We start from the raw sequence: 230,686 nt of genomic DNA on the forward strand, positions 1-230,686 counted from the left end.
CCTGCAGCGAGCTGGTAGTGGTTAATGGATACTTTGGCAGCCGCCAGCAACAGTAAAGCGCAGGCCCCGCCAGAGAAAAATAAATAACCGGCGGTCATGGCTTACCTCCAGCGGTTAGCCCAGGCATCCAGGACTTTGCTGCTATAGCTGTGGCGGCCATAGCTGCCATTGTAATAAGCGAGGGCATTGGCCAAGTTACCCTTGGCTTTCTTAATATAGTGCTTGAGGATTGTGCAGCCATAGCGCAGATTGGTATCCATATCGATCAGGTTGTCATCCGGACGCCCGATTTCCTTTTTCCAGAATGGCATCACCTGCATCATACCCTGGGCACCTACTCGGGATACCGCATAGGGATTGAAGGCGCTCTCGATCTGGATTACGGCGAGGACAATCTCCGGTCGTAGTCCCGCACGCGTCGCTTCGCGGTGCACCGCTTTCAGCACATGCATCCGTCTTTTAGGGTCTTTGATATAGCGGGATAGAGGCTGGGATTTTGACATCAGCCACACCTCTGCATCGAAGCGATCGACAAAACTGTCTGCCTGGCTGATGGCTTCTCTCAGGGCGAGGCGCAACTCGGGATCGACTTCATTGGAGATGCTCTGGGATTGGGCGCCACACCAAGATAAGCATAACCATATTGTGGCGATAGCTTTTTTTATCATGGCTTGGATTTTACGAAATCCTGGCAAAATGGGCAGTGCCTTTTTGCGGACCTGTAACGCAAATCTACTTTATCGCGGAGTATTGGCAGGATACCCGGCCCGCTAAGGAGCCGGGATGGCGGGTTGTGGATTAGTGGCTGATTTTATCCAGTAAGACTTCTTCCAGCTGGGAGACAGCAAACTCCTGGCTTTCAGCATCGCCGCGCCCTTTGTACTCCACCACACCTTTTTCCAGGCCGCGGTCGCCGATTACGATACGGTGTGGGATACCGATCAACTCGACATCTGCAAGCATGGCGCCAAGTCGTGCCTTTGGCTCATCCATCAGCAATACATCGATGCCATTGTTGCGCAGGGATTCGTACAGGTGGTCGCACTTCTCCCGCACCACTTCGCTTTTGTGCATATTGATAGGCACGATCGCCAGCTGGAACGGAGCGATTGCATCTGGCCACAGAATGCCGGAATCGTCGTGATTCTGTTCGATCGCTGCCGCTACGATACGGGAAACACCGATGCCGTAACAACCCATCGGCATTACCTGTTCCTTACCGTTTTCGTCGAGTACAGTGGCATTCATTGCGCGGCTGTATTTGTCACCCAGCTGGAAGATATGGCCTACTTCAATGCCGCGTTTGATTTCCAGGGTTCCCTGTCCATCAGGGCTGATATCGCCGGGAACCACATTGCGCAGATCGGCAATACGGCCGAGCTCTACATCGCGACCCCAGTTCACGCCGGTATAGTGGTAATCGTCGCGGTTAGCACCACAGATGAAATCTGCCAAGTGCGCTGCTGATCTATCCACAACCATCTCGATCTTCATGCCCACTGGGCCCAGAGAACCGATATTGCAGCCCAGCTCGTCAGCGATACGTTGCTCTGGTGCGAACTCAAGCGGGCTTGCGATACCGGCCAGCTTTTCCGCTTTTAGTTCATTTAACTCGTGGTCGCCGCGGAGGACCAGCGCGACCAGTGGTGCGGTTTCCCCTTCTTCGCATGCGCCCATCACAATGAGAGTTTTCACCGAGTGGGCAGGGTCGCTCTTCAGGAATTCGCTGACATCGACGATGGTTTTCTGCCCTGGGGTGTGCACTTCCTGCATATCCCCACTGGGTGCGGCACGCTCACCGGCAGGGGCTACAGCTTCAGCCAGCTCTACGTTGGCTGCGTAACGGGACTCTGTGGAGAAGGCGATATCATCTTCACCACTTTGTGCCAGAACGTGGAACTCGTGGGAACTGGAGCCTCCGATAGAGCCGGTATCCGCCAGTACTGGACGGTAGTCCAGGCCAATGCGGTCAAAAATACGACAATAGGCATTGTGCATTACGTCGTAGGTTTCCTGCAGGGAGTCCGCATCGATATGGAAGGAGTAGGCGTCTTTCATGGTGAACTCGCGTGCGCGCATTACACCAAAACGGGGGCGAATTTCGTCGCGGAATTTGGTTTGTACCTGGTAGAAACTCGCCGGTAGTTGTTTATAGCTGTTGATCTCGTTGCGGATCAAATCGGTGATCACTTCTTCGTGGGTTGGGCCCAGGCAGAAGTGATTATTGTGGCGGTCCTGGATTCGCAGCAGCTCAGGGCCATACTGCTGCCAGCGGCCGGATTCTTCCCAAAGCTCTGCCGGTTGTACCACGGGCATTAGTACTTCCAGTGCTCCGGCTCGGTCCATTTCCTCGCGTACAATACGCTCCACCTTACGCAGCACGCGCAATCCTGTGGGTAACCAGGTGTACAGGCCGGATGACAGGCGACGGATCATACCCGCGCGCAACATTAGTTGATGGCTAATTACCACCGCGTCGTTTGGGGTTTCTTTTTGGGTTGCAATGAGATAACGGGATGCGCGCATAGGAATCTGTTGGGCTCAATTATCAGTAAGCTGGCTATTTTACGCTATTCATCGCGCAATAAATATTGCCGCTTGGTTCTGGTCTGGTTATTAAGATTGGGGGGCAGTGAGCTCTAACTGGCTCATATCCTATGTAAGCCAAATTAAGTAGGAAAGGGCGTTTTCCGAGTACATTAGTAAAAAACCCCGCATGAGCGGGGTTTTTTACTGAGGAAGAGGGATGTCTTAGGACTCCGCCATTTCTTTCAGCTTCTTCAGCGGACGAACTTTCACCTGAATGCTGGCCGGCTTGGCCTTAAAGGTGGTCTCTTCACCAGTGAACGGGTTGATGCCCTTGCGAGCCTTCTTGGCCGGCTTCTTCACGGTGGTGATTTTCATCAGGCCAGGCAGAGCGAACTCGCCAATAGCGCGCTTCTTGATGTGACCTTCGATGATATCGCTCAGCTCATCCAGAACAGACTGAACCTGTTTGCGGGACAGCTCAGTGTTTTCCGCAATTTGGTTCAGGACCTGGGTTTTAGTGTACTTTTCCTTGATTGCCTTTACTTTTTTGGCCGGTGCGGCTTTCTTAGCTGGAGCCTTTTTGGCAGCAGCTGTTTTAGTAGCAGCTTTCCTGGTAACAGCCATGGCTTACTTCCTTCTTTTGTTGTTTGGTATGTATCCGGTAAAAGTGTGTTTGGTCTCCCGCTGCGCTGCATCCAAAAAACGGCGGTCTCAGCGGGTGATGGAGGGAAGTATATATAGTTTTTGTTCGGCCGCACGGGGAAATACTGGAAAAATAGTGCTTTTTCTATAGTTTTTAGCCTTTTTGTGACTCTGAAACCCCTCTCGACAGGCCAAAAGGTGGGGGCAGCTTCTTCCCTTTGGGGGGCTCATGTATACTCTGTCCCCCTTTTTACAGCACCAGGTACTGAGTAATGCCGATCTATGAATACCAGTGCAATGCCTGCGGCCATGAAATGGAGGCCCTGCAGCGCATGAGCGATGACCCGCTCAAAGACTGTCCAGCCTGTGAACAGGCAGAGCTGCGTAAGAAAGTTTCCGCGGCTGGATTCCGCCTGAAGGGCGGCGGTTGGTATGAGACTGACTTTAAAACCGGTAATAAGAAAAACCTTGCCGGTGGCGCAGCCAATAATGGTAATGCCAAGGGCGACAAGCCCGCTAAGCCGGCGGCAAAGACGGCCTAGATCCGCTGTGCGGGTTTGCCCGCGCGGTGTACTCTCTACTTAAACTTTTCACCTATCGATAACGGGAATTTTCATCCATGCGCAGCGACTACTGTGGCGTCCTTCGTTCCGCGGACATAGACCGTGTAGTAACCCTCTGTGGCTGGGTCGATCGCCGTCGAGATCACGGCGGTGTGATCTTCATCGACCTGCGCGATCGCGAGGGTATTGTTCAAGTAGTATTTGATCCGGATGCTGCCGAGCATTTCGAAATGGCCGACCGCGTGCGCAGTGAATATGTGCTTAAGGTCACTGGGCGTGTGCGTGCCCGCGCTCCAGAGGCATTGAATCCAAATATGGATACAGGTGAAGTCGAGGTATATGGCACCGAGCTGGAAATTCTCAATGCAGCGGAAACCGTACCTTTCCAGTTGGATGAGCATACCGAAGTAGGTGAGGACGTACGTCTTAAGTACCGTTACCTGGATCTGCGCCGCAATGAGATGCAGAGCAATTTGTATTTCCGCTCCAAGTTGACCACTGCTATCCGCAATTACCTGGATGAACACGGCTTCCTCGATATTGAAACTCCAATCCTGACCCGTGCCACCCCGGAAGGCGCGAGGGATTATCTGGTCCCAAGCCGGACCCACGAAGGTAAATTCTTCGCCCTGCCGCAGTCTCCACAGCTGTTTAAGCAGTTGTTGATGGTTTCCGGCTTTGACCGCTACTACCAGATAGCCAAGTGTTTCCGAGACGAGGACCTGCGTGCGGACCGCCAGCCGGAATTTACCCAGATCGATATCGAGACTTCCTTCCTCGACGAGGAAGAGATCATGGCGATCACCGAAGGTATGGTCCGCAAGCTGTTTAAGGAATTGAAGGGCATTGAGTTGGGCGAGTTCCCCCGCATGACCCACTATCAGGCCATGTTGCGCTACGGTTCCGACAAGCCGGATCTGCGTATTCCGCTGGAAATGGTAGAAATTAAAGACCTGATGACCGAAGTGGATTTCAAGGTATTTTCCGGACCGGCTAATGACCCTAAGGGCCGTGTGGCCGCGATCAAAGTACCTGGTGGCTGCGATAAGCTGACCCGCAAGCAGATCGATGACTACGGTAAGTTTGTCGGAATCTATGGCGCTAAGGGGTTGGCCTATGTGAAAGTCAACGATCGCGCTGACCTTGAAAACGGTCTGCAGTCTCCAATTGTTAAATTCCTACCCCTGGAAACACGCGCGGCAATCCTCGACCGTTTGCAGGCGCAAGATGGAGATATTATTTTCTTCGGAGCGGATACGGCTAAGGTGGTTTCTGAAGCCCTGGGTGCATTGCGCTGCAAGCTGGGTGAAGACCTGGATCTCTATACCAGCGAGTGGGCTCCCTTATGGGTGGTGGCCTTCCCGATGTTTGAGGAAAATGATGACGGTAGCCTTACCGCATTGCACCACCCGTTTACTGCGCCCTCTTGCAGCCCGGAAGAGTTGGAGAAAAATCCGCTCGAAGCTTTGTCGCGCGCTTACGATATGGTGCTAAATGGCACTGAGCTGGGTGGTGGCTCTGTACGTATCCATGATCAAGAGATGCAGCAGGCGGTATTCCGCATTCTCGGCATTGATGAGGAAGAGCAGCGCGAGAAATTTGGCTTCCTGTTAGATGCGCTTAAATACGGTGCGCCCCCCCACGGTGGCCTTGCCTTTGGTTTGGATCGTCTGGTTATGCTAATGACCGGCAGCGACTCTATCCGCGATGTGATCGCTTTCCCAAAAACCCAGAGTGCGGCCTGTGTGATGACAGATGCACCGGGAACGGTGGACGCCAAGCAGCTGCGTGAATTAAGCATCCGCCTGCGCCAGAAAGAAGAACAAATCAGCTGATTTTCCCCGGTGGGCTATGCGAAGCGAGCCCGCGAAATCGTGTAGATGGACAGCTCGCTTCGCTTACTGGTCCATCCCACGCACAGACTGAAGAGAGACGACAATGGCCGGACATAGTAAATGGGCCAATATCAAGCACCGCAAAGCGGCCCAAGATGCCAAGCGGGGCAAGGTTTTTACCAAGATTATTCGCGAATTGACGGTTGCAGCGAAAGCGGGGCCGAACCCAGATGATAACCCGACGTTAAGGGCTACCATTGATAAAGCTCTGGGCGCCAATATGAAGCGCGATACCATCGATAAGGCGATCGCCCGCGGGGCCGGAAATGCTGAGGGTGAAAACTACGAAGCGGTTGTATACGAAGGGTACGGTGTTGGTGGTGTAGCGGTGTTGGTAGAGTGCCTGACCGACAACCGCAACCGTACGGTGGCCGAAGTGCGCCACGCTTTTTCCAAGCGCGGTGGAAACCTGGGTACAGATGGCTCGGTAAGTTACCTGTTCACGCGTAAAGGTCAGATGTTCTACGAGACTGGGGTCGATGAGGATTCGCTGATGGAAGCGGCCCTGGAAGCGGGTGCTGAAGATATCGAGACCAATGACGATGGCAGCGTTGAAGTTACCACTGAATTCCAGGACTACCTGACAGTAAAAGACGCGCTGGTAGAAGCTGGTTTTACTCCGGATAGTGCCGAGATTGCGATGATCCCCTCCACCACAGTTCCCCTGGATAAAGAAGGTGCGGAGAAGGTGCTGGCGCTGGTCGAGATGCTGGAGGATCTCGATGATGTGCAAAACGTTTACACCAATGCGGATATTCCTGCAGAGGTCATGGAAGAGTTGGGCTAACTCCCGCTCACTGCAGGGCAGGGAGCGTCCTGCCTTGCCCCATGAGATTTTCGATACGCTCCTCGCAAGCTCTCCCTTGACGCTTTCATCTCACCTTGGGACACTCCCACCACTATATAAACATACAGATACCTGGGGAGCTGCCTCTTGACCCGAATTTTGGGTATTGACCCCGGCTCGCGTAAAACGGGCTATGGAATTATCGATGTGGAGCGGGGTAAGGCTCGCTATGTGGCTAGTGGGGTTATTCGTATTCCCGAGGGACCTCTGCCGGAACGCCTCAAGCTGATTTTCGATGCGGTGTGCCAGATTGCACAGCAATACCAGCCTGCACAGATGGCAATTGAAAACGTATTTATGTCCAAGAGTGCAGGCTCCGCCCTAAAACTGGGGCAAGCCCGTGGTGCCGCTATTGTGGCTGGGACCAATAGCGGCCTCGAGGTTGCCGAGTATGAAGCGCGCAAGGTCAAACAGGCGGTGGTGGGCAATGGCGGTGCAGATAAATTGCAAGTTCAGCATATGGTAAAAACCCTGCTGTCGCTGCCAGCGGCGCCCCAGGAGGATGCCGCTGATGCGCTCGCGGTGGCGCTGTGTCATATGCATACAGAGCAGACATTGGCATTTACCGCTGGAGATGGGGGGGCGCGCAGTCGCTTCCGTCGCGGGCGTCTCAGTATGTGAATGGCTCCTGCCGCTCTCCCTCTTTCGTTGGGGCAGGTATAACAAATTTGGAATAACACATGATTGGACGATTGAGCGGCTCTCTGGCCGCAGTGCAGCCGCCGCTGCTATTGGTGGATGTGCAGGGAGTTGGCTACGAAGTGCTCGCTCCCATGACCACTATCTTTGAGCTCCCGGCCCTGGGTCAGCAGGTGCAGTTGCACACCCATTTGGCCGTTTCAGAGACTGCCCAGCAGTTGTATGGCTTTATCCGTGATGCCGATCGTAAGCTTTTTCGGACCCTGATAAAGGTAAGTGGTGTTGGACCCAAAATGGCACTGGCAATTCTGTCTGGACTCGACGGTGCGGCGTTGGCGCGCTGTGTTGCAGAAGACAATGTTGCAGCTCTGGTAAAAGTGCCTGGTGTGGGTAAGAAGACTGCTGAGCGTTTGATAGTGGAGCTGCGGGATAAGTTGACCCCGGACTTTGGTGATGCCAACGATATCCCCTTGATAGCCGCGACTGCCAGCCCCAGGGCAGATCATGCCGGAGAGGCTGAAAGTGCCCTGGCGGCATTGGGCTACAAGCCAACTGAAGCCAGTAAAATGGTTGCCCGCGCCAGCAAGGAGCAGCCTGATGCAGATAGTGCTACCTTGATTCGCTTGGCCCTGAAGGGCATGGCGCCCGCGTAAATTGAGTGCCCTGGAGTTGTTGCGATGATAGAAGCTGATCGCCTGGTAGCACCTGATCCGGTAGGCCCTGCGGGCCACGAAGAGCAGTATGACCGCGCTGTGCGCCCCAAGACTCTGTCGGACTATGTGGGTCAGCCGGTGGTGCGTGAGCAGATGGAGATCTTTATCCAGGCCGCCAAACTGCGCAAAGAGGCCCTGGATCACACCCTGGTGTTTGGCCCGCCCGGCCTGGGTAAAACCACCCTTGCGAATATTATTGCTGCGGAGATGGGAGTGGCTATCAAGACCACTTCCGGGCCCGTGCTGGAAAAGGCGGGCGACCTGGCCGCCTTGATGACCAATTTAGAGCCGGGTGATGTGTTGTTTATCGATGAGATTCACCGCCTGAGCCCACATGTGGAGGAAGTCCTGTATCCGGCGATGGAGGACTACCAGCTGGATATCATGATTGGTGAAGGGCCTGCGGCACGCTCAATCAAACTGGATTTGCCACCTTTCACCCTGGTGGGCGCCACAACCAGGGCTGGCTTGCTCACCTCCCCCCTGCGCGATCGCTTCGGCATAGTTCAACGCCTTGAATTCTATAACGTGAAAGACCTCACCAGCATCGTGCGCCGCTCCGCGGGCCTTATGGGGGTGGATATGGATGAGGGGGGAGCCCTGGAGGTGGCGCGGCGCGCCCGCGGCACCCCGCGGATTGCAAACCGCCTGCTCCGCCGCGTCCGCGATTATGCCGATGTTAAGGGCAATGGCTCTGTGGATTCGGCCACCGCGGATGCCGCGCTCAATATGCTCAATGTGGATGCCCGCGGCTTCGACCAGCTCGACCGACGCATGTTGCTAGCCATGATTGAGAAGTTTGATGGCGGCCCGGTTGGGGTAGACAGCCTAGCAGCAGCGGTGAGTGAGGAGCGCGATACCCTGGAGGACGTAATTGAGCCCTACCTGATTCAACAGGGCTATATCGCTCGCACACCTCGTGGACGGGTGGTTACAGGGCTCGCCTATGAACATTTCGGCATACCAGCGCCGGATAAAAAGCAGTGAGAGGAAACGGGGTGAAGGGAGACTTCAGTATTCCCATGCGTGTGTATATCGAAGATACAGACGCGGGCGGCATTGTGTATTACGTGAATTATTTGAAATATATGGAGCGCGCGCGCACAGAACTGTTGCGCTCCCTCGGTTATGATAAGCCGGCGATGCCGGCGCAGGGGCTTTTACTGGTGGTGCACTCCGCCGAGATCCAGTACCGCCGCTCCGCTCTACTCGATGATGCATTGCGCGCTACTGCGGCGATTGGCAAACTGGGGCGAGCCGCGGTGACTTTCGAGCAAAAAATCTGGCGCGGCGATGAGCTAATTTGCGAAGGTGTGGTCAAAGTTGCCTGTGTCGCTGACGACAGCCGCAGGCCCTGTGCCCTGCCGGAACCTATTTATTCAGCATTAAAGGCAGTTATTTAAGAAGATGAACGCCGGTGAACAACTTTCTCTTTGGGGGCTAATTCAGAACGCCAGCCTGTTGGTACAGCTCGTGATGCTGTTGCTTTTATTGGCCTCTGTGGTGTCTTGGGTCATGATTATCCAGCGCGGGCTTTACCTGTCCCAGGCCAAGCGCGGCCTCAGTAGCTTTGAACGTCGCTTCTGGTCCGGTGCGGACCTCAACAAGTTGTTTCGCGAGGGGAGTGAGCGCGCCGAAAAAGGCAAAACCGATGGGGTCGAATCCCTGTTCCGCGCCGGCTTTACCGAGTTTACCCGCCTGCGACAGCAGGGCAGCAGTGGCCCTGAAGCGGTTATGGAGGGTACTGAGCGGGCGATGCGCGTGGCCATGTCACGTGAGCAGGAAAAGGTGGAAATGAATCTGCCGTTTCTGGCTACTGTTGGCTCTGTCAGTCCCTATATCGGCCTGTTTGGCACCGTTTGGGGGATTATGAATTCTTTCCGCGGTCTCGCCACGATGCACCAAGCCACCATTGCCACGGTTGCCCCAGGTATCAGTGAGGCACTGGTGGCCACGGCTATGGGCCTATTTGCGGCAATACCTGCAGTGATGGCATACAACCGCTACTCGGCCAAAGCGGAGTGGCTGTTATCCAGCTACGAAACTTTTGCCGAGGAGTTTTCCTCGATCCTGCACCGCAAAGTGCACTCTGGCTGAGTAGTGAGTAGGCGAACCCTATGAGTGTGTTTCGCAAAGGAACCAAGAAGAAGCTGGTATCCGAAATCAATGTGGTGCCCTACATCGATGTGATGCTGGTGCTTCTAATTGTCTTTATGGTCACGGCACCATTATTGATGCAAGGGGTCAAAGTCGACCTGCCCAACGCGCCCTCGGCGCCGATGGAGGATACCGACGAGGAGCCGTTGATCGTGTCTGTACGAGCCGACGGTACCTATTACCTGAACCTGGGATCAGAGGAAAAAGAAGCTAAGCCACTGTCTGAAATCAAGGAGACGGTGGGCAAGGTTTTGCGCCAAAAGCCAAAAACCCCGGTGTTGGTATGGGGCGATACCGATGCCAGGTACGGCCTGATCGTGAATGCCATGACTGAGCTGCAACAGGCGGGAGCGCCCAGTGTCGGTCTGGTGACAGAGCCACCGCAGGGGTAGTGTGTCGGTGAATAAAGGCTTTTATGCACTGGCGATTATAATCAGCCTCCTGTTGCACGGAGCGCTGATTGCTGCCATCACTTATGGCTGGGATGCCAGCAGTATGCCCGAGCGCAAGGCTATGCCGAAGTTTGTGCAGGCCAAACTGGTGACTATCGAAGCAGCCACGCCGCAGAAAAAGCTGCCAAAGAAGGTGGATAAGATCCAGCAGCGCGCCCAGCGCGAGGCAGAGCAGAAGCGCAAGGCTGAGGTCGAACGTAAGCGCCGCGCGGCCCTGGAGCAGAAGAAAAAGCTCGAGGCTGAAAAGAAACGCAAGGCCAAAGCTGAGGCCGATCGCAAGGCTAAGCAAGAGAAGGCCCGTCGCGAGAAAGAGCGTAAGGAAAAGGAGCGCAAAGAGAAAGAACTGAAGGAGCAGTTGGCTAAAGAGCGCCAGAGTTCTTTTGATGAAGCACTGGAGGAAGAGCAGGAGTTATTGGATGCCAATGAGGGGCAGCAGGCAGTAATGTCTGTTGGTCAGGCAATCCAGCAGCGTATTGAATCAGTATGGAGTCGCCCGCCGAGTGCGCGTAACGGTATGCTGACCAAAGTGAAAATTAATTTTGTCCCCACCGGTCGAGTAGTGGCAACTAATATCGTCGAGGGCAGCGGCAACGCCGCTCTGGACCGTTCGGTTCTTACAGCTATTCGTCGGGTAGAAGTTTTCCCTGAAGTGGCTGAGCTGGCCAGGGAAGAACCAGTAATTTTCGAGCGGGAAGTCCGCACTACTATTTTGAACTTTAAAGTCGAAGATCTGCGCCAATGATCAAGAGTTTACTGAAAACAGTCGTCATTATTGCCATCGCCTCGGTGAGCCTGGGGGCTCGGGCCCAGCTGGTGGTAGATATCACAAGCGGTATCGATGATCCTACTCCTATTGCGATATCTCCTTTCAGCTGGTCCGGCAGCGGTGTGCTGAAAGAGGATGTCTCCGGGATTATTTCCGCAGACCTGCGCCGGAGCGGCCTATTCTCTCCGGTGCCCAAAGAGGACATGCTGTCTTTTCCTAAAACCCCGGAAGATGTGGTGTTTCGGGACTGGCGTATTCTCGGTACCGAATACATAGTGACTGGTAGAATCGAGCCCCAGGCTTCCGGTTACCTGCTCACTTTTGACCTTGTTAATGTGTTCGGCCAGCACAAGATGTTCACCAAGCAAGTGCGCGGTGGCCAGACCCAGCTGCGGGATATCGCCCATCGCGCCGCAGATGAAATCTTTGAAGCCATAACCGGTATTCGTGGTGCCTTCTCTACCGAAATGGTATACGTGCAGGAAGAAACCCGCGGCGGTAAACCCAGCTATGTGCTGATGCGCTCAGATATCGATGGCGCCCGCGCCAAGCAGATTCGCCGCTTTAATGCGCCGGTGATGTCTCCCATGTGGTCGCCAAATGGACAGGAGCTGGCTTATGTTTCTTTCGAGACCGGCCGCCCGGCGATATTCCGCGAGAACCTGCGTACCGGTGCGCGCAAGCAACTGACTAACTTCAAGGGCATCAATAGCTCGCCGACGTGGTCCCCCGATGGAACCAAGTTGGCCATGGTGCTCTCCAAGGACGGCAACCCGGAGATCTACGTACTGGATCTGGTGAGCAACAAATTCACCCGTATGACCAGACACTTCTCCATTGATACCGAGCCAAACTGGATGCCTGATGGTAAATCGTTGGTTTTCACATCCGATAGGGGAGGAAAACCACAAATTTACCAATTGACTCTTGCCACTGGTCAAGTCGACCGCTTAACCTTCGATGGCGACTACAATGCGCGGCCGCGTGTTTCTCCTGATGGGAAGACGTTGGTCATGGTACATCGCAACCGGGGAACCTTTACCATCGCCACGATGGATATTAATTCGGGCAGAATGCGTGTCCTCACGGAGACCACACTGGACGAATCCCCTAGCATTGCACCGAATGGGGCAATGTTGATGTACGCAACCAAGCGCGGAGACAAAGGTATTCTGGCTGCGGTATCGCTGGATGCTGGGGTGAAGTACAACCTGCCCTCACAAAGGGGTGATGTCCGGGAACCGGCATGGTCGCCATACTTTGATTGAGGCGGGGGCCCGACGCGTTGATGCGTAGGGTGTTTAAAAGACCAATTTTAAAAATCTTTCAGGATTTTCGATAACACAAAAAAGCGGAGTAGCTTATGTTGAAATCAGTTAAAACAGGTTTTGGACTGGCCTGTGTATTTGCAGTAATGGCCGGTTGTAGCAGCACTGACAGTGAGCAGAGCGGTCAGGAAGTTGTAAACCAAACCGACATTGAAGCTCCGGTTGAGACCAATGTTGTAGACGATGGCGAGGCTCTGGCTCCTCTGGAAAACGTAGTTTACTTCGACTTCGACCAATCCCTTCTGAAGCCGGAAACCCGTGAGTTACTGATCCGTCATGCTGACCGTATGCGCAGTGCTTCTGGCTCTGTGCGTCTGGAAGGCCACGCTGATGAGCTGGGTACCCGTGAGTACAACCTGGCTCTGGGTGAGCGCCGTGCTAATGCTGTACGCGACTTTTTGGTACTGCAAGGCGTAGATGCAGCTACTCTGGAAGTGATCAGCTACGGTGAAGAGCGCCCGGCTCAAATGGGCTCTAACGAAGCTGCCCGTGCGATGAACCGTCGCGTTGTTATTAACTAATCGTCAAAATGGATGCCAATGGCTTTTACGATTAGAAAACTGGCGATTACCGCAGCATTAATGGCTGCGGCATCGCCCGTATTCTCCCAGGCTCCGATTGTGGATCTGTCTGCCAGCAGTCAGGAGCAGTCGATTTCCCCGAGCGATAGTGACGCTGCGGAAATGCAGCTCGCCCGTGCCGGAAGTCCGGCTCCGAAAGCCAAGACTAACCCCCAGGCCGAAGCCTACTACCAGATGCAAGTGCTGCAGCAGGAAGTACGTGAACTGAGGGGGACGGTCGAGGAGCTGCGCCACGAGATCAAACGTCTCAAGCAGCAGCGCACCGAGGACTATATGGACCTGGATCGGCGTATTGCCCGCCTCAGCGGTACAGAGCCCTCGTCTCAGCCGCCAGCCAATGCCGACGATGGCGGAGCAACTTCCGCTCAGGGCGGTAGCGCAATGCCTGCCAAGCCTCAGGGCCCAAAAGGCGGCAAGAGTGAGCGCGATCGCTATCAGGCCAGTTTTGGCCTCGCTCGCAATGGCGACTACGGTGGTGCCAGCGCTGAGTTCAAGAGTCTGCTGCAAGACTTTCCCAATGGGCAGTACGCTCCCAATGCCAACTACTGGCTGGGTGAGATAGCACTAGTGCAGGGAAACCTGGAAGAGGCTCGAGAATGGTTTGTGGCACTGCTTGATGGCTACCCCAACTCCAATAAAGTCTGGGACGGTCGTTACAAGCTGGGTACTGTTTACCACCAGCTCGGTGACCAGCAGAAAGCCCGCAACCTGCTTGAGCAGGTTGCTGCCAGCGACGCCAGGGCATCAAACCTGGCGAAGAAGTATCTCCAGGAGAACTTTTAGTAGCGGATAATTCGTTACTCTCAAAGCACCATCGCTGGTTTTTTGAGCAGAAAAAGCCTATGATCCCGCGCCCGGATGGCATGTGCCCTCTGGGCGTTTTTGTGTCGGGTGTATATGTCCAGTCTGTCTAAAGAATCACTGAGAATTAGTGAAATTTTCTACTCCCTTCAGGGGGAAGCACGAGAAAGTGGCCTGCCAACAGTGTTTGTTCGCTTAACTGGCTGCCCGCTGCGCTGTACCTATTGCGACTCCGAATACGCTTTTTATGGTGGAGAGCGTATGACTCTGGAGCAGATATTACAGCAGGTAAATAGCCATCCGGCGCGACATGTCTGTGTGACTGGCGGTGAGCCCCTGGCGCAACCCAATTGCCTGCCCTTGCTGGAGTCCTTATGTGATGAGGGTTACTCAGTAAGCCTGGAGACCAGCGGGGCCATGCCTGTGGACCAGGTAGACCCGCGTGTCTCCCGGGTTGTGGATCTGAAGACACCAGCTTCTGGGGAGCACCACCGCAACCGCATGGAAAATATGCAAGTGCTCACCCGCGATGACCAGATTAAATTTGTGATCTGCGATCGCGGCGATTATGAGTGGGCCAGATTTACGCTGGATCAGTACAGCTTGCCAGAGCGAGTAGGGGAAGTGCTCTTCTCGCCCAGTTATGAGCAGCTGCAGGCGCGGCAGCTAGCTGAGTGGATACTGGCGGATGGCCTGCCGGTGCGTATGCAGATGCAGCTACATAAGTTGCTCTGGGGAGATATTCCTGGGGTTTAATTCCATGCCCCGGTTTGCCGTCTGCTGCGTATAAATAAATGAGGAACTGATGACTGCAAAGAAAGCGGTAATTTTGCTATCTGGAGGCCTGGATTCAGCCACCGTACTCGCTATGGCAAATGCTGATGGCTATGAATGCTACGCATTAGGGTTCGATTATGGTCAGCGCCATGAGGCCGAACTGTTAGCCGCGGAAAGGGTTGCCAAGGCCCAGGGTGCCCGTGAGCACAAGGTAGTCAAGCTGGACCTGCGCGCTATTGGCGGTTCTGCTCTGACCGATGACTCTATTGAGGTACCGGAAGAGGAAACTGCTGGCATCCCTGTCACCTATGTACCTGCACGAAATACGGTTTTCCTTTCTATTGCCCTCGGTTGGGCTGAGGTTCTGGGGGCGCAGGATATTTTCGTTGGTGTTAATGCGGTGGACTATTCTGGGTATCCCGACTGCCGCCCAGAATACATTGATGCCTATGAAAAAATGGCAAACCTTGCCACCCGTGCTGGCGTTGAGGGGCACAAGCTCTCAATTCGCGCGCCTCTGATGCAGATGAGTAAAGCGGATATTGTGCGTGAAGGGACGCGTCTTGGGGTGGACTACAGTTTGACGGTATCCTGTTACCAGGCGCGCCCGGATGGAGCCGCCTGTGGGCGTTGCGATAGTTGCCGTCTGCGCGCAGCGGGTTTTGCAGATGCAGGCCTTGAAGACCCTACAGTCTATACACAGTGACCGGTACCTGGTGCCAAATTTCAAAGAAAATACCTAACTCCTTAAATTTGTTGGATTTTTTTTCGAATTAGGTATTGTCTTTTCGGAATAGATCCGTAAGATACGCAGCTCCTCACATTGAGGCACGGAAAAGGGTCGTTAGCTCAGTTGGTAGAGCAGTTGGCTTTTAACCAATTGGTCGCTGGTTCGAATCCAGCACGACCCACCATTTTCCACCGGGTAAGCACACAGTTACCCAGTATGCTTTTTATATCTCCGCGCGAGAATAAAAGCTTCCTGAGTTGGGACATACCAAGATAGCCCAACGTTAAAGGGTCGTTAGCTCAGTTGGTAGAGCAGTTGGCTTTTAACCAATTGGTCGCTGGTTCGAATCCAGCACGACCCACCATCTCCATAAACCTCTCAGAATTCAGCGATTATGAGAGCATCTGAATTTCTCTACAGTCTCCTTCTGTCATCCGATTCCCGAGAGATTATTGTATAACTACATTTCGTCAACATGATTCCCCTCTTTGGCATAGTTTCCAATATTCTTATGGTGAAACTTAAATTCAGTTATGCCAGTGCGAATGTTGAAGTTGAATAGGGAAGTGGGCACAAATTTTTTTCCTATACTTTCAGTGCTTCTTTCTCATGGCGATATCCCTCTCGTTCAATAAAAATTAGCTCAGTGGTTGATCGGCCCAGGATCAGCCGATTTGAGAAGAGTTTCTAAGTATTTAGCTTTTCTGTATCTCAATTGATTCAGTGCTATGGGGCGTAAGTCTCTCGTATTCAGTTATCCACATTCCGATCTGTAATTCTTATCGCGCATTGACCTTAGTGAAAATCAGCGCTGTTTTATAGCTGTATTCTGCAAAGAGCGATTGCTTTGGCTTTTTGGGTGGTTAATAGTACCTGTTTAGGCCATGCAGAATTTAGTGATAAAACTTTAGTGGAATTTTATTGCCAGGAATTGTTTCCGGGTTCATGAGACTTACTGAAAAAATCAAAAATTCTATAGTCTGAGAATTATCATTGGGCCGGTTAAAGTTGTTGCGAACTGATTTGGAATTACCGGTAAAGTGCCACTGGTAGACTGGAGCAAAGCCTAATGGCGACTGACATTCTGACTGAAAATCCAATGTAGAGTTGTGGTGCGAATATTGGATCTATTATCCGGTCATTTCAGCCATATCTTTAGGGTAGGGGGTGAAATAAATGTTGCTGAGACCGAGCAGAATGCTATTAGCGGAGGTGCTGTAATGGTTAATCAACTAGGGGGTGACAATTTACAGTTTGCTTCCCAGACAAATGGCAGCCAAACCGCCCAGGTAACACAAAATGGCAGTGGAAATATGGGGAGCGTTTTCCAATAGATAAGCCAAAGAAGGCGCAGGATATTAAGTGGATATGATCTTGTGGAAGGGGTTGCTGTTCCATTTTACAGTGTGCAAAAAGAATTTCTGAGTGGGAGCTTTCGTCAAGAAATTAAAAGATAATTGAGCAGTTATTCCCGGCTAAGATATTTTCCCATGGCTAGGGCAGCGAGTTCGCCGAGGTAAAGTGCAGAGGTTAAGCCGGGGGATTCAATACCAAAAAAGGCTAGCAACTGCAGGTTAGATGCCTGGCCTTTTTGATAGATGTAAAAATCGCCTGCAGGGGCACCTTTGGGGACCAGTTTTGGGCGTATTCCTGCGTAGTCAGCGTGTAAAGAGCCACTTGGTAGGCCGGGCCAATACCGGCGGATGTTTCGATAGAATTTTTCCCCGCGCTTTGCGTCAATGCTGTAGTCAATCGCATTGACCCATTCTACATCAGGCCCAAATCGAGCATGGCCGGCTAAATCGAGAGTGAGATGTATACCCAGCCCACCTTGGTCAGGCAGGGGGTAAATCAAGTGTGAGAAAGGAGCCTTACCGGATAGGGTAAAGTAGCTCCCCTTGGCCATATATAGTGGTGGGATTGCTCTGAGAGTGGCTTCATCTATGCCGGAAAGCAACTTATTGGTGTGGAGTCCTGCGGCTACTACCAGCCGGGGTGTCTTGAGCTGGTAGCCATCCTCCATTGTCAGCAGATAGTCGTGCCCAGTGAACGACAGGTTTGTGACTCTGGTTGATAGGGCTAGTTGGCCACCTTGATCTTCCAGGGCTCCCTGAAGAGCGAGTAGCAGGGCGTGGCTATCAAAAATGCCTGTCGTTGGGGAATAAATTGCAGCGCAGCACTCCAAATCGGGTTCCAGCTTTCGGACATCCTTTGCAGTAAGAATTTGCAGCCCCCCTGCGTTGTTTGCATCGCCTTGTACTTTCAATGCATGTAGTTGAGGCAATTGGTCCTCGCTGGTGGCCACGATTAACTTACCGATGCGCTTGTGCTCTACGGCATATTGCTCGCAGAACCTGTAGAGCCTGGACTTGCCTTCGACGCACGCGCGGGCTTTTAGGCTATTAGTCGGGTAGTAGATCCCTGCATGAATGACTTCGCTGCTGCGAGCGCTGATCTCCGTACCTATAGCATTGTGTTGCTCGAGTACTATAACCCGGCGACCAGAGCGGGCGAGTGCATTAGCACTGGCAAGACCCAGGGCTCCGGCCCCGATCACTATGCAATCAGCTGTATCCATAAATTCCTTTGGGGACGGTCAAAACCAGGAGGAATGCGCAGATACAAACTCTAGGCAGTCGGCGCTGTCCAATGGCGTAGTAACTATAGATGAGGTTGTGAAAGCACTGTGTTGGCGCTGCAATGCGCTATAATGCGCCCTTTTCGCGAGTAGTGGTAGTTAGCCATGACCCAAAAGTCCGTTGCCGCAGAAACGGTAGAATCCCGCTCACTGGTGCAGGCACACTTGGCGGAGCCGGTTGTGACTCAATACAGTGATGAGGAATTGCAAGGCTGGCGTGAACGTATCAAGCGCCTGTTAGAAGAGCAGAATGCCGTACTGGTGGCTCACTATTATACGGATCCACTGATCCAGGCTCTGGCTGAAGAGACGGGCGGCTGTGTATCTGACTCCTTGGAAATGGCCCGCTTTGGCGCTAGGCATAGCGCTGATACTCTCGTGGTGGCGGGGGTGAAATTTATGGGGGAGACGGCCAAGATCCTGACCCCGAACAAGCGTGTCCTGATGCCTACTCTGGAGGCCACCTGTTCCCTGGACCTGGGCTGTCCACCCGATGAATTTTCAGAATTCTGTGACCAGCATCCCGATCGCACAGTAGTGGTATATGCCAACACGTCCGCTGCGGTAAAGGCACGCGCGGATTGGGTGGTAACCTCCAGCATCGCCCTGGATGTGGTAGATCACCTAGATGCCAACGGTGAGAAAATCCTCTGGGCACCGGATAAACATCTTGGTGGCTACGTTCAGCGCGAGACCGGCGCAGACGTCTTACTGTGGGATGGCTCCTGTATTGTGCATGAGGAGTTCAAGGCCAAGGGAGTGGAAGACCTGAAAGCCCTGTATCCAGATGCGGTGGTATTGGTACACCCGGAATCTCCCGCGTCGGTGGTTGCTTTGGCGGATGTCGTAGGCTCCACTTCGCAGATTATCAACGCGGCCAAAACCCGCCCGGAAAAGCGCTTTATTGTAGCCACCGATCAAGGCATCTTTTACAAAATGCAGCAGGAGTGTCCAGATAAGGAACTGATGGTTGCGCCTACTGCCGGTGCCGGTGCCACTTGTCGCAGCTGTGCCAACTGCCCTTGGATGGCGATGAACTCCCTGGAAAATCTCTGTGGGGTTTTGGAGCGCGGCGATAATGAAATTTTTGTAGATGCAGAGCTGGGCCGCAAGGCAATGATTCCCCTGCAGCGAATGTTGGATTTTCGCAGGGCCTGACGGGTTAATTTAGCCGTATAGCGATAAAAAGCGGCTGTTGGCCGCTTTTTATTTTGGGTTAAAGCTCTTTGGCTTTTTCCTGCATTTTGATCACATCCTTGAGGCGCTGCTCGAGAATGGCATTGGTCTGGTATTCGTTTTTTGTCATGCGAATACCGTGACGCAGGTGCTGAAGGGCTTTATCGAAGACGCCATTGAGAATGTAGTACTCGGCGCGGGCCTCATGCACTCCGACGATGTCCCCAGCGAGTCCATGGGTCTCCGCCAGCAGATACCATACGGAGGGGTCTTTCTTGCGTATGCGGCTATATTTGGCCAACAGGCGCTCCGCAGCCAGGTAATTGCCGGCTTTAAAGTGGGCATTGGCGAGGCCCATGATTAGGGCGTGATCACCAGGGTTGCGGTCAAGTGCATGCTGCAGACGCTGGGTGGCACTGGAATAATCTTCCCGCACCAGGTCGATGTCGGCTCGCGCCAGTACAAAGGCGGCCTTTGAAGGTTCTTTATCAAGCAGCGGCTGAAGGGTATCCAGGGCTGTATCTGGTTTACCCGCGGCAAGCTGCGCCAAGGCCAGGCCATAGCGTGCGGCGTCTTCATTGTCATTGATGCCGTTTAGCTCGGCATTGAAGCGTTTTACAGCTTGTTGGGGGGTTGGCTCCCCGGCCAGGCGAATACGGGCGCGCATCAGATGATAGTCCCGGCTATCACTCGGAGGTACTTTTGTCATGCGCTGGGAGCGGAGCTTGGCATCAGCGATACGTTTTTCTGTCACTGGGTGGGTGAGCAGGAATTCTGGTGGGCGGCGGTAGTAGCGGGTTGCCTTGAGCATTTGTTCGAACATTTCACCGGCGGCTTCCGGATCGCGCCCGGATTTGGCCAGGGTTTCGATGCCCACCCGGTCTGCTTCCTGCTCATTCTTGCGGCTGAAGCGTAGCTGGTTATCCAAAGCTGCAGCTTGGGTGGCAGTCATGGCAGCGAGGCCAGCTTCGCCACCGGCAGTGGCGGCGAGTACCAGGGCGCCGAGCATGCCAGCCAGAGTGGGGATGGTACTGTTGCGCTGGGCTTCCAGTGATCGCGCGTAGTGCCGCTGACTGAGGTGCCCGAGTTCGTGGGCGATCACCGAGGCGAACTGGTCTTCATTTTCGGCAAATAGAAAGAGACCGGTATGGATACCCATAATCCCACCGGGAACCGCAAATGCGTTCATGGTTTCATTGCTCACCACGACCACATCGATATTCTTGTCTTCCAGTGGGCTGTATTCCGCCAGCCCCTTTACGGTTTGCTCTACATATTGTTGGAGCAGGGCATCAGAGGAGGTTTTCACTTGGCTGCGGAACATACGCAGCCACATTTGTCCCAGCTCTTTTTCCCGTTGGCGCGAAACTACCCCGCTAGTGCTGTCGCCCAGCTCCGGTAGACGTATTTCCTCGCTGTCTGCGGTGGTGGCGATCGGGGTGGCGCCGAGTAGCAGGCCTATACCCAGCGCCCTAAGGCCGGTGCGGAATCGCTGCGTTAGAGGCGCTTTGTTACAACGGCGAGGCAGGGTCTTGTGGGAATCAGTCATCTCAATTACTGCTCGGTCTGTCCGTGAAGGATCTATAGTCCAACTCTATACGCAACCCTATTGAACTGTCGAGGTTTGGACTCAGTGGAGCACAAATGGTTCAGCTTTGCGCCACGTAGAGGGTTAAAAAGGGTAAAGCTTTGTGGGTGTGTGGCGCAGATTACGCGCTATAATCCGCGGCAATTCAAAGCGTGTGACTGAATAGCCAATGGCAAAAATCCCCACTGAGACAGTGCGAGAACAACCGCTTCCAGATTGGGACGCGGCGGAGAGGGTGGATGCGCGGAATTTGCCGTGCCCCCAGCCCCTGTTGGCCATGCGTCGCGCCCTGCGCGAGTATGAGGTGGGAACTCTTTTGTGTGTGATAGCAACAGATGAAGCTTCCTGGCGCGATTTTCACAGCTTTGCCGCCTTGAGCGGTAGGTCGCTACTGCGCGCAGAGCGGCGTGATAATACCTTTCTATATTGGCTGTACGCTGGCAAATGATGAACCAATCCCGAGAATCCATGTTATCGATTGTTAAAGGCTGGGTGAATCGCTACTTCAGCCAGGAAGAAGTGGTGCTGCTGGTGCTGCTTCTTACTGTAGCTCTGGTGGTGCTGGCCACACTCGGGGTGGTATTAGCGCCTGTACTTACGGCTTTGGTAATAGCCTTTTTAATGCAGGGCATGGTGCAAAAGCTTAAATCCTGGCGGGTGCCCCACTGGATGGCAGTAACACTGGCTTGCCTGGTGCTGGTGGGCGCCATCGTTGCCTTACTGTTTGTAGTGCTACCAATTATCTGGCGCCAGCTAGTGCGGCTGGGTGCGGAGTTGCCGAATATGGTTCAGCGCGGGCAGGAACTTTTACTGCTGTTGCCTGAGCGATACCCACGCCTGATTTCAGCGGCGCAGATCGATGAGATTTTTAACTTACTGGGCAGTGAGTTGGGTGGCATAGGTCAGACCCTGCTAGCCTTCTCCCTGACCAACCTGCCAATTTTTGCCGGATTGTTGATTTATGTGGTGGTGGTGCCGATCCTGGTGTTTTTCTTCCTCAAGGATTCCGATCAATTGATCCGCTGGTGCACCTCCTTCTTGCCAAAGGAGCGTCCGATGATGCATCAGATCTGGCATGAGATGAACGACCAGGTGGCAAACTATGTGCGCGGTAAGGTGGTAGAGATTGGCATAGTGGCAGCGGTCAGCTATGCCGCTTTTCTACTGTTAGGGGTGAATTACGCCTTACTGCTCGCGGTAGCAGTAGGGTTCAGCGTGTTGATTCCCTATATCGGCGCTGCGGTAGTGACGATTCCAGTGGCGGCCATAGGCTTGTTTCAGTGGGGGTGGAGCAATGAGTTTTTCTACTTGATGATCACCTACGGCATTATCCAGCTGCTCGATGGTAATGTGTTGGTACCGTTGCTTTTTTCTGAAGCGGTCAACCTTCACCCAGTGGCAATTATTCTGGCAGTTTTGTTTTTTGGTGGCATCTGGGGGTTCTGGGGTGTCTTCTTTGCTATCCCTCTGGCGACTTTGCTTAAGGCCATTATGAGTGCCTGGCCTACCAGTGAGCACCAGGCTGAGTGGGAGGCGAGGCGAATATCGGATTAATTATCTGATTTGGGTATTTAATCGATATCTTTTCTTTGTCTGTAGGTCGCGGCATTTGCTAGAATGCCGCGCTTTCTTTTATTTGGTCCCTTCAAATAGGTGAGAGCCCATGAGCCTGGCTGACAAAGTCCTAGCGGTCAATAATGACCTGCCTATCCGCACTGACAAGTCCATCCACAGTGGCAAAGTTCGCTCCGTTTACTGGCTGACCGAGGCCGACAGCCGTCGCCTGATCGAGGAGAAAGGTTATCCGGTAGCGCCGGACGCGCCTCTCGCAGTGATGGTAATTTCTGATCGCATCTCTGCATTCGACTGCATCTGGACCGGTGAAGGCGGTATGCGTGGCGTGCCTGGCAAGGGCGCGGCATTGAACGCTATTTCCAACCACTGGTTCAAGTTGTTTAAAGAACAAGGCCTGGCCGATAGCCACATTCTGGATATTCCGCACCCGCTGGTGTGGATCGTACAGAAGGCACGCCCGGTTATGATCGAAGCGATCGCCCGCCAGTACATCACTGGCTCCATGTGGCGTTCCTATCAGAAGGGTGAGCGCGAGTTCTGCGGGATTGAAATCCCCGATGGTCTGCAAAAAGACCAGAAGCTGCCAGAGCTGCTAATTACTCCCTCCACGAAAGGTATTCTCAAGGGCATCCCCGGTGTGCCGGAAGCCGATGATGTAAATATCACCCGCAAGAATATTGAGGACAATGTCGAGGCATTTGACTTCCGCGATTCGGGAGACATTGACCTGTATGAAAAGCTGCTGAAAGAGGGCTTCGATGTAATTTCTACGGAGCTTGAAAAGCTTGACCAAATCTTCGTCGACACGAAGTTTGAGTTCGGTTACGTGACCGATGCCAACGGTGAAGAAAAACTGATCTACATGGATGAGGTGGGCACCCCGGATTCCTCTCGTATCTGGGACGGTGAACAATACCGCGCTGGCAAGGTTGTGGAAAACTCCAAAGAGGGTTTCCGTCAGGCCCTGCTAAACCACTTCCCGGATTCCGATATCCTTCTGAACAAAGACCGTATGGGTGAGCGTCTGGCTCTGGCCCGTGATAACGAGTTGCCCGAGTCTATGCTGATGGATCTCTCCGCCACCTACGTGGGTATTGCCGAGAAAATTACCGGCAAGAAACTGGAGATTTCAGAGAACCCCAAAGAAGAGCTGCTTGAAGTTCTGCGCAAGGATTACGGCCTGGTCGATTAATCCAGTTCTAGTTGAAAAAACCGGCGCTGGCGCCGGTTTTTTTGTTCCTGCAGTTCCGGCTTGGCTCTTAGGGCTTTGCAATTTTCTACCCGCCATAATTCGTCATTTTTGCTCCTTACTTTCGCCCGATTCGTTGCCGTGTTTCGCCTGCTTCCCTGTTTTTAATAACCCCAGTTAATTAAAAAGTGGAGGGAAGTTTGTGAACAGGGTGATGTTGTTCGGGCAACGCTTTCACAAAGATGATCTGATGCTGCCGACAGAGGAATACTATCGCCGCCGTCAGCGCAGCGGTGGTCTGGGCCGCTGGATATTGTTTATTGTGGTGGTATTGGCGGTAGTAATCGCGGCTATTGGTGCAGAGGTGAACGCGCAAGAACTGCCCGGTGAGGTGGACACTGATGCTGCCTTCTTGGAAACGGTTACCCTGGATGAGGTAAAGGCTGGTGACTTGTTATTTACCGGTGCTGAGATGGGCCGCTATATTCCCGCAGTACACCTAGCGAGCCAAGTCAAAATAGTTATTCGCGGACTGGTTGCAGATGTACAGCTACAGCAAAAATTTCAAAATACCAGCGATAATTGGCAGGAAGCCATTTATGCATTACCACTGCCAGAACAGACGGCCGTTGCCAGGTTACAAATCCAGTTAGGCGAGCGCTTGATTGTCGGAAAAGTGCGTGAACGCAAGCAGGCGGCGAAGATTTATAAGGCTGCCCGTGCGGCGGGCAAGCGCGCAGCCTTACTGGAGCAACAACGGCCTAATTTGTTCACCAATAAGGTTGCCAATATTGCACCGGGAGAGGTAGTGCAGGTAAATATCCGCTACATCCAACCGGTGACTTACGATGGGGGTACGTTTTCCCTACGTATGCCTACTACGCTAACACCCCGTTATATCCCAGGTGAGTCTGTCCCTGTGCATGCGCTTGGTGGAGATGAGTTGAATCTGGTAACACAACATAATGGCTGGGCCCTACCGACAAATCAGGTACCGGATGCCCCGGCCATTACCCCACTAATGCAGCCGGCTGAGGAGCTTCATGCTATTGGCAGCCATAAGATGGCTATTGAAGTGGAGTTGCATAGCGGTCTGCCACTGGCACAAGTCAGCAGCCCCTATCACAAAATTGATGTTGAGGATCAAGAGGGCGGGCGCTACGACGTCCATCTGCGAGAAGGAGCGGTGAGTATGGATCGGGATTTTGTCCTGCGCTGGCAGCCGCATGCCTCGGCCCTGCCTCGCGCCGCCCTGTTCAGTGAGAGGATCGATGCTACTAGTGAGAAAGCTGGAACCTACTTACAGGTGATGTTACTGCCGCCCGATGACGGTATTCGCAGCCAGCGCCTGCAGCGGGAAGTGGTTTTTGTAATTGATACCTCTGGCTCCATGTCCGGCAATTCCATTCGTCAGGCTAAGGAAAGCCTGATACTGGCACTTGCTCGCCTGAGTGCGAATGATCGTTTTAATGTGATCGCATTTAACAGCGCTAGCCGTGCCCTTTTTCCACGCCCTGTAGTGGCAAGTGCGGAAAATATCCGTCGCGCGCGGCAGGAAATAGAAATCTTGAATGCAGAAGGTGGCACAGAGATGGCACCGGCTCTGCGCCTGGCTTTGGAGCAGCAGTTACCGGGCGATATCAACCTGGTGCACCAGGTGGTTTTTATTACTGACGGGGCGGTAGGGAATGAACAAGCGCTGTTTGAGGTAATTCACCAGCACTTAAATAACACCCGTCTTTTCACTGTGGGGATTGGCTCGGCACCCAACAATCATTTTATGCGCAAGGCTGCGCAGTATGGGCGAGGTGCCTTCGTCACCATTGGAGATATTACTGAAGTGCGTGAGCGTATGCACGCCCTGTTCACCAAGCTTGAAAACCCCGTGGCCACTGACCTGCAGCTCAGCTGGCCTGAGGGGTTAGTAGCGGATGCTTACCCCAAGAGAATTCCGGATCTTTATCGTGGTGAACCCTTACAACTGGTGGCCAGGGTAGAGGGCGGTAATTTTCAGGGGGAAATCAAGCTACGTGGGCGTATGGCAGACAAACAGTTTGTGCGTAAGCTGGCTTTAAAAGTCGATGAATCTGGACATGGTGGCAGTCTTGGAAGCCTGTGGGCGCGCAGCAAAATTGAATCCTTGCGTGACCAGCAGATGCAGATCGGTGAGAGCAGTGATACTGGCCAAGTATTGCGTGAACAAATTTTGCAGCTAGCCCTGGCACACCAGCTGGCTAGCCCTTATACCAGTTTTGTTGCTGTAGAGGAGAAAGTGGTTCGCAATGAAAAGGATAAACTCGCCCGCGGCCCGGTTACCAATGTGGTGCCTCGAGGGCAGGTGCTGCAGCGTCAGGCTTACCCCAGTACAGCGACTGGAGTCTATACCCAACTGCTTGCTGCCCTGGGATTATTCAGCTTTGCAGCATTGTTAAGTCGCGGGCGTAAGCTTCGCAGCAACATGGTGCATCAATTGCGCCACCTGTTGCGCAAGGTAATGCCGGATGTGCGCTGTACCCAAAATAGCTTTGAAGCCCGGCCTGGGGGAGTTCGTCCGTGATCCGCCCCCTGCTTTTCCTGGTGTGCTTCGTGGCGGGGTTATGGCAGCTGGGTTCCGCTGCCTGGTTGCTGGCAAAGGCACAGTTGGCTCAGCTACTGATTGTCAGTGCCTGGGAGGAGCAGTTGCAGGGTGGGGCTCCGCAAAAGCCCTGGCCCTGGGCGGATACTTGGCCTGTGGCCAAATTGAAGCTGGAAGGACAGTCGCCATTAATTGTTCTCGCCGGAGGCAGTGGGCAGGCGCTGGCTTTTGGCCCCGGCTTGTTGTCGGGTTCAGGGAGCCCAGGGGAAAACCGCACTACAGTGATTGCGGCTCATCGGGATACTCACTTTGCAGGATTGGACCGTGTCAGGCGAGGTACCTCCATTTATCTGCAAGATAAATACGGACGCTGGCATACTTACCGGGTTTCGGAGATGCGGATTGTGGATAGCGAGAGCGAACGCCTGCCGGTCTTTGCCGAGCGCGGGTTATTGCTGGTGACCTGTTACCCCTTCAATGCCCTGGCGGCGGGTGGTCCCCTGCGCTACTTGGTCTACGCTGAATATCAATCCGGCGGGGAGCTGGTTCGGCTGTGACCGAGACTATTATTTGGGACTCGATTTTGTAGTTCATTTTCTGAATCTTTCCATAAAATATTCCGGTAAAAGGACAAATTGGCAAATAATTGTTTTGCCCTTTTGTTTTATTTGTTACTAACCGTCCTATCTGGAAAATTTTTTGTAGTAATACTACAATCCTCTCCGCTAACAACCGGGAATGGGGTTTTGTCCGCCACTTTGCGCGGATCCCGGAGTAGATAATCACAGTCAAACTAGGCATTTGCGGTAGCAGATGGCGTCGCTTTTCCTCTCCGCCATATTCAAGTGAAGAAACACGCACTTTGCATTTGCGCCAACAAAGTTGGTGAATTGGCGGAACCAAGAAAAAAAGGAAGCTTTTTTTTGCCCGCGCTGTAGTTTGCCCGCGTACCGATTTTTGAGAAATAGACCGACTCGACGTCGCCTAATTCGCCGAGGAGCACTTGATGCACGAAGATACCGATAACCTCGAAACGCAGGAATGGCTGGATGCGCTGCAGGCGGTTATCCGCTACAGCGGCAAAGAACGCGCAGCCTTCCTTCTGAAGCAGTTGTCCGATCGCGCTACTGATGTAGGCGTACAGCTGCCCGCGGCTATCACCACACCCTACCGCAATACCATTCCGCCCAATGCGGAAAAACGCATGCCCGGCGATCTGTTTATGGAGCGCCGCATACGCTCTCTGATCCGCTGGAATGCCCTGGCGATGGTAGTGCGCGCTAACCAGAACAACGACCATCTCGGCGGCCATATCTCCAGCTTCTCTTCTGCGGCTACTCTCTACGATGTGGGCTTTAACTATTTCTTTCGCGGTAATGAGGGCGAAGAGCGCGGTGACCTGATTTTCTTCCAGGGCCACAGTGCGCCGGGCATTTATGCACGTTCCTACCTCGAGGGGCGCTTCGATGAAGAGCAGCTGGACAACTTCCGTCGCGAAGTAAATGGCAATGGCCTCTCCTCTTACCCGCACCCTTGGCTGATGCCGGAGTACTGGCAGTTCCCCACGGTTTCCATGGGATTGGGGCCGATCCAGGCGATTTACCAGGCACACATTATGCGCTACCTGTCTGCCCGCGGCCTGTCCCCGCGCGGCGATCGCAAGGTGTGGGCTTTCCTCGGTGACGGCGAGTGTGACGAGCCGGAAACCCTGGGCGCAATTTCCCTGGCGGGTCGAGAGCAACTGGAAAACCTGGTGTTTGTGGTCAACTGTAACCTGCAGCGCCTGGACGGCCCGGTTCGCGGCAACGGCAAGATCGTACAGGAGCTGGAAGGCGTATTCCGCGGTGCCGGCTGGAACGTTGTCAAAGTACTCTGGGGCCGCCTGTGGGATCCGCTGCTGGAGAAAGATGATAAAGGCCTGTTGCAGAAAGTCATGGACGAAGTGGTCGATGGCGAGATGCAGAACTTCAAGGCCAACGGTGGTGCCTATACCCGTGAACACTTCTTCGGCAAATACCCGGAGCTGTTGGAGCTGGTTAAGGATATGTCCGATGATGAGATTATGAAGCTCAATCGCGGCGGCCACGATCCTTACAAAGTTTACGCAGCCTACGCGGCGGCTATGGCCCACAAAGGGCAGCCCACTGTAATCCTGGCGCAAACGGTTAAAGGCTACGGCCTGGGCTCTGCCGGTGAAGCGGCGATGGATACTCACTCCGTGAAGAAGCTGGACCTGGATTCCCTCAAGCGTTTCCGCGACCGTTTTGCCATTCCGCTCACCGACAAAGAGTTGGAAGAAGTGCCTTACTACCGTCCATCTCCGGACAGCCCGGAAATGAAATATATGGCGGAGCGTCGCAAGGCCCTGGGTGGTCCGGTTCCCCGTCGCCCGGTTGAGTGCCCGAAATTGGAAATTCCCGGTCTCGACGCATTTAGCGCACTGACTAAAGGCTCCGGTGAGCGTGAAATCTCCACCACCATGGCATTCGTTCGCGCCATTGCCGCACTAGTAAAAGACAAGAATATCGGCAAGAACATCGCGCCGATCGTTCCCGATGAAGCCCGTACCTTTGGTATGGAAGGCCTGTTCCGCCAGCTGGGTATCTATTCCTCCCAGGGGCAGCGCTACACCCCGGTGGATCACGGCCAGATCATGTATTACAAGGAAGACAAGAAAGGCCAGGTGCTGGAAGAGGGCATCAACGAAGCTGGCGCTATGTCCGCCTGGATGGCGTTGGCCACTGCCTACAGCAACCACGGCGTGCCGATGGTGCCTTTCTATATTTACTATTCAATGTTTGGCTTCCAGCGCGTGGGCGACCTGGCCTGGGCCGCTGGAGATATGCAGGCACGCGGTTTTCTGATCGGCGCCACTGCCGGCCGCACCACCCTGAACGGTGAGGGTCTGCAGCACCAGGACGGTCACAGCCACGTGCTGTCCTCCACTATCCCCAACTGCCGCAGCTATGACCCAGCCTACGGTTACGAGCTGGCAGTGGTTATGCAGCGCGGCTTGAAAGAGATGTACGAGGAGCAGAAGAACCTCTTCTACTACATCACCATCGAGAACGAAAACTACCTGCAGCCGGAAATGCCCCAGGGTGTGGAAGAAGGCATTATTCGCGGTATCTACAAGCTGCAGTCCAACGTCAAGAAAGGCGCCAAGGGCAAAGCGGCGAAAAAGCATGTGCAGCTGATTGGTGGCGGTACTATTTTGCGCGAAGTACTGGCAGCGGCGGATATCCTCGCCGACCAGTTCGGTGTGACTTCTGACGTGTGGAGCCTCACCTCCGCCGTTGAAGCTGCCCGTGAAGGTCAGGATGCGGCGCGCTGGAATATGCTGCACCCGGAAGCTGAGCCGCGCAAAGCCTGGATCACTGAGCAGTTTGAAGGCAACACGTCTCCCGTTATCGCCTCTACCGACTACATCCGTTCCTACGTGGAGCCTCTGCGCGAATTTATCGACGGTGAACTGACTACCCTGGGCACCGATGGTTTTGGTCGTAGTGACAGCCGCGAGCAGCTGCGCCGCTTCTTCGAAGTGGATCGCAACTACGTGGTAATCGCCGCACTGAACGGCTTGGCCAAGCAGGGTGTTATTGATGCTAAAGAGGTTGCGGAAGCGATCGTGAAGCTCAATATCGACGCCGAAAAAGTTAACCCACGCATCAGCTAAGAGAAGGCAGAACTCCTATGGCAAAACAAGTCATTAAAGTGCCTGATCTCGGTGGTGCCGATCAGGTGGATGTGATTGAAATTACTGTTGCTGTCGGCGATACCGTCGCGCAAGAGGATTCACTGATTGTGGTGGAGGGGGATAAAGCCTCCATGGATGTCCCAGCCCCAGTGGCTGGCAAAATCCTCAGCATCAGCGTGAAAGAGGGCGATAAGGTCTCTGAAGGCGATGTGATTGGGGAGATCGAAACCGATGTAGCGGAAGCGCCGGCAGAGGAGCCCGCTGCGGCACCTGCCAAGGAAGAAACTGCACCGGCGGCCGAGCCCGCAGCTGAAGCCCCTGCGGCAGCAGTGAGCGGTGAGCCGAAAGAGGAAACGATCCAGGTCCCGGACCTGGGTGGTGCCGATGCAGTTGATGTGATCGAGATCAGTGTACAGCCCGGCGATGCGGTCGAAGAGGGCGACTCCCTGATTGTGGTGGAAGGCGATAAAGCCTCTATGGATGTGCCTTCCCCCAGCGCCGGTACTGTGGTCTCTATCGCCGTTAAGGAAGGTGATAAGGTTTCCACTGGCGATACCCTTGGTGTGTTGAAAGTAGTTGCCACAGGCGCCGCCGAGCCCGCGGCTACAGCTGCAGCCCCTGCAGCCCCTGCAGCGACAGCGCCTGCCGAGAGCGCGCCACAGCAGGCATCTGCGTCTGTTGAGCCCCCGGCAGTGCCGCAAAAAGATCATCAGCTGGAACGAGATTTTACCGCCGCAGCCCAGGTTTACGCCGGTCCTGCCGTGCGCAAACTGGCGCGGGAGTTGGGCGTTACCTTGAACAAGGTGAAGCCCACGGGTCCCCGCAACCGGGTCTCCAAGGATGATCTGCACAACTATATCCGCGAACAGGTGAAGAAGGCTGAGAGCGGTGCCGTTGGCGTAGGCGGTGGAATCGGTATTGCCAAGATGCCGGATATCGACTTCAGCCAGTTTGGCCCGGTGAACGTGGAGCCGATGAGCAAGATCCACAAGATCACCGCTGCCAACATGTCGCGTAACTGGCTTAATGTGCCCCACGTCACCCAGTTTGATGATGCGGATATCACTGAGCTGGAAACCTTCCGCAAGTCCATGAAGGCCGAGGCGGAGAAGCGCGGAGTGAAGCTCACCCCAGTGCCTTTCCTGCTGAAAGCGGTAGCCGCAGCCCTGCGCGCAGAGCCCAGCTTTAATGTATCCCTGCACAATGATGGCGAGCACATTGTGCGCAAGGACTATGTACATGTGGGGATGGCAGTGGATACGCCAAAAGGCTTAATGGTGCCGGTTATCCGCGATGTGGATAAAAAAGGCTTGTACGAGCTGGCGGCCGAGGCCACTGAGATGGCCCTGAAAGCCCGTGATGGCAAGTTGAAACCCAACGAGATGCAGGGTGCTTGCTTCACTATCTCCAGCCTGGGGGCTATCGGCGGCACCGGATTTACCCCGATCGTCAATTCTCCGGAAGTAGGTATCCTCGGAGTATCCAAGCTGGCGATGAAGCCGGTGTGGAACGGTAAGGACTTTGAGCCCCGGCAGATGTTGCCCTTGGCGCTCTCCTACGATCACCGCGCGGTAAATGGCGGAGATGCCGGACGCTTTATGACTTATTTGGTCAGCGTGCTGGCAGACGTGCGTCGATTGTTGCTGTAAAGGTTCCAGAGTCATTACCCTAAAAAAGCGGCCTTTGGCCGCTTTTTTATTTTTCGAGCTGCCTTATGTAGCTATTGCTTTTAGGTATGCTCGCCTACGCAGTGGGGTGGAAGGAAAATGACGTTTAAATTCACTTAAAGATGAATTATGCGAATAAATGACTTGGCGCCAACTGGCTGGAAATTCCCTGGCAACTAGACTCAGAGAAAGACAACTATCAACGCAACACTGAAAATGTGGAGTGTCGGATCATGAGACCTTCAGGGAAATTCGCCTTTCCTGTCGTATCGGCACTGGTGATGCAGGGTTGCTTGTTTTTGCCGGCTGAGGAAGTGGAGGGTGAAGATCCATTCTTCTTTGAGACTGGCACAGCCAGGCAAGGCGAGAGTTTTGTTGATGCCGGCGCCCATCACTCCCGACTTCGGCCACCTATAACGGTCGGTTTTCAGTGTGAGGAGAGTTGCGAGGATAGAGTGTACGATTCCTCTAGTTGGTTTTTCCCGATACTGAGGGTGTATTAGCCTCTGTGGGAATCCGCATGGAGATCGCTACAGCATAACCCGGTCTTTTACCGAAGTACGCGAAGTCAATTTCGCGTGGTACCGATACGGAGAAGTGCCCATGCAAAAATCCCCGATAGTAATTTCATTGTTTACAACGAGCTTGTTATTGGCAGCTTGTGGAACACCAGATACACGCAATCAAGTGGTTTACCCTTACAGTCCACCTACACCGCGCCATCTGGATTACCGTGCTTATCCTGCCCCTTCGTCACACGTGCCCGCAGCGCCCCCATCACGTAAATCCAGTTATTCCAGTTGTCCCGGAGATTCTGAAGAGCTAGCGCCCGGTTCTATTTGTCCACCCAGTGCTCGTTGTATAGATATTTCTGGCGGAAGGCGATGTATCTCTTATGAAGAGTAAAATTATACTGCCTTTGATATTTGCGCAGTTGCTCGGCGGCTGCGCCGACGGCTTTTGGCAGGATTTGTGTGGCGACCCGGTTTATTACACTTATAAGCGCAGCCCAGTACCACCCGATGAAATTACGGCTTTCCCGCGTTTTTGTCTTGTGGGCGACCCCTACATGGGTGAACTTGAAAACTGCATTGCCGCCGGTGTGCACTGTTACCAACTAGATACTGGCGACTGGTGTGCGGGACCTTATTCGCCCTTTGTATTGAGCTACAGTTTTTACTAGCACCGGATGCGTGCAGCTTTATTTGATTCAGGTTTGGGTGGTTTAAGAATACTTAAATATTAAGTTTACTCAGGCTATAGTAATTAGATTTTAAGCAAGGACTTTAAACTGTCTTTGATGGTCGTGCCGATATAGTGCTTTAATCCATTGAATGTATTCTTGATGTTAACCTCATGATAATAATCATATCCTAGTTCTTTTAATAGTACGTGAATATTCTTTGTAACACCTATGGCGAACCAGCTGCAGGGAAAGGAAATAATGCAGGGCATCTCTTTATTTTTAAGCTGGATTTGCCCCTGGTCAATGCAATTTACCTGATTGAGAAGGTTAAAGCTTCCGTCTGAGAGGTCAAAGTTATAAAAGAGCCTGGACTTGCCGTCTATTCCAATGTGTTCAGGCGAATGGTGTGTGTAGTATTCCCTTATCATTTTTTGGTCATCGCTATAGTCGGGATACATCTCCTTAATGACTGAAAATAGATGACTTAATGTTTTTACTTTTCCTATAAATATACCCGTTGAAAATATGATGTTTCCTGCAAAGTACTTTCGCTCGAAGAAACCCTGTGTTCCACTATGTTGGTGGTCATTTGAGAATACTATATCTCGGTCAAAAGAATAAAATTTACTCTCGAGTTGATGAATGGACGGTAAGATTATTGAATCGAAACCATCAAAATAACAGAGGATATCTTCTTCCGGTAGAGTCTTGCAGAAAGGGAGAAGCAGATCGATTTTTGTGGAAAAATTTTTCCATGGTTGTTCTTGCCCGAGTATGGTGAGTGAAACCCCATTGCGTTTGGCGGATTCCTGTAGAACAGGGAACATTCTTTCAGAGTGAGTGGCAATAGTGACGAGGTGTAACATTTCAGGAACGAGACTACCTGGGTTCCATGGCCTTAATCGTTGACTGGTGAATTCCAGCTGCTGAAGCAAGTCTAGTCCAAGGTTTGTGAACCGTTTGGAGGGGCTGGTTTCCTCGCGTAGTGTGACTCCACGCCTTGCCTATGAGGGCAAGAATTACTTTTGAGCAAATGGGGAAAGGGTTCCAGGCCGGTGCCCGCTATTGAAAAGACGAGCGTAAAAAGAAAAAGCCCCAGGCACAAATATGTGCCTGGGGGTAAGGGGCTTTAGCCGTTAGCAGGTTGTTCTAACGGCAAGGGGGTATCCTGGACTTGATGTGCGCTTACATTCTTTGACGTGGATATTTTACCGCCGGCAATTTTGCGTAGGGCAACATAAAACACGGGTGTCAGGAACAGGCCAAACAGTGTGACACCGATCATGCCGGTAAATACGGTAATGCCCATGGCATTGCGCACCTCAGCGCCAGCGCCGCCGGCCAATACCAGTGGAACAACACCGGCAATAAAGGCGACGGAAGTCATAATGATCGGGCGCAGACGCAGGCGGCAGGCTTCCAGTGCAGCCTCGACAGTGCCTTTGCCTTCCATTTCCAGTTCGCGAGCAAATTCCACGATTAAAATAGCGTTCTTACAAGCGAGCCCCATCAGTACAACCAGCCCGACTTGAACAAATACATTGTTGTCGCCGCCAGTAGCCCAGACACCAAATAGTGCAGCCAGCAGGCACATGGGCACGATCAGGATCACCGCCAGCGGCATAACCCAGCTCTCATAGAGGGCGGCCAGCACCAGGAATACCAGTAGTACTGCGAGCGGGAAAACCACCATAGCGGCATTGCCCTGGTTGACCTGCTGGAAGCTGAGGTCGGTCCACTGGATTTGCATGCCCGGTGGTAGGGCTTGGCTGGCAACCTGCTCAACCGCTGCCAGTGCCTCGGAAGAGGACAACATACTGGGATCGGATTGTCCCATCAGGTCGGCTGCGGGATAGCCGTTGTAACGGATGACCGGGTCGGGTCCGTAGCTTTGGCGCAGAGTCACCATAGTGCTGATGGGCACCATCTCCCCATTCATATTGCGAGTGTAGAGATTATCGAGATCCTGCACTTCATCGCGGAAAGGCGCATCTGCCTGGGCAACCACCTGGTAGGTGCGACCGAACAGGTTGAAGTCGTTGATATACATGGAGCCGAAATACAGCTGCAGGGTGCCGAATAGATCGTCCATACGCACGCCCTGGGCTTTGGCCTGTAGGCGGTCTACCTCGGCGTCCATCTGCGGCACATTGGCCTGGTAGGAGCTGAAGGGGTAGCTGAGGCCGCTGGCTTGGCTCAGGGCCCCAGCCAGCATATTGGTAGCATTTTGCAGCTCACCGTAGCCGGCACCGCGACGGTCCTGGACATAGAGGGAGTAGCCGGACCCAGCACCCAGCCCGAAGATGGGCGGTGGCATAAAGGTCATGGCAAAGCCTTCCTTGATCTGTGAGATTTTGCCATTTAGCTCCGCAGCGATTTCCTGGGCACTGCGCTCACGTTCATCGAAATCGTCGAACAGGATAAATACCGTGCCCACGTTGGGGGTGTTGGTACCTTGCAGGGCATTGAAGCCGACAAAGGCTGCGGCGTTGGCAACCCCCTCAGTTTCCAAAGCCAATTCACTCACGCGGCGAGCAACTTCCTCGGTGCGGTCCAGGGAGGCACCTTCTGGCAGGCGGATACTACCCACCAGGTAAGTCTTATCCTGAACCGGAATAAAGCCGCCGGGCACCTGTTGGAACAGGGCGAAGGTACCGCCGAGCAATATCAGGTAGACCCCAAATACGATACCGCGACGCTTGAGGCTATGGCCCACCACCCGCTGGTAGCGCTCGGAGTTGCGCTGGAAGAAGCGGTTGAACGGGCGGAATAACCAGCCGAACAGGCGCTCGATAATGCGCGCGGGTATATCCGGCTTGGCACCGTGGGGCTTCAGCAGGGTTGCCGCCAGAGCCGGGGACAGAGTCAGGGAGTTGATCGCGGAGATAATGGTGGCGATGGCAATGGTGGTGGCGAACTGGCGGTAGAACTGACCGGTGATGCCGTCCAGGAAGGCCATGGGCACAAATACCGCACAGAGCACCAAACTGATGGCGACAATCGGACCGCTCACCTCGCGCATGGCCTGGTGGGCAGCGGCTAAAGGTGTCAGTCCCTCCTCAATATTGCGCTCGACGTTTTCCACCACCACGATGGCGTCATCCACCACAATACCGATGGCCAGTACCATGGCGAACAGGGTCAGGGTGTTGATCGAGAAGCCCAGCATCAACAGCACCGCAAAGGTGCCGACAATAGATACCGGCACGGCCAAGAGTGGAATCAGGGAGGCGCGCCAGGTCTGCAGGAACAGGATAACCACCAGCACTACCAGTAACACCGCCTCAAGCAGGGTCTTGATCACAGAGCTGATGGAAGTACTGACAAATACGGTTGGGTCGTAGGCAACTTTCCACTCCAGGCCTTCGGGGAACCGTTCTCCCAGTTCCGCCATCTTCTCGCGTACTTCAGCGGAGACTTCCAGGGAATTGGAGCCTGGAGACTGGAAAATCGGAATGGCGACCGCCTGGCGGCCGTTTAGTAAGGCGCGTAGAGAGTCTTGGGATGAGGCCAGTTCAACCCGCGCCACGTCACGCAATCGGGTAATTTCACCATCGCTGCCGGTCTTCAGTACCACATTGCCAAACTCTTCTTCGCTTTGCAGGCGGCCCTTGGCGTTGATAGAGATCAGGAAATCAGAACCATTGGGCATCGGCGAGGCGCCGATCTGTCCGGCGGACACCTGCACATTTTGCTCACGCACTGAGCTGACGATATCCGCTGCAGTCACGCCCAGGGCCGCCGCTTTTTGCGGGTCTACCCACAGGCGCATGGCATAGTCCCCGGAGCCAAAGACGGCGGCGAGGCCCACACCGGGAATACGCGACAGCTCATCACGGATATGCAATACCGCATAGTTGCGAATATAGGTGGCATCGAGGCTGTCGTCTGGAGAGATCAGATGCACCGCCATCATCAGGTTGGGCGACTGCTTCTGCGTGGTTACCCCCTGGCGGCGTACGTCTTCCGGTAGACGGGGTAGTGCCTGGGATACCCGGTTTTGTACCTGAACCTGGGCCTGGTCTGGGTCGGTGCCCAGTTTAAAAGTGACATTCAAAGTGAGGGTGCCGTCACTGCCGGCCACCGACTTCATGTAGATCATGTTTTCTACACCATTGATGGCTTCCTCCAATGGTGTGGCAACAGTTTCGGAAATCGTTTTGGGGTTGGCTCCAGGGTAGCGAGCGCTAACTTGCACGCTGGGGGGTACAACTTCCGGATATTCACTAACCGGTAGCGATGGGATACTGATCAGACCCACCACAAAAATAATGATCGACAGCACCGATGCAAAAATAGGTCGGTCGACAAAGAAACGGGAAAAATTCATACACTGCTACCCCGTGAGCGGCAATATAAACGCTCGAATTCCATTGATATAACTCTTCCAGAGTGGATGCTGGCCATAGTAGGGCTGCCTTCTACCCGTTGTCTCAGTGGCCCGCTGCCTGGGCGCCACCACCCCGCACTTGCTGGGCAACCATTTCAGGCACCACGGGCATACCGGGGAAGAAAATTTTCTGTAGGCCGTTGACCACAATTCGTTCGCCAACTTGCAGGCCACTGCGAATTACCGTGCGCTCACCCTGGCGTGGCCCTACTTGAATTGGGCGACGTTCTGTCAGGTTCTCTTGAGTGACCACATAGACGTAGCGGCGGTCCTGATCGGTAAGTACGGCCTTGCTATCGATTAGTACTGCTTGATCCATTTCTTCAATGGGCATCTCCACACGGGCGAACTGTCCGGGCTTAAAAGTACCTTCGGTATTGGAAACCACTGCCCGGAACTGGATGGTGCCTGTGTGGCTATTGAGGCGATTATCGATAAAGTCCAGCTTGCCCTTATGGGGGTAGCCGTTTTCACCGGAGAGGCCGATATGTACTGGAGGCGCAGAATCGGCCCTGAGCAGGCGGCGGCTCTCGGCGAAAGTCTGTTCATCGCTTTCGAAGTAGACGTACATGGGGTCTACAGAGACCAGAGTGGTCAGCAAGGTGGCATCGGCATTAGCGAGATTACCTTTAGTGACTAGGGCGCGACTTACCTGACCACTAATTGGAGCCTTGACCTGAGTGTACTGGAGGTCGAGTCGGGCGTTTTCCACTGCTGCTTCTGCGGCGCTTAGGGCTGCGCGTTCCGCGTCCCTTGAGGCGATGCGACGGTCGTATTCCTCGCGGGAGATCGCTTTGCTGTCCAGTAGCTGCTGGGCGCGGCCGGCCTGTTTTTCACTGAAGGACAGCTGGCTGCGCACTCGCTGTAAATCGGCCTCAGCAGCACGAAGACGGGCTTTATAGGGGCGTTGGTCGATGGTGAACAGGACATCGCCACGTTTTACTAGGGCACCTTCGGCAAAGGAAACCTGGTCGATATAGCCACTCACGCGGGGACGTAATTCCACGGTTTCGGGCGCTACAACTCGCCCGGTAAAACTGCGCCACAGGGTGGTAGGCTCAGAGCCGACTTTTGCAACTTCAACCGCAGGTGGCGGCGGCTGTTGTCCCGCAGGCTCGCTGGTGCCACAACCGGACAGAACCAGTGCGGACAGACCGAGTAAAGTGACTGTTAATTTCTTGACCATAACGCGTGTACTCCCTTTGCTACGGAAGAGGGAGGTGCTGAATGGCTCCTCTCCTACTAGGGCTGCAACTTTAATGATGAGCAAGATGATGAGGGTATCCGGTAACTATGGATTGATTGCCTATTCCTGCTTAAGGGGGAAAGTGATGTAGAAATGAGTGCCGTATAGGGGGAGTAATTGGAACTGGATATATAACTAGTTGTTTGTCAAATTGAATGAGATTTTACCGTGATTTGAGAGGTATGATTAGTCTGCGGTTATCTATTACTGCACGGTAATTGCCCATTCCTGCAAAAGAGTCGGGAGATTGCCTAAAACTCCGTATACTGTGAGCCACCTAGATTGATGTAGCCCGCTGGGATGCGGTCGAAAGGGGAACGTATGAGAACCGATGGCAGTGTGAATCAACAGTCTCCAACTTCTTTGCTGGAACCTACTCGCAAGAAGTTGGCCGGGACACTCCAGCGACTGGCACCCGAGCAGGGGCTAATAGAAACCTACTTGGATGGTTTGGCCCTAATCCGTTGTAACGAGCCGGTAGCTTGTGCCTCCTCTGTATATGCGCCATCTCTCAATTTTATTATTCAGGGAAGTAAAACTCTGGAGTTGGGAGACAGGGAAATTTCCTATATGCCTCTCAGCTATGTGGCGACTTCAGTACACCTTCCCATTCTTGGGCGAGTAGAGCGTGCTTCGGAGGACACCCCTTTCCTCGGTGTGAAGTTAACGATAGATCCCAAAGAAGTAGCTGACCTGGTATTGGAGCTGGGAGATAAGGCCCCGGGAGTGGAGGCGGGGTATGACTGCCCTGAAGTGAGTTGTGGCCTTTGTGTGACGCAGATGGATCAGGGAATGCTGGATGCATTGAGCCGGCTGGTACACCTGTTGGAAACTCCTGTGGATGCTCAGATATTGGCCCCCCTGGCGCGACGGGAGATTATCTATCGCGCCTTAATGGGTGAAATCGGTGCCCGTATGCGCAAGTTTGCTATGGCAGACAGTCAGGCAAATCGGGTATCCAGAGTCATTGAAGTATTGAAGGACCGCTACTCGGAGCCGCTACGCATTAGTGACTTGGCAGAGCAGGCGAATATGAGCGAGTCATCGCTGTATCACAGCTTCAAGCAAATCACCCGCATGTCGCCCCTGCAGTTTCAAAAGAAATTGCGCTTACATGAAGCCCGCCGCTTGATGCTCACTGAGGGCCTGGAGGCAGCTTCCGCCAGCTATAGGGTGGGCTATGAAAGTCCTTCACATTTTAGCCGTGAGTACAGCCGCATGTTTGGCCTCCCCCCACGTGCGGATGTGAGTAAGCTGCGTGGTGAGCAAAGGGTGCCAGCCTAGTCCGAGGTGGCATCACCCTGTTTGAGGACAAACAGGCTGCACCACCCCTCAGGACTGATTTCTCCTTCGACCACGATGCAGGCATTAGGCGGCTGGAAAAGCTGGCAGTCAACGCACTTCTTGCCATTATTTGGTGTGTCCTGATAATTCACGGCTTCTTTTTTTGCCTTGATCTGTGCGTTAGTGCGATCTGTGACAATAACTGCCGCCGGTAATATCGCTAGTGAGCAGCTGGAGATTTTGAGGAATTTTCTACGGGAGATAGTCTGTTTCCGGTCCATGCTAGAAAAGTGTCCAAATTAATTGGTTAGGGCTTCAAAAATTCAGAGTAGCTGGACGAGAGGTTTTTGCTGGGATTAACACTTTTTACAGAAAAAAAGAGAAGTAAGAATCAATCTTATTGTCATTTAAGGGTTCAATACACCTGTCTGTTCCCTGGTCAGCTGAAATCAGGCTTCGCACTAAATTAGCCGCTGGAGGAGCACTATTTAATCTGCCGTGATTTTTTTGGATAGGGTTGCTTTAGGTAGTTGTATAAAAGAAATTTTTGTTAAAGTTTTTTGCTCCCATAAATAGGGGGCCGCCTTGTTTAGCCAAAGCTGCTATAGGTCTGAATGACACTTAATTTATTGTATAACTTGCTATTTGAGCAGATAACCATTTGATGGTTTGCTTTTTGGGCAAGTTCCTCGCTAGTGAGATTCTTTAGCCCAGGGCAGCCATAAGGTAATTTGTAATCCTCCCTCAGGACGGTTTAGCAGTTGAATGTGTCCTCCGTGGGCATCGACAATTTCTCTGCACAGCGCTAAGCCAAGGCCCACCCCCTGTTCTTTGGTAGAAAAAAATGGAAGTAGTGCCTGTTGTAGAACTTTTTCACTCATGCCGCAGCCGCGATCCGCAATTACGAGTTTTTGTCCTAGGCCATCAGTGCTGATGGTAATTTTAATATCTTCATTACTGGAACCGGCCTCGTGGGAGTTTTTGATCAGGTTCAGTAGGGCTTGCTCGATTTGTACTGGGTCAAAATACCCCTGGCGCTCTGGTAAATCCCCCGACAAGGTGAATTCCTGCAAGGGGGCAATACGTTCGATAAGTGTCTGCCAATCCACAGTTTCGCAACTGGGGGCGGGCAGCTTCGCGAAACTGGCATAGCCCTGGGTAAATTCCGTCAGGTGTTTGCAGCGGTCGGCGATGATATCAAAAACTTTTTCCAGCGCCGCAGCTTTATCCGGCTTGGCGATAAGCATTTTGCCTGAGTGCGCCAGTGAGGATATGGGGGCCAAAGAATTATTGAGCTCATGGCTGATTAGGCGAATGACTTTTTTCCAAACTTCTACTTCAGCGCGGGTTAACTCTCTTGTCATCTCACGCAAAACAATCAAGCGGTGCTTTTGCGCATTGAGTACAAATGTACTATTACCGATGTGCATGGAGTGAGTTCCATTTGTATCGGTGTAGTTAAAAAGCCCGTTTTCCCAATTATTAATAGCATTTGCGATCTCCCCTGGGCTATTGGGGAGTAGTTTCTGTAAAAGCAGGCCCTGGATGGGCCTGCCGGCATTAAGTAGTTTTTTGGCACTGCTGTTGGAATAAATGATGTGATTGCTTTGATCGACAAGTAACAGCGCTTGCGGTGAGCTTTGGATCACAGTATCGAGGAGCAATTCGCGCTGATAAATATGCGCGCGCTCACGTCGCAGGTGCTCACCGATTTCGTTGTATAAATTTGTAATCTGGCGGAGCTCTATATCCCTGGGAGGGACCAGAGAGATCGAAAAATCACCATCGCGAAAATTAAGTAGCCCCCCCTGTAAGGATTTAAGGGTGGTCGTTAGGGGAGTGAGAACCTGACGCATCAGCCCCAGGATAATAATAATCCCGAGGAACAGCCCCGTAGCCCACGATAAGCGTGGATCCAGGCCTATATAAATACAAAGCCACGGGATAGCTGTACCTATAATCAATGCCAGAGTGGCTGTGGCAACGATGCGCCCCTCCAGGGAAAAATGTTTGGACATCAATAGGAAATACCATGTTTTTCCAAGCGACGATACAGCGCTTGACGGCTCATACCCAGCTCTCTTGCAGCCTGGGCAATAATACCATTGCAGCTGGCTAGGGTTTGCTGTAGTAGCTCCCTACTAGGCTCAAAACTCACATCAACTTTTTCAGTTACAGGCTGTTCGGGCAAGGCCAGCACCGCCTCATCAATGGTGTCCTCCTGGCACAGGACTGATGCACGCTGCATCACATTCTGTAATTCGCGTACATTGCCTGGCCACTGGTAGCGGGTCATTGCGGTCAGTGCCTGTGGGGAAAGTTTTTTGGGGTTACTGTTTTCACCTAAAAAGCTTATTGCCAGAGGTGCTATATCCTCGGGGCGTTCACAAAGAGGAGGTAGACGCAGCTCGATCACATTCAGGCGGTAGTATAAGTCCTGGCGGAAGTTGCCCTCAGTGATGGACTTGGGCAGGTCACTGTTGGTAGCGCTGATTACCCGTACTTTAACCTTCCGCGTTTGACTGCTGCCAAGACGCTGGAATTCTCCGGTTTGCAGCACACGTAGCAGTTTTACCTGGCCACTGGCAGAGAGTTCGCCGATCTCGTCGAGAAACAGGGTGCCTCCATCGGCCGCCTCAAAACGACCTTCACGGGCCTTATTTCCTGCTCCGGTGTAGGCTCCGGGCTCCGCGCCAAAGAGCTCCGCTTCCATCAGCTCCTCCGGCAGTGCTCCGACATTCACTTTGATAAAGGGGCCATCACGGAGTAGTGAGTTAGCTTGAACAATATCGGCTATTTTTTCTTTACCCGCCCCGTTGGGGCCTGTGATCAGCACAGGTACATCGGACTTGGCTACCTGGGTGGCCATTTCCAAAAGCTTTTGCATATTATCGCTACGGTAAATAATATCTCGTAGGTCAAACTTTTCTCGCAGTTCGCTGCGGGCATTCATTGCCTGTTGTTGTGACGCACGCTGGCGTTTTTGTAGCTCGCCCAGCTCTAGTAAGTTGACAATCGTGGAGATCAGCTTGTTATCGTCCCAGGGTTTGCCCAGGTAATCGGCCGCTCCAGCGCGGACCAGCTCCACCGCCATTTCCAATTGCGTCCAGGCGGTCAAGAGGATAATGGGCAGATCCGGATTGATTTCGCGAATAGCAAAAAACAGTTCGCGCCCCTCTTCACCAGAGGTGGTGTCCGCAGTGAAGTTCATATCCTGGATCACCAGGCTGATATCCCGGTTCTCTCGTAATAATTGCAGACCTGCCTGGGGAGTAATGGCACAGAGGGGCTGCAAGTCATGTAATGACAACAGTATTTCCAGGGCCGAGACGATACCGCTGTTATCGTCAATAATGAGTATTTTATCCATAGGACCAAGAGCCAGCTTGTAAGCTGGCCATTATGCAATGAGTGAGTGGTTAGGGGGAACTGCTGCCGCTGGTGTTTAAATCCAGGCCGTAGGTTTGAACGTTAGTGTCAGAGGCTAATGACCATTGCTGGCAGGTTGGTGATCAAAACTCAATACTCTGGCGAGCTTCCACTGCCCATCCTCTTTTTTCCAGAGGTGGGTGAACTGTCCACTCTCGCGTAATACTTCGCTGTTATCAGCATTTATGCCATAAAATTTATGTGTACCGCTTTGAATGGCCCCGTAGTTGTTCATTGGGAAAACTCTAACACTATCGTTAATGAGTTCGCGGCGCGCTTTAATGTCACTGCCGGATTTTTGACGTTCACACATACTGCTAATACCATTGAGAAACTCTTGTGCTGAGCTTGCAGTTTTCCCCCACTTATCATGGTACATTTCAAAATCATCGGTGACGAGTTGACCCAGTTTTTTAATGTCGCAGCTGTTGAAAACAGCATCAAAAAGTTGTGAGTCCACAACGGTGATTTCCTTTTCTAATTTCTCCGTAGCTTGAGGGCCGGCAACGACGGGATGTTGCTCGGCAATTGCTGTGGGTATGAAAATTGATATGGCAGTAAAACCTAGAGCCATCAAATAATTTCGCATAATAAATTCTCCCTTTTTATTTACTATCTTACTTTTCACCAAACTGGCGGTCAGCGAAAAAAGCCCGACCACCAGTTTCAATTTGATTTTATACACTGCGCGTGGCGGTAGCCGGGGAGATATTGGCTGCACGCAGTGCTGGCGCTAGTGCAGCAGCGAGACTAACAACCAATACCAATAGAGCACAGATAAGGAGAGGTAGTAGGGTTAATACCGGCTGAGAGTAATCGCGTACCATATACTGATTAACGATTAGGGCTGCGGCACTGCCCAGGGCGATACCGGTAACGGCAATCAGACTGTTTTCAATCAGGAAATAGCGGCTGATATTGCTGCGGCTAGCCCCTAGTGCCCGTCTAACACCTATTTGTTTGGCGCGTTGGTTAATCCAGAAGATTGTCAGCCCGACGATCCCCAGCGCTACGATAAAGCTGAGTGTGGCCGCAACAATAGATAACACTTTGACCATTAAGTTATCGCCTGCATAACTGCGAGCGACATACTCTGAGAGCACTCTGGTTTTAATGACTCTTTGAGGGTCCCTTTCAGACAGTTTATCTACCAAGGTTTTTAACACATCATCGCGCTTGCCTGGTTCGGCGCGTACTAAATAATTGACGTCCTGAGTATTTCTGACAATGGGGAAAAAGGCCACATTACCTGCTTTTGACCAGTCCACCCAGGCGCCCAGATGCCGTTCGATAACACCAATAATTTCTATAGGATGGGAAGTGTTGCCATCATAGAGGGGTTTTCCAATAGGATCTTGATCTGGGTAAATTTTATCGGCGAACTGCTGGGTAATAACTGCGACATTGATATCCCGAATTTCACTTGGATCAAAATATTGCATTTCAGCATTGGTAAAATTTCGCCCCGCCACTAATTTTAAACCTAGGGTATTGATAAAGTTTGGGTCGGTGTTGTATCTGTTAGAGACCTCGCCGCCGACCTCCTGATTAGGTTGAGTGTAAAAAGTGCCCGCGGAGCCAGACCGCGATAAGGGGACTTGGTTGGTAATGGTTGCATCTTTGACGAAAGGCAGTTTTCGCAGTAACTCCAAATCAGAAGATACGGCTCCAATCATGTCGTAGTTATTGGGAATTGCCATTACGTTGATGGCAATGATCTCCTCTACGGCAATACCGGTGGGCCTTTCTATCTTTGCAATACGATCTTTTACGATCACAACCGTGTTGCTGATGATTGCCAGTGTCAATGCAAGTTGAAGAGCGATCAGTAGGGCAGGCACTTTGTTACGCCAGAGGGCGGATAACATGGGTTTTAATTCAAGCATGACTCGTCCTTACTGGGTTTTCAGGTAAATGGAAGGGTTAGTGCGACTGATACGCCAAGCTGGGTAAAGCCCTGCCAGCAGGCTTGCGATTAGCGCGAGACCGATGGCTGCGATCACCATCACCCAATCCATCCTCGCGACCGTATCCAGTTGTCCCATAGCTAAATAACGGATTCCACTGATCCCCATAAAAGCAAGTAAAATACCGGCTATCCCACCGAGAATACCGATGGTTGAACTTTCAATGAGGTGCTGCGTGAAAATGGCATTGCGGCTGGCTCCAAGTGCCCGACGCACACCCGCTTCAGGCGCTTTGCGGAGAAACTTGGCGAGTAATAGAGCTACTGCGTTGATAACGCAAACTAACAGAAAAGCCAGGGATACCCAGCCCAATACGCGATTGTCATCGCTGAGGACTTCGTTGAGAACCAGCCATTCGGAAGGTTTACTCAGGGCAAATTTCAATGGTCGCTCGAAGCGCCCTTGGTCCTTCTGCCCTTGAATATATGCGGTTAGAAAGTTTTCGTACTCGGTTTTTTGTTCTTTATTAGTGAGTTCCACCCAGTACTGAATCCAGACGCTCTCACTTTGTAGGAAACCCTCATAACCTTCGCCCTCTCCACTATCCCAGCCATTGGTATTCCCCCAGCTGTAAATTTCCAGCTTGCGGTGAAGACCAAAAGGCACGAAAAGGGATTCAACTTTCGTAAAGGAACCATTATTGACATCGTAAACTTTGGGTGAGGGTTCCCAGGTATCAATAACGCCAATGACGGTAAAAGGTTGGCTATTTAATATGACGGTTTCACCAACGCTGTCTTCTCCAGAGAATAACTTTTCATTGGTGGCCTTGGAGAGTATCACCACTTGCATGGGTGAGCTGTCGGCAGTCTTCTCCCAGGTGCCTCCATATATAAAAGGGATATCGAATAGGTTAAAGAAATCACGGGTGGTTACGCGGATGTCAGCGGTATAAGGCCGGATTGCTGACTCTTCCAGTTCCACGGTAAAACCATAGCGGTGCATGGCCACCTGATGGGTGGGGATATCAGAGCGCAGTAGGGCTTGGGCATCTCTATAAGTCAACTGCCAGGGAATTTCATTGGTGGTATTTGCGGCTTCATTAACATCCCAGCTATCGAGTTGAACGGCAAAAAGAACATCGTCTTTATGCTCTAGCGCGTTCTGCGACATCATGTAGTTGAGGGTGAGTACTGTCATGGAGGCACCCACACCCACCGCGATAGCAGCGACCATCAGCGCACTTAATGTCGGTGTACGACGCAGGCTTCGCAGTGCCAGGGAAATATAGTATCCAATCATTACTGCAGACTCCTTAAGCAGTAGCGGCTTCGGGTTGCTCTGTGACCGGGCGCAGGTCGCACACTTGCCCATCCACGATCTGGATATTGCGGTGCGCACGACGGGCCAGCTCCGGATCATGGGTAACCATTACGATGGTAGTTCCCCACTCATTGATAAATTCCAGTAGCTCCATTACTTGGCGTGCCATTAGGGAGTCGAGGTTTCCAGTGGGCTCATCTGCGAGCAGGAAACGTGGCTCCCCTGCCAGGGCCCGGGCAATAGCAATACGTTGTTGCTGTCCGCCGGAAAGCTGTGCAGGCAAGTGTTTTGCGCGGGCGGACAAGCCCACTTGCTCCAGTACTTTCTCAATACGCTTGCGGCGTTCTTTAGCGCTGAATCCACGGTAGCGAAGAGGGACATCAATATTGTCGAACAAGCTTAGATCCGGGATCAGGTTAAACCCTTGGAAAATAAACCCGATCTTTTCATTACGCAGGCGGGAGCGCTGGCGATCGTTCAGGTTACTTACATCCTCGCCATCCAGCAGGTACTGGCCGCCGGTTGGGGTTTCCAATAACCCTGCGATATTCAGAAAGGTCGTTTTTCCGGAGCCACTGGGGCCGGTGACAGAGACAAATTCCCCCTCCTTGACTTCTAGGCTGAAGTCACGCAGGGCGTGGGTTTCAATAGTGTCTGTGCGGAAACTCTTGCGGACGTTATGCATCTTAAGCATGGCGATGTTCCTTGTTTGTCACTGAATTTTTAAATCGTTGATAAATCGCGGAAACTGAGTGGGTGTAGCTTGCGCGTGTTGAATGTCTCGCTCGGTTTATTCTTTCAGGGCAACTAGCTGTGCCCTCTCCAATTCTTCGGAGGCGGAGATAATGATTTGATCTCCCTCTTGCAGGCCGGAAATGATTTCCACTTGTTTCAGTCCCAGCGCGCCAATTTGAATGGCAACGCGCTCTGCCTGTTGTTGATCGTTGAGGCGGAATGCAAAGCGGCCGCCGCTCTGATCCAGGAAACCACCACGTTTCACCAGCAGCACATCATTGCGATTCTCCAGTAGCACGCGGGCGGTGAGGCGCAGGTTTTGGCGCAAGTTTTGGGGTTGTCCCTCGCTAAAGCGCACTCGGGCGATGACTTGGTTGTCGATGACTTCGGGGGATATCGCAGTGATTTCACCGGGTAGTTCACGCCCCCCTAGGTTGACGGCCACGGCCATATTCAAGCCGAGGTCGTCGGCGTAGTTCTCTGGCACTGCCGCCTCAAGCTCAAAACTGGTGAGGTCAACTACGGTGATCAAGGGGGCGTTAGCGGCAACGGCGCTGCGCTGGGATACGGCGAGACTGCCGATGGTGCCGCTGACAGGGGAGAGGATTTCTAATTCCCGCACGCGGCGCTCGAGTTCCTCTACCTGCAACTTCTGCTGGGACACTTGTAAATGAAGGGTTTGGGTATCAAAGCTCAGGGACTCTTTTTCCAGCTCGGCGTTTTGTACAGCCTGCTCATACTCCAGTTGTGCTCGGGCCATATCGTCCTTGCTCTTTTCAAAGTCGAGCAGGGAAATAATCTGCTTCTCCTTGGAAAGCTCAGCCCGTTTTAACTCCCGTTTGGCGGCGGTGAGGTTTACCCGGGCGAGATCGGCCTTTTGCTGGTTTTCCAACTGCTGGCGCTTGGCCTGTATTTTCTGCCGTTGCAATTCTACGGACAGTTTATTGAGTTGAGCTTCCTCCTGGGCGAGTTGGTTGGATAGCTCAGGGCTGTCAACCGAGGCGAGGACTTGCCCAGCTTTCACAGTATCTCCGGCTTTTACCGCAAACTTAACGATGCCCTGCGCAGGGCTATAAAGTGTGGGGCTGTTGGCTGCGACCACTTTGCCCTGAACCACCAAGTCTCGAATCAGGTCACCGCGCTCAACCTGGGCAATATTGATACGGGATAAGGACAGGGTGTTATCTACTGAGCCGGTCCTATGCCAGGCATTAACACCCCAGATCAAAAATGCGATGGTGAGGCCAAGCAAGGCGGCAGCCTTATAGGCTTTGGGGTTTTTCCAAAGCGGTAGGGCTTCGATTTGTGTATCTTGCCTGGAAGTATCTCTAATCATTGTTGCTTTCCACTTCTCTGTGCGATTGCTTCTGCTTTGTAATTTGGATGCAGTGCATTTCTGTTTCGGATGCAAACCAAAAAAATCTGCTCTGTGAGCTACTACGCAAACGCTGTGCCAACTTTTTTATGTCTGTAACTTACTGATATTTATTGATATTTTTCTTTTATGGGGATCTGCACAATCACAGGGGTGTCCGCTAAAAGTGTCCGCTGTCCGCCCTGTCCGGGAGATGGACCGGGCACTGTAAGCTGCATATTTCCGCCGGAAGAGGGGCGGATACCGAACTTTGCTTGCGGTTTCACGAGAGTGGTTGTCATGCGGGGGGACGGCGGTTTGTGGTAGAGTGCGCGGCCTTTTTTTGATCAATTCAAATTTATTTGCGTTTATGTTCCTTCCATCGCTGCTCTCTTCGACCAAAGCCGACTGGTTCGGCAATATACGTCGCGACGTACTCGCCGGCCTGGTAGTGGCCCTGGCACTGATTCCCGAAGCCATCGCTTTCTCGATTATCGCGGGAGTTGATCCCCGAGTTGGCCTCTACGCCTCTTTCTGTATTGCTGTGGTCATTGCCTTTGTGGGCGGTCGGCCGGGGATGATTTCCGCCGCTACCGGCGCAATGGCCCTTCTGATGGTGACCCTGGTGAAGGAGCACGGACTGCAATATCTGCTCGCAGCCACATTGCTCACCGGGGTGTTGCAGATCATCGCTGGCTATCTGAAGCTGGGTAGTTTGATGAGCTTTGTTTCACGGGCGGTGGTCACGGGGTTTGTGAATGCCCTGGCGATCCTTATCTTCCTGGCGCAAATGCCCGAGTTGATTGGTGGTACCTGGGAGGTCTATGCCATGACAGCTGCGGGTCTGGGGGTCATTTACCTATTCCCCTATGTCCCGGTGATTGGTAAAGCTGTGCCTTCACCGCTGGTATGTATCCTGTTGCTGACGGCAGTGGCTGTCACCATGGGGATGGATATCCGTACCGTGGGGGATATGGGCGAGTTGCCGGATACCCTGCCTATTTTCCTCTGGCCCGAGGTTCCGCTGAATTTCGAAACCCTACAGATTATTTTCCCCTACTCCGCTGGTCTGGCAGTGGTAGGTCTGCTGGAATCCCTGATGACAGCAACGATTGTGGACGACTTGACCGATACTCCGAGTGATAAGAACCGCGAGTGTAAAGGTCAGGGGATCGCCAATATCGCGGCCGGCTCCCTGGGGGGGATGGCCGGTTGCGCCATGATTGGCCAGTCTGTCATCAATGTGAAGTCCGGTGGCCGAGGTCGGCTCTCAACTCTGGTAGCTGGCGTTGGCCTGCTGACCCTGGTGGTGTTTCTCAGTGACTGGGTTGCGGTAATTCCTATGGCAGCACTAGTTGCGGTCATGATTATGGTTTCCATAGGTACTTTTGACTGGAGTTCTATCCGCAACCTGAAACGCTACCCGCTCTCCACAAATTTGGTGATGTTGGCTACTGTGGTTGTGGTAGTGTGGACCCATAACCTGGCCTATGGTGTATTTGTTGGTGTGTTACTGGCCTCGCTGTTCTTTGCCAATAAGGTTAGCCACTTTATGTACGTGAGCAGCTCTCTCGAAGAAGCTCAGAGCCGCCGAACCTACAAGGTCATTGGACAGGTCTTCTTCAACTCCGCCGATAAGTTCATGGCCTCTTTCGATTTTAAGGAAGTGGTGGATACTGTAGTGATCGATCTCAATCGCGCGCATTTCTGGGATATTTCCGGAGTAAATGCGCTGGACAAGGTGGTGCTCAAGTTCCGTCGTGAGGGTGCAGAAGTGGAGCTGGTAGGGTTGAACGAAGCTAGTGAAACCATCGTCGACCGGTTCGGCGTACACGATAAGCCCGAGGAAATTGAGCGGGTTCTTGGAGGACATTGATGGCCGTAAGCAGCAGCGAAAATAACAATAAAGAGACACATAATGGTGGGTCTTTACCAGTGGTACTTTCCTGTATTGATGGTTCCCAATACACCGGCGCCGTCTGTGATTACTCCGCTTGGCTGGCTGCCAAGCTGGACGCACCGCTAAAGCTGTTGCATAACATTGAGCGCAGTAGTGTACCTGCGGTCACCGATTTTACCGGCAGTATCGGCTTAGGCAGCCAGGAAGAGCTGCTGGAAGAACTGACGGCGCTTGAGCAACAGCGTGCGCAATTGCTGGTGAAGCAGGGCAAGCTCATGCTGCAGGCGGCACGAAATCGCGCTGAGGATGCCGGCGTTGGACAGGTCATTACCTGCCAGCGCCACGACACCCTGACAGAATCTGTGGTGGAGCTGGAAGACTGCATTCGTGTTCTGGTACTCGGTATTCGCGGTGAGGAGCACGGCGAGTCAGAGCAGGGGCTGGGCGCACAGTTGGAAACTGTAGTCCGCTCCCTGCACAAACCGATACTGGTGGTTAATCGGGAATTTCAGCAGCCGCAGAGGATTATGCTTGCCTATGACGGTAGTGAGGCGGCGTGCAAGGCCCTGGGCCTGATAGCTGGTAGCCCGCTGTTCCGCGACCTGTCCTGCCACCTGGTAAATGTAGGACCGGCGCAAGTGGCGGAAAAGCTATTAGCTGAGGCCAGTGCCGAATTGGACAAGGCCGGCCTCGCAGTAACGGCCAGTAATCTGGAGGGTAATACAGTTGAGGCCTTGATCACCTATCAGGAGGAGCACCAGATTGACCTCACTGTGATGGGGGCGTTCAGTCACAATCGTCTGCGTGATTTGTTGATGGGCAGTATCACAGCGAAGATGCTACTCAAGACCCGCCAGCCTCTGCTGCTATTGCGATAACTTTCCTAGAGCGCGAGTACTGCGTCCCGGGGGCTGACAAACCAACGCAAAGCCTCCGCATCCTCGGGAAGCGGTAGATCGTAGAATTTTGCATTGCGTGGTTTGCGGCAAAGCTCCCGCTCGGCAATGGCCAGGTACTCCTCTAGAGGAAGTAATGACACCTCCTGCTCGCTTTTACTGGAAGGGCAATTGCTGAAGTTCAATTGCGCCAGGCTGGCTGCGGACTCTGGTTTTTTGCCTTGATAGCGCCAGACTCCCTGATCCTGGTCGAAATAATAATACGGCAGTAGTCTCCAGCCGTGGCGCGCTACCAGAGCCACGGCTTCAAGCAGATATTCGAATACTGTCTCACTGATGAAGTAATTGAAATTCAGGCGTACCCAGCCCGGACGCATTAATTTTTGCCCTTTGAGTATCTGTCCCTCCAGCGCCCGGCTATAGGCCATATCGATATCCAGAAGGGTATGCCCATAGGGGCCTGCGCAGGAACAGCCACCGCGGGCCTGGATTCCGAAAAGGTCATTGAGTAGTGCCACCACAAAACCGTAGTGCAAATCCTTCCCGCGCCATTTGATGCGCAGCGAGATAATTGAAAGGCGCGGTATATCAAGGTTGCCGAGAACCTCGATGTTCTCTTCCTTTGACCAGCGCTCGAGAGCATGGCCGATCAGCCGCTTCTCCCTCTGGGTTATTTCATTGATACCCACAGTTTGCTGGAGTTTAAAGACCATGCCTGCGCGAATGGACTCGACTATCGCCGGGGTGCCGCCTTCCTCGCTGCGCTCCGGGTCTTCGAGGTAACGGTGATCCTCAGGAGTGACATAGAGCACCGTGCCACCGCCGGGTGCTGCAGGGACGGCGTTTTGCAGCAGCTTCTCTTTCACCACCAGAATTCCTGGAGTGCCGGGGCCACCGACAAATTTATGCGGAGAGATAAATACAGCGTCTTTTGAACTATCGCCCCGGGGGTCTTGCTCACCGCGCACATCAATTGCCATATAGGGGGCGGCCGCGGCGTAGTCCCAGAAAGACAGGGCACCGTACTGGTGAAGTAGGCGGGTGACAGCTTCTACTTCGGTCACGATGCCGGTGACATTAGAGGCGGCGGAAAAGCTGCCGATCCGCAGGGGGCGGTCAGCGTACGCACGCAGCTGATTTTCGAGCGTATCAAGATCCAATGTGCCGGTGCTATTCAACGGAATAGACACTAGTTCGGCAATGCTTTCCCGCCAGGGCAATTCATTGGAGTGGTGTTCATAGGGCCCAATAAATACGACAGGACGCTGGCTGGCAGAAATACTGTCACTGAAGCGATGCTGCAGGTTCAAATCCACCGGAGGACGCAACTTTAGAATATCGATCAGCTTGTTAATGGCGGCAGTGGCACCGGAGCCACAGAATATGATTTTGTGCTCCTCGCTCCCGTTGACTGCACGCCGGATCTCTTTCCTCGCCTCCTCTCTGAATCCTGTGGTTTGAGCACCGGTGTAAGACGTTTCGCTATGGGTGTTGGCATAGTAAGGCAACACCTTTTGGCGAATAGAGTCTTCGATGAAAGATAGTGAGCGGCCGGATGCAGTGTAATCAGCGTACACCAGTGGTCGCTGTCCGAAGGGGGTGGCAATGGGCTGCATATCGCCAATAACTGAGTCACGGATGTATTTGATGAGAGCTGTCACGAGTTCCATTTCCTGTATTTTTCATGGAAATTACTCTAGTGCTTTAACACCGAAACAATGTCCCTGTTTGTCTTTTTTAATTGGTAAATTTCGAAACATTGTGCCGTTTTATTTTATTTTTCGGTACGTTAATGCTTTAAAAAGGTATGGTGGAAACACTAGTAATTATTATGAATGTTTTAAAGGAGGGGCTTTGATGGCGGCGCGGCTAAACAGGCAAGACAAACAAATTCTGGAGCTGTTACAGGGGGATGCGACGCTGTCTGTTGGGGAAATTGCTGAGCGAGTGGGTGTGTCAAAATCCGCTTGCTGGAGGCGCATTCACAAGATGGAAGAGGAAGGGATTATCGCTGATAGAGTGACCTTGCTAAACCAGCATAAGTTAAATTTGCCCCTGACTGTATATATCTCTATCCGTACCAACCAACACAATGACCAGTGGGCAGCCCAGTTTGCCGAATTGGTGCAGGGGGTTGCTGAGATTCTGGAGGTACACCGGATGAGTGGGGATCTGGATTACCTGATCAAGGCGGTGGTGACCGATATGCCTGGTTACGACCGCCTGTATAAAGAACTAATTAAGGCCGACCTGTTTGATGTCAGTTCCAGCTTCGTAATGGAGACCATGAAACAGACGACCCGTTTACCTCTCACATACGCTGTTGATAAGTAAGCTTCAGTGGCTGTGGCGCTTGCGTAACCATTGGCGGAGTTTTGCCTCGCCAAGAGCCCTGTCTCCATGTGGTACTTTGAGGCTATTGCGGATTTCCCGCCAGGCATTGGAGCTGAGCCAGAGATTCAAGGCCAGTACGACCAGCATCACCAGGATGGAGCCCAGCCCCGCCAGCAGCATGTCCTTTTGCGCGTCCCAGATATCGCCCTGGGAGCCGAGGAACGCGATTCCCAGCTCCGGAGAAACTGTCCGTGCTGCCAACCATTCAATAATTTCGTAAATAGAAGAGAGGGCAAACGTCACATCTACTGGGAAGAAGTAGGCCCAGAATCCACGCAGACCAGCCAGGCGTATTAATATTTCCCGCACTGGGTAGGCGAGCAGCAACCCAAAACTAAAGTGCACCAGGCGATCGTACATATTGCGCTCGGCGCCAAGCCATTCCTGCAGAGTGTAACCAAAGGGCACTTCTGCATAGGTGTAGTGGGAGCCAAACACATGCAGGCACATAAACACGGTGATCAGCGTATAAGAGACGTTGGAGAGCGGGAGCATACGTATGCTGATCAAAATTACCGGCAGCGCCGCAAAGACCAGGTAATTTTCTAATAACCAGTCATCCGGATGCAGCGGCTGCCAGGCTGACCAGCCCCATGCGACTGAGAAAATAGCCAGTAATAACAGGCGGTACCAGTGTTTTCGAATAGCGGACATGACTGTAAAAACCCACTGCAAAAAAAGTATATCTGCGCCAGGATACACCATTGACCGCCGTTGTGGATTGGGCCAAATGCCCCCTGGTATGAATAGCTAATGCAGGGCCGGCCGGTAGGGAAGGGCGGCAATAATCCTGGCTTCCTCATTCAGCAAATGGGCAAGGCGACTCTCCACCGCCTCACGGGGGAAATACTCCAAGGCCAACTCAACAAACAGTTCATGGTGGCGGGCCTCACTTTCTGTAATGACCTTATAGAAAGTTTGTAATGATCCCGCTGGAAGGGCCTCAGCGACCAAACCAAAACGCTCACAGCCTCGCGCTTCAATAATTGCTGCGGTGAGCAGGCGGTCTATCAGGTACTCTTCCGGACCGCGGCGAATCAGCTTGCGCAGGGCATGAATATAGGGATCTTTCTCATCTGGTGCCTGATAGATCCCCCGCTCATGCATAATCCTGATCACTTGGCGGAAATGGTTCATCTCCTCTAAAGCCAGATTCACCATGGCCTCGACCAGTAGAGGTTTATCGGGATAGTGAGAGAACATGGACACTGCCATACCAGAGGCTTTCTTTTCCGCTGCGGCATGATCCTGCAGGAAGCGGTTAAAGTCACTGAGAACGACTTGGGCCCAGTCTTTCGGGGTCTTGTAATACAGTTGGAACATGGTGGATGGCGGTGACGCAAAAACGCCATTATACCGCCATCGATAGGATTGACCTGCTGGCCCTGTTGAAAAAGGTTTTAGCTCGCCAGGCGGCGTTCGCGTACTTCCCGATCGCGCTGGGTAGCAATTCGCGCCTGCTCCAGGGACATGCCGGCTTTAGCATGGGGGGTTGGCCTGCCATTAGCACCCAAAGCTACGAAGACTATTTGCTCGACTTGCACAATCAACTCCTGGCTCTGCTTGTTGCGAACCTCACAGTGCACGGTGAGTGAACTCTGGCCAATGCCGATCACTTCAAACCCAAACTCTACTACGTCTCCGCAGCAGGCTGGGCTGACAAAATCGATCTCTGACATTAGCTTGGTTACCAGCATTGGTGTACCCATCTGACAGCCGGCAAAAATGGCAGCCTCTTCATCAATCCAGGCGAGTAACTGGCCGCCAAACAGGCGCTGGGCGGGGTTCAGGTCGCCGGGCTTTACACAGTGACGCGAATAGTATTTCACACTGACCTTCCTAGCTAACTGTGGAATGAACAATTGGTGAGCTACTGGTGGCGAATTTGCCAGAAGTAATCCTCGGCAAATTTCGCAACAGAGATTAAATCGATACTCACATAGGGAGTTACTGCATACAGCGTGCCAAGGCAAAAAAAGTGTAGCCGAGGAAAAAGGTTGTAAAGAGTGTCACGGAGTTTAAGGCAAGCACATATTTGGCGCGATTAGGCACCTGAGAGCACATAAATAGTGCGATAAGTCACAATAGATGGGTTTGGTGGCTGCTTTGGCCGCTGGGTGGGATATTCTGGACAATCTGCTCGCCAGCCTGGAAATGTCGCTATGGGACTCACCAGCCACAACCAGTAGAATGGCCGGGAATATGTCCCAAGTGTCTTTATTCTTGGGGCCGTCAGTGTTTTCCCGATGCGCTGTAAGCGTATCTGTGATCACATAACCACGATTCCCCAAGTGCAAAGGGAGAGACAGTAAGGATGATCATCCAGCCGAAAGTACGCGGATTTATTTGTACCAATGCCCACCCGCAGGGCTGTGCAGCCAATGTGCGTGAACAGATTGAGTACATCAAGTCTCAGCCAGCAATTGAGAATGGCCCCAAGCGGGTTCTGGTTGTAGGTGCCTCCACCGGTTACGGCCTCGCTTCGCGTATCACTGCCGCTTTTGGTTGTGGCGCCAAGACCCTGGGGGTGTTCTTTGAGAAGCCGCCCACAGAAAAGCGCACCGCTTCTGCCGGTTATTACAACTCGGCTGCGTTCGAGGACGAAGCGCATAAGGCGGGCCTGTACGCCAAGAGTATTAATGGGGATGCCTTCTCTGATGAGGTGAAGGCCCAGGCGATTCAGATGATTCAAGAGGATCTGGGGCAGGTAGACCTGGTGGTCTACAGCTTGGCATCTCCGCGTCGTACCGACCCCAAGACTGGTGAACTTTACAGTTCTGTATTGAAGCCGATCGGTGAGTCTTACACCGCCAGGAACCTCAATACCGACAAGCTGGAAATCTCGGACATCACAGTTGACCCTGCCAGTGAGGAAGAGATTTCCAATACCGTGAAGGTTATGGGCGGTGAGGATTGGGAACTGTGGATGCAGGCTTTAGGCGATGCCGGCGTATTGTCAGATACCTGCAAGACAGTTGCTTACACCTATATCGGTGAAAAGTTAACTTGGCCTATTTACGGTCATGCGACTATTGGTAAGGCGAAGGAGGACCTGGATCGGGCGGCCAGAGCCATTACTGAAAGTGGTCAGGCGGCGGCAAATGTCGCGGTACTGAAAGCACTGGTCACTCAGTCGAGCTCTGCAATTCCAGTGATGCCACTATATATCTCCCTGGTCTACAAGGTGATGAAAGAAGAGGGCACCCACGAAGGCTGTATCGAGCAGTTGTACCGCTTGTATACCGAGGGTCTGTACACCGATAGCCCACGCCTCGATAGTGATAACCGCCTGCGTATGGATGACAAGGAGTTGCGCGAGGAGACCCAGGCTAAGATTGAAAAATTGTGGCCAGAGGTGACCAAAGAAAATCTTTTTGAGTTGACTGATTACAAAGGTTATCAGGCCGATTTTCTCAAGCTGTTTGGTTTTGGCGTAACCGGTGTTGATTACGACGCAGACACCAGCCCACAGGTAGAAGCTGAATTCAGCTGATCACGCTGAACCAGTCCCGACTGCAATTTTGCATTCTACAAGGAGCGGCATGGCCGCTCCTTGATCCAACCCCACCCAGGTCTTCTATCTACTCTCTCAAGTCCCAAAACGGCATAATTCCTGTTTCGCCTTTTTGTGGAGAGAGGACGCCATGAATTACCGCCAGCTTGGCACCAGCAATCTCAAAGTCAGCCAGATTTGTCTGGGCACAATGACTTTTGGTGAGCAAAATACAGCTGCTGATGCGGCTAAACAGCTGGATTATGTCTTTGATCAAGGGGTAAATTTTATCGATTGTGCCGAGATGTATCCGGTGCCGCCGCGCCCTGAGACTCAGGGGCTCACCGAGGAATATATCGGTAAATGGCTGTCGGCCCGTGGCGGTCGTGACAAGGTAATTATTGCCACAAAAGTGGCGGGGCGCGGTGAGGCTAATCCGGGGGTTAGGCACCTGCGTTCTGGACCGCGCCTCAGCCGAGATCATGTACTGAAAGCTTGTGATGAGTCCCTAAAAAGGCTGGGCACCGATTACCTCGATCTCTATCAGGTCCATTGGCCGGAACGCCAAACCAACTTTTTTGGTTGTCTAGGGTACCAGCATGGAGGTGATGATGGCATTACTATTGCCGAGACACTCAATGCACTGGAGGAGTTGGTCAAGGCAGGCAAGGTGCGTTATATCGGTATTTCTAACGAGACGCCTTGGGGCATGCATGAATACCTAAGAGAGTCAGTTGTTTATGGTAAGCCGCGTATCGTTTCCATTCAGAATCCATACAATCTGCTCAACCGGAGCTTTGAAGTGGGCTGTGCGGAGATCTCCATCCGGGAGCAATGTGGCCTTCTGGCATATTCGCCACTTGCCTTTGGTGTCTTGTCCGGCAAGTACCTTGGCGGCGCAAGGCCTGCAGGGGCACGCCTGACTTTGTATGAGCGTTTTCAACGCTACACAAACGATCGCAGTGCAACAGCTACCGGTGCTTATGTGGAGTTGGCCCGCCAGTTTGGTCTAGACCCTGCGCAGATGGCTCTGGCATTCGTCAACCAGCAGCCGTTTGTGACTAGCAATATCATCGGCGCAACCACCATGGAGCAGTTGCGTAGCAATATTGCCAGTACTGAATTATTTTTGGATAACGAACAGCTAGCTGCGATTGAAGCTATTCATCAGTACAACCCAAATCCGGCTCCGTAATAGGTGGCTCTGCTATCTATAATGGGGAACACAAACCGCTAAATCGGTACCAATACATCACGTGAGCACGAGAGAGGCAGCTCCCATGGAAACGACCGGGCATCACACGCTCAACGATCTCTTTGCCCAGCTGGGGATGTCGTCGGAAGATGCGGCGATTCATGAGTTTCTGATTACTCACTATTTGCATAGGCATGAGAAATTATCTTCCGCATCATTTTGGACTGAGGGGCAGAGGGAGTTTCTTCGGAGCGCCATAGAGGAAGATTCTGACTGGTGCGTCGCTGTTGATGAGCTGGATTCCCTCCTGCGCCATTAAGTTGTAACACTCCTGCGGCTGCTGTCCATTCCAGCCTGTATCCCATGGGTTATACTACGCCGAATTCAACCGATTAAGCTGGTGACTATTCGCCGGCAGCGTAGCGATACCCGATGGAAAAACCCCGATTTCGAGTTGCCTTACTGCACCCCCGGCACTGGCTGACCTGGTTGCTCTTTGCTTTTTGGTTCCTGCTGGCCCAGCTGCCTTTTCGTTGGCAGTTGTCTATAGGGCGTGGTGTGGGCAAGGTGATGATGAGGCTAGCCCCAAGCCGGCGCACTATTGCCGAGCGCAACCTTGCCCTGTGTTTTCCTGAGTTCAGTAAGGCTGAACGCTCACAACTTCTTCGTCGAAATTTCGAGTCCAGCGGAATTGCCCTAATGGAAACCGGCATGGCCTGGTTTCGCTCTGCGCGCTGGCTGCGTAAGCGTGTCTCTATAGAGGGGTTGGAAGCCTTGCAGGATATCCAGGCTGAGGGGCAAGGTGTGCTGCTAATGGCTATGCACTTTACCACCCTGGAATTGGGGGCGGCTCTTATGGGGATGAGCATTACCCTTGATGGTATGTACCGGCCGCACAAAAACCCTGTATATGACTATATGCAGCGTAAAGGGCGTGAGCGCCATACTGGTGATGGTAGTGTCTACCAGCGTAAGGATGTTCGTGGGGTACTGCGCGCCCTGCAGCAGGGGCGTGCCGTCTGGTATGCTCCAGACCAGGATTATGGAATTAAGCAGGGCGTCTTTGCCCCGTTTTTTGCCAATCCTGCGGCAACGGTGACAGGCACATCGCGATTTGCCCGGGTAGGACGCGCCAAGGTAGTACCCTATGTGCTGACCCGTTTGGAGGATTGCTCCGGTTACCGCCTGAAGGTGTACCCACCTATTGAGGAGATTCCCTCTGGAGACGAACTGCAGGATGCCATCCTGGTCAACCAGTTCATTGAAGCTCGTATTCGAGAGGCACCAGAACAGTATATGTGGGTGCATCGACGTTTTAAGACCCGGCCGGAAGGCGCCAATAATGTGTACGAAGGGGTCCGCAAGAAGAAAAAGAAGCGCAGGAAAGTGGCGAGCTAGTCACACTGGCATAGACACTGCGCCCTAAGTAACATACAGGTTCGATTCTGGCGGTGCTATTCCAGGCCGAGCGCGAAAATTAAGGAGAGAGAATGTTTACCGGCAGTATGGTGGCCTTGGCTACCCCAATGTACGCAGACGGAAGCCTGGATTGGGACAGTCTGCGCAATTTGGTTGAGTGGCATATAGAACAAGGCACCCGCGCATTGGTTGCAGTAGGTACTACCGGCGAATCAGCCACTCTGGATGTGAATGAACACATTGAGGTCATCCGGCGCGTGGTAGATCAGGTTGCGGGGCGCGTTCCAGTGATTGCAGGAACGGGCGCCAACTCAACTACTGAAGCGATTGAACTGACAGAAAATGCCGCTCGTTGTGGCGCCGATGCCTGTTTATTGGTGACCCCCTATTACAATAAGCCTTCCCAGGAGGGCTTGTATCAACACCACCGCGCTATCGCCAAAGCGGTGGCCATTCCGCAGATCCTGTATAACGTGCCTGGGCGCACAGCTGTGGATATGTTGCCCGAGACTGTGCAACGTTTGGCTGCCATTGGCAATATTGTTGGAATCAAGGAAGCGACTGGAGACCTGGAGCGGGCTAAAGTTCTATTAGAAACTCTTCCCCAGGGTTTCGCCGTTTACTCCGGCGATGACTGCACTGCGATGGAGTTGATCCTGATGGGGGGGCAAGGTGATATCAGCGTCACCGCCAATGTCGCCCCAGCTGCTGTTGCGCAAATGTGTGAAGCTGCTCTGGCCGGAGATGCTGCGACTGCACGGGCAATTGATCAGCGTATCCAAATATTGCACAAAGTGCTGTTTTTGGAGTCCAACCCGATACCGGTGAAATGGGCTCTGCGGGAAATGGGGCGTATAGACGGGGGGATTCGCCTGCCGCTGACCAGCCTTTCCCCTGAGCATCATGCTACAGTGCGCGAAGCTTTGCGCAGTGCCGGCGTACTGTGAGTCCGCGAACAGAGAATTAACCAGGAAAGCTTTGATGAATAAATTGACCGTTGGAGCCGCGCTCTGTATTTCCAGTCTTACCCTGGCAGGTTGTGGTGTGTTCGGCAACGATGGCTATTTCCGCGATCGCAGCAATGATTACCAACAGGCCGACAGCTTGGCACCGCTGCAGATACCGGAAGGCATCAACGCCAAGCACCAGGAGGAGCTCTATGAGATCCCCCAGATTGCAGGAAATGAACTGGAGCAGAGTGACTTCGAGGTTCCGCGGCCTCAAGCATTATCTGTCAATGCTGGAACGGAACGGGTAAAGATACAAAAGCTGGGTAGCAACCGTTGGGTGCTGGTATCCCAACCACCGGCAGAGGTTTGGCCTCAGCTGCATTATTTCTTGCGCTCCTCGGGCTTACACGTGGAGATGTCTGATGCCAGCACCGGTATTATGGAAACGGCCTGGATGACATTTAACGAGAGCCCGGAAACCAAAGATAAGTACCGCCTGCAGATTGAAACCGGTGTGCAGCCCGACACTACCGAGATCCACGTGCGTCACCTGTCGGTTGCCGCGGATGCTCCGGTGGGAGGCTCCGTCAACTGGCCACAGCGTTCCAGTAGCCCTGAACGCGAAGGTTGGATGATCGATGAAATGTCCACATCCCTGGCAACCGAATCCACTGGTGCTTCTGCTTCATTGGTGGCCCAAGCTATCGGTGGCAGTACTGTGAAGGTTCAGTTGCGCGAGCCGGTAGGCCATGAGCCCTATATCTCTATGGGGCTGGAGATGGAGCGCGCTTGGGCGACAGTCGCTCATGCGGTGAATGCGGGAGGTTATCGTCTGCATCGTGAAGATTCTGATATCGGCCTTTTCTACGTCACTTACGATGAGGAGCGCGAGTTGGCCGATAGTGAGGATGACGGTGGCTGGTTCTCTTGGGGTAAGAAGGACAAACAAGATGAGCTGGCCGATAGTGCTAACCAGGTTACCCTGCAGCAGATTCTTGCCGGTATCGATACCACTGAAGGCACTGAGCCTCCCTTGTTCAAAGAGATCAAAGGGCTTGGTGTAAGCGCTAGTCCCGAAGGAGAATATCCTGGCTACTTGATTGTGATTCGCGGAAATGATGATGAGATTGAAGTGCGTATCCGCGATACCCGTGGCCAGCCGCTGTCTCGGACCAAAGCCTCTGAGTTACTACTCTCGATTCAGCAGAACTTGATTTAATGGGCCTGCGCTTCGCCTCACTGGGAAGCGGCAGCAAAGGCAACGGCACTCTGGTCGCCAGTGGCGACCACTGCCTGCTTGTTGATTGTGGCTTTACCATCAAGGAGACCGAGCGGCGTATGGCGCGGCTCGGTATGTCCCCTGCCGATCTCACTGCCATTCTGGTAACCCATGAACACAGCGACCACCTGTCTGGGGTTGCTCCTCTTGCGCGTAAGTATGGCTTGGCTGTTTACCTGACCCCGGGCACTCTCCGAGCTCGCGATATTGGCAAGTTGCCTGAAGTTCATCTGATTGAAGGTCATCAACCGCTTACTGTTGCGGGTATACAAGTCACACCTGTGGCTGTGCCTCACGATGCGCGGGAAGCCGCGCAGTATGTTTTTCGCAGTCGTGGCAGTAGTCTCGGCCTCCTTACTGATCTGGGTACGGTGACACCTCATGTAGAGGCCCACTTTAGCGGCTGCGACGCACTGGTTTTGGAGGCTAATCACGATCCCCAGATGCTGGCACAGGGGCCATACCCTCCCTCATTAAAAAGGCGAGTTGGCGGAGCTTATGGTCATTTGAGTAATCAACAGGCTGCCGGATTTTTGCAGCGGGTGGGCTATGAACAGCTGCAGCACTTAGTGGTGGCCCATATTAGTGAGAAGAATAATACGCTGGAACTTGCCCGCTCAGCGATGGCTGAGATGGCGGAAAGTGTGGAGAATTGTATTTTTGCCTGCCAGCAAGAGGGATTCGACTGGCTCACTGTGGAAGCACGGGGATAGGCCCCATTCGCTTCGTATCACTCGGCTCTAAATCTCTCAATACAAATCTGCTTTGCCTTAGTTAGGACGACCTCTGGCTATTCGAGGGACGGGGGATATATGGAAACAATACTGATTTATCTATTGGTTGGGGCGGTGGCTGGCACTATCGCTGGCCTATTTGGTGTTGGTGGCGGCCTGATTATTGTTCCAGCGCTGATACTGGTTTTTACCGCTATGGGAGTCTCGCCAGAAATTCTGACCCATATGGCTGTTGGGACCTCACTTGCCACGATTGTTATTACTTCTATTAGTTCTGTACGAGCCCATCACAAGAGAGAAGCTGTGGATTGGCAGCTGTTCAGGAAGATGACGCCGGGAATACTGCTGGGCTCTTGGCTGGGAGGGATGACGGCGGAACTGTTACCTGGGGCCTGGTTACAGTTATTGATAGGAGTCTTCGCCATTGTGATTGCCGTCCGTATGTGGCTGAGTGGCCTCCGCCATGGCCAGGTTGAGGAGGGAGTTGGTAATCCTCCAGTTGCTCCTTTGCTGGCTGCTGCCGGCGGCGTGATAGGTTGGGCCTCTGCAATTTTTGGTATTGGCGGAGGGTCCCTCACCGTACCTTTTCTTTCCCGGTGTCGTGTACAAATTCAGCGCGCGGTTGCTACATCTGCAGCTTGCGGGTTACCAATCGCTTTAGCTGGGGCGCTGAGTTTTACGGTGCAGGGATGGGATAATAGCCAGCTGCCGAGCTGGAGCAGTGGATATATCTATTGGCCCGCTCTCCTGGGAATCGTCGCAACCAGTACCTTGTTTGCCCGTTTTGGGGCCAATCTGGCTCACCGTCTTCCGGCAAAGTGGTTAAAACATGGTTTCGCCCTTTTACTTTGTGTGATCGGCGTTCGTTTTATCTGGCTAAATCGCCATCTTTTGATAGTTTAAGTCGCGTCCTTGATTTTGCTGCAGGTCGTGAATATTCAGGCGGCTACAATAAATCAGCATGGAAATGCTGTTTATCTATTTATTAGTTGGTGTAATTGCAGGTTCGACAGCAGGTCTACTGGGTATTGGTGGAGGCCTGGTTGTTGTGCCTGCACTGGTACTGATTTTCACTGCCATAAACCTTCCACAAGAAGTTCTGACACATATGGCGGTCGGTACCTCTCTTGCGACAATAGTCCTGACTTCTCTCAGCTCAGTTTGGACTCATAACCTGAAGGGTGGGGTGAATTGGAGGCTCTTTTGGATTATGACTCCAGGGATACTCGCAGGCTCATGGCTGGGGGGTATTACTGCTGATCTACTTCCTGGGGCCTGGCTGCAATTGCTTATAGGGGCTTTTGCGCTGGTTATGGCTGTTCGCATGTGGGTGAGTAGTGCGGGAGCAAGCTCTTTGCAACATGAGAAAGATAGCCTGCCATCCTCTTTTATTCTTGCTATGGCTGGGGGAGGGATTGGTTGGCTAGCTGCAATTTTTGGCATTGGTGGCGGGGCACTGACAGTACCTTTCTTTTCCCATTTCCGTGTAAAAATGCAGACAGCTGTTGGAACTTCAGCTGCGCTGGGATTGCCTATTGCTATTTCAGGAGCTCTGAGCTTTGCTGTACAAGGTTGGAATAATACTGAATTGCCAAAGTGGAGTAGTGGCTACATCTATTGGCCTGCTTTCTTGGGGATAGTGCTTACCAGTATCCTCTTTGCTCGCTTGGGGGCTAACGTGGCTCACAGAGTTTCGGCAAAAATCTTGAAGCAGTGCTTTGCTGTATTGCTTTGTCTTGTAGGGGCTCGTTTTATCTGGCAGAACTTGGATTTACTGCGGGCCTTTTAGATATTTACCTGCTGAGATATTTGTATTCAAAAAATAAAAAAGGCCACTGTTTATAGTGGCCTTTCTGATTATTGTGGTCTCTTGGATTAGCGGATTCCACACATACCTTTCTTGAGAAGTGGCGAGATGACAATCATCAGTGCGCCAACACCAAGTCCCCACCACATCAAGTACTCATACAGGCTGGTATAAGTGGTCAGGGTGGAGGCGAGATCTGTTGCGCCGTCCTGAGGTACAGCTGCCATTTTACCAATTCGGGTGGCAACGGTTTCGGACAGCGCTGTAGCCAGGAACCAGGTGCCCATACTCACGCTGACCACTTTACCGATTGATAGCTTGGTGACAGCAGAGAGTCCTACCGGAGACAAGCACAGCTCACCAGAAGTATGCAATAGGTAGGCAAGTACCAGCCAAATCATAGCGACCTTTCCGGCCTCAGTTGGGAATGATGCTCCAAGGACCAGAGCGCCAAAGCCGAGCCCAGCCTGGATAATTCCAAGACCGAATTTCACCGGGGTGCTGGGTTCCCAGCCGCGCTTCCCAAGCCAAACCCACAGGGAGGCAAAGGGGATTGCCAGGAGCATAATAAAGCCGGCATTTAGGGAGCCAAACATGGAAGCGCGGACTTCACCATCTCCGATTGAGCGGTCCAGAACGCGGTCAGCATATAGAGTCATGGAGCCTGCAGACTGCTCAAACAGAGCCCAGAACACAATGGTGGATGTAATCAGCACCATGAGAACAACGGTACGTGAGAACTCCTCGCTATAGTGACGGATAAACCCGTAAGCAATAAAGGATACTAAGGCAAGCAACATGCCTCCAAGCCAAAGATCGTCACCACTGAAGGCCCAAATGAGGCCGAGACCAGCTGAAAGGGCTGCCATGCCGATGGCGAGGAAATCTTTGCCCTTGTTATCTTTGTACAGCATGGAGAACAGAATTAAGCCGACAATGGCAACAATAAGCAGACTGTTTTGAGCAAGGTGGACCATTGGCTCACTTTGAACCAGGTACCATACCAATCCCAAAGACAGAATAGCGCCCAAATAAACCGCCCACTCTTTGTTGATTGGGCCAAGGGCTTTCTCTTTTAAAACTTCCGGGCGGCTAGGCTCTGCCAGGCCATCCAGGTATTTTTGTCCCCAGGTGAAAGTAATTAGGCCAAAGACCATACCGATACCTGCAAGGCCAAAACCATAGCCCCAACCATAGGTTTCACCCAGCCAGCCACAAAGGAGGGTGGCGATAAAGGAGCCGATATTGATACCCATATAGAAAATGGTGAAACCGGCATCGCGACGAGAGTCATTCTTTGGATAAAGCTGGCCGACAATGGTGGAGATATTGGGCTTAAGGAAACCAACACCTACAGTAATCAGGGCCAGGGCCATAAAGAATACTTTAAGGGCAACTACATCCTGAATAACAACTTTCTCGCTGAGGGTGGTGCCTGCGGCAATCACGGTACCGTCATTCAGTGTGATAGCTTCAGAGAGTACTGTGCCTGCGGCATAAGTGATGGCCTGATGACCTTCCACAGCCATTAGTAGGTGACCGAGACAGAGTAGGACACCGCCAAATAATACAGCTTTGCGCATACCAAGATAGCGATCGGCGAGAAGGCCACCAATCAAAGGCAGGGCGTACACGAGGCCTGCATAGGCACCGAGAACGTCATAGCCTGCGCTGTCGGTGAAGAGGTGGTACTTGGTGAGGTAAAGCAGGAGGAGGTACTTCATCCCATAGAAGGAGAATCGTTCCCACAGCTCTGTAGCGAAGCAAATGTAAAGCCCTTTCGGGTGGCCGAGCAATTCGCCCGAGCTCGGAGAGGCCGCCGTTGTGACGTCCGCGACATTAGAAGACATAGAAGTTCCTCTGTCTGTAATAGTTATTGGGGAACCTCGGCCAGCCTCGCTCTCGAATGGGGCGAGATCAATCAGGCTGCTTCCTGAGCTTCCAGTACAACGGACAGAGTTTACCAGTTGTCTAATTTGCAGGCGAACCGTTGTCCAAATATTTGCGGAAATGATAATCGGCTACTTCCTTTGATGGTAAATTAGTGGTAAATCCTGTGTAACAACCTATTTCAAGGGGAAAATAACAATGAAAGCCCCATTGCTGCTTAGCCTGATCCTGTTCTTGGCTGCTTGTTCAAGCTTGCCCTCTAAAAAAGATAAAGCGGAGATAGACCTGGCCTCGGCCTTGAGCGGGGAGGCAATACTTGGGTATCCGGTCAGCCTGAATGAGTTGCCCTCAGAGGATCTTCTTTGGCTATCTTCCGAGGTGCGAGATTTTTTGGCGACTCTGGCTCCTGACTCTGATTCTCGCCACCGCCTTGCCGCTCTGATAAGGGCCTTCGAGGAGCGAGAGTTTCTGGTCCAGTACGATGAAAACAGTACGCTTTCGGCTATGGAAACCTATCGCCAGGAAAGAGGTAATTGCCTTGCTTTTACGTTGATGATGGTGGCTATGGCTCGGGAGTTGGGAGCGGAAGCTTACTTCAATCAGGTAGAGGTTCCACCAGTTTGGAGTCATGATGAGGCGGAGACCTTTGTACTTTACCGCCATATAAATATGGTTTCTGAAAGCCTCCGTGGCCGCCGGGTAGTCGACTTTAATCTGGCTGCCTATGACCCAGTCTATAAACAGTTCGAGCTGGATGACACCACAGCCTTTTCGCTTTATTACAGTAATCGGGGAATTGAGCTGATGCGTGCAGGAGAGCGGAAGCAAGCTTTTTTGCACTTGCGAAAGGCGGTGGAGATGAGCCCGGAGAGAAGCGACTTGTGGGCTAACCTAGGGGCAATGTACAGCCACTTTGGATTCCTCCAAGAAGCGGAGCAAAGTTATCGTAAGTCCTTGTTCTTGAAGAATAATAATCTCACCGCGATTAGTAACTTAGAGCGACTTTATCGCTTCAAGGGTGAAGAGGGTCTTGCTGATATATATGCCAAGCGTGCCCGCTTTCATCGCGAGAGAAATCCTTATTATCTCTACTATCAGGCTCGGGAAGCCTACGAAGTTGGCGAGTATAGGCGAGCCGAGAAGCATTTGCGCCGTGCTGTTTGGCGGTATGAGGGCGATCACCGCTTTCACTTTCTTTTAGGGTTGGCAAGGTACCAGCTTGGGAACATGGCGGCATCACGAGCAAGCTTTGAAGAGGCTTTTTCTTTGGTAACTGGGCCATCTACTGCGAAAGCTTATGAGCGCAAGTTGAATTTACTTTTGAAGTAGGGGGGTTGTACAGATTGTGACTTGTCACAATTGAGGGAAGTGTTCAGAGATGCAGGTTAGCAAGGTAAGCACTTTTTTTGAGTTTTGGGTAAATTTTTATTGAGGGGGGGAGTATCTGGTTCGTCTCTATCTACGTTGGGAGCTGAAGTGGCCATGGGGGTGGTTGCTTCATGAGTAAACTCAAACGTATCTAGTAGGGCCCCAGCCCTACTCTAGAGAGAGATAAAACAATGAAAAGGAATATCCTTTCGTCTGCAATCAAGACAGCACTTGGAGTATCTGTAGTCCTTGGAGCAACTGGCCAAGCTTTTGCCCAGGAATCCGCGGATGCAAATGACGCGACACTGGTTGAGGAAGTAATCGTAACCGGTTCACGCATCACCAGATCTAACCTGGAAGCTGCTACACCAATCACAACCGTAAACTCTGAGAGTATCGAATTCTCCGGCATGGTGAACAGTGCTGATGTTCTGCGGAGTCTGCCGGCAACTGGTGTGTCAGGTATTTCTAGTAGCAACTCTAACTTCTTTACTTCTGGGGCTGGTATCAACACCGTTGAGCTTCGCAACCTGGGAGAGGATCGTACCCTTGTACTGGTTAACGGGCGTCGTTACGTTTCTGGTGTTGCAGGTACATCAGCTGTTGACTGGAACACTATCCCTACTGAGCTAATCGAGCGTGTAGAAGTTATTACTGGTGGTGCATCGGCCATCTATGGTTCTGATGCACTTGCTGGTGTAATCAACGTTATCCTCAAGGATGATTTCGAAGGGGTGAGCATCACCTCCTCGCATGGTGAAACTGTAGAGTTTGGCGATGACCAAACGGATCGTTTTAACATCACTGCTGGCGGCAATTTTGATGACGGTAAAGGTAATGCCGTTATCTCTATGACCTACACCGATCAAAAAGGTGTTTTGGCACGTGACCGCAAGAATACTGAAGTTGACGATATTGCTACTTGCCGTTTGACACAAAATATCGACGATTGTCAGGATAGCACCGCTCCATTTTACTCCTCCTACTCTGAGCACGGCCGCTTCTTTGTCCCATCCACAGGGGACTCTTATGTAGTTGATGGTGGCCAAGTTGTTCCTTGGGATCAGGAGAAGTATGGGTTTAACCGCCAAAACTTCCGTCGCTACACTGTGCCAACAGAACGCTACCTGATTAGTTCTAACCTGAACTATCAGATTAATGACTCTTTGGAAGCGTTTATCGAGACCACCTTTGCCCGCACCGAAACGCAGAGTGAAATCGAGCCATACCCACACAGTAACGATGACTTATTCATTACTGGGATCTCTGTTGATAACCCCTTCGTACCAGATGACCTGCGCGCCGCTGTAGTAGCTGAGGGTGACGACGTAATCGAATATTTCCGTCGTACCACAGAGCTGGAGCAGCGGGGCTCTTTTGCGGAGCGTCAAACTTTCCGTGGCTTGGTAGGTCTGCGCGGTGAGTTCAACGACTGGAATTGGGATGCTTACTTTGGTCAAGGCCAAATGCAGGATAGCCAGCGTGGCACAGGTCAGCTTAATATTTCCAACTTCCGAAATGCGTTGGATGCGACCGTTGATGGCGATGGCAATATCGTATGTGCTGATGCCGCGGCAGTGGCAGAAGGGTGCGTACCAATTAACCTGTTTGGTTATGGTGCCATTTCTGCGGATGCAGCAAAGTATGTAACTGCTCCGTCAATTCGCGACCAGCGCACCAAGCAAACCTTTGGTGGTATCAACATAAGTGGCGAGCTGTTTGAGTTACCTTCTGGCCCCTTAAGCTTGGCTGCTGGCCTCGAGTACCGTGATGAGTACGCGGCAGATTTCCCTGACGCCTTAACTCGCACCGGTCAGAATGCCGGAAACAAAGAAGAGCCTACTGAAGGCAGCTTCGATGCTACTGAGTTGTATGTTGAGGTAGAGGCACCAATACTCTCGGGTCTTCCTGGTGTCCAAGAGTTGAGTGTCGGCGCTGCATATCGTTATGCAGATTACAGCACTGTTGGCAATACCGATGCTTATACTGCTCGTGTTTCGTGGGTTATCAATGATGATTTACGAGTTCGTGGTCAGTATGCACGCGCTGTACGTGCTCCAAATATCAGTGAACTTTTCGCGCCTGGTGGAGAATCCTTTGGTGCAGTAAGCGACCCTTGTAATGGGGTAACTGCAACCACCACTGGTACTATCGCTGAAAACTGCCGTGCTATTCCTGCTGTAGCTGCTCGAATTGCGGATCAGGGTGTGTTCGACTTGACACAGACTGAAATCCAAGGAACTGGCGGTTTCGTTAATCAGGGCAACGGTAACTTGGATCCAGAGACTTCTGACAGTTACACCTTAGGTGTGGTGTTTGATCGTGACTTGGGTATTGGTAGTCTGTCTGTCTCTGTTGACTGGTACAATATCGAAATTGAAAATCTAATCGATACTGTTGGTCGTCAGACATCCGTGGATTACTGTTTCAACTCTACCAGCTATCCAAATAACTTCTGTGACTTTATCGTTCGTGATACTTCAGGCGCTGACTTCCAGTTGGGTGAAATTACTGAAGTGAATTCTGGCTATATCAATGAAGGTTCCCTCGAGACCGAAGGTGTGGATGTCCAGGTTCAGTGGGGTATGGAATTAGGTAGCGGTCAGTTGGATCTGTCTTTAGTCTATGGTCATATAATTGATTACACTGAGACTAAGTTTGGAGAGGGCGATGAACTCGTAGGAGAAGTTGGTATTTCTGAGAACGAGTGGGTTGCGACAGTTAATTACTCCTTGGATCGACTGATGGTACAGTGGGAGACCTCTTTCATTGGCGATGCAGTGCCTGACTTGAGTAATGACCTGTACAATTTTGAGGTGGGCACTTATGTCACCCATGACCTGTACGCTTCCTACCAATTCACTGATAGCATCAGCGCAAATCTCGGTATTAATAATGTTCTGGATGAAGAGGCTCCGGTTATTCTGACTGGCATTCCGGGCAATACAACCGGGCACGATACTGCTGCTGCTGTCTACAATGATATTGGTCGCAGTGCATTCGTGGGCGTTCGTATGGAGTTCTAATCCTCTTTACTGAAATCGCTAACAGCGGGCCATAAGGCCCGCTTTTTTATTTTCCTCTCCTCTAGAGTCCTCGCTAGTACTTGTTTTGGTTCCGCTTCATCTAGGGCTTGATTTTTAGCCATCTCTTTCCTTTCCATAAATATACTGCTTGCTAATGCGAAGTGCGTGATTCTCTGCTTAGGTGAATTATTTTTCCTAGGACAAAAGTGACTTTTACGAATATAAGGGCAAGCCCGAATTTATTGAGGTTTTCCTGGTTTAGACCGTCCAAGAACTGTTGGGAAGAAAGCAGCCACTTGGGGGTAGTTGTTTTCATGACACGTCAAAAATGACAAAAAACAAATAAGTCCAACGATCAAGAGAGGATTGACCATGAAGAAGAATCTCCTATCTGTGGCTGTAAAGGGAGCCCTTGGCTTCACTGCAGCGGCAATTATGGTTCCAGCTATGCCAGCTTTTGCCCAAGAAGATGCGCAAATGGTGGAAGAGGTTGTTGTAACAGGCTCCCGTATTGAGCGTGCGAATGATGTGAGTGTTAGCCCTGTAACTTCCGTTACTGCTGAAGACTTAAAAGCAACGGGGGTTGTACGTGTAGAAGATTTGATTAACGATCTTCCGCAGGTTGCTGCTACTCAAACAGCTGGGCAGGCCAATGGTTCAACTGGTACGGCAACGGTTTCTTTGCGTGGGCTCGGCTCCCAGCGCACACTGGTGCTGATTGATGGTCGCAGAATGCCGGCAGGTTCTCCACTGCAGGGTGGTTCTGGTGCTGACTTAAACCAAATACCTGGCGCTTTAGTGGAGCGGGTTGAGGTACTTACAGGTGGCTCTTCCGCAACTTATGGATCTGATGCAATTGCTGGTGTTGTCAACTTCATCATGATGGATGATTTTGAGGGCGTTCGTTTCGAAACCCAAACAAGTGTGTATCAACACAATAATGACAACAGCAAAATGCAAAGCTTGGTCGAATCTAATGGATTTGATGTGGCTGATGGCAGTGTGACCGACGGGGAAACCAATGATTTCTCCCTGATTATGGGGGCCAATCTCGATAACGGTCGCGGTAATGTAACAGCTTATGCGAACTATCGAAAAATTGATGCAGTACTACAATCTGACCGGGATTACAGTGGCTGTAGCCTGGATGGAGGCCCTGACAGCTTCGAGTGTGGTGGCTCCTCAACAGTTCCTTGGGGGCGTTTTACTGATTTTGGGGGCAATGAGGGAGATAATACAGAGGGCTTTGACTACAGTCTTGATGGGACTGGCTTCACTAACTTTAGCCGCCTGTATAATTATGGCCCACTGAACTACTTCCAGCGCCCTGATGAGCGCTGGACAATGGGTGCTTTCGGTCATTATGAAATCAATGAGAAAGCTGAAGCTTATGCTCAGCTGATGTTTACGGATGACCGTACCGTTGCACAGATTGCCCCCTCAGGTGCTTTCTTCGTTACCGATGATTTGTATTGCGGCAACCCTCTTCTTTCTGAAGAGCAGTTCCAAGCAATCTGCGGCGTTTACGGCTTAACAAAAGATAATTATGTTAGTGATCTAACAGTTGTTAATACTGATCCAGACACAGGCCTTCAAACTTTTAATCCAGGTAAGGTATACATTGGTCGTCGAAATGTGGAAGGCGGACCTCGTCAGGATGATATGCGTCACACCACCTTCCGTGGCGTGTTTGGGCTGCGTGGCGACATAAACGATAGCTGGAACTATGATGTTTACTATCAGTATTCTGAAGTTAGTTTAGAACAGACTTATCTGAACGATATGTCTGTAACTAATATTCGCCGCGCGCTGGATGTTCGTACTGATGATCGTTTGGATGCAAATGGAAACCCTCTTGCAGAAACATACGGTCAACCTGTTTGTCAATCTGTTATTGATGGTTCTGACCCCAACTGTGTGCCCTGGAATGTATTTCAAGAGGGCGGTGTAACTCAGGAAGCGATTGATTACTTGGTCTTGCCACTTTATGCCCGTGGTACGACTGATCAAGAAATTATCTCAGGATATGTGACCGGTGATCTGACTGATTACGGCTGGAAACTCCCCAGCGCAGATAATGGTATCGCTGTAGTAATGGGCCTGGAAAGTCGCCGTGAGAGCCTGGTTTATTCTCCCGATGCTGGTTATCAGAATGGTGAGGGTGCTGGACAGGGTGGACCAACATTGCCTGTTGACGGCTCTTTGAGTGTTAAAGAAATTTTTAGTGAGATGAATGTCCCACTCATCAATGGAATGCCAGGTATTGAATACTTGGGATTAGAGCTAGCTTACCGCTACTCCGACTATTCTACAGATGAGCAGACTAATACCTATAAAATTGCAGCGGACTGGCAGCCTACTGAAGACTTAAAACTGCGTGGTAGCTTCCAATCAGCAGTTCGTCATGCAAATATTCGTGAACTTTTTCGCCCCCAGTCAATACAACTTTTTGATATGACTGAGGACCCTTGTGGATCTCGCACTAAAGATGGCCAGCCAGTTGCGCCTTCAGCAACTCTTGAGGCCTGTATGAATAGCGGCATTACTGCAGCCACCTATGGTAATTCAATAGATTCACCCGCTGGTCAATATAATTTTATTGGTGGAGGCAACCAGGAGTTGACACCAGAGGAGTCTGAGACTCTTTCATTTGGTTTTGTGTACTCTCCTTCATTTGTAGAGGGGCTGACTGTCAGTGCCGACTACTTCAATATTACTGTTGAGGATGCAATTGCCAATATTCAGCCAGAAACCATCTTGAATAAGTGTCTGGAAACTGGTGAGGCTCGATTCTGTGATTCTATTAGCCGCGGTGGTAATGGTAACTTGTGGATTGGTGAAGCGGCTATTACAGCGGTAGATGTCAATATCGGTTACTTTGAGACTGAAGGGGTTGATATTAATGCAAACTATGGCTTTGATATTGGAAGCTATGGCGCAATTGATATGAACTTGATTGCAACATACCTCACAAAGTGGGATCAGCAGGAGTTTAAAGGCGAGCCAGTTGAAGAATGCGCCGGTAATTGGGGCAGTTCTTGTGGTACACCTACTCCAGATTTCGTAAGCACCTTACGTACAACGTGGTCTACCCCTTGGAATTTGGATGTGGTTGGTAGTTGGCGCCATATTGGTGGTGTTACTGATCTCGGTGCAAATGAAGCAGACTTTGATGCAGTTGACTACTTTGATTTAGCTGCTTCTTGGGCAGCTTCTGAAAATTGGACCATTCGTGGTGGTATTAATAATGTTTTTGACAAGGAGCCACCTCTAACCGCTGATGCAGGTTCAAGTATTTTTGGTAATGGTAATACCTTCCCAGGAATCTATGATGCACTTGGACGTTATGCATTCTTAGGTCTGACAGTGGATTTCTAAATTTAGAAGCTAGATTTAGAAGTTAAAAGGCGCGGCATGATATGCCGCGCCTTTTTTGTTGGTGTTTTAGAATAGATTTAGCTCTTATATTTATTTAAGATTTTTAAATGCTTGCTGTAATAATTATTTCTTCCCATAGAGGTGCTATACAGAGGGTCGCGGACCTGCCAAATACTGGCTGTTTTCACATAATTTTTCCTTTGGGAGAAGTCTAGGCAGCTGGACTCCCATGGTAACTCTAGAAATCTCAGAAGTTCTCTAGTTGTGATTTCAGAATTAGTTACAAGGTTCTCGTAGTTGATTTCATAGATATCATGTGGGAAAAGATTCTTCCAGTGATCCATTAAGTCAATATGTTCGCTGTAGTAGTGTGCAATATGTTCCAGGTTTACTGAATAATTAAAATCTGGCCCCATTTGTTGGAAGAAAATTGATAGGCAGTTGTCTAAAAAGTTTCTTGTTGTCCATACTATTTTCGCTTTAGGGAAAATTTTTTTTATTAATCCAATGTGGAGGAAGTTGTCAGGCCTTTTGTCTGTGATATATTTTTCGATTGGAACAGGTCTTTTTAATTCTTTTATATAGAGTTTTGATAAACTATTGAAAAATTCTTGTTTTTTTGTCTTCAGGATTCGAGGGTATTGGCTTCCCATCTTTTTAACCTGTTCAGGTATAAATTCTATTTCTCCACCTGGGGAGACTTGAGAGTGGCCACTTAATATTTGTTCAAGTAGGGTGGAGCCTGAACGGAACATACCACAAATAAAGATTGGAGTGATACTGCTATTCCCTGATCCCTCTGGGATGGAATTATCTTTAAAAAACACATCTTTCAGTGTGTTTGTTTGCCACTCCTGTAGTTTAGGGTCGTAAGGTGGGATTCGTTGAGCACCTAAGGCATTGGCTTCGCAATAAGTTTTAAATGCTGCATCATACTGGTGGCAATCATCAAGCAATTTTCCTAGTGCGAAATTTAGTTCCTCCATGTTAAGGTTAGAGAGCCTACCAGAATCTAAGGCTTTTCTTATATTGTTTATACGAGGGTCCTGGATGCTGTCGGCATGGCACATATATGATAGTCGAGCGAGAGCCAAACTGCATTTTGGATCGACTTTCAGGGCTTCGTGATATATTTTAGTTGCTTTCTGTTTGTCGCCTTGTTCTTCAAACAGAGCGGCAAGGTTTAAAAGGGCGGGTGTATATTCTCTGTTTTTATTTAGTGCAAGCTGATAACTGTCTTTGGCTTTATCCTCTTGTCTTAGTTCAGAATAAATGACCCCGATATTTGTGTAGACCTCTTCCGGATTTGAGATCCCCTTGCTCAGAGCTTTTTTGTAAAAGGATAAGGATTCTGAAAGTCTGTTTTCTATTTTTAAATGGTATGCGAGGTTGTAGACAATGTTTGGGGAGCACTCTGGCGTTTGTTGGATGTAATAGTTTAGAGCCTGTATAGCCTTATCGTTATATCCTTGTGACTGAGCTAGCTTATATGCTTCGGCCCAATAGCTTGTGTCATTTTTTTTTATTGAAGCAAGAGAAAATAAATGATCTAGGGCCTTATCCTTTCTGCCAAGCCTCAACGTAAGTTTGTATAGTTCCTCAAGAGCCAAAGTTTTCAAGTTGTTATCAGAGTCTTCTAGAACCCTCAGTAATTTAGCCTCAGCTGCTGTATATTGGTGCTTATTAATGAGCTTTCTGGATTGTTGCAATTCACTAAATGAAGCCTGAGGTTTAGTCATTTGAGTTGTCCACAGCAGATGATTGAAAAAAAAGGCGCTTACACAAGCGCCTTGGTGGATGATCAATTTTTTTGAAGCTTCTGCCCCAAAAACTTTAGTTGGTACAAATTATCCACCTTCAGGATTGCCTAAAACCCCTTTACGATTTTGGTTATTTACCATGTTGGATGACTCGCGAGACATCCTTTTCCATTCTTCCGCTGTCATGCATGTTTTTTGCTTAAACCTGGAGCCGGTAATTGCTCTTGATTTACAAATCAGTTGATTGCTGGTGTTACTCTCGACTTCATTTGTATTTTGGCTGGATGGCGCAATGTTTTGGCCTTGTTGTTGCTCACTTGCGCAGCCTATAAGTAGCCCCAATCCGAAAAAAACAGAGATGAGTGATTTTTTTCTCATTAGATATTTCCAATTATCTTAAACAAGTCCATGCTAATGCTTAAATAAAGGCGGATCTATTATAAGGCCACCAATCGTTGAGGTCACCCTAAGGCGGAGAAAGGAACGATTCAGGGGCAGGCTAATTAAGAACTATATTGCTCATGTTAATAAAGATGGTAAAACCGGCTGGTTCTAATAACTGATTCTTTCTTAATGGTCTTGAAGTAAAAACTTTCGATATTTATTGCGTAAAGTGAAGTTCCTCTTAATTTTCGATCATTCTCATGGTGAGCGGCACTCTTTTTTAATTTTGGCTTTTATCTTTTTGGTTGATGTGTGTTTCCACTAGTGGTTTTTGGGGGTAGAGGTCGGAATGTGATAATAAGCAGGGGTTTTTAGGTTGGTCTGGTGAGTTCTGGGCCTAGGGGGCAGCGTGAGCTGACTGTAATGAGGTTTGTCAGTCATGTGTGGTAAGTGATATAGGTTCATAATGATACAGATCGCTGCCTCCTTGAGAATAATCTCATCAAGAGGACTCTTTAAGTCCTGGCTATACAGTTTCATGTTTTCATTCTAGAGAGATCGATAAGTCCTGAATTGGTAGAGGACCCTTTGCTCTCTCACCCCATTTCCCCACAAGCTCCCCCTAATATGAGTAAACCCGGGGCTAAATCTTGCCAAAATAGCCTTCAATCAGCTTATCTTGGATAGCATTGGGCTTAAGTGTTTTTATACTAATAAAGCCCTGTATTTCGCAATATAAAGCTAATTTTAGACTGCTAGATAAGTATGTATATCTGATATCGAACGGTATATGTACTAAATATCTTTTTGTTTTTAATCACAAGAAAGCCAACCTTGAACAAAAAAAAGTCACAATAGTTCCATAAATCTCTTCAATGCTTTAAAGTCAGGTACGTTCTTTAAGAATGCTAATAGATAAAAGCAGTTTAAGTACCTTAAGTATAAGAAGGTTCCACTATGATCAAGACCAAACTGAGCGTTGCCATTGCAGCACTGGGCACGATCGCCAGCACTGGCGTATTCGCCCAGGAATCCGTCCCCGGACCAGAGGTTGAAGAAGTAGTTGTTACTGGTTCTCGCATTGCGCGTGACCCACTGTCCACTACTGGCCCAATTACCCTCGTTGACTCAGAAGCCATCCAGCGTTCTGGAGTGGGCACCATCGACGAACTGTTGAACCAACTACCGTCCATGGGTACCACCGGTATCAACGCCAACGATAATAATGGCGGTGCTGGTCTTTCATTCGTGGACCTACGTAACCTGGGTTCAGCGCGTACCCTGGTACTGGTTAATGGTCGCCGCTTTGTGTCTTCAAGCTCAGGCGTGAGTTCTGCTGTAGATATGAACAATATCCCTGTAGACATGATTGACCGGATTGAAGTGCTGACTGATGGTGCCTCTGCGGTATACGGCTCTGACGCTGTGGCTGGAGTTATCAACGTAGTATTGAAAGACTCTTTCGATGGTGTGCGTATAAATGCCCGTGCTGGTGCTACTGAAGCTGGTGGCGGAGAGAATGGCGAGCTGTCTATCACTTTCGGTAAAGAGTTTGATCGCGGACAATTCATCGGCAACGTTACTCATAGTAAGCGCGATGAGATCGCTTACACCGACCGTGACTGGGCTGGCCTACAAAGCTCTATGTCCCCGACTGGCAATATTTTCACCAACTACGGTGCTTTTAGTGTTGGTGAGGATGGTGAAACGCTTGGTGATTACTCCTCCTACGACATTGGCCAGTACATGTGGCTGTCCGGGTCTATGGAACGTACCAGCTTTACAGGAAGCGGCACCTTCTCAATTACTGACTCCATCGAATTCTATGGAGAAGGTTCTTACACCACTAAAACTACCAATCAGCAGCTTGCTGCTCAGCCGATGTATGCAGGCAATGGCCTGAACATCACTGCTGACCATCTTTCAGCAGAAGTCCAGTCTCAGTTGTCCGACGCTTGGCAAGCGGCTGAAGATGCCTACCAAATTGAGCTCGCGGCATATAACGCAGCTGTTGCAGAGTGGGAAGCCCAGGGCAGCCCTGATGACCTGAAGCCTACTGAACCAGAAGCCACTCACGGGGAAAACTGGCAAGACGGCCTCAGTGATGTGCGCTTACGCCCGGTTGCTGGTGGTACTCGCGACTCTGAGCAACAAACTGAAACTTACCGAATTCTCGGCGGCTTGCGTGGTGATTTCTCCAATGGCTGGGGCTGGGATGCGTTCGTGAGCTACGGCAGAAACGAAGGTGATAACACCGTTGGCAACTCCATCAGCAAGACGAAAGTTCAGGAAATTCTTGATGGTGTAAGCGGTATTGCAGAGGAAGATATCCAGTTCCTCGGCGGCATGAGCGGTGAAGTTATCGACTACATCAGCTACACCGATCGTGAAGACAACGAATACGATATGCTTAATGTCGGCGCCAGCTTGACCGGAGACATCGAACCTATTCAGTTCCAAGGTGGAGCTTTAGGTTTTGCTGCGGGCGTTGAGTATCGTAAAGAGTCTGGTGAGTTTAATCCGAGTGAAGAAACTCAACTTGGTGAGACCTTTAGCAACCAACAAGATGCCACTTCTGGCGACTTTGCGGTAACTGAGGTATTTGCAGAATTCAACCTGCCAATCCTGTCTGGTGCCAAGTTTGCTGATGAACTCTCCGTTGACGCTGCTGTACGTTACTCTGACTATGACACCTTTGGCGGTCAGGCAACTTATAAGCTTGGCGCTGTATACGCACCAACAGAAAACCTGCGTTTCCGCACCAGCTTATCCACTGCATTCCGTGCTCCAGGTATCTATGAACTCTATAGTGGTTCTGCTCAGAGCTACGAGTACCTCATCGATCCCTGTGATACCAGCAGCAACAATGAGGATGGGCAGGGTGCAAACTGTGGCATGGTAGGCGCAGGCTTCACCCAAGCAGGCAATCAGGTACCAACCAACATCGGTGGTAACGAAGATCTGCAGCCTGAAGAATCTACAAGCTTCACGGCTGGTATCGTATGGACCCCGGCTTTTGCTGAAGATCTGTCTATCACCCTTGATTACTTCAAAATTGAAGTCGAGGATGCAATCACTTCAGCTGATACACAGCAAATCCTGGATGACTGCTACCGCGATGGCAACGCTATAGCTTGTACGCTGGTACGCCGCAGCGACAGTGGCCAGATCGAGTATCTGGAAGGCTCCCTGATGAACATCGGTGAGATCAACACCAGCGGTATTGATATCGATGTAGTTCAGAACTTCCATTACGATGCGGGTAAATTGGCTCTGCGTGCCCAGGCAACTCACCTGCTTGAGTACGAAGAGTACAACTCTCAGACAGACCAGACCACTGACCGGGTAGACTACATTGGCACTACCAGTGAGGCTTACACCAAGTGGCGCGGCCTTGCCAGTGCAACCTGGTACGCTGACAACTGGGACTTTGGAGCTGACATTCAGTACATTGGTGATGGCCACAGCCCATACATGGACATGCCTTCCCACACTTATCTGAATTTGAAAGCAGGCTGGGATGTAAATGAGTCCATGCGCCTAACCGCTGGTATCGATAATGTGACCGATCGTGAACCGTCTACTACTTCAGGTAGCGATTGGAACGGCACTTACGACTTCCAGGGCCGCTACGCCTGGGCTGGTGTTACCTATCAGTTCTAAGAGCTGTTAAAGCATCATATTAAGGGGGCTATTTTAGCCCCCTTTTTATTGCTTTGATTTTTGTTAATTTCTTAGAAAGATTATCGGTCAAATACTACGAAGTTCTACATGGTTGTTTAAAGTAACCTAAACCAATATCAATTTATTGGCCTCAGTGACGCTTTTTATTGAGGTTGAGTTTCTTTACTTTATTCTCCTAATCTAAGTACCTGTAGATTCAATTGATCAGTGCAACACCCCTGTAGGAATATGGCCTATCGGGGGATCATTGAATGAAGCGCATATTTACAGCAGAAGAAAAGGAGTGGATTTTCGACGCTTGGAAAAAGGGCATTGGCTTTTGTGAAATTGCCAATGCCATAGATTCTAAGTCAGGAACCATTTTTACTGTTTTGAGAGATACTGGCGGAATTAAACCAATATCCAGAAAGCCATCTCCTCAACACCTCACATTAGCCGAACGCGAGGAAATACGTGCAGATCTTTCTGCAAAACAAAGTATTCGAGCAATCGCTCGCTCCTTGAATCGGAATCCATCCACAATCTCGCGTGAGATTCAGAGAAATCGGGGGCGACGATACTGTAAAGCAGTAGACGCAAACAACCGTACAAAACGGATGGCAAGGCGTCCCAAGCCGTATTTGCAGGAGCAAAACTCGAGGCTAAAGAAGCTTGTTTTGGAAAAATTAGAGTTGAACTGGTCTCCAGAGCAGATATCGGGTTGGTTAAGGAAGACATATCAGGCTGATGAATCAATGCAGATATCAGCAGAGACTATCTATAAAACACTGTACTTCCATGTGCGTTCAGCACTTCATCATAAGCTAGTAAAGCATTCGCGTCGATCTCACAGTCTTCGTCACAGCAAACAACATTCACGTAAAGGCGAGCGCGGTACTATCAACATCTTCAACGGTATATCGATAAGGGAGCGTCCTCAGGAGATACAAGAGCGATGTGTTTTAGGTCATTGGGAGGGTGACTTAGTGTCAGGTTCAAACAACACTCATCTCGCCACGCTTGTGGATCGAAAATCGCGGTTTACGATCATTCTTAAATTGAAAGGGAAAGATGCGACTTCTGTGAACCAGGTGCTTGTTGCTAGGTCTAAAAACTGCCAAAAGAGCTTTGCCAATCACTGACGTGGGACCGAGGAATGGAGTTGGCGAAGCACGCTGAATTTAAGGAAAATACAGGTGTTCCTGTCTTCTTCTGCGATCCTCAGAGCCCTTGGCAAAGGGGAACGAATGAGAATACCAACAGTTTAATCCGTCAGTACTTTCCAAAAAAGACATGCTTGGCGCAGCATACTCAGAGGAAACTCAATCAAGTTGCTAACGAGCTTAATAGCAGGCCAAGAAAAACACTGAATTTTGCGACACCAAAGCAGGTTATTAAACAGGGTGTTGCCTTGACAGGTTGAACCCACACCTGCTTTTTCCTTGTCGGTGGTGTGATTGATAGAATATTAGTGCCCAGCCAATTGTTAGAATTGCCTTTAATGATCGACACCTAGGTTTTCCTCGCTTTTTCTTTAAGTTCTAAATAAAAGAGGAAGTGCTTATTGTTTTATCTGATGTAGATTTCACACTTTTTTGGGTAAGGGAAAGGTTGTAAGTGTGGGATGTATACTAGCCTTGAATTGAGTTTAATATACTTGGTCATGAAATTGTGGGCTTAAATTTTCGATCCTAATCAGGGCTGTTGAAGTTATTTTAATAGCGTTATAGCAATGGGTTAGGGTGATTCGTATTGTAATGCTATCTAATTCTTCTATTAGGTTGTCGGTTGATGCTTCAGGGGAAGGTGTTCTTCTGGAGGCGTAGTGAATTGCATCTTGGTACGTAACTGGGAGGCTGGCTATAAGTCAGAATTTGAATGAAATATTACCAAATAAAAACCGGCCAGTTAAATCATATGTGCGATAGTCAAAATTATTATCTGTAGCGGTAATAGTAAGAGGAGGGGCGGTGTCGAACAGGTTTCTTATTCCAAATGAAAGTTTATAATTTGATGCGACAGAGAAGGCAAATTGTAAATCGTGTGTAGACCAGCTATTAATTTTTCGATCTACAAATGCATTACCCTCAACATAGGACTCCCTCATTTCTCCTACGAAGTGTACAGTGTATCCGGCTTCCCATTGATTTCCAGTCCAATAAATTCCTGCATTAGCTTTCCAGTCGGGAAGAGATCCGGCTCCACCCTTTGCAGTATTTACAAATAATCCTGCTAAGTCTTCCTCAGGCAAGCTAGGGGCACTTTGGTTTAGGTAGTGCAGCATGTGGCTCAGGTTCAGAGCAAAGCTAACTTGGCCGATACCCTCTGGATTTACCACTTGGCGGAGGGCAATATCGTAGCCTCTTATATGGCGGCTTCCTTTATTGATACGCGTGGCTAAGATTTTTGTAATTTCACCATTTTCATCCCTAATAACTTTTTGATCAAAGGTTCCCATGTAAGCATTTTGCTCGACTAAAAACTGCGGACTAGCACCGATCACTTCTTCTTGTCGTATGTCGTAGAACTCAATAGTTGCGTTAAGACCTTCAAGTTGACTTGGGGTCCAGCTGAGACTGGCGAAGAGGCTTTTTGATGTCTCTGGCTTCAGGTTGGGGTTACCACCAAACTCAGTTAGGTATTGGATTCGAGCGCTGTCTGATTGTTTTAAGCATCCAATTAGTCTGTCTGCATTCTGACCCGTACATGGATCTAAGATAAACTCCTGACTCTGATAACCCTGCTGGTACATATCGGTAAGAGTTGGGGCCCTAAACCCTGTAGTAAAACTGGCTCTCAGTTGCAGGCTCTTTGTAGGGTGCCAGCGAATAGCTAACTTAGGGTTATGAGTACTGCCAAAGTCACTGTAGTCGGAAAGTCTTACTGCGCCATCTAGCCATAGTTTACTTTCTTGTATGGGTATCGAAACTTCTGCGAAAGCTTCTCTGATGGTACGGGACCCTTTAGCTGAGCCAGGTGTATAGCCTCCAATGAATGAAAGCTCCATGCTGTCATTGGAGTTTGAGGTTAAGCCCTCGTGTCGAATTTCAATACCCCCTGCTGCTAGTATTTCCCCTGATTTTATTTGCCCTAGTGCACCATCAGAGACAAAGGTTAGTGACTCCATGCGTGAATGGTTCCGGGTGGAGCTTTGGTCACGGATGAAGTCCAGTTGCTCCTCGTTGATGCTGCCACTTGGACCTAGAAGATTTACAGGGGTACAGCCGTTATTTGTGCTGCAAACATCAGGCCCCTTTAGCCCCAGGGAGAGAGCAAAAGGATCGATTAAGTTACTGATTTTCTCGGTTCTGTCGGTATGGTGAAAAGCTGCGCCGAGTTCCCATTGCCACTCATTGTGTACACCTTTCAGGCCTCCGTTAAAACGCCAGGTTGTTGCATGGTTCTCTTGGATGCGGGGCCCTAGTTCAATGATTCGTTTCCGGACGTCAATGACATCTTGATTGAAAGGGTTGTAGATGTTGTCTGCTGTTATAGTCAATTCACCATTATCAAAGCGGGTGAATACCGGGGTGGGAGCGTTGGTGGCTTCTGCTGAGGTGTGCAGTCCCATTATTTCTGCAAAAAGCTGAGTGTTCTCACTTAAATCGAAGCTGGTGGATATATAGCCGGAGTTACTTTCGACAGGGGTTATTGCAGAAGTGTAGTCATTGTAGTTGTACCTCTCCTCAAGAGACCAATCCTGGTAGCTCCCACTTGGGGCGTTGGTAAGTACCTGATTTCTGCCTAAAGCAATAAAGCCTTCAGGAATTGCAGATGAACGTTTATCTGTACCGCCATCCCCGCGGCTATCCGCTGACTCTGACAGGCTGCGATCGCGGCTCATCACCGATCCCTGTCGATAGTGTGCCAAGCCTATCATCAGGTGACTGCGCTCCCCTTGCCGTCCCCAGGTTAGGTGGTGGGATTCAGTCTGGCGGTCCTTTTCATATGATTGGCCGTAGTAGCTATCGACAGAGAGTCCCTCGAAGTCCTTGCGCAAAATGATATTGATAACCCCGGCAATTGCATCTGATCCATAGATAGCTGATGCGCCGTCTTTTAGGATTTCAACGCGCTCAACCAGAGACAGGGGAATGGTGTTGAGGTCTGTAGCCTCACCGTTAAATCCATCTCCTATGATGCGGCGGCCATTGATCAGGACTAAGGTATTGCTCGCAGGTAGGCCGCGTAATGATACTGTTGCCGTGCCGTTGTCTTCTTGGCTGACTGATGTGCTGGTGGAGTTGCCGGATACTGCCGGTAAGAATTTTAATAAGCCCGCAATTGTTTGCGCCCCTGTAAGCTCAAGTTGCTCTCGGGAAAGTCGGTCGATAGGGGCGTAACTATCAAGCTGGTAATGACGCAGGTGGCTGCCCGTCAGACTTTGTCCTGTAACAGTGACTTCCTCTGTTGGGAGAATGGTTGTGCCTAAGGGGTCTGGTGACTGCTCTTTGTTAGGTGTTATCGCAAAAGAGCTTGGGCCAATGCGCTGGTAGGTGAATGGAAGGTCCCGCAATAACTGCTGTAGTATGGGTTCGAATTGGCCATCATCACTTGTCAAGGTCTGCTTGGGTACCGCATAGCGGGATGCAGATGAGGTTTGCACCAGAACGGAGATCTTACACTGTTGGCCTAATGATATTAGGGCCTGGGGAAGCGACCCTGCTGGTAGTTGGATTTTGGGTTCTGGGCAGGCGGCATCAGCTGTACCAGTATTTGGTAGCAGCAAAGCCAGAGAGAAAAAAGCCCAGTGCTTTAGCTTCAAAGAGGGTGCCCGTGTTTATTGTATTCAGTGCCATAGCTGGCACTGAAGTACTTGTTACTATTTTATTAGTGGGCGGCAAATTGTAATTTGCACAATAAACAACCGCCAAATTAAGACGGTTATAACCTAGTTGTGCTTTGGGGACAAGATAGTCAGGTTAGAGTTACTGCGGTCTTGCTGAAGTTGTAAGGCTGTTGCAATGGCCTCTAGGGTATTATCAGGGTCAGAAACGGCGAAAGTACCAGAAACCAGACGCCCCTCTACTTGTGGAGTGGCAGCTACAGGTACCGAAAGATAACGATTTAACTCCTCTAGGGCCTCTTTTAGTGGAGTTTTCTCAAAAACGAGAAGGCCGCGGGTCCAGTCAGTTACTTCCTCGGGAGAGGTCCTACGGACTTCGCCAAGGCCTCGATCAGTAATGCTGACTTTCTGGTTTTTGGTTAATTTTACCGACTCTGGGGCCAGTCCGGGGCTGGATTCTGCCTCGCTTACTGATACTGTACCTTCAGTGACAGACACCCTGGTGCTCTCCGGGTTGAGCTCTACATTAAACTCCGTCCCAAGTACGCGAATATTGGCACCGCCGGCTGAGACAGTGAATGGTCGGGAAGTTTGTCGGGCAACTTCAAAGAAGGCTTCACCGCGAATTAGTTGGGTCTGCCTTTCGTTTCGGCTGTAGTTAATAAGCAGCTTACTGTTGGAGTTTAGTTTTATTTCTGACCCATCAGCTAGGTTTATCGTTCGAATCTCACCAAGTTCGGTGGTATAGACTTCCTGCTTGGGTTTTCCTGTATTAAGCCACTCTAAACCGACCAGGGCAGCGAGAAATACGCCACAGGTAGCTAGCCCACCACTGAGGATCCACTGCGGCATACCCCAACGGCTACGCATTGACTTCTTCGAGGTCCCAAAATTTTGCTTTCTTTCGTGAGTAGAATCAGCTATTTGTGGCGCTGGAGTGCTTTCTGGGAAGAGCTGGTCAACCGGCATATGTGCAAGTGCACCTAGGTCACCCCATAGCTCTGCAATTTCCTCAAAGGCCTGGTGGTTCTCACTCGACCCGGACAGCCAAACTGCAAAATCACGCTTATCAGCTTTACTGACGACATCAGAGCGTAAGCGCGCAACCCAAGCGCAGGCCTGATCCAGGCTTTCTTCGCTTAAGTTTTGTTGTGCGTTGATATTCATGCTTGCTCTGATATTTCGTGTTTCTGGCTATTCAGTGAGACTGTCGTGCCTAAATTTGTGGTGCATCTTACTCAAATTCCGCTGATTTGTGTGATGCATGCGGCTCAAACTTTCCATTTGCGAAATAATCACAATGTACTCGATCACTTTGTCAGCAAAATATTCTGAAAGTGCCCTGATTGGCAGGGTTGTTCAAGCTTTAAGTATCTTCCTTGCATTCTGAGACGGCTGAGCAGATTCCCCCCTCAACAAAATTTTGAATTCTTGGGGGATCGCAGAGATTTAGTCGACCTTCTTTCTACAGGCTTTTAGAGCCTGTAGAATATATTTCTCCACACTACTGACCGAAATATTCATTTCTCGTGCAATTTCACTGTAGGAAAGCCCGCGGGCTCTATGTAGCAGGAAGGCCTGGCGACATTTGAGTGGCAGTTTATCCATGGTTTCGTAGATGGACTGAAGCTGTTGACGTGCTGCGAGAACCCTTTCCGGGGATTGATGGTCAGCGTGATCATCGCTGTGGGGCTCCCCATCAAAGGGGACTTGCTGATTGATATATTCCACATGCAGCTTGCCCCGGCGCAGTTGATCGACAGCCAGGTTGTTGGCAATTTGATAGAGGTAAGCGCGGGGGTTGTCCAGTTCCTTTTCGTCGCTGAGTTTTTGCAGGCGCAGGTAGGCGTGTTGTGCGATATCTTCGGCATCATCTGGACTTTTAACAATGCGTGCAACAAACCGTACCAGGGCTTGGCCGTGCTCGGCAAACAGCTTTTCCAGAAGCGTCTTCCTGGCCTTATTCATTACTTATCGTGATCCCCGTACCAAACTCGCTGTAGTTATGGACTGATTGTTCTAAGTGCGAGTTGGCGCACAGTTATAACACAAGCATTGCTTTGGCTACGAGTGGCACGATCGATCTCTTTAGGTTGCTGTTGGTGACCGGCTATGCGTAGGCGCCTATGCCGGTATAATGGCGCCCGCGCAAGTGGCGCACGATGATCGATTTTGCAGAGGTGTGCCGAGCACCGGAGACTGGATGAGCTATCAAGTACTGGCACGTAAGTGGCGCCCACGGCTATTTCGGGAGATGGTAGGGCAGGAGCATGTACTCCAGGCACTGATCAACGCCCTGGACAACGGCCGCCTGCATCACGCTTACCTATTTGCCGGTACCCGGGGGGTGGGTAAGACCACCATAGCTCGAATTCTAGCCAAGTGTTTGAACTGTGAAGAGGGTGTCAGCTCTGAGCCCTGCGGCAAGTGTGATACTTGCATGGAGATTGCTGATGGTCGCTTTGTTGACCTAATTGAAGTGGACGCGGCATCTCGCACCAAGGTAGAGGATACCCGTGAACTGCTGGAGAATGTTCAATATGCTCCGACAAGAGGGCGCTATAAAGTTTACCTGATTGATGAAGTCCATATGCTCTCCAATAGCTCCTTCAACGCCCTGTTGAAAACCTTGGAAGAGCCCCCTCCTCATGTGAAGTTTCTTCTCGCCACAACAGATCCGCAAAAGCTGCCGGTCACTGTGCTATCCCGCTGCCTGCAATTCAAACTAAAGAATATGAGTCCTGAACGGGTGGTTGAGCATTTGCGCTTTGTTTTGGAGCAGGAGCAGGTACCTTTTGAAGAGGGGGCCCTCTGGCACCTTGGGCGCGCTGCGGACGGCAGTATGCGAGATGGCATGAGTCTTACCGATCAGGCGATCGCTTTCGGAGCCGGAAAAATTAGTGAGGCTGAGGTTCGAGGTATGCTCGGTAGTATTGATACCGGGCTGGTGTGGAAGTTACTCCAAGCTCTGGCTGATGAGGATGCCGTAGCGCTGTTTGCGGTGGTTGCAGAGCTGTCCCAACAGGCACCCGACTACGGCGCTGCGTTAGCGGAGATTGCAGATAACCTACATCGCTTGGCAGTCGCCCAGGTTTTACCTCAATCGATGGATAATTCTCTTGGGGATGGGGAGCGGCTGAAGACTCTTGCGGCTCAAATAGCCCCGGAAAATATACAGCTTTATTACCAGATGGCTCTGCATGCCCGCCGCGACTTGCCTCTGGCCCCAGACCCGCGAAGTGGTTTCGAAATGGCGTTGCTGCGTATGTTGGCATTCCGCCCCCAAGGGGTAGCGGATATCCCCAGGAAGGCACTTCCCGTGAATGAGCGGGAAGGGCAGGGCATTCCTGAAAAGGTAGAATTACAATCTAGCTCCCCAATAGTACGGGAGGATGCCGAGGCAAAAAAGTCTGAACTGACCTCGCTACAGCCAGAGGTTGCGGCGGATAAAGTGATACCTGTTTCCGGGGAACAGTTGAAGCCAGTTCAAGCAGACGAACAACCGGTGCTGAAGGTTGCAGGAGAGCCTGCGGAGCCGGACATACCTGAGTCCGAGATCACTCCGGGCCGTGTGGATGAGGAGCTACCCTCTCCCGAGATTGAAGCAGGAGTGTCATCGCCGAGCCCCCGTGAAAATGTCTTGGCTGAGCTTCGACAGCGTGTAGCGGAAGTGGAGTCGACCCCGGTAGTTCCCGCACAGCCGCAGCAGAGGCCAGCAGTGGTAGCCACCGAGGTGCCAAAAGCGCGCCTTGATGCGCTCACTCCAGGCAGTTGGCCGGCGATGTACCAGCAACTGGGAATCAGCGGGATACTGCATTCTATCGCCCAGCACCTTGAGCTTGTGGGGCGCCGGGACAATATACTGTCCTTTACCTTGGATGAATCCTATAGCAGCCTCTATGACGATGTGCATCAGAGGCGTCTCGGAGATCTGCTTGGAGACTTCTTTCAGCAGCCGGTGGTGGCGCAGATCCAGGTTGGCTCGGTGCAAGGCGGCACACCTGCGCGTTTGGCAGCCGCGACCCGTGAGGCTCGCCTTGTCGCTGCCCGTGAAGCGCTGACTACTGATCCTTTGGTTCAGGAGCTACAGGCCGAGTTAAATGCGCAGTTACTGCCAGACTCCGTCGAATCGCTAGTCGAAGCAGATTAATACAATATTGTATGCCCGGTTTTTATTTGGGTGGTTACATGAAACAGGAATAGAGGTTACTTATGAAAGGTTTGGGCGATTTGATGCAGCAGGCCCAGAAAATGCAAGCCGACATGCAAGAAAAGATGCAGAAGCTCCAGCAGGAGTTAAGTGACCTGCGTGTCTGTGGTGAGGCTGGTGCGGGTCTGATTAAAGTCACTATGAATGGCCGTCACGATGTGACTTCAGTGGAAATTGATCCTTCGTTGCTTACTGAAGATAAAGAAATGCTTGAAGACTTACTTGCGGCGGCAGTCAATGATGCGGTGCGCAGGGCTGAAGAAAAGGCTCAGGAGCTGCAAAAGCAGCAGGTTGGCGATCTTGCTTCGGGTATTAATCTGCCCGAGGGTTTTAAATTCCCGTTCTGATAGCCGGGCATCCCATCTAATTAGAGTTTTATGTTTAGTCCCCTGATCGAAGAACTGATTCGCGCATTGCGCTGCCTGCCTAGTGTTGGGCCCAAGTCTGCGCAGCGCATGGCGATGTACCTGCTGGAAAAGGATCGCGATGCTGCAGTGCTTTTGGCGCAGAGCCTGTCGCAGGCAGTGGAAAAGGTTGGCCGCTGCAACCAGTGCCGGACACTCACAGAGGAAACTATTTGCGCGCTGTGTAATAACAGTCGTCGCGAGCAAACGTCCCTATGTGTAGTGGAAACCCCCGCAGATGTTTTGGCGATAGAGCAGGCTGGCAATTATCATGGCCGTTACTTTGTACTGCATGGCCATCTCTCCCCAATTGATGGTGTAGGGCCAGCGGACCTGGGAGTAGATTTGCTGGAGCAACGCCTCGCCAGTGAGTCCCTGCAGGAATTAATTGTAGCGACCAACCCGACGGTCGAAGGTGAGGCAACGGCGCAATATATAGCTGAGCGTGCAAGGGCGCATGGTGTAGCGGTAAGCCGCATCGCTCACGGGGTTCCCATTGGAGGAGAACTGGAATATATCGACGGCGGAACTCTGGCTCATGCCTTTAACAGCCGCACATCTTTTTTCCCCTCTGTTGAGTGATACCGATGGTTGAGATAGATACCACTCCGCGCTGGGTGGATAGCAGCGAGCAGCTGGCTGCCCTGTGTACCGAGTGGCGCCGGCAGCGCGCGGTAGCACTGGATACTGAGTTCATGCGCAGTCGTACCTTTTACCCTCAGCCAGCCCTGGTGCAGGTAGGGGATGGGAAGTACTGTTACTTGATCGATAATCTAGCTATTGAAGACCTTCAGCCTCTGAGGGATTTACTCCTGGATGCGGCTGTGACCAAGATCATGCATAGCTGCAGCGAGGACCTGGAAACCCTGGAATGCCTGTTGGGAGTCGTTCCTGAGCCGATTTTCGATACCCAGATTGCAGCTGCTATGAGTGGCATGGGGGCGGGCCTGGGATATGCGGCTACTGTTCGCGAGTTATTGAATATTGAATTACCGAAAAGTGAGACCCGCTCTGACTGGCTGCAGCGTCCACTGAGTGAGGCACAACAGAGTTATGCGGCTCTTGATGTCGCTTGGTTGCCAGTGCTTTATGGTGTTTTACTGAAGCGACTAGAGGGATATGGCCGGGAAGGATGGCTTCAAGAGGATTGCGCTGCACTGGTAATTGCTGCGCGTAGTCCACAGGCGCCGGAACTCTATTATAAGAAAGTAAAGGGGGCATGGCGCCTGCGTGGCAAGCAGCTGGCGGCTCTTCAAGACCTCTGTGCCTGGCGTGAGCGCGAGGCACGGGTACTAAACATGCCGCGTAATCATCTGCTCAAAGAAAATATCTGTATGGCCCTGGCCCAGCAGTTACCGCGGCATAAAGGTGCTCTGAGTCAGGCTGGGTTTGAAGGTCGCGCCCTCAGGGAGCATGGGGACAGTCTGTTGCAGGTGATTTCCCAGGCTGTACAGCGGAGCGATATGCCAGCACGCCTACCGCAGCCCCTCAATCGCCAGCAGGGAGAGGTTCTCAAACAATTGCGCCAACATCTCAGCATAATTGCTGAACGCGAGGGCCTGCCAGCTGAAATCCTTATCCGCAAGAAGGAGCTAGAGACTCTGGTGCAGGCCCGCAAGCCGGAGCTACAAGGGCGCATGTGTGGTTGGCGGGCAAAGGTTGTGGGCGAGCCTCTGCTTGATGTATTGCGCCAGCTGCGCAAAGAGGAACTATAAGTGAAAGTTTTATGTGATATATACCGCAGTCCCAAAAAAGAGGAAATGTACCTGTACGTGGATAACCGTGAGGGAACTGCGCGGGTGCCTGAAAATCTATTGGAGCTATTTGGCAGCCCTCAGCACCTGACTACCATGTTGTTAACCCCGGAGCGTAAACTGGCGCGCGCAAATGCTGACAAGGTCCTGCAGGATGTGCGTGCGCGAGGTTACTATTTACAAATGCCGCCGGTAGCTGATTCTGAAATGAGTGAAATCGCACTGAAGAACAGTAAGCTGCAACGCTGAGACTGAAATGGCTCAAGTGCCTTTTTGGCGGCGTAAGACCCTTGAACAAATGAATGCTTCCGAGTGGGAGGCGCTTTGTGATGGCTGTGGACGCTGCTGTATACATAGTCTCGAAGATGAGGAGACGGGAGAGGTATATAGTACCAACGTTGCCTGTCGACTGCTCGATACATATTCCTGTCGCTGTAGCCAGTACAGCCGGCGTAAAGTATTGGTGCCTGGCTGTATACAGCTTCAAGTAGAGGACGTTCCAGAGTTCGGTTGGTTGCCGAGTACTTGTGCTTACCGCTGCCTGTCAGAAGGGCGCTCTCTACCGGATTGGCATCCACTGATTAGTGGGGACACAGAGTCGGTGCATAAGGCCGGTATTTCAGTTCGTGGCAGAGTCGTAAGTGAGGAGCTGGTGCACCCGGATGATATGGAAGAGCATGTCGTTACCTGGGTTGATGTTGATTGAGAGGATGCCTCCAGATGTTCTTGCGGGAGGCGATGAGGATTTAGAGAAGAAAGTAAAAATGTCAGAAGATTTTCAACTTGCCTGGATTGTTTACACGGCGTCGACTCTGGTGCTGTTATTGGCGGGCTGGTGGTTTATGCGCAATTGGCGCTGGAGCTGGTTGCGCCGTACTCTCTTATTAATCTTTGCAGCGGTATTGTTAGTGCCGGTAAAGGTACCTGTTGCTGAATCAGTGGCGATGCCAGTGTTACCTCTCTTTGTTTATCAGATGCTTTTTGAAGAAAATGGCGCAGCGCCGGAGGTCACCGCAAATCTGGTTTTTTCCGCTGGCGGAGCTTTGGCTGTGATGGTTTTTTGGGGGATTGTCACACTGCTGCTGCGCTTTCGGCGCGATCGACGCAGTCGCTTTGATGATGATCCTTACTTTAATGAGCAGTAACCGCCAGAGACCAGACTTTTTTTAGTTAGCGATCACTTTTAAGGGCTGGTGGACAAATAATTGCCTATTAGCCTTTCTTGCATCTAGCCAGTTAATAGTCGACCCAAATATTTCTTCTGCGAACTACCTTTCCCCATTGGATCAAAGGCGCCGTATCCTCTGCTCCGGAGTTCTCTATCCGGTGACAGCTGCTATATCTATTAGGCTGCCTGCAGGCTTGGCGTGAGGCCATGCTAGTCGGTTCAATTTTCGACGTTGAATAAGGGCGTAGCCATATAGAAAATGCGGCTTGGAATGTCCGTAAGCAATTCGAAAATTCACTATGCTGGCAGCTTGATGGCCGGACTTAAAGAAAAATACTGAAGAAGTGCAATTGGCACATTATTCCGTCCTTGTAAGTTGGCGGAGGCTGCCATTGACGTCTGAGGAATCCTGATGCTCGACCACCTGCTGATTCTTACCGCGGTAATGCTGGTTTCGGGCATTCTTGGCGGGTTGGTGAATTACTATCAGATGCTGTTTACAGAGGAGGATCCGGCCGGTCTTGCACGTTGCCTGATTATGGGCTTGTGCGGTGCCTTGATAGTGCCAATTTTCCTCAAATTCACTCAAAGTGACCTCTTGATCGAGATCCAGGGGGATCCATCGCGCCTGCTGATTTTCACCGGCTATTGTTTACTGGCTGCCATTGCCTCGCGTATGTTCGTTTTTAATGCTGCACGTCGTCAGTTACGGGACGCCAGTATTGCCCGGGCCAGGGTTGAGAACCTTGAGCAGGAGCTGCGTACAATGCAGCTCGAGATGATGCCGTTATTGGAGCATGAAATTGAAGGGGATCTGGAGCAGGGGCCAGTGCTGGATTTTAACCAGATCCGTAAGCTGGATGAGAATGCCCTGCAAGTGCTCAACCTCCTTAATAGTGGTGAGTGTGTATTTCGCTCCCTGTCAGGAATGGTGCAAGACAGCGGTATGGAGACCAATTCTGTCGCCCGCGCCTTAAATAGCCTGTTAGTGTTGGAGATGGTCGGTAAGATTCATAGTCACTTGGGAATCCGCTGGTACATCACCAGTAAGGGAAGACAGGTGGTACATCGCCGTAGTACCCAGATGGCTTGACCCCGGTTGCATAAGCAGTCGCTCAGCCTACTCAAGCTGGTCATCCAATTTGGTCGTTCCCGCCTCGCCTCCTGCCCTGTTGTTCAATTATCATTCGCTAAATCAGATAGATAGCGGCGAATACAGGATTGGAGTAGTCATGAAATTTACCGGTACCGACAGCTATGTAGCTACTGAAGACCTGCAGATGGCGGTAAACGCAGCGGTCACCCTGCAGCGTCCCCTTCTGATCAAAGGCGAGCCGGGCACCGGCAAAACTTTGCTTGCGGAGCAGGTTGCGCAGAGCCTCGGCATGAAGTTGATCCAGTGGCATATTAAGTCCACTACCAAGGCACAGCAGGGTTTGTATGAATATGATGCCGTGTCACGCCTGAGGGATTCCCAATTGGGAGTGGATAAAGTCCATGATATTGGCAATTACATCAAGCGCGGTAAGCTGTGGGAGGCTTTCGCGGCTGAGGAACGTGTAGTACTGCTGATTGATGAAATTGACAAGGCAGATATTGAGTTTCCCAATGACTTGCTGGTAGAGCTGGATCGCATGGAGTTTTTCGTCTATGAAACCGGCGAAACCATCAAAGCCAAGCAGCGTCCCGTCGTAATTATTACCTCCAATAATGAGAAAGAGTTGCCTGATGCTTTCTTGCGCCGGTGTTTTTTCCATTACATCAGCTTCCCCGACCGTGACACCATGCGCAAAATTGTTGACGTGCATTACCCGGATATAAAGGGGCAGATGGTGGCAGAGGCGATGGACATCTTCTTCCAGCTGAGGGAAGTGCCAGGCCTAAAGAAAAAGCCCTCTACTTCGGAGTTGATTGACTGGCTGAAATTGTTGATGGCAGATGATATTCCCGAAGAAGTCTTGAAAAACCGTGATAACAGCAGTGCGATCCCTCCTCTCTACGGAGCCCTGCTGAAAAATGAACAAGATGTTCATATGCTGGAGCGTCTTGCGTTTATGGCGCGTCGAGATAATCGTTAATTGGTGAATCGCTGTGTTTCAGGGAGAGGATATGCTCTTCCTGAAGTTTCATCGGTTGGTTCGATTGCAACCCTATTTTCCTATGCTGACTGCGAATTACTATGCTGATTGGCTTTTTTCTAAATTTACGCCGCTATAAATTACCGGTATCCATTACCGAGCTGCTTTCCTTGCTCGAAGCTTTGCAGCAACGTTTGGTGTTTGCAGACTTGGAGGAATTTTACTTCCTGGCCCGAGTTTGCCTGGTGAAGGATGAGAAGCATTTCGATAAATTCGATCGCGCGTTTGAGTCTTATTTTAAAGACCTGGAAACACTGGATGATATTGTCGAGCAGATGATCCCGGATGACTGGCTCCGTGCAGAGTTCCTGAAACAGCTCACGGAAGAGGAAAAGGCTAAGGTCCAAAGCCTCGGTGGTCTGGAAAAACTGTTGGAGGAATTCAAAAAGCGCCTTGAAGAGCAGAAGAAGCGCCACAGTGGCGGCAACCGCTGGATCGGTACCGGTGGCACCAGTCCTTTTGGTAACAGCGGCTATCACCCGGGAGGAATTCGGGTTGGGGGTAAGGGCCGCAACCGCTCGGCATCTAAAGTGTGGGAGAAGCGTCAGTTTAAGAACCTGGATGACAGTGTCAGCCTGGGTACTCGCAATATCCAGGTCGCCCTGCGCAAGCTGCGAAAATTTGCCCGCACCGGCGCTGCTGAAGAGCTGGACCTGGATAACACAATTTCCTCCACAGCACGCAATGCGGGCCTTTTGGATATCCAGATGGTTCCGGAGCGGCACAACGCGATAAAAGTATTGATCTTTTTTGATGTAGGGGGCTCCATGGACCCCTACGTACGGGTTTGTGAAGAACTGTTTTCAGCCTGCCGCTCCGAATTTAAGCACCTGGAGTATTTTTATTTCCACAACTTTGTCTATGAGCATGTTTGGAGAGACAACCAGCGTCGTTTCAGTGAAAACACTTCATTGCTGGAAGTACTGCGTACTTATGCCAAAGACTATAAAGTTATTTTTGTGGGCGATGCCTCTATGGCGCCCTACGAAATTACCAGCCGCTATGGCAGTGTCGAGCATATGAATGAGGAACCCGGTGCTGCCTGGATGGAGCGAATTACGAATACCTACAGTAACCTGGTCTGGTTAAATCCTGTCGGTGAGGAGTACTGGCAATACACCCCCAGTATTGGAATGACACAGCGTTTGGTCGATGGGCACATGTACCCGATGACTTTGGCGGGGTTGGATAGGGCGATCGCCTATCTGGTAAAAGGGCGCTGATGCTGCAGTAATATCTTTCAAGTCAGGCGGCACTGTCCGAACCGCCTGATCACTTGTTACTTATCATTGCCGCTAAAGTGTTTTGGGGGCACACCGTCGTGATCGGCGGTGATACTTAATTCCTCTTTAGTGGTTTCTCCCACTGTGGCGTGCACCTCCTCCGCGCCATGCATCCAATCCACCAGTTTCTCGCGAATGAGATACAGGATAATTCCTGCAACAATGGCAACCAGGGCTACGCCCCCAAAAGTAGCGAGAGGGCCGGACACTCCCACCAACTTGCCAATTTCCGCCGCTCCTTTGTTAGCAATACCAATAAAGGCAAACCAAAGCCCCATCATTAAGGATAAATAGCGTAGAGGGGATAATTTGGTGACTACTGAAAGCCCGATAGGTGATAGGCACAGTTCACCGATAGTGTGAAAAATATAGGCAAACACCAGCCACCATATACTTGCTTTTATGGTTGTAGAGTCTCCGATTTGTAATGCTGCTCCACACATTGAAATAAAGCCGATACCAAGAAATACCAGCCCCAGGCTGAACTTGGCTGGCGAGCTGGGTTCCTTATCTCCCATTCCTATCCAGATGCTGGCCATAATCGGCGCGAGGATAATGATAAATATGGGATTCACCATCTGTAGCCAACTGGCTGGAATCTCCCATCCCAAGATATTTAGGTCGGTGCGATATTTGGCAAACAAGTTCATTGAGCCGGCAGCCTGCTCAAAACCGGCCCAGAAAATCACTATAAAAACACCAAGTACCAATATGACCTTTATACGGTCTCGCTCTTCGTGAGTCAGGGGACGATGCTTTTCGGCCTCTTCATGTTTCCGGTTTTTGAGTTCCAGGTGTGCAGAGGGCTCTACGCCGATTTCTCCCAGATAGCGCTTGGCCTGGGTCATTTGCAGCAGCAGGCCCAACAACATGCCGACTCCTGCAACGACGAAGGCCAACTGGTAGTCCACCTTCTCTCCAACCCAGCCCACAACTAAATAACCGAGGATTGAGCCCAGGTTTATGCCCATATAGAAAATGGTAAATGCCGTATCGCGACGGTGATCTCCCTCTTCGTAGAGGTCTCCGACCATGGTGGAAATATTTGGTTTGAAGAAACCATTGCCGATAATCAGCAGGGCCAGTCCCAGCCACAGCATATAGATCTCACTGCCATTGGGCAGCCAGGCGTGGGGGAAGCCAAGGGAGAATTGTCCCAGCATCATCAGGGTGCCGCCGAACATAATGCAGCGGCGTTGTCCCCAGCGGTTGTCCGCCATCCAGCCGCCGATAATTGGAGTCAGGTAGACCAGCATTGCGTACCATCCCAGGTAGCTGAGGGCTTTGGATTGTAATTCGGTCTCGGTGAGCTGCTCCCAGCCGAATACTGCAGCGGTGGCCGTGGAGGTCAGGTAGAAAACAAAAATACCGCGCATACCGTAGTAGCTGAGGCGTTCCCACATTTCTGTACCAAACAGCAGAAACAGGCCTTTGGGATGGCCAAACAGCTGCCCGGCGCTGGAGGGGGGCTTGGGCTTGATCTCTTGCATAGTACCGCTCGCAAGGTGTGACCCTGAGGCGCAATGGTGCTTCTAAAATTGACCTCTATCTGCTCCAGTATAGATGAGCGCCACAGTAAGGTTTGATAGCCCTATCGTATCCAGGGGTTATAATCCCGCGTTTGCCATTGCTGTACGAATTATGAGTCACACCGAAGCAGAAAAAGTTGTGGGAGCGCTGCAAACCCGTATCCCGGCCTGTATGGGTAGGGATCGTTTTGACTTGCGCAGAACCCTGAAGAACGTGCGCCGGCGCCAGAAAGAGGGCAAGCCGGTCGATCGAATGCTGGCCCAGCTGGAACAACAGTTACAAGCGTCTGAAGCCCTGGTGGAAGAGCGTCGGCGAAAGCTACCGGACGTGCAGTGGCCGGAAGCACTGCCCGTGGTAGCGCGGCGTGATGAAATCGCCGGGTTGATCGAAAAGCACCAGGTTGTAGTTATTGCCGGTGAAACCGGTTCTGGTAAAACCACCCAGTTACCGAAAATCTGCCTGTCTCTGGGGCGGGGGATTTACGGCCAGATTGGCCACACCCAGCCGCGCAGGATTGCCGCTCGCACTGTGGCCAATCGAATCGCCGAGGAATTGCAGCAGCCCTTGGGGGAATCAGTCGGTTACCAGGTGCGTTTTACCGATCACAGTACTGAGCATACCCATGTCAAACTAATGACAGACGGCATTCTGCTGGCAGAAATTCAGCGTGACCCACTGTTAAATAAATATGACACGCTGATTATCGATGAAGCCCATGAGCGCAGTCTCAATATTGATTTTCTGCTGGGCTATTTGAAAACTATCCTGCCCAGGCGTCCAGACCTGAAACTGATCATTACCTCGGCCACTATCGACCTGGAGAAATTCTCCCGACACTTTGATGATGCGCCCATTATCGAGGTATCTGGCCGGACCTATCCGGTGGACATTCATTACCGCCCGGCCGTGGACAGTGATGCGGATCTCAATGAACAGGTCGTAACTGCGGTAGGGGAGTTACTGCACGAGGAAAAATCCAGCAGCCGGCGCGGCGGGGATATACTGGTATTTATGAGTGGCGAGCGGGAAATCCGTGAATGTGCCAAGGCCCTGCGGGATGCGCAGATTGCCCAGCTGGAAGTATTGCCCCTTTATGCGCGTTTGAGTCTGGCGGAGCAGGCCAAAGTCTTTCACGGCCATAAAGGCCGCCGTATTGTACTCGCCACCAATGTGGCGGAGACCTCTATTACGGTGCCGGGAATTCGCTATGTGATCGACCCGGGTACTGCACGCGTCAGCCGCTACAGCTATCGCAGTAAAATTCAGCGACTGCCCATAGAGCCGGTTTCCCAGGCCAGTGCCAACCAGCGTGCCGGCCGCTGTGGCCGCGTCAGTGCCGGTGTCTGTGTACGCTTATATGAAGAGCGGGATTTTGCGCAGCGTCCGGAATTTACCGATGCGGAAATTCTGCGTACCAACTTGGCTGCAGTAATCCTGCAAATGTTGCAGTTGCGTATTGGTGATATCCGCGAGTTTCCTTTTGTTGATCCGCCCGATCCGCGCCTGATTAATGATGGTTACAAGCTATTACAGGAACTGCAGGCCGTCGATGGTCAGGGCAGGGTCACCAAACTGGGGCGAGCCCTTTCACGATTGCCGCTGGACCCACGACTGAGCCGAATGTTGCTGGCCGGGGCAGATAATGGTAGTGCGCGTGAATTATTAGTTATTGTCGCCGCCCTGGCCGTACAGGATCCGCGCGAACGCCCGGTGGAAAAGCGTCAGGCAGCGGATGAAAAACATCGCCAGTGGCAGCATGAGCAGTCAGATTTCCTGTCCTTTGTACAGCTTTGGGATACTTTCGAAATCCAGCGTCAGGAGCTGAGTCAAAATCAGTTGCGAAAATGGTGCCAGAAAAATTTCCTGTCCTGGTTGCGTATGCGTGAGTGGAGAGATATCCACCACCAACTGCGGGTGGCTTGCCGCGATCTTGAAGTAAAAGAAAACAAAGAGCCAGCGGAGTATGAAGCGGTACACCGGGCTATAGTCGCAGGTCTTCTCAGTAATATTGGCGCTCGCGATGAGAACAAGGAATTTATTGGCTGTCGCAATCGCCGCTTCCATATTTTCCCTGGATCTGGCCAGTTCAAGAAGCCTCCCCGCTGGGTTGTTGCCGCCCAGTTATTGGAAACCAGCCGTTTATTCGCCCATACGATTGCAAAAATAGAGCCCGATTGGGTATTGGCTGCATCCCAGCACCTGGTAAAGAGAAATTATTTCGAGCCTCATTTTGATGCCCGTTCGGGTCAGGTGATGGCCTTTGAGAAGGTTTCCCTGTACGGCCTGGTGCTGGTGGAGAAACGCCGGATTCCCTACGGTAAGCTTGATCCGAAAACCGCGCGGGAAGTCTTTATTCGCCAGGCTTTAGTGGAGCAGCGTTATCGAGGTAAAGGCCGTTTTTATACACACTACACCGACCTGCTGAAATCTCTGGAAGAGCTGGAGGCTAAATCCCGCAGGCGGGATATTCTGGTAGATGATGAAGTGATTTATCGCTTTTTCGATGAGCGTATACCTGCCGATATCGTTAACCTGGCTGGGTTTGAGCACTGGCGCAAGAAAGTGGAATCCACTGATCCGCAGTTGCTCTTTATTCCCCGTGAATTGTTGATGCAGCAGAGTGCGGATCACGTCGGCGAAGCCCAATTCCCCGATGAATTGCAATCGGGCGGTATTGTTTATCCGCTCAGCTATCATTTCGAGCCGGGTAGTGTGGATGACGGTGTCAGCATTCAGGTACCGGTTGCGGCTTTGCACCAGGTGCCCGCTGCTCGACTTTCCTGGCTGGTGCCTGGAATCCTACGGGATAAATGTATTGCCCTGGTCAAAGCCTTACCTAAACAGTGGCGTAAATATTTTGTCCCCGTACCAGCAGCAGTGGATAAAGCCCTGCCGCGATTGCGCCCGGATAATGTCCCCTTATGGCAGTCACTAGCACTGGAGTTACAGCGCCAGACGGCGCAGCAGTTGCCTGATAGCGCCTGGGAATCCGCTGAGCAATCCCTGGAAGATTATTATCGCTTCAATATCCAAGTGGTGGATGAGGCAGGTAAATTACTCGACCAGGACCGAGATCTCTCGCTGCTACAGGCGCGCTACCGCGATCGGGTGCAGCAGGGGCTTGCGAGTGCAGGAGACAGCTTTGAGCGGGAGGGGATTACCAGCTGGGACTTTGGAGAGCTTCCAGAAACCCACACCCTTAACCAGGGCGGCCTCAAGGTGCGGGCATACCCGGCTCTGATAGAGGAAAAAGACAGTGTTTCTCTGAAACTCCTGGATAACCCGGATGACGCGCGCCGGCTGAGTCGTGCAGGTATTTCCCGCCTGGCACTGTTGCACTTGCCGGAGAAGGTTAAATACCTGCGCAAGGAGCTGCTTCGTGGCAAGGAGCTGGGGTTATCTGCCGCGGACTTGGGGCGGCGTGAAGAGGTTGCAGACGATATCCTGTTGGCTGCCGTGCGAGAGGTATTTTGGCCCAAGGGCAATTGGCCGCGTACCGAAGCTGAATTTCTGTCCGCGCTGGAAAATGATAGTGACCTGGTGGGGGTGGCCCAGGAAATTGGGAACCTGCTGGTCAAAGCTTTAGCCCTACTTGTGCCCCTGCGCAAACAGATCAAACAGCAGAAAAACCTGGCAGTTGCAATGGCGGTGGGAGATATTCAGCAGCAATTGTCTGGGCTCTTTTATCGCGGTTTTCTGTTCGATACCCCTCTGGAATGGTTGCGTCAGTATGGCCGTTATCTTAAGGCGATCGCTATGCGACTGGAAAAAGCCGTCCTCGACCCGAATCGTGATCGCAAATTACAGGTTGAGTACCACAAGGCCGCGGAACCTTATGCCGGTCTGGCTGAAAAATATTCAAGCAGGGAGTTGGCTGCGGAAGCCTTGCTAGTGGATTACCGCTGGATGCTTGAAGAGTTCCGCGTTTCTTTATTTGCCCAGACCCTGAAAACCCTGATGCCAGTATCTTCCAAGCGCTTGCATAAGGCGTGGTTGGAGGCTGATGGGAAGGGGCTGGTAGGTTGATTGCCACTATTGGTATGAGATCACAAAAAAACTGATTTCTTTATGTAATATTCTGGCGACCGGTTCGACAAACCTTATGTGAGTAGGCTATAGGTTCAAAGTGGCGTGAGATTCTCACCCTAAGCTGGCTAGCCTCAACAAATGACGGTTTTCCACCCCGCGTCATTATACTGGCGCGGGAGAAAAGAAAGTCTTTGGTACTTTTTATTACTCAGGGTATTAATTAGGAGATCCCTTATGAACAAGAAGCATCTTTCCCCCGTAGCGGCCGCAGTTGGTGCAGCGTTTATTGCCTCTGCTGCGATGAATGTGTCTGCAACCACTGGCGAAGCTAATCCGTTTGCTGCGGCAGAGCTGACTTCTGGCTACAACCTGGCACTGGCTGACCATGGCGATAAGGAAAAAGAAGGCAAGTGTGGCCACGACAAGAAAAAAGAAGGTAAGTGCGGCGAAGGTAAGTGCGGCGAAGGCAAGAAGAAAGAAGGCAAGTGCGGCGAAGGTAAATGCGGCGAAGGCAAGAAGAAAGAGGGTAAGTGCGGCGAAGGTAAGTGTGGCGGATAATTTAAAGCCATACTCGATCGGGGCGGTATTGCGTTAACTGACGCGCCGCCCCTTGTTCTTTTCTTCATATAGAACCGTTTGAGGCAGACAGAAGTGCGAAATTATCCAGTGGAGGGGGCCGGTCTTGGACTGCGTCGCTCTATGATGGGAGAGGAAGTGCCATCTGCTGCGGTGGATTTCTTTGAGGTAGCGCCGGAAAACTGGATCGGCGTCGGTGGGCGCTATGGCCGCTGGTTTCGGGAATTTACTGAGCGCTACCCATTTATTTTGCACGGCTTGTCCCTTTCAATTGGGGCGCCGGAGCCTTTGGATATGGACCTTGTTGGGTCTATCAAGAAATTTATTCGTGAGCATGATATTCGCTATTACAGCGAGCACCTGAGCTACTGCTCCGACCACGGACATCTCTACGATTTACTGCCGATTCCCTTTACTGAAGAAGCGGTGATGTATGTCGCCGAGCGAATTCGTATTGTGCAGGATGCATTGGGGCAGCGTATTGCCATGGAAAATGTTTCCTACTATGCCGCACCAGGCCAGGAAATGAGCGAGCTGGCCTTTCTAAATGCCGTACTGGAGGAAGCAGACTGTGACCTTCTCCTTGATGTAAATAATATTTATGTCAACTCCATTAATCATCGTTACGATCCATTTGAGTTTCTGCGCGGACTTCCTTCGGAAAGAATGCGCTATGTACATGTGGCGGGACATTACGACGAGGCGGAGGATCTAAAAGTAGATACCCACGGTGCACCGGTAATTGATCCTGTGTGGGAGTTGTTGAATAAGGCTTATGAAATTCACGGTGTAATGCCAACCCTGCTTGAGCGGGATTTCAATATTCCACCCATACCGCAATTGCTCGAAGAAGTAGGGCATATCAAAACCATTCAGGCCAGTCACCAAGTAGAAGAAAACTATGTCCTCAGTCGCCGATAAAACTGACAATTTTCAGGGGTTGCAGAGAGACTTGGCTGCTCATCTGCGTGCTCCGGAGCAATGCACACCGCCTCCCCAAATTGAAGATCGGCGCTTGGCGATTTATCGGGATCTAATTTACAACAATATTGAGTCTTTTATCTCGAGCGGGTTTCCGGTGCTGCGCAGTCTCTATAGTGACGAATTCTGGCACGCTATGGTGCGTGATTTTGTGCATCACCATACTTCTAGCAGTCCCTACTTCCTGCAAATCAGTGAGGAGTTCCTCACTTACCTGCAAAATGAGCGGGGCCAGTGGGAGGGAGATCCCCCTTTTTTACTGGAGCTAGCTCACTACGAATGGGTAGAGTTGGCACTGGATGTCAGTACCGCTGAGATACCTGCCAACCTCAGCCGCGAGGGGGATATATTGGGATCCGTACCAGTAGTATCGCCCCTGGTATGGAGCCTTAGTTATCGATATCCCGTGCATCGTATTGGCCCGGTGTTCCAGCCTCAGGAACCCGATGAAACCCCCACCTTTTTGCTGGTGTATCGCGATCGCAGTGATGAGGTGAATTTCATGGAAATTAATGCAGTGACAGCGCGTTTGTTGCAACTGGCTTCAGAAGAGTCGGCCACTGGAGAGCAACTGTTGGCACAAATTGCTGCAGAGTTACCCCAGGTAGATACCAGCACCCTGAGGAGTTTTGGTGTGGAGCTATTACAGAAACTTCTGGGGAATGGTGTAATTGCAGGCCTTAAACCTCTACCTGCTGAAAAATAGGTGTCGACAGCTTATCTTTTGGCGTCATTATTATTCTAAAGCCCCGCTGCACTTGCCTGAAACTGCTTCATCTTTGACGAATCCCAGCTGCTATGCTGCCGAGGGTAGCTTACGATATGCGAGGGCGTTAGAATCCTTGGTCTTAGTATTTGTTAGTAGAGGAGCAGGGTTTTGCTAGGACGCAGAGTTTTATCGCCCTGGTTGATGGCCGCGCTGATCGCGGTTTCTCCAGTGAGTGTATTAGCGCAAGATGACCCGTTTGGAGGCGCGGCAGGGGATACCGCCGTTCAAACTGGTACTGATGGTCAGGTTACCACAAGTGGCGATGAAAATGGTTCGCTACTGGATGAATATGGCTTTGATCCCGCGGATGAATTTGGTGGTGCGGAAGGGGAGGATTTTTCCCTTCGTGACCCATGGGAAGGTTTTAACCGCGCTGTATTTAGTTTTAATGATGGCGCTGATCGCTATGTGTTGAAGCCAGCTGCCGTCAGCTATCGGCAGATCACCCCAATATTCGTGCAACACGGTGTTAGCAACTTCTTCAGTAATCTGGGTGAAGTGACCAATACCTTTAATGGCGTATTGCAAGGTAAATGGGGCCAGGCAGGCAATGATGCAGGTCGCTTGCTGATTAATACCACTATTGGTATTGCCGGTCTTTTTGATGTTGCCAAGCATATGGGGCTTGAAAAAGGCGATGGCGAGGACTTTGGTCAAACCCTGGCTGTTTGGGGGGTGCCTTCCGGTCCATACCTGGTTTTGCCGCTTCTGGGTCCTTCCACAGTTCGGGATACGCCAGCACGGGTAGTTGATTACTACACCAACCCGCTGACCTATGTGGAACATGACCCTACACGCTATACGTTGAGGGCAACCGATATTATTCAGAGCCGCGCCAGCTTGCTGCAGGCCGAATCACTGTTACAGGGGGATCGGTATGTGCTGTTACGTGATGCTTACCTGCAGCGCCGCGACTTCCTGATCGTGGATGGCGAAGTAGATGTGCAGAGTGAAACTGAAGCCGCTGAAGCGATTGACCAGGGTGAAGTTGAAGAGTCCAGTGACTACTGATCACCGGATAGAACTTACTCTTTTTCCAAGGGCCACTCATGCCCGGTCCCGGTAGCCTGTTACTGACTGATGACGAGCGCTCCCGCAGTTTCCTGCGTGGAGCGCTTTCACGCCAAGGGTTCTCTGTTGCGGAGGCAAGTAGTGGGCAACAGGGTATCCAGCAATTTTCCCCCGGTCTTTTTCAATTGGTCGCGGTGGACTTCCAGTTACCCGATATGAGCGGGCTGGAGGTGTTACAAAAAATCAAACGTCAGTCTCCAGATACCTCTGTCATCGTAATTTCATCCAGTGCAGTACTGAATGATGCCCTGCAAGCAATACGCCTGGGCGCCTGCGATTATCTCCTCAAACCTCTCAAGGAAGCCGCGCAAATTGACCGAGTTATTTGTCGTATCAGCGGTGAGGAGAATCTGGCCCAGCAGAACCGGGAATATCGGGAAGCTCTGGAGCGGCGTAACATAGAGCTGCGTGATCACGTAGAGCTTTTGCGGCGGGACCAGGAGGCTGGCCGCCAGCTGCAACAGCACTTGCTGCCGCGTACGCCTTATAGTTATCCAGGTGGTATTGAGGCGAACTATCGCCTGATTCCCTCACTGTATCTCAGTGGTGACTTTGTCGATTACGGCCTGTTTGGAGAGCGTTTTGTCGCCTTCTACCTAGTGGATATTTCCGGTCATGGTGTCTCGTCTGCGCTGGTTACCGCACTCGTCAAGCACAGCATCATGCACCGTCTGCGTGAGGGTCCACTTTTTACCCAGCTGGAGTCCCTTGGCAGTGACCTGTTAGAAGTTCTCGAGCTGATCAATCGGGAGTTGTTATCCACACATATGGGCAAACATGCCAGCATGTTCGTCGGTGTTGTGGATACGGCCGCGCGCCAGCTGCATTATGCTGTTGCCGGGCAGATTCCCATGCCGGCTCTCGCCAGTGATGGTGGCGCTGATTGGTTGCCGGGCAAAGGGCGTCCGTTAGGTATCTTTGAGCGGGGTGACTGGCAGGTAATGTGCGCCGAGCTACCGCCCAGCTGGCGTTTGGTGGCGTGCTCCGATGGCGTTCTGGAGCTGCTTCAGGGAGATCTTCTGGAAAAAGAGGAGCGCCTCTTACAGTTGATCGCCGAGTGCGGAGGAAATTTGGAAAGTTTGTGCCAGAGCCTGAAAGTAGATACTTTTGGGGCGTTACCGGACGATATTACGATCCTCACCCTGGGGCACAATTAGGACGAGCGTTTGCATCGACTAACTAGTCGAATTTCATGCCCTAGTATACTTGTCAGTCCGGGCAGTCAGGAGTAAGCTCCGCCCACTTTATGCACAAAATTGCACAAGGCGGCAAAACCACCGAGTGCGGCTTGTGTTCTCTACCAGTGAACTTTTGCCACCTGTTAGCACTTTCACCTAAAAGTGTATCCGGGTGAGCCAGGGGTTGTTATGCAGTCCGGGCAAATTATGGTTGGGGCCCACGAGGGCGTTTACATCATCAAGTTGATTGGTGATGTTCGGCTCAACCTTTGTACTTCATTTGATAGCTTCATCGACAACATGTTTGCGCGAGATGACTTCGCTGGGGTGGCTTTCGACCTGGACCGTGCCGAAGGTGTTGACAGCACGACCCTTGGCCTGATGGCAAAAATTGCGATTCGCGCCCAAGAGCGCGGTTGTCAAAAGCCATTGGTTTTCTCTGCCGATAAGGGAATTCAACACCTGCTTGATGCAATGGGATTTGACTCCCTGGTGGAGATCAGTAGTGAGCAATATGATATCTCCGTTGAGACTAAACCCCTGGTCTGCAACACTCCTGATGAATGTGCTGCGCGGGAGAAGGTACTGGAAGCACACCGTGTTTTGATGAGTATGAACGAGCAAAATGCGGAAACTTTCCGCGATCTGGTGCATACCCTCGAGCGGGAATGCGAGCCCTACAGCAAACGCTCCGCCCATCTGCATTGAGCTTCTTAAGGGCTCCTGCTACCGATTTGGCGCTTTAGACCTATTCCCCCAACTTATTCAGCTAGCGACTCAATTATCTTTCAAATCCCTCGCTTCCGCCCTGGCTCTGGTGAACAGTCCGTGGGGTAGGTAGATAAGTTCGGATACCCGGCGAATAAGGTGTTCCTCAAATGCCTCGATAACATCATCGGAAAAAGCGATCTGCCACATTTGCCGAACCAGCAGGTACTTGTCCTGCTCAGTGAACTGATCATTAACTGCTTGGGTAAACTCGAATAATGAGGTGGCATGCTCCCGTTGATCAATGGCCTCATCAATAATCTCGGCGGCGCTGTGTACATCTAGTGCATAGTGTTGGCAAAGTAGATGCGTGAGGGTGTCGCGCTCGCGCTGGTCCAGCTTCTGGTCCACAGTCGCCACTTCAACTAGAAGGGCGGCGCTGATCATGCGCACGTCTTTTTCATTACGTGTTTCTACATCGGCACTGTTGCCAATCTGCTCAAACAGCTTACGGATTTGTTGCAGCATCAGTTTCCTGGTGTCCCATCACTTGGCTTTGTAGCAGCATTTCAAGTCGCTGCTGGTCTTTAACAAAGTTGCGAATGCCTTCTGCTAGCTTTTCTGTAGCCATGGCATCGCTATTGAGCTGGTAGCGGAATGTCGCTTCCTCCAATCTCTGGGTTGGCCGAGCCAAAGGTTCTGTAATCGCCGGTAGGCCTCCTACCAGCATCCCCTCACTTTCCTCCAGGGACTGCAACAACTGCGGGCTGATAGTCAGGCGATCGCAGCCAGCCAAGGCTTCTATCTCACTTGTATTACGGAAACTGGCACCCATCACGATGGTGTCGTAGTCGCGGGATTTATAGTAGTGATAAATATTGCGTACCGACAATACACCGGGATCCTCTTCGCCACTGAACCCCTTGCGCTCACCATTTGCCAGGTGCCAGTCGAGGATACGGCCGACAAAAGGAGAGATTAAAGTGGCTCCGGCCTCGGCACAGGCGATGGCCTGGCACAGGCTGAATAGCAAGGTCAGGTTACAGTGGATGCCTTCTTGTTCCAGGATTTCTGCCGCTGCAATACCCTCCCAGGTGGAAGCAATTTTGATGAGCACACGGTCCCTTTCTACATTCGTTTGTTCGTAGAGAGTGATCAGGTGCCTGGCGTAATCAATTGTGGCGCGGGTATCGAACGAGAGTCGCGCATCCACCTCGGTGGAAACCACGCCGGGGACCAGCTGTAATATCTCTGTACCGATACCCACTGCTAGCTTAATTGCCGCTAATCGCGCTGTCTCCGCTGTCCCACGTTGCTTCTGGTGGCGAGCTGCCCACCCCAATGACTCTTTGATAAGCGATTTGTATTGAGGGAGCTGGGCGGCCTTGTACAGTAGTGAGGGGTTGGTGGTGGCATCTTGAGGGCGGTAGCGGCGGATAGCCTCAATATCACCCGTATCGGCCACTACTAAGCTGCGCTGTTTAAGTTGTTCCAATTTGTTCATTGCACTCCCTCTGTCATTGATTGGCCTCCATTTCCAGCCATCTTGGTTTACCCTCTATGCGGCCTGGGTAACGAGCGTTAAAGCGTGTTCAACAATTTCTGGTCCGGCCCCTTTCTTGTGGGCATTCTCACTTAGGTGGCGGCGGAATCGCCGCGCGCCCGGCAGCCCCTGGAAAAGCCCGAGCATATGTCGGGTAATATGATTCAGGCGCTGGCCGCGCTGCATTTCATTTTCTATATAGGGCAGCATTTGCTCGACCACTTGCGCTGCATCCGGCCCTTCACTTTCACCAAATAGCAGGCTATCCACTTGGGCAAGGATTGCCGGAGTTTGATAGGCTGCACGCCCCAGCATAACACCGTCCATATGCCGCAAATGTTGCAGGCTCTCCTCTAGCGAGTTAATACCGCCGTTAATAATGATTTGTAGCTGTGGATAGTCCTGTTTCAGACGGTAAACCATATCGTAATTAAGTGGGGGGATTTCGCGGTTTTCCTTTGGGCTGAGGCCTTTTAGCCAGGCTTTGCGCGCATGTACGATAAATGTGTCAGTGCCAATAGCTGCCTGGGCCTCCACAAAACGGGTCAGGCCAGGATAGTCCTCCATATCATCAATACCGATTCGGTGCTTTACCGTAACTGGGATAGATACTGCTTCGCGCATCGCGGACAGACCCTCAGCTACCACATCTGGTTCTGCCATCAGGCAGGCACCAAAACGGCCCGATTGCACCCGGTCACTGGGGCAGCCGCAGTTGAGGTTAATTTCAGCGTAGCCCCACTCCTCGGCGATACGGGCGCATTCGGCCAGCTCTCTGGGATCGCTTCCGCCCAGTTGCAGGGCTACGGGTTGCTCTGCTGCATCAAACTGCAGGTGGCGCTCCCTGTCTCCATGCAATATTGCCCCAGTAGTCACCATCTCCGAATACAAGCGTGCCCGCTTACTCAACAGGCGCCACATATAGCGGCAATGGCGATCACTCCAATCTAAAAGTGGCGCGGTGCAAAAGCGGTGGGTACTGTATTCAGACATAAACTGCGGCGTAAAAGACTATTAAAAACAGAGTAGCCCGCCATTATATGGGATGTAAAACCCATACCCTATGGCGGGATGGCCTGTTGTTGTTGAATCGGGGTGTCAGCACGGCTCGAAATGTTACCCTTAGCTTCCCCGGATCACGTGCTGACTTGATGGCGAGCCGTATTGTCAAAGTAGTTAACTGCCGGGTTGTCCATTGTTCTATTGCGGCAATGGTGACTCTGAACGGGTGATTGCTTGTTCGGAGCAAAAGCGACCAGAGTTTGGTCAACACCGGAGCCAGCGGCTGAGCTGGCCAGTTCGCTCGCTATATGGAGAAGCTGGCTGACAACTTTCCCCCGCCAAAGCGGCCCTGAATAAAGCGGATGGTCTGCATTATATGAACAGAGCAGTGGTTGGCAGGTTGGCAACCGCTGCTTCGTTACGAGATAACGGTGATGCCAGATACAAATCTGGCTGGGATGGTAGAGCAAACGCTTAGCGTATTAAACTGGGTTCATCAGGATAACCGAGCTACCAGACAGATAGGCTTTATTGGAAGCTACTTAACGTTTTAAACTCCCCTCGAAACCTCTCTTCCTTCCAGCTGGCTGTATCTAAGGCCTGAATAAACTTTGAAATAAAATCAGTGAAGTTCTCGGCAATCAAGAGCTTTGTATCCTCATCTCGGCCAAAAGCTATTATCTGGCCAGGAACTCCTTTTTTACCAGGATCGAAATCGATACCAATATGGTTGCCTGCCCAATCAAAAGTTAATGGAATCCAAAACTTATTAATATATAGGGGTTTTATAAAGCCCTCCGGGTTGGACCGCATGTAATCAGCACAGTCCTCATTCATTTCTTCTTCATCCAGCTCTCGCCAACTATCCCAGCGCTGTGCAATTTCAGAGGTTGATAGAAATTGTGATTCAAAGAAAAGGCCTAACCCCTGAAAAAACTGACCATTATGTACTGACAAAAATTCTTTTAAGTCAGCCGGTAGCTCAACACCTAAGTGCTGCTCTAGTACCTCAATTTCGCCTTGTGAACAGCCTGAATTTAAATTCAACTTATCTAAACAGCCAAGTTGAGAAAGCTTCCCTTTTATAACCTCCCAAGAATCCTTCATATCTAGTATCTCATTGTTCCTTGCTATGAAATCAGCATACCATGGCAAACCAGAGTCACCAATTGAGTAATTAATTAGCCAAGGTAGCATTCTTCCATTGTGATTGGTATCGATGTATCCCTCGATGAGTATGCTGATTAGCTTTTCTGGGGTAGTGAGGGTTTTGTAGTTTCTATAGGTAGTTTCTATAGAAGGTGGAGCATGCCAAGGTATATTCAAGTTGACAACTTTACCACGTTGATAATCTATATGTAGGGTTTGAATTGGATACGGTTTACCCCCATCAGTTGGCTCCTGAAGTTCATTGGTGAGGCGTTGGGAAGACTGGCGGGGTTGATGTTTTTGCTGACGAGGAGGGGTCTGTGGAAAACTGCAAAAATAGTGCGCGGCCGGGCCGTTTATTGGATACCAATCCTACGGTAACCATTATGGCGCCCCTGTATGGACAGGGCTTGCTATGCAAGTCATCGATAGAAAAAGCTAATGGCCGAGGATTTTTGTTCATGAAGGTCAAAGATATTTGGAAGAGGTACCAAGTTGATGATAGGAAACCAGTATAAAAAAGTCAGAATCGTAAACCTTTTCGCTCAAATACATCTGATAGAAATTCTATAAAAGCACCTACCTTTGCAATCTTGGCGCGATTTTGGGGATACAGTGCATATATACCTATTCTTTCCATGCTCCATTTTGGTAGTAGGTTAATAAGAGTGCCCTCTTTAACTTCTTGAAAGCACATGTAATCTGGTAAGACTGCGATACCACAAGAATCAATTGTTGCTTGTTTAATAGTTGAGAGGTCATCTGAGTAAAACCTCGGTTTTATTTTTTGTTGAAAAACCCTATTTCCATTTTGCAAAATAATTTTTGACTCATTACCCAAGGCGTTCATAAATAGCCACTGGTGATGTACAAGTTCTTTGACATTTAAAGGTGTACCATTTTTATTGAGATAATCAGGGCTGGCATAAATTTTTCTGCAGGCGTGACCGAGGGGCCTCGCAATCAGCCTTGAGTCATCCATTTCCCCAACCCGTACAACAACGTCAAAACCCTCCTCGATCAGGTCTACCCGATGGTTCACCAGGCTCAAATTCATTTGTATTTCTGGATAGTGATTCAAAAAAATTGCCAGGGCTGGTTTTAGGATTTGCTGGCCGATAGTGATTGATGCGCCAACCTTAATAGGACCGCGGTGAACTTGTAGTACCTCAGAAACTTCGGCCTCTGCCAGCATCATTTCTTCTTCAATACGTTTACAGTGACTTAAATACTTTCTTCCTGCTTCTGTTAAAGCCTGGGAGCGGGTAGAACGTTCTAATAGCTTGACGGATAGTCGATCTTCTAGCCGAGCGACCTTTCTGCTTACGTTGGCTTTTGGAATTCCCAGACGGTCTGCAGCTTGAGTAAAACTGCCTGTCTCTACCACCGCCAAAAAAACCATCATATCGTTTAAGTCGTGAATCATGGAAATCTATTGTTGTTAAAAATGAAATAATTTTTTTCATTTTTTAGTATATATCAAACAATAGATTGCACCTAAGATGCTCCCGTATTGCAAATGTCTGGGAGGCACATTTTGAAGATTCTCACTCGTGACTTGTTACCGTTAGGTGGTTTTGCTGGGCTAAAAGAGCACAGGCTGGTAACCGACAGTCGTGTATTTGGCCCTCATAAACGCCCAAATACCTTTGAAGGCCTGGATAACTTTGTGTATTTGGCCGATGCGCGCTTTAAACCCCGTGGTGAAACGGGCATGCATCCACATCATGAGATAGATGTTATCTCGGTGATGATAAATGGGCGTATACAGCATGAAGGCTCATTAGAAGATGGCAGGGGGTTGGAAAAAGGTGGCGTACAAGTCCAGCGGGCGGGAGGTCAGGGTTTTACTCACAATGAAGTAAATCCAGATACCAGGAAAAACCGAATGATCCAGCTATGGGTTCTACCTACAGCGCCTGGCCAGGCCGCTGGTTACAAGTATTACATACCTGCCGAAAGTGGAGTTACAAGAATTTATGGGGGAAATAAGAACCAAACAATTACTTTCGATAGCAGTACGATTATTGAAATTGCCAATTTATCGGCGGATCAGCAACTATCAATTAACAGTGAATCTCTGGTGTATCTAACCAAAGGTAGCGGCCGATTTATTGAAGAGGAGCAAAAAGAGACTGTAACAGATGGAGATTTGATCAGAAGTTACAGCGGTAAATTAATAGCGGATACCGATATTAGTGCCATTGTAGTTAGGAAATCCAATCAGTAAATGAGAAGGTAAATGCATGAATAAGTACGTTGAGACATTGACGGTAGATAATTCTGTATTGGCGTTAGTTGACCATCAAACAGGGTTGCTGGTGAGTTGTCGGGATATGGATCCCCATCTAATGACCCAGAATATTAAGGGGCTGACAAGTCTTGCTAAAACAGTAAACATGCCCACTGTTGTTACTGCAAGTATGCCTGACGGTCCGAATGGACCAGTTATGCCAGAAATAACAGATATCTTGGGCGATGAAATAATTGAGCGCGCGGGTGAGATAAATGCTTGGAAAAGCGCAGAATTTAAACGAGCTATAGCAGCGACGGGCCGTAAAAAAATTATTATGGCAGGTATCGTTACAGATGTTTGCCTGATGTTTCCCGCGATTTCTGCCGTGGCAGAAGGATATGATGTATATGCTGTGGTAGATGCCTCTGGTACTTGGAATAACACCGTTATGCAAGCGGCTATGCATCGTATGAGCCAAGCGGGGGTTAAGGTTGCCACCTGGTCATCTGTGTTGGCAGAGATAATGGACGATTGGCGAAGTGAACATGGAATGGAACTCGGCGAAATATTAGCTCAGCACACTACATACCGCTGGGTATACAACAGCTACCTTAGTGCAACTAACCAAAAGTAGTTCAGAGCCCCTCTTGTGTTAATAAGAGGGGTGGGAGAAAGTCCATGCGTCACCACAACAGGCATCTCGTTGTATTTATCACTTTTTTATCGTTGGTGCCCCTCGTATATTTTATTCCTGATGGAGTGGCCCAAATTTTACCAGATCAAAAATTCCTCCAAGTAGTTGTTGCAGTGGGTATAATTGTGCCTGTTACTAGCTATTTGATTTTACCCTTAGCTTTGTATGCTGTTAAATGTATCAATAACAAGCATATTGGGTCTGCTGTTCATAGGTATTTCTGCAGGTAATGCTTTTTTCGGTACTATTGCCCCTATCTGGTTAGGCGAGGGGGAAGGCACTATCCTTTAGGAGAGTGGATAACCTGGGTTCAAAACAATGGCGGCATCCACTCTAGCTATATATTTGATAACTTATTGAGTGCTCAGATAAAAACTTCAGAAGTATCATTATATTGATGCAGCTTACGTTAGAGCGTATTATTTTTCATCTTCCTAGAAGTATGGCTAGCCAGAAAAAATTGATAGCTTGCTGTTTTTAAGAGTATATCTGATAAAAGGAATTAAGTATGAGAAGTAAACTAATCTGTCTGAGTATTGCAGCAATGGCTTTGGGAGGTTGCACTACTCTGATGAAAGAAACCGTCTCTAAGAGGGCGCCTTTTGACTTAAATTGTGATGCTTCATCTATAACTATCCACCAATTGGGTACCAGAACATATGGTGTTGCCGGATGTGATAAGCGAGCCACCTATGTATTACAAGGGCCTTGCTCAGGCCCTGGAAGCATGTGTGTAGCTGTAATGAATTCTAGTGTAGAGGAAGGTTAGAAGTAGGGGGCAATAAGCCAGCGGGTGCAAAGGGTTTCTCTCTGCTGGCTGAAACTTGTTACTCACATGAGTACTGCTCTTCAATAGATTTTCGGTAAAACTAATCCACTCCTGTAGTGCCAAATACCTAAACTCTTTGTTCCTTTAGAGATTCGGTTAGAGTAGAGGTTTGATTAGAAGGTACTGTAGTTTTGTATGGTTTTTCCATAACTGGCTGCCGACCTCTCCACTGATATTTTCACTGAAAATTACCACGTCCCTATTTTGCTATCGTAGAATTAAGCTCTGCGCGGGACTTTATTACGGTTAATCGAGAGAAGCATTGAATTCTTTTGATCGATTAGAGGTTCCGTTCCCGCTCAGAGGTGCTGGAATGGCTAGAGGTTTCAGTGCTTTCGTGAGTTGATGTTGCCTTATCCTGCAGAGTGGCTTCGAGTTTCCGTGCCAGTTTTCGCGCAGTGGCGCGGTAGCTGGTGAGTTTCCCACCGGCTACGGCGAGAATCCGAGGTTTGCGCTCATCATCGCAGCAGATCATAGATTCCCTTGAGCGTGCAAATGGGCTTTTCTCCGCTTCAGGTAGTACCCGCAGACCGGCAAAGCTTTCACAGATATCTTCAGCTTGCAGCCCGCGAGTCTGGGTGAAGTACTGCTGCACAGTGCGCAGCAGGTAGGACTCCTCCTCAATTGTGGGGGACACATCCCGCGGATCGCCACAATAAGGACGCTCTGTGGTGCCCACCAGGGTTTTATCCTGCCAGGGCATCACAAAAACTGCGCGCCCATCATCAGCTTCCACATAAAAGATTTTGTTGCCAAGAGATAGCGGGAGCAATATGTGGGTGCCTGCGACCAGATCTATTGGTGGAAGGGCGACTGGCGGTGAGCAGCGGGCATTTGTAGTGGCGACCCAGGGGCCGCTGCAGTTGACCAGGGCACGGGTGCGCAGTGTGTTGAGTTTACCGTCGGCCACATAGTCAATCCGTACACAATCTTCAGTGACCTCCGCTCCTACCAAACTGCCGGGACAGATAATCTGTGCACCATGGGCAATTGCGGATGCAACCACATCACGGGTGAGGGCGGCATCATCTGTCTGTGCATCGTAGTAGCGGAATACGGCAAGTAAATCTTCACGCTTTAGACCGGGCAGGGTATCCCATTCAGACCTAGGCAGGGATCGGAATCTAGAGTCGCCATTTCGAATACCGGAGAGTAGGGCATAAAGGCTGAGCCCCAGTCTGACCATCCAGGGAGATCTTTTGCTGTTGCGATACACAGGGATATAAAAAGGCACCATGCGCACCAGCTGAGGTTTGTTATCCAGTAACCAGCTGCGTTCGCGCAGGCACTCATAAACCAAGCGGAATTGTCCGCTTTCCAGATATCGCAAGCCACCGTGAATCAGTTTTGAAGAGCGTGAGGAGGTCGCAGCAGCAATCCCCAGCTGCTCCAAAATGACGACAGAGTGATGGGCTTGTGCCAGGGCCTCAGCGGTACCGGCGCCGAGAATTCCGGCGCCGACGACTAGAACGTCAAAATCCGTAGACATCACTCGCTTCCCGGGAGCGCATTAATAATGGCAGGTTACCGGTCAGGATATGGTGTGCGCCGCGTTTACGCCAGAGAACGGCCTCCTCTGTGGAGTTGATTTCATAAACAACCCACTGCCAAGGCCCCGGTGGTAGTTCATTGCACTCAACAAAACTGTCCCGAATCAGCAGATACTCAGGAGCAAGAGTAACAATATCTGCCGATAGACAGCGGGAGACGCAGCTGATCTGCAGTGCCACCCTGTGCCAACCCATATTGCGTGCAGCACGTAAGCTGCGACAGTCCTGGGAGAGCAGGGCGAAGGATTCGCGTTCATTTCGCATGAGGTCCAGCAGCTTTTCCACTGCTGCGGTGAAACCGATGCCGGTAATATTGGATGCGGAAATCCCTACAAACCAGTCCAGGTGGCGATGACAGCTTGCCCAGTCCACCAGTTGGATAAATGAGTTGATGGGCTGGTGGTGTAGTTGTGAGTCCCTCAGTTCGTGAAAGAAGTGCACGCGCTTATCGCTGGGCAATTGCAGTGTATCGCTGTGGAAACACCAGGGTGTTCCGTCCAGGCTAAAGCGGACATCGCACTGGATTGCGCAGGCCCCCAAGTTATGGGCTGCTTCGAAGGCGGCGATTGTATTCTCCGGTTGGCGGGTCTTGTCGCCTCGGTGCGCGATTAGCATGTGAGTAAAGTCCGGAAAGCGGGTGTTATTGTCGGCTGGATTTGGGGCGAGAGGCCCCTGTCACCAATGGGTGTTTCCGACCTGGGTAGGCCCGGGTCTTACAGGAAAAATAGACTGTGCTCCAGTTGTTGCAAGCATGGTGGGGCTGAAATATTGGCGCCTGGTACCATGAGCCGGCATTAGGGATTGAATTAGGCTGGATTGCCAACTGCAGTTTACGCAAATGTGATGGTGCTGGGGCTCTGAGAGGTATGGTGGGAAGTTTAACGCTGGCTTTGGTGCAGCTCATCTTTAGGGTGGCGCCATCTTCAATGCAAAGTATTGTCGCAGCAGGCAATGCAGTATCCGCTAGCGCCCGGATTATATTGATATTGCCCACCCGAGCTGAGTGGCGCCAGTTTGAGAAGGGAGCTAAGCGCGAGCTGTGTTTGAGACAGATTCCCACACAGCATTTCTCCTTGGTCGCAACTGGGTTGGATGAAGGTGAACAGCAGAAGCCGCTTTCACTGGGGGCTGGAGATTGCCTCTCTGAAGTGCGACTGAAAGATTACTCTCAATTGGTTATTACAGAGAAATAATTATCTTTCCCAAGGCTTGATTGGTAAATAAAGCCAACTGCCGCCCACTCCTAGTGTAAAATACCGCCACCAGAATAATGAATGCCGAGTTATTCACTTTCCTATGAAAAAGATATTCCTTGCATTGCTTTTGGCAATTTCACAGCCAGCCCTGGCTGCGATGTCTCTAGACAAAGTAATCCTTTACCTCGATGACGCTCCCAGTGCTCGGGATGACGTTGTAATCACCAACCCGGATAATGAGACTCTGTACTTACAAACAGAGATTTTCCGGGTGGATAACCCCGGGCAGGAGAATGAGCAGCGTGTAAGGGTGGTGAACCCCGATGAATTCAAGCTTCTTGTTAGCCCGGCCAAGGCTGTCCTGGCACCAGGAGAAAGAAGACGTTTCCGCCTGATGGCCTTGGATCGTGACCTGGAAGAAGAGAAAGTTTATCGGGTGACGTTTAAGCCAGTTGTCGGAAAAATCAAAACTGAGCAAACGGCCTTAAAAATACTCGTAGCCTACCAGGCCTTGGTATTTGTGCAGCCAAGCAGCGGCCAGTATAAAGTTGAGCTTGTTGGGGAAGGAGATAGCTACAAGCTGGTTAATGATGGCAATATCAATATTGAAGTTGTTGAAGTACGTCATTGCCTCGACGATGGAAACTGTAGGAAATTGAATGTATCGGGCCGTTTGTATGCCAGAACTAATTTCTCACTTGAGGACATCCCAAAAGATGGGGAGTTGGAAGTACTGTTACGTGGGCGCAAAAGCGAAAGGGTTCGTTTCCCTCTTAACAGTTAGCCTAAATTTTTTTCGATATAGCGACTAATAAAGTTAGTGGCTTTTTATATTTTTCTGCCTTGAGAGGTTTTATTTGACGCTGGCTCCTGTGGTAAATCTACTGGCTACTAACCGTCACCGTCAAAACATCGGTATAAAACGGTTCGTTGGCATTTTCCCAGTCTGACGGGGAGACGCTGATATAGATTCTCGCGTTGTCAGAAATACAGGACTCATCAGTCCTGCGGGAGAAGCTACCAGGCACGTCCCCGAGTCCCCCGGGCGCTATGCCGCTGGTGCCCGTTAAGTCATCTGAGAAAGTTACTGTATAGGGTATATTTTCGCTTGATCCACCTAACTCATAACCGCTGCTTCCACCACCGCCGGTACTGCCATTACTACTGCTAAGGTTAACGGTATAGTTGGAGAATCCGATACCGCCTACACAGAAATCTTCTGATCCCTTAATAATCTGGCCCAAAGTGATGCCTGAATTACTCAGGTCGATATCTCCCAGGTTGCGAATAGTAATATTTGGTTCTACTTCCAAGACTATGTCGAACTCTATGGTTTCTGTATCAATGGGGAAAATTAAAAAATACTGGCTTAGTTCCATTTGAAAGTTGCCAGAGTATCGACTGGAAGATGGAGTGAGAGAACCATCTACCTCGACAGAAAGAAAAGCACCTGTATCGGTTGTGGTACCACCAAAGGAGCCGGCCAGAACTCCTGGATTTAATACCTCTGTAATGCCTCCGTTGGAAGTGAATGTTATAGAAATATCAATCTGCTCTCCGTTATCTGAGACCAGTGAAAAAGTATTGCCGTTTAGCGGTGATATTTCTAAATAGTACGACCAGGCATTACCGCGTCGATGACTGCGTAAGGTGAAAGGGATATCCTTGGGGTCTGTTTCGTAATTTAAAGTGTGGGATCCCCCAAGATTACAAGTGCGTAAACTACCATTACTGGAACAACTGGTCTGCGAATTCACTGGTAAGCTCAATCCCATAGCTAGGATAAGCATAAAATAAACAGGCCAAATAGCTTTTTTTAGAAGTGTTTTATTGGCGTACACCTTTTGCCTCCGAGGTGTATTCGATTTGGCAAAGAGCGCGAGATTGCTCAATGGTGCCTAGATTTAGCCAGTTTTCCCCACCGGATTGGATTTTTATAGGGATGCGGCAGTTACTCCAGGTAATTTCCTGGGCGGTTAGAGTTTGCTGGTCGCCACTCACTTCCAGTTGGAAAACGCCATATTGATCGGTAACAGTATTGTGGTCGCCGATGAAAACCTGAATGTTGGCTATTCCTATGCCTTCATCGCTTAGTCGGCCTAAAACCAGTGTTTGGGGCAAGATCTGGTAGCTCGCTGAACTTACGTTGCCGGGATAAAGGGTGACAGTTTCACTTCTCTCGCGAAAATCAAAGAAGCCTTGTTCAAGCGGGCGCAGTGACAAATCGTAACTTTTAAAAGCCGGTAGATTAATAACAGATTTGTTACCACCCTTGGCATAGCCGCGCCGAACACCATTCACCAGTACTTCAAAATTTTGTTGATCACTTCCTTCAATATCGACAATAACTGCGCTTTCCAATGCCCTTTCGCCTCCCCAGGCCAGCTCTCGACCTGTGGAAATCAAGTTGGTGCTAAAGCCTCCCAGATAATTAATGGCATCACCCTGATCATCATGAGTAAAACCGACAGTGGCACTTGCATAGCCCATATGTCCCGCCAGGTGGGTACGGCTTTCCAGGTAATTTGCCCCCGGTGCTTTTTCAACAAAGAGTTTCTGCTCAAACTCTGGTGCCCATAAGTCACGGTCACGCCAGCGGGTATGAAAAGCCAACCGTTCCCCGTCTGTTCCGCTATCACTATTCTCACTGTGCAAATTAGCGGTGTGCTGCCAGTGCTTTGATCGCAGGCGGAACTCGATACCAAGGTTGGAATATTGCAGCCCATCTGCTTTGCCGTAGGAGAAGCTGGCATTGCCTAGCCAATTTGCGCTTTGAAAGAAAGTGCGGCGAAACTCCAGGGTTGTTAGTTTACGTGCTCCATCGGCAGTGTTATCCAGAGTGAAATCACTGGGTAATAGATTTTGAGCTTTGTCCCGCTCGCTATGGCGCAGGGAAAGATGCCCACCCAGAATACCGCTTTGTAAGCTAAAGCTGCGCTGGGAATACCCTCCGGGTAAAAGCTGATAGTTGTTATCGAAAGGCCGCTGGTCTTTTGCTGGAAGCCTGGCCTCCATCGCATTTATGGTGGCAAAAGGCGTTTTGATTAGAGCTTGAAAACGGTGGCCATTACGGCCTTCACTGGTAGTAACCAGGCTTGGGGAAAATTCCAGATATTGCCCCACCCAGCGCAGGCCAACCTCTGCCAGTTGTTGCTTCTCGGTGGTAGCTACTGACGCGAATAGTCCTGTGCCGGTTGAAAGGCGGCGCGCAATCGAGCCTTGAACCAGTCCTTCATCATAATACTCGGGCAAAGTGCCGGTATTGTAGGGTAGAGTGGGTAACCCTGCTTGGAAGCTCCACAACCACTCTCCCGGAGCCGGCAGCAACGAGTCCTTGGCAAAAAATTCTGTGTGCTGGCTGAGTGCTCGCCCGGTCTCATCATATGTACGAATCTCCACTTCATAGGCACCATGCGGCATAGTGGAGGTATTTAATAAACGGTTACCTGCCTCCAATAGTTCTGTGTGAACCAGGCGCTTATCCCGATAGACTTCAACCCGCCCGCGTACTGGCATATTAATTTCCAGTGGGGCTCCTTGCTGGTACTTAATATCGGTACGGCTTCGCTGGGAGTTTCGCAACTCCAAGCCGTATATAGTCTCTTTAGACTTAAAAAAATTAAGCCCACCTTGTGGCTGCAATAACCCTATTGAATAGGCCTGCCCACGAAAATCCCTGCTCCAGTGCAAGTTATGAAGCCGGCCACCCTGTTCTGTTGCGTTGGACCAGAGGCTGTGCAGCGCGCTCTCACCAAAACTGATAATGGTATTGCCGCTCAATGTTGCCTGGTAACTATTTGGGCCCCAATCACTTTCGACACCACTCCAGGTGCCACTTAGATTCTGAATTACAGAGAAGTCACTACTGGCAGCCGGTAAGTAAGGGTCTTTAATCGCTGCCTGCAGAGGCAACAGCTCGGGTGCAAAAAACAAATCAAGCCGAAAACGCTCTTCGTCATAGATAACTGCGAACTCCTCAGGCAGCAGGTATCCACAGTTCACTTGTCTAGCCGAGTGACAGATATATTGTGTATTTTTGGACTGGCTTGTTCCCAGTAAAGTGAGTACCCGTTCGGGGTCATTCACTTCTGGCAGAAGGACGAGTACAGATTCGGGGGAATCAAAGCGGATACGGTTAGACTCTACTGAAACCTGCGCGGCCCCAATTTCCTTACCACCGTAATAGAGATCAACCACAAGATGTTCGGAGACTAGCAGCGCATCAAACCCTTCCGGCGCTGATGTTTCCAGCAAGAAGGTAGCCGCTGTTGCCGCTAGGGCATCAGATTGAAGGGCTTGCGCCAAGCAAAAAGCCAGCGCCAGCCCTCTCGGGTGACGTCCTGCCATAAGGAGCTGTCGGAGCAGTTGCTAGAGTCCAACTGCCCTCTAAATTACTCGGAAGCTACGGTAATTTCGAGAATATCAGTGTAAGTTGTGCCATTTAGCACATCGGGCTGCTGCCATTCATTTTGATCCACAGTTACTTGGAAATGAGCATTGTCTGAGCCACAGGAAGCAGCCTGTCTATCCAAGTTGGTAACGGGAGTACCGCTTGTTACTTCCTGATAGAGATTAGAGGTGTCGTTTACGAAGCCAACGCTATAACCGACATCTATACCATTCCCCTTCAGGTTAAATGCAGTATCACTGTCAGTGTTATCACTTTGAAATGTGATACTAAATTTTGAGAAGCCGAAGCCGGCCACACAAAAGGTATCGTCACCTTCTGCGCTGTCACCAAGATCGTCAACTGTAATTAGGATGTCTTCGACTCCACTAATTTCAATTGCAGGGGTAATGCTCAGGGTGATTGTACTATCTGCACTAGCGCCAGCAGCCATTGAGGTCGTTGAAGCGCTGAAGAGTAAGCCTGCTGCGACTGCAGAGACCAGAGAACGAACTACATTTTTTTTCATGGCCTATCTTCCTGAGCCGTTGATTTATCATTTTGAGGAAAAGTTGCTCACGGAAATCCCTGCACAATAAGGGCTATTGCGTTAGTCAAGCTATTCCATGTTTATGGCGGCAATCATACTTTTTTCGTGAATCAAGTCACGTCAATTGTGTACTTTATTTGAGCTATGGCACGAAAAGCATCTTTTTGTTGAAAAAATACCGCCTGGGCCCAGGGGCAAGCCAGCGCTATAATCCCGCGCCTTAACAGTCCTTTATCTATCTTCTATCAGGTTTGTCATGACCGTAAGAACCCGAATTGCACCTTCACCAACCGGTGATCCCCATGTTGGTACTGCCTATATCGCTCTCTTCAACCAGTGTTTTGCCCGCGCACAGGGTGGCCAGTTTGTACTTCGTATTGAAGATACCGATCAGCAGCGCAGCACCCCGGAATCCGAGAAAGCGATTCTCGACAGCTTGCGCTGGTTGGGTTTGGATTGGCAGGAAGGGCCCGATGTAGGAGGTCCCCACGGCCCCTACCGCCAGAGCGAACGCGGTGATATCTACAAAACTTACTGCGACGAGCTGGTACAGAAAGGACATGCCTTCCACTGTTACCGTACTGCGGAAGAACTGGAGCAGCTGCGTGAAGGATTGCGCGAAGCAGGGCGCACTTCACTGAAGCCCAGCGACCTCGCCCTGCCGGAAGAAGAGGTAGAGAAGCGCCGCGCCGCCGGAGCGCCTTATGTTGTGCGCATGAATGTGCCTGAGAGCGGCACTTGTGTAGTGGAAGACCTGCTGCGCGGTACTATCGAGATTGACTGGGCTCAGGTAGATGCCCAGATTTTGCTCAAGTCCGATGGAATGCCCACTTACCACCTGGCGAATGTGGTAGATGATCACCTGATGGAGATCACCCATGTACTTCGTGGTGAAGAGTGGATTAACTCTGCGCCCAAGCACAAGCTGCTGTATGAATACTTTGGGTGGGAAATGCCGGTGCTCTGCCACTTACCGCTGTTGCGCAACCCGGACAAGACCAAGCTGTCCAAGCGTAAGAACCCCACCTCTATCCTCTATTACCAGCGCGCCGGCTTTATGCCCGAAGCCCTGCTGAACTATCTGGGCCGCATGGGCTGGTCCATGCCGGATGAGCGTGAGAAGTTCTCCCTCGAAGAGATGCTGGAACACTTCGACATCCAGCGTGTCTCCCTGGGCGGCCCGGTATTCGATGTGGAGAAGCTGTCCTGGCTGAATGGCCTGTGGATTCGCGAGCTGGAAAACGAGCAGCTCGCCGATCGCCTCACCGAGTGGATGTTTAACCGTGACAATCTGCTCAAGGTGCTGCCACAGGCCAAAGAGCGTATGGAGACCTTCGGAGATTTTGCTCCTCTGGTTAGCTTCCTCGCCTCCGGCAAATTGCCCCTGACCGAAGAGAGCTTCAACGGTAACAAGCTACCCCTGGATGACCAGAAGAAACTGCTGCAATTTGCCCTGTGGCGCCTCGAAGCCCTGCGTGCTTGGGATAAGGACAGTATCTTCCAGGCAGTGAAAGCCCTGTCCACAGCCATGGAAATCAAGCTGAAAGACTTCAACGCCCCACTGTTTGTCGCCATCAGCGGCACCACCGCCTCCTTCTCTGTGATGGAAGCCATGGTACTCCTGGGCCCCGACCTCAGTCGCGCCCGCCTGCGTCAGGCAATCGACGTACTGGGCGGCGCCGGGAAGAAGGTGCTGAAGCGCTGGGAAAAGGAGTACGCTGGGCTCAATTAAGGCTTTGCTGCCTTCATAGCCCTTGGAATTGACAGCTTCTGAGGGCGTCCATTGTTGGCAGCTAACTAATTGATTAAAAAGTTATTTTTTCTGTTGACAGGCGCCTAAACCTTGCTAAAATGCGCCCCGCTTTCGACGGAAACGTCAGGCAGCAGAATTTGGGGCTATAGCTCAGCTGGGAGAGCGCAACACTGGCAGTGTTGAGGTCAGCGGTTCGATCCCGCTTAGCTCCACCAAATTTCCCTTGTGCTTCAAGGGGTTGTAGAAGAAAAGAAATTGACTTCTGCAAGGTGCACACAAACTGCACATAAACCCGTACACAAACTTACGGGTGAGAAAAAAGGGCCTTTCGGCCCTTTTTTTATGCCTGAAATTCCTGCCCATATTTGTTTGTCAGTTGTTCCATAGATGAATTTCTCTCGCTTTAAGGCGGGAAGGGTCTTTATCTTTTGCCGATGTTGTTGATTCTAAGGAGAGAGTCTGAGTAATGAGTGATAATGGCGAGAGCATCTCAAAGGTTTTTAGAGAGCCGGTCCTGGTTGAGCTTCAAGATTCAGTCAAGAAGGTCAGGTCCAATGTTGTATTGGTTAGTTTTATATCCTTAATCATGACTTTTGGTGGTGTAAAAATAGATCCTGAGTCCACTTTTTTTGGATTAAAGTTCACCGGTTTGAGTAATGACCATATTTATAACGGGTTGCTGATTATCATTATTTATTTTTTGTTTAATTTTTTGTGGAGCATGTATGAGGCCTTTCAAGAGTGGGAGGTTCGTGTAACAGGGATTAAAATGGCCTATGGATCAAAAGGGACTTCTCAAGATGCTTATGAGGAAAATTATCCATCGGACCCGCGTAATGCCTCGCTTTACCATTGGTGGTCGACACAGGCAGAAAAGATAGGATCTATAGAGGAAGAAGTATTGTCTGCTATTGAAAGTAAAGCAAAAATTGAAGAGGCAATTTATAAACTGAAAAAAGAAGGTGTTGAGTTAACAAGAGATGCTGAAAATATCCCTGCTTTGCTTCATAGAAATAATACGAAGTGGGATTCCATACAAAGTTCTATTCGAGTAATTCATAAAGCGATCTCAGCAGATAATATTTCGGGTCCGCTGAAGGTTTTTGACCGGAGGTATCGTTATTTTCTGCATGCTCAAAATATGAGAAGGTTAGTTTTTGATTTTCTTTTTCCCAGCTTTCTTGCGGCTTATGCTATTTTCATGCTTATTTCTTCATAAAAAGCTTAATTGAAAACAATTTTTTTCCTACCCTAGCGTGGGAGCATTGATAGTGATTGAGGCTTATTCATCCGTTTGGTTGCTCAAAGCATGTTAATAAAATTCCCTTCCTATTGCCTGCTCATCCAAATAGATACTAATCTCCTCATAATCAATACCATGTCCCGCCTGATAAGACTGCGTAACCCGCTCATCAGTATGCGCCATCAATTGCTGCACTGACTTCACGTCATACCCCATTCGCTTAAATCGGTCTGAGGCGAGACTGCGCACTTCATGGAAGCTGGGTGGGGTTTGGTTTTTAGGTAAGCCGATATAGAGTCCGGTAGCGTTGCGGACTTCAGTGAACATATCGCTAAGTCGGTCTGGGCTTACCTGGCAAACATGCTCTTTAGTTTTTCCGGTGCGCCGTTGCTTAGGTGTGTGGCTCAGTATGTAGGGGCAGCGAAAGTTTCTGATGCTCAGTTCTCTTGCCCGGCCAATAAGTTTGCCTAGCTGCTGATGTGTCGTTAGGTTAAAGCTTAAGTGGCTGGCTGCGAGGCTATCTCGCTGGGCCTCGGACTTGTTAATTGTTTTACGTAGATGATTACCTTGAAGGTGCTTATCAAAACGCAGCTCGCAGATATCAGCGCGGCGCATGGTGGTGAGCATGCTGATACCCATAGCAATTTGAAGCGCTTCATAACCAAGCTCTTCAGCTTTTTCATAAATGGCCCAGTAAGCCTCCAGTGAGAGGCGCTGTCGTTTCTTGGTGGGCTTCCCTTTTTCCAATAGGCGAGGGCGGTCGTCTGCGGTGGTGAAGGGGTTACTATCGAGTTTGCATAAACCTTCTGCCATTAGGTAATTAAAAAATTTATTAAACTCTGCACGGCGTGCGTGTTGTTGATGGTAGGTAAGGGATTCCCACCATTTGCGTAAATCAGCTAGTTTGGCTTTGTGTATAGGAATAGCCCCGAAAGCTTCGCCAAACCGTTTCAGGGCGTTACAGCGGTTGCGCCAGCTGGCTTTACTGGGTAAGCGTGGGTCGTTCTCTGTTCGCCATTCTATATAACCTATGGCGTGATAGGCGAAGCTTGCTCTATCTGGAACCTTGATCGGTTTTCTTGCTACTTGCTTGCCGCGTTGAGCATTGGCTTGCTCGGCCATTCTTATGGCGTCTTCAAGCGAGGCTGTGAATACTTTATCTCTAAGGTCTGGGCGGCGGTAGCGCCAATAATTCTCACGTCCCCGTGGGTCCGGGTAGAGGTTATCGGGTAGTAGAGTGTCGCCCCACATGCGGGGCTTTTTGGGTCTGGCCATTTCCTTGCTCGACTGCAGCTTTGTTGGTGTTGTTCTTAGCCTGCCAGCAGGTCTAGCCCGCTTTTAGGCTGGCCATCGTTGATGGCGGTATTCTGAGCTGGGCTTTTGCCGGTGTGATCGCGTATGGCGAATCTGTCGGCATCGACATAGGGTTCCCCGGCGATGATTTGGCCGGGGATATGTTCGGCAGTGATCCATTCAATGATTTTGTCCCTACCAGGGCGAGAGCCTAATTCAAATTGCTCTCTGGCCCAGGTAGTGCCTTTAACTAGCTTACCCACAGGGCAGCCCTCCGTGGCTTATTCAGGTAAAGCTCGTTCCTTTAGTTCACCGTTAACAATGCTATAGCTGGTGAATGTATCGGTTTCTTTATCGAAGATTTGTACCCAGTATTTGAAGCGTTTTTCTTTGGCAATTTGCTTTGCTTTTCTCTTTGCTTCTTCTAGGGTTTCTGCTGACAGCCGGAAATCTTTAGCACCACCCATTAGTAAGTTATAACTGCCGCAAAATAGTGCATACCTTTTCATTGGGTTCTCCCATTTTAAAAAGGGGCTCCGTACCGGCAGCCCAAGGATGGTTACCTCTGACTGAATGCGCCGGGGCGCGGTTAAATCTTTAGCTGGCCTGGGGGATGGTTCCTTTTTCGATTAAGTCCCGAATCCACACCATGCCTTTCGATGTCACTTTGGTGTTGATATACGGCACCTTAACTGGGCCGCGGTTGTACTCAGCGTTTTCTGCAACTAACAGCCCCTGTTTTACCGCGGTCTTTGTGGGTGAATTGCGCATGGGTTCGCGGTTGTGCAAAAGGTCATTATTGCGTAGCAGTTTCAACAGGTTATTCCTGCCCATGTCCAGCGTTCGGGCGGCTTGAGTGATTGTGAATAGTTTTTCCTTTTTCACGCTGCCTCCTGGTTATCCACAGTTTGTTTTGGGGGCTGACCTTGGATAGCTTCAGAGAGCGCGGCTATCTGCTCGCGCATGCCGTTTATTTGTAACTGCTGGGTTTCTACCGTGGCCATCAGGTCTTGGGTGATTTGCAACAGCTGGGAGAATTCATTCATGGCCTGTGCCTACCACTTTCTTGAACTTTCTTTCACGGCCTATTGCCGGCTCCCAGTACTTGCAGAGCTGGCAAGCCCAGCCGCGTAATAACAGCTTCCCGTTAAATACTGGCTCTGCGAGTTTTCCACAGAGGGGGCAGCGTATTCTTGGGAGCTGCTGGGCCTGGTTCACGCTGCTCCCTTCCTTTGGGTTTCCAGGTGAGACCACTCGACACAAAGACTGCGAAACTTTTTCTCGCCTTGTGCAATGACGTTTTGGGGTTCTTTACCTTGGTAGCGAAGCGTAATTACGTTGAGCGCGTGCTGATAGTTATCCCCATCCAGTAGAGCAAGTTCGGCAACGGGGACCGTGAAATCATTGCTATTCCAGGCCGAAAGCAATACCTGGGCGGCAATTGCACTAGCGCCGGAGTAGCCGTTGGCTACGGTGAGTAGGGTTTCCACGCTTTGTTTTGGGTTGAAATTACTCATGCCGCATCACCTCCAAATGGAGACCAATCGTCATCTTGCTTGGGTGTATCCGAAGTTGGTTTGGTCTGTGTGGCTACTGCGTGACGGCCTTTATGAATTGCGGCACAGATTGGCCCGGTACAACCATTTGGGCGTTTGATACCGCGTTGAGTTTGAGCTGTTGGGAGTACATAGACTGTGGCGGTCATACGATGCCCTCGCGGTTATTGCGGATGCGAATAGTTCGAATAGTGGGGCGGCGTTGGATACGGGTGCGTAATTGCTCCTGTGCATCGGTACCAATACCGCTAAGAACTGAGGCGATTAGGGCGAACTGAATTAATCCGTGCTTTACCGCTTTGGCTACGGCTTCAGTGCTATTGCGGGCATGCAGCTTGTAAAAGCATTCCGCCAGCAGGTTAGTGACATTGGCTACAGAGCACCGCATAGCTTCGGCGGTCTCTTTGTTGGAGAGCCCGCGGGCGCGATGTGTAAGCGCTTCAGCTTGGCGTGGCGCCAATGGCCTTAGATTGCTGGCTGTGTGCATTTTGATGCCCTGTCCTTGGTTAATAATTACAGTAGCCGAAAGTTAATTATTTAGTCAATAGCCGCAAGTTAATTTTTTAAAAGGTCCTCTCCTTGATATGCTCAGGGAGCGCTTATCACGGAGGATAAGAATGAAAAAACTAAGACATGCAGTAGTAGGAGTTCTGCTAGCGGCTGGACTTGGTGGCTGTAGTGCAACGAACGAGACGCCAGCGATTATTAGTGAGTACTTTGCTTTAGAGCACCTTTCAACAAAGCAAGAAGTATTGAGTAAGGCGAGGCAAGCTTTGTTGCGGGATGGGTTTCAGATTTTGTCCTCTGATTTAGAGGCGGGTTATATCTCTACATCCCTAAAAAACTGGAAACTTACGCCGGAGCAGGCCAATTGTGGTGCAAATGAGGGGAGGGATTATTTAGAGGATAATTTCACCAAGACAGAAGTTGCCTTTAATGTGGTTGTTGATGATAGGGATGTGATTGTTCGTTCAAATATTCAGGGCGAATACTTACCGGGGAAGCCGGCTCAAGATCTTACTTTGAACTGTGTTTCTCGCGGTGTTATTGAAGTTGAGATGGTCAAAAAGATTCTGTTGTGATTCTCAGCATTCAAAAAGGCCCGCTACTGCGGGCTTTTTTGTGTCCTACTCAGGAGTGTAGGAGCCAATAATTACGCCACAAAAGGATATATCTTTGCCTGTAACTTCCATCGGGGAGTAGGTTGGGTTGATGGGTCGTAGATAAATATGGCCCATGTCTTCTGCATAGCTTTTGAAGGTGACCTCACCATTTATTTTGGCGATAACTCGGCAGCCATTGGTCAGAGGTTTGTCGGGGTCGACAAAAATGATTGTCCCTTCTGGATAAGAGCGCTGGCCTGGATAGGGACTTGTCATGCTATCGCCATTCACTCGTAATGCGTAAGCGCGGTCTGAGTGAGCAGCGGGGCAGGGCAGCCAAGCTTCGGCTTCCCCAGGCTCTAGTAGGTCTACAGCTTCACAAAATGCTCCCGCCTGTACCCAGCTAATCAGTGGGATTCTTCCTTGGATTCGTGGTCCTTGCGTAACATTGCTTCCCTCCTTGAGGCCTAGCTCACCAGGCCCACTGCCGGCGCCGGTAAGCAGCCAATCTACAGATACTTCGAGAGTTTCTGCAATCCGTGTGGCGGTGCTCATGCGTGGCAGTTTTTCGCCGTTGCGGTAGCTCCAAATAGTTACGGTACTTACATCAAACAGGCGCGCTAATGCTTCCTGCGTGTCCTCCACGCCGGCATGAGCGACTGCCTGTTTAAACCGCTTTGCAAAGTCAGGATGTTTCATGAAGACATATTAGCTACAAGTTAATTAATTAGCGGCTATTGATTTTGGGTAGCCGAAAGTTAATACTCGGGCTATTGATGGCAAGGAGGGGCCGAGATGAGCCAGCAAAGGAGCGACTCAGTACTTGATGATGCTGTGAAGGTGTTGGGGTCATCAGCCAAATTGGCGCGGGCTATTGGAGTTTCCCCAGCTTTTGTCTCCCAAATGCGTAGTGGGGCTAGGGCGATACCTCCGAAACTCTGTAAAAAAATCGAGCTAGCTACTCAGCGGGTTGTTACCCGTGCTCGCCTGCGCCCTGATGTATTTGGTCCTTTGGACGACCAAGTAAGTGTTGAAATCCAGCAAGCAAGCTAACCGAACGGGAGTTTGCTGGCGAAACCTGAAGAACAATCATTTTCAAATCCCTCTGTTGTGACATGGTGATTCTGCTGCTTGTGGAGTAGGGCGGTAATCCGGTGCGCTATATGGGAATTTATACAGGAGGTGCGTAGTGAGCTTTGAAGCTGCGGCATGGGCCATTAAACGCAGGACCAGAACACCAACAGCAAAGCTGGTTTTAATCGCGTTGGCCGATTGCCATAACAGTGATACCGGGCAGTGTGATCCGGGCAATGCCTACCTGGCCGATGTTGCGCAATGCACAAAGCGTTCGGTGATTAATGCCATCGAAGAGCTAGAAGAATTGGGCTACCTGAGCGCCGAAAAATCCAACGGGCGCAGAACCAATTATGACCTCTTTTTACACGTAAACCGGTGCAATGATTTCACCGGTGAAAAATCTTCACCGGTGAAAATAAAACACGAACCGGTGAAATCTGTGCACCCAACCGGTGAAAATGACAACACGCCCTTCTCTATAGAACCAGTAAGAACCAATAAGAAACCAGTAGAGAGAGGCACAGTTCCAAAACGCGCCAACCCCAAGCGCGGCACTCGCTTGCCTGGAAACTGGGTTCTCACGGACAAATTCCGCACCGAAGCCCAACGCCTCCGCCCAGACCTGATCCCCCGAATCCACGACATTGCCGAAAGCTTCCGCGATTACTGGATATCCCAACCCGGCCAGCGGGGCGTAAAACTCGATTGGCTCGCCACCTGGCGCAACTGGCTAAAACGCGAGAAGTACTTCGCACCCCAACCCCGGGGGTCAGGGCAACAGCGAACACGGAGTCTCAGCGCAGTCGAAATCGCAACGGATACCAACTGGTAAAACCCAATCACCAAGGAGAGCTCACCATGTGCACAGTCACCATCCCAGAAGCCATCGCAAGGATTTCCACAACCAACCCCAGCAGCCCCCTAGCCGTATTCCGCACTAAGTACGCTCACCTTGTGGAAGTCGTGTTCGCGAATACGGTGGTTACCCAATTCTGGATAAACCAGGGGCATATAAATTACCTCGGCACGTATCACCGAGATAATTTGCACGCGGCTGAAAGGCGGTTTCAGGATTATTTCGAGAGCATGCCGAAGGCAGCATGATGGGACGCTTGGCTGGTTTTTGGTTGCTTGATAATTGCTTGATAATTGCTTGGGGGGCATGACATGAGATTCGATAGTGCTAGACAAGCGTGGCACGACGCCTTTGATAGCTCCACAGCTGCATTTGATTATGAAGCCATGGGCGGCAGAAGTACGGTTTCCTCAGCTGGGAGAGGGCGAAAAGTTGTAATTCGCGGAGAGGTACAGGGCAGGGCCAACCAAGTTATTTGCCGGGTTGCAGCCCCAGCACTAGTTGCGAAAGAAACCCCCGGAGCCAAGGACAGCAGCAACCGTATCATGGATGCCTGCGAAAAGGGCTTGATTCAAGATGTAGTCGCCAAGCTGCGAGCAAGTGATCCACTAGCCTACTGCTGGGGCATGGCCGCCTACGCCCCGCCAGCCGCAAGAGTTAAAGAGCGGGCAGCACTACTGCAATACTTGATGTCTGAGTTTGACCAGTGGGAGGAGCCACACCCGCGAGAAAAGGTGAGCCAGCTGGCGCTTTTTTGTATCAATGCTTGTGCACTGCGCGATGTAAATGGCCGAGTAATAGACCTGGGCCATGCGCGGACAATTTTAGGATGTGACAAAAAGCGTTGGGATAGGGAGTGGGTAAAAATTTGGAAACGTTTGCAGCGGCGTTTGGACCCATTACCCGCAAGAGCTTTAGGGCCTGTTTCTGAAGTTGTACAGGAGTACAGAGGGCGGCTTAAAGCCGCTTGTTGACAGCTTTGTCCTGAGTAGGTATAAATTCCCCAGAATGCGGTTTTTCCGCTTTGCAGAATAAAACCGGCCTCTGAGCCGGTTTTTTTTACGCTGTTAATTTCTAAATCTATTGAGCGAATGTATGCACATGGAAATATTGGACGTAAAATTCTCATGAACTATTTTTATATAATTTTTTTAATGTTGTTAAGCATAAGCAGTTTAGCTTCTAATGATACTTCCTTCATGGAGGTGAATAATAATTCAAGCCATGAAAAAATCTCGAAGATTGATAGTGCAGACCAGAGCACTAGAGATGAAGCAAGGATGGGTGCTGAATTAGATAATTGTATGAGCTTACTTAGAGATAAAGCAGTAGCTTATGCTTCTAGTCCTAATGGTATGAGTATAGATAAGCTTGTATATAAGGGAAGTCTAGATGATGAGTATAGTGTATCTAGAACACTGAGATCCATAATGAAGAGTGGTGTAGAGGAAATATCCTATTTTACACTAGAAGCTTATAATGCTCGCTATGGAGCTTCTCCTATACCCAATGTAAGAGATGAAATAGAACCAACGCATTTAATTTTTATTAAGCCGAATGGTAATAGATTTTCCAGTGGTTTAAGTTTTCCTGCTGGTCGCTCAGGTGATGTTTGTTATTTCCTTGAACCTGAACTTTTAGTTATTGACTGATATATGTAAATGTTAATGGCGGTTGTCTAAGCGCAAGGATTTTTCAGGATATTTTAAGTTGTTTATCTTAACTCATTTGCGGGGAAGAGTTTTGGAGTAGTATTTGAGTTGGAGAAAAAGGGTCAAGAAGCGATTTAAAGTAGTCTGTTGACAGTTTTGTCCTGAATAGGTATAAATTCCCCAGCATGCGGTTTTTTCCGCTTTGCAATAAACCCGGCTCCCCAGTCGGGTTTTTTCGTTTCTGTCTTACTGTTTTTCATTACTCCATCACCTGTACTTGGCGGCGTTCTTGTGGGCGTCGTTTTTTTATTCCTTAGCTCTGCGAGCGGAAATTCATGAATTGCAATCTGCAACGATTCGCCTATGGGCCTGAAGCTACATTGGGGCGGCTGAGAGTGCGCGACTGTATGTTTTATACGGTAGAGCGCCCGTGGTTGGGTAATCGTCCGTTCGAGAGCTGTATTCCTGAAGGGGTTTATTCCTGTAATCCGTATAACTCACCTAGGTTCCCCAATGTGTGGGAGCTTCAGGAGGTTCCTGGCCGTACAAAAATATTGATCCATACCGCTAATTATTCGGCGGATGTGCAGGGCTGTATTGGTATTGGTTCTGGCCTGGCTCCCGGTGGCTGGTGGGTGATGCAATCCCGTAAGGCAATGCAACGGTTGCGAGAGCTGCTGCCCACCGAGTTTGATCTGACAATTACACACTATGTGCCGGAGTATCCGTGATGGGTATTTGGTCTGGAGTTAAGGGTTTATTTGCTGGCCCCGAGTCTGCGGGCAAGGTGCTGGATGCCACTGTAAATACCGTGGATGCGGTATGGTTTACCAGTGAGGAAAAATCCCGTTGGTATCTCAAGTACCTGGAGGCAACGCAGCCTCAGAACCGGGCACGGCGATTAATTGCCTTTTTGGTGACATTAGTTTGGGCGTTACTGGTTTTATTTATTGCAGCGGCCATGGCTTTTAAGGCGCCTTTTGTAGCAGACCTAAAGGGCCTGCTGGTTGATGTGGTTGTGCAGCCTTATAGCATCATCATCGGCTTCTATTTCGTGAAGTCGTGGGTGAGTGAGGTTAAGCGGTGAACACTGTAGCTCAAGAGGCAGCGAGGGAAGCCATGGTTCAGAAGGTCGCCAGTGCAACCACTACGGTTGCTGCGGGTACAGCGGTAGTCGGTGGATATGCAGCACAAGAGTTATTGGCGGTGGGTGGTTTCTTGATTGCTTTGAGTGGGTTCATTGTGAACTGGTATTACAACCATAAGCGCTTGAAGCTGCAGGAAAGGCAGCAGGACGGGGACGATGGACGTTAGTGTAAAGCTGGATACTTCAAAGTTTGATCGGGCATCTGCTGAATTAAAAAAGCAGTTACCTTATGCCAGTTCGGTTGCCCTAAATAACGTGGCCTTTCGTATACGGGGAGAAGAGCGCTCAGCGATGGGGCGGGTATTTAAAAACCCGGCAAAGTTAACGCTGAACTCTGTATTGGTAAAGAAAGCCACGAAGCGTTCTGGCATTGCCAAAGTCTTTATCCGTGATCAGGTTTCCAACGGTACAGCCCCTAGCAAATATCTAGCCCCATCGGTCATGAATGTGAACCGAAACGACAAGCGCTTTGAGCGTGCCCTTCGATATATGGGTGTCCTGCCTGCTGGTATGTATGTGGTGCATGGCGAGGCGGCGAGATTAAACAAGCACGGGAATATATCGGTCGGAACCTATAAAAAAATCCTGGCTGAACTACGGGGTAACCCTGGCTCTACAAGTGGGGCAGGTAGTGCGCAGGGTAAGAAAGGGAAATATTTCGTCGGCAAAGTTAACGGTGTCTTAGGGGTATGGAAGAGGGCAGGGGGTAAGCGCCGGCCAACGGTTAAGCCCATTCTGATATTCCTCAAGGGGAAGCCAGATTACCGCAAGCGATTCCCTTTTATTCGAATAGCTGAAGGCATAGCCCGTAGGCATTTGCCATTAGAGCTTGATAAGGCCATGGACCATGCGATTGCGACCGCAAAGAGACGTTGAACGGGTCCTCCTGAGGGGGCCAACACACGGGTAATTCGAACCCCGCTTTTTTAACAGATATCTGAAATTTCCTAGGGGGTTATACCTTGGCTGGTGATATCTCTCTTGATGATCAGGCCACTCAATTGGGCTTTGCTCGCTTGGTTGGCGCTACTCAACCGGCTATTGCCAAACACTACAAGGCAGAGGTTTTTACTGTAGGTGCCAGTTTCAGAGTTTGGCTTCATGAATATTGCGAGCGACTGCGAACTGAGGCCGCTGGCCGCCAGGCGAACGAAGCTCGAAATCGTCGTGATATGGCTCAGGCAGTTGAGTCAGAGGCAAATGCGCAATTAAAAATGCGTGAGCTTTACCGGCAAGACCAATTAATTCTGGATATTGAGTCCGTACGCAAGGCGATGGTGGAGTGGTCCACCATTGGCAAGAATGAATTTTTAGGAGCGGTGGAAAGCATCGTTATTGCTATCGAGAGCCAGCATGCCATTACCATCGATCGCGAACCCCTACAGCCAAACATTGACGCTGCCCTCAAAGCTATTGGCAGTTACGAAATTGAATCTGAAGAGGCTGGTAGAGGAGGTGCGCCAGGCCTGGATACCGCAGCCTAAAATCCCGCTGATCGAGTGGTTGCCGGACAATATCAAACTGCCCTCGGAGGATAGCGATAACGCCGGCTATTACCGCAACGATTATGTGCCCTATTTCTGGGGCGTAATGCACGCACTGGATAATCCAGTGTCGTGGATGGTGGTGATGCAGAAAGCCGCGCAGATCGGTTGGACGGTTTTGCTGGCTACCGATATCTGTAAGGTCGCCGTGACTGACCCGGCCCGCATCCTGATGCTGTTTCCCAAGGATGAAAAAGGCCGGCTGTTTATGGATGAAAAGCTGGTGCCGATTATCGAAGGCTCTCCAGCGGTGAATCGGGTGATCGATGTCACTACCAGCCGCAAAGGTGGCAGCCGCTCGACGCGCAAGAAATTCCCCGGTGGTGAGGTGCGCACCATTGGCTCCAACTCGATTTCCAATGTGAAATCCACCTCAGCCCGCCGGGGCTACGTGGAGGAGCCAGACGATACCAACAAAGATGTCGGCGATCAGGGTGATTCTATTCGCCACCTGCGCGAACGTCTCAAGCGCATGCGCAATAAGAAGTTAATTATCGGTGGCACTCCGGCGGTTGCTGATCTTTCCCAGGTAGAGCATTACACCAAGCTCGGCACCATGCGCGTGCTGCCGGTGACCTGCCACGACTGTGGCGAGTCCCATGTACTGGATTGGGAAAACGTCAGCTGGCTGGAAAAAGAAGGCGGTACACCACACCCGGTATTCGGCCTACACCAGCCGGAAACTGCTATCTATGGATGCCCGGAATGCGGCAGTCGCTGGGACGATTACCGCCGCCAGGCCAATATCCTGCAGACCTGTAATACCGCGCGGGAGAATGGCGATGACTTTGCCGGTTGGGAAAAAACCCAATGTGGCGAAGGCTTTGAGCCGGATGAAATCGAACCGATAGAAACCTTTATGGAGCTATCGGAACTCTATGTGTGTATTCCTGGCACCGGCCTTGCCGATGTGGTGCGGGATTTTCTCGAAGCCGAACACGAAGCCAAAAGCGGCGATGAGTCCGCGCGCATCGTATTCCAAAACAACAAGCTGGGCCGGCCCTACCAGTACGCCGCCAGCCGCCTGTTAGACCATGAAAAGCTGCAAGAAGCCGCTGAGGATTACCCGGAGTTATTCTGTCCTGCTCCTGGCCTACTGGTAACGGTCGGTATCGATGTGCAGCATGACCGCCTCGCCATCAGCATCCGCGCCTTTGGCCGTAATGAAGAATCCTGGCAAATGTTCTGGGGCGAGATCGATGGCGATACCGCCGACAAGAAGGATGATTGCTGGGCTGCCCTGGATAAGCTGGTGTTCCAAAGCTTTGGGCATGAGCGCTTCGGCGAGATCCGCGCAGCGGCAGTCAGTATCGATTCTTCTGATGGCGGCACCAGCAATGCGGTCTATCACTGGGTGAGAACCCGGGATAAAAAATATCGTGGTGTGCTGGTGATGGCTATCAAAGGCGATAGTAACGACTTCGGCACCAAGGAAATTTTCAACCAACCCCGGCAAGTCGAATTTAATAATCCCAAGCGCCGCACCAAGGCCGACCGCTTCGGGGTGAAGGTTTATATCGTTGGCACCCACAAGGCCAAAGACCTAATGGCCAAGCGTTTGCTGGGCACCAGTGCTTATATGCACAGCTGCAAATATGTAAGGCAGGACTACTGGGAGCAGGTCACAGCAGAGGTCAAAGCCCCCAGCAAGAAAAACCGAGGCAGGGAAACCTGGCAGCAGCGCCCCGGCCGGCCCAACGAGGGCACCGATACCGAGGTCTACGCTCTGCACGCAGCCCATGCCATGGGTATGCATAAATACAATGAGAAAAAGTGGTCCACCATCGAATCGCGCCTGGGCCAGCGCACCCTGTTTAGCGAACCTCAACAAATACCCGAACAACCCAAGCCAGCCACTAAAAATCCACGGCGGCCATCACAGCCTGCCGGCTCCCTACTGGATAGCTAAATGTCTAAAACCGCACAGGAAATGGTAGACCTCTATATCGAGGCCGAGATAGACGTGCTCGCCGGAAAAACCACGGTGATTAATGGCCGTCAATTTACCGCCGAGAACCTGCAGGAAATACGCGCGGGTAGGCAGGAGTGGGAAGGCCGCGCACATCAAGAAACCTTAAAGGCCGCCGGCAAACGCCGTGGCCCCGCCTACGCGAATTTTTGCTAATGAACAAACTGGATTCTGTAATCGGGTTTTTTGCACCCGAGGCTGCCCTGCGCCGTGTGCAAGCCCGGCGAGCCCTGGATATTGCCGCCGCCTATGAAGCTGCAAAGCCAAGCCGACTGAGAAAAAACCCAGGTGATAACCGTAGTGGTGATTTGGTACTTGAGGGCAGTGTGGAAGTGCTGCGCGGCCAGGCCAGGCACCTGGAGCAAAACCACGATTTTGCCTTTGGCATTCTCACCACACTGGTGAACAACATTGTCGGCCCGCGCGGTATCGATGTGGAATTCCAGCCCAAAACCTGGGATGGCGATATCCATGAGGGCCTAGCCGGCCAAATGAATGAAGCCCATCAAGAATGGGCACGACGTCCCGAATGTACCCGGCAATTTAGTTGGGGCAAATCACAACGGCTGCTGTGCAATACCTGGCTGCGCGATGGCGAAACCCTGATGCGGCATTTGCAGGGCACGGTCCCCGGCCTAAAGCACCGTACTGAAGTGCCTTACACGATTGAATGCTTGGAACCGGATTTTTTGCCAGTGGATTACAACGATCCCAGCAAACGCATTGTTCAAGGCATCGAAAAATCTGCTTGGGGTGAGGCTAAAGGATTCTGGCTGTACGACGAACATCCGGGCGCCTCCCTGAACTGGCGTATGAAACGCAGACGCCACAGCGCCGACCATATCGAGCACCTGAAGTTTGTGCGCCGTCTGCACCAAACCCGTGGGGTTTCCATCTTTGCAGCGGTAATGAATCGCCTCAACGATATAAAAGACTATGAAGAAAACGAGCGCGTTGCCGCCAAGATTGCCTCGGCCATGGTGGGCTTTATCCAGAAGGGTAGCCCTGATAATTATGACGCTGATTCTTATGATGAGAATGGAAACCGCACCCTCGATATCCGTGCCGGTGCCATCTATGACGATCTCCGCCCCGGGGAATCAGTCGGCACCATTCAGAGTAATCGCCCCAGTGGTCTGCTAACCCCATTTTTAGAAACCATGCACCGCATGACTGCTGCCGGCACCATGGCCAGCTTTAGCAGCATCAGCAAAAACTACAACGGGACTTATAGCTCGCAACGCCAGGAATTGGTGGAGCAGTGGACCAATTACGAAACCCTCAGCCTGGAATTCTGTGAAGAAATCGTTGAACCGGCCACCCGCCGCTGGGTGCAAATGGGTTTGCTGGCGGATGCCTTCAAAGTGCCGAGTGATGTCGATCCATCCACGCTGATGCATGTCGATTTTATTACCCCGGTGATGCCCTGGATTAATCCAGCCCATGAAGCCGGCGCCGATGAAACCCTACTGGAAAATGTTCTGGCCAGCCCACAGCAGACCATTCGTCGGCGCGGCAAGAAGCCTGACGATGTGATTAAGCAGACCGCTGCCTGGCAGAGAAAGCTGAAAGAAAACGACATCACCACTCCAAGTAAACGCGCTGCGGTCCCCGCAGAAAATACTGAGTCCGACTCTAAATAGGAAACCGCAATGCCTAAAAAATCCTGGTACAGCATCACCGCCGCTGCCAATACCAGCGAAGCCGATATCTATCTATACGACACCATCGGTTATTGGGGCGTAACTGCAAAAGACTTTGCTCGAGATCTCAAAGCGCTTGGGGATATCAGCAAGATCAATCTACACATTAACTGCCCCGGTGGTGATGTGTTCGACGGCACCGCTATTTACAACCTGCTGAAAGATCACAAAGCCGAGGTGGAAACCTGGATTGAAGGTATCGCAGCCAGTATGGGCAGCGTGATTGCCCTCGCCGGGGATACCGTCCATATCGCCGAGAACGCCTATTACATGGTGCACAACCCCAGTGCCGGTGTTCGCGGTGACGAGCGTGCCCTGGAAAAAACCAAGAGCCTGCTGGCCAAAGTTAAAGCCACCATGAAAAGCCTGTATTCCTCCCGCTCCGGAATGTCGGATGAGGAAATCAGCCAAGTGATGGATGACGAGACTTGGTATACCGGCACAGAAGCGGTAGAGGCCGGCTTCGCCACCGATACCACCGCAGCCATCGAGATGGCAGCCAGCTTCAGTGCTGATCACTTAAATCAATTTAAAAACACCCCTCAAGCCATTAATGCATTGGTCATGCAGGGGCCCACTGAATTTAGATTCCCGTCTGCGGTTGCAGGCAATTCAACCCAAACCCAAACCCAAACCAAGGAAGCGCAAGCCATGCCTAAAACCACCTCCACCACGCCAGCTGCAACCGCTGCGCCCGAGGTTACCCCAGAAATGAAAGCGCAAATTGCCGCCGATGCCAAAGCGCAATTCGCCGCCGATGAGAAAAAGCGCAAAGACGATATCACGGCCGTATTTAAAGGCTTCGAAGCGCACAGTGTTGTGATGCAGGAATGTCTCAATGATATGGACTGCACCGCCGAAAAAGCCAAAGACAAACTGCTCGAAGCCCTCGGCAGCCAAACCCCAACCCCCGTGCAAAGCTATAGCGTAGTAGTGCAGGAAGGTGAAGGCATTAAGCGCATGAAAGCCGATGCGGAAAATGCCATTGCTGTACGTGCCCTCGGTGAAAAGCGCACAGAGGGCAATGAGCTCAGCGGCTACACCATGATGGAAATTGCCCGCATCCTCATGCAGGCCCACGGCCAGAGCTTGTCCGGGCTGGATAGAATGGGTGTGGTCGCCGTAGCCTTTACCCATAGCTCTGGTGACTTCGCAACGGTGCTCGGCAATATCGCCAATAAATCCATGCTCAAAGGCTATGAAGAAGCACAGGAAATCTTCCCGCGCTTTACCAGTGTCGGCAACCTCAGTGACTTTAAACTCACCACCCGTACCGATCTGGGCAGCTTCCCCTCACTGCGCCAAGTCGCACCGGGGGCAGAATTTAAATATGTGAGTATCGGCGAGCGCGCCGAAACCGCCGCATTGGCCACTTACGGGGAACTCTTCTCCATTACCCGTCAGGCGATTATTAATGATGACCTGGGGGCCTTCACCCGAATCCCGCAAAAGATGGGCCTCGCCGCCGTGCGCACAGTAGGAGACTTGGTGTTCAGCATCCTGCTCAATAATCCCGAAATGGCAGATGGCAAAACGCTATTCCATGCGGATCATAAAAACCTAGCCAGCACTGCATCTATCAATACCGCCAGCATCGATGCCGCACGGGTACTGATGGGTAATCAAAAGGATGGCAGCGCAGTGCTCAATATCCGGCCCAAGTTCCTGCTGTGTGATATTGCCGATGAGGGTAGCGCAAAGGTTGCCCTGGAATCCGAATTCGAAGTGGGTGCATCCACCAAAAACAACACCACCCCGAACAGCGTGCGCAATATTGCTGAAGTGCTGTCTGATGCGCGCCTCAGTGGCCACAACGGCTGGTACCTCAATGCCGACCCAGTAGTGCATGACACCATTGAGGTGCTCTATCTGGATGGCCAGCAGGCCCCGGTCTTAGAAGAGCAAAATGGCTGGAGTGTTGATGGGGTCGAATTCAAAGTCCGCCTGGATGCCGCCGCCAAAGCCTGGGATGCAAAAGGCATGGTGAAAACACCCAAGACCTAACCCCAATCCCAACTGAAATTAAACCGGAAAGGGCCGCACTGCGCGGCCTTTTTTATTTCTACTGCTTTATCCACTGAGAAAAAGATTATGGCTACGAATTTTGTACAAGACGGGCGCATGCTCGATGTCACTAACGATACCAGCGCAGAGATTACTTCCGGCCAGGTAGTACCGGTCGGTGCCGTCCTGGGTGTGGCGATGGATGATATCGCCGTGGGCGCATCCGGCGTGATTGCCATTGATGGCGTATTCACCGTGCCCAAGGTATCCGCCGCAGAAATCAATCAGGGCGAACCCCTCACCTGGGTAACCGCCTCCAGCGCATTCGATAACAACGCAGCCACCGCAGCCACTGGCGATATCACCGGCTCCACCGCCTTCGCCGCAGAGGCTGCCGGGAATGGCGTTACCAGTTTTGCCGTCAAGTTTACCGGCGTACCGGGCACCGTGAAGGCCTAGGTGATCCATGGACCTGGACCAAAGAGCCGCAGAGCGCGCGTTTCGTAAATGGGGCAAGCCCGCTACCTATACCGATGGTAGCGGTGCTGAGCCTATTGATTGTCGGGTAATAAAGGATCAGGAGATCGACGAGTTCGACGATGAGGAGCGTGTGCGGGTGCCGCGTATCGAGTTGAGTCTGCTGGTCAGTGAAGTCGGGGCTTACAGCTCTGGGGCGGTGATTACGCTGGGCGGTGTGGAGTATAAGGTGCGCAAGCGGTTGTCGGATGATGGGGTGGTTAGGTGGATGGGTAGCCCAAGCGGGTAGTTCAGCACAGGATTTATGATCATTGTGACTGTTATTTTTTTGAGTTGCTCAAAATTACGAATAAATGCTTTAAAATCAGTGGGTTAAAGGGACGGTTTAAAATGGGGATAGTGGTCAAGTTGATCATTTTTCTAGATGGGCCGGTAGTGCCAAATGATCGTAATCTATTGATTTAGTGGAAGAAGATGGCGTGTTGGCGTAAATTTGTATCAGAAATAGTAGTCAAAATAATAGCGGTCATGATGACCACTATATAAATGTTATGTATGAGCAAAGAATGTAGTTATGGATGAGTTAATTGGAGAGATTGGGAAGGGGTTTTTCCGGGGTATAGGATATATCTTGGCGGAAATATTCTTCGGCACCATCTGCTACTGGACTGGCTGGCCTATCTGTAAGCTTGTCACGCTCGGTCGTTACCCTTCACCAAAACAAGTTATCTATCTAGAAGGTAATAGCGGCAATAATCATGGTTTTTGGTGCAGCGTCACTGGCCTTGTCGTATTAGTTGCAGCAGGCTTGTTTGCCACGGGACAATTTTATAATGCACAAAATACATAACAAACAGCAGCACGATCGCCCGCAAAAAAAGCAGGCTGGACGGCCTACGCTATGCTTCGGCCGCCCGTGTGCTGAGCGTTAACTGTACATGATCAAGAAAGAGATACATTTAGGGGCTCTAGAATCCAAGTTCTATGAAGAGAATGGAGAGGAGTATTACAAGGTTAATGCGATCTTCGGATCACCGATCTCATGGAGCTTCAACAATCCACTCAGCCGTATTCAAGTCGAAGAGTGTTCAGAAAGTTGCCTAATAATTCATGGAAAATACATGAGCTTGAAAATGGAGTTTTCTGAACTTTCACCAGGTCTTCAAAAATGTCGAGTAAAACCATACTTACTCGGCTTTTATCCAATAGGTGTCTACTTTGGTGAAATATCCTGTTCTAATAAAAGGCACCTACTTGAGCGCTTCGTTCACAGTTAACAAAGCAATGCAGCCGACGTCTTACTTTGTACACTTTTTGCACGGTCACTGCTCTTCCATTTTCGTACAAAAAGTGTACAAAGTAAGCCGTGTCTGATTACGGCGTTAAATTTGAGAAAACTAAGAGAAATATAAGAGTATGAATGAAGCAGAGAGGGTCTATTGGGGACTTCAACAATTTGTGTTTGCAGCGAAATTTGCTGTTTGTTGTCAAAATGAAATTATTGACTCAAGTGTTTTTCAGTCGAAATGCACATTAAATATTGATAGTGATGTGACATTTGATATACCGGAGTGGGATGCATTTAACCAAAGTGAGTTAGTGAAATCAGCTTTGAATCAGATGATGATTTCATTAGGTGCCTGCTCAATCGCAGTTGATGAGGCGTTATCAATTAGAAATGGAAATAGCAGCTATAAAAACTGGGCAGCTACCCCCTCTGATCTAAATTCCTTGCGGGAGATCATGTTTCTTATAAGGTCAGCTTATGCTCACAAGATGCCTGATGTTCATTGGCATATTAGTGGAGCAAGGACAACCGCCTTATATAAGGTTAATACCCCGGATGGATTGGTCGAATTCGACGCGAATGGTAAACATGGAACAAAGCTAGAATTATCGCACTTTGGTGGATTAAAAGGTTATATTAATTTAGTTAATTATGCCTCGGACTTATTGAAATGAATAACCGGCGTCTGAAATTTAACAAGGCGCTGTTATCGGACGCATTTTCCGCTTCGCTCCAAATCCGCCGCAAAGCGCAGCGTTAACCTCTACTCACCCCTGAGTAGCAATAAAAAACCCTACGAGTTAGCGCTGGTGGGGTTTTTTATTGCCTGCGGTAGCGGGCTGTATAGAAACCCATAGGTTGAGAGGAATGATACTGGAGTTGGTGACGGGGTATTGTCTAAACCGCCATTGGCGTGTAGTGTTGGAGGCCTAAAACTCACAAAGCGGCCTCCCGCACCCGTTAGCAGCGGTTTTTTTGCGCCCGAAATCCGTGCGTGAAATGCCAGTTATGGCGGGATGATAGGCGTAAATACAACACCTCTTTGAGGGAATAGCGCCAGGGTCTCCTTTGTGAGCCTTAGTGAGTCCCGCCGCCTCAGCAAAGCGGCACCTCTAAAATCACGAAGGAGGCCGCCCATGGCCATCACCCACGCAATCTCCCAAATCAATCACTCTCACTGTGCGCTACAGCCGGCTCATGTCCAGCAGTTGCGCGAATTACAGTATTTAAACCTGGCCCGCCAGCGCATTCTGGAATGGCCCGACTCCCCAGTAAAAAACGCCGCACTCAATGCCCTCTGTGGCGAAGAGGGCGCGGTCCTGGATGGATTGACCTACGCCGCCGAGCGTATGGCTGCGAAGCAAAGTACTGAACATTAACCACAGGAAAGTGATTATGAGTAACGTGATTCCATTTGATTTCAAAAATCGCAAGCTTCGTGTAATTGAAGAGGGCGGTGAATTTTGGTTTGTGGCCAAGGATGTAGCTGAAGTACTCAACTACTCTGACGCCCATAAGATGACGAACAAACTGGATGACGACGAAAAGTCAAACCGCCAGATCGGCGGTTTGGGATCTCCTACAGGGGGGCGTGGCATCACAGTTATTAACGAGTCCGGGTTGTACTCGGTAATCCTGGCAAGCCAGAAGTCTGAAGCCAAAGCGTTCAAACGCTGGGTAACTCATGAGGTTCTGCCCAGCATTCGCAAGACGGGTCAATACGGTGAACCTAAAGAAGAGTTATCAGGTGACAAGTTATTGATAGTGGCCAATCGCTCATTTGGAGCGGCCCACGGATTAGCCAAGCGAATGGGCATGAAGGGTAATCAGGCAATCTTATTGGCCAATCGGGTAGTGGAAGAAACCACCGGCATCAGCCCAATGAAGTTGATGGGGGTAACCCACCTGGAGGCCGAGAACAACGAGCCTCTCTATACCCCTTCGGAATTGGGTAAAGCGTACGAAATGAGTGCTCGAGAGTTCAACGCCATCCTACAGCGGATGGGGCTGCAGAAGCATGTGGAATACAAACCGCGCAAGAAACGCTGGGAGCTAACCCCCAAAGGTGAAGAGTTTGGCCGTTACTGCGATACCGGCAAGAATCACTCCGGCGGCGCCCCGGTGCAGCAGCTCAAATGGCGTAAGGCAGTACTGGAAGAGGTAGCCCGATATGCCGAGCAGCTCCGCGATAAGTTACCAGGGGGCCCCTTCCTCAAAGTAGTTTAAGTTTTACGGCGGCTATGAGTGTGAATACAATACCGCAAGGAAATAGCGCTCGCCCACTTTTCATTCTCCTTTGGGTGTTCAATGGCTGCCGCCTTTTCAAGCTACAACTGATTTTTTGATGCTATTTAATGTGAAAATATGTACAAAAAACCGCTTTTGATATCAGAGATCGAAGTGAGCTTAGTCTATCCACTGACGAGAAGGGTTAAGTGAGTCGCTTTTAATGAGTTCTCAAAAGGGTATAAAACATAGAAAATACCGTGCTATAAAGAAGCTTCTTTATACTTAATTTTGTACTTTAGTGTCAGTTTCAGTTATGTCAATGGTCTGCTTGATTTTCCCATACTCAGAGGGAGGGGGTTGCAGAAATAAAGTAAGGTGATACAAATAAGCTTTATTGAGCTAACTTTCAGCAAAAAATTAAAAAATGAGTTAAATTAACAATGAATGAGAATATATTTCAGGCTCCAACTAGTTCACTTGAAGTAAGTGAAGATGAACCTAATTATGAATTAGCCTCCACCTTAAAAAGATTTGTCAATCTTATAATTGACACAATCATCTATTATTTGGTGGTTATTGTTTTAATGGTAGTTATTGTTCAAGTAGGGGGTGATTATCTTTTAGCTGGAGCATGGGGTTCGATATTTGCTTTAGTAGTAATGTTTTTATACTACTCTTTGGCTGAGTTTATTTTTGGGAGAACTCCTGGAAAACTCATTACTAGAACGAGAGTCGTAAATTTTGAGGGTGGGAAAATTACAATGGGCCAAGCTTTAGGTCGGAGTTTAATTCGATTTGTTCCCTTTGAACCATTTTCCTTTTTAGGTCGCAATGGTTCTTCGCGAGGTTGGCATGATTCGTGGTCAAAAACCAGAGTGATTTCAACTAAATAGTATCAATAATACAGCTAAATACTCAAGATAGTAAAAAGTTACAGTTCAATAAAAGTTAAGCAGTCTTAGTAACCAAACCCGCACCAGCGGGTTTTTTTATGCCCAAAATTCCTGGAGCAATCCCAATGACCCAGCGCATCACCATCCGCGATGCCGTACAGAAAGAAATAGAGAACCTAAGCGGCTACTCCTTCCCTCCTCCTGGCACCACAGAAGAAATAGATTCAAAAAAGCTACCAGCCATTGTGGTGGGTTTTGCTACTGAAAACACCGACCATGAAATGCATGGCGGCACCAGTCGGCAGCTGGATCTGACTATTGCTGCGGTAGTAAAGAGCGATGGCGATATATATGCCGCACTGGATCAAGCGGCTGCAGATATTGAGAGCACATTACAGGATGCCTCTCTGGGTGGCAGCTGTGATTTATTCCTACTCAGCCAAACCCAGTTTGCCTTGGATCAGGATCACCCACTGGGCGAGGTGCGTCTGACTTATACGGCCCAGTATTTCATTGAACCCTCAGCCCTTTAACTCAACAACTCAATAAGGTCTTAGCTATGGCACAAGGTTATAAAACAAAATTTTCCCGCAGCGATGATGGCAGCTCTTATACGCCAGTAGCGGGTATGTTAGATATCGACCCGGGCGAGGAGTCGCGCGGTTCTGTTGAGATGACGCCGATTGATGGTACCAGCGGATATATGGATTACGACCCTTCAGGCTTACGTGATGCCGGTGAGGTCTCCATTACCTTGATTTGGAAAGAGAGCGATAGCGGCCAGCAGGCCCTGCGTGCTGATTACGACTCAGATACCAATAAACATTACAAAATCGAGTATCCCGAAGGTACCACGGTGGAATTCATCGGCCACATTACCGGCTGGGGTAAGGCAGTGCCCAAGGATGACAAGATCACCCGCACCGTGAAGTTCAAGATTTCCGGCAAACCCACAGTAACCGCAGGCAGCTAGCCATGAATTTAGTTCCAACGCCTATTTTAGAATCGGAAACCATTTTATTTGGCCAACAGAAAGTAGAGCTGTTTGAGCTAAGCGCTTACCATCGCTGTGAATACCTGCAGAAGACTACCGAAGATATTCCACTGCCGCAGGATGAAGAGGTACCCGAAACCGAACTGGAAAATTTCGGTCAGCTTTGGGCTTTCCGGTTGGGAGAGGTGAGTAAGAAATTACTGCTGGTAGCCTATGCCATCTGGATGAAGCCGGATTGTCAGGAATCACTGGAGCAGATCCATCAGGGCTTAATCCGCAGTGTCACTCCTAAGTTGATTGATGTGCTTTATGTGCCTGCGGCCAAGTTATCTGGTCTCTATGTAGAAGCATCCACTGAGGAAGAGAGCAGCGAACCAGAAAGCGAGGACAACGAAAAAAAAGGTTAGTGCCGGGCTTCCTCTTTGCCCGGCAGCTCGCGCGGGATTTTAACCGTCCGGACTATTTCAATATGTTGCGCTCCATGAGTTCTACCGAGTTCGACCACTGGTATGAATATCACTCTGAGCGTCCCCTAAATACCGAAGTCCAGCAGTGGCAACTCGCCCACATTGCCGCCGGCACACTGGGGGGCAAAGTCTCTAACTTCCTACCTCAGCCGCACAAGCCAAAAACCGTGCAGCAACAAATCGCAATCTGGAACTCCATGAGCTGAGCAATGGCAAAACAAACTTCCATGGCCACCATGGTGGCAAACCTGGAGCTGCGCTCCACTCAATATAAGCGGGAGATGGCCCAGGCCGCCGCACGCAATAAACAGCTCACCCGCGAGATAAAGTCCACCAGTGCCGCTGGTGATGTTTTCGGTCGCTCAATGCGTGGTGCTGCTCAGGGCGTCGCTGCAATTGATGGCCCCTTGGGCGGGGTTTCCGGTCGAGTCGGTGCGCTCAACGGTCTGCTGACTACTGGTGCGGCCAGCTGGGCACTACTTGGTGCAGGGGTGGCCGGTGTTACCGCTGTTTTCTATAAGAGCATCCGCGCTGCCGAAGCGATGGAGCGGCAGCAGCTCAAGATTGAGGCGCTGCTGAGAGCAACGGGTAACGCCAGTGGACGCACCGCGCAGGAGTTGGATGAGCAGGCGCGCTCAGTGGCCCGCGCTACCCTGGCCAGTGTTACAGGAATTCGTGAAGCTCAGGGGGTTCTACTCACGTTTAAGGGCGTGCAAGGGCCAGTCTTTGATGATGCTATTCGACTGAGCCAGGATTTATCAGCCGTCATGGGTGGCGATGCCAAGAGTGCAGCGCTGCAGCTGGGTAAGGCATTAGAGGAGCCATCGACTGGCTTGACTGCTCTTAAGCGCGCGGGGGTGAGCTTTACCGAGCAAGAAAAGGAGCAGATTAAAACCCTGGAGCAGTCGGGCCGTGTAGCGGAAGCCCAGCGCATGATTCTTCTTAAACTGGAGCAGCAGGTTGGTGGTGCAGGTGCGGCTGAAGCTGGAGGCCTTACCGGTGCTACAGATTCCCTCGCCCAATCCTGGCAGGAGTTTTTGGAGGGGCTCAGTGAAACCACTGGCTCTACCAGTATCGCTACGGCAGGGATTCAGAAACTCACCGGGGTAGTGGATACCTTGCGCCGAGGTATTGCACCAACTGATGAAGAAAAGCAGCGCACCCAGTTTGCTGAGCTTCATAGCCGGTATGTTTCGCATCAGCACCTGCTGGCCAAGGCGGAAGCCGAAGGTGTTCAGGTTCAGATAGAAATTCACCGCCACAAATCGGAGCAAATACGCAAACAGCTTGATGAGTTACAGAATGCACACATAGCCGCGCAGAAGAAGCGACAAGAGGAAGAGCGCATAGCTGAAGAAGCTGCTGCAGCGGCGAGGGAGCAATCTGAGCGCGACCGTATTGCGCAACAACGTGCCATGGCAGAGGAGGCCGGTGGAGCTCAGTTAATACAGCTGGATCAATTTCTGGCAGATCAGCAGGGAAAAATAAAACTCGATCATGAGCAGAGACTGCAGCAAATAGACGCCCTTCAGGTTGCTGAGCAGGAGCTGACAAGGCGCGGCTTCGATTCTATCGAGGCTCTGCGGGCTGAATACTCTGAGCGTGAGAAAGAGCGCTATCAAATGGCCCTGGCTGAAGAGCAGGCGCGTTCTGAGGGTGGTGAGGGCGATGGTAACCAAGCTGGCGCCGATGGTCTTACAGATGCAGAACGTCAGCGCATGGTGGCCCGTCTGGAAACTTTACAGCTTTCCTGGCTTACCGAGATGGAACAATTACAGGTCCAGCAAGATGAGGAAATGGCCCTGCTGGATCAGGGTTATGCCAGCAAGCTATTTGCCCATGATGAATATGAACGCAGGCTCACCCTTTTAGAAAACAAACACCGAAAGCAGCGCGAAAAGCTCGAACAAGCTTCTAACAAAAGCAAGCTGAAAATGTTTACTGCCGGTGCCGGCCAGATACTGTCTGCCGCGGCTGCTTACAACCAAAAAGCGGCAAAGGCAGAAATGGCTATGGCTGTTTTCTCTACTGGGGTTTCGCTAGTAAAGAATATTGCTAAGGCTTCTGAGATCGGTTATCCGCAAAATATTCCGATGATCGCCGGTGCTATTACACAAGGGGCGCAGATTGCTGGCATGTTGTCATCGCTGAAAGCACCCGGTGGGGTTTCCGGTGATGCCAGCGCACCCAGTATGAGTACCGGGGGTGCGGTAGCAGCCACACCATCAGAGAGTTTTGCCAGTTCTGGTAATGATGGTTTTGTAGAAGGTGAAACCAAACAGCCGGCAAGCCAGTATATTTTTGAATTCCATGGCCCGGTTGGTGATCGCGCTGATCAGTTTATCGAGGATATAAAAACTCAAATTGAGGAAGGGGATCTGGTGTTATTTGATAAGAATAGCCGTCAGGGTCAGGAACTGATGGGGTAGGGTCATGCTAATTCAATACACTTCAACACGTTCTATTGTCGGTGATGGCAGTAATTATCAGATTGAAGCCAAGCTAAAACGCTATGATTGTAGTGACCGCCCCGAAGGTAAAGAGCACAAAGCGCTCAGTGGTAAAACAGAATACACAGTTTACCGCCTTGAAGAAGAATATCTTTGTCAGACGGTACCGCTAAAACTCACTTACACAGATTTGGCCCGTTGGCGGGAGTTTAAAAGAAGCTGCGCCTTCGGTGAGTTTTTTATCTTCGATGCCTATGGCAGTGCGGCTACTGCCGATTTTCCACAACAAGTGCAACTCAAATATAAATCCTTCAAAGAGCAGCGCCAGAAAGATGGCCGCTTTATTTTCTCTTTTACTACCGTCCAAATTATCGCTTAATCATGCACAACTTGTCGCCCCAGTGAGAGGTGATTTAGATAGATGCTCTAGAGTAGAGTTGCTATTTGGTGACAACAATTAAGGAGGCATAGATGGGAATATTGTTCCGAAAATTAGCTGATGTGATATATTAGTCAGTAGATGGGTTTCAAGGCTATATCGTCCTTTAGCTGCTTCAATAAATTTGAAGAGCCGCCTTTTACCAAGTTTTAAGCACCATCTGATTGAGCTGCTCAAACCGTTTTTTACTATATTTTGAACAAAGATCGATATCAAAAATTGGACTCAAAATGAAAAAATTACTTTCTATTCTTATGTTGTCTTCTATCAGTGGTGTTACCTTTGCAGAGTGTGCAGGGGGGCAATGCGTAGCTGTTGATATTGATAAGCTTTACGTAACCACTGGTAATATCACATATGTTGGAACTAGTGGTGATGAGAAGCTGTTAAATTGTAGCGCGGAAGCAGGGGTGTATACGACTTTAGATAAAAATCAGGTAGGTGCCGATGCTATATATGCCACGCTACTGGCTGCGCAAATGGCAGGAAAAAAGATAAATATAAGAATTGTTGATGGATCACAGAGCTGTTCAATCCAATATGTCACTCTAGAGAGACAGTAAGTGAGATATGCACACCACTATTAAGATAGCTTGGTAGTGGTGATTTCTTACAGCGAATACGAATTTTCTTAAGTGTTCCTTATATGACCACAGTCCCAACAGGTGATTTATGGCTTATCCTCAATGCAGCTATACTTTAGCTTTTCGATAACTCACCTGTGAATTTCCCCAAGGATTTCCTTTCTGAATTGGGATCCTCGTTCTTATCGATATAAACACCTCTTTCAAGCAATTTGAATTGCTCAGGTGATGTCTCGTACCTTGATTGTAGCTGTGCTCCCAGCTGTTCAGTAAAAGCTAGCTCTTGTACATAGTCTACCAAGCGACTTTTTTCTTTCACTATCACTGTAGTCATAGATTAATCATGCGCAACAACTCAGAAACTTTTGACCGGTACAACCGGGGGGCTCAGCGTGAGCTGCGTTTGGTCATCGAAATCGGCTACGATCTGCCACTCTACATTACCAGCCACAACGATATTCCCGGCCTGCCGTTAAACGCGATTCTGGGCACCTTAAAAAAGTGCAGTGCTACCAGCCAAAAATTAATTCCCGAGCAGGGCCTGGCGCAGATCGGCGCTATCTCGTTTGAGGTAGTAGATATTGGTGGCCAGCTATCCTATGTGCTACGCGACGAGTTGGAGCAGGGCAACGGTATCAAAGGCCGCACGGTGCGCTTATATCAGGGCTTTGCCGGTCTCGACTGGGCGGATTTTCGTTTAGAGCAAACCCAGATTGCCGAGGAATCCATTTCCTATGCTGAGGGCGTGTACCGGGTACGCTGCAGAGATATCCAGCGGGAGATGCGCCGCGATATTTTTGTGCCCAACAGCACGCGCCTGGCCGCCAATTTTGCCAAAGCGGATACCACCTTACAGGTATTCGATACCAGCAGCTTTGAAGCCAATCCGCACACTATTGCCTATGGTGATGCCCCTGGCCAATCCGTGTATTACCTGAAGATTAAATATCAGGACGGTTTCGAGATTGTGCGCGCAACCGGCAAAACGAGCAGTAGCTTTACCAACTGTACGCGCGGCCTGTTCGGCACCTTTGCCCGCGACCATGCCCTGCCTGAAGACAGCGATAACGAAAGCGGCGTAGAAGTTGAAGAATTTATTTACCTGGAAGGCCCAGGCCCGCAGCTGGCCTATGCACTGTTGACCGGCATTGTATTGGGCTCCAATAACGTATTGCCGAGTAATTGGCACTTGGGCATAGATCCTGCCTTTGTGGTGCTGGATGAATTCCAAAACATCGGCGCCGACTGGTACAAGCCCAGCGACAACAGCAAAGGCAAGATCCTACGCTTCGATGGCCTGGAAAAAACCGACGGCAAGAAGTTTATCGAGACCGAAATCAATCTACTGCTCGGTGCTTTTATGCCAGTTAATGCGGCAGGTCAGCTGGGCTTTCGCCGTATGGCTGGGGTGCTGGCTGAATCCGGCACAGTAGCCACCATAGGCCCCGATGATGTGAAAAGCCTAGGCGAGCTCAAATACAACCTGGCCGGGGTGCGCAATATCTTCTCGGTGCAGTGGAGCTGGTTTGAACAGCCGGGCTTTGATGGCAAATTCCTGCGCTCGAATAGTTTAATTGATGTGGACTCTGTCGCCGTGCATGGCGAAGCGAAGCAACACAGCTTGAAGTTTCGCGGCCTGCACAATTCCCGTCACACCTATACCACGATTAAAAACACTTTCGATGCCCTGCGCGATCGTTTCGCCGGCCCACCCCTCAGTCTGCGTCTGGGATTACTGCCCAGCAATAACGACCTGGAAGTGGGGGATATTGTACGGGTGAGTCTGCCGCAATTGCGCGATCACTCTATTCGCGGAGATAGGCCCTACGATTTTAATTTTGGTCGTGACAGCGAAGGCTGGATCCCCCGCGATGGCATCACCACTTCCAGCATTAGCAATGGTGTCCTTTCGGTAACAGTAAAAGGTGAAAACCCCTGGATCACTCGCAGTTTTGCGCCCACTTTTTTAGGGGCGGATCTACCTTTTATTAAATTGCGTGTGCGCCGTACCAGCGAAGAACCCATAGCAGCGGGCACCGGCAGCAAGTTGTTTTTTAAACATACCGAGAGCAGCAGCTATTTTTCGGCTGGCACTGCGGAAATACTGGACCTGATTGAGCGCCTAAATGGGGCCAAAGGGGAGTGGCAGGAGTTGGTGCTTAATCTGTCCCAAGTTAGCGACTGGACCGGCAACCAAGTTTCTTTAATTCGTTTCGATATTGGTCACGACCACAGCGCAGACTACAGCTATGACATGGACTATATTCGCCTGTTGCCAGCGCTGGGCCTCGATGAGTACAGCCTAGACCGCGCTATGGAAGTGCAACGCATCAGTATCGATCAGGTGAGCGGGGCAGTATCCGTGGATCTATTCGGCAGCTACCAGCCCGCGGGCATGATTGCCGATCAGGCTGATAGTACTAGCGCAGAATTACCGGATGCCTGGTACAGCGCTGAAGGTGCGGCCATGACGGGTAGTTTGAGTATCGACTCCAGCGGCTTTTTAACTGCTGATGGCACCCTGGCTGGTAATGCCGATAGCCGAGCAATTTATTACTACCCGGGTGATCTTACGATTCCTGTAGGACGCACACTTTCTGTGAGTGGCAATATTGAGCTGCGTGTGCGCGGAGTTCTGCAGATCGACGGAAGTCTGCGTGGTGTACCCAGCAATTCCTCAGCCGGTTTTCTCGGCTCCTGCTATGGCGGTGCTGGCCAGTTAAAAGATGCTCGGACAGTAGTCAACCGAGGAACGGCCCGAGGGGCTTGGGGGAAAACTGTCAGAGGCCGCAATGAAGTCATGCCGCCCCTTAATATCGAGAATAACGGTGGAGATTTACTAGGCTTCCCAGAAGATCTATCTGGATCTGGTGGAGCTCGCGGTGGCCACTCGTCTTTCTATTCCTTTGATGGAAGTTACGAGCCCAGTGGGCGGGGTGGTTTAGGTGGCAAGGGCGGTGCGGGTATTGTTGTAATTGCGCGGGGTATCGCCATTGGTGTCGGTGGCAAAATAGAAAACTCCGGTGAAGATGGCAGCCCCGGTACTACTGGCGATAGCAATGTAATTCAGGTGCCTGGAGGCAGTGGCGGCGGTGGTGCCCCTGGCGGCATAGTGCTGTTGATAGACGGTACTCAAAACCCCATGCCAATCCTCAGTAACAGCAAAATAATCGCATGTTATGGGGAGAGCCCGGATAGTCCCGGTAATGCAGGGCAGGGTAGTACTTGTTTGGGCACTAATGCCGCGCGCCTGATGTTTATACCCAAGTCACGCATACCCTATACCGACTATGAAGACCCCGCGCTAGATCCTGAAGTACAGCAGGCGATCGACAAGGCCGAAGCCGCACAGGCCGACGCTGATGCCGCATTGGCAGACCTGGATAACATTGCCGCCGATGGTGTTTTACATCAAAACGAAAAGCTCATTGTGATTCGCGAGTACGCGCAACTGTTGGCAGAACAAACGGGCATTAAAGCCCAAGCCGATGGTGCTGGCCTGGTGATCGAAAAAGGCAATTACACCGGCAACCTGGCAGCCCTCACTAGTTACTTGGGGGGGCTGTCTCCAACCTGGAACGACACTGCAGCCAGCACTTCGATCAGCCGCACTATTTGGAATGCCAACTGGGAAGCGGTGTACAGCGCACGCCAGGTTCTGCTTAACGCTATCGCCCAGCAGGCGCGGGAGGCGGGCATGGTCGGGGCCACGCTGCAGTTTCAGTGGGATGGCCGCCCCACCGGGTTACTTTGGCCCACCAATACCAACTATGCCGGCGGCACTAAGTATTCTTTTAATGCCACTGCTGGCCAAGGCTTTATCCATGTACTGGCCTATGATGCCGAGGGTGGTCCCCGTGTTGGTTTGAATGGTGTCCAGGTCGGAATCATGAGTGGGCCGAATGATACAGCCCAGTGGTATTCCTTCCCAGTCACTCTTCAAGCTGGTGCCAATGAAATCTCTATCTGGTCTAACGCCGCAGATGGCGGTAGTTACGGAGGCATTGTGGTTACCCTCGGCGGTAGTGGTGACCCCGAGGCATTGTTGGGCGTGTCTGCAGCGGATGCCAAAGCCGAGGCCGCAGCAAACGCAGCCGCTGAAGCGCAGACGGATGCTACCGCCGCCCTGTTAGACCTCAACAATATTGCCGCAGATGGCAAACTGCACCCCACCGAGAAATTAACCGCGGTGCGCGAATACAACCAGATCCTGGTAGAGCAGGGCGATATCGAAGGGCAAGCCAATAGCTACGGGATTACCACTGAGAAAACCAACTACAGCGGCGCAATAACAGCACTCTCCAGTTATCTTAGCGGTGCAGGTTTGAGCAATACCTCAACAGTCACCAGCATTGATCGCACCACCTGGAAAGCCAAATGGCAGGCGGTATACAGCACACGGCAAAAGGTGCTGATTAAGATTGATCAGATTGCCGGATCCCGCGCAAAGTGGGAAGAAATTTATGGAGACAATAAACCCGAAGACGGTGCCACAGTCGGCGCTACCGCACAGGAGCGCGCGCAAATCCGCTCAATGCGGAATACCTTTTTAGAGGATTTTTCTGATAGCAATTATCCGCAGTATTGGAAAATGTGGGGTACCGGTACCCAGACTTTTTACCAAAGCGGTTATCTACAGCTTGGCGGCGGCGCGGCCTGCCTGACTAATGGTGTGTCGATGTACCATGCTGAGAAAATTCCCTTTGATCCCAGTAAGCTGTACCGGATTGAAACTCGGGTATATGTGTATAACAGCGATGATACTAGCCGCACTATGTATATCGGCCTGGCCGGGTACGATGGGGCGGGAAAGCTCTGTAATACCAGCGGTGCCGAAACATTCAGTAGTCAGCATTACATGGTGGCAGCCAATCTAAATCTTGCGGGGCAGAGCTGGCAGACGCTGGTGGCCTATGTCAAAGGCAACTCGAGTGGTAATGGTAGCTACAGTGCCATAAGAGGGGGAAACCATATTGGTAGCCCCGCCAAGATGCAGGCGAATGTGCGTTTTATCACTCCGATTTTTTATGCTAATTACTCAGCTAAAATAGGCGCTACCCTTGTCGATTATATAAAAATCGATGTGGTGGAAGTGCAGGACCAGCGCAATCTGCCGATGATTCAATCTGGTATTGCCAGCTTGCCAACCAGTTCGGCGCTGTCCGCCTCAGATGATGGCAGTACCGCAAAAATCACGATTGCCACGCACTCGGTGCAGTTTGGTTTCGGCACTGTTAATTACAACGCCGGCAGCATTACTGGGTTGTCCTTCAACACTAAGTACTACGTCTACTGCGATGATCCGGGTACTCAGGGCGGCGCTGTTACCTATTACGCGACCACGAACATTTACCAGCTGGCTGCCAGCACCTGGCGCCGAGGTATAGGCACTATTACAACCCCGAGCAATGGCGGAGGCACTACGTTCCCTAGAGATCCCTGGTGCGTTGCTGCAGGCACTTGGCTGCGCGAGGGTTTACTTGCAGACAACTGCGAAAGCGGGAACCTGATCGACTGCTGGGATACCGGCGACGAGGAAACCCATCTAAGCCCCATTATTGGTGCGGTAGATGCAGAGCCAGAAATACCCTGTGTATTGCTCACCACAACAAGCGGTGCCCAGGTAATTTGCAGCCGTGAAACCCCCGTCACCGACCGTGCAGGCCAAGTATACGAGGCGCAGCACTGCCAGGGCGTTGAGCTGGGGGTTTTGCATGAAGAAGACCCGCTCACCTGGGAGCGTGTCGAGCGGGTCGAATGCGCTGGCCTGCACACCGTGTACAAGGTCTCTGTAGGTGGTAAGAGCTACGCTGCTGGCGTTGATCCCCAGCACCGCATCATCACCCATAACGGCGTACATAAATCTGATTAAGCAAAGGAATAGATAATGCCCAGCTTTTCCCCGATTACAGTGCCAGGCCTGGAGGCCTGGCAGTTCGCCTACACCATCGATGATGGCCACAGTGCCGGCACTATTGTGCGCGCAGCGGTAACTCAGGCCACAGAGCCCGCTAATAGCGATGCTCAGGCTGCTGCCGTACTTAAATGTACGATTGCCGTAATCGACAACCAAAACACAGTACAAACTGATGGTGCCGGCGATCTAATGTCCAGCGTTTATGTAACCACCAAGACTCTGCAGACCGATGCAGGCCAGCCGGTAAACGTCGCCGATCATGCTGCTGATTTAGTGGCTAGTTGTATTGTCGAAGTGGCCAACCGTTTAGCTGTGCATAACTCGATTGCGGCTATGGCGATTCCGAGCGGGTGATACTGGCTGTGGTTTTCAGTAGTGGAGAGGGTGTGCCGCCGGTGCGAAAGCTCGAATTATAGAGCCATGGCTGACATCTACAGAAATTTCCTCCTAACTTATTGATTTAATTATGGGTAAAATGTGTTCAAGAGCGGGAGGTCGAACCAGGCGACTTGAGCCACTGGCTCACTATCTCTGGTTGTTATTTAGACAATAGTTTGTAACCTGCTGTAAATAAAGGCTTTTCTGCGGAGCTTGGAAGCTCCCTCCCAGAAATAGTGGCCAAATGGATAGTGAGCCACTGGCTCTTTAATAAACTGTTATGGCAGGAGCCAAGAATGAAGATATTTATAATAATTTCCGCCGTGTTCTTAACTGCATGTAGCGGCATGACATTCAATACAAATGTGGGACCCTATGCACAAAGTAGGCTAAAAACTGCAATCGTAGAAGAATATTCGCCCACTGAAATTTCCAAATATGATGCCATTACATTGGGTTTTGTTGAGGCTTCGTATTGCCAAGAAAGAATAGATCAACCAAAGCCGAGCAAGAGTGCTTTAGTTAATGATTTGAAAATCAGAACTCACAGCCTGGGTGGTAACGGTGTCGTTGTTGAGGCGTGTGGAAAATCAGCAGTTGGTATTTGCAATCAGTATATGGAATGCCGTGGTGTCGCATACTCCGTCCCGCAGAGGCAGAGCAGGCCATAACAATGCAATGCAGCCGACGTCTTACTTTGTGCACTTTTTGCACGGTCGCTGCGTTCCCATTTTCGTGCAACAAGCACACAAAGTAAGCCGCGGCTGATTGCGGCGTTAGCCGAATAAAGAATTAGAGATATGTCAGGAATATTTAGCTTTACATGTTCATGCTGCGGTGAAGTCCACGAAGGCTCTCCAAGCTTTGGTTTCAAAGCTCCTGATCCGTGGCTGTCACAACCAGATGAAATAAAAGAGAAAGGAAAGATCAGCGATGACCTTTGCTATTACACAGATGAAGATGGCACACATTATTTTGCAAGAGTAATAATAGAAATACCTATTCACGGTGTAGCAGACCCATTCATGTGGGGTGTATGGGTATCTTTAAGTGAACAAAGCTTCAATCATTATATTGAGACTTGGGACGAACCAGATACTGGTAAAGGTTACTTTGGTTGGTTCTGCAGTGAACTTCCTTATTATGAAAGCACTCATTCTTTAGCAACAGATGTAAACCCACAAAGCGAAGGTTCAAGACCAACACTGTGTTTACATAAAGCTGAGCATGAGTTTTATCATGACTTTATTAATGGTATCAGCATAGAAAAGGCGCAGAATATTGCAGAAATTTGCATGCATGGCTAACAAGTTGCCGCACAATCGCCCCTTTGGGGCTGGACAGCCTACGAAACCTTCCCCCATTGAGTAGACGCCTACCTTTTGAATAGGGTAGGAGAAAATGCCGAAAATACTGAGTGAAGAGCGGGTTGTTGAATATTCAACAGAGTTCAAAGTTAGAGTGGTAGCTCTCACTAATCAACTGAAAGTAGATACGACCACTATCGCCAATATTATTGGTTTGCATCCAGTAATGGTGTATAGATGGCGACAGGAAAGTAGAGAAGGCAAGCTGGTCGAGAAGCCCAGCCGTAGAATAAGTATGACCAAGACAACGAAAACTCAGTCTCAAACTGATGACAAAGAGATAAGACGTCTAAAAAAGCAGGTTGAGAAATTGCAAAAGGAGAATGATTTCCTAAAAAAGTGGGAAATGTACCTGAAAGATCCAAAGCTGAAAGATTCTCGTTCATAGCTCTTAATCGATCGGACTTTGGTGTCAGGTACTTATGTAGATACTTGAATGTTTCACCCCAAGGGTTTTATAAGTGGCTCAACCGTGATGAGAGCACTCGAGACATAGAAAATAGACGAATTCTTGGGTGTATCGAAGCTATCTATGCGCAGCATGATGGTAATTATGGAAGTCCAAGAATTAGCGCAGAGCTGAAAGCTAATGGTGAACGAATAAATCACAAGCGCGTTGAACGCCTTATGAGAGAGGCTGGAATCGTGGGGAAAGCTGGAAGGATCTATCGTCGACACCCTTTGCCTGGAAATCCTTGCATTAAGGTTGAAAATTTACAAAGAGAGAATGGTATGCCGAGTAAACCAGACTCTCAATGGGCTGGTGATGTAACCTATCTGAAGATCAATGGGCAATGGCAATATTTAGCTGTGATTATCGATCTTTACTCCCGGAAAGTGTTGGGTTGGGAGCTGTCGGATACTCGATCCGTTGAGCTAACACTGTCAGCGCTAAATAAAGCTGTCCGTCGCAGAAATATAGAATCAGATCTAATATTTCACAGCGACCGAGGTTCTGAGTACGGTGCTTATGCATACCAAAACCGACTCAAAGAACTGGGTATTGAGCCGAGCATGAACCGTCCAGGATTTATGAATGATAATGTGTATGTAGAATCATTTTTTCAAACACTGAAAACTGAGAGTTTCAAAGGGTTTAATTTTGAATCCGTTGAGGAGCTAAGAACTAACTTATCTTGGTATCTTGATAGGTACTATAACTTTAAAAGAAGACATGGTTCACTTGGGTTCAAAAGCCCAGATGAATATGAAAGAATGGCCGCATAAGATGAATATAAGGTGGCGTCTACTTTAAGGGGGGAGGCTTCTACACTGCGTTTCAGCTGCCTGTGGGCAAGGCGTTATGCATCTTAGAGAATTCAAGTGAATACATCAGAGATACAAGTGAAGAAGAAATTTCCTAAGGAAATCGCAATTGCGTTGGCTATAGTCGGTGTACTAGTTTCACTTACACCAATTGCCATTGTTCAAAATGAGCAAGCAGTTTTACCTGCAATATTTGGCCTTGTAATGAACTTCACTCTTATACCTTCCATTTTCCTATTGTTTGGTATTATCCAGAAGTTACGCGATAGGCAGTTCAATTTGTGGAGTGCGTACTACCTTGGGCTTTTTGTTGCCATAATTTTGGCGGGACGGAAGCTGGTGGTGTAGCGGCCATGCATAACAATGCCGGGCAATTTACTCCGGGCCTTCGGCCCTCCGTGGGACAGCTTACCCTGTGCACGTTTTGCGCAGGTCGCCTCACTCTCATTTTTGCACAAATCGTACGCAGGGTAAGCTGCCCCTGCCGGCGGCGTTAAATGTCTGAACCAACCACGTAGAGATTATGAAATGGTTAGTATCCTATTTGTATTGAGCCTTGTGTGCATGGTCGTTTGCCTAGCAATCGCACGGAAAAGGAATCTAAATCGAGTTTTATGGGTTATCTTGGGAGGGCTTTTTGGCCCAACTGCAATACCGTTCGCTCTTTTTCTGCCAAGCAAACAGGATTGAGAAAATGCCTCTTTTACAAAGTTTATGGAGGAAATGCTGTTATACATGTTTCGCCATGCTAGTTCTTGTCCTATCTACGGGTTGCGATAATTTTTCTCCGCTAGAGGGTCATTCACCCGTAGAGGATGAATTTAGCAAGTTAGCTGCTGATGAGCGCATTTTGTTCAAGCCAGGCATGGAGGAAAATGCCCTACTCGTTCAAAAAATCCTAGATGATCAAATAAAACTAATTGAGCGTGTGCATGACAAGCCTTTCTCGAAAAAGGTAATCGTCCATATTTGCGATACGCGAGAATGCTTTAACTCATACACTGGTTTAAAAGGGAGTATTCTTGCTGCTGTAACTTCAAACGGCCTATTCCTCTCATCCTATGTGATTTCAAACGAGGACTATCCCATTTGGCTGGCGCATGAGTTGTCGCACCTACACTTATTCCAGCAGGTCTCAATATTCAAAGCCACATTTATACCTCAGTGGTATCACGACGGTTTAGCAACCTTTGCGTCTAAAGGTGGCGGTGCTACTCGTGTCAGTAAAGAGCAGGCCCTAACTTCTATTCGTTCAGGGAACCATATCGTTGCGGCAGACAAAGGGGCACTTTTTAGCACACGCTGGCCACTGAATTATCCGCCCTCCGAAGATGCTTGGACGCAGCAGCATATGGACTATCGCCAAGCATCGCTATTCTATGAGTTTATTCACCCACGAGGGGGTATAAAGTTACTTCGGGCTATAGAAAATGGAGAGAAATTTGGTAATGCATTCTTGTCTGTGTATGGAAAAACACCGGAAGAAATGTTTCGGCAGTTTAAAGCAGAAATTAGTCCAAATGAATCACAGTAAAGCATTTAACAAATGGCGGCAATTCGCACGCTGCGCGTGCCGGACTCAGCACTACGTGCTTCGCCGTTGCGCCAGGCGTTAGGTGCTCGTACATATGAGAATCTTCGTATTACTTTTAAGCCTTATTTTTTCACCTGTACTATTCGGTGAAAGTACTGGCTGGAGTACATATATTAGCGAGTATGGCTGGGCTACGGTTTCCGATACACATCAGGGAGAGCGTTCACTCTCAGAAGCAATCGCTCTTGTTCCTGATGACGTTTGGCTAAAGCACTTTCGAACATTCCCATCGGGGGAGGATGTTAAAATGCAAAAGGAGCTGCATAATTTCCTAGTATCAAAATATCCAGAACTTCACAATGAAGCCTTAGCGTCGGCTGGAAATATGCACAATCCTAAGGTGGTCTCCTTACGCGCAGCCTTTCAAGAGGCGTTGATGTCAACAAGCTTGGTCACACGAATTAACGCATCACTCAAGTCGAGGTGCGAGCGCATTACATCGGCCAGCTTCGAGAAGTTTACAATTCGTAAAAACGGCAATCAGCCTACCTATAATGCTATGGTTTGGCTTAGTTCCGAAAAATGCACCCAACAAGGCGATCAAGACTGACGGCTATTCCGTCGCTTGTTTATGTGGCGGTCGCTACGCTGCCACAACACAATCAACTACATAGCTGCAGCTTACCGCGACGTTAAGTTTCAGGAGTAATAATGGACCCAATAGTAATTGGTTTAGTTTATGCAGTAGCAGGATCGGTGATTCTGTGTCTTACATTAAAACTATTCAAGGTTGAATTTAAATTGTGGCAACCAATTCTAGCAAGTGTTGTTGCAGGGTTGTGTGCAGCGTTAATACCTAATAATGGTGCAGGAATCATATCGCTAGCAGCTTTACTTGCAACTATGAAGTTTACAACAGATGAAGATTGGGAGGACTTGATGTACCCAGTATTCATCACTAGATTCGCATTAGTCCCAGTCTTAATGATGTTTGGCACATGGTAAACTTAACAAATTACTCAAGTGCGTTCCGGCCACAAAAAAGCGTGACCTCCACCGGACAGCCTTTTATGCATTGCTGTCGCACTGCACAAAAGTTTGCCGCTTAACAAGGCGTTAGAGCTCTCTAGGTAGTTACGAAATGGTATCTGAAGGTCCTGTGTTCTCATTGGGAGAATATATCTCTGAGCACAAAGATGATGATTGTGGTACGTGGGAGAATGGTCACGCTCCTTATATTGAGTATGTTCTAAATCAATTTAATGAACAGGAATCAAAGGAATTCAGTGAAAAGATATGGATGTGGTCAGATTTTCACTTGTATATGCTGGCAGATCCAATTCTCTTTTGTAAAAATGAATATATTGATCGTTATTTTTTATATTCAAAAATATTTGGTCAGGTTGGTGATGTGGAATACTTGGAATACTTAGCTGAAAACCTACGAGCTGTTATTCTTAACTCGAAAATGAAAAATATGGATAGTGATTTTCTGAGCAGGATAAAGAGCAATCTAGTTAAGATAATTGAAACAACAGATAACCCGAATTGGGCCGATGCACATAATCAATTAATCAACTTATTGATGGAAGAGATTCTGAAGAATGACGGGGAGAAAGCATGTCTCTAGTGGTAGCTAAAATTCGTCAAATTCTAACTCCACCGGACAGCCTACACAGCGTTCTGGCTGCCGTTTAGCAAAGCGTTATGAATCGAGTAGATTTTTGAGGATTATGAGTAATAAAGTTATTTTTATAATGGCCTTTTTTATGGTTGTTTGTGGGGTAGGTTGTGCAAGCCAAGAGGATCTTCTCCATGCTGATCTTTGGTCTGATGATTCATATATAAACACTCCTAAAAACAGTGAGGCTGCACAGGATCTAGGCAAAACACCTCGGGCTAGAATGTTGGAACAACGAAATATTGATAAAGAGAGAAAGAATCAATCATTAAAAGATCAGTTACTTGATGATTTAATTTTGGGTAAAGATGGAAAGATTAATTTTTAGCCTAATGTCAGTAGTACTCAAAGTATGGTGTCTCCGGCAAATCCATACAAAGCCATTAGATTCACTCTGGCCAAAAAGTACGTGGCCTCCACTGGACTACCTCCGCGTTGCTCCGGCACCCGTTTATGGCGGCGTTACCTAGAAAAAGAAAATCGAATCATGAAAGAACCAGAACTAATCGTCATCCTTCTAAATCTAGTCATCGTGCTTATTGCATATTTCATGATTTATCCTAAGTTAGCAGGGGCAGATGGGAATAAACTAGCAATTAGTGATATTTTTGCACCAGGCATATCGATAATAATAGCTGGTACCTTGTTCTGGAATTCAGGGCAAGAATTTAATGCCTTGTTTTTTAAGCTGAACTGGTTTTGGTTTACATTATTCACATATGCTGCAATAGAGATACCTTTAATGCTTTGGTATTACAAAAGAAACAATATTTGGGAATCGTTCAGCAGCTAAGAAGCACATCAAACATCTTCCAGCCGAAATTGGTAATAAAACTATTTTCAGAAACCATCTAAACTTTTGCAGGGGGACTCTTTTCCTGGGGGGTATCCGGAAGAAATGGGAGATGACATCGCCAGCCTATACGACTGGGTAGGATATTTTCCGAAGGTGGCGACTTGAGTGCGAATAAGCCTGTTTTCCCTGATGTCAAAATGTATCTTGTGTTTGGCGGGCTAGACATTGAGTATTGAAACCAGTGTTTTTTCATATAAAATTATAGCGTTACATTTTTGTGTGCGGAAGACTGGCAGTGTTGAGGTCAGCGGTTCGATCCCGCTTAGCTCCACCAAATTATCGTTGTAAATCAACGACAAAAAACCCGCTCAAGCAGCGGGTTTTTTTGTGCCTGAAATTTAAGTTCATATTAAGTCCGCCAATTCCTTTGGGGGTAAACAGGCTAAGCGACTTCTAACTGGTAATTAGCTTCGGCCCAAAACTCTAATTTTGTATAAATTTACAGTGATACACTTTGTTGGACTTGGCCGATAAAGTGATTGCGAATAGTTTTTCCTTTTTCACACTGCCTCCTGGTTATTCACAGTTTGTTTTGGGGGCTGACCTTGGGTAGCTTCAGAGTGCGCGGCTATCTGCTCGCGCATGCCGTTTATTTGTAACTGCTGGGTTTCTACTGTGGCCATCAGGTCTTGGGTGATTTGCAACAGCTGGGAGAATTCATTCATGGCCTGTGCCTACCACTTTCTTGAACCGGCCTATTGCCGGCTCCCAGTGCTTGCAGAGCTGGCAAGCCCAGCCGCGTAATAACAGCTTCCCGTTAAATACTGGCTCTGCGAGTTTTCCACAGAGAGGGCAGCGTATTCTTGGGAGCTGCTGGGCCTGGTTCACGCTGCTCCCTTCCTTTGGGTTTCAAGGTGAGACCACTCGACGCAAAGGGTGCGAAACTTTTTCTCGCCTTACGCAATGACGTTTTGGGGGTCTTTACCTGTAATTAAGTTGAGTGCGTGCTGATCGTTATCCCCATCCAGTAGAGCGAGTTCGGCAACGGGGACCGTGAAATCATTGCTATTCCAGGCTGAAAGCAATACCTGTGCAGCTATCGCGCTAGCGCCGGAGTAGCCGTTGGCTACGGTGAGTAGGGTATCCACACTCTGTATTGGGCTGAAACTACTCATGCCGCATCACCTCCAAACGGAGGCCAATCATCACCCTGCGGAGGTCGAGCCAACGCAGGTTTTGGCTGTGTGTGGTGGTCTTTATGGCTTGAGGCAACGATTGGCCTGGTATAACCACTGGGGTGTGTTATATCGCGTTGAGTTAGGGCTGTTGGAGTACATAGACTTTGGCGGTCATACGATTCCCTCGCGGTTATTGCGGATGCGGAGTGTTCGAATAGTGGGGCGGCGTTGGATACGGGTGCGTAATTGCTCTTGTGCACCCTTACCAATACCGCTGAAAACTGAGGCGATCAGAGCGAACTGAGTTAATCCGTGCTTTACCGCCTTGGCCACCGCTTTAGTACTGTTGCGAGCATGCAGTTTGTAAAAGCATTCCGTCAACAAGTTGGTGACATTGGCTACAGAGCACTGCATAGCTTCGGCGGTCTCTTTGTTGGAGAGGCCGCGGGCGCGATGTGTAAGCGCTTCAGCTTGGCGCTAGTGACCTTAGGTTGCATGCTGTTTGTATTTTGATGCCCTGTCCTTGGTTAACAACCACAGTAGCCGAAGGTTAATTTTTTAAAAGCTCCTCTCCTTGATATGCTCAGCGAGCGCTTATCACGGAGGATAAGAATGAAAAAACTAAGATATGCAGTAGTAGGAGTTCTGCTGGCGGCTGGCCTTGGTGGTTGTAATGCAACGAACGAGACGCCAATGATTATTAGTGAGTACTTTGCTTTAGAGCACCTTTCAACAAAGCAAGAAGTATTGAGTAAGGCGAGGCAAGCTTTGTTGCGGGATGGGTTTCAGATTTTGTCCTCTGATTTAGAGGCGGGTTATATCTCTACATCCCTAAAAAACTGGAAACTTACGCCGGAGCAGGCCAATTGTGGTGCTAACGAGGGCAGAGATTATTTAGAGGATAATTACACCAAGACAGAAGTCGCCTTTAATGTGGTTGTTGATGATAGGGATGTGATTGTTCGCTCAAATATTCAGGGCGAATACTTACCGGGGAAGCCGGCTCAAGATCTCACTTTGAACTGTGTCTCTCGCGGTGTTATTGAAGTTGAGATGGTCAAAAAGATTCTGATGTGATTATCAGCATTCAAAAAGGCCCGCTACTGCGGGCTTTTTTGTGTCCTACTCAGGTGTGTAGGAGCCAATAATTACGCCACAAAAGGATATATCTTTGCCTGTAACTTCCATCGGGGAGTAGGTTGGGTTGATGGGTCGTAGATAAATATGGCCCATATCTTCTGTATAGCCTTTGAAGGTGACCTCACCATTTATTTTGGCGATAACTCGGCAGCCATTGGTCAGAGGTTTGTAGGGGTCGACAAAAATGATTGTCCCTTCTGGATAAGAGCGCTGGCCTGCGTAGGGGCTAGTCATGCTATCGCTATTTGCTCGTAATGCGAAAGCGCGGTCTGAGTGAGCAGCGGAGTAGGGCAGCCAAGCTTCGGCTTCCCCTGGCTCTAGTAGGTCTACGGCTTCACAAAATGCTCCCGCCTGCACCCAGCTAATCAGTGGAATTCTTCCTTGGGTTCGTGGTCCTTGCGTAACATTGCTTTCCTCCTTGATACCTAGCTCACCAGGTCCACTGCCGGCACCGGTAAGAGGGCGATACCTCCGAAACTCTGTAAAAAAATCGAGCTAGGTACCCAGCTGGTTGTTACCCGTGCTCGCCTGCGCCCTGATATATTTGGTCCTTTGGGCGACCAAGTAAGTGTTGATATCCAGTGAGCAAGCTAACTGGGCATAAGTTTGCTGGTAAAACCTGAAGAACAATCATTTTCAAATCCCTCTGTTGCGACATGGTGATTCTGCTGCTTGTGGAGTAGGGCGGTAATTCGGTGCGCTATATGGAAAACTATACAGGAGGTGGGTGGTGAGCTTTGAAGCTGCGGCATGGGCTATTAAACGCAGGACCAGAACACCAACAGCAAAGCTGGTTTTAATCGCGTTGGCCGATTGCCATAACAGTGATACCGGGCAGTGTGACACGGGCAATGCGTACCAGGCCGACGTTGCGCAATGCACGAAACGTTCAGTGATCAATGCCATCGAAGAGCTGGAAGAACTGGGCTACCTGAGCGCCGAAAAATCCAACGAGCGCAGAACCAATTATGATCTCTTTTTACACGTAAACCGATGCAATGATTTCACCGGTGAAAATAAAACACGAACCGGTGAAATCTGTGCACCCAACCGGTGAAAATGACAACACGCCCTTCTCTATAGAACCAGTAAGAACCAATAAGAAACCAGTAGAGAGAGGCACAGTTCCAAAACGCGCCAACCCCAAACGCGGCATACGCTTGCCTGGAAACTGGGTTCTCGCGGACAAATTCCGCACCGAAGCCCAACGCCTCCGCCCAGACCTGATCCCCCGAATCCACGACATTGCCGAAAGCTTCCGCGATTACTGGATATCCCAACCCGGCCAGCGGGGCGTAAAACTCGATTGGCTCGCCACCTGGCGCAACTGGCTAAAACGCGAGAAGTACTTCGCACCCCAACCCCGGGGGTCAGGGCAACAGCGAACACGGAGTCTCAGCGCAGTCGAAATCGCAACGGATACCAACTGGTAAAACCCAATCACCAAGGAGAGCTCACCATGTGCACAGTCACCATCCCAGAAGCCATCGCAAGGATTTCCACAACCAACCCCAGCAGCCCCCTAGCCGTATTCCGCACTAAGTACGCTCACCTTGTGGAAGTCGTGTTCGCGAATACGGTGGTTACCCAATTCTGGATAAACCAGGGGCATATAAATTACCTCGGCACGTATCACCGAGATAATTTGCACGCGGCTGAAAGGCGGTTTCAGGATTATTTCGAGAGCATGCCGAAGGCAGCATGATGGGACGCTTGGCTGGTTTTTGGTTGCTTGATAATTGCTTGGGGGGCATGACATGAGATTCGATAGTGCTAGACAAGCGTGGCACGACGCCTTTGATAGCTCCACAGCTGCATTTGATTATGAAGCCATGGGCGGCAGAAGTACGGTTTCCTCAGCTGGGAGAGGGCGAAAAGTTGTAATTCGCGGAGAGGTACAGGGCAGGGCCAACCAAGTTATTTGCCGGGTTGCAGCCCCAGCACTAGTTGCGAAAGAAACCCCCGGAGCCAAGGACAGCAGCAACCGTATCATGGATGCCTGCGAAAAGGGCTTGATTCAAGATGTAGTCGCCAAGCTGCGAGCAAGTGATCCACTAGCCTACTGCTGGGGCATGGCCGCCTACGCCCCGCCAGCCTCAAGAGTCAAAGAGCGAGCGGCACTATTGCAATACTTGATGTCTGAGTTTGACCAGTGGGGGGAGCCGCACCCAAGAGAAAAGGTTATCCAGCTGGCGCTATTTTGTATTAATGCGTGTGCACTGCGCGATGTAAATGGTCGATTAATAGACCTAGGCCATGCGCGGACAATTTTAGGATGTGACAAAAAGCGTTGGGATAGGGAGTGGGTAAAAATTTGGAAGCGCCTACAGCGGCGTTTGGACCCATTACCCGCAAGAGCTTTAGGGCCTATTTCTGAGGTTGTGCAGGAGTACAGAGGGCGGCTTAAAGCCGCTTGTTGACAGCTTTGTCCTGAGGGGGTATAAATTCCCTAGCACGCAGTTTTTCTGCTTTGCAGGAAACCCGGCCTTCCCAGCCGGGTTTTTTATATCCCGATCATGGGTCATGGATGAATGAGGGCCTTCTGTCTATGACTGTATTTAAGAAATATTAGATCGGTCGATGATATCCTTAAAAATTTATCTTAATAATTATTGATTGAGCTTTGGATGAAAAAATTAGCATTAGTCGTATTTGGTTTTTTGTTCTCTCTTGAAGTCGCTGCTGCGAGTAGTGGATTTGTGGATATATCTGATAATAATATTCAACTTATAAATAGTAGTGGAATGAGTAGACTTCTTGTTTACGGCGTAACCATGAGCGGTACGACATGCACTAATACAGATGTTCCGATATTGTTTTTCAGCGAAAGTGATATAGCTAAAGAAATGTATTCCATGATTCTGTCTGCTAAAGTGACAGGAAGAAAGGTAGATATAATTGCTGGTGAATGTGTGAGTCTAGGGGGAGTTACCTATAATTCCATCACCTCTGTCTATATGAATTGAGAGTAGAGTGGTTAAGTAAATATTTTTATCGGTGCTAACTTAAGTGGCCAAAATCAGTATTCAGTTTTAACTCTTTGTCTCTGTTGAAAAGTAACCCGGCTACTATAGCCGGGTTTTTTCGTTTCTGGGGCTTTATTTTCATCTCTCGGTGAACTTTGTACTTGGCTTCATTTTGGACAACCTGTCCGCTTCTAATTTTAGGAGGAAATAAGATATTTCCCTTGTCATAAAAATTAACAGATGACTTTACAAACTTTATTCCTAGAGATTTAGCTATTTCATCTCATGGAAATTATCTAACTTTTGCTAAAAGCTTAAGCGGTTAAAAACTCATGCATCTGTAGACATGATATTGACTAATCAGATGTCAGAATCTCTCTATTGATTTCCGCGATAAATGTAAATAAACAAAAGTGAATATGCGATTATTGAAAGCTATGGCAAATATGATCTTGGTTGTTAAGTGTGAATTTGGATAAGCACTTGCCTAGGTCACTCAGAGCGTATCAATTAAGTAAAGGAGCTACTTGTGAAGGCATTAATTGCATTTGCTGCAATCACATTGATGACATTAAGTACAAATGTTATTTCAGATGACAATACCGCAATATTGATTCAAGTTGGTGGCGGCAATCTAGCCAATACAGATCAATCAGGCCTAACGACCCAAAATAACTTAATAGTTCAGACTCAAATTGGTACCTCTAATGAATCAGTTGCCGCGCAAAATGCTGGTACCAATAGCAGTGAAGCAACACATCTACAGAATGGTGAGTTAAACTTTTCTAGTTCGTCCCAGATTAATGACACCTCTCTTAGTAGCATCTCAATAGTGCAGCTGGGGCAATCAAATGAAGGCTTTGCAGAGCAAGGCAATATCTCTCTAAGTGCTGCATTGGTAGGTCAAGTAGGATCATCGAACCAAGCATTTGTTGGCCAGCGTGATGTTGAAACCAGTTTTGCGAGTTCTAACCAAGTTGGCTCAATGAATGTGTCTTTCTTGGCTCAAATTCTTACCTTTGAAAGTATCGCTTTGATCAATCAACTGGGATCTATGAATCAAGCTAGCCTAGCTCAATCGGGTCCAGTCATGGCAAGTATTGCCTTGATCAATCAATTCGGTGATATGAATGGAGCTAGCCTTGGCCAAATAGCGGTTAGCGAAAGCAGTGCTTCAATCAACCAAGTAGGTTCTACGAATTGGGCCAGTATTACCCAAATTGGAGCGATGGCGAGTAGTGCTTTTATTAATCAGTTGGGCTCCACAAATGAAGCTATTCTCAGCCAAGGGAATGGAGTTGCTGGAAGTGTTGCTTCCATGAATCAAGTGGGTCAAATGAATATTGGAGAAGTGGGCCAACTTGAAGCTATTGATAGTACTGCGTTTGTTAACCAGTTTGGTTCCATGAATATGGCTGGCACTGATCAGAATGAGGTTACTGGAAGTGGGGCCCTGGTCAATCAATTGGGCGCTATGAATGAAGCTAACGTTTTTCAAAATATGGTTACTTCAAGCAGTAGCACTATCAACCAGTTAGGTACCATGAATATTGCAGGAAACGGCCAAAATACCGCCGCAGCAAGTAGTACTTCAATTAATCAAATAGGTTCTATGAATGCAGTTGGTATTGGCCAGGGTACGATCACATCAGTTCATAATTTTATAAATCAAATAGGTGTAATGAATGTTGTCGGAATTTCCCAGGGGGGTACAGAAAATACAATCTCGCTTAATCAATTAGGCGTCATGAATAGTATTGGTATATCTCAGTCAGGTACAGAAGGCTCTATTAGTTCGAATCAAGTAGGGTCTATGAATGAGGCTAGACCTTTCCAAATTTTTGTTGCCGATAGTAGCGCCTTGACCAATCAAGTGGGGGTTATGAATGACGCGAACATTAATCAAAGTACAACTTTAGAAACCAGTGGATCTATCACTCAAATAGGTTCTATGAATGATGCAGATATTACCCAGCCATCCGCAGTACTTAGTGTTGCTTCTACCACTCAATTAGGAATTGGTAATAGCCATACAATTAACCAAGCTGGAGTTGGTCAAACCGCTGTAGTAGTTCAGATAGGAAATGGTAATGTAGGAACAATTACCCAGTGATAACAAGTTTTCCATCGCGATTTAGTTAAGATTTGCTTTACAGTATTAGACTTCCATTGCGAGCGAAACTGCTATCATTAGGTGATTCCTGGAGCTGCAGTATGTTGTTGTAACTAGCTTTTGTGAATGACCTGTTATGATCTTTTGACTTCCTCAATGTTTGACTATTGTAGAAAAATATTCTCTCTATAAGTCCTGACCAAAAGCTAAATTCTTAAGGCTCGCTTAATGCGAGCTTTTTTATTTCTGGTAATTCAATGTTCAATAATGACTACTTCCTAAACAGGGAAATGGCTTGTCATTGCTGTGGCAAAAATCATTTTAAAGATGAAACACTCAGACGCTTGATTCGAGTCAGAGAGCGTTATGGCAAACCAATGATTATTAATTCCGGTTACCGCTGTCCAGCTCATAACGTCAGATTAAATGCCACTATGGCCCATGCCACCGGCCAGGCTGTTGATGTTTCTGTAGCTGTGAGCGGGGCGCATAAGCTTATAAGAATTTCCTTAGGAGAGGGGTTCACCGGTATAGGAGCGAAGCAGAAAGGGCTAATCAAAGAGCGGTCTATTCATTTGGATGACCTTAGTTCAATTTCTGGCGAGCATTCGCGCCCTACGGTATGGAGCTATTAATGATTTTAGCTATATCCGACCTATTCGGAAAAGCCATAGACAAGGCGTTCCCGGATAAGGCGGAAGCTAACCGACTCAAAGAGCGGGTGGTACTACTACGATACTTGATGAGTGAATTCGACCAATGGGAAGAGCTGTACCTTTCAGAGAGATTTAGCTAGTTGGCACTATTTTGCATTAATGCGTGTACGTTGAGTGATGCGAATGGGCGATTAATAGACTAGGGTCATGCGCGGACAATTCTACGATGTGACAAAAAGAGTTGGGATAGGAAGTGGATAAAAATTTGGAAGCGCTTGCAGAGGAGTTTGGACCCTTTACCCGCAAGAACTTTAGGACCTGTTTCTGAAGTTGTGTAAGAGTACAGAGGGCGGCTTAAGGCCGCATGCTGACAGCTTTGTCCTGAGTAGGTATAAATTCCCTAGTACGCAGTTTTTCTGTTTACAAAAAAAACCAGCTCCCTCACCTGAGTTTTTTGTGTCTAAATATTCTACATGTTAATTTGTGAGTTGATAGACTGTCTATTTCTAATATGCCTATCCTTTATAAATATTGATCAAGTCTGCTTGATGATATTGGAGTAAAAATTGGTACAAACATTGGTTTGTCTGTTTTGGTAATTTGCATTTGTGTACCAATTTGTCCCAAGCGAGAGTTATTAAATATACTGAAATCGAATTAACTGGCTTGACTAGTGGGTGTTAAAAATATATTGAATTTTGTGAGCGTATTGGTGTTAACTTTTAAGTGAATATTTTTTAAAGGTATAAATAAATGGCCATCAGGTTTAAACTTTCTTTATTTTTAGTGCTTGTGTTTTTCTCAGGGGGTGTTTTTTCTCAGTCCTTACTCTACTCAAGTGAGTTTGATTTGAAAAGAAAGGGTGGGGGAGAATTGTATGGTAGTTGGGTTTCAGTAAACCAGGCGAACTATATTGTTTCTACAAGAGAAGAGCTTCAGAATGCTTTGGCTCAGGCTTCCGCTGGTCAAATTGTATATGTCAGTGATAACGCAGAAATAGATTTAACAGGATACTGGGATTTAGATATTCCTAGCGGAGTTACACTTGCTTCTGGCAGGGGACAGGATGGAGCTTCTGGAGGACTTCTTTTTACAGATGAAATGAGTAAGAGGGGGTTTTTCAATTTAGGTGATAGATCCGACATCAGGATTACAGGTCTTAGATTTAAAGGGCCATTTGCGGGGATCGAAACAGATGATTGTGGTAATAGAGATGCTGATGGTATACGAGTAACGTCATCTTCTTCTGTTGAAATTGACAACAAAGAGTTCTTTGCTTGGCCCTTTTCGGGAATCAAGATTAATTCTTCAAGAGCAATTGACATACACCATAATCATATACATCACAATCGGCGAAGTGAGAGAACGAAGTCTCCCCCCTTAAAGTAGACGCCACCTTATATTCATCTTATGCGGCCATTCTTTCATATTCATCTGGGCTTTTGAACCCAAGTGAACCATGTCTTCTTTTAAAATTATAGTACCTATCAAGATACCAAGCTAAGTTAGCTCTTAGCTCCTTAACGGACTCGAAATTAAACCCTTTGAAACTCTCAGTTTTCAGTGTTTGAAAAAATGATTCTACATACACATTATCATTCATAAATCCTGGACGGTTCATGCTCGGCTCAATACCCAGTTCTTTGAGTCGGTTTTGGTATGCATAAGCACCATACTCAGAACCTCGGTCGCTGTGAAATATTAGATCTGATTCTATATTTCTGCGACGGACAGCTTTATTTAGCGCTGACAGTGTTAGCTCAACGGATCGAGTATCCGATAGCTCCCAACCCAACACTTTCCGGGAGTAAAGATCGATAATCACAGCTAAATATTGCCATTGCCCATTGATCTTCAGATAGGTTACATCACCAGCCCATTGAGAGTCTGGTTTACTCGGCATACCATGCTCTCTTTGTAAATTTTCAACCTTAATGCAAGGATTTCCAGGCAAAGGGTGTCGACGATAGATCCTTCCAGCTTTCCCCACGATTCCAGCCTCTCTCATAAGGCGTTCAACGCGCTTGTGATTTATTCGTTCACCATTAGCTTTCAGCTCTGCGCTAATTCTTGGACTTCCATAATTACCATCATGCTGCGCATAGATAGCTTCGATACACCCTAGAATTCGCCTATTTTCTATGTCTCGAGTGCTCTCATCACGGTTGAGCCACTTATAAAACCCTTGGGGTGAAACATTCAAGTATCTACATAAGTACCTGACACCAAAGTCCGATCGATTAAGAGCTATGAACGAGAATCTTTCAGCTTTGGATCTTTCAGGTACATTTCCCACTTTTTTAGGAAATCATTCTCCTTTTGCAATTTCTCAACCTGCTTTTTTAGACGTCTTATCTCTTTGTCATCAGTTTGAGACAGAGTTTTCGTTGCCTTTGTCATACTTATTCTACGACTGGGCTTCTCGACCAGCTTGCCTTCTCTACTTTCCTGTCGCCATCTATACACCATTACTGGATGCAAACCAATAATATTGGCGATAGTGGTCGTATCTACTTTCAGTTGATTAGTGAGAGCTACCACTCTAACTTTAAACTCTGTTGAATATTCAACAACCCGCTCTTCACTCAGTATTTTCGGCATTTTTTCCTACCCTATTCAAAAGGTAGGCGTCTACTCAATGGGGGAAGGTTTCAACAGAAGGTTGTCGTTTTTATGGGCTTGGTTATGGCGTTGTTACTGACACTAGTCAGGATATGACTATTAGGCATAATCTTTTTCACCATAATCGTCATGATATTGCTAGTGCGGGTAGTATAGATGAATGGACAGAGTATGAAGCGGCATACAACCTAGTTTTAGGTGGAGCTAATAGCCATAGCTTTGATGTTCATGGAGGTGATGATAAAGATCATCGTGATGATCATAACGCTGGTCATTATTTTTTATACCACCACAATATTTTTTATAATCCCAACTATACTGCGGATAAAGTTAGAGGAATACCTATTAAGGGGGCATGGGTCTTTGATAACGTTTTTTCTCATGATGATAAAGAGTTTGCTGATCGACAGCATTATGTAACAGGGAATTTAATTGTTGGAAAAGATGAAGTTGGAGTAGAAAAGCCTAACGTTTATGGCGAAAAGGTGCCAGGTTATTGGAGTATTTCTTACTCTGGTGATCAATATTGGAAATGGCGTCGATTTGAAGATGAAGATTTTAATAACTTTGGCTGGGGAGACTTTGATGGCGATGGTGCGACTGACGCACTTCTTGCTAATGGCTCAGATTGGTTTACATCTCTAAAAGCAAAGGGTGATTTAACCAAATTGATTTCTTCGAGTGTTACTTAAGATAAGTTGCGATTTGGTGACTTTAATGGTGATGGAAAAACTGATGTTTTTCAGAGCTAGTGGTGAAGGATGGTATGTAGTGTAGTCAGGAAAAGGAACCTGGAATAGAATTGGTACTTCATCTACAACAGTGGATAGCCTTTCTTTTGCTGATTTTGATGGCGATGGTATAACTGATATTGTTCATAACTCTAAAGGGACGTGGTCTGTATCTTGGTCTGGAACTTCCGGGTGGAAGACGCTAAATACAAATATGCCTGACTTTTCAGATTCAGTGATTGGTGATTTTAATGGTGATGGAATCGCAGACGTATTAAAGGCTGATGGTACTTACTGGTGGGTAAGTTTATCAGGTCAGGATCCATGGATAAAATGGGGGATATCGAAAATAACTGTGGATAGAATGAAGCTTGCTGATTTTGTGGAGATGGTACTAGTGATATTTTTATAGTAAGCAATTCTGACTGGTTGGTGTCTTTCTCCGGAAAGTCTGGATGGGAGAAAATTAATGCATCTTCTGTTTCTATTCAAGATTTAGTGATCAAAGATTTTAATGGTGACGGAAAAGCTGACGTGTTAACTAAGTTTTGATAGTGATTTAGCCCCTCCTTCATATGAGAGGGTTTTATACTCTAATCTAAATCTACTGGTTGTTATAAAGTCCGCTTTAAGCGGGCTTTTTTATTTGTGATGATTTAATGTTCGAAAATAACTATTTCTTAAACCGGGAGCTAGCTTGTCGCTGTTGTGCAAAAAGCATTTTAAAGATTAAATGCTAATGCGATTAATTTGAGTTAGGGAGCGTTATGGCAAACCCGTGATGATTACTTCTGGTTCTCAGCGTCCAGCTCAAAACGAAAAATTGAATGCGACCATGACCCATACCTCTGGGCAGGCTGTTGATGTTTCTGTGGCTGTAGGTTGGGTGCAAAAGCTAATCAAAATTGCCTTAGAAGAGAGTCTCACCGGTATAGACGTGAAACAAAAGGGCTGATCAAAGAGCGATTTATTTGGATGACCTTGTTTCAATTTCTGACGAGTGTTCGTTCAAACAATTTTAGGGTGTGCCGAAAAGCGTTAGGATAGGGATTAGGTAAAAATTTGGAATCGCTTGCAGCAGAGTTCGGACCCTTTGCTCGCAAAAGCTTGAGGGCCTGTGTCTGAGTTTGTGCAGGAGTACAAAGGGCGGCTTAAAGCCGCTTGTTGACACCTTTTTCCTGAGGAAGTATAAACTCCTCAGCATGCAGTTTTTCTGCTTTGAATAATTAAACCGGCTATTGAGCCGGTTTTTTACACCCTGATTACATAGAAGTTTTAATTAACAATGTAACCCCAACTCCAGTTTTCGATTTGGGAGTATGTTTTGCATGAGCTAGTCCCAACAGCATGTATTTTTTTGCCTTGAGCTTGAGCTGCCAGAAGCATTGAATATATAGCCGCGCCGCCATTTTCATTCGTGTCGAAAGCAAGCATATCTTTATAGTTGGAGGCAGTACAATCGGCGGGTTCATAGTTTAGGTCAGACTTGAATTTGACATGCCCTTTTCCTGACTCGTCGATACGTACATACTCAATATCAAATGAAGATGCGATGCCAGCTGCACTGGTGATTGATGAGTAAGATAAGGCAATGGCAATCGGTAATATTAATTTTTTCATGGTAAGATTTTTTATGTTTATTTATAAAATATTCTCATCTAAAAGTAATAAATTTGATCTGTAGGTGAGTTTGATGCTCTTATGTTTTGATTTACTTCTATATACGGGTAGTAATTAGTTATCCCATGGTAGAGTTTATTTGTAGTGAGTATGCGGCCTTTTGAAAATTAATAAATCCTAACATAAAGAATACGAGGGTTTGTTCCGCAACCCGATGTAATCTCAGGGTCATAAGTGATCATTACTTCTCTATTACCCATAAGGGCTGCTAAAACTATAGATTGAATATCATCAGAACCTTCGTCATCTTGAATTCTAAATGCCAAGAGCTCTCCAGTTGATTTACTTTCTAGCTGTACCGTTCGACAGTTTGGCGAATGGTGTCCTTCAGTAAATATAATTTTACCGCGAACATTAGTTGAGTCCGCCGAAACAAAATGTGCAGCTGAAGCTAAAAGTAATGCCCCCAGAGTTTTTTTTAGATTCATGTTTCTTATCTGTCTTATTAAAAGGGAGGAGTAGCTTACTTATTTTTTGACTACTTTCAACCAAAAAACTAAATAGGAAATTTCTACCTCATGGATTTTAGCCTGACAAGATTTGCCTATGGGTCGAGTGCTACTTTGGGGCGATTGAGTTTGTATGGTCGAACCTTCTATACGGTAGAGCGTCCATGGTTGGGTAATCGACCGTTTGAGGGCTGTATCCCTGAGGGCCTATACCTCTGTGAGCCCTATAGTTCTGCCAAGTATCCTAACGTGTGGGAACTAAAGAAAGTTCCAGGTCGCTCGACAATCCTGATTCACGCCGCCAACGACGCCTCTGATGTTCAAGGAGGTATTGGAATTGGTATGCCTCTTGCTCCGGGTGCCTGGTGGGTAACCCAGTCGCGCAAAGCTATGAAGGGATTACGAGGCGTTTTGCTACCAAGATTTGAATTAAGTGTCACTCACTATATTTCGGAATAACCATGATTACAGCTATATAAGAGTTGATTCGTAAGGTTATAGATAAGGCATTCCCTGACAAGACTGAGGCTAACCGTCTCAAGGCTAAGGTGGATGCTAAGCTCATTACAATGGACCTGGAGGAGCTCAAGCGGGCTACCCAGGTGATTACTACGGAAGCTATAGGTGACTCATGGATACAGAGAAACTGGCGACCGCTAACAATGCTGACGTTCGTAGGATTGATCGTGGCTCATTGGCTGGGGTGGACCGCTCCAAACCTCGGCAAGGAACAAGCGCTCGCCCTCCTGGGGGTAGTAAAAATCGGCCTCGGTGGTTATGTCGTGGGGCGCAGCGCTGAGAAGGCTATCAAAACCTGGAAGCAGTCATGACTTTCCAGGGCGCAGTAAAAGAAATAACAGAAAAAACCAGTTATCTCACTGCTGTTAGTGTAGGCACTTTTGCCGGGTGGCTTGCAGATAACTGGTTAGGTTTTGCTGGTGTACTGATAGCTGCAGCAAGCCTTGCCGTTAACTAGTATTACAATCACAATAGATAAAAAATATAGGAAAGGCTGTAGGGAAAACTCTGATGAAAGTCAGTGTTAGCCTGGATACCTCAGCATTTGATCGTGCTTCTGCTGATCTGCAGCGTCAACTCCCTTATGCTAGCTCTGTAGCCCTAAATAATGTGGCCTTTCGTATCCGGGGAGAAGAGCGCACAGCTATCTTGAATATCCACCCCAAATTCCTGCTGTGTGATATTGCCGATGAGAGTGCCGCAAAGGTTGCCTCGGAGTCAGAGTTTGAAGTAGGTGTTTCTGAGAAATCCAACACTGTACCCAACAGCGTGCGCAATATTGCCAGCATGATCTCCGATGGTCGCCTCTGCGGGCACAATAGCTGGTACGTCAATGCTGACCCGGTAGCGCACGACACTATCGAAGTGCTCTACTTGGACGGCCAGTAGGCCCCAGTACTGGAACAGCAAAACGGCTCGAATATCGACGGGGTGGAACTCAAAGTGCGCCTTGACGCCGTCACCAAAGCCTGGGACGCAAAAGGTATAGTGAAACCCCCTAAAACCTAATATCCAACTCAGCTTGAAAGAATCCGAAAAGGGCCACTTATTGCGGCCTTTTTTATTGCAGTAGCTCTAACCCAGGCGGGGAAATGAAATGGCTACTAATTTTGTACAAGACGGGTGCATGCTGGATTAAACCAATAACACCAGCGCAGCTATCGCTTACGGCCAAGTAGTGGCCATCGGCGGTGGCCCTTGACAATATTGCGATTGGAGCGAGCGGGATCGTCGCCATTGAAGGCGTATTCATGGTGCCAAAGGTAACCGGGGTAGTGATTGGCCAGGGGCAAACCCTTACCTGGGATGTTTCCGCAGAAGCCTTTGATGATGCTACAGCTACAGCTACAGCTACAGCTAAAGCTGCAAGCGGCGATATCACCGGTCACACTGCCTTCGCCGCAGAGGATGGTGTTACCAGTGTTGGAGTGAAGTTTACCGGCGTACCAGGCACGGTAAAAGCCTAGGTGATTTATGGACCTGGACCAAAGAGCCGCGGAGCGCGCGTTTCGCAAATTGGATAAGCCCGCTACCTATACAGACGGTAGCGGTGGTGAGTCTATAGAGTGCCGAGTGATTTGCGAGAAGGACCTTGATGGATTTTCTAAAGAGCGGGTGCGGGTACAACGCATTGAGTTCAGCTTACTAGTGAGTGAGGTAGGAGCTCATAGCGTCGAAGCTATGATTAACCTTAATCGGCAGAAATTCAAAGTGCGTCAGCTGTTGGAGGATGATGGGGTTGTGCGGCGGGTACAGAGGGATGGGTAGTCCAAGCTGGCAGATCAGCAGGGAATATCTGATTACTGTGGCTGAAATTTATAGAATTGTTTAAAATAACGAATGGAAATTTGCCGAGATAGCAGTTACAACTGTGGATAATTGTCACCAAAAGCAAGCTTCCAGTAAAATTTTATATTAGCGAAGAGGGATAAATGAAAAAGTATTTGGTTCTAGTATTGATGTTTATTTCGATGAATTCATTTGCTGGTGCAGGATATATTACCACGGGTGCTACAGTGACAAAAGTATCAGCAACTTCACAGAATGCAGATGCTTTTTGGGTATGGTATTCATCAGGTACAGATAAGTGCTCAGGAAAGGTAAAATTTCAGCTTGCTAATGCAGGGACTGAAGGAGTATTTCAACGAACTTTTACGCTAGCAACGACAGCTTTAGTTTCTGGCAAGCGAGTTGATGTTTATAGTTATACGGATGATACTGATTGTTTGTCAGCGGTTTCAATCGATCTAATTGGTTAGTTTAATTTTTTAAAATATTCCCTAAAAGATATAAGTCAGCGAAAATGTTGAGTTTTAAAGAAGCTACCATAATTTTACACTCTTAATATTGCATTAGGTGAAGTCATTTAAATAGCTTGCTTGGTTTTTCCGCGATTAGGGGCGGGAGAAGTTTTGGTTTAGAGTAGCTCTCTTTCTAGATTTTATATTGAGCGTCAAGTTGTCAATTTATTAAAGTAGGAATTACATGAAAAAAATTTTGAAACTAACAGTAGTAACTTTGGCAGTCTTTCTATCAGGATGTGGGCTAATCAAAGAAAAAAGACAGTTAGCTATTTCAGAAGTCTACACAAGTTTAGACTCAGCTGCCTCAGAAGTTCCTTCCATGTTAAAGCTTAGTAGAGGGGATTCGCTTCAAATAGAAATTAGCGAAGGTCTATCACCTCGCCTAAAAAGAGGTGAACATACAGATTATTTTGAAGTGGTAGAAGTTGAGGGTGCTAAAGAGACGGAATTCTCTTTAGTGCTTCACGCCATGTGTGATTGCTTAGGTTTGAGGAAATGGGCAGTGCTATCAGAAGTATACTTAGTTAGCCCTTCTGGCAAACAAGTTGAGTTGCATCGGTCAGGTTTGCAGTCTATGACGGTTGCAGGTGAATTTAAGGAAATGGGTCCTCACAAGTTTATTATTATTGCTTCCTCTAAATATGAAGGTCAGAAAATGGGAAGTATTGACGGTTATCTACCACTTGGTAAACCTGCACAAGTTATTGAACTTAGCTTACCTTTAACTGTTCACCCCACAGGTACGCTAAAGGTTGAATATGAGTAAACTTAAATATGGAATCATAATGATTCTGGCTTGCTTGTAACTTCGTGTGCGACTTACAATCAAAAAGAAATTGTTAATACTTATCTTGCAAAAAAAGATACTTCATATAAGAAGTTTCCTATAAAGAATCTCTTTTCTTATGCGAATGACTGCAAAAATCAAGGTGAGAATGAATTTTGCTCTTGTGTTGAATAGGCTAAAGACTCTTCAGGTAAATTACCAAAACCCGAATTTGGATTGGTAGACGAGGAGAAATATATGGATCAGGCACTTCCTGCTCTAATGGATTATTTCGATAAGTTAGAATCTTGTGAAGTGTTTGCGCCGATTTCAATTGATTTTGAAGTGCCGGCCAATACGGCTGTCGCAGAAAGAATTTTGCTGGAAAATCAAGATAAAATACTCACGCCAGAAAATTCTAGTGATATTGAAAATATTCAGAAAGAGATAGGGTGGACTTTCAAAGTTAGTAGTGTCAAAAAGAAGCCCAGCTTTACTAGAGGGAGCTTTGTATATACGGGGAGAGTTGGAGATCAGGAGAGGTTTGATTACTCAGGTAGTGATTCAAAGTATGCCTATATTAATGGTGTAAGGCATTTTCTTGACAAAAAACAGAGCCCAAACATATTTAAAGTTAGTGGGTTGGGTGAGTGTAAGTTTGTATTGGGAGAATGCATATATGGACCTCCTGGTGATAGAAAGAAAGTTTTTACTGTTTTTGAAAATGGTGTTTGGATTCATAATGTTGGAGCTCTTTCAATAAGGCATAGGATGTTAAAAAAAATGATCTACGATAGAAGTGGAATTCCTCTTTATGAATATTGGGAGAAGCCCAATTTTACATATGAAGCAATAAGACATGAAAAAAAATATTTTTAGGGTGAATGTAGCTGGTTTTTGTGATGATAGTTATATCTAAATGGGCTCTAAAATAGGATCTCCCTTTAAATTTGTCTAGTCATCACAGAAAAGGTACTTCGGTTTCAAGGCGCTGCTGTGCTATCGATATCTGAACCCGCACTAGCGGGTTTTTTTATGCCCGAAACTCCTGGAGCGACCCCTAATGACCCAACGCATAACAATACGCGATGCCGTACAAAGCAAGCTACAAACCCTATCCGGCTAAACATTCCCACCCCTTGGGACCACAGAAGATATAGATTCAAAAAAGGCTATCGGCTATTGGGCTGGGCTTTACTACCGAAAAAGCTGGTCACGACATTCATGGCGGTAACAATCGACAGCTGAATCTATTTATATCTAAACTCTTTTTCATGTTTTTTTGTACCCTAGGTTTATCAAATGAGGAGTAAGTTTTGGCTCCTGAAGCTCGAGGATTTGTTAACCACTTAATTGTTTTAAGCTAAAAGCGAAACGTTCGTGCCATTAGTTTTATTAAATTCTTTTAGTTTTATAAGTGATTCACATGGCGGCGATACTTTTGGTCTGATAATATCTCGAGCGATATAAATGTATGGAGATAAGAGATGGAATTTAGGTGTTTTTTAGCTATATTTTTGATTTTTTTTGGTGTCAAAGCAGTAGCTTCAAATAATGTTATAGACTATGGTGCCATTCCGAATGATGGTATTGATGATACTGCTGCCTTTCATAGAGCGATTGAGAATTCTGATTCTATTGTTTACGTCCCTGCGGGCGAGTTTAATCTATCTGCCAGATTGAATTTTAAAGGTGATACCCTTTCTATAAAAGGGGATGGAATTGGAGTTTCTAAGCTTGTATGGGCATCTGGTTCCAATGGTATTTATGTTGAGCCACCTTCTGGGAAGCACAAAGTCGCTGTAATTCAAGGGCTTACTTTATTTACTAAGTCATCAAATTCTGGTAGTGCTTATCAGTATAATGGGAAAAATAGCATTGTTAATGATCATATTCAGCCAAGAACTAGGCCCAAAGTTATAGTTCGTGATGTAGAGTTGTCAGGTTACACAGGAGCAACTAATAGTGGCTGGAATACTGGCTTAATAATTGACACTGCTCTAGGAGTCCACATAGATGGATATTATTTTTCTGGTCAAGTAAAGAATAGTACAAATACCCCATTGAGTAGTAGGGGGATATGGATGAGGGGGAGTGGTCACTCTGTCCAGGTTACAATCGAAGAGGCTGAGATTTACTATACCAATATTGCGATAGATGTGACGAATCATGAGGGGCTTTATATCTCAGAAAGCAATCTTGTATTTGTTAATTATGGTCTAAAATTTGCAAACTCCGCTGTTGAGCCACAGTTAAACTTATCAAACTCTCATCTTAATTGTAAAATTGGTTGTGTTTGGCTTGATAAAGTTGCTCAAGTAAGTATTAAAGATAATTTGATGTATGGGCACCATACATCTAGTCAGTCTGTATTTGGTGTGCAGCTATTTAGTGGCTCAGATCATTATAATATTTCTAATAATACATTTATTAACACTTCAGGATCTTTTGGTTTTAATAGTGTTGTTGTTCATTCGGATAAGGGCATTATATCTGGAAATATTTTTTCGCTAAAAAATAAAGGGGCAGGGGTTTGGTTTAAAAGTTCTGCGAGCTATGGTAAAGCTATCAATAACATTTGTAATAGTTGTGCTACTAAAGGATTGAATCAAGGCGGTGGTACTAATAGTATTAATTGGTTATGGTAGTTAGAAGCTATACTGAAATGAATGAGCGTAAATTGTAAATCTTAAGTAATCTATTCTAGATATGTAATATTTTTGAATTTCAGCTGGTTGCTGAAAATAATATAAGAAAGCTGTTTTCTGCCATAAATACTGAAACCCGCAATAGCGGGTTTTTTATGCCCAAAATTCCCGGAGCAATTCCAATTACCCTACGCATTACACATCCGCAATATGGTTTTAAACAAGCAGTAAACTCTATGCGGCTACACACTCCCACCCTCTGGCACCACAGAAGAAATTGATTCATTAAAACTGCCATCCATTGTGGTGGGCTTTATAATCGAAAACACTGAATACGAAATGCATGGCGCACCAGTAGGTAGCTGGATCTGACTATTGCCGTGGTAGTAAAGAGCGATGGCGGTATGTATGCCGCACTGGATCAAGCGGCTGCAGATATTGTGAGTGTCCTCCAAGATGACGCGACCCTGGGCAAAACCTGTGACTTATTCCTACTCAGTCAAACCCAGAATGTTACAAAACAAAATTTTCCCGCAGCGATGATGGCAGCTCTTATTAGCCAGTGGCTGGCATGTTGGATATCGACCCCGGTGAAGAGTTGCGCGGTTCTGTTGAGATGACGCCGATTGATGGCATCAGCGATTAAATGGACTACGACTCTTCCGGCTTACATGATGCTGGCGAGGTCTCTATTACCTTGATCTGGAAAGAGGACGATAGCGGCCAACAGGCTCTGCGTGATGATTACGACATAGGAAATCGCAGAGTATGCCGCCCGGATGTTGTGTATGAGTGTTAGCGGTAAGGTCCGTGTGCTCAATACTATCCGTACCGAAGACGTGTTAGTGACCGCTTCCTTTCGGACTAAACAGAGGAAGCATGATTGCTGTTTAAGCGGGCTTGTATGATAATCCGATACGCTTTGGTGCTCCAGGATGAAGTGTTTGAATTTAATAACTGAATTATTTTTAGTCCTGTAATTCTGGCTGTGGTAGCATTGCGCCAAAAAAATAGATGGACAATTAGAGGCTATGATAAACGTGAAATTAAATGTTAATGAAAAAGGGTTCTCAACGGGTATAAAATTTTTATTGCTTACTATATTCCTTATGCCGACTGTAGCGCTGGCAGGGATTTCGCGTCACAACAGTGTAGATTGGGTTCTGGTCAGTAGTAATAAAATGAATAAAGCTAGTTTTGTCCAGTTTAAAAACAAGCTTGAAAATGATGAATGTTTCATGGGTAGTAATTCTGCGAGAATACGCTTTTCAAGTGATGATAGCTCATTGTTATCGTTACTTCTCACTGCTAAAGCTGCATCACTGAAGGTTGGTTTTTATTACAATACGAAAACTGATTTGCCAGATGTCACAGGTCATGGGACGGCAGAATGTGAGATTGTTAATGTGTGGTTAGAGTCTTAATAATATCGGTATATGTAATATATTTTTTAATTGCTAACAGTATATGGTTAGCTGAGGTTATATGAAAACTTTTTCTACATTTTTTCTTTTGGGTAGTATTTCAATTTCTGTAAGTGCAGAGACTACTAAATGGCTTGCACCTGATAATATTCAAGAGTTTTATCCAGATCGTGGCGGCGTAAATGTGGTTTTGGCGAAAGTCTCTTCGGATTATTCTATATGTAATGATGGGCGCAGATTTTATTTACCTTTAACCCATCCAAATTATGAGGTTACATCTTCAACACTTCTCACGTCATTTGCCTCCGGGAAGAGGGTCAAGCTCATTATCAAACAAATCTCTGGCTGTGCTCCTGAAATAGACAGGGTTGTTCTTGTTAATTACTAGACTCGGTAGCCTAGTTAGTCATGCTGCTTATGCTGGCTAGCCCTTTGAAAGCATTATTTGCTTAGATTGATGCGCGGGGTATTGTGGATATGAATTTAAAATTTTTTTTAAAAGATAATTATTACATTACTGCCCTGTCGTATTTAAAACACCAAACCCGCTCTCGCGGGTTTTTTTATGACTAATTGAGGCGCTGTTAAGGGCCACAGGCAACGCCAGTGGATGCACTACACAGGAGTTAGGTGAGCACGCGCTCGGTGGCTCGCAATACCCTGGCGAGCGTTTCCGGTATCTCCGATGCGCAGGGTGTGTTGCTTACCTTTAAGTCAGTGCAAACCGACGTGTTCGACCAAGCCATTGTGCTATCGCAAGACCTGGCAGCAGTAATGGGTGGCGATGCTAAGAGTACAGCGCTGCAACTTGGTAAGGCGCTGGAAGACCCAGCAAGCGGCCTGACAGCACTGAAACGATCTGGTGTCTCGTTTGCCGAGACAGAAAAAGGACAGATCAGGACCATGCAGGCGAGCGGCCAAGTGGCCGAAGCGCAGCGCTTCATCCTGGCCAAGCTGGCACAACAGGTAGGCGGGGCTGGCTCTGATGAGGCGGGCGGACTCGCCGGCCAGGTCGAAACTCTAAGCCAGAACTGGCAAGAGTTTCTGTAGGCAATGGGCAGGACCGAGGAGGCCTCCAAGAATGTTGGTTTTATCGCCGATGTAGTGAGCTGGTGGCGTACTGTGTTGATGCCAACGGAAGCCGAGAAGAATGCGGATAAATATTTCGAGCTGCCGGAGAAGTATTTGTGGCATCAAAAGGAATTGGAGAAAGCGACGGCTCAATGTGAAGCGGCAAAAATGGAAAAACAAAGATATTGGGTAGAAAAATACCGTATACAACTACAGGAAATTAAAGACGCTGATCTAAAAGCGGCAATGGCGCGGCGAGACGAGCAGAAAAAAGCGGCAGAAGCATCAGCGGCAACCAGCGAGCAAGCAGAGCGGGATTAGGCCGCGGCAGAGTTTAAGCGTCTACAGGATGCGGGCTCTCTGCAGTTGAATCAGCTGGATCAATTTCTGGTCGACTAGAGCGGCAAGATTAAACTCGACTATGAGCTGCGATTGCAACAAATTGCGGCGTTACAAATTTCTGAACAGGAACTTAGTAAGCGAGGTTTCGAATCTACTGAGGCGTTGCGGGCTGAGTATGTCGAGCGCGAGAAGGCACGCTACCAAATGGCCCAGGCTGAAGAACAGGCGCGCTCGGAGAATGGTGAAGTTGATGGTAGTCAAGCCGGCGCAGATGGACTCACCGAAGCGGAACGCTAGAGTATTGTGGCCCGCCTGGAAACCCTGCAGCTTTCCTGGCTCACTGAGATGGAACAACTGCAGGTGCAGCAGGATGATGAAATAGCCCTGCTACAACAGGCATTCGCCACCAAGCTGATAGCTCATGATGACTATGAGCGAAAACTTACCCTACTGGAAGCTAAGCACGCAAAACAGCGGCAAAAGCTTGAGCAGGCTTTCAACGAAAGCAAACTGAAAATGTTTACTGCCGGTGCCGGGCAGATACTGTCTGCTGCCGCTGTCTACACCATGGACGACGGCCGCAGCGCTGGCACTATTGTGCGCGCAACGGTAACCCAGACCATAGAGTCCACTAATAATGAAGCTCAGGCTGTTGCGGTGCTAAAATGCTCCATTGCCGTTATTGATGATCAGAACAATGTACAGACTGATGGCGCTGGAGATCTGATGTCCAGCGTTTATGTAGCCACCAAAACTCTGCAGTCTGATGCGGCCAGCCGGTAAACGTCGCCGATCATGCTGCTGATTTAGTAGCGAGTTGTATTGTCGAGGTGGCCAACCGCCTGGCTGTGCATAGTTCTATTGCGGCTATGGCGATACCGAGTGGGTGATACTGGCTGTGGTTTTCAGTATTGAAGTGGGCGTATTGCCGGTGCGAAAGCCCGAATTATAGAGCCATGGCTTACATCTATAGAAAGTTCCCCCTAACTTATTGATTTGATTATGGGTAAAATGTGTTCAAGAGAGGAAGGTCGAACTAGGCGACTTGAGCTGATGGCTCACTATATCTGGCTACTATTTGAACAAAAGTCTAAAACCTACTGCAAATAAAGGCTCTTCTGTGGAGCTTGGAAGCTCCCTCCCAGAACTAGTGGCCAAATGGATAGTGAGCCACTGGCTCTTTAATAAACTGTTATGTGTAATCCACGATGAAGCTACTGCTGCTAACGATTTTATGCGTGAGTTCATACATTCTTATGGTTTGGCTTACGACCAGAGAGAAAAAAGATAAGCTTCAATCTCTCAAATGGGTACTGCAAGCGACACTAGGCACCATGTGTGTCCTGTGGCCGGTACTATTTATTAGCAAGTTTTGGGTTCTGTTCGTGGCAGCTTTGCTGCTGGTTATAGTAGCTTACTTAGGTTCGCGAGGCGGGCTTTTCGGTAGGCTAAGTAAAAATGGTATGCTTGGTGGTTTCTGGTTAACAACCCCTTTATATGTCTACTTACTACCAAACACATAACAGGGGCCGGCACATCGCCGCCTCTGGCGGCTGGACTCGCCACTACGTGGCTCGCCTGTGCGGCCAGCGTTAAATTTCATTCAGGATTAAAACGATGTTTTCATGGATAGTATTTATTTTAGGTTTGGTTGCTTCATGGCACTACACAGACCTTCAATCAGAAAATGCATTTCAAAGTACGATCTCGCCAATTTTAGTAGGCGTATTTCTAATTCTACTGCTAATAAAATTTGTTTTTCTTTTAGGTCCGGATAGTGGTCGTGGTGGTCACGGTGGAGATAGCGGTGGTGGTTTTGGAGGTGGTGATGGGGGCTGTGGAGGCGGAGATGGTGGCGGTTGCTAATGCTAACTTTAAAGTGCATGACAAAAACATTTAACAAAAATGTCAAACACCGCTACATGCCTTCGGCATTCCGCTGGACTCGCTTCTGCGTCGCTCGCCGCTTACATTGGCGTTATAAATCTTGGAGAGTTTTGTGCTCGGAAAGCTGAATGCGATAGCTACATATATAGCTTGGTTATTTCTTGGAGGTATGATTGCATCCTTTGTTCTTGGCTACTTCGACGTTACTTATGAGATGCCCGTCTACTATACGATCTTTGGCGGTTTCTTCTCGTTTGCAATCATTCACTTTGTATTGGTGTTTTGGGTACGTTGCCCGAATTGTAACAAGTGTTTAACCTTTCAGGGTAAGCATGGGGTTCATCCTGCCTCTATACACAAAAGCTGGTCGTCCGTTGTGCTCCACTGGTTTTCAGGTAGGGTAGGTTGCATACATTGTGGTACTACAGTTTCTACAAATGATTTATAACAAGACGCAGCAATCGCTCCCTTCGGTCTCAGGGATAGCCAAAACGCTGCGCTTATTTGTCTGCCCCTGTGCGGGACGTTACATCTCAAAGTAGTAGAAATCATGGATAAATGGACAGAAAGTCAAATAACACCACCAAATAAGGGATCTGGATTCAAGAAAAAACACGCTTTTCTTGGTGTTGCTGCAATAGTCTTTGCTTTTATTGTGCATTACTTATATACATGCACCTGCATTTTTGGTTCAACTATTTGCCATAAACAAGGAAAGCTTCACGATGCAAAGGATCCTTATATTACTGAAGTTAAATTTTCGTTTTTGGCCGAACCTGGCAAGCTTGTTTATCCTTGGGCATCTATGATGTTAAAAGAAGAAGGAAGCGTCGGGGTCGAACTTACAATTGATAAAAATGGAATAATTACAAAAAGTAAGATTTTCGAGTCTTCGAAATTTGAGTATCTTGATCAAGCGGCTCTGAATTCAATTCCAACATTGCTCGTTGATTCTTCAAAAATTGATAACGAGAATGGCTCCATTAAAAAAATTAAGTTTACTTTTAAAATACCAAATGAGAAAAATGTAACAAGTTTAGGCATGGGACGTAGCTGAAGCTACGCCCATGTTAAAAGCGTTAGGGCACTTTACAGCGCATGAATAAAGCAGAAGAAAAAATTGTAAAACACATCGAAGAGTACGGATGTCATGTTACCTCTGTCTTTGACCCTAAAGAAGAAGATCCTAGCTTCACCTATAGCATTGGCATTAGCCAATGCACTGACGCTCCGGAGGTTATTGTCTTAGGGCTCAGGAGCGAGCTTAGCTCTTGGATAGTAAATGAATACAACCGCAGGGTTACTGCTGGTGAAAAGTTCGAAGAGGGTAAATTTTACGAAGGATTCCTTGATGGCTTCGAAGTCACCTTTGAGGCTGTCGCTAAAAAGTATAGAGAAGAATTTATGCTGTCTTGTAATTGGCTCTATAAAGGTAGTTCCTACAACGCACTTCAACTAATCTATCCAACTGTAGATGGCATATGGCCATGGGATAACGACGCTAGCGATAGTTTTAAGGCTATTCAAGCAAGCTTTCAGGAGCCTGCCAGGTGGGAGCCCCAACAAAGCCATCAGCCCGACGTCCACTGCGTCGTTTACAGTGTGCTTAAATAGCGTACTTTAATAAACTCCGTTCCCGCCGGTTATGGCGGCGTTATGAATTTATAGGTTTGGAGAAGTTGACGATTATGAATAAATTATTTTTATTACCAATTATTTTTCTTTTTTCTGGTAATGTATATTCTGCCTATATTGAAGGTATCGATATACAGAGGGTTCATACAAAAAATAATGGTTTTACCTACTTGAAGGTAGCTAACCCTCCTGAGGATACGTGCGATTGGTATGCAGAAGATTTTAGGTTTAAATCTGATACGGAAGCTGGAAAAGCCATGCTTTCGAATATACTGTCAGCGCATGTACAGTCAAAACCAGTAACTTTATGGTATACCCCTAGTACAGGGTCAGGAACAGTTAATGAAACATGTACTGAAGAGAAATTGGCTGAAATTACAGGAGTTGGTCAATAGTAATTCATAACAAGGCGTTGCAGTACCACATCCAAAGCTGTGTACCTTTTTTGACCGCTGCGCTTATACCACAAAAGTCCCACAATTTTAGCTGCGGCTGAATGCGGCGTTATGCGAAGGTAGAAACAATGAATAAAGGATTGCTGTTCATAATATTGATGTTTTCAAGTTCAGGTGCGTTAGCATGAAGACTTACCCACGTTTAGTAGACACCCTGTATAGTTAGGTTTAGTCCTAACACGGAGGTGTGTCATGGGTAAGAAAAGAACTCAGGCGTATACGGAGGAGTTCCGTAGAGAAGCAGTTAAGAGAGCGGAAAAGCCTGGAGCAACAACGGCCTCCGTGGCACGAGAGCTAGGCGTCAGCGCACAGCAGATCTACAACTGGCGTCGTCAATTTAATCGACTGTCTGATAAGCAGTTCAATAGTTTAGGCGGCGTCAACTATTCCAAACAGGAAAGCGCTGAAGTTCGCAAGCTCAAGAAGGAACTGCATGAAGCACGTCAGGAGGTTGAATTTCTAAAAAAGGCAGCTGCGTACTTTGCGAACCACCGAGAGTAAAGTACGCACTGATACAAGAGCATGTAGGGTCATTCCCGGTTAGCTTGATGTGTCGGTGTTTAGAAGTCTCAAGATCGGGTTATTATCGATGGCGAGGGCGGTTGCCACCTCCTCACACGATTAGAAAGATACGAACAATCGATAAAATCCGAGAGACGTTTACTGCGTTTAAAGGTCGTTATGGAGCGCCTAGAATCGCTTGCGAGCTTCGAGAGTTAGGTGAGCCATGTTCACGGAACTACGTCGCTAAGCTTATGCATCAGGAGCATATTAAAGCGAGAAACGGCAAAGGCTTTCGATATAGTCAGCCCGTAGAGGGGAGCATTAATGTCTCCGCCAACTTACTTAAGCGTTGCTTTGATGTGGATCGACCAAATTGCCGCTGGACAAGTGACATTACGTATATCTGGGTTCTGGAGCGGTGGTTGTACCTCGCGGTAGTTATGGATCTGTACTCTCGACGTATTGTAGGTTGGGCATTCGATTCCCAGATGGCCGATGAATTGACACGTCGAGCATTGAAAATGGCTCTAGAGCGACGACAAATAAAGCCTGGACTAATAGTTCACTCTGACAGGGGTGTGCAATATCGATCGCAGAAATACCAGGATCTCTTGTCCGAAAGCAAGTGCAAGCCGAGTATGAGTCGCCAGGCTAACTGTTGGGATAATGCGGCAATGGAATCATTCTTTTGCAGGCTAAAAGTCGAGCTGGTCTATGCCGGAACATTCGAAAGCGAAGAGCAAGCAAAATCTGAGGTGTTTGAGTACATTGAGATTTTCTACAATAGGGTTCGTAAGCACTCTGCATTGGGCTATGTAAGTCCAGCAGAGTATGAGCGTAACTATACATAGTTAGAGTGTCTACTTTTAGTGGGCAAGACCAATAGTAAAATAACTTAAATTTGATTATAACGAACCCAAATGCAAAGGATAATTAATTGAGCTGAAAACAATCTATTGAAAAATATGTGCGCTAGTACCGATTATTCGGCTGAATCACTGTTGCGTAAACTAAGTATATAGATTTAAGGTGAATTGTCGATTAAACCTTTACAATCTAAATTAAATTTTTATGACAAGAATAAATGTTTAGCGTTTAAGGTTAGTTAAGAATATTCTACTAATTTTTAGTAAATCTTCTAGAGCGTAATAGAAGTATTTTGTCATCACACTAATTTTTTAGTTCAAGTATTATTTGAACCAGATTGGAAATATGTTTATTAGATTCTTGTTATAGAGCAATATTAAGCACCTAAAGCATAGATTCAATAAACTAGCAGGTTTGATTGGTAGTATATTTGTATTTCATGTAGTGGTTTACCAATTTAATAATAAAGGAAATTCTCTAAATGAAAAAAATTTTAAAAGCCATTGCCTGTCTTGCTTTAGGAGTCGGTTTCTGTAATCAGGCCTTAGCTATAGAGATTCTTGCTCACAGGGGGGCGTCTGGTGAGTACCCTCAAAGTACTTCCCTAGCATTTGATATGGCCATGGAACAGGGTGCAGATATCCTGGAGCTGGATGTTCATTTATCAAAAGATCGTTACATCATTATTAATCATGATGCAGATCTCAAAGACAATGTAGGGGTGTCTGATAAAATTGAAGATTTGACCTTAGGTGAAATTAAATCCCTGGATGCAGGATATGAATTCACTCGTGATAATGGTAGCAGTTATCCCTTTCGAAATCAGGGGCTTACTTTGTTAACACTGAATGAACTATTCGAGCGTTATCCTGATGGTTTATTCAATGTAGAGATTAAACCTAATGATAAAGTGCTCTCAGAGGTACTTTGGCAGGTTATTTCAGATTATCGGATGCAGGGGCAGGTTACCGTTGCGAGCCAACATAGCAAAGCAATGAATCATTTTCGTGATATCAGCGGGGGTGAGGTTAGAACCAGTGCAACCATAGGTGAACTTATTGAGGCAAGTCTTGCCTGGAGCACAGGGTTCGGTTGGGCTTTCAAGCCTAAGTTTGATGTTGCTCAGCTTCCATATAGCATTACAACTAAGCCCTATGTGCGTTTTTTCCAGAAAAAAGGGGTACTTGTTGATCTGTGGACCGTGAATGATGAAGACCATATAGAGCGCAGTATTTCACTGGGTGTAGACGGCATTATTGGTGATTATCCTGATCGTATTTATCAGGCACTTGTAGATGCTGGAGAACGCTAATTTTTGAACCAAATTTCTTTATACTAATTTACAGCCATAGCAAGCCATCATTAATAGAAGAGGGGCAACGTTGATAATGAAATGAGTAATCCCAGGCAATTTTTGATCATTTTGATGGTGTATGTAAATTTACGATACCGGCTTAAGAGTCGGTTTTTATTGAAAAATAAATATTAATATATTGAAGTCATAGATTGTAATCAATTCCCTTGATATTTAGCGTCGCCCTTCTGCTTGCTACCCCATCAATTTGATGTTTAATAGAATCGATTTGTAGGCGCCAGACAACAGTACAGTATAATTTTAAAGTGTGTAAAACGGTTTCTTCAAAATAAAGAAATTTAATTATCACCAATTAAAACCGATCGGGAAAGCGGATCCACTTTCAATTTATAGAATAGTTTCTATGTTTACTTTTATAATTTAATAATCAATATTTATTTTAAAATGTAATGGCACATCTTTAGCTTACTTATTTGTCACTTATAGGACTTTGATATGGCCGAAGAGATTTTCCCAGTATTTGTCAGGTCGGCCAGCTTGGTTTCAGATAATGCGCATTAAATAATGTATGATGGGCAGTATCTAACTCTATTTAGGAGTTTTATCTAGGAAAATATTCTAAATTCCGGTGACTAATATAAACCTTTTGGTGATGTGGAATGAAGCGGCTACGAATGTCAAGTTGGGGAGAATGTGCAAAATGAGCGGTGATTTACTTCAGTTTAGGTATATAGCTCCTATTGAATAAAAGTAACAGGAACTTTGATAAGGAAAAGATTGCATTGAAGATGGTTCAATTTAATGCCTCTTACTACGGGAAATTTCAAATATCCGTGAAGGATGGAAGAAGTAGGCAGCCCTCCTAAAGCTTTTAACTACTGCTTATTTATTTGAAGGAGTAAATAATACCAAAGATGCTGGAAAGATTTTCATGCCAAAAGGGATTAATATTTAATTTCGGGTTCCACACAGGTTAATTATCTATAGAGGCCCACCAATCTATACGCGTCACTGACATCATATTCGACTCATGGGCGAATTTTGGCGCTAGTCCGTGTCCATTACCATATAAGGTATTATTTCATAGCCTAATCTACTATCTAACTTATTCTAATTTCGGTGTCATTCTGAGTATTGTTATGCAAAATAATGGATTAAAACAGCTAGTTTTGATTTCCTTTCTATTTGGTTATGCACTGTTCACTTCCGCGTCAGAGCTTAAAGTAGCGATTGAGGAGGATGCGCCACCATATGTGGGGAATAATGCGGAACGCGGACTCGAGGTAGATGTAATACTAAAGTCACTTCCAGGATATTCAATAACATTTTTACAGATGAGCTGGGGTGATATTCCAAAAGCAATTGGGAGGGGAATTGCAAACGCAGAAGCAAATGCGATCGAACATAGTGGCCCAGAGAAGTACTACTACTCAAAATACTATATCGGTTTTGTGAATTATGCGATTAGTCACAAAAATAAAGGTTATAAGATAGATAGTGTGAATGATCTTGTTGGGCATGATCTCATTGTTTGGCAGGGAGCCCATCTTACTCTCGGACCAGATTTTAAGCGCCTGTTCTCGCCTGGAGCGCCAGGCAGGAAAAACTATGTTGAGGCTGATAACTCAGAGGATCAAGTCCTAGACTTCTGGAGAAATCCAGATTCTATCATAATAGTTGATAAAAGTATTTTTATGAATTTCACTATTGTGGAGGGACACTCAATGGATGAAGTGGATATCCACAAGATTTTTTTGCCTGTTACTAAATTCAAGATGGCATTTAAGAATGAAAAACCTAGAGATGATTTCAATAAGGGGTTAGACCGACTCTGTGCCAAAGGTGAATATGCTAAGTTGTTGAAGGAATATGGTATCCCAGAAAAAGCAAACATATGTGAATGAAATGTAATTTTGAACTAAGACTTTAAATTTTGGATGCGTGAAAAAATAAGTGATATGAATATATTTATAAATTATCTAGATAATAATTGGTTTTTAAGTCATTCTCTCTAAGCAACCTATTCATATATATTGCGATAAATACTCTCGGTTAGTTTTCCCCAAGAATCGCCATGGTAAAAGATTTATAACTGATGACTCTATAGAAAATACAGGCTGGATTGTCGTTGTTGAAGATTAAGATAACTCAAAAATGAAGTCCTTGACGCTTGATTTCACATAATTAGATACTTCAGTAGACTAATCTTAAGAAAAACTGGCTATCTTCGCCTTACATAGCATCTAGCTAAATATCATTATGATCCGAGCTCTTGTATGGTCGAGAATGCATATTGCCTTATGAGTATCATGTTGAATGATTTATTCATGAGGATATGTATAAAATAAGAGCAATTATTGAGAAGTTAATTTTTATTCTATGGATTCTTGAGTTGACTTTTAGTGAGAGTAACCGCCTCAAATTTTGATAAATTTTAATATTTTCCAAGCCTGTATTTCTTATAAAAATCATAGATGAGCTTGGTTCCCAGTAGATTACGATAAACATGGGAACACTCTAGTCTGCTAAGCAGTTTATTTCATTAAAACGACTGGTCTAGAAAGCTTGACTCAATCTACTAAGACTAACTTCCGTAGAATGGATTGATGCTTATTGGTTAGAGTTTCAAGGCTTACCACAACAAATTGTCTGTAGTTTACAAAGTTTACTTTTTTGTGTGGCAAGCTGCCACCAGTTATCGAACGATAATCGATGCTATGTAGAATAATTGATATTATCCCAAACTGAAAAGAAACAACTGTCTAACAAGCGGATAATTTTTGATGTTAGTGTATACCCATTGATTTGAGCTTGCCCCGAAATACGTAGTCTTTTACCACACACTGAGAGAAAGGGACAGATATCGAAAATGCGTAGTTTTTCAACTAGATTATTCATTGAGCCATTAGGCTTGTAACTTTATAGATCTTGCTGGTGGTAGCTGCGGGCAGTTAAATACGACTAATCTACTAACAAACTTAGCCTGCTTAATAGCTGGTTTACGATGCTTTAAGCTGGGTGTGTATTATTTTGGTAACGTATAGTGACCTTGCAGTATCTATTAAAAGCTCATCGGCGATGATCTCGGTCGGCTGGTTGATTGATTGGGTGGACGAAGTGTTAGCCTAAATTTAGGTTGTTCAGTGACCGTTAACCACAAGGCAACCTTACTTGGATTGTTTTACTAAAAGCCTTTTTAAGGCGTGAATCTTGTTATCACCAACAGAGCGTTGCTGTGAAGCAAATTGAGCTGGTTTGGCTTTTATGAAAAGTCACTCCAATCGGGCACGGGCTTAATTAAGAGATGTCATTTTCACATGCTAGGCAAGCATACGCCTAAGTGCGGATCACAGTGTGAGAACCTTTGTTTATTGCGTGAGTATGGGAGCCTATACCTTTGCAAGGTATGGCGTTGGTCAAGTCAGCCCTGAAGTAAAATCTTATCACTGTAGTTTTGGCATATGGGTACTAACGTATGCAAAAGATTGAGTAGACTTATTGCTTTCTTTAGAATGCAATCGATTGCATCGTTGAGCGACACCCTCTGAGAGCACTACCTCAATCAGGAGCGCCTCTATCGTTGCATAAGATTTGTTCAATTTATAAGGTTTATTAGTACGCTCAATAAATGATCGAATCGTTGGGTCATATACCGTGAATTTAGGTTGGAGCGGAAATTGTAACTGGTAAATTACGAAGAGCTGCACACGTTACGTTGAGGGAATGTTTGAGATTTTGGGTGAAGGTTCTTGCTGGAAATTTGCCCAGAGTGGATGCTTATTCGCCTGCTTGCCATTCAAACCATTTGGTCCAAGATTAGCCATTGGCGACAGGAAGCGTGCGTGCATTGAGTGGATTGATCAAAGAGTGTACCTTTTCAGACTACTCAGTCTGATCTCACCAATTTAGTGTAGGAAAGTTCGTAATGGCGCGTAATTAATTCGTCAAGACGCTGATGGCGGGACTGCGATAGCATACCGCGCCTATTAAGGACGCAACTGGCGTTTTCAGGAAGATTCGCTATATAAAGTGTGTGACCCTAGTATTTTTCACGCTAATAACAACGATCACAGCAAAAAGGCGCGTGTAACAGTTGTAACAATGTGAAAAAAATCCCACCAAATGGAATTGAGTTAATTATCCCAGTTTGTTGCCCTGGTTGGCGTGGAACTGGTTCACATATATCAAAGAAAAAGCTGATATGGAATCCTCCGTTCAACGCACAGTGTGGCAGATCCAGCGTGATGTAATTCATGCGATGCTGGTTAGGGAGATGAAAACCCGTTTTGGTAAGTGGCGGCTGGGCTATGTGTGGGTGCTGCTCGAACCGTCTCTGCATATGATGGTGCTTGTAACAATTTTCAGCTTGGTTAGGGAAAACTTCTACCCTGGTATTCCCACTGCATTGTTCATGTTATCTGGAATTGCGCCTTTCCTTTGTTTCAGCCATTGCTTTGGGAAGGGGCTTACTGCTATTGAGCCGAATAGGGGGCTGTTTAACTATCGGCAACTGAGACCATTTGACGCAGTACTGACTCGCACGCTGTTGGAGTTTGCCATCTATTTAGTAGCCCTGACATGCTTACTTGGCTTGCTAGCGTGGTTCGGAGTGTCCACTCGTTTTAATAACTTCTTGTTGTTAGTAGTCGTAAACTTGCTATTTTTCTGCTTCTGCCTTGGGCTTAGTTTGGCTCTCTGTGTTGTTGGCCAAAGGTTTCCTGAAGCTGCGAAGATGTCCCCAATAATTGTACGATCGCTATATTTTTTGTCTGGGGTGTTTTTCTCACTGGAGCAAATTCCAGAAGAGTATCACCCTTACCTGGTATGGAACCCACTCCTACATGTTATTGAGCTTACTCGAGAGGGGTTATTTGTTCAGTATCAAGGAGCTTTTGGAAACCTTAACTACTTGATATTTATTTCCGTTTCTTTCCTCGCCTTTGGCTTGCTGACATATAGGGCTAACTGGCGTGACCTGGTGAGAAGCCAATGATCAAGTTGGAAAATCTAACAAAGTCTTATCGTACGCCAAATGGCCGTAAAGTACTGTTTCGCAATGTGAACTCGACTTTTCCAGAAGGAAAAAATATCGGTATTTTGGGCCGCAATGGTGCGGGTAAATCAACATTGTTACGCATCATGGGAGGTATTGACTATCCCGATTCAGGACGGGTGGTAACTGATCGGAGAATTTCCTGGCCCATGGGGCTTTCTGGCGGGTTCCAGGGAAGCCTAACTGGAAGGGATAATGTAGCTTTTGTTTGTGGAATACATGGCATTTGGGGTGAGGAACAGCGCAAGGTTATGGACCGGGTTCAGGACTTTGCTGAAATCGGCGATTATTTCGATGCCCCAGTAAAAAGTTATTCTTCTGGAATGCGCTCGCGCCTCGCATTTGGGCTCAGTATCGCCGTAGATTTTGATACTTACTTGGTTGATGAGGTGATGTCTGTCGGGGATGCGCACTTTAAGAGAAAGTGTGAAGAGATTATTGCCGAGAAGCGCAAAACTTCAACGTTCATTATTGTTGCCCATGCTATGCCATTGTTACGAAAAAATTGTGACGTTGGTATTTATCTTGATGCTGGACAGCTTACCGTATTCGATACGGTGGATGACGCTATTGAAAAATACCAGGATGAACAACCTAGACCCAAACCCAAAGCTGGCAACGCCAATAAGGCTCTTAAAGTATAAAAGTTGATTATGGAAGCTAGAGACTCGCTCAAAGCAGAGCAAAAAATGGACCTTGCCAAGTATAAAGCGAAAAGCACTCTACGGAACGCTTTTAAGAGCTTAAAGCAATGGGTGGGGGAAAATGCATCAGTGAAAGATAAAACAATTAAAGATCATCTCTATCGGTGGCGTGGTATCACCCTGTTTGTTGTCTTACCACTTATCATGGTCAGTGCTTACTATCTTTTCTGGGTTTCTGAGCGCTATTTAAGTAGCACCCAGCTAATTGTAAAAGATAGCGGTTCCAGTCAAGTGGCCTCACCAGCTCTGGGTTTCCTTATGCCAGGAGTCGGCACAGATAATCAGGATGCCTTCCTGGTGGTCAACTATATCCAGTCTCTGGATATGGCTCTGTATCTCGATGAAAAACTGAAGTTGGCTGAGTATTACCAGAGCGATCGCCATGACATTTTCTCCAGGCTGGCTCTAGATGCTACGCAAGAAGACTACCTGGAGTATTACCGGAGCCATATCAACGTAGGCCATGATGAGGCTACAGGTATCATCACAATAGATATGCAGGCCTATGACCCTACTTTTGCGCAGCTCTTGGTGGAGACAGTTACTCAAAAATCTGAAGACTTTGTCAATGCGGTGAGCAATCAGCTGGCAGACAAGCAAGTTGCCTTTGTGAAAACCGAAGTCGAACTGGCGCAAAGCAAGTTACGAAGTACTAAACAGGAGATTCTTGATTTCCAGAACAACAATAATGTGGTTAGCCCGGAGGAGTTAACCAAGGGGATAAGCAGCATTATTCAAGGCCTGGAAGCTCGCTTGGCAGAGCAGCGGGCGAATCTCACTGCAGCTAAAACCTACCTGAATACTGACTCCTCGCAAATTGTTTCCATGATGGCCGAAATTGGAGCACTGGAAAAGCAAATTGAAATGGAGAAGGTTCGCTTGGTCGGTATAGGTGAGGAAGAGGGCGACCAGAGGCTTAATAGCTTGGGAGCGCATTTTCAAAATCTGGAGTTAGACCTTCAATTTGCTACTGATGCCTACGCGGCTTCTTTGAAAGCACTGGAAACTGCCCGAATGGAGGCTTCAGGTAAGCTAAAACATTTAATGGTAGTGACTCAGCCTTCTCTTGCCGAGGAAGCCGAATACCCACACAAACTATATAACCTGACAACTCTCGCCATAATACTATTGATGCTATATGGGATAGTAAAAATGTTAGTCGCCAGCATTCGCGATCACAGAGTGTAACCTGGGCAGGGAAGGACCTGGCTCATAGATAGAACCGGCGAATATCGCCCTCTTATTAACTAAGTTAATTTTCATTTACAAAGAATGACGAAAATGATTAAAGGGAAAATAAGAAGCTTTGGTTTAGGAGTAGGGCTACTAGTTTCATTTGTCAGTATACAGTCTGTAGCTCTAGAGACTCAGCTAATAGATGAAGTGGCACCTACAGAAATACCGCGATCAGGTGTGCCAGTTTTTGGTGAATCCCTCTTTAAAGGAGCCTTCAAGGACCAGCCATTTAGCGGTTTTAATCCTGACTACCGGATCACTATAGGTGATCAAATCAATCTGCAGCTCTGGGGTGCTTATAGTTTTAGTGCCACCTTGCCAGTTGATCCCCAGGGCAATATTTTTGTGCCTGAAGTTGGGCCTGTTCATGTTGCAGGCGTTAAAAATGGCGTGCTGAATGATTTTGTCCTGCGGCATGTAAAGCGCGTCTTTAAAAATAATGTACAAGCGTACGCGAATTTAGAGGCTAGTCAGCCGGTAAAAGTGTTTGTTACCGGGTATGTTAACAGTCCCGGCCTATACAACGGCTTTAGTTCTGATTCTATTTTGTACTATCTGGATAGTGCCAGCGGTATTGATGCAGAAAGTGGTAGTTTTGTTGACATTAAAGTCATGCGCCAGGGAGAGGAGATACAAGGAGTAAATCTGTACAACTTCCTGGTGGACGGCATTATGCCAGCTCTCCAGCTTCGTAATGGTGATGTTGTTGTAGTGGGCGGGCGGCATGGATCGGTAACCGTGGAAGGTGCGGTACAGCAACCCGCTCAAATGGAATTCGTAGGGCCTTATACCCAGCTTGGGGAAATGCTACTTGTGACCAAGCCCGACCCACAAGCCAATTTTGCCCGAATTACTCAGGTCATTGGTGGAGTTCAGCAGGCTAATTACATGCCGTTAGCGGATGCTATGACAACGCGATTGTACCCTGGAGCACAAGTAGAGTTAGTACGAGATAACGATATTGAGTCTATTTCGATACGTGTATCGGGTGAGCTGGATGGTCCAGCTACCTATGTTCTTCCCTATGGAGCAACACTCAATGAATTGTTAGATCAGTTGAGTTTCCGAGGCAACGCTGATGTAGATTCTATTCAGCTTTACCGTAAAAGTGTTGCCGAGAGGCAGAGAGCAGCTTTAGATCGTTCGTTGGATGCCCTGCAAATGGAAGTATTAACGCGTCAGCCCAATACTGATCTGGAGAAGTCAGCGCAAAAAGACAATGCCATGATGATTCAAAATTTCATTGAGCAGGCACGCAAGGCTGAACCCAGAGGGCAGGTCGTGATTGCAAACAACCCAAACGCGGCGGAAATGCTTCTTGAGGATGGTGATGAACTGGTAGTGCCTCTAAAATCTTCAACGGTTTCAATAGTGGGAGAGGTTATATTTCCAACTTCTCTTGTGTATAGCAAAAAGCGTACTTTAGAGGACTATATCGAGCTGGCCGGTGGATTCGCTAATAATGCTAATCGCGATGAACTCGTTATTTTGCACCTCGATGGCACTATCAGTCGTATTGATGATAGGGACTTTGATAATCGCCTGGGAGATCGTTTGCGCCCCGGAGATGAAATCATGGTGATGCCAAAAATACAGTCTAGTGAATTACAAGTAACCAAAGATGTCACCGAGATACTTTATCGTATCGCAGTTGGCACAGCCGCAGTTCTCTCCTTCTAAATTGGTACGCGGTGCCCGTTATTTTTATTCATATTGGCCTCATTATTGCTGATTAATTGTCAGGAGCCGCGGAGTTTGGCTCCTGTCTTTTACGGTTATGAATATAGCTTTTGGCGAGTGTAGGCACGTGTAATACCGTTTTCATTAATTGTATGTAACTATGCACGTCAAAATTATTTAAATAAATTTTGACTGATAATCGCATTCTGTCCAATTAAACAAACCGGGCAAAAACCCCTGAATTTATCTCTGAGGGGCGTTCTCGGATCATTAAAGGATGTAAATTCAAGGGTGGGCGAAATGGTTGTGAAAGGATCTTCTGATAGAAAGGGGATAATCTTAGCTGGAGGTTCAGGTACTCGCCTGTATCCCCTGACCAAAGGTGTAAGTAAGCAGTTGATGGCTGTCTATGATAAACCGATGATTTACTATCCACTGACAACCCTGATGTTGGCAGGTATCAGAGACATCTTAATTATCACTACACCAGAGGAACAGTGCCTATACCAGCGCTTGCTTGAAGATGGTGCTCAATGGGGTATCAGTATTTCTTATGCAGTGCAGCCCTCACCGGATGGTCTCGCCCAGGCCTTCTTGATTGGGAGAGAGTATGTGGGTAATCATAAAAGTGCACTTGTTTTGGGTGATAATATTTTCTACGCACAGAATTTCAGCCAGATACTTCAACATGCCAATGCTAAAGAGGCTGGAGCCACAGTATTTGGGTACCGTGTTGCGGACCCTCGTGCCTATGGGGTAGTTGAGTTTGATAGCGAAGGCTGTGCCATAAGCCTGGAGGAAAAGCCCGAACATCCAAGGTCCAACCATGCTGTTACGGGTTTGTATTTTTATGACAACCAGGTTTGTGATATTGCCCGGGAAATTAAACCTAGTGCTCGTGGTGAACTGGAAATTACCGATATTAATAAGGTCTATCTGAATGAAGGGCAACTTGACGTAGAGCGACTTGGACGAGGAAGCGCCTGGCTGGATACTGGCACCCATGACAATCTGTTGGAAGCTGCACATTTTGTTCAGACTATTGAGCGGCGTCAGGGTCAAAAAATAGCTTGCCCGGAAGAAGTTGCCTATCGTAAAGGGTTTATAAGCGCTGAAGACTTGGAAAAGCAAGCCCATCCGCTAATGAAGAGTGGTTACGGCAAATACCTGATGCAAATACTGATTGAGAGTGGAGAGAGTTCAACTCTGAATGCACGACGATACGCACTAGGGACATAAAAAGAATTGCTTCGGGATAATTCGAGCCAGAAATTTTAGTCAGTAGGCTATTGCAATATTGCCGGTTGTTCATGATGGGCCGTCAGCCGGCGCCTTCCCCTCTTATTTTGTGATTACTAATGTTGTATGAAAATCATTGAAACAAAAATCCCTGATGTAAAAATTATCGAACCCAAAGTATTTGGGGACGAGCGTGGCTTCTTTTTTGAGTCTTTTCGAGATGATGTTTTTAATAGAGAGTGCGCTGAGAGAGTCTTTGTGCAGGACAATCATAGTAAATCTTCTCTGGGGATACTACGTGGCTTACATTATCAGACTGAGCAGACGCAGGGTAAATTAGTTAGGGTGACTCAAGGCGAGGTTTTTGATGTTGCCGTGGATCTACGCAAAGGTTCAACCACTTTTGGTCTGTGGGTTGGTGTTTATCTTTCTGCAGAGAATAGAAGACAGCTCTGGGTGCCCGAAGGTTTTGCGCACGGGTTTTATGTTACTAGCAAATCTGCCGAATTTGTCTATAAATGTACGGATTATTATGCACCAAAGTATGAGCAGTCGATTGTTTGGAATGACCCGGATTTGAACATAGAATGGCCGCTCGTCGGTGATGAGCAGCCACAGCTATCGCCGAAAGATCGGGATGGGAAATACTTTAAGGATGCTACCTATTTCGCCTGAAATTTAGGACTTATTTCCTTAAAAGAGTGTAATTACCCTTCTGGTTGTAATTCAGTCTCGTTGAATCGGAAACTTCTTTTTTTGAGCGGCAAACTGAGCTGCTTTTAGTGCATTGGTAAGCAGGCATAAGAGACACTTATGAAAATTCTAGTAACTGGGAAGAATGGGCAGCTGGCCACTGAGCTTCAGCAGCAGTGCCCCAATGAGTTTGAACTGGTGTCTCTGGCAAAAGAAGAACTGGATATTTCTGATAGAGCGGCTGTATTTTCGGCAGTCGAGCATTTTTGCCCTGACGTGATTATTAATGCAGCAGCCTACACTGCAGTAGATAAGGCTGAGCAAGAGAAAGAAAAAGCTTTCTCTATAAATACGCTTGGTGCAGAAAATCTGGCTCACGCCTGTAAAGAGTTTAATTTACGTTTTCTACATGTATCAACGGATTTTGTTTTCGATGGTAAAAAATCTTCCCCCTATTTAGTATCTGATACCGTAAATCCACTTGGCGTCTATGGAGCCAGTAAAGCTGAAGGCGAGTCCGCTGTTCAGAATATAGCTCCTGAAGCAATAATTTTAAGAACAGCCTGGGTCTATGCTGCCCATGGTAATAATTTTGTTAATACGATGTTGCGCCTGATGAGTGAGCGCGATGAGCTAGGAGTAGTGGCTGATCAGGTGGGAACACCGACGTGGACCGGATCCATTGCACAAGCTCTATTTTGCTTGGCCGAAAGTAAAGAGGCGTATGGTATTTATCATTGTACAGATCTCGGTGTGGCCAGCTGGTATGACTTTGCAGTAGCTATCTTTGAAGAGGGAAAGGCAAGTGGCCGGATTCCCCTTGATAAGGAATTGATCATTAAAGCTATTGCAACGAAGGATTACCCGACCCTTGCAAGAAGACCCGCTTACAGCGTGTTGGATAAGAGCCGTTTAGTTGATGAGCTAGGTATGGAGTTGAGGAACTGGCGTGATTCGTTGAGATTAGCCTTATCTCATAAAGCACTTCAGCGAAATGTTGAGCAATAACCCCCTTTTAATATTTAAGAACTAAAATTAATAGTGATCTTAAGATGAAAAACTTACTGGTAACTGGCGGCGCTGGTTTTATAGGTGCCAACTTTGTGCACTACTGGATAGAAAATTATCCGCAAGATACAGTTATCGTGTTAGATGCATTAACTTATGCAGGTAATCTCAAAAGTTTGAATTCGGTAAAGGATTGTCCAAATTTCCAGTTTTACCAGGGTGACATCTGTGACACTGATCTAGTAGAAACGCTTCTCAGAGAGCATCGTATAGATACATTGGTACACTTTGCGGCGGAAAGCCATGTAGATCGCTCTATCAGTGGTCCCGATGTATTTATTCAGACCAATGTCATAGGTACTCATAGCCTACTTAAAGCGGCAAAAAAAGTTTGGCTGGAAGAGGGGGTCAATCGCGAGATACACCGTTTCCATCATGTTTCAACTGATGAAGTATACGGAACTCTCGAAGCTGAAGATCCTGCATTTAGTGAGGCTACGCCTTACGCACCTAATAGTCCTTATTCAGCGAGTAAAGCCGCATCAGATCATCTGGTACGCGCCTACCACCACACTTACGGACTAAAGGTAACCACCAGTAATTGCTCAAACAATTATGGTCCCTACCATTTTCCGGAAAAGCTGATCCCGCTGCTGATCACCAATATCTTACAAGACAAGCCATTGCCAATTTATGGTGATGGCCAGCAAATTCGTGATTGGCTCTATGTTGAGGACCATGCTCGAGGTATCGATTTGGTAATCCGCAAAGGAGAGCTGGGCGAGTGTTACAACATCGGGGGAATTAACGAATGGACCAACATCAATATCGTAAAAATGATTTGTGAGTTGATGAATAGGGAGTTTGAAAATCAACCAATACTTGCCAACAGGTATCCGCAGGCAACTTCTGTAATAGCTGGCAAAGCCCAAGATCTTATTATTTTTGTGGACGACAGGGCTGCTCATGATCGGCGCTACGCTATAGACCCACGGAAATCCAATAGCCAGCTGGGCTATCAACCACAGGAGAGCTTTGAAACTGGCATCCGAAAAACGCTCCTTTGGTATTTAGAAAATGAGGATTGGTGGTCTTCAGTGATGGATGGCAGTTATCGACAGTGGATAGAACAGCAATACAGCACCGCTGAGTAAGGATGGATAAATCAATGGGTATTAAGATACGAAAACGTTTCAAGGCTGCTGGATCCGTGCAGGAAAAAATGTTCTCAGAGCAGGTGCAGGTATGGGTAGACGTATGTGGAGTTATCGGTAGACGACATCTGTTGATACAAGGTTGGGCGTTCCACCCCGAATATAAATCTCTGGATTTCCGGCTTGAATATATCGGCAGTGAAGAGGACAGCAGCTCTCAGGATGTAGGTGAGCTTAATTATTATACCCTGAGAACTACTCGATTAGATGTAAACAGACATTTCAAATTCGAAGGTGATAGCTGCTGGGGTTATAGCCTCCTAGTGGAATGGCCCTATGATGTCGCTGTGGAAAACACTTTCCTGCGTATGACTGTAAGTGCTGACAGCCAGTCTAAAGAGGTAGAGCTTAAGCCATTTGTAGAGTTAACCGGTGAAACCTTATTTGGTCACTGTATGACTTGGCGTACGGGAGAAAAGGCTGAATTGCTCAACTTGATGTTTGAGAGCATGGGTAATGGGGTCTTTGAAATTCCGGGATTAAAAAAACTAGAAGAAAACCAACTCAAATCTCTGGTTGACTGGCACTGGGATAGTATTCTGGCAGTGCCCGGCCACGGACTATTCCTTTCTGGCTGGCTACTTGATGGTCAGCGGGATCTGGCAAGTTTAGTGCTACGTACTACTGATGGCAGCTACAGTCTCAATTTGCTCGAGGAATCTGCACGTTTTGATCGTATTGATGTCTTAGAGGCCTTTCCCGGTAGAGCTGAGCCAAACTATAAGGCAGGCTTCTTCACTTGGGTGCCCATGCCACACCTGATAGAGCGAGCCAGTCTAGAGATGCTGTTTTTTACAAAAGAGGGCGGCTTGGGCGTAGTGCCAGTTCGGCAGTCTAACGTTCGTGAAGATATCACCCAGGCCAGCCAGCAGGTGCTGGTGAATTTCAATGTAGATGGCCGAGAATACCAGAGCAATATGCGTAAATATATTGGCCCGGCACTGTCTGCGCTTTGGTCCAATCGGCGCTATCTCCTGGAAGATCCCCAAGTGGAAATATTGCAGTTCGGGCAAGAGGTGAAAGAACCCAAGCGCAGTGTGATAGTGCCGCTATATGGTCGCTATGACTTCTTACTGCACCAGATAGCCCAATTTACTGAGGATGCCGATTTTGCCGAGACGGAACTGATTTATGTTCTGGATGACCCCAGGCTCTATGATGCGTTTATACCTTTCTGTTATGACACCAGTATGTTGTTCCCTGTAAGCTTCAAGGTGATTTACGGCGGTCGTAATTTGGGTTATGCCGGTGCTAATAATCTCGGAGTACGCTATGCCAGCGCAGATAACTTAGTATTGCTTAATTCAGATATTATCCCTAGCTGCAGTGGTTGGATATCCAGAATCGAACAAAAAGTATCTTCGCTGAAGGATGTCGGTGTGGTTGCACCAAAGTTGGTTTTTGATGATGGCACAATCCAACATGTGGGAATGACTTTTTCCAATAGCGTCCAGTTTGGCAACTTATGGTTGAACGAACACCCAGGTAAGGGTAATCCGGAATGGTTGGTGGACATTGATTCTGTGATGGAATCACCGGCAGTTACCGGTGCATGTATGTTTATTAGCAAAGCGTTATATGACTCTGCGGATGGTCTGGATGAGACTTATGTACTTGGGGATTTTGAAGATTCTGATCTCTGCTTGAAATTACGCGAAGCAGGCTACCGTCACTATGTTCTTGCCGATGAAAAGCTCTACCACCTGGAACGGATGTCACAAAATTTGTTCGAAAATAGAGACTGGAAATTTAAAATCACCCTTTATAACGCCTGGCAACATACCGAGCGCTGGGGAAGCCTGATTGAACAGCTGGTTCGTTAAGGAATTATCAATGACTGAACACAGAATACTGATTGTTTCCCACGGTCACCCGGATCACAGCAAGGGTGGTGCAGAAGTGGCCGCCTATAACCTGTTTAAGGAATACGAACGACTGGGCTTGGACACTGTTTTTTTGGCACGTACCGACCAGCCTTCCCATGGAGGATCTGCTTTCTCCACTATTAATTCGGACAAAGAGATTCTATTCCATACCCATATGTCCGATTTTTTCCTGTTCCAATCGGGTTGTAAAAAGCATGTTTGGCAGGAATTTCGTGCATTATTAAAGCGCTACAAACCGACTGTAGTACATTTTCATCATTACATTCATATGGGGTTGGAATTGATCCGTGAGGTAAGAAATACCTTACCGGATGCACGTCTTGTTGTAACACTGCACGAATATTTAGCTATCTGTGCTAATAATGGCCAAATGGTTAAGCCAGGCAAACAGATGAAGCTTTGTTATAAGTCATCTCCCACTGACTGTGCACGTTGTTTCCCCGAGCGCTCTGCAGCGGACTTCTTCCTGCGGGAGAAGTATATTAAATCCATTTTTAACTTGGTGGATATGTTCGTCTCACCCAGTCATTTTCTGATTGAGCGCTATAAAGCCTGGGGGATCCCCGAAGAGAAAATGGTAATGATCGAAAATGGCCAGCCGGAGATCGAAACGCCTGCACCTCGCCCCTTAGCAGAAGGGGAAGGGCGCGGCCGTTTCGCTTTCTTTGGTCAGATCAATCCTTTTAAAGGTGTAGATGTATTACTGGAGGCCTTTAAACTGTTGCCCGAAGATATCCAAGAGAAGGTTCACTTGGATATTCACGGAGCTAATTTACAAGGCCAGACGGAAGAGTTTCAGGAGAAAATTCTTGGGTTGTTAGAGGATCTGGACGATTTGGTTACCTTGCATGGCTCCTATGAGTCCCATGAAATAGGTCGCTTAATGGAGCAAGCCGACTGGGTAATTATTCCTTCGGTATGGTGGGAAAACTCACCGATGGTTATTCAGGAGGCCTTTAACCATGGCCGTCCTTTGATCGGTAGTGATATCGGCGGTATGGTTGAAAAAATTACCGATGGTGTTAGTGGCTACAATTTCCGCAGTGGAAGTAGTAACTCCCTTAAGCAGGCTATTTTGAAAGCTTATGGAGAGACGAATAGCTGGGACTTGGTTGCAAGCGATATCCCTAAACCTTTGAGCATTAGTGAATGCTCAAATATTCATCTATCAATTTATTAATATTTAGATTTAGTAATAGGCATAATTATGATTACACCAATTATGTTGCGCAGTTTTGGAAGATCAGGATCCACATTGTTAATGCAGGTCCTAGGTTCTTCAAATAATGTAGTTTTTGATAGGCATTACCCATTTGAAAAACGTCATTTAACTTATTTATGCAGATTGTCGGGATTGGTTGGTAAAGATACTGCTAATGATTCGGATTGGAACCCGGATTCTATTTTTAATAGAGAGTTGAATAAAGTTGGCCCCATACCATATTCTGAAGTAAGTATCTTCGATAGGGATGAGCTTTCTAAAGATTTTTTGAAAAGGCTTTGGAATGGATTTTCTACCCAAGTAAAGAAAACTAATTTAGGTATAATTGATAGTGATAATCCCGTGTATTATGCGGAGAAAGTCGTTCATGATATTTGCAGTGATGTAAACAATGTTATTGCCGCTAAAAACTTATTCTTGCTGAGAGATCCTAGAGATGAATTTCTTTCCATAAAAAGCTTTAATAAAAAGCGTGGCTTTAATGGGTTTGGATGGGAAGAAAGCGATACGGATGAAAGTTATGCGATAAGACTCTGTAAAATGAGAAAGAGTTTTATGAGACATGTAGCGAATATGGAGTGTGACGATAGGCGTTACTTTATAAAATACGAAGATTTTATGTTGTCTCCATTTGATAAGACAAATGATATCGGTGAATGGCTTGGTTTGACTCTTGATTATAATCAGGTTCTTGCTAATAGAAGTTCTGTGGATCAGCACATTACTGCACCTGAATCAGTTATTAGATGGAAAAGTGAGATGGATTCATCACTTTGTGAGATTTTTAATGAGTATCTAGGTGAAGAGCTTAATTTATTGGGATATGAAGTTTAAGTTTAGAAATAAGAAATGAAAAAGTTTAGCGTTTATGCAAACTGTCAGAGCGTGGCACTAGCCAAAACTTTGCTTAGTGATCAGGGCTTTAGCAGCGTATATAAGTTGGTGGAGATAAAGCCTGTTCATACTTTAGAAAGTACGGATATAAATGATATCCTGAATAAAGTACGTGATCTAGATCTGTTCATTTATCAGCCTTTTGGAGGTAGGGGGGTAGAGGAGCTTTCATCTGAATCGGTTGTATCGAAACTACCAGAAAATTGTATCTCTCTATCTTTTCCGCCTCTTTACTTTGATGGATACTTTCCCCAGCTGGAGATGTTGCCGGGAATTCAGTCCCCACTAAATCTAGTTCATGATTTTTTCGTTTTGAAATTCTATCTTGATGGTTATTCAGAGGCCGTATGTAAAGAGAGGCTGTTGAGTGAAAGTTTAATCGAAGAAAAGAAAGCTGTTAACTATTACGAAAGATCTATAGAGCGACTGTATAATAGAGAAAAGATTAACAATATAGATCTTCCGGTGTCTAACTTCATAAGAGCTAATTCGCGAACCTATAAACTGTTTAATCAATTCAACCACCCGAGAAAACCAGTCTTTGAGTTTTTGAAGAATAATATTCTGGATAGAGTTGGTGTGCGATCTTATTCTTCAGATTTAGATTGGGGTGGGCCAGGATATCTGGACGGAATTAGGTGTCCATCGCTTTCTTGCATGCGTAATAGTTTGAGCTTTGACTTTGAAGATGATGAAGTATATTTTGCTCAAGGGAAAATTCTGGGACTTGATGAAGTGATTAGAGGTTTTTATCAATCTTATGAAGATGTTGATAGAACCATGCTTGAAAATGCAATTTTAGAAAAAAAATCTGAAGTGGTTTCTCTTTTAGAGAATTAATAGTTTTATGAATGTAGCAATATTTTCTCCTAATTTTGGAAGTATATCAGAGCCCTGGATATTATCTGCCCAAGAGATAATGAAAAAGACTGGAAATAATACAGGCAATTTAGCATATTGGTACTCTGTGCCTAGAATGTTTGATGCTAAATTTCATATTATTCAGGGAATGGCACATGCAATAGCATTGAAAGGTAAGGTTGATCTTTTTGTTTTTCCGGCTTCCAATCAGCTGAATCCAAATTCGGATATGGGGGCGATTGCTGATATCGTGGAAGAGCTAGATGTACCATGTTTAGTAATTGGCTTGGGTGCACAGTCAGAAGATGAAGCGATATTCCCAGAATTAAAAAATGGTACATTAAGATTTTTGCAATCTGTGGCAAAACGTTCTCCTGCAATATTATGCAGAGGTGAATATACTAAGCGCTTACTAAACAACCTTGGAATTTTCAATGTTGTTGTTGGTGGTTGTTCAACGGTTTTTATAAATGGGAATAAAAACTTAGGTGTGAGGCTTGAGGATAAATTTAATAGGCCCATAAGTAGATTGAATATTGCTTCCGGGCAAGTAAATCCTGCAGTGCAACAGGTTGAAAGAGATCTGCTGAATCTCTTGGAAAGCGTCAATTGTGGTAGCTATACGATACAGCACCCACCAATTCTCTTTAAAGCACTTATGAATGAAAATTTAGATGCTAGTGAAGCAACACTGACTGAAAATCTGGCACAAAGATTTCTTGGTGTAAAGGATGGGGCTGCACTTGTTACTTTCCTTCGGAAATTTTCAGTATTTCATGGTGATATAGACTCGTGGCTTACAAATCTTACTTTGCACAGCCACTCAGTTGGTACTCGGATACATGGAAACATTCTTGCCCTACAGGCTGAAACTCCAGCTGTATGTATAACAACTGATACGAGGACTCGTGAGCTTTGTAATGTATTGAAAGTTCCATCCGTTGATAGTCTAACTTTTTCTGATAGGTATAATACTAAGGAGAAGATGTTGAGTATTTTTTCTGAGTCAAATTTTTCAGGTAAAGAGTTTGATGATAATAGATTAAGGCTCGCTAATATTTATTGGGATGTTTTTAAAAGCCTTGATGTTAAAGTTTCAAAAAACTTTAAATGCTTTATAAGTTAAGAAGCCTTCTTTTAAAGGTTTTATTTTAATTTTATGGTAATCATTATAAATTTATGATTCGACTTTTTGTCTGCTGTTTACAGGCTGTTGATTTTTGTACCTTAAAGCTATGACTCTATTGAGAGCTTAAATGAAAGCAATTCTACCCGTTGCTGGTTTGGGAACCCGTATGCTGCCAGCAACAAAAGCTATTCCCAAAGAAATGCTGCCTATCGTCGATAAACCGCTTATTCAGTATGTGGTCAATGAGGCGGTTGCCGCTGGGATAAAACATATTGTGCTGGTTACCCATTCCAGTAAGAACTCTATCGAAAACCATTTCGATACCAGTTTTGAGTTGGAGGCTACCCTAGAGGCCAGGGTCAAACGACAGCTATTGGATGAGGTTAGGTCCATCTGCCCGAAAGACGTTACTATCATGCATGTACGCCAGGGTGAGGCGAAGGGATTGGGGCATGCCATCTTATGCGCCCGACCATTGGTGGGTGATGAGGATTTTGCGGTGTTACTTCCGGACGTCATTGTCGATGATGCAGCTTCAAATCTCTGCCGGGATAATTTGGCGCAAATGTTGTCGCGATTCAATCGGATTGGTGTTAGTCAGGTGATGGTTGAGCCGGTTCCGATAGAAGAAGTGCATAAATATGGCGTGGCGGATTGTCAGGGAGCGGCGTTGTCTCCAAATGCCTCGCAGCCAATGACAGCCATTGTGGAAAAGCCTCCTGCAGCTGAAGCGCCATCGAATTTAGCAGTGGTTGGACGCTATGTATTGTCACGCAAGCTATGGCCCTTACTTGAGCAGACATTACCAGGTGCCAGTAACGAAATTCAGCTTACTGATGCTATTGCAGAGTTGATGACACAGGAAACAGTTGAGGCTTATCGTATGGTCGGCAAGAGTCATGATTGTGGCTCTAAGTTGGGCTATCTAAAGGCAAATGTTGAATACGGATTGCGCCATCCAGATTTAGCAGAAGATTACCGGGCTTATTTGAATACGTTGATACTATCTGGGGATATGGCTTCCGATAGTCAGATCCAGCTTCCAGAGGATGCTGTTGCATGATTGAGAATAGCGAAACGATGGGTAGACGAGTATTGGTTACCGGTGGCGCTGGTTACATTGGCTCTCACACCCTGGTGGCATTACAAGAGGCTGGATTTGAGGCTGTAGTTATCGATAGCTTGTGCAATAGCTCCGAAGTAGCTTTACAAAGAGTACAGGCGATTAGCGGCAAACCGGTTCGCTTCTATCGTGGTGATATTAGAAACCGCAAACTGCTAGACCAAATTTTTACTGAGAATGCGATTCATGCCGTAATTCATTTTGCCGGACTGAAGGCAGTAGGTGAATCTTCACAGAAGCCGATCGACTACTACCAGAGTAATGTTAGTGGCAGTCTGGTATTACTGGAGGCTATGCAGGCGTTTGGAGTTAAGCAGCTGGTGTTCAGCTCTTCCGCCACTGTTTATGGTAGTGAGGCCCCTGTGCCTTATGTGGAAACTCTACAAACTGGTCGCACCAGTAACCCATATGGCACCAGTAAATGGATGGTAGAGCAGGTTTTACGGGATGCGGCCGCTGCGAACCCAGAGCTTTCTGTGGCACTCCTTCGATATTTTAATCCTGTTGGTGCGCATCCTTCTGGATTGATTGGAGAAGATCCTCAGGGAATACCTAACAATCTGCTACCTTATATCGCCCAGGTTGCAGTAGGTAAGCGCAACGAGTTATCGATATTTGGCGATGACTACCCCACACCGGATGGCACCTGTCTGCGGGATTACCTTCATGTAGTGGATTTGGCGATAGGACACGTTCGAGCCTTGGAGTGGCTGGCAGATAAGTCAGGCGCAGAAGCATTTAACCTTGGGACTGGTCGGGGCACTTCTGTACTGGAAATAGTTCGAGCTTTTGAACGGGCTTCAGGTGTAACAGTTCCCTATCGGCTGTCACCACGTCGTGCAGGCGACCTGCCAGCTTTTTGGGCTGATGCTTCCAAGGCAAAATGTGAATTGGGGTGGGTTGCAAATCTGGGGTTGGAGCAGATGATGGCCGATACTTGGCGGTGGCAGAGTAATAACCCCCATGGCTACAGCGTTGTTGCTACCAATAAGTAGATGAAAATGGCGCTAGCGATATTTTCTTGAAAATAGCAGAAGAAAATAGAGAATATCGCGAACGTCTCACTATGTACTGTGTTGACGGCGTTAAGTTAGCTCGGCACTGAATAAACAAGTTTTTTAGATTTTTAGCATGAAAGTATTTCAGATTGGCTTTAATAAGTGTGGTACGACAAGCCTGAACCACTTTTTCTTGCGCAATGGCTATAAAGCTATTCACTGGGATCATGGGAACTTGGCTTTACAGATTGAAGATAACTATCTACATAGACGGCCATTGCTGAGTGGATATGAAGATTTCGATTTCTTTAGCGATATGGAGCTGGTTTCAAGTCGGTGCCTATATGCCTTCGAAAAATACTATCAGGAACTGGACCGACAGTACCCAGGTTCTCTTTTTATATTAAATACACGCCCTGTGGATAAATGGATAAAGAGTCGCCTTAATCACGGTGATGGAAGTTACTTGCGGCGTTTTGAACAAATCTACTCGTGTAACCGTGAAGGCGTTATAGATCGTTGGAAGTACGAGTGGTACAAGCATCATTCAAATGTGCTTCAGTATTTTTATGGGCGTGAGAACTTCCTTCTATTTGATATTGAAAACGATGATGGAAGCAAGATAAAAAAATTTACTGGCTGTTCAAAAATGCAGGCTTCTTTTTACAGACATGATCACCGGACCAGCTGTTAGTGTGATTGGTGCTACGACTGAGATAATGTGTGCCTGCACTTTTCTGATTGTCACTCCTGTTAGATTATACGTTATTTTAATAGTGACCACTTTCGAAACTTTTTTAGAATAGTTGACTAAAGATGGTCTTTTGGAGCGCGAATGAAGTTTGGAATCGCTGCGATTTTTAAAAATGAATATGAGTATATTCTGGAATGGATTGTCTATCACCAGTTGATAGGTGTTGATGCCTTTTATATTGCTGATAATGTCAGTGATGATGGATCCTCACAGTTATTGGAAGCACTGGACAGCCTCGGTGTGATAAAAAGGGTTTATTTCCCCAGAGTTGGTACCGGTGGTCCACAGATGCCTGCTTATAATAATATGTTGCATCGGTTCGGTAACGAAGTTGACCTTTTGTGTTTTATTGATGCTGATGAATTTCTTGTTAGCACAAATGGCAGTAATTTAAAGGATGTTTTATCTGGTTTTTATGCACTAGAGGATGCTGGTGCTCTGGCACTCAATTGGCGAAACTTTGGGTCGTCCGGTCATAAATTCAAGGATGAGGGCTTGGTAATTGAGCGTTTTACATATGCTTCAAAACAAGATCATGATTTCAATCGACATATCAAGACGATCTTAAAGCCCTCTATGGTAGAGAGGATGCATGTTCATGAATGTATCCTTAAATCTGGACGTTATTATTCAGGGAATCTTCAACCAACGGTCTTTGAGAATGGTAGTCCGTGTGAGCCCAAGACGAGCAAGGTTCTCTATGATGGGATAAGAGTTAATCATTATGTGGTTAAGTCCCGTCATGAGCACGTTATGAAAAAGGAGCATAAAGGCTCTGGAGCTGGCAGTGCAGAGAGAAAAAAGGGTGAGGCTTACTTTAAGGCGCACGATTTAAATGATGAGAGAGATAAGGCACTGCTCTGCTATGTTGATGACGTCAAGGCAGGCGTTGCAGCCCTGAGGGATCGTATTGGTGCAGAAACCCCATTCCTCTGTTACGGGAAAGCGTTTGTTGATGTTAAGCCTGAGCTGATTACCGGTTGGGCTGTTACAGAGTCTGATTGTCCAGTAAAGATTCGCTTGTTGGTCAATGGCGTAGAACACCTTGTCGATTTGAGTCGGGCGCGCCCAGATGTTGTACGTAAGGGGCTTTCCAAAAGGCTACAATGTGGCTTCAGTTTTAAACCCAAGAAGGTTATCACCAGAGAAGATAAAATTGAGGCGTATATATACGGTACGACTGTTGAAGCGAAGGTTAACTTTAAGTTGGATATTAGCGTTTAGGAAGAAACCTTATATATGGCCGGATATGGCATTGGAACAAGTAGCTAAACTTGAAAGTAAGGTTATTCCGGTACGCATAACAAGCACGGTAAAGTGCACAATTAAATAGCGGGATTTAATACTGGTGTTTAAATTTTTGAAGTCCCTGTTTCGTATTGATTTGATCTCCAGGCTTAAGCCTGCACTTGCTATTAGTCGGGCCAGTGATGCTTCGATAAATTTTGACTGGTATTCTGAGGGAAAAGATCCGCAATTTCTGGTAAAGGGACGGATGCCCAGTGCCGGATGGTATATGGTGGAAATTGCTTTGAAGTATAATCAGTCTTCTATAGATTCAAAGATCTACTTTGATTATGGGGCTGGTTTAAGTGAATCTGACAGCATTTTTATTCCTATTAAATCCGGTAAAGTCACCAAGCGCCTGGTATACCTTTCTGCTCGACCACAGGCAGTACGTTTTGACCCCATGGAATCTGTGGGGCTATTTTCAGTAAAGCGTTTTAACTTAGTCAGACTTTTGCCCCAGTTTGCTTATGATCGCTTGGCTCAGCGTCTCAACAATATGCACTTTAAGTTTCGTAACTTGGGAAAAGCGAATGTGTTGCGGAGTATTCGCGAGGAAGCCTTAGAAAGGAATTGTTGTTGGCGTGATTTGGCGTTAGAACACTACGGGAGAACTTTTATTAAGAGACGTCAGTCTCGTGATTATAATGAGTGGATCAGAACCGTTGAGCTCAAACGCCTCGAATCTGCGGATAAGGGGCTTTCCCTAAATACAAATACAGACCCCCTGATTTCAATTGTTGTCCCTACTTACAATACTGATTTAAAGCTATTGTGCGCTTGCGTTGACTCGGTACTAGCACAAAGTTACGGCAATTGGCAGCTTTGTATTGCCGACGATGCGTCTTCGAAACCACAGGTTAAGGCTTGCTTGAAGGAATACCAAGCCAAAGATGCACGCATCCAAGTGGAATTCCGGAAAAGTAATGGACATATTTCAGCGGCTAGTAATAGCGCTTTAAATTTGGTAAAGGGCGAATATATCGCTTTACTGGACCATGATGATACTCTGGCGCCGCACGCCCTACAAAGAGTGGCAGAGGAGATTCGGAAGAAACCGCAAGCTCAATTGCTTTATAGTGATGAAGACAAAATTGATCAGTTGGGTGAGCGTTTTGATCCGCACTTCAAGCCGGATTGGAATCCTGATCTTCTATTGTCACAAAATTATATTTGCCATTTGACGGTGTTAAGGGCATCTCTAGTGGCAGGGGTAGGAGGCTTCCGCTTGGGGGTTGAGGGCAGTCAGGATCACGATTTGCTCCTGCGTTGTTCGCCCTATCTGAATGTTGATAATGTCGTACATATTCCGGAAATACTATACCACTGGCGAGCGATCAATGGTTCCACCGCCCAGGAGGGCGACGCCAAAAGTTATGCAGCCAAGGCGGGCTTAAAAGCGGTGACTGATTATTTTGAAAGTGAAGGGTTGCAAGCTATGGGAGAGCCGGGTACAGCACCAAACAGCTATCGGGTGCACTGGACTATTCCTCAGCCTGCTCCTTTGGTGAGTTTACTGATTCCAACTCGGGATGGCCTGGAGATTCTTAAGCCCTGTGTAGAGGCGATTCTGTCCAGAACAGATTATCCGAATTATGAGGTGCTGATTTTGGATAATCAGAGCCGTTGCGAGGCAACATTGCGCTTTCTGAAGGAGATTAGTACTTCTAATACAAGGGTTTCAGTGCATCGTTGGGACCACCCATTCAATTACTCTGCGATTAATAATTTTGGCGCTGAGCTGGCCAGGGGTGAGATTATAGGGTTGGTGAATAACGACATCGAGCCTATCAACAGGGGCTGGCTGACAGAGATGGTAAGCCAGGCGCAGCGGCCTGAAATCGGCTGTGTGGGCGCAAAACTTTACTACTCCAATGATACTATCCAGCACGGTGGAGTGATTCTCGGGATTGGAGGTGTCGCAGGCCATTCCCACAAGTATTTCAACCGTAATGAATACGGTTATTTTTCGCGCCTGCACTTAGTGCAAAACCTTTCAGCAGTGACAGCCGCGTGTCTTCTGATACGTAAAGCGGTATTCGTGGAAGTGGGGGGGTTGGACAGTGCTAATTTGGCGGTGGCTTTTAATGATGTGGATTTATGTCTCAAGGTGCGCGAAGCGGGTTATCGTAATCTGTGGACACCTTATGCGGAACTCTACCATCATGAATCAGTTTCCCGAGGCGCCGACAATACCTTGGCTAAACGCCGCCGTGCGCAGCGTGAGGCGCAGTATATGCGCAATCGTTGGGGAGAGTTGTTAGATACTGATCCAGCTTATAATCCTAATCTGACGCTTGTGCATGAGGACTTCTCATTGGCATAAATCTGAAGTAGTAAGGCACCTTAGCTGTATTCACTGATTTATTCTAATGGAGACTTCTTTGCATTTGCCAACTTGCCATATTAAGAGAGTGGCGCGTATGGATGTTCTTCTGTTGCGCTTGGCGGCTAGGCTGGGGGCTTACGGGCATAACTATAGGAAGCTTTGGGCGGGCAGCATAACCGGATCAGTTTTGGCATAATCTGTTGTTGCTCCAGGCCTGCAATAAAACAAATTCTCGTATCGGTAACCAGAGCGGTGCCCTGATCTTATGACACTTTCCCAATTTTTTGTTGCGGGTATCTTTGCCCTGGTGATCGGTTCCCTGATTTTCACACGTTTCCGCCCTTCTCTGGTCTTTGCTTCAGCTGCTGGAGCCTGTTTTTTGACCGGATTGGTACCTGCGGAGTCGGTGTTACAGAAGGGGGCTAACCCGGGTTTGGTGACATTGATAATTTTGTTACTGGTATCGGTGGGGTTGGAGAAGGCCCGTTGGTTGCGGGCTCTTTCAGAAGGGTTGATCAATGGCTCCCTGAGGATCAGCCTTCTACGCTTAACTACTGCAACAGCGCTAAGTTCAGCTTTTCTCAACAATACTGCTGTGGTGGCAGCTTTGGCGTCCAGCGTCAAAGGACAACGCCGTTTACCGGCAGCAAAGCTGCTATTACCACTTTCCTATGCCGCTATTCTCGGTGGAACCCTGACCTTGATAGGCACTTCCACCAACCTGATTGTTAATAGTTTCGTGCTGGACCGTGGCCTGCAAGGCCTGGAGTTCTTCACTTTTTTGCCAGTAGGATTGGCCGCAACCTTAGTGGGACTGGCAGTGTTGTTGTTGTGTAATCGCCTTTTACCTGAAGGGGCGGTAACTGAGGAGCCGGTGACTGAATATCTGCTGGAAGCAGAGGTAGTGGCAGATTCACCCCTGGATGGCAAGAGCGTTGAACAGAACCGCTTGCGCCAGCTGGAGACCCTCTACTTGATCGAAATTGTTCGTGGAAATCAAATCATAAGTCCAGTGGCACCTTCAGAGGTGCTCCGTTGTGGGGATAAGCTGATTTTTAGTGGTGATGTCCGAGATCTGGGACGTTTACAGGATATTGAGGGGTTACGCCTTTTCGCTCTGGAAGATGAGAAGTTGGACCTGAATCTCACCGAGGTGGTGGTAACGCCCAGTTCCAGTATCCTTGGCCAAACCCTAAAGGGGTGCAACTTTCGTACTCGTTTCGACGCTGCTGTAGTTGCTATGCGCCGTGGCGGTGAACGGTTGTCAGGGAAGCTGGGGGAGATAGAGCTGCGCGCGGGAGATGCGCTGCTGCTGGCAGTGGGAGCGGATTTCAAGCATCACTTAAATATCGATAAGAACTTTTATGTGATAAGCGGTACTGAAGTACGGCGTGAACTTTCACGGCGGGATAACTGGCTGCTGGGCCTTGGTTTTGCTGCCGTAGTTTCCGGTGCGGCGCTCGGCTATTTTTCGTTGCTGAAAGGACTGGTGGTATTGCTGGGTGGCATGATAGGGCTGGGTATCGTATCGACTACTGAGATGCAGCGACGCTTCCCTTTCCAGATATGGTTAATTATTGCCTGTGCCTTGGTACTTGCAGAGGCCTTTGCTGTTAGTGGCTTGGCGGACACGCTGGCTGGTGGTTTGAGGAGTATGCTTGCTGGCTGGGGACCGTTGGCTGGTCTGGTGGGTATATTTTTGCTGACCTTAGTCCTAACTGAACTGATGACGAATAATGCAGCCGCCGCGCTTACTTTCCCCCTTGCCTGGAGTTTGGCAGAGAGTTTTGGGGTGAGTTGGGTGCCTTTTGTAATGGCCGTGGCCTATGGGGCCAGCGCAAGTTTTTTGACTCCATTTGGCTACCAGACCAATCTGATAGTGCAAAACTTGGGTGGGTATCACTTAAGGGACTTCCTGCGTGCGGGTTTACCTCTCACCATTGCATACTCTTTAACTGTCCTAACATTATTGCCAATCGTATTTCCCTTTGAGAGTTGAAGCTTTTGAGAACTGAATTGGATAATGCGAACCGCTGGTTGATCGTTGAAGAGGGCCCAAATCCCTCAACGGATTATTTTGTTATTCCTTATTTGCGGAAGAAAAAAGCGCAAGTACAGCGGTTGTCTTTTTCGGAAGTTCTTAGTGGTGATGAGCTTGAGGGCCTGGGACTGATATTTGTACGTTATATCCCCAGATCATGGCAGTCTCTTATCCATAAAAATCTTAGTAAATTGTCAGAAATTTATTTATTTATTGATGACGATTTATTTGATTGGTCCGCCTTTGTTGGCTTGCCCCTCCGCTACCAACTAAAGATTTTTCGTTATAGTTGGTCACGACAAGGTTGGCTGAAGTCCATAGGGGCAGGTCTGTTGGTCTCAACGCCATATTTACAGAGCAAGTATCAGGAATGGTCTCCACAGTTATTACAGGCGCAGCAGATAGATTGTAGTGGAGGTCAACCTCTAACAGTTTTCTATCATGGTTCTGCATCGCATATTGAAGAAATTCGCTGGTTGGTACCAATAATTCAGAAAGTATTGCAAAGAAATTCAAGTTTGAATTTCGAAGTTATCGGTGATGGGCGTGTAAATAACCTGTTTCGAGGGATGTCAAGAGTAAAAGTAATACATCCTATGAAATGGTCAACCTATCTATCCATGTTGCAAAAGCCAGGGCGAACTATTGGTTTGGCACCGTTGCTAGACACTCCATTTAATAAAGCCCGGTCTTACACTAAGTTTTTTGATATTACACGGGCTGGTGCTGTAGGAATATATGCGAATGGGGATATTTATGGCAGGGTGATTCGTCATCAGGAAAATGGTTTGTTGGTGCCTATGGAGACTTCGGCCTGGGTAGATGGCATTTTACATTTAGCGGATGATAAACAATTACGTGAGAAGTTATTAAGTGGGGCTCGACAATGTCTGTAATCGGATATTGTTCGCTGGGCCTTAGCCGATTGCGCAACCTGGAACATTTTCTAGGGGCTCCCTGTCAGTATGTGCTGTCAAAACCAGGTAAGTCTGTTACCCATATGGTTGGTTGGGGTCTCAAGGCAACTGCGGATAAGGCGCAACGTATAGCCGTTCGCTCAAATTTACCTTATTCCTGTATTGAAGATGGATTTTTGCGATCACTGGGTCTGGGGGTTGAGGGCGCTGAACCCCACAGCTTAATTGTTGATCAGACAGGTATTTATTACGATGCCTCCCGCCCAAGTGATCTTGAGTCCTTGATCGGAGAATCTGCTTGTTCGGCAGAAGAGATAGAGCGAGCAGAAGCAGGGCTCCGGCTTTTACGAAGCTATAGACTTTGTAAATACAACTCTGCTGATGATACTCCCCTGGAATTACCGGACAGTCGCGCTTATGTGTTGGTAGTTGACCAAACCTATGGCGACAAATCTGTTAGTGGAGGATTAGCTTCAACGAAACATTTCCAGCAAATGTTGGAAAGCGCCATCCGTGAAAATCCTAGGGCTGAAATATTAGTAAAAATTCACCCAGATGTTATTGCGGGAAAGAAACGCGGATATCTGGAAGAGCTGGCGGAGGAAAAAGGCTGTAAGATACTTACCCAGGATATTTCTCCTTGGGCAATATTTGATCGAGTTGAAAAGGTCTATGTGGTAAGTAGCCAGCTGGGCTTTGATGCACTAATTGCTGGTAAAGAAGTGCATTGTTTTGGTATGCCTTTTTATGCTGGTTGGGGGTTGACCAAGGATCGCCAAAGCTCGGAACGCCGTGGAATCAAGCGCACTTTGGCGGAGATTTTCGACGCTGCTTACCTGCGCTATTGTCGATATATAAATCCCTACACAAGACAGAAGTGTGAATTTGAGGATACTGTTGGACTCATTGCGGAACAAAAAAGACAGTGGAACCGGTTTCGGGGACAGTGGCAGGGCATTGGGTTTTCAGCTTGGAAGCGTCGATTTATTCCTGATTTCCTTGGAAATAAGGATAGGGTGAAATTCTCTAAAAGATATAGCGAAGCAAGAAATCTGGATATCGGTACCAATATCCTGGTTTGGGCAAGTCGAGCGTCGAGTGAATTAAAGGAGGAATGTAAGCGCTCAAACTTAAATTTATGGCGGGTAGAGGATGGTTTCTTACGCTCTGTTGGTTTGGGGGCAGATTTAATTTCGCCAAAGTCGCTGGTTTTTGACTCTCGTGGTATCTATTTTGATGCGGAGCAACCAAGTGATCTTGAAGCGCTGTTAAATTTTGGGGTTTTTCCAGAGTCATTATTAAATAGGGCCAGAAAGCTACAAAAATCGCTGATCAGAAAACGCTTAACTAAATACAATTTAAGTGTTTGTAAGCCAATATCCAGTTTAGGCATTTCCTCAGATAAGAAAGTGATCCTGATTCCTGGTCAAGTCGAAAGTGATGCATCCATTGCCTATGGCTCACCAAAATTAAAAAGTAATTTTTCATTGCTTGAAAGAGTAAGGCGCGATAATCCAGGGGCATATATTGTGTATAAACCCCACCCGGATGTGGTAGCCGGAGCTCGACTGGGAGCGCTGCCGGCAGGTGCTGAGTCTTTGTTTGATTTAATAGTAGAGCAGGGTGATTTTTCTTTTTTATTAGAAAATGTAGATGAAGTACATACACTCAGTTCACTGAGCGGCTTTGAGGCTCTGATGCGCGGGGTAAGGGTGGTAACCTATGGCCTGCCTTTTTATGCAGGCTGGGGTCTCACAAATGATAAACTTATAGAAAACAGGGAGATGAGTAAAAAAGACTTATTTGAACTGAAGTCTCGTAGGCAGCGCCACTTAAGTCTGGATCAACTAATTGCGGCTACTTTATTGCTTTATCCGGTATATGTGGATAGAAATACTGGGGAGTATATAGACGCAGAGACAACAGTTGAGCTGTTAGAGTCTGAACGAAATTTGAGTGTCCGAAATAATATTTTCTTTAAGTTTTTCTGTTGGTATCGGAGTAAATTTTTGCGTTATTAGTTTAAGCGGTTGTTGGCTAGGCGTAGACTTCTACCTTAGAAGATATGTAATACAGGTCTTTGTGAAATATATTTTCATTTAGGTTATTTGGTTTTGTGTTTTCTTGATGTTGATCTCGCACCTTTAAATAATCGCATTATTTTCTAATTACAGTCTAATTTTGAGTGGGATTTAGGGTATTTGGGTTCTTTTCAGGAATTGCTTCATCTTTTTTAAGTTAATGCCCTTTTCTCTAGTTGCGAGTCCTGTTTTGTTGTTGAATGTAACTTTATTCTTAAGTTTTCCTGGGATTATCTGTCTCGCTTATGGTTGCTATCAATGCTGTCTTAAAGCCTGAGGCGAGTCATAGAGTTTTGCTTTGCAAAAAGAGTTGATCAGTGGTTTTGTATTTAATGGTTTTTCGCTTTTCTGAGTTTTGGCAGTGATTTTATTTAAGGGGAAGATGTTTTATTCAATTCAAGCTGCAAACGATTGCAGCTGCGCTGCTTCTATTCTTTGAGCTGCACTAAACTGCTCACCGATGATGTACGGCTGTGCGCAGTGATAAAAATTTGTTGGGTAAAAAACAGGGTGCGGTTATATCTGGACTGTTAGTCTACTTTGAAGGGGCACATGCGCTGTATTTGTGTGTGATGGCATATTTTTTTTCTTGATATAAGATGCTTTTTCTCCGGGCACTGGCAATTGGCGGGCGATAGATTTATTTGCGTCTTTGAAAATATGTAAAGGCCTAAATTAATCGACTCTCAATTTCCACTAATACAGACGCTGTCTTTGTAAATAGCTATTAAGAAAGGTTCAATGTATAGGCCTTGGCTTGTCACTGATCTGTAGAGAGCGGTATTGCGGAGTTAGAGGAGGCTTTAGGAGCTTGACTTTAGATGAGATAATACCTCACTGTGGGTTGTTGACTAACTTAAGTTTTGTGGTATCGAAATGCGTAGGCAAGTTTCTGTTCTCTCCTCCTACACTTGCCTACCGACAAGTTGTATTGCGCCAGCTTATTGATACTCAGGGGTAGATCAATTTATGTCTGTTGCAGTATTTCTACAGGGGCCTCATGGTCCATTTTTCGCCAGGGTGGCGAAAAGGCTATCCCAACATGGTGTGATCACCCATAAAATCAACTTTAACGGCGGTGATCGCTTTTTTGCGTGGGCGGATTTCCAAGAAGATTTCGCTGGTAGCGAGGATGACTGGCCATTCTTTTTTCGCCAATACCTGTTAGACAAGGGGGCTGAGGCGGTCTTTGCCTATGGCGATTGCCGACGCTACCACGCCACGGCAAGAGAAATCTGTTCATCACTTCAAATCCCTTTTTGTGTATTCGAAGAGGGATACTTGCGCCCAGATTTCGTAACTCTGGAGTGGGGAGGAGTAAATGCTTTCTCCCAGAGGGATTGGTCTGAGGAGACAATTAACCAGTACGAACCTAATGGACGCCAAAAAGGGCTTCCCGTAGGGCAAACGTTCTGGCATAGAGCACTTTTTGCGATCGAATATTACTTGGCAATGCGTTTTGGACAGTCAGAATTTCCTTATTACCGGCATCACCGTAGTCGTGATTGGCTGGAGGAGGGTACTAACTGGCTTCGCAGCTTTGTTCGCAAGGGACTTTACAAGATAACGGAGCATAAGCTGACTGATCGGTTAACTTCAAATCTGAGTCAGCAGTTTTTCCTGTTTCCCCTGCAAACCCGAGATGATTTTCAGCTTAGGAGGCATTCCGACCTTCTTTCTATAGAAAACGCCATCGATGTAGTGCTGAAGTCCTTTGCCCAGAATGCTCCAGAGGGCACAGTGGTTGTTATCAAACATCACCCTATGGATAGAGGCTTTTGCCATTACCAGAAGCTGATTGATGTGTTGGCCGAGCGGTACAGTATTGTCGGAAGGGTTATCTACTGCCACGATTTACACCTACCCACTCTGCTCGATCATGCCAGGGGGGTTGTGACAATCAATAGTACGGTGGGTATTTCAGCATTGCTGCATAAAGTTCCTACCAAGGTGCTTGGTCGTGCACTTTACGATATCCCCGGATTAACCCATCAAGGTCAGTTAGCCAGCTTCTGGTCATCACCCGAGAAAGTAGACTTTACATATTTTCAGCGTTTCCATACCTATCTTTACGAGCAAACCCAGATTGACGGTAGTTTCTCCAAAGGCATTGATAAGACAATAGACGGAGTGATAAAGCACTTACAATCAGTTGCCGTATTAGCTGCACAGGGACCTGTTTCCGTCGAAACCTGTAGTACAGATGCCGTATAAAGCATGGGTGCTCCCAACTCCCTGCTCCTCCTCAGCCTAATACGGCATCTCCTAAAGGCTTTCAGTTGCACTGGTCACCCTTTGTTTAAAAAATAGGCTGATCTAAATCGACTAACCTGTTAGACTGCGCGGCCTTTTGACCCGCCGCTCCGGTCCCTCGATAGGGACTTTGGCTTCAAGTGAATTCCGAAATGACCGATACCCCTAAACCGGCCGGCTTCGACCAGCTGGGCCTGCCGCCTGAAATCCTCAATGCCATTGAAAAGCTTGGTTATGAGACTCCGTCCCCAATTCAGGCGCAGACTATCCCTTCCTTAATGGAGGGCCGCGATGTACTGGGCCAGGCACAAACTGGTACCGGCAAAACAGCTGCTTTTGCGCTGCCGCTGCTTTCCCAGTTAGATTTGAGTGACCGGCGCCCCCAGGCGCTGGTATTGGCGCCGACCCGTGAACTGGCAATCCAGGTGGCAGAAGCTTGCCAGGCCTACGCAGGCAAACTTAAAGGCTTTCATGTAGCACCGATTTACGGTGGTGCCGACTACCGTGGACAGATACAGCAGCTGAAGCGCGGAGTACAGTTAATAGTGGGAACCCCAGGTCGGGTGATGGACCATATGCGCCGCGGTTCTCTGGACCTCTCCAACTTACGTACGCTGGTACTGGATGAAGCCGATGAAATGCTGCGCATGGGCTTTATTGATGATGTGCAATGGGTATTGGAACAAATTCCCGAAGAGCGCCAGATTGCCCTTTTCTCTGCGACCATGCCCAAAGAGATTGCCCGTATCGCCCGAGAGCACCTGCAGGAGCCGGTAGAAGTCAAAATTCGGGTTAAGACCGAGACTGCTGAGACTATTCGCCAACGGTACTGGCCAGTGGGTGGTCTTCACAAGCTGGATGCACTGACCCGCATTCTGGAAGCTGAGCCAGTGGATGCCACAATTATTTTTGTGCGCACCAAGAACAGCACTGTGGAGCTCGCAGATAAGCTGGCAGCGCGTGGCTTCGCCAGTGCAGCACTGAATGGAGATATGGCACAGAACCTGCGTGAGGCGGTGATCGATAAGCTCAAGAATGGCAAACTCGATATCGTAGTGGCCACTGATGTGGCGGCGCGAGGCTTGGATGTGAAGCGTATCAGCCATGTGATCAATTACGACATCCCCTACGATACCGAAGCCTATATCCACCGTATTGGCCGTACTGGTCGCGCAGGCCGTGAAGGTGATGCCATCCTGTTTGTTGCACCGCGTGAACGCCGCATGCTGCGAATTATTGAGAAGGCCACCAAAAAGCCGATTGAAAAGCTGGAGTTGCCAAGCGCGGCGGCGGTTAACAGTGCTCGTATGCAGCGTTTCCGTGAACGTATTACCGCAACATTGGAAGGCCAAACTGATCTGGCTCCCTACCGCCAGCTGGTAGAGGAGTTCCTGGCACAAAATGAAGTGGACCCACTGGATGTGGCCGCGGCGCTGGCTGCGATGGCTCAGGGCGATCAGCCTTTGTTGATCAAAGAGCAGGAGCCCAAGCAGCGCAGAGAACGACGCGAGCGAGATGATGACTTCGAAGGGGCGCGCGGCCGCAAGCGAGGTGGTTATGAGAAAGACCGCAAATTGCCGGCACCGGACGAAGGCCTGGAGCGCTACCGTATCGAAATCGGACGCGAACATGGTGTAAGGCCTGGCAGTATTGTTGGCGCAATTGCCAATGAAGTGGAGCTGGATAGTTCCTACATTGGTCGTATTGAGATCTACCCGGATTTCACTACGGTGGACCTGCCTGAAGGAATGCCAAAAGAAGTCTTCCAGCACCTGAAAAAAGTGCGTGTGTCTGGAAAGCCGATGAAGATATCACGCTTTGATGAGGCGAGCTCAAAGCCCAAGGGTAAACCGAAAGGTAAACCCAAGGGTAAGTCGAAAGATAAGCCAAAAGGAAAGCCGAAGTTCAAGCGGGAGAATAGCGGGGAGTAATATAGCCCCTATAAAAAACGGCGCCGAAGGCGCCGTTTTTTATTTGATAAACCATTTTAGTTTATCGCTTTTTCTATTCTCTGGTGCTAGCGCTGCGGCAGCATACGGGTCAGGGTGGTATCGCGCTTCACAAAGTGATGCCACAGGGCGGCGGCAATATGCAGGCCAACCAATACCAACAGTGCCGGCCATAGAACGTCTTTGTGAAGGAAGGCGAGCTGCTTGCCCAGATCGGGGTTTTTCTCTAACAGGCGTGGCAACGCGAAGAGACCAAAAAATTCAGTATCCCGGCCAAACAGCTGGCGCATGGCAATTCCGGATACTGGCATTGCCAACAAGACCAAGTATAGGGCGCCGTGTGTCAGTTTGGAAATGGCCTTCTGCCAAGTAGTTCCCTGAATTTCCGGGCGCTTGTGACGTGCACGCCAGTAAAGGCGAACAGCCAACAGCATCAGTACAGCAACACCCAACGAGAAGTGCAGGCGTACAAACCAGCCGCGCATGGGGTCCTCCCGGTCGAAGAACTCATGTAGCTCTACAGCGCCCCACACGGCCAGCAGTAGAATCACAAATAACCAGTGCAAGCCCTTGCTGACTGAATTCCAGCCTTCGTTCGATGTTGACATAGGTAAATCTCCTGTAAAAACAATGCCCGAGAAGAGGCTTATCAATTGTGGCGAGTGTGTGCACCCGCTCCCGTTATGTCTCTGTGGTTAATTCGGCCTGTCGGTTTTTATCCCCAGTGGCAGCGCGAATGCCCTTCAAGTGGGAAAAACAGGTATCCCGCGCTGTTTGTAGGAAGTCAGCTAAGTAAGCCTGCTCCAGTATTTCCTCTCGCACTGCTGCGTAGAGGGTGCTCCAGAGGCCCTTTTCCCCCAAGCGCAATTGCGCAATAAATCCTTTTTGCAGGTATTCGTGTAGGGCCCAGTCGGGTAGGGCACAGACACCACGGCCACTGGCCACCAGTTGCACCATCATAACCGTCAATTCTGCCGTACGCACATCTGCGGGTTCAACACCTGCCGGGTCGAGGAAATGTTGGAATATATCCAGGCGCTCCCGCTCCACGGGATAGGTGATCTGTATTTCTCCGTCCAGGTCATTGGGGGTGACCCAGCGCCGCTTGCCATTTTGTAATAAGGGGTGGTTACGGCTGAGCGCCAGGCACATCTCGAAGCTGAACAGAGGGTAGTAGTGGATACCTTTCAGCTCTGAATCAGGGTTGGAGGTGACCACGAGATCCAGATCGCCGCGAACTAGTGCCGGTAGCGGTGCGAAGTGAAATCCACTACAGAGGTCCAGCTCTACTTCGGGCCAGTCGTCGCGGTAGGTATTTAGGGTTGGCATCAGCCACTGATAACAGCTGTGGCATTCAATGGCGATATTGAGACGGCCAGACTGGCCTGAAGCGAGCCGGGCCAGGTCGCGCTGTGCGACGGCCACCCGCGGCAGTATGTCGTCAGCGAGCTGTAACAGACGCAGTCCTGCGCTGGTAAAGCGTAGCGGGCGGGATTTGCGCACAAATAACGGCTGATCGTGGCGCTCCTCCATTTCCCGGAATAAATGGGATAGTGCCGACTGGGTTAGGTGTAGCCTCTCGGCGGCTCGGACCAGGCTGCCGGTCTCCCTTAGGGTGCAAAGGGCACGTAGTTGACGCAGCTCAATCATCTTTAAATTTATTCATGTTAACCGCAAAAAATATGAAATTGATTGAATAACACTGTGCCGACACAATCAAGTCTGAATTATCGCGGAGTGTGTGACGGGATCTGGAACCGGCGATTTACCACGAACGACCGTATACACGGAGCGATGCTCCCTCACAGGAATGGACTTGGTAACAGAGACATGGCGCAGACACATATTCTTGGCTATCCCCGTATCGGGGCCAATCGTGAGTTAAAGAAGGCCCAGGAGGCATACTGGCGTGGGGAAATTTCCCAGCAGCAACTCTTGCAGGTGGGAGCGGAAATACGTCGTAGCAACTGGCAGGCACAGAGTGATGCCGGTCTGGATTGGGTGACAGTGGGAGATTTTGCCTGGTATGACCAGGTACTGAATCACTCGTTGATGTTTGGTGTGGTGGGCGATCGTTTTTCTGAAGGTGCCGCGGAGAACAAACTGGATCAGTACTTTCGTTTGGCGCGGGGGCGAGCGCCCTCTGGGCAGCCGGTTGCGGCCAGTGCCATGACCAAGTGGTTTGATACTAACTACCACTACCTGGTACCGGAGTTTACTGATCAACAGGCCTTCTCCCTGGATAGTGAATGGTTGTTGGATGAAGTGCGTGAAGCTCAGGTTCAGGGGCATAAAGTAAAGCCGGTAGTAATGGGTCCCTTAACCTACTTATGGTTGGGAAGAGGCGTTGATAGCGCTTTGGCCCTGTTGCCGAGTTTGTTGCCGTGTTACACACAGTTGTTTTCGCAGCTGGCTGATCTCGGTGTGGAGTGGGTACAGCTCGATGAACCAATCCTGGGTTTGGACTTGCCAGAAGAATGGCGCTCCGCATTTATTGGTGCACACAAGGGGATTGGCGCGGATTCTGGCAGCCTGAATTTACTCCTGGCAACCTACTTTTCCCCACTGCGGGAAAATCTACAGCTGGCTTTCTCTCTGCCAGTGGATGGTGTGCATATTGACTGTATACGAGCGCCAGAAGAATTAAATACCGCCCGCGATCTCCTTGGTGATAAGCAGGTACTTTCTGCGGGTGTGGTGAACGGACGTAACATCTGGCGTGCAGATCTGGATAAATGGCAGCGTGTCCTGAAGCCAATGGCGGAAAAGCTGGGTGATCGCTTGTGGATCTCAGCCAGTTGTTCGTTGCTACACAGCCCGGTAGACCTGGATACTGAAATCTCCCTGCCCGTGGAGCAAAAGCAAAAACTTGCCTACGCTCGCCAAAAACTGGATGAGCTGGTGCACTTGCAAAGTCTTCTAGATCAAGAGGTAAGTACGACCGTAACCGAGTTGAAGAGCGGTGATAAAAGCGGTTCAGTTGCCCAACAGCTACGGGATACATGGCGTGAACAGGGTTACCTGGAGCGTGTTCCCGTGCAGGCTGAGCGCTGGCAATTACCACTGCTGCCTACAACGACTATCGGTTCATTCCCACAGACTGATCTACTGCGCAAGGTTCGCCGCCAGTATCGCAATAGTGAAATCAGTGAAAAAGATTATCTGGAGCATTTGCGCGCGGAGATTGCTGAAGCGATCCGGCGGCAGGAAATTCTTGGCTTGGATGTTCTGGTTCACGGTGAAGCGGAGCGCAACGACATGGTTGAGTACTTTGGTGAACAGCTTGATGGATTTGTGCATACCGGCAATGGTTGGGTGCAGAGTTATGGTTCCCGCTGTGTAAAACCGCCGATTATTTTTGGGGATATTTCCCGGCCCCAGGCAATAACTGTGGAGTGGAGTAGCTACGCACAGAGCCTTACCAAAAAACCTGTAAAAGGCATGTTGACTGGCCCGGTAACGATTCTCAACTGGTCCTTCCCGCGAGAGGATATTCACCGCAGTGAGAGCTGCCTGCAAATTGCCAGGGCTTTGCGTGAGGAGGTTCTGGACCTGGAGTCGGCGGGTA

Annotated in this window: 226 protein-coding genes, 3 tRNA genes and 3 pseudogenes (2 of these 232 running past the window's edge); 175 read left to right on the forward strand and 57 right to left on the reverse strand. The window is 48.6% G+C overall.

Translation table 11 applies throughout. The features are described 5' to 3' along the window. The 4 genes from ACJJJB_RS00835 to ACJJJB_RS00850 form a co-directional block, all read right to left on the reverse strand. Positions 1–98, reverse strand: the 5' portion of a protein-coding gene (locus tag ACJJJB_RS00835) for a helix-turn-helix transcriptional regulator (protein WP_444902234.1). It extends 970 nt beyond the left edge of the window; the window shows 98 of its 1,068 coding nt (coding positions 1–98); its start codon is at positions 96–98; the stop codon falls past the left edge of the window. Positions 99–101: 3 nt separating this feature from the next. Continuing rightward, on the reverse strand, positions 102–668 hold the full coding sequence (locus ACJJJB_RS00840) for a lytic transglycosylase domain-containing protein (RefSeq protein WP_282951635.1): 567 nt from the start codon (positions 666–668) through the stop codon (positions 102–104). Positions 669–798: 130 nt separating this feature from the next. Further along, positions 799–2,526 carry a proline--tRNA ligase gene (locus ACJJJB_RS00845; protein ID WP_445365521.1) on the reverse strand — a complete coding sequence of 576 codons (1,728 nt, stop codon included), beginning with the start codon at positions 2,524–2,526 and terminating at the stop codon, positions 799–801. A 225-nt stretch (positions 2,527–2,751) separates the two neighbouring features. Beyond that, on the reverse strand, positions 2,752–3,153 hold the full coding sequence (locus ACJJJB_RS00850; protein WP_020411952.1) for an HU family DNA-binding protein: 402 nt from the start codon (positions 3,151–3,153) through the stop codon (positions 2,752–2,754). Between the two features lie 290 nt (positions 3,154–3,443). Between ACJJJB_RS00850 and ACJJJB_RS00855 the strand changes: the two genes are divergently transcribed. The 17 genes from ACJJJB_RS00855 to ACJJJB_RS00935 all read left to right on the forward strand — a co-directional run bounded on the left by ACJJJB_RS00855 (position 3,444) and on the right by ACJJJB_RS00935 (position 15,784). Further along, positions 3,444–3,713, forward strand: coding sequence for an FmdB family zinc ribbon protein (locus ACJJJB_RS00855; RefSeq protein WP_020411953.1), 270 nt, complete (start codon positions 3,444–3,446; stop codon positions 3,711–3,713). A 77-nt stretch (positions 3,714–3,790) separates the two neighbouring features. Further along, positions 3,791–5,569 (forward strand): aspartate--tRNA ligase, encoded by a 1,779-nt coding sequence (gene aspS / locus ACJJJB_RS00860; RefSeq protein WP_020411954.1) that lies wholly within the window; start codon positions 3,791–3,793, stop codon positions 5,567–5,569. 103 nt (positions 5,570–5,672) lie between these two features. After that, a complete protein-coding gene (locus ACJJJB_RS00865; RefSeq protein ID WP_353376995.1) occupies positions 5,673–6,416 on the forward strand; it encodes a YebC/PmpR family DNA-binding transcriptional regulator in 744 nt (247 codons plus the stop codon). 147 nt (positions 6,417–6,563) lie between these two features. Next, a complete protein-coding gene (gene ruvC, locus ACJJJB_RS00870; protein ID WP_020411956.1) occupies positions 6,564–7,097 on the forward strand; it encodes a crossover junction endodeoxyribonuclease RuvC in 534 nt (177 codons plus the stop codon). Between the two features lie 59 nt (positions 7,098–7,156). Continuing rightward, the gene (gene ruvA, locus ACJJJB_RS00875; protein WP_020411957.1) at positions 7,157–7,768 is read left to right on the forward strand and encodes a Holliday junction branch migration protein RuvA; all 612 of its coding nucleotides are present in this window, start codon (positions 7,157–7,159) and stop codon (positions 7,766–7,768) included. 24 nt (positions 7,769–7,792) lie between these two features. Continuing rightward, complete coding sequence (gene ruvB / locus ACJJJB_RS00880) at positions 7,793–8,815, forward strand: Holliday junction branch migration DNA helicase RuvB (protein WP_353376998.1); 1,023 nt, start codon at positions 7,793–7,795, stop codon at positions 8,813–8,815. 35 nt (positions 8,816–8,850) lie between these two features. After that, entirely contained in the window at positions 8,851–9,231 is a 381-nt protein-coding gene (locus tag ACJJJB_RS00885; RefSeq protein ID WP_444946936.1) for a YbgC/FadM family acyl-CoA thioesterase, read from the forward strand. A gap of 4 nt (positions 9,232–9,235) precedes the next feature. Next, the gene (gene tolQ / locus ACJJJB_RS00890; protein WP_020411960.1) at positions 9,236–9,925 is read left to right on the forward strand and encodes a protein TolQ; all 690 of its coding nucleotides are present in this window, start codon (positions 9,236–9,238) and stop codon (positions 9,923–9,925) included. A 20-nt stretch (positions 9,926–9,945) separates the two neighbouring features. Continuing rightward, positions 9,946–10,377 (forward strand): protein TolR, encoded by a 432-nt coding sequence (tolR, locus tag ACJJJB_RS00895; RefSeq protein ID WP_282951630.1) that lies wholly within the window; start codon positions 9,946–9,948, stop codon positions 10,375–10,377. A 7-nt stretch (positions 10,378–10,384) separates the two neighbouring features. Continuing rightward, on the forward strand, positions 10,385–11,179 hold the full coding sequence (tolA, locus tag ACJJJB_RS00900; RefSeq protein WP_445365522.1) for a cell envelope integrity protein TolA: 795 nt from the start codon (positions 10,385–10,387) through the stop codon (positions 11,177–11,179). Further along, the gene (tolB, locus tag ACJJJB_RS00905; protein WP_445365523.1) at positions 11,176–12,471 is read left to right on the forward strand and encodes a Tol-Pal system beta propeller repeat protein TolB; all 1,296 of its coding nucleotides are present in this window, start codon (positions 11,176–11,178) and stop codon (positions 12,469–12,471) included. Before tolA ends, tolB begins: the two co-directional genes overlap by 4 nt. 95 nt (positions 12,472–12,566) lie before the next feature. After that, positions 12,567–13,052 carry an OmpA family protein gene (locus ACJJJB_RS00910; protein WP_020411964.1) on the forward strand — a complete coding sequence of 162 codons (486 nt, stop codon included), beginning with the start codon at positions 12,567–12,569 and terminating at the stop codon, positions 13,050–13,052. Positions 13,053–13,070: 18 nt separating this feature from the next. After that, positions 13,071–13,895: a tol-pal system protein YbgF gene (ybgF, locus tag ACJJJB_RS00915; RefSeq protein ID WP_445365524.1), complete on the forward strand. Its 825-nt coding sequence runs from the start codon at positions 13,071–13,073 to the stop codon at positions 13,893–13,895. 114 nt (positions 13,896–14,009) lie between these two features. Beyond that, complete coding sequence (gene queE / locus ACJJJB_RS00920; protein ID WP_445365525.1) at positions 14,010–14,669, forward strand: 7-carboxy-7-deazaguanine synthase QueE; 660 nt, start codon at positions 14,010–14,012, stop codon at positions 14,667–14,669. Between the two features lie 49 nt (positions 14,670–14,718). Continuing rightward, a complete protein-coding gene (gene queC, locus ACJJJB_RS00925) occupies positions 14,719–15,396 on the forward strand; it encodes a 7-cyano-7-deazaguanine synthase QueC (RefSeq protein WP_445365526.1) in 678 nt (225 codons plus the stop codon). A gap of 132 nt (positions 15,397–15,528) precedes the next feature. Beyond that, positions 15,529–15,604, forward strand: a tRNA-Lys gene (locus ACJJJB_RS00930). Positions 15,605–15,708: 104 nt separating this feature from the next. Continuing rightward, positions 15,709–15,784, forward strand: a tRNA-Lys gene (locus tag ACJJJB_RS00935). 1,101 nt (positions 15,785–16,885) lie between these two features. Here the strand turns inward: ACJJJB_RS00935 and ACJJJB_RS00940 are convergent. Continuing rightward, positions 16,886–17,998, reverse strand: coding sequence for an NAD(P)/FAD-dependent oxidoreductase (locus tag ACJJJB_RS00940; RefSeq protein ID WP_445365527.1), 1,113 nt, complete (start codon positions 17,996–17,998; stop codon positions 16,886–16,888). Between the two features lie 165 nt (positions 17,999–18,163). Here ACJJJB_RS00940 and nadA point away from each other — a divergent pair, with 165 nt between their 5' ends. After that, positions 18,164–19,216, forward strand: coding sequence for a quinolinate synthase NadA (gene nadA, locus ACJJJB_RS00945; protein WP_020411971.1), 1,053 nt, complete (start codon positions 18,164–18,166; stop codon positions 19,214–19,216). A 58-nt stretch (positions 19,217–19,274) separates the two neighbouring features. On the opposite strand, the gene ACJJJB_RS00950 is transcribed toward nadA, so the two are convergent. After that, positions 19,275–20,783, reverse strand: coding sequence for a M48 family metalloprotease (locus ACJJJB_RS00950; RefSeq protein ID WP_020411972.1), 1,509 nt, complete (start codon positions 20,781–20,783; stop codon positions 19,275–19,277). Positions 20,784–20,991: 208 nt separating this feature from the next. Here ACJJJB_RS00950 and ACJJJB_RS00955 point away from each other — a divergent pair, with 208 nt between their 5' ends. From ACJJJB_RS00955 to ACJJJB_RS01000, 10 genes are all read left to right on the forward strand, one after another. Then, positions 20,992–21,270 (forward strand): sulfurtransferase TusA family protein, encoded by a 279-nt coding sequence (locus tag ACJJJB_RS00955; RefSeq protein WP_020411973.1) that lies wholly within the window; start codon positions 20,992–20,994, stop codon positions 21,268–21,270. 20 nt (positions 21,271–21,290) lie between these two features. Then, positions 21,291–22,376 carry an AI-2E family transporter gene (locus ACJJJB_RS00960; protein WP_040628242.1) on the forward strand — a complete coding sequence of 362 codons (1,086 nt, stop codon included), beginning with the start codon at positions 21,291–21,293 and terminating at the stop codon, positions 22,374–22,376. A 109-nt stretch (positions 22,377–22,485) separates the two neighbouring features. After that, positions 22,486–23,589 carry a phosphoribosylaminoimidazolesuccinocarboxamide synthase gene (locus ACJJJB_RS00965; RefSeq protein WP_445365528.1) on the forward strand — a complete coding sequence of 368 codons (1,104 nt, stop codon included), beginning with the start codon at positions 22,486–22,488 and terminating at the stop codon, positions 23,587–23,589. 199 nt (positions 23,590–23,788) lie between these two features. After that, complete coding sequence (locus tag ACJJJB_RS00970; protein ID WP_445365529.1) at positions 23,789–26,143, forward strand: marine proteobacterial sortase target protein; 2,355 nt, start codon at positions 23,789–23,791, stop codon at positions 26,141–26,143. Further along, on the forward strand, positions 26,140–26,718 hold the full coding sequence (locus tag ACJJJB_RS00975) for a class GN sortase (RefSeq protein ID WP_020411977.1): 579 nt from the start codon (positions 26,140–26,142) through the stop codon (positions 26,716–26,718). Before ACJJJB_RS00970 ends, ACJJJB_RS00975 begins: the two co-directional genes overlap by 4 nt. Positions 26,719–27,167: 449 nt before the next feature. Next, positions 27,168–29,837 carry a pyruvate dehydrogenase (acetyl-transferring), homodimeric type gene (aceE, locus tag ACJJJB_RS00980; RefSeq protein ID WP_020411978.1) on the forward strand — a complete coding sequence of 890 codons (2,670 nt, stop codon included), beginning with the start codon at positions 27,168–27,170 and terminating at the stop codon, positions 29,835–29,837. A 17-nt stretch (positions 29,838–29,854) separates the two neighbouring features. Then, positions 29,855–31,507, forward strand: a complete 1,653-nt coding sequence (gene aceF, locus ACJJJB_RS00985) for a dihydrolipoyllysine-residue acetyltransferase (RefSeq protein WP_445365530.1) — start codon at positions 29,855–29,857, stop codon at positions 31,505–31,507. A gap of 251 nt (positions 31,508–31,758) precedes the next feature. Further along, positions 31,759–32,028 (forward strand): hypothetical protein, encoded by a 270-nt coding sequence (locus ACJJJB_RS00990; RefSeq protein ID WP_282951618.1) that lies wholly within the window; start codon positions 31,759–31,761, stop codon positions 32,026–32,028. A gap of 100 nt (positions 32,029–32,128) precedes the next feature. Continuing rightward, the gene (locus tag ACJJJB_RS00995) at positions 32,129–32,431 is read left to right on the forward strand and encodes a hypothetical protein (RefSeq protein ID WP_157533342.1); all 303 of its coding nucleotides are present in this window, start codon (positions 32,129–32,131) and stop codon (positions 32,429–32,431) included. After that, the gene (locus ACJJJB_RS01000; RefSeq protein ID WP_020411981.1) at positions 32,421–32,708 is read left to right on the forward strand and encodes a hypothetical protein; all 288 of its coding nucleotides are present in this window, start codon (positions 32,421–32,423) and stop codon (positions 32,706–32,708) included. The genes ACJJJB_RS00995 and ACJJJB_RS01000 overlap by 11 nt, the downstream gene beginning before the upstream one ends. Positions 32,709–32,791: 83 nt before the next feature. Here ACJJJB_RS01000 and ACJJJB_RS01005 read toward each other — a convergent pair whose 3' ends face one another. From ACJJJB_RS01005 to ACJJJB_RS01015, 3 genes are all read right to left on the reverse strand, one after another. Further along, on the reverse strand, positions 32,792–33,646 hold the full coding sequence (locus tag ACJJJB_RS01005; RefSeq protein WP_445365531.1) for a glycosyltransferase domain-containing protein: 855 nt from the start codon (positions 33,644–33,646) through the stop codon (positions 32,792–32,794). Positions 33,647–33,840: 194 nt separating this feature from the next. Beyond that, complete coding sequence (locus tag ACJJJB_RS01010; protein WP_445365532.1) at positions 33,841–37,041, reverse strand: efflux RND transporter permease subunit; 3,201 nt, start codon at positions 37,039–37,041, stop codon at positions 33,841–33,843. Positions 37,042–37,144: 103 nt separating this feature from the next. Continuing rightward, entirely contained in the window at positions 37,145–38,287 is a 1,143-nt protein-coding gene (locus ACJJJB_RS01015) for an efflux RND transporter periplasmic adaptor subunit (RefSeq protein WP_445365533.1), read from the reverse strand. A gap of 381 nt (positions 38,288–38,668) precedes the next feature. Between ACJJJB_RS01015 and ACJJJB_RS01020 the strand changes: the two genes are divergently transcribed. Further along, the gene (locus tag ACJJJB_RS01020) at positions 38,669–39,631 is read left to right on the forward strand and encodes an AraC family transcriptional regulator (RefSeq protein ID WP_020411985.1); all 963 of its coding nucleotides are present in this window, start codon (positions 38,669–38,671) and stop codon (positions 39,629–39,631) included. Here ACJJJB_RS01020 and ACJJJB_RS01025 read toward each other — a convergent pair. The 8 genes from ACJJJB_RS01025 to ACJJJB_RS01060 all read right to left on the reverse strand — a co-directional run bounded on the left by ACJJJB_RS01025 (position 39,628) and on the right by ACJJJB_RS01060 (position 48,361). After that, positions 39,628–39,912: a high-potential iron-sulfur protein gene (locus tag ACJJJB_RS01025; protein ID WP_020411986.1), complete on the reverse strand. Its 285-nt coding sequence runs from the start codon at positions 39,910–39,912 to the stop codon at positions 39,628–39,630. The two genes, ACJJJB_RS01020 and ACJJJB_RS01025, sit on opposite strands and share 4 nt — an antisense overlap. A 411-nt stretch (positions 39,913–40,323) precedes the next feature. Continuing rightward, positions 40,324–41,649 carry a sensor histidine kinase gene (locus ACJJJB_RS01030; RefSeq protein ID WP_445365534.1) on the reverse strand — a complete coding sequence of 442 codons (1,326 nt, stop codon included), beginning with the start codon at positions 41,647–41,649 and terminating at the stop codon, positions 40,324–40,326. Continuing rightward, a complete protein-coding gene (locus ACJJJB_RS01035; RefSeq protein WP_445365535.1) occupies positions 41,649–43,001 on the reverse strand; it encodes a sigma-54-dependent transcriptional regulator in 1,353 nt (450 codons plus the stop codon). The genes ACJJJB_RS01030 and ACJJJB_RS01035 overlap by 1 nt, the downstream gene beginning before the upstream one ends. Positions 43,002–43,115: 114 nt before the next feature. Further along, positions 43,116–43,721: a nuclear transport factor 2 family protein gene (locus ACJJJB_RS01040; protein WP_445366253.1), complete on the reverse strand. Its 606-nt coding sequence runs from the start codon at positions 43,719–43,721 to the stop codon at positions 43,116–43,118. Between the two features lie 16 nt (positions 43,722–43,737). Next, positions 43,738–44,946, reverse strand: a complete 1,209-nt coding sequence (locus tag ACJJJB_RS01045) for an FtsX-like permease family protein (protein ID WP_020411990.1) — start codon at positions 44,944–44,946, stop codon at positions 43,738–43,740. A gap of 9 nt (positions 44,947–44,955) precedes the next feature. Next, the gene (locus ACJJJB_RS01050) at positions 44,956–46,269 is read right to left on the reverse strand and encodes an ABC transporter permease (protein WP_282951609.1); all 1,314 of its coding nucleotides are present in this window, start codon (positions 46,267–46,269) and stop codon (positions 44,956–44,958) included. Positions 46,270–46,282: 13 nt separating this feature from the next. After that, complete coding sequence (locus ACJJJB_RS01055) at positions 46,283–46,984, reverse strand: ABC transporter ATP-binding protein (RefSeq protein ID WP_020411992.1); 702 nt, start codon at positions 46,982–46,984, stop codon at positions 46,283–46,285. A 96-nt stretch (positions 46,985–47,080) separates the two neighbouring features. Beyond that, the gene (locus ACJJJB_RS01060) at positions 47,081–48,361 is read right to left on the reverse strand and encodes an efflux RND transporter periplasmic adaptor subunit (protein WP_020411993.1); all 1,281 of its coding nucleotides are present in this window, start codon (positions 48,359–48,361) and stop codon (positions 47,081–47,083) included. A gap of 388 nt (positions 48,362–48,749) precedes the next feature. On the opposite strand from ACJJJB_RS01060, the gene ACJJJB_RS01065 reads away from it, so the two are divergent. Both ACJJJB_RS01065 and ACJJJB_RS01070 read left to right on the forward strand, forming a co-directional pair. Then, entirely contained in the window at positions 48,750–50,255 is a 1,506-nt protein-coding gene (locus ACJJJB_RS01065; protein WP_040628253.1) for a SulP family inorganic anion transporter, read from the forward strand. Then, positions 50,255–51,157, forward strand: a complete 903-nt coding sequence (locus ACJJJB_RS01070) for a universal stress protein (protein WP_020411995.1) — start codon at positions 50,255–50,257, stop codon at positions 51,155–51,157. The genes ACJJJB_RS01065 and ACJJJB_RS01070 overlap by 1 nt, the downstream gene beginning before the upstream one ends. A 5-nt stretch (positions 51,158–51,162) precedes the next feature. Here ACJJJB_RS01070 and ACJJJB_RS01075 read toward each other — a convergent pair whose 3' ends face one another. Continuing rightward, a complete protein-coding gene (locus ACJJJB_RS01075; RefSeq protein WP_282951606.1) occupies positions 51,163–52,845 on the reverse strand; it encodes an aminotransferase class V-fold PLP-dependent enzyme in 1,683 nt (560 codons plus the stop codon). Positions 52,846–53,032: 187 nt separating this feature from the next. Between ACJJJB_RS01075 and ACJJJB_RS01080 the strand changes: the two genes are divergently transcribed. Continuing rightward, positions 53,033–53,509 (forward strand): Lrp/AsnC family transcriptional regulator, encoded by a 477-nt coding sequence (locus tag ACJJJB_RS01080; RefSeq protein WP_020411997.1) that lies wholly within the window; start codon positions 53,033–53,035, stop codon positions 53,507–53,509. A gap of 3 nt (positions 53,510–53,512) precedes the next feature. On the opposite strand, the gene ACJJJB_RS01085 is transcribed toward ACJJJB_RS01080, so the two are convergent. The 3 genes from ACJJJB_RS01085 to ACJJJB_RS01095 all read right to left on the reverse strand — a co-directional run bounded on the left by ACJJJB_RS01085 (position 53,513) and on the right by ACJJJB_RS01095 (position 55,398). Next, positions 53,513–54,223: a DUF2238 domain-containing protein gene (locus ACJJJB_RS01085; protein WP_282951605.1), complete on the reverse strand. Its 711-nt coding sequence runs from the start codon at positions 54,221–54,223 to the stop codon at positions 53,513–53,515. Positions 54,224–54,319: 96 nt separating this feature from the next. After that, positions 54,320–54,892 (reverse strand): tRNA-(ms[2]io[6]A)-hydroxylase, encoded by a 573-nt coding sequence (locus tag ACJJJB_RS01090; RefSeq protein ID WP_020411999.1) that lies wholly within the window; start codon positions 54,890–54,892, stop codon positions 54,320–54,322. 77 nt (positions 54,893–54,969) lie between these two features. Then, positions 54,970–55,398 (reverse strand): acyl-CoA thioesterase, encoded by a 429-nt coding sequence (locus ACJJJB_RS01095; protein ID WP_020412000.1) that lies wholly within the window; start codon positions 55,396–55,398, stop codon positions 54,970–54,972. Between the two features lie 485 nt (positions 55,399–55,883). Between ACJJJB_RS01095 and fabV the strand changes: the two genes are divergently transcribed. The 9 genes from fabV to ACJJJB_RS01140 all read left to right on the forward strand — a co-directional run bounded on the left by fabV (position 55,884) and on the right by ACJJJB_RS01140 (position 64,428). After that, positions 55,884–57,062: an enoyl-ACP reductase FabV gene (gene fabV / locus ACJJJB_RS01100; RefSeq protein ID WP_353377016.1), complete on the forward strand. Its 1,179-nt coding sequence runs from the start codon at positions 55,884–55,886 to the stop codon at positions 57,060–57,062. A 151-nt stretch (positions 57,063–57,213) separates the two neighbouring features. Further along, positions 57,214–58,257 (forward strand): NADP(H)-dependent aldo-keto reductase, encoded by a 1,044-nt coding sequence (locus ACJJJB_RS01105; protein WP_020412002.1) that lies wholly within the window; start codon positions 57,214–57,216, stop codon positions 58,255–58,257. Positions 58,258–58,342: 85 nt separating this feature from the next. After that, positions 58,343–58,576 carry a DUF2789 family protein gene (locus tag ACJJJB_RS01110; protein WP_020412003.1) on the forward strand — a complete coding sequence of 78 codons (234 nt, stop codon included), beginning with the start codon at positions 58,343–58,345 and terminating at the stop codon, positions 58,574–58,576. Between the two features lie 113 nt (positions 58,577–58,689). Continuing rightward, positions 58,690–59,655, forward strand: coding sequence for an LpxL/LpxP family Kdo(2)-lipid IV(A) lauroyl/palmitoleoyl acyltransferase (lpxL, locus tag ACJJJB_RS01115; protein ID WP_444902215.1), 966 nt, complete (start codon positions 58,690–58,692; stop codon positions 59,653–59,655). A 92-nt stretch (positions 59,656–59,747) separates the two neighbouring features. Further along, a complete protein-coding gene (gene dapA, locus ACJJJB_RS01120; RefSeq protein ID WP_020412005.1) occupies positions 59,748–60,623 on the forward strand; it encodes a 4-hydroxy-tetrahydrodipicolinate synthase in 876 nt (291 codons plus the stop codon). A gap of 34 nt (positions 60,624–60,657) precedes the next feature. Further along, a complete protein-coding gene (locus ACJJJB_RS01125) occupies positions 60,658–61,845 on the forward strand; it encodes an NlpB/DapX family lipoprotein (RefSeq protein WP_020412006.1) in 1,188 nt (395 codons plus the stop codon). After that, a complete protein-coding gene (locus ACJJJB_RS01130) occupies positions 61,845–62,618 on the forward strand; it encodes an MBL fold metallo-hydrolase (protein WP_282951600.1) in 774 nt (257 codons plus the stop codon). The genes ACJJJB_RS01125 and ACJJJB_RS01130 overlap by 1 nt, the downstream gene beginning before the upstream one ends. A gap of 99 nt (positions 62,619–62,717) precedes the next feature. After that, positions 62,718–63,542, forward strand: a complete 825-nt coding sequence (locus tag ACJJJB_RS01135) for a sulfite exporter TauE/SafE family protein (protein ID WP_445365536.1) — start codon at positions 62,718–62,720, stop codon at positions 63,540–63,542. Positions 63,543–63,600: 58 nt separating this feature from the next. Next, positions 63,601–64,428, forward strand: a complete 828-nt coding sequence (locus ACJJJB_RS01140) for a sulfite exporter TauE/SafE family protein (RefSeq protein ID WP_445365537.1) — start codon at positions 63,601–63,603, stop codon at positions 64,426–64,428. Between the two features lie 86 nt (positions 64,429–64,514). Here ACJJJB_RS01140 and ACJJJB_RS01145 read toward each other — a convergent pair whose 3' ends face one another. Then, complete coding sequence (locus ACJJJB_RS01145) at positions 64,515–66,296, reverse strand: peptide MFS transporter (protein ID WP_445365538.1); 1,782 nt, start codon at positions 66,294–66,296, stop codon at positions 64,515–64,517. A 238-nt stretch (positions 66,297–66,534) separates the two neighbouring features. On the opposite strand from ACJJJB_RS01145, the gene ACJJJB_RS01150 reads away from it, so the two are divergent. From ACJJJB_RS01150 to ACJJJB_RS01160, 3 genes are all read left to right on the forward strand, one after another. Beyond that, entirely contained in the window at positions 66,535–67,665 is a 1,131-nt protein-coding gene (locus ACJJJB_RS01150) for a tetratricopeptide repeat protein (RefSeq protein ID WP_445365539.1), read from the forward strand. A 230-nt stretch (positions 67,666–67,895) separates the two neighbouring features. Next, a complete protein-coding gene (locus tag ACJJJB_RS01155) occupies positions 67,896–70,730 on the forward strand; it encodes a TonB-dependent receptor plug domain-containing protein (RefSeq protein WP_282951594.1) in 2,835 nt (944 codons plus the stop codon). A 372-nt stretch (positions 70,731–71,102) separates the two neighbouring features. Beyond that, a complete protein-coding gene (locus ACJJJB_RS01160) occupies positions 71,103–74,108 on the forward strand; it encodes a TonB-dependent receptor plug domain-containing protein (protein ID WP_020412013.1) in 3,006 nt (1,001 codons plus the stop codon). 77 nt (positions 74,109–74,185) lie between these two features. Here the strand turns inward: ACJJJB_RS01160 and ACJJJB_RS01165 are convergent, their stop codons facing one another. Beyond that, entirely contained in the window at positions 74,186–75,847 is a 1,662-nt protein-coding gene (locus ACJJJB_RS01165) for a tetratricopeptide repeat-containing sulfotransferase family protein (protein WP_445365540.1), read from the reverse strand. Positions 75,848–75,955: 108 nt separating this feature from the next. Further along, complete coding sequence (locus ACJJJB_RS01170; RefSeq protein WP_020412015.1) at positions 75,956–76,246, reverse strand: hypothetical protein; 291 nt, start codon at positions 76,244–76,246, stop codon at positions 75,956–75,958. A 963-nt stretch (positions 76,247–77,209) separates the two neighbouring features. Here ACJJJB_RS01170 and ACJJJB_RS01175 point away from each other — a divergent pair. Together ACJJJB_RS01175 and ACJJJB_RS01180 are read left to right on the forward strand one after the other, a co-directional pair. After that, positions 77,210–79,915 (forward strand): TonB-dependent receptor plug domain-containing protein, encoded by a 2,706-nt coding sequence (locus tag ACJJJB_RS01175; RefSeq protein ID WP_445365541.1) that lies wholly within the window; start codon positions 77,210–77,212, stop codon positions 79,913–79,915. Positions 79,916–80,187: 272 nt separating this feature from the next. Further along, positions 80,188–81,338 (forward strand): annotated as a pseudogene (locus tag ACJJJB_RS01180) (IS30 family transposase). A gap of 444 nt (positions 81,339–81,782) precedes the next feature. Here ACJJJB_RS01180 and ACJJJB_RS01185 read toward each other — a convergent pair. The 3 genes from ACJJJB_RS01185 to ACJJJB_RS01195 all read right to left on the reverse strand — a co-directional run bounded on the left by ACJJJB_RS01185 (position 81,783) and on the right by ACJJJB_RS01195 (position 86,669). Beyond that, a complete protein-coding gene (locus ACJJJB_RS01185; RefSeq protein WP_445365542.1) occupies positions 81,783–84,680 on the reverse strand; it encodes a TonB-dependent receptor in 2,898 nt (965 codons plus the stop codon). A gap of 126 nt (positions 84,681–84,806) precedes the next feature. Next, a complete protein-coding gene (locus tag ACJJJB_RS01190; protein ID WP_445365543.1) occupies positions 84,807–85,868 on the reverse strand; it encodes a FecR family protein in 1,062 nt (353 codons plus the stop codon). A gap of 282 nt (positions 85,869–86,150) precedes the next feature. Then, on the reverse strand, positions 86,151–86,669 hold the full coding sequence (locus ACJJJB_RS01195) for an RNA polymerase sigma factor (protein WP_020412022.1): 519 nt from the start codon (positions 86,667–86,669) through the stop codon (positions 86,151–86,153). A 235-nt stretch (positions 86,670–86,904) separates the two neighbouring features. Between ACJJJB_RS01195 and dnaX the strand changes: the two genes are divergently transcribed. From dnaX to ACJJJB_RS01245, 10 genes are all read left to right on the forward strand, one after another. Continuing rightward, positions 86,905–88,851 carry a DNA polymerase III subunit gamma/tau gene (gene dnaX / locus ACJJJB_RS01200; RefSeq protein ID WP_444945678.1) on the forward strand — a complete coding sequence of 649 codons (1,947 nt, stop codon included), beginning with the start codon at positions 86,905–86,907 and terminating at the stop codon, positions 88,849–88,851. A 62-nt stretch (positions 88,852–88,913) separates the two neighbouring features. After that, positions 88,914–89,258 carry a YbaB/EbfC family nucleoid-associated protein gene (locus ACJJJB_RS01205; protein WP_020412024.1) on the forward strand — a complete coding sequence of 115 codons (345 nt, stop codon included), beginning with the start codon at positions 88,914–88,916 and terminating at the stop codon, positions 89,256–89,258. 30 nt (positions 89,259–89,288) lie between these two features. Beyond that, positions 89,289–89,897: a recombination mediator RecR gene (gene recR / locus ACJJJB_RS01210; RefSeq protein WP_020412025.1), complete on the forward strand. Its 609-nt coding sequence runs from the start codon at positions 89,289–89,291 to the stop codon at positions 89,895–89,897. A gap of 5 nt (positions 89,898–89,902) precedes the next feature. Continuing rightward, positions 89,903–91,030: a ribonuclease D gene (rnd, locus tag ACJJJB_RS01215; RefSeq protein ID WP_020412026.1), complete on the forward strand. Its 1,128-nt coding sequence runs from the start codon at positions 89,903–89,905 to the stop codon at positions 91,028–91,030. Then, the gene (locus tag ACJJJB_RS01220) at positions 91,031–91,318 is read left to right on the forward strand and encodes a YcgL domain-containing protein (RefSeq protein ID WP_445365544.1); all 288 of its coding nucleotides are present in this window, start codon (positions 91,031–91,033) and stop codon (positions 91,316–91,318) included. Positions 91,319–91,325: 7 nt separating this feature from the next. Further along, on the forward strand, positions 91,326–91,775 hold the full coding sequence (locus tag ACJJJB_RS01225) for a YcgN family cysteine cluster protein (protein WP_020412028.1): 450 nt from the start codon (positions 91,326–91,328) through the stop codon (positions 91,773–91,775). Next, positions 91,747–92,214 (forward strand): hypothetical protein, encoded by a 468-nt coding sequence (locus ACJJJB_RS01230; RefSeq protein ID WP_245556658.1) that lies wholly within the window; start codon positions 91,747–91,749, stop codon positions 92,212–92,214. The genes ACJJJB_RS01225 and ACJJJB_RS01230 overlap by 29 nt, the downstream gene beginning before the upstream one ends. Before the next feature lie 435 nt (positions 92,215–92,649). After that, positions 92,650–93,330 carry a YEATS-associated helix-containing protein gene (locus tag ACJJJB_RS01235; RefSeq protein WP_020412030.1) on the forward strand — a complete coding sequence of 227 codons (681 nt, stop codon included), beginning with the start codon at positions 92,650–92,652 and terminating at the stop codon, positions 93,328–93,330. A 139-nt stretch (positions 93,331–93,469) separates the two neighbouring features. After that, the gene (locus ACJJJB_RS01240; protein ID WP_020412031.1) at positions 93,470–94,315 is read left to right on the forward strand and encodes an AAA family ATPase; all 846 of its coding nucleotides are present in this window, start codon (positions 93,470–93,472) and stop codon (positions 94,313–94,315) included. A gap of 101 nt (positions 94,316–94,416) precedes the next feature. Further along, the gene (locus ACJJJB_RS01245) at positions 94,417–95,598 is read left to right on the forward strand and encodes a vWA domain-containing protein (protein WP_020412032.1); all 1,182 of its coding nucleotides are present in this window, start codon (positions 94,417–94,419) and stop codon (positions 95,596–95,598) included. A gap of 56 nt (positions 95,599–95,654) precedes the next feature. Here the strand turns inward: ACJJJB_RS01245 and ACJJJB_RS01250 are convergent, their stop codons facing one another. Further along, on the reverse strand, positions 95,655–97,148 hold the full coding sequence (locus tag ACJJJB_RS01250; RefSeq protein ID WP_020412033.1) for a peptide MFS transporter: 1,494 nt from the start codon (positions 97,146–97,148) through the stop codon (positions 95,655–95,657). Positions 97,149–97,299: 151 nt separating this feature from the next. On the opposite strand from ACJJJB_RS01250, the gene hrpA reads away from it, so the two are divergent. The 7 genes from hrpA (at position 97,300) to ACJJJB_RS01285 (ending at position 106,500) form a co-directional block, all read left to right on the forward strand. Next, on the forward strand, positions 97,300–101,214 hold the full coding sequence (gene hrpA, locus ACJJJB_RS01255) for an ATP-dependent RNA helicase HrpA (RefSeq protein WP_444945673.1): 3,915 nt from the start codon (positions 97,300–97,302) through the stop codon (positions 101,212–101,214). A gap of 237 nt (positions 101,215–101,451) precedes the next feature. Next, positions 101,452–101,775, forward strand: coding sequence for an HvfA family oxazolone/thioamide-modified RiPP metallophore (locus ACJJJB_RS01260; protein ID WP_020412035.1), 324 nt, complete (start codon positions 101,452–101,454; stop codon positions 101,773–101,775). Between the two features lie 93 nt (positions 101,776–101,868). Next, positions 101,869–102,714: an HvfB family MNIO-type RiPP peptide maturase gene (locus tag ACJJJB_RS01265; protein ID WP_020412036.1), complete on the forward strand. Its 846-nt coding sequence runs from the start codon at positions 101,869–101,871 to the stop codon at positions 102,712–102,714. Further along, positions 102,695–103,480, forward strand: a complete 786-nt coding sequence (locus tag ACJJJB_RS01270; RefSeq protein WP_445365545.1) for an HvfC family RiPP maturation protein — start codon at positions 102,695–102,697, stop codon at positions 103,478–103,480. Before ACJJJB_RS01265 ends, ACJJJB_RS01270 begins: the two co-directional genes overlap by 20 nt. A gap of 171 nt (positions 103,481–103,651) precedes the next feature. After that, a complete protein-coding gene (locus ACJJJB_RS01275; protein WP_245556659.1) occupies positions 103,652–104,554 on the forward strand; it encodes an MlaA family lipoprotein in 903 nt (300 codons plus the stop codon). Between the two features lie 38 nt (positions 104,555–104,592). Then, positions 104,593–105,771 (forward strand): PP2C family protein-serine/threonine phosphatase, encoded by a 1,179-nt coding sequence (locus ACJJJB_RS01280; protein WP_445365546.1) that lies wholly within the window; start codon positions 104,593–104,595, stop codon positions 105,769–105,771. A gap of 210 nt (positions 105,772–105,981) precedes the next feature. Continuing rightward, positions 105,982–106,500 (forward strand): STAS domain-containing protein, encoded by a 519-nt coding sequence (locus ACJJJB_RS01285; RefSeq protein ID WP_020412040.1) that lies wholly within the window; start codon positions 105,982–105,984, stop codon positions 106,498–106,500. A 69-nt stretch (positions 106,501–106,569) separates the two neighbouring features. On the opposite strand, the gene ACJJJB_RS01290 is transcribed toward ACJJJB_RS01285, so the two are convergent. From ACJJJB_RS01290 to ACJJJB_RS01310, 5 genes are all read right to left on the reverse strand, one after another. Further along, positions 106,570–107,028, reverse strand: coding sequence for a tellurite resistance TerB family protein (locus ACJJJB_RS01290; protein WP_445365547.1), 459 nt, complete (start codon positions 107,026–107,028; stop codon positions 106,570–106,572). Next, positions 107,009–108,004, reverse strand: coding sequence for a transaldolase (tal, locus tag ACJJJB_RS01295; RefSeq protein ID WP_020412042.1), 996 nt, complete (start codon positions 108,002–108,004; stop codon positions 107,009–107,011). Before tal ends, ACJJJB_RS01290 begins: the two co-directional genes overlap by 20 nt. A 54-nt stretch (positions 108,005–108,058) precedes the next feature. Then, on the reverse strand, positions 108,059–109,036 hold the full coding sequence (gene dusA, locus ACJJJB_RS01300; protein ID WP_445365548.1) for a tRNA dihydrouridine(20/20a) synthase DusA: 978 nt from the start codon (positions 109,034–109,036) through the stop codon (positions 108,059–108,061). A gap of 537 nt (positions 109,037–109,573) precedes the next feature. Beyond that, positions 109,574–110,371, reverse strand: coding sequence for an SMI1/KNR4 family protein (locus ACJJJB_RS01305; protein WP_444945671.1), 798 nt, complete (start codon positions 110,369–110,371; stop codon positions 109,574–109,576). 346 nt (positions 110,372–110,717) lie between these two features. Then, positions 110,718–111,620 carry a LysR family transcriptional regulator gene (locus tag ACJJJB_RS01310; protein ID WP_444945670.1) on the reverse strand — a complete coding sequence of 301 codons (903 nt, stop codon included), beginning with the start codon at positions 111,618–111,620 and terminating at the stop codon, positions 110,718–110,720. Between the two features lie 111 nt (positions 111,621–111,731). Between ACJJJB_RS01310 and ACJJJB_RS01315 the strand changes: the two genes are divergently transcribed. After that, positions 111,732–112,424, forward strand: a complete 693-nt coding sequence (locus ACJJJB_RS01315) for a pirin family protein (protein ID WP_445365549.1) — start codon at positions 111,732–111,734, stop codon at positions 112,422–112,424. 16 nt (positions 112,425–112,440) lie between these two features. Beyond that, complete coding sequence (locus tag ACJJJB_RS01320; protein WP_445365550.1) at positions 112,441–113,064, forward strand: isochorismatase family protein; 624 nt, start codon at positions 112,441–112,443, stop codon at positions 113,062–113,064. A gap of 1,169 nt (positions 113,065–114,233) precedes the next feature. Here the strand turns inward: ACJJJB_RS01320 and ACJJJB_RS01325 are convergent. Beyond that, positions 114,234–115,442 (reverse strand): glycerol-3-phosphate dehydrogenase/oxidase, encoded by a 1,209-nt coding sequence (locus tag ACJJJB_RS01325; protein WP_020412048.1) that lies wholly within the window; start codon positions 115,440–115,442, stop codon positions 114,234–114,236. Beyond that, positions 115,426–116,118: a glycerophosphodiester phosphodiesterase family protein gene (locus tag ACJJJB_RS01330; RefSeq protein ID WP_020412049.1), complete on the reverse strand. Its 693-nt coding sequence runs from the start codon at positions 116,116–116,118 to the stop codon at positions 115,426–115,428. Before ACJJJB_RS01330 ends, ACJJJB_RS01325 begins: the two co-directional genes overlap by 17 nt. Positions 116,119–116,429: 311 nt before the next feature. On the opposite strand from ACJJJB_RS01330, the gene ACJJJB_RS01335 reads away from it, so the two are divergent. Both ACJJJB_RS01335 and ACJJJB_RS01340 read left to right on the forward strand, forming a co-directional pair. Beyond that, positions 116,430–116,696: a hypothetical protein gene (locus ACJJJB_RS01335; RefSeq protein ID WP_282951577.1), complete on the forward strand. Its 267-nt coding sequence runs from the start codon at positions 116,430–116,432 to the stop codon at positions 116,694–116,696. Between the two features lie 103 nt (positions 116,697–116,799). Then, positions 116,800–117,483, forward strand: coding sequence for a fimbrial biogenesis chaperone (locus tag ACJJJB_RS01340; RefSeq protein ID WP_445365551.1), 684 nt, complete (start codon positions 116,800–116,802; stop codon positions 117,481–117,483). A gap of 97 nt (positions 117,484–117,580) precedes the next feature. Here ACJJJB_RS01340 and ACJJJB_RS01345 read toward each other — a convergent pair whose 3' ends face one another. The 3 genes from ACJJJB_RS01345 to ACJJJB_RS01355 all read right to left on the reverse strand — a co-directional run bounded on the left by ACJJJB_RS01345 (position 117,581) and on the right by ACJJJB_RS01355 (position 121,615). After that, a complete protein-coding gene (locus ACJJJB_RS01345; protein ID WP_445365552.1) occupies positions 117,581–118,456 on the reverse strand; it encodes a hypothetical protein in 876 nt (291 codons plus the stop codon). A 70-nt stretch (positions 118,457–118,526) separates the two neighbouring features. Then, the gene (locus ACJJJB_RS01350) at positions 118,527–121,046 is read right to left on the reverse strand and encodes a TcfC E-set like domain-containing protein (RefSeq protein ID WP_445365553.1); all 2,520 of its coding nucleotides are present in this window, start codon (positions 121,044–121,046) and stop codon (positions 118,527–118,529) included. Positions 121,047–121,090: 44 nt separating this feature from the next. Continuing rightward, the gene (locus ACJJJB_RS01355; RefSeq protein WP_020412054.1) at positions 121,091–121,615 is read right to left on the reverse strand and encodes a hypothetical protein; all 525 of its coding nucleotides are present in this window, start codon (positions 121,613–121,615) and stop codon (positions 121,091–121,093) included. A 277-nt stretch (positions 121,616–121,892) separates the two neighbouring features. On the opposite strand from ACJJJB_RS01355, the gene gltX reads away from it, so the two are divergent. The 3 genes from gltX (at position 121,893) to ACJJJB_RS01370 (ending at position 124,608) form a co-directional block, all read left to right on the forward strand. Continuing rightward, a complete protein-coding gene (gene gltX, locus ACJJJB_RS01360) occupies positions 121,893–123,368 on the forward strand; it encodes a glutamate--tRNA ligase (RefSeq protein WP_020412055.1) in 1,476 nt (491 codons plus the stop codon). A gap of 160 nt (positions 123,369–123,528) precedes the next feature. Beyond that, positions 123,529–123,604, forward strand: a tRNA-Ala gene (locus tag ACJJJB_RS01365). Positions 123,605–123,855: 251 nt separating this feature from the next. Continuing rightward, on the forward strand, positions 123,856–124,608 hold the full coding sequence (locus ACJJJB_RS01370; protein WP_445365554.1) for a hypothetical protein: 753 nt from the start codon (positions 123,856–123,858) through the stop codon (positions 124,606–124,608). Between the two features lie 93 nt (positions 124,609–124,701). Here the strand turns inward: ACJJJB_RS01370 and ACJJJB_RS01375 are convergent, their stop codons facing one another. The 8 genes from ACJJJB_RS01375 to ACJJJB_RS01410 form a co-directional block, all read right to left on the reverse strand. Then, a complete protein-coding gene (locus ACJJJB_RS01375) occupies positions 124,702–125,907 on the reverse strand; it encodes a tyrosine-type recombinase/integrase (protein ID WP_445365555.1) in 1,206 nt (401 codons plus the stop codon). A gap of 35 nt (positions 125,908–125,942) precedes the next feature. Then, complete coding sequence (locus ACJJJB_RS01380; protein ID WP_157533347.1) at positions 125,943–126,188, reverse strand: hypothetical protein; 246 nt, start codon at positions 126,186–126,188, stop codon at positions 125,943–125,945. A gap of 18 nt (positions 126,189–126,206) precedes the next feature. Next, on the reverse strand, positions 126,207–126,434 hold the full coding sequence (locus ACJJJB_RS01385; RefSeq protein WP_445365556.1) for a hypothetical protein: 228 nt from the start codon (positions 126,432–126,434) through the stop codon (positions 126,207–126,209). An 88-nt stretch (positions 126,435–126,522) separates the two neighbouring features. Further along, a complete protein-coding gene (locus ACJJJB_RS01390; RefSeq protein ID WP_445365557.1) occupies positions 126,523–126,810 on the reverse strand; it encodes a phage antirepressor KilAC domain-containing protein in 288 nt (95 codons plus the stop codon). Beyond that, positions 126,807–126,971, reverse strand: a complete 165-nt coding sequence (locus tag ACJJJB_RS01395; RefSeq protein WP_020412065.1) for a hypothetical protein — start codon at positions 126,969–126,971, stop codon at positions 126,807–126,809. Before ACJJJB_RS01395 ends, ACJJJB_RS01390 begins: the two co-directional genes overlap by 4 nt. 168 nt (positions 126,972–127,139) lie before the next feature. Further along, positions 127,140–127,442 (reverse strand): DUF7673 family protein, encoded by a 303-nt coding sequence (locus tag ACJJJB_RS01400; RefSeq protein ID WP_445365558.1) that lies wholly within the window; start codon positions 127,440–127,442, stop codon positions 127,140–127,142. After that, positions 127,439–127,630: a hypothetical protein gene (locus ACJJJB_RS01405; RefSeq protein ID WP_445365559.1), complete on the reverse strand. Its 192-nt coding sequence runs from the start codon at positions 127,628–127,630 to the stop codon at positions 127,439–127,441. The genes ACJJJB_RS01400 and ACJJJB_RS01405 overlap by 4 nt, the downstream gene beginning before the upstream one ends. After that, the gene (locus ACJJJB_RS01410) at positions 127,627–127,968 is read right to left on the reverse strand and encodes a response regulator transcription factor (protein WP_445365560.1); all 342 of its coding nucleotides are present in this window, start codon (positions 127,966–127,968) and stop codon (positions 127,627–127,629) included. Before ACJJJB_RS01410 ends, ACJJJB_RS01405 begins: the two co-directional genes overlap by 4 nt. Positions 127,969–128,098: 130 nt before the next feature. On the opposite strand from ACJJJB_RS01410, the gene ACJJJB_RS01415 reads away from it, so the two are divergent. Then, positions 128,099–128,563 carry a hypothetical protein gene (locus tag ACJJJB_RS01415; RefSeq protein ID WP_445365561.1) on the forward strand — a complete coding sequence of 155 codons (465 nt, stop codon included), beginning with the start codon at positions 128,099–128,101 and terminating at the stop codon, positions 128,561–128,563. A 45-nt stretch (positions 128,564–128,608) separates the two neighbouring features. Here the strand turns inward: ACJJJB_RS01415 and ACJJJB_RS01420 are convergent, their stop codons facing one another. Then, positions 128,609–129,283, reverse strand: a complete 675-nt coding sequence (locus tag ACJJJB_RS01420) for a LexA family protein (RefSeq protein ID WP_445365562.1) — start codon at positions 129,281–129,283, stop codon at positions 128,609–128,611. A gap of 96 nt (positions 129,284–129,379) precedes the next feature. On the opposite strand from ACJJJB_RS01420, the gene ACJJJB_RS01425 reads away from it, so the two are divergent. The 40 genes from ACJJJB_RS01425 (at position 129,380) to ACJJJB_RS01620 (ending at position 163,293) form a co-directional block, all read left to right on the forward strand. Further along, positions 129,380–129,637: a transcriptional regulator gene (locus ACJJJB_RS01425; RefSeq protein WP_445365563.1), complete on the forward strand. Its 258-nt coding sequence runs from the start codon at positions 129,380–129,382 to the stop codon at positions 129,635–129,637. Between the two features lie 136 nt (positions 129,638–129,773). After that, positions 129,774–130,493, forward strand: coding sequence for a helix-turn-helix domain-containing protein (locus ACJJJB_RS01430; RefSeq protein WP_445365564.1), 720 nt, complete (start codon positions 129,774–129,776; stop codon positions 130,491–130,493). Positions 130,494–130,828: 335 nt separating this feature from the next. Further along, positions 130,829–131,491, forward strand: a complete 663-nt coding sequence (locus ACJJJB_RS01435) for a hypothetical protein (RefSeq protein ID WP_445365565.1) — start codon at positions 130,829–130,831, stop codon at positions 131,489–131,491. Between the two features lie 153 nt (positions 131,492–131,644). Then, complete coding sequence (locus ACJJJB_RS01440; protein WP_445365566.1) at positions 131,645–132,169, forward strand: hypothetical protein; 525 nt, start codon at positions 131,645–131,647, stop codon at positions 132,167–132,169. A gap of 335 nt (positions 132,170–132,504) precedes the next feature. Beyond that, positions 132,505–132,900 (forward strand): DUF5675 family protein, encoded by a 396-nt coding sequence (locus ACJJJB_RS01445; RefSeq protein ID WP_445365567.1) that lies wholly within the window; start codon positions 132,505–132,507, stop codon positions 132,898–132,900. After that, positions 132,900–133,256 (forward strand): hypothetical protein, encoded by a 357-nt coding sequence (locus tag ACJJJB_RS01450; RefSeq protein WP_445365568.1) that lies wholly within the window; start codon positions 132,900–132,902, stop codon positions 133,254–133,256. The genes ACJJJB_RS01445 and ACJJJB_RS01450 overlap by 1 nt, the downstream gene beginning before the upstream one ends. Beyond that, entirely contained in the window at positions 133,253–133,483 is a 231-nt protein-coding gene (locus ACJJJB_RS01455) for a holin (protein WP_245556633.1), read from the forward strand. The genes ACJJJB_RS01450 and ACJJJB_RS01455 overlap by 4 nt, the downstream gene beginning before the upstream one ends. Next, entirely contained in the window at positions 133,473–134,192 is a 720-nt protein-coding gene (locus ACJJJB_RS01460; protein WP_445365569.1) for a hypothetical protein, read from the forward strand. Before ACJJJB_RS01455 ends, ACJJJB_RS01460 begins: the two co-directional genes overlap by 11 nt. Positions 134,193–134,278: 86 nt before the next feature. After that, positions 134,279–134,800: a hypothetical protein gene (locus ACJJJB_RS01465; protein WP_445365570.1), complete on the forward strand. Its 522-nt coding sequence runs from the start codon at positions 134,279–134,281 to the stop codon at positions 134,798–134,800. Further along, a complete protein-coding gene (locus ACJJJB_RS01470) occupies positions 134,745–136,769 on the forward strand; it encodes a terminase gpA endonuclease subunit (protein ID WP_445365571.1) in 2,025 nt (674 codons plus the stop codon). The genes ACJJJB_RS01465 and ACJJJB_RS01470 overlap by 56 nt, the downstream gene beginning before the upstream one ends. Next, on the forward strand, positions 136,770–136,985 hold the full coding sequence (locus ACJJJB_RS01475) for a DUF6148 family protein (protein WP_445365572.1): 216 nt from the start codon (positions 136,770–136,772) through the stop codon (positions 136,983–136,985). It abuts the gene before it with no gap. Continuing rightward, positions 136,985–138,472: a phage portal protein gene (locus ACJJJB_RS01480; RefSeq protein WP_445365573.1), complete on the forward strand. Its 1,488-nt coding sequence runs from the start codon at positions 136,985–136,987 to the stop codon at positions 138,470–138,472. Before ACJJJB_RS01475 ends, ACJJJB_RS01480 begins: the two co-directional genes overlap by 1 nt. A gap of 9 nt (positions 138,473–138,481) precedes the next feature. Beyond that, a complete protein-coding gene (locus ACJJJB_RS01485) occupies positions 138,482–140,536 on the forward strand; it encodes a ClpP-like prohead protease/major capsid protein fusion protein (protein WP_445365574.1) in 2,055 nt (684 codons plus the stop codon). Between the two features lie 87 nt (positions 140,537–140,623). Next, complete coding sequence (locus tag ACJJJB_RS01490; protein ID WP_445365575.1) at positions 140,624–140,995, forward strand: capsid cement protein; 372 nt, start codon at positions 140,624–140,626, stop codon at positions 140,993–140,995. A gap of 7 nt (positions 140,996–141,002) precedes the next feature. Further along, on the forward strand, positions 141,003–141,302 hold the full coding sequence (locus ACJJJB_RS01495; RefSeq protein ID WP_445365576.1) for a head-tail joining protein: 300 nt from the start codon (positions 141,003–141,005) through the stop codon (positions 141,300–141,302). Between the two features lie 285 nt (positions 141,303–141,587). Next, positions 141,588–141,863, forward strand: coding sequence for a hypothetical protein (locus ACJJJB_RS01500; RefSeq protein WP_444904251.1), 276 nt, complete (start codon positions 141,588–141,590; stop codon positions 141,861–141,863). A gap of 566 nt (positions 141,864–142,429) precedes the next feature. Beyond that, positions 142,430–142,975: a hypothetical protein gene (locus tag ACJJJB_RS01505; protein WP_445365577.1), complete on the forward strand. Its 546-nt coding sequence runs from the start codon at positions 142,430–142,432 to the stop codon at positions 142,973–142,975. Positions 142,976–143,437: 462 nt separating this feature from the next. Beyond that, positions 143,438–143,680, forward strand: coding sequence for a hypothetical protein (locus ACJJJB_RS01510; protein WP_445365578.1), 243 nt, complete (start codon positions 143,438–143,440; stop codon positions 143,678–143,680). 16 nt (positions 143,681–143,696) lie between these two features. Next, on the forward strand, positions 143,697–144,527 hold the full coding sequence (locus ACJJJB_RS01515) for a BRO-N domain-containing protein (protein ID WP_445365579.1): 831 nt from the start codon (positions 143,697–143,699) through the stop codon (positions 144,525–144,527). A 443-nt stretch (positions 144,528–144,970) separates the two neighbouring features. After that, complete coding sequence (locus tag ACJJJB_RS01520; protein ID WP_445365580.1) at positions 144,971–145,423, forward strand: RDD family protein; 453 nt, start codon at positions 144,971–144,973, stop codon at positions 145,421–145,423. Positions 145,424–145,548: 125 nt separating this feature from the next. After that, positions 145,549–145,956 carry a phage tail terminator protein gene (gpU, locus tag ACJJJB_RS01525; protein WP_445365581.1) on the forward strand — a complete coding sequence of 136 codons (408 nt, stop codon included), beginning with the start codon at positions 145,549–145,551 and terminating at the stop codon, positions 145,954–145,956. A gap of 26 nt (positions 145,957–145,982) precedes the next feature. Then, positions 145,983–146,396 (forward strand): phage tail tube protein, encoded by a 414-nt coding sequence (locus ACJJJB_RS01530; protein ID WP_445365582.1) that lies wholly within the window; start codon positions 145,983–145,985, stop codon positions 146,394–146,396. A gap of 2 nt (positions 146,397–146,398) precedes the next feature. Next, a complete protein-coding gene (locus tag ACJJJB_RS01535) occupies positions 146,399–146,824 on the forward strand; it encodes a phage minor tail protein domain-containing protein (protein WP_445365583.1) in 426 nt (141 codons plus the stop codon). Then, complete coding sequence (locus ACJJJB_RS01540) at positions 146,824–147,090, forward strand: hypothetical protein (RefSeq protein ID WP_444946573.1); 267 nt, start codon at positions 146,824–146,826, stop codon at positions 147,088–147,090. Before ACJJJB_RS01535 ends, ACJJJB_RS01540 begins: the two co-directional genes overlap by 1 nt. A 3-nt stretch (positions 147,091–147,093) precedes the next feature. Beyond that, positions 147,094–149,313, forward strand: a complete 2,220-nt coding sequence (locus tag ACJJJB_RS01545; protein ID WP_445365584.1) for a hypothetical protein — start codon at positions 147,094–147,096, stop codon at positions 149,311–149,313. A 4-nt stretch (positions 149,314–149,317) separates the two neighbouring features. After that, positions 149,318–149,713 (forward strand): hypothetical protein, encoded by a 396-nt coding sequence (locus tag ACJJJB_RS01550; protein ID WP_445365585.1) that lies wholly within the window; start codon positions 149,318–149,320, stop codon positions 149,711–149,713. A 290-nt stretch (positions 149,714–150,003) separates the two neighbouring features. Beyond that, positions 150,004–150,336: a hypothetical protein gene (locus ACJJJB_RS01555; protein ID WP_353377255.1), complete on the forward strand. Its 333-nt coding sequence runs from the start codon at positions 150,004–150,006 to the stop codon at positions 150,334–150,336. Positions 150,337–150,700: 364 nt separating this feature from the next. Next, entirely contained in the window at positions 150,701–156,229 is a 5,529-nt protein-coding gene (locus ACJJJB_RS01560; protein WP_445365586.1) for a hypothetical protein, read from the forward strand. 15 nt (positions 156,230–156,244) lie between these two features. Beyond that, positions 156,245–156,628, forward strand: a complete 384-nt coding sequence (locus ACJJJB_RS01565) for a hypothetical protein (protein ID WP_445365587.1) — start codon at positions 156,245–156,247, stop codon at positions 156,626–156,628. 320 nt (positions 156,629–156,948) lie between these two features. After that, complete coding sequence (locus ACJJJB_RS01570) at positions 156,949–157,323, forward strand: hypothetical protein (protein ID WP_445365588.1); 375 nt, start codon at positions 156,949–156,951, stop codon at positions 157,321–157,323. A 129-nt stretch (positions 157,324–157,452) separates the two neighbouring features. Beyond that, entirely contained in the window at positions 157,453–157,959 is a 507-nt protein-coding gene (locus ACJJJB_RS01575) for a DUF2199 domain-containing protein (protein WP_445365589.1), read from the forward strand. Between the two features lie 94 nt (positions 157,960–158,053). Further along, entirely contained in the window at positions 158,054–158,407 is a 354-nt protein-coding gene (locus tag ACJJJB_RS01580) for a transposase (RefSeq protein ID WP_445365040.1), read from the forward strand. Then, on the forward strand, positions 158,359–159,246 hold the full coding sequence (locus ACJJJB_RS01585; protein WP_445365039.1) for an IS3 family transposase: 888 nt from the start codon (positions 158,359–158,361) through the stop codon (positions 159,244–159,246). The genes ACJJJB_RS01580 and ACJJJB_RS01585 overlap by 49 nt, the downstream gene beginning before the upstream one ends. Before the next feature lie 117 nt (positions 159,247–159,363). Beyond that, complete coding sequence (locus ACJJJB_RS01590) at positions 159,364–159,633, forward strand: hypothetical protein (RefSeq protein ID WP_282953159.1); 270 nt, start codon at positions 159,364–159,366, stop codon at positions 159,631–159,633. A 289-nt stretch (positions 159,634–159,922) separates the two neighbouring features. Beyond that, positions 159,923–160,819, forward strand: a complete 897-nt coding sequence (locus ACJJJB_RS01595) for a hypothetical protein (RefSeq protein ID WP_157533268.1) — start codon at positions 159,923–159,925, stop codon at positions 160,817–160,819. A 94-nt stretch (positions 160,820–160,913) separates the two neighbouring features. Then, positions 160,914–161,429: a hypothetical protein gene (locus ACJJJB_RS01600; RefSeq protein ID WP_445365590.1), complete on the forward strand. Its 516-nt coding sequence runs from the start codon at positions 160,914–160,916 to the stop codon at positions 161,427–161,429. Positions 161,430–161,530: 101 nt separating this feature from the next. Then, on the forward strand, positions 161,531–161,824 hold the full coding sequence (locus tag ACJJJB_RS01605; RefSeq protein WP_445365591.1) for a hypothetical protein: 294 nt from the start codon (positions 161,531–161,533) through the stop codon (positions 161,822–161,824). A gap of 136 nt (positions 161,825–161,960) precedes the next feature. Then, entirely contained in the window at positions 161,961–162,449 is a 489-nt protein-coding gene (locus tag ACJJJB_RS01610) for a hypothetical protein (RefSeq protein WP_020412084.1), read from the forward strand. Positions 162,450–162,552: 103 nt separating this feature from the next. Next, a complete protein-coding gene (locus ACJJJB_RS01615) occupies positions 162,553–162,828 on the forward strand; it encodes a hypothetical protein (protein WP_020412085.1) in 276 nt (91 codons plus the stop codon). Between the two features lie 159 nt (positions 162,829–162,987). Continuing rightward, positions 162,988–163,293, forward strand: coding sequence for a hypothetical protein (locus ACJJJB_RS01620; RefSeq protein ID WP_445365592.1), 306 nt, complete (start codon positions 162,988–162,990; stop codon positions 163,291–163,293). A gap of 563 nt (positions 163,294–163,856) precedes the next feature. Here ACJJJB_RS01620 and ACJJJB_RS01625 read toward each other — a convergent pair. The 3 genes and pseudogenes from ACJJJB_RS01625 to ACJJJB_RS01635 all read right to left on the reverse strand — a co-directional run. Continuing rightward, a complete protein-coding gene (locus tag ACJJJB_RS01625; protein WP_445365593.1) occupies positions 163,857–164,021 on the reverse strand; it encodes a hypothetical protein in 165 nt (54 codons plus the stop codon). Between the two features lie 231 nt (positions 164,022–164,252). Continuing rightward, complete coding sequence (locus tag ACJJJB_RS01630; RefSeq protein WP_445365594.1) at positions 164,253–164,471, reverse strand: DUF7673 family protein; 219 nt, start codon at positions 164,469–164,471, stop codon at positions 164,253–164,255. Positions 164,472–164,645: 174 nt separating this feature from the next. Further along, positions 164,646–164,891 (reverse strand): annotated as a pseudogene (locus tag ACJJJB_RS01635) (DNA-binding response regulator); the annotation flags it as partial. A gap of 195 nt (positions 164,892–165,086) precedes the next feature. Between ACJJJB_RS01635 and ACJJJB_RS01640 the strand changes: the two are divergent. Continuing rightward, positions 165,087–165,551, forward strand: coding sequence for a hypothetical protein (locus tag ACJJJB_RS01640; RefSeq protein WP_445365595.1), 465 nt, complete (start codon positions 165,087–165,089; stop codon positions 165,549–165,551). Positions 165,552–165,596: 45 nt separating this feature from the next. Here the strand turns inward: ACJJJB_RS01640 and ACJJJB_RS01645 are convergent, their stop codons facing one another. After that, the gene (locus ACJJJB_RS01645) at positions 165,597–166,037 is read right to left on the reverse strand and encodes a LexA family protein (protein ID WP_445366254.1); all 441 of its coding nucleotides are present in this window, start codon (positions 166,035–166,037) and stop codon (positions 165,597–165,599) included. A gap of 307 nt (positions 166,038–166,344) precedes the next feature. Between ACJJJB_RS01645 and ACJJJB_RS01650 the strand changes: the two genes are divergently transcribed. From ACJJJB_RS01650 to ACJJJB_RS01685, 8 genes are all read left to right on the forward strand, one after another. Continuing rightward, complete coding sequence (locus ACJJJB_RS01650; protein WP_445365596.1) at positions 166,345–166,671, forward strand: helix-turn-helix domain-containing protein; 327 nt, start codon at positions 166,345–166,347, stop codon at positions 166,669–166,671. Further along, positions 166,655–167,047: a hypothetical protein gene (locus tag ACJJJB_RS01655; RefSeq protein WP_445365597.1), complete on the forward strand. Its 393-nt coding sequence runs from the start codon at positions 166,655–166,657 to the stop codon at positions 167,045–167,047. Before ACJJJB_RS01650 ends, ACJJJB_RS01655 begins: the two co-directional genes overlap by 17 nt. Positions 167,048–167,371: 324 nt before the next feature. Next, complete coding sequence (locus ACJJJB_RS01660) at positions 167,372–168,034, forward strand: hypothetical protein (protein ID WP_445365598.1); 663 nt, start codon at positions 167,372–167,374, stop codon at positions 168,032–168,034. Between the two features lie 207 nt (positions 168,035–168,241). Then, positions 168,242–168,580: a hypothetical protein gene (locus ACJJJB_RS01665; RefSeq protein ID WP_445365599.1), complete on the forward strand. Its 339-nt coding sequence runs from the start codon at positions 168,242–168,244 to the stop codon at positions 168,578–168,580. 529 nt (positions 168,581–169,109) lie between these two features. Continuing rightward, positions 169,110–170,693: a hypothetical protein gene (locus ACJJJB_RS01670; RefSeq protein ID WP_445365600.1), complete on the forward strand. Its 1,584-nt coding sequence runs from the start codon at positions 169,110–169,112 to the stop codon at positions 170,691–170,693. A gap of 257 nt (positions 170,694–170,950) precedes the next feature. Continuing rightward, positions 170,951–171,328: a D-Ala-D-Ala carboxypeptidase family metallohydrolase gene (locus ACJJJB_RS01675; RefSeq protein WP_445365601.1), complete on the forward strand. Its 378-nt coding sequence runs from the start codon at positions 170,951–170,953 to the stop codon at positions 171,326–171,328. Further along, positions 171,328–171,489: a hypothetical protein gene (locus ACJJJB_RS01680; protein ID WP_445365602.1), complete on the forward strand. Its 162-nt coding sequence runs from the start codon at positions 171,328–171,330 to the stop codon at positions 171,487–171,489. The genes ACJJJB_RS01675 and ACJJJB_RS01680 overlap by 1 nt, the downstream gene beginning before the upstream one ends. Before the next feature lie 613 nt (positions 171,490–172,102). After that, on the forward strand, positions 172,103–172,738 hold the full coding sequence (locus ACJJJB_RS01685) for a right-handed parallel beta-helix repeat-containing protein (RefSeq protein ID WP_445365603.1): 636 nt from the start codon (positions 172,103–172,105) through the stop codon (positions 172,736–172,738). Between the two features lie 19 nt (positions 172,739–172,757). Here ACJJJB_RS01685 and ACJJJB_RS01690 read toward each other — a convergent pair whose 3' ends face one another. Continuing rightward, on the reverse strand, positions 172,758–173,645 hold the full coding sequence (locus ACJJJB_RS01690) for an IS3 family transposase (protein WP_445365604.1): 888 nt from the start codon (positions 173,643–173,645) through the stop codon (positions 172,758–172,760). Next, entirely contained in the window at positions 173,597–173,950 is a 354-nt protein-coding gene (locus ACJJJB_RS01695) for a transposase (RefSeq protein ID WP_445365605.1), read from the reverse strand. The genes ACJJJB_RS01690 and ACJJJB_RS01695 overlap by 49 nt, the downstream gene beginning before the upstream one ends. A 113-nt stretch (positions 173,951–174,063) precedes the next feature. On the opposite strand from ACJJJB_RS01695, the gene ACJJJB_RS01700 reads away from it, so the two are divergent. The 5 genes and pseudogenes from ACJJJB_RS01700 to ACJJJB_RS01720 all read left to right on the forward strand — a co-directional run. Further along, complete coding sequence (locus tag ACJJJB_RS01700) at positions 174,064–174,663, forward strand: hypothetical protein (protein WP_445365606.1); 600 nt, start codon at positions 174,064–174,066, stop codon at positions 174,661–174,663. 6 nt (positions 174,664–174,669) lie between these two features. Further along, positions 174,670–174,723: a hypothetical protein gene (locus ACJJJB_RS01705; protein ID WP_445366255.1), complete on the forward strand. Its 54-nt coding sequence runs from the start codon at positions 174,670–174,672 to the stop codon at positions 174,721–174,723. A 70-nt stretch (positions 174,724–174,793) separates the two neighbouring features. Continuing rightward, positions 174,794–175,114: an FG-GAP repeat domain-containing protein gene (locus ACJJJB_RS01710; protein ID WP_445365607.1), complete on the forward strand. Its 321-nt coding sequence runs from the start codon at positions 174,794–174,796 to the stop codon at positions 175,112–175,114. 20 nt (positions 175,115–175,134) lie between these two features. Further along, positions 175,135–175,254: a hypothetical protein gene (locus tag ACJJJB_RS01715; RefSeq protein ID WP_445365608.1), complete on the forward strand. Its 120-nt coding sequence runs from the start codon at positions 175,135–175,137 to the stop codon at positions 175,252–175,254. Between the two features lie 214 nt (positions 175,255–175,468). Continuing rightward, positions 175,469–175,657 (forward strand): annotated as a pseudogene (locus ACJJJB_RS01720) (hypothetical protein); the annotation flags it as partial. A gap of 320 nt (positions 175,658–175,977) precedes the next feature. Here the strand turns inward: ACJJJB_RS01720 and ACJJJB_RS01725 are convergent. Then, entirely contained in the window at positions 175,978–176,322 is a 345-nt protein-coding gene (locus ACJJJB_RS01725) for a hypothetical protein (RefSeq protein WP_444902136.1), read from the reverse strand. Positions 176,323–176,489: 167 nt separating this feature from the next. Continuing rightward, positions 176,490–176,810, reverse strand: coding sequence for a hypothetical protein (locus ACJJJB_RS01730; protein ID WP_445365609.1), 321 nt, complete (start codon positions 176,808–176,810; stop codon positions 176,490–176,492). Positions 176,811–176,900: 90 nt separating this feature from the next. Here ACJJJB_RS01730 and ACJJJB_RS01735 point away from each other — a divergent pair, with 90 nt between their 5' ends. The 49 genes from ACJJJB_RS01735 to ACJJJB_RS01975 all read left to right on the forward strand — a co-directional run bounded on the left by ACJJJB_RS01735 (position 176,901) and on the right by ACJJJB_RS01975 (position 227,100). Then, the gene (locus ACJJJB_RS01735) at positions 176,901–177,290 is read left to right on the forward strand and encodes a DUF5675 family protein (protein ID WP_445365610.1); all 390 of its coding nucleotides are present in this window, start codon (positions 176,901–176,903) and stop codon (positions 177,288–177,290) included. Between the two features lie 23 nt (positions 177,291–177,313). Further along, positions 177,314–177,661 carry a 3TM-type holin gene (locus tag ACJJJB_RS01740; protein ID WP_445365611.1) on the forward strand — a complete coding sequence of 116 codons (348 nt, stop codon included), beginning with the start codon at positions 177,314–177,316 and terminating at the stop codon, positions 177,659–177,661. Then, a complete protein-coding gene (locus ACJJJB_RS01745; RefSeq protein ID WP_282951535.1) occupies positions 177,658–177,807 on the forward strand; it encodes a hypothetical protein in 150 nt (49 codons plus the stop codon). Before ACJJJB_RS01740 ends, ACJJJB_RS01745 begins: the two co-directional genes overlap by 4 nt. Positions 177,808–177,860: 53 nt before the next feature. After that, a complete protein-coding gene (locus ACJJJB_RS01750) occupies positions 177,861–178,238 on the forward strand; it encodes a hypothetical protein (protein WP_445365612.1) in 378 nt (125 codons plus the stop codon). A gap of 302 nt (positions 178,239–178,540) precedes the next feature. Then, positions 178,541–178,816 (forward strand): capsid cement protein, encoded by a 276-nt coding sequence (locus ACJJJB_RS01755; RefSeq protein ID WP_445365613.1) that lies wholly within the window; start codon positions 178,541–178,543, stop codon positions 178,814–178,816. Between the two features lie 7 nt (positions 178,817–178,823). Further along, positions 178,824–179,117: a head-tail joining protein gene (locus tag ACJJJB_RS01760; protein WP_282951532.1), complete on the forward strand. Its 294-nt coding sequence runs from the start codon at positions 178,824–178,826 to the stop codon at positions 179,115–179,117. Between the two features lie 164 nt (positions 179,118–179,281). Continuing rightward, the gene (locus ACJJJB_RS01765) at positions 179,282–179,608 is read left to right on the forward strand and encodes a DUF5992 family protein (protein ID WP_282951531.1); all 327 of its coding nucleotides are present in this window, start codon (positions 179,282–179,284) and stop codon (positions 179,606–179,608) included. Positions 179,609–179,834: 226 nt separating this feature from the next. Continuing rightward, on the forward strand, positions 179,835–180,419 hold the full coding sequence (locus ACJJJB_RS01770; RefSeq protein ID WP_353377216.1) for a hypothetical protein: 585 nt from the start codon (positions 179,835–179,837) through the stop codon (positions 180,417–180,419). Between the two features lie 258 nt (positions 180,420–180,677). Then, on the forward strand, positions 180,678–181,298 hold the full coding sequence (locus ACJJJB_RS01775) for a hypothetical protein (RefSeq protein ID WP_444902131.1): 621 nt from the start codon (positions 180,678–180,680) through the stop codon (positions 181,296–181,298). A 608-nt stretch (positions 181,299–181,906) separates the two neighbouring features. Continuing rightward, positions 181,907–183,067: a glycosyl hydrolase family 28-related protein gene (locus tag ACJJJB_RS01780; protein ID WP_444945605.1), complete on the forward strand. Its 1,161-nt coding sequence runs from the start codon at positions 181,907–181,909 to the stop codon at positions 183,065–183,067. Positions 183,068–183,447: 380 nt separating this feature from the next. Further along, on the forward strand, positions 183,448–183,687 hold the full coding sequence (locus tag ACJJJB_RS01785) for a hypothetical protein (protein ID WP_444945604.1): 240 nt from the start codon (positions 183,448–183,450) through the stop codon (positions 183,685–183,687). A gap of 26 nt (positions 183,688–183,713) precedes the next feature. After that, positions 183,714–183,866, forward strand: coding sequence for a phage tail protein (locus tag ACJJJB_RS01790; RefSeq protein ID WP_282951526.1), 153 nt, complete (start codon positions 183,714–183,716; stop codon positions 183,864–183,866). Positions 183,867–184,107: 241 nt separating this feature from the next. Continuing rightward, entirely contained in the window at positions 184,108–184,491 is a 384-nt protein-coding gene (locus ACJJJB_RS01795) for a hypothetical protein (protein WP_282951525.1), read from the forward strand. Between the two features lie 61 nt (positions 184,492–184,552). After that, a complete protein-coding gene (locus ACJJJB_RS01800; protein ID WP_282951524.1) occupies positions 184,553–184,879 on the forward strand; it encodes a hypothetical protein in 327 nt (108 codons plus the stop codon). 242 nt (positions 184,880–185,121) lie between these two features. After that, positions 185,122–185,541, forward strand: coding sequence for a hypothetical protein (locus ACJJJB_RS01805; protein ID WP_444945603.1), 420 nt, complete (start codon positions 185,122–185,124; stop codon positions 185,539–185,541). A gap of 3 nt (positions 185,542–185,544) precedes the next feature. Then, positions 185,545–185,883, forward strand: coding sequence for a hypothetical protein (locus ACJJJB_RS01810; protein WP_444945602.1), 339 nt, complete (start codon positions 185,545–185,547; stop codon positions 185,881–185,883). Positions 185,884–185,994: 111 nt separating this feature from the next. Beyond that, positions 185,995–186,201 (forward strand): hypothetical protein, encoded by a 207-nt coding sequence (locus ACJJJB_RS01815; protein WP_444945601.1) that lies wholly within the window; start codon positions 185,995–185,997, stop codon positions 186,199–186,201. 6 nt (positions 186,202–186,207) lie between these two features. Continuing rightward, on the forward strand, positions 186,208–186,687 hold the full coding sequence (locus ACJJJB_RS01820) for a hypothetical protein (protein WP_444945600.1): 480 nt from the start codon (positions 186,208–186,210) through the stop codon (positions 186,685–186,687). A gap of 834 nt (positions 186,688–187,521) precedes the next feature. Next, complete coding sequence (locus tag ACJJJB_RS01825) at positions 187,522–187,770, forward strand: hypothetical protein (protein ID WP_444902126.1); 249 nt, start codon at positions 187,522–187,524, stop codon at positions 187,768–187,770. 571 nt (positions 187,771–188,341) lie between these two features. Then, positions 188,342–188,848: a TonB family protein gene (locus tag ACJJJB_RS01830; RefSeq protein ID WP_445365614.1), complete on the forward strand. Its 507-nt coding sequence runs from the start codon at positions 188,342–188,344 to the stop codon at positions 188,846–188,848. Positions 188,849–188,889: 41 nt separating this feature from the next. Beyond that, a complete protein-coding gene (locus ACJJJB_RS01835) occupies positions 188,890–189,405 on the forward strand; it encodes a DUF4262 domain-containing protein (protein ID WP_444945597.1) in 516 nt (171 codons plus the stop codon). A 74-nt stretch (positions 189,406–189,479) separates the two neighbouring features. Continuing rightward, positions 189,480–189,821: a hypothetical protein gene (locus ACJJJB_RS01840; protein ID WP_444945596.1), complete on the forward strand. Its 342-nt coding sequence runs from the start codon at positions 189,480–189,482 to the stop codon at positions 189,819–189,821. Positions 189,822–190,073: 252 nt separating this feature from the next. Then, on the forward strand, positions 190,074–190,382 hold the full coding sequence (locus ACJJJB_RS01845; protein WP_282951339.1) for a transposase: 309 nt from the start codon (positions 190,074–190,076) through the stop codon (positions 190,380–190,382). An 11-nt stretch (positions 190,383–190,393) separates the two neighbouring features. After that, a complete protein-coding gene (locus tag ACJJJB_RS01850) occupies positions 190,394–191,236 on the forward strand; it encodes an IS3 family transposase (protein WP_445366256.1) in 843 nt (280 codons plus the stop codon). Between the two features lie 497 nt (positions 191,237–191,733). Next, on the forward strand, positions 191,734–192,564 hold the full coding sequence (locus ACJJJB_RS01855; protein ID WP_445365615.1) for a glycerophosphodiester phosphodiesterase family protein: 831 nt from the start codon (positions 191,734–191,736) through the stop codon (positions 192,562–192,564). Positions 192,565–193,706: 1,142 nt separating this feature from the next. Next, positions 193,707–194,471 carry a substrate-binding periplasmic protein gene (locus ACJJJB_RS01860; protein ID WP_020412097.1) on the forward strand — a complete coding sequence of 255 codons (765 nt, stop codon included), beginning with the start codon at positions 193,707–193,709 and terminating at the stop codon, positions 194,469–194,471. 2,297 nt (positions 194,472–196,768) lie between these two features. Beyond that, complete coding sequence (locus tag ACJJJB_RS01865) at positions 196,769–197,560, forward strand: ABC transporter permease (RefSeq protein ID WP_020412098.1); 792 nt, start codon at positions 196,769–196,771, stop codon at positions 197,558–197,560. Next, the gene (locus ACJJJB_RS01870; protein ID WP_444945594.1) at positions 197,557–198,264 is read left to right on the forward strand and encodes an ABC transporter ATP-binding protein; all 708 of its coding nucleotides are present in this window, start codon (positions 197,557–197,559) and stop codon (positions 198,262–198,264) included. The genes ACJJJB_RS01865 and ACJJJB_RS01870 overlap by 4 nt, the downstream gene beginning before the upstream one ends. 129 nt (positions 198,265–198,393) lie before the next feature. Continuing rightward, positions 198,394–199,512, forward strand: coding sequence for a KpsE/RkpR family capsule polysaccharide export protein (locus ACJJJB_RS01875; RefSeq protein ID WP_444945593.1), 1,119 nt, complete (start codon positions 198,394–198,396; stop codon positions 199,510–199,512). Positions 199,513–199,605: 93 nt separating this feature from the next. After that, entirely contained in the window at positions 199,606–201,240 is a 1,635-nt protein-coding gene (locus ACJJJB_RS01880; protein WP_020412101.1) for a polysaccharide biosynthesis/export family protein, read from the forward strand. Between the two features lie 300 nt (positions 201,241–201,540). Next, positions 201,541–202,479, forward strand: a complete 939-nt coding sequence (rfbA, locus tag ACJJJB_RS01885; RefSeq protein ID WP_444945592.1) for a glucose-1-phosphate thymidylyltransferase RfbA — start codon at positions 201,541–201,543, stop codon at positions 202,477–202,479. Between the two features lie 126 nt (positions 202,480–202,605). Further along, positions 202,606–203,154 (forward strand): dTDP-4-dehydrorhamnose 3,5-epimerase, encoded by a 549-nt coding sequence (rfbC, locus tag ACJJJB_RS01890; protein WP_020412103.1) that lies wholly within the window; start codon positions 202,606–202,608, stop codon positions 203,152–203,154. 138 nt (positions 203,155–203,292) lie between these two features. Then, the gene (rfbD, locus tag ACJJJB_RS01895) at positions 203,293–204,180 is read left to right on the forward strand and encodes a dTDP-4-dehydrorhamnose reductase (protein ID WP_444945591.1); all 888 of its coding nucleotides are present in this window, start codon (positions 203,293–203,295) and stop codon (positions 204,178–204,180) included. Positions 204,181–204,224: 44 nt separating this feature from the next. After that, complete coding sequence (rfbB, locus tag ACJJJB_RS01900; RefSeq protein ID WP_444945590.1) at positions 204,225–205,334, forward strand: dTDP-glucose 4,6-dehydratase; 1,110 nt, start codon at positions 204,225–204,227, stop codon at positions 205,332–205,334. A 14-nt stretch (positions 205,335–205,348) separates the two neighbouring features. Further along, positions 205,349–207,217: a glycosyltransferase family 2 protein gene (locus ACJJJB_RS01905; protein ID WP_445365616.1), complete on the forward strand. Its 1,869-nt coding sequence runs from the start codon at positions 205,349–205,351 to the stop codon at positions 207,215–207,217. 10 nt (positions 207,218–207,227) lie between these two features. Continuing rightward, entirely contained in the window at positions 207,228–208,460 is a 1,233-nt protein-coding gene (locus ACJJJB_RS01910; protein ID WP_445365617.1) for a glycosyltransferase family 4 protein, read from the forward strand. Between the two features lie 27 nt (positions 208,461–208,487). Further along, positions 208,488–209,336, forward strand: coding sequence for a sulfotransferase family protein (locus ACJJJB_RS01915; RefSeq protein ID WP_445365618.1), 849 nt, complete (start codon positions 208,488–208,490; stop codon positions 209,334–209,336). A gap of 15 nt (positions 209,337–209,351) precedes the next feature. Beyond that, the gene (locus tag ACJJJB_RS01920; protein ID WP_444902117.1) at positions 209,352–210,236 is read left to right on the forward strand and encodes a WcbI family polysaccharide biosynthesis putative acetyltransferase; all 885 of its coding nucleotides are present in this window, start codon (positions 209,352–209,354) and stop codon (positions 210,234–210,236) included. Between the two features lie 7 nt (positions 210,237–210,243). Further along, positions 210,244–211,383: a polysaccharide pyruvyl transferase family protein gene (locus ACJJJB_RS01925; RefSeq protein WP_282951502.1), complete on the forward strand. Its 1,140-nt coding sequence runs from the start codon at positions 210,244–210,246 to the stop codon at positions 211,381–211,383. A 130-nt stretch (positions 211,384–211,513) separates the two neighbouring features. Further along, on the forward strand, positions 211,514–212,449 hold the full coding sequence (gene galU / locus ACJJJB_RS01930) for a UTP--glucose-1-phosphate uridylyltransferase GalU (RefSeq protein ID WP_445365619.1): 936 nt from the start codon (positions 211,514–211,516) through the stop codon (positions 212,447–212,449). Beyond that, the gene (gene galE, locus ACJJJB_RS01935; protein WP_445365620.1) at positions 212,446–213,504 is read left to right on the forward strand and encodes a UDP-glucose 4-epimerase GalE; all 1,059 of its coding nucleotides are present in this window, start codon (positions 212,446–212,448) and stop codon (positions 213,502–213,504) included. Before galU ends, galE begins: the two co-directional genes overlap by 4 nt. Positions 213,505–213,640: 136 nt before the next feature. Then, the gene (locus ACJJJB_RS01940; protein WP_445365621.1) at positions 213,641–214,201 is read left to right on the forward strand and encodes a sulfotransferase; all 561 of its coding nucleotides are present in this window, start codon (positions 213,641–213,643) and stop codon (positions 214,199–214,201) included. Positions 214,202–214,342: 141 nt separating this feature from the next. After that, the gene (locus tag ACJJJB_RS01945) at positions 214,343–215,485 is read left to right on the forward strand and encodes a glycosyltransferase family 92 protein (protein WP_444945582.1); all 1,143 of its coding nucleotides are present in this window, start codon (positions 214,343–214,345) and stop codon (positions 215,483–215,485) included. Between the two features lie 124 nt (positions 215,486–215,609). Continuing rightward, entirely contained in the window at positions 215,610–217,874 is a 2,265-nt protein-coding gene (locus ACJJJB_RS01950; RefSeq protein ID WP_445365622.1) for a glycosyltransferase family 2 protein, read from the forward strand. 268 nt (positions 217,875–218,142) lie between these two features. Continuing rightward, the gene (locus ACJJJB_RS01955; protein WP_445365623.1) at positions 218,143–219,876 is read left to right on the forward strand and encodes an SLC13 family permease; all 1,734 of its coding nucleotides are present in this window, start codon (positions 218,143–218,145) and stop codon (positions 219,874–219,876) included. Positions 219,877–219,881: 5 nt separating this feature from the next. After that, positions 219,882–220,814: a glycosyltransferase family protein gene (locus tag ACJJJB_RS01960; protein ID WP_444945579.1), complete on the forward strand. Its 933-nt coding sequence runs from the start codon at positions 219,882–219,884 to the stop codon at positions 220,812–220,814. A 29-nt stretch (positions 220,815–220,843) separates the two neighbouring features. Beyond that, entirely contained in the window at positions 220,844–222,856 is a 2,013-nt protein-coding gene (locus ACJJJB_RS01965) for a capsule polysaccharide biogenesis protein (RefSeq protein ID WP_445365624.1), read from the forward strand. 1,029 nt (positions 222,857–223,885) lie between these two features. After that, the gene (locus ACJJJB_RS01970; protein WP_445365625.1) at positions 223,886–225,130 is read left to right on the forward strand and encodes a capsule polysaccharide biogenesis protein; all 1,245 of its coding nucleotides are present in this window, start codon (positions 223,886–223,888) and stop codon (positions 225,128–225,130) included. Between the two features lie 191 nt (positions 225,131–225,321). Beyond that, positions 225,322–227,100 carry a DEAD/DEAH box helicase gene (locus ACJJJB_RS01975; protein WP_020412120.1) on the forward strand — a complete coding sequence of 593 codons (1,779 nt, stop codon included), beginning with the start codon at positions 225,322–225,324 and terminating at the stop codon, positions 227,098–227,100. Positions 227,101–227,186: 86 nt separating this feature from the next. On the opposite strand, the gene ACJJJB_RS01980 is transcribed toward ACJJJB_RS01975, so the two are convergent. Both ACJJJB_RS01980 and ACJJJB_RS01985 read right to left on the reverse strand, forming a co-directional pair. Continuing rightward, entirely contained in the window at positions 227,187–227,726 is a 540-nt protein-coding gene (locus ACJJJB_RS01980) for a cytochrome b (protein WP_445365626.1), read from the reverse strand. A gap of 73 nt (positions 227,727–227,799) precedes the next feature. After that, complete coding sequence (locus ACJJJB_RS01985) at positions 227,800–228,768, reverse strand: LysR family transcriptional regulator (RefSeq protein ID WP_020412122.1); 969 nt, start codon at positions 228,766–228,768, stop codon at positions 227,800–227,802. A 180-nt stretch (positions 228,769–228,948) separates the two neighbouring features. On the opposite strand from ACJJJB_RS01985, the gene metE reads away from it, so the two are divergent. Next, a protein-coding gene (gene metE / locus ACJJJB_RS01990; RefSeq protein ID WP_445365627.1) for a 5-methyltetrahydropteroyltriglutamate--homocysteine S-methyltransferase crosses the window boundary here: on the forward strand, positions 228,949–230,686 show its 5' portion. It continues 497 nt past the right edge of the window; 1,738 of the gene's 2,235 nt are visible here — the first part of the coding sequence; it begins with the start codon at positions 228,949–228,951; the stop codon falls past the right edge of the window.

Source organism: Microbulbifer variabilis, assembly GCF_052468405.1.

Excerpts from the sequence above, each read along its gene's own strand:
- ACJJJB_RS00840 (WP_282951635.1), bottom strand. The coding sequence starts at position 668 with ATGATAAAAAAAGCTATCGCCACAATATGGTTATGCTTATCTTGGTGT.
- ACJJJB_RS00845 (WP_445365521.1), bottom strand. The coding sequence starts at position 2,526 with ATGCGCGCATCCCGTTATCTCATTGCAACCCAAAAAGAAACCCCAAAC.
- ACJJJB_RS00850 (WP_020411952.1), bottom strand. The coding sequence starts at position 3,153 with ATGGCTGTTACCAGGAAAGCTGCTACTAAAACAGCTGCTGCCAAAAAG.
- ACJJJB_RS00855 (WP_020411953.1), top strand. The coding sequence starts at position 3,444 with ATGCCGATCTATGAATACCAGTGCAATGCCTGCGGCCATGAAATGGAG.
- aspS (WP_020411954.1), top strand. The coding sequence starts at position 3,791 with ATGCGCAGCGACTACTGTGGCGTCCTTCGTTCCGCGGACATAGACCGT.
- ACJJJB_RS00865 (WP_353376995.1), top strand. The coding sequence starts at position 5,673 with ATGGCCGGACATAGTAAATGGGCCAATATCAAGCACCGCAAAGCGGCC.
- ruvA (WP_020411957.1), top strand. The coding sequence starts at position 7,157 with ATGATTGGACGATTGAGCGGCTCTCTGGCCGCAGTGCAGCCGCCGCTG.
- ruvB (WP_353376998.1), top strand. The coding sequence starts at position 7,793 with ATGATAGAAGCTGATCGCCTGGTAGCACCTGATCCGGTAGGCCCTGCG.
- ACJJJB_RS00885 (WP_444946936.1), top strand. The coding sequence starts at position 8,851 with ATGCGTGTGTATATCGAAGATACAGACGCGGGCGGCATTGTGTATTAC.
- tolQ (WP_020411960.1), top strand. The coding sequence starts at position 9,236 with ATGAACGCCGGTGAACAACTTTCTCTTTGGGGGCTAATTCAGAACGCC.
- tolR (WP_282951630.1), top strand. The coding sequence starts at position 9,946 with ATGAGTGTGTTTCGCAAAGGAACCAAGAAGAAGCTGGTATCCGAAATC.
- tolB (WP_445365523.1), top strand. The coding sequence starts at position 11,176 with ATGATCAAGAGTTTACTGAAAACAGTCGTCATTATTGCCATCGCCTCG.
- ACJJJB_RS00910 (WP_020411964.1), top strand. The coding sequence starts at position 12,567 with ATGTTGAAATCAGTTAAAACAGGTTTTGGACTGGCCTGTGTATTTGCA.
- ybgF (WP_445365524.1), top strand. The coding sequence starts at position 13,071 with ATGGCTTTTACGATTAGAAAACTGGCGATTACCGCAGCATTAATGGCT.
- queE (WP_445365525.1), top strand. The coding sequence starts at position 14,010 with ATGTCCAGTCTGTCTAAAGAATCACTGAGAATTAGTGAAATTTTCTAC.
- queC (WP_445365526.1), top strand. The coding sequence starts at position 14,719 with ATGACTGCAAAGAAAGCGGTAATTTTGCTATCTGGAGGCCTGGATTCA.
- ACJJJB_RS00940 (WP_445365527.1), bottom strand. The coding sequence starts at position 17,998 with ATGGATACAGCTGATTGCATAGTGATCGGGGCCGGAGCCCTGGGTCTT.
- nadA (WP_020411971.1), top strand. The coding sequence starts at position 18,164 with ATGACCCAAAAGTCCGTTGCCGCAGAAACGGTAGAATCCCGCTCACTG.
- ACJJJB_RS00950 (WP_020411972.1), bottom strand. The coding sequence starts at position 20,783 with ATGACTGATTCCCACAAGACCCTGCCTCGCCGTTGTAACAAAGCGCCT.
- ACJJJB_RS00955 (WP_020411973.1), top strand. The coding sequence starts at position 20,992 with ATGGCAAAAATCCCCACTGAGACAGTGCGAGAACAACCGCTTCCAGAT.
- ACJJJB_RS00960 (WP_040628242.1), top strand. The coding sequence starts at position 21,291 with ATGTTATCGATTGTTAAAGGCTGGGTGAATCGCTACTTCAGCCAGGAA.
- ACJJJB_RS00965 (WP_445365528.1), top strand. The coding sequence starts at position 22,486 with ATGAGCCTGGCTGACAAAGTCCTAGCGGTCAATAATGACCTGCCTATC.
- aceE (WP_020411978.1), top strand. The coding sequence starts at position 27,168 with ATGCACGAAGATACCGATAACCTCGAAACGCAGGAATGGCTGGATGCG.
- aceF (WP_445365530.1), top strand. The coding sequence starts at position 29,855 with ATGGCAAAACAAGTCATTAAAGTGCCTGATCTCGGTGGTGCCGATCAG.
- ACJJJB_RS00990 (WP_282951618.1), top strand. The coding sequence starts at position 31,759 with ATGAGACCTTCAGGGAAATTCGCCTTTCCTGTCGTATCGGCACTGGTG.
- ACJJJB_RS00995 (WP_157533342.1), top strand. The coding sequence starts at position 32,129 with ATGCAAAAATCCCCGATAGTAATTTCATTGTTTACAACGAGCTTGTTA.
- ACJJJB_RS01000 (WP_020411981.1), top strand. The coding sequence starts at position 32,421 with ATGAAGAGTAAAATTATACTGCCTTTGATATTTGCGCAGTTGCTCGGC.
- ACJJJB_RS01010 (WP_445365532.1), bottom strand. The coding sequence starts at position 37,041 with ATGAATTTTTCCCGTTTCTTTGTCGACCGACCTATTTTTGCATCGGTG.
- ACJJJB_RS01015 (WP_445365533.1), bottom strand. The coding sequence starts at position 38,287 with ATGGTCAAGAAATTAACAGTCACTTTACTCGGTCTGTCCGCACTGGTT.
- ACJJJB_RS01020 (WP_020411985.1), top strand. The coding sequence starts at position 38,669 with ATGAGAACCGATGGCAGTGTGAATCAACAGTCTCCAACTTCTTTGCTG.
- ACJJJB_RS01025 (WP_020411986.1), bottom strand. The coding sequence starts at position 39,912 with ATGGACCGGAAACAGACTATCTCCCGTAGAAAATTCCTCAAAATCTCC.
- ACJJJB_RS01030 (WP_445365534.1), bottom strand. The coding sequence starts at position 41,649 with ATGTCCAAACATTTTTCCCTGGAGGGGCGCATCGTTGCCACAGCCACT.
- ACJJJB_RS01035 (WP_445365535.1), bottom strand. The coding sequence starts at position 43,001 with ATGGATAAAATACTCATTATTGACGATAACAGCGGTATCGTCTCGGCC.
- ACJJJB_RS01045 (WP_020411990.1), bottom strand. The coding sequence starts at position 44,946 with ATGCTTGAATTAAAACCCATGTTATCCGCCCTCTGGCGTAACAAAGTG.
- ACJJJB_RS01050 (WP_282951609.1), bottom strand. The coding sequence starts at position 46,269 with ATGATTGGATACTATATTTCCCTGGCACTGCGAAGCCTGCGTCGTACA.
- ACJJJB_RS01055 (WP_020411992.1), bottom strand. The coding sequence starts at position 46,984 with ATGCTTAAGATGCATAACGTCCGCAAGAGTTTCCGCACAGACACTATT.
- ACJJJB_RS01060 (WP_020411993.1), bottom strand. The coding sequence starts at position 48,361 with ATGATTAGAGATACTTCCAGGCAAGATACACAAATCGAAGCCCTACCG.
- ACJJJB_RS01065 (WP_040628253.1), top strand. The coding sequence starts at position 48,750 with ATGTTCCTTCCATCGCTGCTCTCTTCGACCAAAGCCGACTGGTTCGGC.
- ACJJJB_RS01070 (WP_020411995.1), top strand. The coding sequence starts at position 50,255 with ATGGCCGTAAGCAGCAGCGAAAATAACAATAAAGAGACACATAATGGT.
- ACJJJB_RS01075 (WP_282951606.1), bottom strand. The coding sequence starts at position 52,845 with ATGGAACTCGTGACAGCTCTCATCAAATACATCCGTGACTCAGTTATT.
- ACJJJB_RS01080 (WP_020411997.1), top strand. The coding sequence starts at position 53,033 with ATGGCGGCGCGGCTAAACAGGCAAGACAAACAAATTCTGGAGCTGTTA.
- ACJJJB_RS01085 (WP_282951605.1), bottom strand. The coding sequence starts at position 54,223 with ATGTCCGCTATTCGAAAACACTGGTACCGCCTGTTATTACTGGCTATT.
- ACJJJB_RS01090 (WP_020411999.1), bottom strand. The coding sequence starts at position 54,892 with ATGTTCCAACTGTATTACAAGACCCCGAAAGACTGGGCCCAAGTCGTT.
- fabV (WP_353377016.1), top strand. The coding sequence starts at position 55,884 with ATGATCATCCAGCCGAAAGTACGCGGATTTATTTGTACCAATGCCCAC.
- ACJJJB_RS01105 (WP_020412002.1), top strand. The coding sequence starts at position 57,214 with ATGAATTACCGCCAGCTTGGCACCAGCAATCTCAAAGTCAGCCAGATT.
- ACJJJB_RS01110 (WP_020412003.1), top strand. The coding sequence starts at position 58,343 with ATGGAAACGACCGGGCATCACACGCTCAACGATCTCTTTGCCCAGCTG.
- lpxL (WP_444902215.1), top strand. The coding sequence starts at position 58,690 with ATGGAAAAACCCCGATTTCGAGTTGCCTTACTGCACCCCCGGCACTGG.
- dapA (WP_020412005.1), top strand. The coding sequence starts at position 59,748 with ATGTTTACCGGCAGTATGGTGGCCTTGGCTACCCCAATGTACGCAGAC.
- ACJJJB_RS01125 (WP_020412006.1), top strand. The coding sequence starts at position 60,658 with ATGAATAAATTGACCGTTGGAGCCGCGCTCTGTATTTCCAGTCTTACC.
- ACJJJB_RS01130 (WP_282951600.1), top strand. The coding sequence starts at position 61,845 with ATGGGCCTGCGCTTCGCCTCACTGGGAAGCGGCAGCAAAGGCAACGGC.
- ACJJJB_RS01135 (WP_445365536.1), top strand. The coding sequence starts at position 62,718 with ATGGAAACAATACTGATTTATCTATTGGTTGGGGCGGTGGCTGGCACT.
- ACJJJB_RS01140 (WP_445365537.1), top strand. The coding sequence starts at position 63,601 with ATGGAAATGCTGTTTATCTATTTATTAGTTGGTGTAATTGCAGGTTCG.
- ACJJJB_RS01145 (WP_445365538.1), bottom strand. The coding sequence starts at position 66,296 with ATGTCTTCTAATGTCGCGGACGTCACAACGGCGGCCTCTCCGAGCTCG.
- ACJJJB_RS01150 (WP_445365539.1), top strand. The coding sequence starts at position 66,535 with ATGAAAGCCCCATTGCTGCTTAGCCTGATCCTGTTCTTGGCTGCTTGT.
- ACJJJB_RS01155 (WP_282951594.1), top strand. The coding sequence starts at position 67,896 with ATGAAAAGGAATATCCTTTCGTCTGCAATCAAGACAGCACTTGGAGTA.
- ACJJJB_RS01160 (WP_020412013.1), top strand. The coding sequence starts at position 71,103 with ATGAAGAAGAATCTCCTATCTGTGGCTGTAAAGGGAGCCCTTGGCTTC.
- ACJJJB_RS01165 (WP_445365540.1), bottom strand. The coding sequence starts at position 75,847 with ATGACTAAACCTCAGGCTTCATTTAGTGAATTGCAACAATCCAGAAAG.
- ACJJJB_RS01170 (WP_020412015.1), bottom strand. The coding sequence starts at position 76,246 with ATGAGAAAAAAATCACTCATCTCTGTTTTTTTCGGATTGGGGCTACTT.
- ACJJJB_RS01175 (WP_445365541.1), top strand. The coding sequence starts at position 77,210 with ATGATCAAGACCAAACTGAGCGTTGCCATTGCAGCACTGGGCACGATC.
- ACJJJB_RS01190 (WP_445365543.1), bottom strand. The coding sequence starts at position 85,868 with ATGAATATCAACGCACAACAAAACTTAAGCGAAGAAAGCCTGGATCAG.
- ACJJJB_RS01195 (WP_020412022.1), bottom strand. The coding sequence starts at position 86,669 with ATGAATAAGGCCAGGAAGACGCTTCTGGAAAAGCTGTTTGCCGAGCAC.
- dnaX (WP_444945678.1), top strand. The coding sequence starts at position 86,905 with ATGAGCTATCAAGTACTGGCACGTAAGTGGCGCCCACGGCTATTTCGG.
- ACJJJB_RS01205 (WP_020412024.1), top strand. The coding sequence starts at position 88,914 with ATGAAAGGTTTGGGCGATTTGATGCAGCAGGCCCAGAAAATGCAAGCC.
- recR (WP_020412025.1), top strand. The coding sequence starts at position 89,289 with ATGTTTAGTCCCCTGATCGAAGAACTGATTCGCGCATTGCGCTGCCTG.
- rnd (WP_020412026.1), top strand. The coding sequence starts at position 89,903 with ATGGTTGAGATAGATACCACTCCGCGCTGGGTGGATAGCAGCGAGCAG.
- ACJJJB_RS01225 (WP_020412028.1), top strand. The coding sequence starts at position 91,326 with ATGGCTCAAGTGCCTTTTTGGCGGCGTAAGACCCTTGAACAAATGAAT.
- ACJJJB_RS01230 (WP_245556658.1), top strand. The coding sequence starts at position 91,747 with ATGTCGTTACCTGGGTTGATGTTGATTGAGAGGATGCCTCCAGATGTT.
- ACJJJB_RS01235 (WP_020412030.1), top strand. The coding sequence starts at position 92,650 with ATGCTCGACCACCTGCTGATTCTTACCGCGGTAATGCTGGTTTCGGGC.
- ACJJJB_RS01240 (WP_020412031.1), top strand. The coding sequence starts at position 93,470 with ATGAAATTTACCGGTACCGACAGCTATGTAGCTACTGAAGACCTGCAG.
- ACJJJB_RS01245 (WP_020412032.1), top strand. The coding sequence starts at position 94,417 with ATGCTGATTGGCTTTTTTCTAAATTTACGCCGCTATAAATTACCGGTA.
- ACJJJB_RS01250 (WP_020412033.1), bottom strand. The coding sequence starts at position 97,148 with ATGCAAGAGATCAAGCCCAAGCCCCCCTCCAGCGCCGGGCAGCTGTTT.
- hrpA (WP_444945673.1), top strand. The coding sequence starts at position 97,300 with ATGAGTCACACCGAAGCAGAAAAAGTTGTGGGAGCGCTGCAAACCCGT.
- ACJJJB_RS01260 (WP_020412035.1), top strand. The coding sequence starts at position 101,452 with ATGAACAAGAAGCATCTTTCCCCCGTAGCGGCCGCAGTTGGTGCAGCG.
- ACJJJB_RS01270 (WP_445365545.1), top strand. The coding sequence starts at position 102,695 with ATGTCCTCAGTCGCCGATAAAACTGACAATTTTCAGGGGTTGCAGAGA.
- ACJJJB_RS01280 (WP_445365546.1), top strand. The coding sequence starts at position 104,593 with ATGCCCGGTCCCGGTAGCCTGTTACTGACTGATGACGAGCGCTCCCGC.
- ACJJJB_RS01285 (WP_020412040.1), top strand. The coding sequence starts at position 105,982 with ATGCAGTCCGGGCAAATTATGGTTGGGGCCCACGAGGGCGTTTACATC.
- ACJJJB_RS01290 (WP_445365547.1), bottom strand. The coding sequence starts at position 107,028 with ATGCTGCAACAAATCCGTAAGCTGTTTGAGCAGATTGGCAACAGTGCC.
- tal (WP_020412042.1), bottom strand. The coding sequence starts at position 108,004 with ATGAACAAATTGGAACAACTTAAACAGCGCAGCTTAGTAGTGGCCGAT.
- dusA (WP_445365548.1), bottom strand. The coding sequence starts at position 109,036 with ATGTCTGAATACAGTACCCACCGCTTTTGCACCGCGCCACTTTTAGAT.
- ACJJJB_RS01310 (WP_444945670.1), bottom strand. The coding sequence starts at position 111,620 with ATGATTCACGACTTAAACGATATGATGGTTTTTTTGGCGGTGGTAGAG.
- ACJJJB_RS01320 (WP_445365550.1), top strand. The coding sequence starts at position 112,441 with ATGAATAAGTACGTTGAGACATTGACGGTAGATAATTCTGTATTGGCG.
- ACJJJB_RS01325 (WP_020412048.1), bottom strand. The coding sequence starts at position 115,442 with ATGTCTACGGATTTTGACGTTCTAGTCGTCGGCGCCGGAATTCTCGGC.
- ACJJJB_RS01330 (WP_020412049.1), bottom strand. The coding sequence starts at position 116,118 with ATGCTAATCGCGCACCGAGGCGACAAGACCCGCCAACCGGAGAATACA.
- ACJJJB_RS01335 (WP_282951577.1), top strand. The coding sequence starts at position 116,430 with ATGCAAAGTATTGTCGCAGCAGGCAATGCAGTATCCGCTAGCGCCCGG.
- ACJJJB_RS01340 (WP_445365551.1), top strand. The coding sequence starts at position 116,800 with ATGAAAAAGATATTCCTTGCATTGCTTTTGGCAATTTCACAGCCAGCC.
- ACJJJB_RS01350 (WP_445365553.1), bottom strand. The coding sequence starts at position 121,046 with ATGGCAGGACGTCACCCGAGAGGGCTGGCGCTGGCTTTTTGCTTGGCG.
- ACJJJB_RS01355 (WP_020412054.1), bottom strand. The coding sequence starts at position 121,615 with ATGAAAAAAAATGTAGTTCGTTCTCTGGTCTCTGCAGTCGCAGCAGGC.
- gltX (WP_020412055.1), top strand. The coding sequence starts at position 121,893 with ATGACCGTAAGAACCCGAATTGCACCTTCACCAACCGGTGATCCCCAT.
- ACJJJB_RS01370 (WP_445365554.1), top strand. The coding sequence starts at position 123,856 with ATGAGTGATAATGGCGAGAGCATCTCAAAGGTTTTTAGAGAGCCGGTC.
- ACJJJB_RS01375 (WP_445365555.1), bottom strand. The coding sequence starts at position 125,907 with ATGGCCAGACCCAAAAAGCCCCGCATGTGGGGCGACACTCTACTACCC.
- ACJJJB_RS01385 (WP_445365556.1), bottom strand. The coding sequence starts at position 126,434 with ATGAAAAGGTATGCACTATTTTGCGGCAGTTATAACTTACTAATGGGT.
- ACJJJB_RS01395 (WP_020412065.1), bottom strand. The coding sequence starts at position 126,971 with ATGAATGAATTCTCCCAGCTGTTGCAAATCACCCAAGACCTGATGGCC.
- ACJJJB_RS01400 (WP_445365558.1), bottom strand. The coding sequence starts at position 127,442 with ATGAGTAATTTCAACCCAAAACAAAGCGTGGAAACCCTACTCACCGTA.
- ACJJJB_RS01405 (WP_445365559.1), bottom strand. The coding sequence starts at position 127,630 with ATGACCGCCACAGTCTATGTACTCCCAACAGCTCAAACTCAACGCGGT.
- ACJJJB_RS01410 (WP_445365560.1), bottom strand. The coding sequence starts at position 127,968 with ATGCACACAGCCAGCAATCTAAGGCCATTGGCGCCACGCCAAGCTGAA.
- ACJJJB_RS01415 (WP_445365561.1), top strand. The coding sequence starts at position 128,099 with ATGAAAAAACTAAGACATGCAGTAGTAGGAGTTCTGCTAGCGGCTGGA.
- ACJJJB_RS01420 (WP_445365562.1), bottom strand. The coding sequence starts at position 129,283 with ATGAAACATCCTGACTTTGCAAAGCGGTTTAAACAGGCAGTCGCTCAT.
- ACJJJB_RS01425 (WP_445365563.1), top strand. The coding sequence starts at position 129,380 with ATGAGCCAGCAAAGGAGCGACTCAGTACTTGATGATGCTGTGAAGGTG.
- ACJJJB_RS01435 (WP_445365565.1), top strand. The coding sequence starts at position 130,829 with ATGAGATTCGATAGTGCTAGACAAGCGTGGCACGACGCCTTTGATAGC.
- ACJJJB_RS01440 (WP_445365566.1), top strand. The coding sequence starts at position 131,645 with ATGAACTATTTTTATATAATTTTTTTAATGTTGTTAAGCATAAGCAGT.
- ACJJJB_RS01445 (WP_445365567.1), top strand. The coding sequence starts at position 132,505 with ATGAATTGCAATCTGCAACGATTCGCCTATGGGCCTGAAGCTACATTG.
- ACJJJB_RS01450 (WP_445365568.1), top strand. The coding sequence starts at position 132,900 with ATGGGTATTTGGTCTGGAGTTAAGGGTTTATTTGCTGGCCCCGAGTCT.
- ACJJJB_RS01460 (WP_445365569.1), top strand. The coding sequence starts at position 133,473 with ATGGACGTTAGTGTAAAGCTGGATACTTCAAAGTTTGATCGGGCATCT.
- ACJJJB_RS01475 (WP_445365572.1), top strand. The coding sequence starts at position 136,770 with ATGTCTAAAACCGCACAGGAAATGGTAGACCTCTATATCGAGGCCGAG.
- ACJJJB_RS01480 (WP_445365573.1), top strand. The coding sequence starts at position 136,985 with ATGAACAAACTGGATTCTGTAATCGGGTTTTTTGCACCCGAGGCTGCC.
- ACJJJB_RS01485 (WP_445365574.1), top strand. The coding sequence starts at position 138,482 with ATGCCTAAAAAATCCTGGTACAGCATCACCGCCGCTGCCAATACCAGC.
- ACJJJB_RS01490 (WP_445365575.1), top strand. The coding sequence starts at position 140,624 with ATGGCTACGAATTTTGTACAAGACGGGCGCATGCTCGATGTCACTAAC.
- ACJJJB_RS01495 (WP_445365576.1), top strand. The coding sequence starts at position 141,003 with ATGGACCTGGACCAAAGAGCCGCAGAGCGCGCGTTTCGTAAATGGGGC.
- ACJJJB_RS01500 (WP_444904251.1), top strand. The coding sequence starts at position 141,588 with ATGGATGAGTTAATTGGAGAGATTGGGAAGGGGTTTTTCCGGGGTATA.
- ACJJJB_RS01505 (WP_445365577.1), top strand. The coding sequence starts at position 142,430 with ATGAATGAAGCAGAGAGGGTCTATTGGGGACTTCAACAATTTGTGTTT.
- ACJJJB_RS01510 (WP_445365578.1), top strand. The coding sequence starts at position 143,438 with ATGGCCATCACCCACGCAATCTCCCAAATCAATCACTCTCACTGTGCG.
- ACJJJB_RS01515 (WP_445365579.1), top strand. The coding sequence starts at position 143,697 with ATGAGTAACGTGATTCCATTTGATTTCAAAAATCGCAAGCTTCGTGTA.
- ACJJJB_RS01520 (WP_445365580.1), top strand. The coding sequence starts at position 144,971 with ATGAATGAGAATATATTTCAGGCTCCAACTAGTTCACTTGAAGTAAGT.
- gpU (WP_445365581.1), top strand. The coding sequence starts at position 145,549 with ATGACCCAGCGCATCACCATCCGCGATGCCGTACAGAAAGAAATAGAG.
- ACJJJB_RS01530 (WP_445365582.1), top strand. The coding sequence starts at position 145,983 with ATGGCACAAGGTTATAAAACAAAATTTTCCCGCAGCGATGATGGCAGC.
- ACJJJB_RS01535 (WP_445365583.1), top strand. The coding sequence starts at position 146,399 with ATGAATTTAGTTCCAACGCCTATTTTAGAATCGGAAACCATTTTATTT.
- ACJJJB_RS01545 (WP_445365584.1), top strand. The coding sequence starts at position 147,094 with ATGGCAAAACAAACTTCCATGGCCACCATGGTGGCAAACCTGGAGCTG.
- ACJJJB_RS01550 (WP_445365585.1), top strand. The coding sequence starts at position 149,318 with ATGCTAATTCAATACACTTCAACACGTTCTATTGTCGGTGATGGCAGT.
- ACJJJB_RS01555 (WP_353377255.1), top strand. The coding sequence starts at position 150,004 with ATGAAAAAATTACTTTCTATTCTTATGTTGTCTTCTATCAGTGGTGTT.
- ACJJJB_RS01560 (WP_445365586.1), top strand. The coding sequence starts at position 150,701 with ATGCGCAACAACTCAGAAACTTTTGACCGGTACAACCGGGGGGCTCAG.
- ACJJJB_RS01565 (WP_445365587.1), top strand. The coding sequence starts at position 156,245 with ATGCCCAGCTTTTCCCCGATTACAGTGCCAGGCCTGGAGGCCTGGCAG.
- ACJJJB_RS01570 (WP_445365588.1), top strand. The coding sequence starts at position 156,949 with ATGAAGATATTTATAATAATTTCCGCCGTGTTCTTAACTGCATGTAGC.
- ACJJJB_RS01575 (WP_445365589.1), top strand. The coding sequence starts at position 157,453 with ATGTCAGGAATATTTAGCTTTACATGTTCATGCTGCGGTGAAGTCCAC.
- ACJJJB_RS01580 (WP_445365040.1), top strand. The coding sequence starts at position 158,054 with ATGCCGAAAATACTGAGTGAAGAGCGGGTTGTTGAATATTCAACAGAG.
- ACJJJB_RS01600 (WP_445365590.1), top strand. The coding sequence starts at position 160,914 with ATGAGAATCTTCGTATTACTTTTAAGCCTTATTTTTTCACCTGTACTA.
- ACJJJB_RS01605 (WP_445365591.1), top strand. The coding sequence starts at position 161,531 with ATGGACCCAATAGTAATTGGTTTAGTTTATGCAGTAGCAGGATCGGTG.
- ACJJJB_RS01610 (WP_020412084.1), top strand. The coding sequence starts at position 161,961 with ATGGTATCTGAAGGTCCTGTGTTCTCATTGGGAGAATATATCTCTGAG.
- ACJJJB_RS01615 (WP_020412085.1), top strand. The coding sequence starts at position 162,553 with ATGAGTAATAAAGTTATTTTTATAATGGCCTTTTTTATGGTTGTTTGT.
- ACJJJB_RS01620 (WP_445365592.1), top strand. The coding sequence starts at position 162,988 with ATGAAAGAACCAGAACTAATCGTCATCCTTCTAAATCTAGTCATCGTG.
- ACJJJB_RS01625 (WP_445365593.1), bottom strand. The coding sequence starts at position 164,021 with ATGAATGAATTCTCCCAGCTGTTGCAAATCACCCAAGACCTGATGGCC.
- ACJJJB_RS01630 (WP_445365594.1), bottom strand. The coding sequence starts at position 164,471 with ATGAGTAGTTTCAGCCCAATACAGAGTGTGGATACCCTACTCACCGTA.
- ACJJJB_RS01640 (WP_445365595.1), top strand. The coding sequence starts at position 165,087 with ATGAAAAAACTAAGATATGCAGTAGTAGGAGTTCTGCTGGCGGCTGGC.
- ACJJJB_RS01660 (WP_445365598.1), top strand. The coding sequence starts at position 167,372 with ATGAGATTCGATAGTGCTAGACAAGCGTGGCACGACGCCTTTGATAGC.
- ACJJJB_RS01665 (WP_445365599.1), top strand. The coding sequence starts at position 168,242 with ATGAAAAAATTAGCATTAGTCGTATTTGGTTTTTTGTTCTCTCTTGAA.
- ACJJJB_RS01675 (WP_445365601.1), top strand. The coding sequence starts at position 170,951 with ATGTTCAATAATGACTACTTCCTAAACAGGGAAATGGCTTGTCATTGC.
- ACJJJB_RS01680 (WP_445365602.1), top strand. The coding sequence starts at position 171,328 with ATGATTTTAGCTATATCCGACCTATTCGGAAAAGCCATAGACAAGGCG.
- ACJJJB_RS01685 (WP_445365603.1), top strand. The coding sequence starts at position 172,103 with ATGGCCATCAGGTTTAAACTTTCTTTATTTTTAGTGCTTGTGTTTTTC.
- ACJJJB_RS01695 (WP_445365605.1), bottom strand. The coding sequence starts at position 173,950 with ATGCCGAAAATACTGAGTGAAGAGCGGGTTGTTGAATATTCAACAGAG.
- ACJJJB_RS01700 (WP_445365606.1), top strand. The coding sequence starts at position 174,064 with ATGACTATTAGGCATAATCTTTTTCACCATAATCGTCATGATATTGCT.
- ACJJJB_RS01725 (WP_444902136.1), bottom strand. The coding sequence starts at position 176,322 with ATGAAAAAATTAATATTACCGATTGCCATTGCCTTATCTTACTCATCA.
- ACJJJB_RS01730 (WP_445365609.1), bottom strand. The coding sequence starts at position 176,810 with ATGAATCTAAAAAAAACTCTGGGGGCATTACTTTTAGCTTCAGCTGCA.
- ACJJJB_RS01735 (WP_445365610.1), top strand. The coding sequence starts at position 176,901 with ATGGATTTTAGCCTGACAAGATTTGCCTATGGGTCGAGTGCTACTTTG.
- ACJJJB_RS01745 (WP_282951535.1), top strand. The coding sequence starts at position 177,658 with ATGACTTTCCAGGGCGCAGTAAAAGAAATAACAGAAAAAACCAGTTAT.
- ACJJJB_RS01750 (WP_445365612.1), top strand. The coding sequence starts at position 177,861 with ATGAAAGTCAGTGTTAGCCTGGATACCTCAGCATTTGATCGTGCTTCT.
- ACJJJB_RS01760 (WP_282951532.1), top strand. The coding sequence starts at position 178,824 with ATGGACCTGGACCAAAGAGCCGCGGAGCGCGCGTTTCGCAAATTGGAT.
- ACJJJB_RS01765 (WP_282951531.1), top strand. The coding sequence starts at position 179,282 with ATGAAAAAGTATTTGGTTCTAGTATTGATGTTTATTTCGATGAATTCA.
- ACJJJB_RS01770 (WP_353377216.1), top strand. The coding sequence starts at position 179,835 with ATGAAAAAAATTTTGAAACTAACAGTAGTAACTTTGGCAGTCTTTCTA.
- ACJJJB_RS01775 (WP_444902131.1), top strand. The coding sequence starts at position 180,678 with ATGGATCAGGCACTTCCTGCTCTAATGGATTATTTCGATAAGTTAGAA.
- ACJJJB_RS01780 (WP_444945605.1), top strand. The coding sequence starts at position 181,907 with ATGGAATTTAGGTGTTTTTTAGCTATATTTTTGATTTTTTTTGGTGTC.
- ACJJJB_RS01790 (WP_282951526.1), top strand. The coding sequence starts at position 183,714 with ATGGACTACGACTCTTCCGGCTTACATGATGCTGGCGAGGTCTCTATT.
- ACJJJB_RS01800 (WP_282951524.1), top strand. The coding sequence starts at position 184,553 with ATGAAAACTTTTTCTACATTTTTTCTTTTGGGTAGTATTTCAATTTCT.
- ACJJJB_RS01810 (WP_444945602.1), top strand. The coding sequence starts at position 185,545 with ATGGGCAGGACCGAGGAGGCCTCCAAGAATGTTGGTTTTATCGCCGAT.
- ACJJJB_RS01825 (WP_444902126.1), top strand. The coding sequence starts at position 187,522 with ATGTTTTCATGGATAGTATTTATTTTAGGTTTGGTTGCTTCATGGCAC.
- ACJJJB_RS01830 (WP_445365614.1), top strand. The coding sequence starts at position 188,342 with ATGGATAAATGGACAGAAAGTCAAATAACACCACCAAATAAGGGATCT.
- ACJJJB_RS01835 (WP_444945597.1), top strand. The coding sequence starts at position 188,890 with ATGAATAAAGCAGAAGAAAAAATTGTAAAACACATCGAAGAGTACGGA.
- ACJJJB_RS01840 (WP_444945596.1), top strand. The coding sequence starts at position 189,480 with ATGAATAAATTATTTTTATTACCAATTATTTTTCTTTTTTCTGGTAAT.
- ACJJJB_RS01845 (WP_282951339.1), top strand. The coding sequence starts at position 190,074 with ATGGGTAAGAAAAGAACTCAGGCGTATACGGAGGAGTTCCGTAGAGAA.
- ACJJJB_RS01855 (WP_445365615.1), top strand. The coding sequence starts at position 191,734 with ATGAAAAAAATTTTAAAAGCCATTGCCTGTCTTGCTTTAGGAGTCGGT.
- ACJJJB_RS01860 (WP_020412097.1), top strand. The coding sequence starts at position 193,707 with ATGCAAAATAATGGATTAAAACAGCTAGTTTTGATTTCCTTTCTATTT.
- ACJJJB_RS01865 (WP_020412098.1), top strand. The coding sequence starts at position 196,769 with ATGGAATCCTCCGTTCAACGCACAGTGTGGCAGATCCAGCGTGATGTA.
- ACJJJB_RS01870 (WP_444945594.1), top strand. The coding sequence starts at position 197,557 with ATGATCAAGTTGGAAAATCTAACAAAGTCTTATCGTACGCCAAATGGC.
- ACJJJB_RS01880 (WP_020412101.1), top strand. The coding sequence starts at position 199,606 with ATGATTAAAGGGAAAATAAGAAGCTTTGGTTTAGGAGTAGGGCTACTA.
- rfbA (WP_444945592.1), top strand. The coding sequence starts at position 201,541 with ATGGTTGTGAAAGGATCTTCTGATAGAAAGGGGATAATCTTAGCTGGA.
- rfbC (WP_020412103.1), top strand. The coding sequence starts at position 202,606 with ATGAAAATCATTGAAACAAAAATCCCTGATGTAAAAATTATCGAACCC.
- rfbD (WP_444945591.1), top strand. The coding sequence starts at position 203,293 with ATGAAAATTCTAGTAACTGGGAAGAATGGGCAGCTGGCCACTGAGCTT.
- rfbB (WP_444945590.1), top strand. The coding sequence starts at position 204,225 with ATGAAAAACTTACTGGTAACTGGCGGCGCTGGTTTTATAGGTGCCAAC.
- ACJJJB_RS01905 (WP_445365616.1), top strand. The coding sequence starts at position 205,349 with ATGGGTATTAAGATACGAAAACGTTTCAAGGCTGCTGGATCCGTGCAG.
- ACJJJB_RS01910 (WP_445365617.1), top strand. The coding sequence starts at position 207,228 with ATGACTGAACACAGAATACTGATTGTTTCCCACGGTCACCCGGATCAC.
- ACJJJB_RS01915 (WP_445365618.1), top strand. The coding sequence starts at position 208,488 with ATGATTACACCAATTATGTTGCGCAGTTTTGGAAGATCAGGATCCACA.
- ACJJJB_RS01920 (WP_444902117.1), top strand. The coding sequence starts at position 209,352 with ATGAAAAAGTTTAGCGTTTATGCAAACTGTCAGAGCGTGGCACTAGCC.
- ACJJJB_RS01925 (WP_282951502.1), top strand. The coding sequence starts at position 210,244 with ATGAATGTAGCAATATTTTCTCCTAATTTTGGAAGTATATCAGAGCCC.
- galU (WP_445365619.1), top strand. The coding sequence starts at position 211,514 with ATGAAAGCAATTCTACCCGTTGCTGGTTTGGGAACCCGTATGCTGCCA.
- galE (WP_445365620.1), top strand. The coding sequence starts at position 212,446 with ATGATTGAGAATAGCGAAACGATGGGTAGACGAGTATTGGTTACCGGT.
- ACJJJB_RS01940 (WP_445365621.1), top strand. The coding sequence starts at position 213,641 with ATGAAAGTATTTCAGATTGGCTTTAATAAGTGTGGTACGACAAGCCTG.
- ACJJJB_RS01945 (WP_444945582.1), top strand. The coding sequence starts at position 214,343 with ATGAAGTTTGGAATCGCTGCGATTTTTAAAAATGAATATGAGTATATT.
- ACJJJB_RS01955 (WP_445365623.1), top strand. The coding sequence starts at position 218,143 with ATGACACTTTCCCAATTTTTTGTTGCGGGTATCTTTGCCCTGGTGATC.
- ACJJJB_RS01970 (WP_445365625.1), top strand. The coding sequence starts at position 223,886 with ATGTCTGTTGCAGTATTTCTACAGGGGCCTCATGGTCCATTTTTCGCC.
- ACJJJB_RS01975 (WP_020412120.1), top strand. The coding sequence starts at position 225,322 with ATGACCGATACCCCTAAACCGGCCGGCTTCGACCAGCTGGGCCTGCCG.
- ACJJJB_RS01980 (WP_445365626.1), bottom strand. The coding sequence starts at position 227,726 with ATGTCAACATCGAACGAAGGCTGGAATTCAGTCAGCAAGGGCTTGCAC.
- ACJJJB_RS01985 (WP_020412122.1), bottom strand. The coding sequence starts at position 228,768 with ATGATTGAGCTGCGTCAACTACGTGCCCTTTGCACCCTAAGGGAGACC.